The organism is Sulfitobacter sp. W074 (assembly GCF_025142275.1).
GTDB classification, from domain to species: domain Bacteria; phylum Pseudomonadota; class Alphaproteobacteria; order Rhodobacterales; family Rhodobacteraceae; genus Sulfitobacter; species Sulfitobacter profundi.
This window is the reverse complement of sequence record NZ_CP081130.1, coordinates 1119069-1344223: the sequence shown is the minus strand read 5'-3', so window position 1 is coordinate 1344223 and position 225155 is coordinate 1119069. Positions and strand designations below refer to the sequence as shown.

215 protein-coding genes, 4 tRNA genes, 3 rRNA genes, 2 pseudogenes and 1 riboswitch (2 of these 225 cut by a window edge) are annotated in these 225155 nt (G+C 60.4%); of the genes and pseudogenes, 107 read left to right on the top strand and 117 right to left on the bottom strand.

Annotation, left to right across the window (positions count from 1 at the left end):
• From putA to K3762_RS06625, 4 genes are all read left to right on the top strand, one after another.
• Window positions 1-518, top strand: the final stretch of a protein-coding gene (gene putA / locus K3762_RS06640) for a bifunctional proline dehydrogenase/L-glutamate gamma-semialdehyde dehydrogenase PutA (protein ID WP_132446156.1). Its footprint begins 2899 nt before the window's first position; 518 of the gene's 3417 nt are visible here — the last part of the coding sequence; its start codon lies off the left edge, out of view; the stop codon is at window positions 516-518.
• Window positions 519-540: 22 nt separating this feature from the next.
• Window positions 541-1692: an amidohydrolase gene (locus K3762_RS06635; protein ID WP_132446158.1), complete on the top strand. Its 1152-nt coding sequence runs from the start codon at window positions 541-543 to the stop codon at window positions 1690-1692.
• 85 nt (window positions 1693-1777) lie between these two features.
• Complete coding sequence (locus K3762_RS06630; protein WP_260012506.1) at window positions 1778-2521, top strand: rhomboid family intramembrane serine protease; 744 nt, start codon at window positions 1778-1780, stop codon at window positions 2519-2521.
• Complete coding sequence (locus K3762_RS06625; RefSeq protein ID WP_132446160.1) at window positions 2518-2904, top strand: GFA family protein; 387 nt, start codon at window positions 2518-2520, stop codon at window positions 2902-2904. The genes K3762_RS06630 and K3762_RS06625 overlap by 4 nt, the downstream gene beginning before the upstream one ends.
• Here the strand turns inward: K3762_RS06625 and K3762_RS06620 are convergent.
• The 3 genes from K3762_RS06620 to K3762_RS06610 form a co-directional block, all read right to left on the bottom strand.
• Window positions 2901-3992 carry a DUF2235 domain-containing protein gene (locus K3762_RS06620; protein ID WP_120350645.1) on the bottom strand — a complete coding sequence of 364 codons (1092 nt, stop codon included), beginning with the start codon at window positions 3990-3992 and terminating at the stop codon, window positions 2901-2903. The two genes, K3762_RS06625 and K3762_RS06620, sit on opposite strands and share 4 nt — an antisense overlap.
• On the bottom strand, window positions 3970-6267 hold the full coding sequence (locus K3762_RS06615; RefSeq protein WP_132446162.1) for a xanthine dehydrogenase family protein molybdopterin-binding subunit: 2298 nt from the start codon (window positions 6265-6267) through the stop codon (window positions 3970-3972). The genes K3762_RS06620 and K3762_RS06615 overlap by 23 nt, the downstream gene beginning before the upstream one ends.
• 70 nt (window positions 6268-6337) lie before the next feature.
• Window positions 6338-7498 (bottom strand): type III PLP-dependent enzyme, encoded by a 1161-nt coding sequence (locus K3762_RS06610; RefSeq protein WP_132446164.1) that lies wholly within the window; start codon window positions 7496-7498, stop codon window positions 6338-6340.
• 106 nt (window positions 7499-7604) lie between these two features.
• Between K3762_RS06610 and K3762_RS06605 the strand changes: the two genes are divergently transcribed.
• Together K3762_RS06605 and K3762_RS06600 are read left to right on the top strand one after the other, a co-directional pair.
• Window positions 7605-8039, top strand: coding sequence for an Lrp/AsnC family transcriptional regulator (locus tag K3762_RS06605; protein ID WP_132446194.1), 435 nt, complete (start codon window positions 7605-7607; stop codon window positions 8037-8039).
• 90 nt (window positions 8040-8129) lie between these two features.
• A complete protein-coding gene (locus K3762_RS06600; protein ID WP_260012482.1) occupies window positions 8130-11063 on the top strand; it encodes a valine--tRNA ligase in 2934 nt (977 codons plus the stop codon).
• A 235-nt stretch (window positions 11064-11298) separates the two neighbouring features.
• Here the strand turns inward: K3762_RS06600 and K3762_RS06595 are convergent, their stop codons facing one another.
• Window positions 11299-12090 carry a crotonase/enoyl-CoA hydratase family protein gene (locus K3762_RS06595; RefSeq protein ID WP_132446168.1) on the bottom strand — a complete coding sequence of 264 codons (792 nt, stop codon included), beginning with the start codon at window positions 12088-12090 and terminating at the stop codon, window positions 11299-11301.
• Window positions 12091-12209: 119 nt separating this feature from the next.
• Here K3762_RS06595 and K3762_RS06590 point away from each other — a divergent pair, with 119 nt between their 5' ends.
• Window positions 12210-13328, top strand: a complete 1119-nt coding sequence (locus tag K3762_RS06590) for a pyridoxal phosphate-dependent aminotransferase (protein ID WP_132446170.1) — start codon at window positions 12210-12212, stop codon at window positions 13326-13328.
• Here K3762_RS06590 and K3762_RS06585 read toward each other — a convergent pair.
• Window positions 13325-14533, bottom strand: a complete 1209-nt coding sequence (locus K3762_RS06585; RefSeq protein WP_132446172.1) for an alanine--glyoxylate aminotransferase family protein — start codon at window positions 14531-14533, stop codon at window positions 13325-13327. The genes K3762_RS06590 and K3762_RS06585 overlap by 4 nt on opposite strands.
• 233 nt (window positions 14534-14766) lie before the next feature.
• On the opposite strand from K3762_RS06585, the gene K3762_RS06580 reads away from it, so the two are divergent.
• Window positions 14767-16623: an ABC transporter ATP-binding protein gene (locus tag K3762_RS06580; RefSeq protein ID WP_067938537.1), complete on the top strand. Its 1857-nt coding sequence runs from the start codon at window positions 14767-14769 to the stop codon at window positions 16621-16623.
• Between the two features lie 33 nt (window positions 16624-16656).
• Here K3762_RS06580 and K3762_RS06575 read toward each other — a convergent pair whose 3' ends face one another.
• A complete protein-coding gene (locus K3762_RS06575; RefSeq protein WP_260012462.1) occupies window positions 16657-17340 on the bottom strand; it encodes a TIGR04283 family arsenosugar biosynthesis glycosyltransferase in 684 nt (227 codons plus the stop codon).
• Window positions 17341-17404: 64 nt separating this feature from the next.
• Between K3762_RS06575 and K3762_RS06570 the strand changes: the two genes are divergently transcribed.
• Complete coding sequence (locus K3762_RS06570) at window positions 17405-18151, top strand: folate-binding protein YgfZ (protein ID WP_132446976.1); 747 nt, start codon at window positions 17405-17407, stop codon at window positions 18149-18151.
• A 68-nt stretch (window positions 18152-18219) separates the two neighbouring features.
• On the opposite strand, the gene efp is transcribed toward K3762_RS06570, so the two are convergent.
• Window positions 18220-18783 (bottom strand): elongation factor P, encoded by a 564-nt coding sequence (gene efp / locus K3762_RS06565; protein WP_067629376.1) that lies wholly within the window; start codon window positions 18781-18783, stop codon window positions 18220-18222.
• Window positions 18784-19005: 222 nt separating this feature from the next.
• Between efp and K3762_RS06560 the strand changes: the two genes are divergently transcribed.
• A complete protein-coding gene (locus tag K3762_RS06560) occupies window positions 19006-19326 on the top strand; it encodes a DUF6280 family protein (RefSeq protein WP_007120494.1) in 321 nt (106 codons plus the stop codon).
• A gap of 73 nt (window positions 19327-19399) precedes the next feature.
• On the opposite strand, the gene K3762_RS06555 is transcribed toward K3762_RS06560, so the two are convergent.
• Window positions 19400-19978 (bottom strand): cobalamin biosynthesis protein CobQ, encoded by a 579-nt coding sequence (locus tag K3762_RS06555; protein ID WP_132446978.1) that lies wholly within the window; start codon window positions 19976-19978, stop codon window positions 19400-19402.
• Between the two features lie 60 nt (window positions 19979-20038).
• Between K3762_RS06555 and K3762_RS06550 the strand changes: the two genes are divergently transcribed.
• A complete protein-coding gene (locus tag K3762_RS06550; RefSeq protein ID WP_260012458.1) occupies window positions 20039-21496 on the top strand; it encodes a cobyric acid synthase in 1458 nt (485 codons plus the stop codon).
• Window positions 21497-21528: 32 nt separating this feature from the next.
• Here the strand turns inward: K3762_RS06550 and K3762_RS06545 are convergent, their stop codons facing one another.
• Both K3762_RS06545 and K3762_RS06540 read right to left on the bottom strand, forming a co-directional pair.
• On the bottom strand, window positions 21529-22641 hold the full coding sequence (locus K3762_RS06545) for an S-(hydroxymethyl)glutathione dehydrogenase/class III alcohol dehydrogenase (protein WP_260012798.1): 1113 nt from the start codon (window positions 22639-22641) through the stop codon (window positions 21529-21531).
• 124 nt (window positions 22642-22765) lie between these two features.
• Window positions 22766-23227 (bottom strand): Lrp/AsnC family transcriptional regulator, encoded by a 462-nt coding sequence (locus tag K3762_RS06540; RefSeq protein WP_067629340.1) that lies wholly within the window; start codon window positions 23225-23227, stop codon window positions 22766-22768.
• Between the two features lie 124 nt (window positions 23228-23351).
• Here K3762_RS06540 and K3762_RS06535 point away from each other — a divergent pair, with 124 nt between their 5' ends.
• Together K3762_RS06535 and K3762_RS06530 are read left to right on the top strand one after the other, a co-directional pair.
• Window positions 23352-26753, top strand: coding sequence for an indolepyruvate ferredoxin oxidoreductase family protein (locus tag K3762_RS06535; protein ID WP_260012456.1), 3402 nt, complete (start codon window positions 23352-23354; stop codon window positions 26751-26753).
• 608 nt (window positions 26754-27361) lie between these two features.
• Window positions 27362-28339 carry a PleD family two-component system response regulator gene (locus tag K3762_RS06530; protein ID WP_120350632.1) on the top strand — a complete coding sequence of 326 codons (978 nt, stop codon included), beginning with the start codon at window positions 27362-27364 and terminating at the stop codon, window positions 28337-28339.
• Between the two features lie 49 nt (window positions 28340-28388).
• Here the strand turns inward: K3762_RS06530 and K3762_RS06525 are convergent, their stop codons facing one another.
• Window positions 28389-28754, bottom strand: a complete 366-nt coding sequence (locus K3762_RS06525) for a hypothetical protein (protein WP_120350631.1) — start codon at window positions 28752-28754, stop codon at window positions 28389-28391.
• 1 nt (window position 28755) lies between these two features.
• Entirely contained in the window at window positions 28756-28995 is a 240-nt protein-coding gene (locus K3762_RS06520) for an Lrp/AsnC family transcriptional regulator (RefSeq protein WP_007120503.1), read from the bottom strand.
• A 159-nt stretch (window positions 28996-29154) separates the two neighbouring features.
• On the opposite strand from K3762_RS06520, the gene hisB reads away from it, so the two are divergent.
• Together hisB and hisH are read left to right on the top strand one after the other, a co-directional pair.
• Window positions 29155-29742, top strand: a complete 588-nt coding sequence (gene hisB / locus K3762_RS06515) for an imidazoleglycerol-phosphate dehydratase HisB (RefSeq protein WP_132446984.1) — start codon at window positions 29155-29157, stop codon at window positions 29740-29742.
• 4 nt (window positions 29743-29746) lie between these two features.
• On the top strand, window positions 29747-30385 hold the full coding sequence (gene hisH / locus K3762_RS06510; RefSeq protein WP_120350630.1) for an imidazole glycerol phosphate synthase subunit HisH: 639 nt from the start codon (window positions 29747-29749) through the stop codon (window positions 30383-30385).
• Window positions 30386-30565: 180 nt separating this feature from the next.
• On the opposite strand, the gene K3762_RS06505 is transcribed toward hisH, so the two are convergent.
• Complete coding sequence (locus K3762_RS06505; protein ID WP_132446986.1) at window positions 30566-30955, bottom strand: DUF2147 domain-containing protein; 390 nt, start codon at window positions 30953-30955, stop codon at window positions 30566-30568.
• Window positions 30956-31084: 129 nt separating this feature from the next.
• On the opposite strand from K3762_RS06505, the gene hisA reads away from it, so the two are divergent.
• Genes hisA through K3762_RS06490 form a run of 3 tightly spaced genes read left to right on the top strand, consistent with a single transcriptional unit; the run spans window position 31085 to window position 32874 of the window.
• The gene (gene hisA / locus K3762_RS06500) at window positions 31085-31804 is read left to right on the top strand and encodes a 1-(5-phosphoribosyl)-5-[(5-phosphoribosylamino)methylideneamino]imidazole-4-carboxamide isomerase (protein ID WP_120350628.1); all 720 of its coding nucleotides are present in this window, start codon (window positions 31085-31087) and stop codon (window positions 31802-31804) included.
• Window positions 31805-31807: 3 nt separating this feature from the next.
• Window positions 31808-32569 carry an imidazole glycerol phosphate synthase subunit HisF gene (gene hisF / locus K3762_RS06495; RefSeq protein WP_132446988.1) on the top strand — a complete coding sequence of 254 codons (762 nt, stop codon included), beginning with the start codon at window positions 31808-31810 and terminating at the stop codon, window positions 32567-32569.
• Complete coding sequence (locus K3762_RS06490) at window positions 32566-32874, top strand: phosphoribosyl-ATP diphosphatase (RefSeq protein WP_120350626.1); 309 nt, start codon at window positions 32566-32568, stop codon at window positions 32872-32874. Before hisF ends, K3762_RS06490 begins: the two co-directional genes overlap by 4 nt.
• Before the next feature lie 2 nt (window positions 32875-32876).
• On the opposite strand, the gene K3762_RS06485 is transcribed toward K3762_RS06490, so the two are convergent.
• On the bottom strand, window positions 32877-33290 hold the full coding sequence (locus tag K3762_RS06485) for a CoA-binding protein (protein WP_132446990.1): 414 nt from the start codon (window positions 33288-33290) through the stop codon (window positions 32877-32879).
• 174 nt (window positions 33291-33464) lie between these two features.
• Between K3762_RS06485 and K3762_RS06480 the strand changes: the two genes are divergently transcribed.
• Both K3762_RS06480 and K3762_RS06475 read left to right on the top strand, forming a co-directional pair.
• A complete protein-coding gene (locus tag K3762_RS06480) occupies window positions 33465-34739 on the top strand; it encodes an acyl-CoA dehydrogenase family protein (RefSeq protein WP_409202467.1) in 1275 nt (424 codons plus the stop codon).
• 1 nt (window position 34740) lies between these two features.
• The gene (locus K3762_RS06475) at window positions 34741-35517 is read left to right on the top strand and encodes an SDR family oxidoreductase (protein ID WP_132446992.1); all 777 of its coding nucleotides are present in this window, start codon (window positions 34741-34743) and stop codon (window positions 35515-35517) included.
• A 52-nt stretch (window positions 35518-35569) separates the two neighbouring features.
• Here the strand turns inward: K3762_RS06475 and K3762_RS06470 are convergent, their stop codons facing one another.
• The 10 genes from K3762_RS06470 to K3762_RS06425 all read right to left on the bottom strand — a co-directional run bounded on the left by K3762_RS06470 (window position 35570) and on the right by K3762_RS06425 (window position 46538).
• Entirely contained in the window at window positions 35570-36445 is an 876-nt protein-coding gene (locus K3762_RS06470) for an acyl-CoA thioesterase II (protein ID WP_067941603.1), read from the bottom strand.
• Window positions 36446-36530: 85 nt separating this feature from the next.
• Window positions 36531-37565, bottom strand: a complete 1035-nt coding sequence (locus tag K3762_RS06465) for a phosphotransferase family protein (RefSeq protein WP_132446994.1) — start codon at window positions 37563-37565, stop codon at window positions 36531-36533.
• On the bottom strand, window positions 37562-38554 hold the full coding sequence (locus tag K3762_RS06460) for a nitronate monooxygenase family protein (protein WP_132446996.1): 993 nt from the start codon (window positions 38552-38554) through the stop codon (window positions 37562-37564). Before K3762_RS06460 ends, K3762_RS06465 begins: the two co-directional genes overlap by 4 nt.
• Before the next feature lie 30 nt (window positions 38555-38584).
• Window positions 38585-39406, bottom strand: coding sequence for an SDR family oxidoreductase (locus K3762_RS06455; RefSeq protein ID WP_120350620.1), 822 nt, complete (start codon window positions 39404-39406; stop codon window positions 38585-38587).
• Window positions 39407-39620: 214 nt separating this feature from the next.
• Window positions 39621-39735 (bottom strand): 5S ribosomal RNA (gene rrf, locus K3762_RS06450).
• Between the two features lie 119 nt (window positions 39736-39854).
• Window positions 39855-42686: ribosomal RNA gene (locus tag K3762_RS06445) — 23S ribosomal RNA — on the bottom strand.
• 409 nt (window positions 42687-43095) lie between these two features.
• Window positions 43096-43172, bottom strand: a tRNA-Ile gene (locus tag K3762_RS06440).
• Window positions 43173-43340: 168 nt separating this feature from the next.
• Window positions 43341-43416, bottom strand: a tRNA-Ala gene (locus tag K3762_RS06435).
• A gap of 145 nt (window positions 43417-43561) precedes the next feature.
• Window positions 43562-45025: ribosomal RNA gene (locus K3762_RS06430) — 16S ribosomal RNA — on the bottom strand.
• Together the 16S, 23S and 5S rRNA genes with 2 tRNA genes alongside form the textbook arrangement of a ribosomal RNA operon.
• 652 nt (window positions 45026-45677) lie before the next feature.
• A complete protein-coding gene (locus K3762_RS06425) occupies window positions 45678-46538 on the bottom strand; it encodes a mechanosensitive ion channel family protein (protein WP_260012447.1) in 861 nt (286 codons plus the stop codon).
• A gap of 185 nt (window positions 46539-46723) precedes the next feature.
• On the opposite strand from K3762_RS06425, the gene K3762_RS06420 reads away from it, so the two are divergent.
• Window positions 46724-46882 (top strand): YqaE/Pmp3 family membrane protein, encoded by a 159-nt coding sequence (locus tag K3762_RS06420; RefSeq protein ID WP_120350618.1) that lies wholly within the window; start codon window positions 46724-46726, stop codon window positions 46880-46882.
• Window positions 46883-46945: 63 nt separating this feature from the next.
• Here K3762_RS06420 and K3762_RS06415 read toward each other — a convergent pair whose 3' ends face one another.
• The 6 genes from K3762_RS06415 to K3762_RS06390 all read right to left on the bottom strand — a co-directional run bounded on the left by K3762_RS06415 (window position 46946) and on the right by K3762_RS06390 (window position 51656).
• The gene (locus tag K3762_RS06415) at window positions 46946-47119 is read right to left on the bottom strand and encodes a CsbD family protein (RefSeq protein WP_082849461.1); all 174 of its coding nucleotides are present in this window, start codon (window positions 47117-47119) and stop codon (window positions 46946-46948) included.
• Window positions 47120-47380: 261 nt separating this feature from the next.
• Window positions 47381-47815, bottom strand: a complete 435-nt coding sequence (locus K3762_RS06410) for a BRO family protein (protein WP_260012428.1) — start codon at window positions 47813-47815, stop codon at window positions 47381-47383.
• Between the two features lie 263 nt (window positions 47816-48078).
• Window positions 48079-49839 carry a hypothetical protein gene (locus K3762_RS06405; RefSeq protein ID WP_260012444.1) on the bottom strand — a complete coding sequence of 587 codons (1761 nt, stop codon included), beginning with the start codon at window positions 49837-49839 and terminating at the stop codon, window positions 48079-48081.
• Between the two features lie 271 nt (window positions 49840-50110).
• Window positions 50111-50557 (bottom strand): hypothetical protein, encoded by a 447-nt coding sequence (locus K3762_RS06400; protein ID WP_260012441.1) that lies wholly within the window; start codon window positions 50555-50557, stop codon window positions 50111-50113.
• A 131-nt stretch (window positions 50558-50688) separates the two neighbouring features.
• On the bottom strand, window positions 50689-50985 hold the full coding sequence (locus tag K3762_RS06395; protein ID WP_260012438.1) for a hypothetical protein: 297 nt from the start codon (window positions 50983-50985) through the stop codon (window positions 50689-50691).
• A gap of 17 nt (window positions 50986-51002) precedes the next feature.
• Window positions 51003-51656: a hypothetical protein gene (locus K3762_RS06390; RefSeq protein ID WP_260012435.1), complete on the bottom strand. Its 654-nt coding sequence runs from the start codon at window positions 51654-51656 to the stop codon at window positions 51003-51005.
• A gap of 93 nt (window positions 51657-51749) precedes the next feature.
• Here K3762_RS06390 and K3762_RS06385 point away from each other — a divergent pair, with 93 nt between their 5' ends.
• The 3 genes from K3762_RS06385 to K3762_RS06375 all read left to right on the top strand — a co-directional run bounded on the left by K3762_RS06385 (window position 51750) and on the right by K3762_RS06375 (window position 55970).
• Window positions 51750-54653: an NACHT domain-containing NTPase gene (locus K3762_RS06385; RefSeq protein WP_260012432.1), complete on the top strand. Its 2904-nt coding sequence runs from the start codon at window positions 51750-51752 to the stop codon at window positions 54651-54653.
• Between the two features lie 40 nt (window positions 54654-54693).
• Window positions 54694-55272 (top strand): hypothetical protein, encoded by a 579-nt coding sequence (locus K3762_RS06380; RefSeq protein WP_260012430.1) that lies wholly within the window; start codon window positions 54694-54696, stop codon window positions 55270-55272.
• Window positions 55273-55535: 263 nt separating this feature from the next.
• Entirely contained in the window at window positions 55536-55970 is a 435-nt protein-coding gene (locus tag K3762_RS06375; RefSeq protein ID WP_260012428.1) for a BRO family protein, read from the top strand.
• 208 nt (window positions 55971-56178) lie between these two features.
• Here K3762_RS06375 and K3762_RS06370 read toward each other — a convergent pair whose 3' ends face one another.
• A complete protein-coding gene (locus K3762_RS06370) occupies window positions 56179-57357 on the bottom strand; it encodes a DUF6538 domain-containing protein (RefSeq protein WP_260012423.1) in 1179 nt (392 codons plus the stop codon).
• Window positions 57358-57602: 245 nt separating this feature from the next.
• On the opposite strand from K3762_RS06370, the gene K3762_RS06365 reads away from it, so the two are divergent.
• On the top strand, window positions 57603-58949 hold the full coding sequence (locus K3762_RS06365; protein WP_260012422.1) for a DUF6538 domain-containing protein: 1347 nt from the start codon (window positions 57603-57605) through the stop codon (window positions 58947-58949).
• 333 nt (window positions 58950-59282) lie between these two features.
• On the opposite strand, the pseudogene K3762_RS06360 reads toward K3762_RS06365, so the two are convergent.
• Window positions 59283-59639 (bottom strand): annotated as a pseudogene (locus K3762_RS06360) (integrase core domain-containing protein); the annotation flags it as partial.
• 133 nt (window positions 59640-59772) lie between these two features.
• Between K3762_RS06360 and K3762_RS06355 the strand changes: the two are divergent.
• Window positions 59773-59925: pseudogene (locus K3762_RS06355) on the top strand (IS110 family transposase); the annotation flags it as partial.
• A 177-nt stretch (window positions 59926-60102) separates the two neighbouring features.
• Window positions 60103-60681: a YceI family protein gene (locus K3762_RS06350; RefSeq protein WP_260012420.1), complete on the top strand. Its 579-nt coding sequence runs from the start codon at window positions 60103-60105 to the stop codon at window positions 60679-60681.
• Window positions 60682-60756: 75 nt separating this feature from the next.
• Here K3762_RS06350 and K3762_RS06345 read toward each other — a convergent pair whose 3' ends face one another.
• Together K3762_RS06345 and K3762_RS06340 are read right to left on the bottom strand one after the other, a co-directional pair.
• Window positions 60757-61938: a cytochrome b/b6 domain-containing protein gene (locus K3762_RS06345; protein WP_260012417.1), complete on the bottom strand. Its 1182-nt coding sequence runs from the start codon at window positions 61936-61938 to the stop codon at window positions 60757-60759.
• 486 nt (window positions 61939-62424) lie between these two features.
• On the bottom strand, window positions 62425-63810 hold the full coding sequence (locus K3762_RS06340) for an IS1182 family transposase (RefSeq protein ID WP_260011505.1): 1386 nt from the start codon (window positions 63808-63810) through the stop codon (window positions 62425-62427).
• A gap of 329 nt (window positions 63811-64139) precedes the next feature.
• Between K3762_RS06340 and K3762_RS06335 the strand changes: the two genes are divergently transcribed.
• The 4 genes from K3762_RS06335 (at window position 64140) to K3762_RS06320 (ending at window position 68101) form a co-directional block, all read left to right on the top strand.
• On the top strand, window positions 64140-65531 hold the full coding sequence (locus K3762_RS06335) for an MATE family efflux transporter (protein ID WP_260012415.1): 1392 nt from the start codon (window positions 64140-64142) through the stop codon (window positions 65529-65531).
• Entirely contained in the window at window positions 65528-65959 is a 432-nt protein-coding gene (locus K3762_RS06330) for a glyoxalase superfamily protein (protein WP_260012412.1), read from the top strand. The genes K3762_RS06335 and K3762_RS06330 overlap by 4 nt, the downstream gene beginning before the upstream one ends.
• 320 nt (window positions 65960-66279) lie before the next feature.
• Window positions 66280-67710, top strand: a complete 1431-nt coding sequence (locus tag K3762_RS06325; protein ID WP_260012410.1) for a sensor histidine kinase — start codon at window positions 66280-66282, stop codon at window positions 67708-67710.
• Window positions 67676-68101 carry a response regulator gene (locus tag K3762_RS06320; protein ID WP_260012408.1) on the top strand — a complete coding sequence of 142 codons (426 nt, stop codon included), beginning with the start codon at window positions 67676-67678 and terminating at the stop codon, window positions 68099-68101. The genes K3762_RS06325 and K3762_RS06320 overlap by 35 nt, the downstream gene beginning before the upstream one ends.
• A gap of 820 nt (window positions 68102-68921) precedes the next feature.
• Here the strand turns inward: K3762_RS06320 and K3762_RS06315 are convergent.
• The 8 genes from K3762_RS06315 to K3762_RS06280 all read right to left on the bottom strand — a co-directional run bounded on the left by K3762_RS06315 (window position 68922) and on the right by K3762_RS06280 (window position 75500).
• On the bottom strand, window positions 68922-69110 hold the full coding sequence (locus K3762_RS06315; RefSeq protein WP_260012405.1) for a hypothetical protein: 189 nt from the start codon (window positions 69108-69110) through the stop codon (window positions 68922-68924).
• 56 nt (window positions 69111-69166) lie between these two features.
• Complete coding sequence (locus tag K3762_RS06310) at window positions 69167-70108, bottom strand: toll/interleukin-1 receptor domain-containing protein (RefSeq protein WP_260012404.1); 942 nt, start codon at window positions 70106-70108, stop codon at window positions 69167-69169.
• Between the two features lie 575 nt (window positions 70109-70683).
• A complete protein-coding gene (locus K3762_RS06305) occupies window positions 70684-72363 on the bottom strand; it encodes a bifunctional protein tyrosine phosphatase family protein/NAD(P)/FAD-dependent oxidoreductase (RefSeq protein ID WP_260012402.1) in 1680 nt (559 codons plus the stop codon).
• Between the two features lie 72 nt (window positions 72364-72435).
• Complete coding sequence (locus K3762_RS06300) at window positions 72436-72927, bottom strand: bacterioferritin (RefSeq protein ID WP_260012401.1); 492 nt, start codon at window positions 72925-72927, stop codon at window positions 72436-72438.
• 37 nt (window positions 72928-72964) lie between these two features.
• Window positions 72965-73828: an MBL fold metallo-hydrolase gene (locus K3762_RS06295; protein ID WP_260012796.1), complete on the bottom strand. Its 864-nt coding sequence runs from the start codon at window positions 73826-73828 to the stop codon at window positions 72965-72967.
• Window positions 73829-74053: 225 nt separating this feature from the next.
• Window positions 74054-74269: a DUF2892 domain-containing protein gene (locus K3762_RS06290; RefSeq protein ID WP_260012400.1), complete on the bottom strand. Its 216-nt coding sequence runs from the start codon at window positions 74267-74269 to the stop codon at window positions 74054-74056.
• Window positions 74270-74367: 98 nt separating this feature from the next.
• Window positions 74368-75033 (bottom strand): Crp/Fnr family transcriptional regulator, encoded by a 666-nt coding sequence (locus K3762_RS06285; protein ID WP_260012398.1) that lies wholly within the window; start codon window positions 75031-75033, stop codon window positions 74368-74370.
• Entirely contained in the window at window positions 75030-75500 is a 471-nt protein-coding gene (locus K3762_RS06280) for an Rrf2 family transcriptional regulator (protein WP_260012396.1), read from the bottom strand. The genes K3762_RS06285 and K3762_RS06280 overlap by 4 nt, the downstream gene beginning before the upstream one ends.
• Window positions 75501-75620: 120 nt before the next feature.
• Between K3762_RS06280 and K3762_RS06275 the strand changes: the two genes are divergently transcribed.
• The 5 genes from K3762_RS06275 to K3762_RS06255 all read left to right on the top strand — a co-directional run bounded on the left by K3762_RS06275 (window position 75621) and on the right by K3762_RS06255 (window position 80436).
• Window positions 75621-76253, top strand: a complete 633-nt coding sequence (locus K3762_RS06275) for a peroxiredoxin (protein ID WP_260012394.1) — start codon at window positions 75621-75623, stop codon at window positions 76251-76253.
• A 33-nt stretch (window positions 76254-76286) separates the two neighbouring features.
• Window positions 76287-76718 (top strand): hypothetical protein, encoded by a 432-nt coding sequence (locus K3762_RS06270; protein WP_260012393.1) that lies wholly within the window; start codon window positions 76287-76289, stop codon window positions 76716-76718.
• A gap of 59 nt (window positions 76719-76777) precedes the next feature.
• The gene (locus K3762_RS06265; RefSeq protein WP_260012391.1) at window positions 76778-78226 is read left to right on the top strand and encodes a cytochrome ubiquinol oxidase subunit I; all 1449 of its coding nucleotides are present in this window, start codon (window positions 76778-76780) and stop codon (window positions 78224-78226) included.
• Between the two features lie 5 nt (window positions 78227-78231).
• Complete coding sequence (gene cydB / locus K3762_RS06260; protein ID WP_260012388.1) at window positions 78232-79263, top strand: cytochrome d ubiquinol oxidase subunit II; 1032 nt, start codon at window positions 78232-78234, stop codon at window positions 79261-79263.
• Window positions 79264-80109: 846 nt separating this feature from the next.
• Window positions 80110-80436 carry a transposase gene (locus K3762_RS06255; RefSeq protein WP_260012385.1) on the top strand — a complete coding sequence of 109 codons (327 nt, stop codon included), beginning with the start codon at window positions 80110-80112 and terminating at the stop codon, window positions 80434-80436.
• A gap of 160 nt (window positions 80437-80596) precedes the next feature.
• On the opposite strand, the gene K3762_RS06250 is transcribed toward K3762_RS06255, so the two are convergent.
• The 4 genes from K3762_RS06250 to K3762_RS06235 form a co-directional block, all read right to left on the bottom strand.
• The gene (locus K3762_RS06250; protein ID WP_260012382.1) at window positions 80597-81151 is read right to left on the bottom strand and encodes a hypothetical protein; all 555 of its coding nucleotides are present in this window, start codon (window positions 81149-81151) and stop codon (window positions 80597-80599) included.
• 191 nt (window positions 81152-81342) lie between these two features.
• Window positions 81343-82383, bottom strand: coding sequence for a ParB N-terminal domain-containing protein (locus K3762_RS06245; RefSeq protein ID WP_260012795.1), 1041 nt, complete (start codon window positions 82381-82383; stop codon window positions 81343-81345).
• 184 nt (window positions 82384-82567) lie between these two features.
• Entirely contained in the window at window positions 82568-83023 is a 456-nt protein-coding gene (locus tag K3762_RS06240) for a hypothetical protein (RefSeq protein ID WP_260012380.1), read from the bottom strand.
• A 63-nt stretch (window positions 83024-83086) separates the two neighbouring features.
• A complete protein-coding gene (locus K3762_RS06235) occupies window positions 83087-85258 on the bottom strand; it encodes a hypothetical protein (protein WP_260012377.1) in 2172 nt (723 codons plus the stop codon).
• Window positions 85259-85518: 260 nt separating this feature from the next.
• On the opposite strand from K3762_RS06235, the gene K3762_RS06230 reads away from it, so the two are divergent.
• Genes K3762_RS06230 through K3762_RS06220 form a run of 3 tightly spaced genes read left to right on the top strand, consistent with a single transcriptional unit; the run spans window position 85519 to window position 89195 of the window.
• Window positions 85519-85776: a helix-turn-helix domain-containing protein gene (locus tag K3762_RS06230; protein WP_260012369.1), complete on the top strand. Its 258-nt coding sequence runs from the start codon at window positions 85519-85521 to the stop codon at window positions 85774-85776.
• A complete protein-coding gene (locus K3762_RS06225; protein ID WP_260012367.1) occupies window positions 85773-87857 on the top strand; it encodes a site-specific integrase in 2085 nt (694 codons plus the stop codon). Before K3762_RS06230 ends, K3762_RS06225 begins: the two co-directional genes overlap by 4 nt.
• 33 nt (window positions 87858-87890) lie before the next feature.
• The gene (locus K3762_RS06220) at window positions 87891-89195 is read left to right on the top strand and encodes a hypothetical protein (protein ID WP_260012364.1); all 1305 of its coding nucleotides are present in this window, start codon (window positions 87891-87893) and stop codon (window positions 89193-89195) included.
• Between the two features lie 296 nt (window positions 89196-89491).
• On the opposite strand, the gene K3762_RS06215 is transcribed toward K3762_RS06220, so the two are convergent.
• From K3762_RS06215 to K3762_RS06205, 3 genes are read right to left on the bottom strand one after another with little or no spacing between them, the layout of a single operon-like run.
• Window positions 89492-92728 (bottom strand): type I restriction endonuclease subunit R, encoded by a 3237-nt coding sequence (locus K3762_RS06215; protein WP_260012362.1) that lies wholly within the window; start codon window positions 92726-92728, stop codon window positions 89492-89494.
• A gap of 9 nt (window positions 92729-92737) precedes the next feature.
• The gene (locus K3762_RS06210) at window positions 92738-93961 is read right to left on the bottom strand and encodes a restriction endonuclease subunit S (protein WP_260012353.1); all 1224 of its coding nucleotides are present in this window, start codon (window positions 93959-93961) and stop codon (window positions 92738-92740) included.
• Window positions 93958-96054 carry a type I restriction-modification system subunit M gene (locus K3762_RS06205; protein WP_260012350.1) on the bottom strand — a complete coding sequence of 699 codons (2097 nt, stop codon included), beginning with the start codon at window positions 96052-96054 and terminating at the stop codon, window positions 93958-93960. Before K3762_RS06205 ends, K3762_RS06210 begins: the two co-directional genes overlap by 4 nt.
• A gap of 176 nt (window positions 96055-96230) precedes the next feature.
• On the opposite strand from K3762_RS06205, the gene K3762_RS06200 reads away from it, so the two are divergent.
• Complete coding sequence (locus tag K3762_RS06200; RefSeq protein ID WP_260012347.1) at window positions 96231-96443, top strand: hypothetical protein; 213 nt, start codon at window positions 96231-96233, stop codon at window positions 96441-96443.
• On the opposite strand, the gene K3762_RS06195 is transcribed toward K3762_RS06200, so the two are convergent.
• From K3762_RS06195 to K3762_RS06185, 3 genes are all read right to left on the bottom strand, one after another.
• A complete protein-coding gene (locus tag K3762_RS06195; protein WP_260012345.1) occupies window positions 96412-97311 on the bottom strand; it encodes an MBL fold metallo-hydrolase in 900 nt (299 codons plus the stop codon). The genes K3762_RS06200 and K3762_RS06195 overlap by 32 nt on opposite strands.
• Window positions 97298-97801, bottom strand: a complete 504-nt coding sequence (locus tag K3762_RS06190; protein ID WP_260012343.1) for a hypothetical protein — start codon at window positions 97799-97801, stop codon at window positions 97298-97300. Before K3762_RS06190 ends, K3762_RS06195 begins: the two co-directional genes overlap by 14 nt.
• A 289-nt stretch (window positions 97802-98090) precedes the next feature.
• Complete coding sequence (locus K3762_RS06185; RefSeq protein ID WP_260012340.1) at window positions 98091-100049, bottom strand: DUF262 domain-containing protein; 1959 nt, start codon at window positions 100047-100049, stop codon at window positions 98091-98093.
• Between the two features lie 367 nt (window positions 100050-100416).
• Between K3762_RS06185 and K3762_RS06180 the strand changes: the two genes are divergently transcribed.
• Window positions 100417-100776, top strand: coding sequence for a hypothetical protein (locus K3762_RS06180; protein WP_260012339.1), 360 nt, complete (start codon window positions 100417-100419; stop codon window positions 100774-100776).
• An 11-nt stretch (window positions 100777-100787) separates the two neighbouring features.
• Window positions 100788-101225, top strand: coding sequence for a hypothetical protein (locus K3762_RS06175; protein WP_260012337.1), 438 nt, complete (start codon window positions 100788-100790; stop codon window positions 101223-101225).
• Window positions 101226-101761: 536 nt separating this feature from the next.
• Here K3762_RS06175 and K3762_RS06170 read toward each other — a convergent pair.
• The 6 genes from K3762_RS06170 to K3762_RS06145 form a co-directional block, all read right to left on the bottom strand.
• A tRNA-Phe gene (locus K3762_RS06170) sits at window positions 101762-101836 on the bottom strand.
• Window positions 101837-101951: 115 nt separating this feature from the next.
• Window positions 101952-102143, bottom strand: coding sequence for a DNA gyrase inhibitor YacG (locus tag K3762_RS06165; RefSeq protein ID WP_067625290.1), 192 nt, complete (start codon window positions 102141-102143; stop codon window positions 101952-101954).
• On the bottom strand, window positions 102140-103174 hold the full coding sequence (locus K3762_RS06160; protein ID WP_260012334.1) for a ribonuclease E/G: 1035 nt from the start codon (window positions 103172-103174) through the stop codon (window positions 102140-102142). Before K3762_RS06160 ends, K3762_RS06165 begins: the two co-directional genes overlap by 4 nt.
• Window positions 103171-103749 carry a nucleoside triphosphate pyrophosphatase gene (locus K3762_RS06155; protein WP_260012333.1) on the bottom strand — a complete coding sequence of 193 codons (579 nt, stop codon included), beginning with the start codon at window positions 103747-103749 and terminating at the stop codon, window positions 103171-103173. Before K3762_RS06155 ends, K3762_RS06160 begins: the two co-directional genes overlap by 4 nt.
• Before the next feature lie 89 nt (window positions 103750-103838).
• The gene (gene infA, locus K3762_RS06150; protein ID WP_005978431.1) at window positions 103839-104057 is read right to left on the bottom strand and encodes a translation initiation factor IF-1; all 219 of its coding nucleotides are present in this window, start codon (window positions 104055-104057) and stop codon (window positions 103839-103841) included.
• 81 nt (window positions 104058-104138) lie between these two features.
• Window positions 104139-105014, bottom strand: a complete 876-nt coding sequence (locus K3762_RS06145) for a carbon-nitrogen hydrolase family protein (RefSeq protein ID WP_260012332.1) — start codon at window positions 105012-105014, stop codon at window positions 104139-104141.
• A gap of 191 nt (window positions 105015-105205) precedes the next feature.
• On the opposite strand from K3762_RS06145, the gene K3762_RS06140 reads away from it, so the two are divergent.
• Window positions 105206-106201: a LysR family transcriptional regulator gene (locus tag K3762_RS06140; RefSeq protein WP_260012330.1), complete on the top strand. Its 996-nt coding sequence runs from the start codon at window positions 105206-105208 to the stop codon at window positions 106199-106201.
• Window positions 106202-106207: 6 nt separating this feature from the next.
• Window positions 106208-106906: an NAD-dependent deacylase gene (locus tag K3762_RS06135; protein ID WP_132445836.1), complete on the top strand. Its 699-nt coding sequence runs from the start codon at window positions 106208-106210 to the stop codon at window positions 106904-106906.
• A 21-nt stretch (window positions 106907-106927) separates the two neighbouring features.
• Here K3762_RS06135 and K3762_RS06130 read toward each other — a convergent pair whose 3' ends face one another.
• Together K3762_RS06130 and rpmB are read right to left on the bottom strand one after the other, a co-directional pair.
• Window positions 106928-108580: a BCCT family transporter gene (locus K3762_RS06130; protein ID WP_067625202.1), complete on the bottom strand. Its 1653-nt coding sequence runs from the start codon at window positions 108578-108580 to the stop codon at window positions 106928-106930.
• A 256-nt stretch (window positions 108581-108836) separates the two neighbouring features.
• Window positions 108837-109136: a 50S ribosomal protein L28 gene (gene rpmB, locus K3762_RS06125; protein WP_067625199.1), complete on the bottom strand. Its 300-nt coding sequence runs from the start codon at window positions 109134-109136 to the stop codon at window positions 108837-108839.
• Window positions 109137-109404: 268 nt separating this feature from the next.
• Between rpmB and K3762_RS06120 the strand changes: the two genes are divergently transcribed.
• Window positions 109405-110100 carry a phosphatidylcholine/phosphatidylserine synthase gene (locus K3762_RS06120; protein WP_120350612.1) on the top strand — a complete coding sequence of 232 codons (696 nt, stop codon included), beginning with the start codon at window positions 109405-109407 and terminating at the stop codon, window positions 110098-110100.
• Between the two features lie 15 nt (window positions 110101-110115).
• Here K3762_RS06120 and K3762_RS06115 read toward each other — a convergent pair whose 3' ends face one another.
• Window positions 110116-110571, bottom strand: a complete 456-nt coding sequence (locus K3762_RS06115) for a methylated-DNA--[protein]-cysteine S-methyltransferase (protein ID WP_120350611.1) — start codon at window positions 110569-110571, stop codon at window positions 110116-110118.
• A 246-nt stretch (window positions 110572-110817) separates the two neighbouring features.
• Window positions 110818-113739 carry an isoleucine--tRNA ligase gene (gene ileS, locus K3762_RS06110; protein ID WP_132445833.1) on the bottom strand — a complete coding sequence of 974 codons (2922 nt, stop codon included), beginning with the start codon at window positions 113737-113739 and terminating at the stop codon, window positions 110818-110820.
• A 372-nt stretch (window positions 113740-114111) separates the two neighbouring features.
• On the opposite strand from ileS, the gene K3762_RS06105 reads away from it, so the two are divergent.
• Window positions 114112-114861 carry a Crp/Fnr family transcriptional regulator gene (locus tag K3762_RS06105; protein ID WP_132445830.1) on the top strand — a complete coding sequence of 250 codons (750 nt, stop codon included), beginning with the start codon at window positions 114112-114114 and terminating at the stop codon, window positions 114859-114861.
• Here the strand turns inward: K3762_RS06105 and K3762_RS06100 are convergent.
• The 4 genes from K3762_RS06100 to K3762_RS06085 are packed head-to-tail and all read right to left on the bottom strand — an operon-like array spanning window position 114858 to window position 120130.
• Window positions 114858-116015 carry a glycosyltransferase gene (locus K3762_RS06100; protein WP_132445827.1) on the bottom strand — a complete coding sequence of 386 codons (1158 nt, stop codon included), beginning with the start codon at window positions 116013-116015 and terminating at the stop codon, window positions 114858-114860. The two genes, K3762_RS06105 and K3762_RS06100, sit on opposite strands and share 4 nt — an antisense overlap.
• Window positions 116012-116956, bottom strand: coding sequence for a glycosyltransferase family 2 protein (locus tag K3762_RS06095; RefSeq protein WP_132445824.1), 945 nt, complete (start codon window positions 116954-116956; stop codon window positions 116012-116014). Before K3762_RS06095 ends, K3762_RS06100 begins: the two co-directional genes overlap by 4 nt.
• Entirely contained in the window at window positions 116928-118085 is a 1158-nt protein-coding gene (locus tag K3762_RS06090) for a glycosyltransferase (RefSeq protein WP_260012326.1), read from the bottom strand. The genes K3762_RS06095 and K3762_RS06090 overlap by 29 nt, the downstream gene beginning before the upstream one ends.
• Complete coding sequence (locus tag K3762_RS06085) at window positions 118082-120130, bottom strand: HAD-IIB family hydrolase (RefSeq protein ID WP_132445818.1); 2049 nt, start codon at window positions 120128-120130, stop codon at window positions 118082-118084. The genes K3762_RS06090 and K3762_RS06085 overlap by 4 nt, the downstream gene beginning before the upstream one ends.
• Window positions 120131-120276: 146 nt before the next feature.
• Between K3762_RS06085 and K3762_RS06080 the strand changes: the two genes are divergently transcribed.
• Window positions 120277-121056, top strand: coding sequence for a sulfotransferase (locus tag K3762_RS06080; RefSeq protein WP_132445815.1), 780 nt, complete (start codon window positions 120277-120279; stop codon window positions 121054-121056).
• Window positions 121057-121060: 4 nt separating this feature from the next.
• Here K3762_RS06080 and K3762_RS06075 read toward each other — a convergent pair whose 3' ends face one another.
• Genes K3762_RS06075 through K3762_RS06065 form a run of 3 tightly spaced genes read right to left on the bottom strand, consistent with a single transcriptional unit; the run spans window position 121061 to window position 123953 of the window.
• A complete protein-coding gene (locus K3762_RS06075; protein ID WP_132445812.1) occupies window positions 121061-122065 on the bottom strand; it encodes a YcjF family protein in 1005 nt (334 codons plus the stop codon).
• On the bottom strand, window positions 122065-122529 hold the full coding sequence (locus K3762_RS06070; protein ID WP_132445809.1) for a GNAT family N-acetyltransferase: 465 nt from the start codon (window positions 122527-122529) through the stop codon (window positions 122065-122067). The genes K3762_RS06075 and K3762_RS06070 overlap by 1 nt, the downstream gene beginning before the upstream one ends.
• A complete protein-coding gene (locus K3762_RS06065) occupies window positions 122526-123953 on the bottom strand; it encodes a YcjX family protein (protein WP_260012314.1) in 1428 nt (475 codons plus the stop codon). Before K3762_RS06065 ends, K3762_RS06070 begins: the two co-directional genes overlap by 4 nt.
• Window positions 123954-124042: 89 nt before the next feature.
• Between K3762_RS06065 and truA the strand changes: the two genes are divergently transcribed.
• Complete coding sequence (gene truA, locus K3762_RS06060) at window positions 124043-124816, top strand: tRNA pseudouridine(38-40) synthase TruA (RefSeq protein WP_260012312.1); 774 nt, start codon at window positions 124043-124045, stop codon at window positions 124814-124816.
• Between the two features lie 175 nt (window positions 124817-124991).
• On the opposite strand, the gene gndA is transcribed toward truA, so the two are convergent.
• The gene (gene gndA / locus K3762_RS06055) at window positions 124992-126440 is read right to left on the bottom strand and encodes an NADP-dependent phosphogluconate dehydrogenase (protein ID WP_132445862.1); all 1449 of its coding nucleotides are present in this window, start codon (window positions 126438-126440) and stop codon (window positions 124992-124994) included.
• A 136-nt stretch (window positions 126441-126576) separates the two neighbouring features.
• Here gndA and K3762_RS06050 point away from each other — a divergent pair, with 136 nt between their 5' ends.
• A complete protein-coding gene (locus tag K3762_RS06050; RefSeq protein ID WP_120350599.1) occupies window positions 126577-127038 on the top strand; it encodes an NUDIX hydrolase in 462 nt (153 codons plus the stop codon).
• A gap of 164 nt (window positions 127039-127202) precedes the next feature.
• Window positions 127203-128684: an inorganic phosphate transporter gene (locus tag K3762_RS06045; RefSeq protein ID WP_120350598.1), complete on the top strand. Its 1482-nt coding sequence runs from the start codon at window positions 127203-127205 to the stop codon at window positions 128682-128684.
• 19 nt (window positions 128685-128703) lie between these two features.
• Here K3762_RS06045 and K3762_RS06040 read toward each other — a convergent pair whose 3' ends face one another.
• The 3 genes from K3762_RS06040 to K3762_RS06030 form a co-directional block, all read right to left on the bottom strand.
• Window positions 128704-129738 carry a 2-dehydropantoate 2-reductase gene (locus K3762_RS06040; RefSeq protein ID WP_132445800.1) on the bottom strand — a complete coding sequence of 345 codons (1035 nt, stop codon included), beginning with the start codon at window positions 129736-129738 and terminating at the stop codon, window positions 128704-128706.
• Window positions 129735-130640 carry an ornithine carbamoyltransferase gene (gene argF / locus K3762_RS06035; protein WP_132445797.1) on the bottom strand — a complete coding sequence of 302 codons (906 nt, stop codon included), beginning with the start codon at window positions 130638-130640 and terminating at the stop codon, window positions 129735-129737. Before argF ends, K3762_RS06040 begins: the two co-directional genes overlap by 4 nt.
• A 71-nt stretch (window positions 130641-130711) precedes the next feature.
• Window positions 130712-131887, bottom strand: coding sequence for an aspartate aminotransferase family protein (locus tag K3762_RS06030; RefSeq protein WP_120350596.1), 1176 nt, complete (start codon window positions 131885-131887; stop codon window positions 130712-130714).
• Between the two features lie 363 nt (window positions 131888-132250).
• On the opposite strand from K3762_RS06030, the gene K3762_RS06025 reads away from it, so the two are divergent.
• The gene (locus tag K3762_RS06025) at window positions 132251-132865 is read left to right on the top strand and encodes a GcrA family cell cycle regulator (RefSeq protein WP_132445794.1); all 615 of its coding nucleotides are present in this window, start codon (window positions 132251-132253) and stop codon (window positions 132863-132865) included.
• 74 nt (window positions 132866-132939) lie between these two features.
• On the opposite strand, the gene K3762_RS06020 is transcribed toward K3762_RS06025, so the two are convergent.
• Window positions 132940-133722, bottom strand: coding sequence for an SseB family protein (locus K3762_RS06020; RefSeq protein WP_132445859.1), 783 nt, complete (start codon window positions 133720-133722; stop codon window positions 132940-132942).
• A 28-nt stretch (window positions 133723-133750) separates the two neighbouring features.
• Complete coding sequence (locus K3762_RS06015) at window positions 133751-134350, bottom strand: uracil-DNA glycosylase family protein (RefSeq protein ID WP_132445791.1); 600 nt, start codon at window positions 134348-134350, stop codon at window positions 133751-133753.
• Window positions 134351-134459: 109 nt separating this feature from the next.
• On the opposite strand from K3762_RS06015, the gene K3762_RS06010 reads away from it, so the two are divergent.
• Genes K3762_RS06010 through K3762_RS06000 form a run of 3 tightly spaced genes read left to right on the top strand, consistent with a single transcriptional unit; the run spans window position 134460 to window position 135965 of the window.
• Window positions 134460-134801, top strand: a complete 342-nt coding sequence (locus K3762_RS06010; RefSeq protein ID WP_120350593.1) for a helix-turn-helix transcriptional regulator — start codon at window positions 134460-134462, stop codon at window positions 134799-134801.
• Window positions 134794-135825, top strand: a complete 1032-nt coding sequence (locus K3762_RS06005) for a permease (RefSeq protein ID WP_165935590.1) — start codon at window positions 134794-134796, stop codon at window positions 135823-135825. Before K3762_RS06010 ends, K3762_RS06005 begins: the two co-directional genes overlap by 8 nt.
• Window positions 135825-135965, top strand: coding sequence for a hypothetical protein (locus K3762_RS06000; RefSeq protein ID WP_260012306.1), 141 nt, complete (start codon window positions 135825-135827; stop codon window positions 135963-135965). Before K3762_RS06005 ends, K3762_RS06000 begins: the two co-directional genes overlap by 1 nt.
• 23 nt (window positions 135966-135988) lie before the next feature.
• Here the strand turns inward: K3762_RS06000 and K3762_RS05995 are convergent, their stop codons facing one another.
• Entirely contained in the window at window positions 135989-137464 is a 1476-nt protein-coding gene (locus K3762_RS05995; RefSeq protein ID WP_120350591.1) for a cell wall metabolism sensor histidine kinase WalK, read from the bottom strand.
• 393 nt (window positions 137465-137857) lie between these two features.
• On the opposite strand from K3762_RS05995, the gene K3762_RS05990 reads away from it, so the two are divergent.
• The 5 genes from K3762_RS05990 to K3762_RS05970 all read left to right on the top strand — a co-directional run bounded on the left by K3762_RS05990 (window position 137858) and on the right by K3762_RS05970 (window position 143453).
• Entirely contained in the window at window positions 137858-138481 is a 624-nt protein-coding gene (locus K3762_RS05990) for an acyl-homoserine-lactone synthase (protein ID WP_260012793.1), read from the top strand.
• A 244-nt stretch (window positions 138482-138725) separates the two neighbouring features.
• Window positions 138726-139385, top strand: coding sequence for an ABC transporter ATP-binding protein (locus tag K3762_RS05985; protein WP_067628983.1), 660 nt, complete (start codon window positions 138726-138728; stop codon window positions 139383-139385).
• Window positions 139363-141099 (top strand): capsule biosynthesis protein, encoded by a 1737-nt coding sequence (locus K3762_RS05980; protein WP_260012303.1) that lies wholly within the window; start codon window positions 139363-139365, stop codon window positions 141097-141099. The genes K3762_RS05985 and K3762_RS05980 overlap by 23 nt, the downstream gene beginning before the upstream one ends.
• On the top strand, window positions 141096-141929 hold the full coding sequence (gene kdsA, locus K3762_RS05975; protein WP_067942157.1) for a 3-deoxy-8-phosphooctulonate synthase: 834 nt from the start codon (window positions 141096-141098) through the stop codon (window positions 141927-141929). Before K3762_RS05980 ends, kdsA begins: the two co-directional genes overlap by 4 nt.
• A gap of 27 nt (window positions 141930-141956) precedes the next feature.
• Window positions 141957-143453: a phosphomannomutase/phosphoglucomutase gene (locus K3762_RS05970; protein WP_132445779.1), complete on the top strand. Its 1497-nt coding sequence runs from the start codon at window positions 141957-141959 to the stop codon at window positions 143451-143453.
• Window positions 143454-143530: 77 nt separating this feature from the next.
• Here K3762_RS05970 and K3762_RS05965 read toward each other — a convergent pair whose 3' ends face one another.
• The 5 genes from K3762_RS05965 to K3762_RS05945 all read right to left on the bottom strand — a co-directional run bounded on the left by K3762_RS05965 (window position 143531) and on the right by K3762_RS05945 (window position 147992).
• Entirely contained in the window at window positions 143531-144178 is a 648-nt protein-coding gene (locus K3762_RS05965) for a phosphoribosylanthranilate isomerase (RefSeq protein WP_120350586.1), read from the bottom strand.
• 9 nt (window positions 144179-144187) lie between these two features.
• Entirely contained in the window at window positions 144188-144538 is a 351-nt protein-coding gene (locus K3762_RS05960) for a lipopolysaccharide assembly protein LapA domain-containing protein (RefSeq protein WP_067626059.1), read from the bottom strand.
• Entirely contained in the window at window positions 144538-144822 is a 285-nt protein-coding gene (gene ihfB, locus K3762_RS05955; RefSeq protein ID WP_067626061.1) for an integration host factor subunit beta, read from the bottom strand. The genes K3762_RS05960 and ihfB overlap by 1 nt, the downstream gene beginning before the upstream one ends.
• A gap of 284 nt (window positions 144823-145106) precedes the next feature.
• Window positions 145107-147050 (bottom strand): 30S ribosomal protein S1, encoded by a 1944-nt coding sequence (gene rpsA / locus K3762_RS05950; protein WP_260012292.1) that lies wholly within the window; start codon window positions 147048-147050, stop codon window positions 145107-145109.
• 180 nt (window positions 147051-147230) lie between these two features.
• Window positions 147231-147992 carry a response regulator gene (locus tag K3762_RS05945; RefSeq protein ID WP_132445776.1) on the bottom strand — a complete coding sequence of 254 codons (762 nt, stop codon included), beginning with the start codon at window positions 147990-147992 and terminating at the stop codon, window positions 147231-147233.
• A 130-nt stretch (window positions 147993-148122) separates the two neighbouring features.
• Here K3762_RS05945 and K3762_RS05940 point away from each other — a divergent pair, with 130 nt between their 5' ends.
• The 4 genes from K3762_RS05940 (at window position 148123) to K3762_RS05925 (ending at window position 151415) form a co-directional block, all read left to right on the top strand.
• On the top strand, window positions 148123-148824 hold the full coding sequence (locus K3762_RS05940) for a tRNA (guanosine(46)-N(7))-methyltransferase TrmB (protein ID WP_132445773.1): 702 nt from the start codon (window positions 148123-148125) through the stop codon (window positions 148822-148824).
• A gap of 106 nt (window positions 148825-148930) precedes the next feature.
• Window positions 148931-150283, top strand: a complete 1353-nt coding sequence (gene aroA / locus K3762_RS05935; RefSeq protein WP_132445770.1) for a 3-phosphoshikimate 1-carboxyvinyltransferase — start codon at window positions 148931-148933, stop codon at window positions 150281-150283.
• The gene (locus K3762_RS05930; RefSeq protein ID WP_260012290.1) at window positions 150280-150783 is read left to right on the top strand and encodes a hypothetical protein; all 504 of its coding nucleotides are present in this window, start codon (window positions 150280-150282) and stop codon (window positions 150781-150783) included. Before aroA ends, K3762_RS05930 begins: the two co-directional genes overlap by 4 nt.
• Window positions 150780-151415: a d(CMP) kinase gene (locus K3762_RS05925; protein ID WP_260012287.1), complete on the top strand. Its 636-nt coding sequence runs from the start codon at window positions 150780-150782 to the stop codon at window positions 151413-151415. Before K3762_RS05930 ends, K3762_RS05925 begins: the two co-directional genes overlap by 4 nt.
• A 47-nt stretch (window positions 151416-151462) precedes the next feature.
• Here the strand turns inward: K3762_RS05925 and metK are convergent, their stop codons facing one another.
• From metK to K3762_RS05890, 7 genes are all read right to left on the bottom strand, one after another.
• The gene (gene metK / locus K3762_RS05920) at window positions 151463-152644 is read right to left on the bottom strand and encodes a methionine adenosyltransferase (protein WP_132445761.1); all 1182 of its coding nucleotides are present in this window, start codon (window positions 152642-152644) and stop codon (window positions 151463-151465) included.
• 4 nt (window positions 152645-152648) lie between these two features.
• Window positions 152649-152697: riboswitch (SAM-SAH riboswitch) on the bottom strand.
• 31 nt (window positions 152698-152728) lie between these two features.
• Window positions 152729-154228 (bottom strand): apolipoprotein N-acyltransferase, encoded by a 1500-nt coding sequence (lnt, locus tag K3762_RS05915; protein WP_260012283.1) that lies wholly within the window; start codon window positions 154226-154228, stop codon window positions 152729-152731.
• Window positions 154225-155127 carry a hemolysin family protein gene (locus K3762_RS05910; protein WP_007120802.1) on the bottom strand — a complete coding sequence of 301 codons (903 nt, stop codon included), beginning with the start codon at window positions 155125-155127 and terminating at the stop codon, window positions 154225-154227. Before K3762_RS05910 ends, lnt begins: the two co-directional genes overlap by 4 nt.
• Window positions 155128-155154: 27 nt before the next feature.
• Window positions 155155-155700: an rRNA maturation RNase YbeY gene (gene ybeY / locus K3762_RS05905; protein WP_120350579.1), complete on the bottom strand. Its 546-nt coding sequence runs from the start codon at window positions 155698-155700 to the stop codon at window positions 155155-155157.
• The gene (locus K3762_RS05900) at window positions 155675-156664 is read right to left on the bottom strand and encodes a PhoH family protein (RefSeq protein WP_067627305.1); all 990 of its coding nucleotides are present in this window, start codon (window positions 156662-156664) and stop codon (window positions 155675-155677) included. The genes ybeY and K3762_RS05900 overlap by 26 nt, the downstream gene beginning before the upstream one ends.
• A gap of 147 nt (window positions 156665-156811) precedes the next feature.
• A complete protein-coding gene (locus tag K3762_RS05895; RefSeq protein WP_386283760.1) occupies window positions 156812-157114 on the bottom strand; it encodes a hypothetical protein in 303 nt (100 codons plus the stop codon).
• A gap of 34 nt (window positions 157115-157148) precedes the next feature.
• The gene (locus tag K3762_RS05890; RefSeq protein WP_386283763.1) at window positions 157149-157691 is read right to left on the bottom strand and encodes an OmpA family protein; all 543 of its coding nucleotides are present in this window, start codon (window positions 157689-157691) and stop codon (window positions 157149-157151) included.
• A 457-nt stretch (window positions 157692-158148) separates the two neighbouring features.
• Here K3762_RS05890 and K3762_RS05885 point away from each other — a divergent pair, with 457 nt between their 5' ends.
• Entirely contained in the window at window positions 158149-158493 is a 345-nt protein-coding gene (locus tag K3762_RS05885) for a hypothetical protein (protein WP_067627307.1), read from the top strand.
• Window positions 158494-158546: 53 nt separating this feature from the next.
• On the opposite strand, the gene miaB is transcribed toward K3762_RS05885, so the two are convergent.
• A complete protein-coding gene (gene miaB / locus K3762_RS05880) occupies window positions 158547-159851 on the bottom strand; it encodes a tRNA (N6-isopentenyl adenosine(37)-C2)-methylthiotransferase MiaB (RefSeq protein ID WP_120352163.1) in 1305 nt (434 codons plus the stop codon).
• Window positions 159852-159973: 122 nt separating this feature from the next.
• Between miaB and K3762_RS05875 the strand changes: the two genes are divergently transcribed.
• The 4 genes from K3762_RS05875 to K3762_RS05860 all read left to right on the top strand — a co-directional run bounded on the left by K3762_RS05875 (window position 159974) and on the right by K3762_RS05860 (window position 163217).
• Window positions 159974-160843 carry a hypothetical protein gene (locus K3762_RS05875; protein ID WP_132445750.1) on the top strand — a complete coding sequence of 290 codons (870 nt, stop codon included), beginning with the start codon at window positions 159974-159976 and terminating at the stop codon, window positions 160841-160843.
• Window positions 160844-161116: 273 nt separating this feature from the next.
• The gene (locus tag K3762_RS05870) at window positions 161117-161809 is read left to right on the top strand and encodes a phosphatidylserine decarboxylase (protein ID WP_260012270.1); all 693 of its coding nucleotides are present in this window, start codon (window positions 161117-161119) and stop codon (window positions 161807-161809) included.
• Between the two features lie 9 nt (window positions 161810-161818).
• A complete protein-coding gene (gene pssA, locus K3762_RS05865; protein ID WP_260012269.1) occupies window positions 161819-162598 on the top strand; it encodes a CDP-diacylglycerol--serine O-phosphatidyltransferase in 780 nt (259 codons plus the stop codon).
• Window position 162599: 1 nt separating this feature from the next.
• Window positions 162600-163217: a class I SAM-dependent methyltransferase gene (locus K3762_RS05860; RefSeq protein WP_120350575.1), complete on the top strand. Its 618-nt coding sequence runs from the start codon at window positions 162600-162602 to the stop codon at window positions 163215-163217.
• Window positions 163218-163248: 31 nt separating this feature from the next.
• Here the strand turns inward: K3762_RS05860 and irrA are convergent, their stop codons facing one another.
• Window positions 163249-163668 (bottom strand): iron response transcriptional regulator IrrA, encoded by a 420-nt coding sequence (irrA, locus tag K3762_RS05855; RefSeq protein ID WP_120350574.1) that lies wholly within the window; start codon window positions 163666-163668, stop codon window positions 163249-163251.
• 163 nt (window positions 163669-163831) lie between these two features.
• On the opposite strand from irrA, the gene fabA reads away from it, so the two are divergent.
• Entirely contained in the window at window positions 163832-164341 is a 510-nt protein-coding gene (gene fabA / locus K3762_RS05850; protein WP_007120814.1) for a bifunctional 3-hydroxydecanoyl-ACP dehydratase/trans-2-decenoyl-ACP isomerase, read from the top strand.
• A gap of 66 nt (window positions 164342-164407) precedes the next feature.
• Here the strand turns inward: fabA and K3762_RS05845 are convergent, their stop codons facing one another.
• On the bottom strand, window positions 164408-165010 hold the full coding sequence (locus K3762_RS05845; RefSeq protein ID WP_386280195.1) for an SDR family oxidoreductase: 603 nt from the start codon (window positions 165008-165010) through the stop codon (window positions 164408-164410).
• 67 nt (window positions 165011-165077) lie between these two features.
• The gene (locus tag K3762_RS05840) at window positions 165078-166457 is read right to left on the bottom strand and encodes an NAD-dependent succinate-semialdehyde dehydrogenase (protein ID WP_260012266.1); all 1380 of its coding nucleotides are present in this window, start codon (window positions 166455-166457) and stop codon (window positions 165078-165080) included.
• Window positions 166458-166620: 163 nt separating this feature from the next.
• Between K3762_RS05840 and fabB the strand changes: the two genes are divergently transcribed.
• Together fabB and K3762_RS05830 are read left to right on the top strand one after the other, a co-directional pair.
• Complete coding sequence (gene fabB / locus K3762_RS05835; protein WP_132445741.1) at window positions 166621-167850, top strand: beta-ketoacyl-ACP synthase I; 1230 nt, start codon at window positions 166621-166623, stop codon at window positions 167848-167850.
• A 9-nt stretch (window positions 167851-167859) separates the two neighbouring features.
• A complete protein-coding gene (locus tag K3762_RS05830) occupies window positions 167860-168651 on the top strand; it encodes an enoyl-ACP reductase (protein ID WP_132445738.1) in 792 nt (263 codons plus the stop codon).
• 186 nt (window positions 168652-168837) lie between these two features.
• Here the strand turns inward: K3762_RS05830 and K3762_RS05825 are convergent, their stop codons facing one another.
• The gene (locus tag K3762_RS05825; RefSeq protein ID WP_132445735.1) at window positions 168838-169953 is read right to left on the bottom strand and encodes a class I SAM-dependent RNA methyltransferase; all 1116 of its coding nucleotides are present in this window, start codon (window positions 169951-169953) and stop codon (window positions 168838-168840) included.
• Between the two features lie 108 nt (window positions 169954-170061).
• Window positions 170062-170490, bottom strand: a complete 429-nt coding sequence (locus K3762_RS05820) for a peptidylprolyl isomerase (RefSeq protein ID WP_132445732.1) — start codon at window positions 170488-170490, stop codon at window positions 170062-170064.
• Between the two features lie 193 nt (window positions 170491-170683).
• Between K3762_RS05820 and K3762_RS05815 the strand changes: the two genes are divergently transcribed.
• The 7 genes from K3762_RS05815 (at window position 170684) to K3762_RS05785 (ending at window position 176614) form a co-directional block, all read left to right on the top strand.
• Window positions 170684-171370 (top strand): haloacid dehalogenase type II, encoded by a 687-nt coding sequence (locus K3762_RS05815; protein ID WP_132445729.1) that lies wholly within the window; start codon window positions 170684-170686, stop codon window positions 171368-171370.
• Window positions 171370-172191 (top strand): alpha/beta fold hydrolase, encoded by an 822-nt coding sequence (locus tag K3762_RS05810; protein ID WP_120350566.1) that lies wholly within the window; start codon window positions 171370-171372, stop codon window positions 172189-172191. Before K3762_RS05815 ends, K3762_RS05810 begins: the two co-directional genes overlap by 1 nt.
• Complete coding sequence (locus K3762_RS05805) at window positions 172188-173159, top strand: threonine/serine dehydratase (RefSeq protein ID WP_132445726.1); 972 nt, start codon at window positions 172188-172190, stop codon at window positions 173157-173159. Before K3762_RS05810 ends, K3762_RS05805 begins: the two co-directional genes overlap by 4 nt.
• 110 nt (window positions 173160-173269) lie before the next feature.
• Window positions 173270-174073: a 3-oxoadipate enol-lactonase gene (gene pcaD, locus K3762_RS05800; protein WP_132445723.1), complete on the top strand. Its 804-nt coding sequence runs from the start codon at window positions 173270-173272 to the stop codon at window positions 174071-174073.
• A 2-nt stretch (window positions 174074-174075) separates the two neighbouring features.
• Entirely contained in the window at window positions 174076-174228 is a 153-nt protein-coding gene (locus tag K3762_RS05795) for a hypothetical protein (protein ID WP_260012257.1), read from the top strand.
• Between the two features lie 4 nt (window positions 174229-174232).
• On the top strand, window positions 174233-175453 hold the full coding sequence (locus tag K3762_RS05790; RefSeq protein WP_132445856.1) for a TCR/Tet family MFS transporter: 1221 nt from the start codon (window positions 174233-174235) through the stop codon (window positions 175451-175453).
• Window positions 175454-175525: 72 nt separating this feature from the next.
• A complete protein-coding gene (locus tag K3762_RS05785) occupies window positions 175526-176614 on the top strand; it encodes a Zn-dependent alcohol dehydrogenase (protein WP_132445720.1) in 1089 nt (362 codons plus the stop codon).
• 17 nt (window positions 176615-176631) lie between these two features.
• On the opposite strand, the gene K3762_RS05780 is transcribed toward K3762_RS05785, so the two are convergent.
• The 4 genes from K3762_RS05780 to K3762_RS05765 all read right to left on the bottom strand — a co-directional run bounded on the left by K3762_RS05780 (window position 176632) and on the right by K3762_RS05765 (window position 180761).
• Complete coding sequence (locus K3762_RS05780; protein WP_120350561.1) at window positions 176632-177909, bottom strand: glycerate kinase; 1278 nt, start codon at window positions 177907-177909, stop codon at window positions 176632-176634.
• A gap of 47 nt (window positions 177910-177956) precedes the next feature.
• Window positions 177957-178946 (bottom strand): ROK family protein, encoded by a 990-nt coding sequence (locus K3762_RS05775; RefSeq protein ID WP_132445717.1) that lies wholly within the window; start codon window positions 178944-178946, stop codon window positions 177957-177959.
• Between the two features lie 122 nt (window positions 178947-179068).
• Window positions 179069-179287, bottom strand: coding sequence for a hypothetical protein (locus tag K3762_RS05770; protein ID WP_067935872.1), 219 nt, complete (start codon window positions 179285-179287; stop codon window positions 179069-179071).
• A gap of 115 nt (window positions 179288-179402) precedes the next feature.
• Window positions 179403-180761, bottom strand: a complete 1359-nt coding sequence (locus K3762_RS05765; protein WP_132445714.1) for a formimidoylglutamate deiminase — start codon at window positions 180759-180761, stop codon at window positions 179403-179405.
• Window positions 180762-180847: 86 nt separating this feature from the next.
• On the opposite strand from K3762_RS05765, the gene hutI reads away from it, so the two are divergent.
• Genes hutI through hutU form a run of 4 tightly spaced genes read left to right on the top strand, consistent with a single transcriptional unit; the run spans window position 180848 to window position 186052 of the window.
• Window positions 180848-182056: an imidazolonepropionase gene (gene hutI, locus K3762_RS05760; RefSeq protein ID WP_132445711.1), complete on the top strand. Its 1209-nt coding sequence runs from the start codon at window positions 180848-180850 to the stop codon at window positions 182054-182056.
• Complete coding sequence (gene hutH / locus K3762_RS05755) at window positions 182053-183591, top strand: histidine ammonia-lyase (protein ID WP_260012251.1); 1539 nt, start codon at window positions 182053-182055, stop codon at window positions 183589-183591. Before hutI ends, hutH begins: the two co-directional genes overlap by 4 nt.
• Window positions 183588-184388: an N-formylglutamate deformylase gene (gene hutG / locus K3762_RS05750; protein ID WP_120350555.1), complete on the top strand. Its 801-nt coding sequence runs from the start codon at window positions 183588-183590 to the stop codon at window positions 184386-184388. The genes hutH and hutG overlap by 4 nt, the downstream gene beginning before the upstream one ends.
• On the top strand, window positions 184385-186052 hold the full coding sequence (gene hutU / locus K3762_RS05745; protein ID WP_132445705.1) for a urocanate hydratase: 1668 nt from the start codon (window positions 184385-184387) through the stop codon (window positions 186050-186052). The genes hutG and hutU overlap by 4 nt, the downstream gene beginning before the upstream one ends.
• A 34-nt stretch (window positions 186053-186086) precedes the next feature.
• On the opposite strand, the gene K3762_RS05740 is transcribed toward hutU, so the two are convergent.
• Complete coding sequence (locus tag K3762_RS05740; RefSeq protein WP_132445702.1) at window positions 186087-186776, bottom strand: UTRA domain-containing protein; 690 nt, start codon at window positions 186774-186776, stop codon at window positions 186087-186089.
• A gap of 184 nt (window positions 186777-186960) precedes the next feature.
• Here K3762_RS05740 and K3762_RS05735 point away from each other — a divergent pair, with 184 nt between their 5' ends.
• On the top strand, window positions 186961-187482 hold the full coding sequence (locus K3762_RS05735; protein ID WP_240791631.1) for a cell wall hydrolase: 522 nt from the start codon (window positions 186961-186963) through the stop codon (window positions 187480-187482).
• A 3-nt stretch (window positions 187483-187485) separates the two neighbouring features.
• On the opposite strand, the gene K3762_RS05730 is transcribed toward K3762_RS05735, so the two are convergent.
• From K3762_RS05730 to K3762_RS05705, 6 genes are all read right to left on the bottom strand, one after another.
• On the bottom strand, window positions 187486-187914 hold the full coding sequence (locus tag K3762_RS05730) for a YqaA family protein (protein ID WP_120352159.1): 429 nt from the start codon (window positions 187912-187914) through the stop codon (window positions 187486-187488).
• 126 nt (window positions 187915-188040) lie between these two features.
• A complete protein-coding gene (locus K3762_RS05725) occupies window positions 188041-188205 on the bottom strand; it encodes a hemin uptake protein HemP (RefSeq protein ID WP_082849466.1) in 165 nt (54 codons plus the stop codon).
• A 5-nt stretch (window positions 188206-188210) separates the two neighbouring features.
• Window positions 188211-188387: a hypothetical protein gene (locus K3762_RS05720; protein WP_161487453.1), complete on the bottom strand. Its 177-nt coding sequence runs from the start codon at window positions 188385-188387 to the stop codon at window positions 188211-188213.
• A gap of 162 nt (window positions 188388-188549) precedes the next feature.
• On the bottom strand, window positions 188550-188867 hold the full coding sequence (locus tag K3762_RS05715) for an antibiotic biosynthesis monooxygenase (protein WP_120350552.1): 318 nt from the start codon (window positions 188865-188867) through the stop codon (window positions 188550-188552).
• Window positions 188868-188878: 11 nt separating this feature from the next.
• A complete protein-coding gene (locus K3762_RS05710) occupies window positions 188879-189640 on the bottom strand; it encodes a ChaN family lipoprotein (RefSeq protein ID WP_260012242.1) in 762 nt (253 codons plus the stop codon).
• The gene (locus K3762_RS05705) at window positions 189637-189891 is read right to left on the bottom strand and encodes a hypothetical protein (RefSeq protein WP_067935896.1); all 255 of its coding nucleotides are present in this window, start codon (window positions 189889-189891) and stop codon (window positions 189637-189639) included. Before K3762_RS05705 ends, K3762_RS05710 begins: the two co-directional genes overlap by 4 nt.
• 434 nt (window positions 189892-190325) lie before the next feature.
• Here K3762_RS05705 and phnC point away from each other — a divergent pair, with 434 nt between their 5' ends.
• The 4 genes from phnC to phnE (K3762_RS05685) all read left to right on the top strand — a co-directional run bounded on the left by phnC (window position 190326) and on the right by phnE (K3762_RS05685) (window position 194327).
• A complete protein-coding gene (gene phnC / locus K3762_RS05700; RefSeq protein ID WP_132445696.1) occupies window positions 190326-191120 on the top strand; it encodes a phosphonate ABC transporter ATP-binding protein in 795 nt (264 codons plus the stop codon).
• Between the two features lie 45 nt (window positions 191121-191165).
• Window positions 191166-192074, top strand: a complete 909-nt coding sequence (gene phnD / locus K3762_RS05695; RefSeq protein ID WP_260012239.1) for a phosphonate ABC transporter substrate-binding protein — start codon at window positions 191166-191168, stop codon at window positions 192072-192074.
• A gap of 73 nt (window positions 192075-192147) precedes the next feature.
• Window positions 192148-193026 carry a phosphonate ABC transporter, permease protein PhnE gene (phnE, locus tag K3762_RS05690; protein WP_260012238.1) on the top strand — a complete coding sequence of 293 codons (879 nt, stop codon included), beginning with the start codon at window positions 192148-192150 and terminating at the stop codon, window positions 193024-193026.
• Window positions 193027-193091: 65 nt separating this feature from the next.
• Window positions 193092-194327 (top strand): phosphonate ABC transporter, permease protein PhnE, encoded by a 1236-nt coding sequence (gene phnE / locus K3762_RS05685; protein WP_240791633.1) that lies wholly within the window; start codon window positions 193092-193094, stop codon window positions 194325-194327.
• A 9-nt stretch (window positions 194328-194336) separates the two neighbouring features.
• Here phnE (K3762_RS05685) and phnF read toward each other — a convergent pair whose 3' ends face one another.
• Entirely contained in the window at window positions 194337-195050 is a 714-nt protein-coding gene (gene phnF / locus K3762_RS05680) for a phosphonate metabolism transcriptional regulator PhnF (RefSeq protein WP_132445684.1), read from the bottom strand.
• Between the two features lie 101 nt (window positions 195051-195151).
• Between phnF and phnG the strand changes: the two genes are divergently transcribed.
• The 7 genes from phnG to phnN are packed head-to-tail and all read left to right on the top strand — an operon-like array spanning window position 195152 to window position 200235.
• Window positions 195152-195610, top strand: coding sequence for a phosphonate C-P lyase system protein PhnG (gene phnG, locus K3762_RS05675; protein ID WP_132445681.1), 459 nt, complete (start codon window positions 195152-195154; stop codon window positions 195608-195610).
• A complete protein-coding gene (gene phnH / locus K3762_RS05670) occupies window positions 195610-196170 on the top strand; it encodes a phosphonate C-P lyase system protein PhnH (RefSeq protein ID WP_132445678.1) in 561 nt (186 codons plus the stop codon). Before phnG ends, phnH begins: the two co-directional genes overlap by 1 nt.
• Window positions 196170-197270 carry a carbon-phosphorus lyase complex subunit PhnI gene (locus tag K3762_RS05665; protein WP_132445675.1) on the top strand — a complete coding sequence of 367 codons (1101 nt, stop codon included), beginning with the start codon at window positions 196170-196172 and terminating at the stop codon, window positions 197268-197270. Before phnH ends, K3762_RS05665 begins: the two co-directional genes overlap by 1 nt.
• Before the next feature lie 47 nt (window positions 197271-197317).
• Window positions 197318-198187 (top strand): alpha-D-ribose 1-methylphosphonate 5-phosphate C-P-lyase PhnJ, encoded by an 870-nt coding sequence (locus K3762_RS05660; protein WP_260012791.1) that lies wholly within the window; start codon window positions 197318-197320, stop codon window positions 198185-198187.
• Window positions 198184-198954, top strand: coding sequence for a phosphonate C-P lyase system protein PhnK (phnK, locus tag K3762_RS05655; RefSeq protein ID WP_007117460.1), 771 nt, complete (start codon window positions 198184-198186; stop codon window positions 198952-198954). Before K3762_RS05660 ends, phnK begins: the two co-directional genes overlap by 4 nt.
• Before the next feature lie 52 nt (window positions 198955-199006).
• Complete coding sequence (gene phnL / locus K3762_RS05650) at window positions 199007-199690, top strand: phosphonate C-P lyase system protein PhnL (RefSeq protein ID WP_260012234.1); 684 nt, start codon at window positions 199007-199009, stop codon at window positions 199688-199690.
• Window positions 199687-200235 (top strand): phosphonate metabolism protein/1,5-bisphosphokinase (PRPP-forming) PhnN, encoded by a 549-nt coding sequence (gene phnN, locus K3762_RS05645; RefSeq protein WP_260012232.1) that lies wholly within the window; start codon window positions 199687-199689, stop codon window positions 200233-200235. Before phnL ends, phnN begins: the two co-directional genes overlap by 4 nt.
• Here the strand turns inward: phnN and K3762_RS05640 are convergent.
• Window positions 200211-200888: a DUF1045 domain-containing protein gene (locus tag K3762_RS05640; RefSeq protein WP_260012229.1), complete on the bottom strand. Its 678-nt coding sequence runs from the start codon at window positions 200886-200888 to the stop codon at window positions 200211-200213. The two genes, phnN and K3762_RS05640, sit on opposite strands and share 25 nt — an antisense overlap.
• 47 nt (window positions 200889-200935) lie before the next feature.
• Between K3762_RS05640 and K3762_RS05635 the strand changes: the two genes are divergently transcribed.
• From K3762_RS05635 to K3762_RS05615, 5 genes are all read left to right on the top strand, one after another.
• Entirely contained in the window at window positions 200936-202084 is a 1149-nt protein-coding gene (locus tag K3762_RS05635) for an alpha-D-ribose 1-methylphosphonate 5-triphosphate diphosphatase (protein ID WP_260012226.1), read from the top strand.
• A 209-nt stretch (window positions 202085-202293) separates the two neighbouring features.
• A complete protein-coding gene (locus tag K3762_RS05630; protein WP_240791630.1) occupies window positions 202294-204693 on the top strand; it encodes a PAS domain S-box protein in 2400 nt (799 codons plus the stop codon).
• A 61-nt stretch (window positions 204694-204754) separates the two neighbouring features.
• Window positions 204755-205042: an SH3 domain-containing protein gene (locus tag K3762_RS05625; protein ID WP_260012224.1), complete on the top strand. Its 288-nt coding sequence runs from the start codon at window positions 204755-204757 to the stop codon at window positions 205040-205042.
• A 242-nt stretch (window positions 205043-205284) separates the two neighbouring features.
• Entirely contained in the window at window positions 205285-206220 is a 936-nt protein-coding gene (locus K3762_RS05620) for a class II glutamine amidotransferase (RefSeq protein WP_260012222.1), read from the top strand.
• A gap of 42 nt (window positions 206221-206262) precedes the next feature.
• Window positions 206263-206829, top strand: coding sequence for a poly-gamma-glutamate hydrolase family protein (locus K3762_RS05615; RefSeq protein WP_132445654.1), 567 nt, complete (start codon window positions 206263-206265; stop codon window positions 206827-206829).
• A gap of 37 nt (window positions 206830-206866) precedes the next feature.
• Here K3762_RS05615 and K3762_RS05610 read toward each other — a convergent pair whose 3' ends face one another.
• The 7 genes from K3762_RS05610 to K3762_RS05580 all read right to left on the bottom strand — a co-directional run bounded on the left by K3762_RS05610 (window position 206867) and on the right by K3762_RS05580 (window position 214073).
• Window positions 206867-207718 (bottom strand): ABC transporter permease, encoded by an 852-nt coding sequence (locus tag K3762_RS05610; RefSeq protein WP_132445651.1) that lies wholly within the window; start codon window positions 207716-207718, stop codon window positions 206867-206869.
• 4 nt (window positions 207719-207722) lie between these two features.
• Complete coding sequence (locus tag K3762_RS05605) at window positions 207723-208580, bottom strand: ABC transporter permease (protein WP_132445648.1); 858 nt, start codon at window positions 208578-208580, stop codon at window positions 207723-207725.
• On the bottom strand, window positions 208580-209665 hold the full coding sequence (locus tag K3762_RS05600) for an ABC transporter ATP-binding protein (RefSeq protein ID WP_260012217.1): 1086 nt from the start codon (window positions 209663-209665) through the stop codon (window positions 208580-208582). The genes K3762_RS05605 and K3762_RS05600 overlap by 1 nt, the downstream gene beginning before the upstream one ends.
• 60 nt (window positions 209666-209725) lie before the next feature.
• Window positions 209726-210787, bottom strand: a complete 1062-nt coding sequence (locus K3762_RS05595) for an extracellular solute-binding protein (RefSeq protein ID WP_260012214.1) — start codon at window positions 210785-210787, stop codon at window positions 209726-209728.
• A gap of 405 nt (window positions 210788-211192) precedes the next feature.
• Window positions 211193-212473 (bottom strand): TRAP transporter large permease, encoded by a 1281-nt coding sequence (locus tag K3762_RS05590; protein WP_132445639.1) that lies wholly within the window; start codon window positions 212471-212473, stop codon window positions 211193-211195.
• On the bottom strand, window positions 212470-213033 hold the full coding sequence (locus K3762_RS05585; RefSeq protein ID WP_260012213.1) for a TRAP transporter small permease: 564 nt from the start codon (window positions 213031-213033) through the stop codon (window positions 212470-212472). The genes K3762_RS05590 and K3762_RS05585 overlap by 4 nt, the downstream gene beginning before the upstream one ends.
• A 59-nt stretch (window positions 213034-213092) precedes the next feature.
• Entirely contained in the window at window positions 213093-214073 is a 981-nt protein-coding gene (locus K3762_RS05580) for a TRAP transporter substrate-binding protein (RefSeq protein ID WP_120350528.1), read from the bottom strand.
• A gap of 244 nt (window positions 214074-214317) precedes the next feature.
• Between K3762_RS05580 and K3762_RS05575 the strand changes: the two genes are divergently transcribed.
• From K3762_RS05575 to K3762_RS05555, 5 genes are read left to right on the top strand one after another with little or no spacing between them, the layout of a single operon-like run.
• Window positions 214318-215493 (top strand): L-rhamnonate dehydratase, encoded by a 1176-nt coding sequence (locus K3762_RS05575; protein ID WP_120350527.1) that lies wholly within the window; start codon window positions 214318-214320, stop codon window positions 215491-215493.
• Window positions 215490-216401 carry a dihydrodipicolinate synthase family protein gene (locus K3762_RS05570; RefSeq protein WP_260012206.1) on the top strand — a complete coding sequence of 304 codons (912 nt, stop codon included), beginning with the start codon at window positions 215490-215492 and terminating at the stop codon, window positions 216399-216401. The genes K3762_RS05575 and K3762_RS05570 overlap by 4 nt, the downstream gene beginning before the upstream one ends.
• Before the next feature lies 1 nt (window position 216402).
• Window positions 216403-217134, top strand: coding sequence for a GntR family transcriptional regulator (locus tag K3762_RS05565; protein ID WP_120350525.1), 732 nt, complete (start codon window positions 216403-216405; stop codon window positions 217132-217134).
• Between the two features lie 2 nt (window positions 217135-217136).
• Complete coding sequence (locus K3762_RS05560) at window positions 217137-218144, top strand: 4-hydroxythreonine-4-phosphate dehydrogenase PdxA (protein ID WP_260012198.1); 1008 nt, start codon at window positions 217137-217139, stop codon at window positions 218142-218144.
• A complete protein-coding gene (locus tag K3762_RS05555; protein ID WP_260012196.1) occupies window positions 218141-219652 on the top strand; it encodes an aldehyde dehydrogenase (NADP(+)) in 1512 nt (503 codons plus the stop codon). The genes K3762_RS05560 and K3762_RS05555 overlap by 4 nt, the downstream gene beginning before the upstream one ends.
• 366 nt (window positions 219653-220018) lie before the next feature.
• Here the strand turns inward: K3762_RS05555 and K3762_RS05550 are convergent.
• A tRNA-Asn gene (locus K3762_RS05550) sits at window positions 220019-220093 on the bottom strand.
• Window positions 220094-220368: 275 nt separating this feature from the next.
• Here K3762_RS05550 and K3762_RS05545 point away from each other — a divergent pair.
• Complete coding sequence (locus K3762_RS05545) at window positions 220369-220671, top strand: DoxX family protein (RefSeq protein WP_206054348.1); 303 nt, start codon at window positions 220369-220371, stop codon at window positions 220669-220671.
• A gap of 70 nt (window positions 220672-220741) precedes the next feature.
• Here the strand turns inward: K3762_RS05545 and K3762_RS05540 are convergent, their stop codons facing one another.
• Complete coding sequence (locus K3762_RS05540; protein WP_260012191.1) at window positions 220742-222328, bottom strand: gamma-glutamyltransferase family protein; 1587 nt, start codon at window positions 222326-222328, stop codon at window positions 220742-220744.
• Window positions 222329-223389: 1061 nt separating this feature from the next.
• On the opposite strand from K3762_RS05540, the gene K3762_RS05535 reads away from it, so the two are divergent.
• Both K3762_RS05535 and K3762_RS05530 read left to right on the top strand, forming a co-directional pair.
• Window positions 223390-224637: an AAA family ATPase gene (locus tag K3762_RS05535; RefSeq protein ID WP_260012188.1), complete on the top strand. Its 1248-nt coding sequence runs from the start codon at window positions 223390-223392 to the stop codon at window positions 224635-224637.
• Entirely contained in the window at window positions 224628-225077 is a 450-nt protein-coding gene (locus tag K3762_RS05530) for a hypothetical protein (protein ID WP_260012176.1), read from the top strand. Before K3762_RS05535 ends, K3762_RS05530 begins: the two co-directional genes overlap by 10 nt.
• Window positions 225078-225141: 64 nt before the next feature.
• Here K3762_RS05530 and K3762_RS05525 read toward each other — a convergent pair whose 3' ends face one another.
• Window positions 225142-225155, bottom strand: the end of a protein-coding gene (locus K3762_RS05525) for a hypothetical protein (protein ID WP_260012174.1). Its footprint extends 136 nt past the window's final position; the window shows 14 of its 150 coding nt (coding positions 137-150); the start codon falls outside the window, past its right edge; the stop codon is at window positions 225142-225144.

The following is a 225155-nucleotide window of genomic DNA, read 5'->3' as shown; positions in this document are numbered from 1 at the left end:
CGGGGCCAAAGGCGGGCGGGCCGAACTATCTGCCACGTTTCTCGGCACCTGACCATCAGGAGGCCGCTGGCACTTGGGACAGCGCAGAGGCCAAGCTTCCCACCCTGCCCGCCCAGCATCCGACCGTTCTGGAAACCCAGTCGATGCCCGGCCCGACCGGTGAGAGCAACCGCCTGTCGACTCTGCCGCGCCCCGCACTGTTGTGCATGGGACCGGGCGCCGAAACGGCAGAGGCGCAGGCCAAGGCCGTGCGGGCGCTCGGCGGTGTTGCGGTCACGGCCTCTGGCCGGATCGACCCTGAGGCGCTGACCACCGGCCCGGCCTATGGCGGCGTGCTTTGGTGGGGCGAGGATGCGACGGCGCGGCAGATCGAGAAGGCACTGGCGGCCCGCGAGGGCGCGATCATCCCGCTTTTGCGCGGCAAACCCGACACCGCCCGCGTCCGCGCCGAACGGCATGTCTGTGTTGACACCACGGCCTCGGGCGGCAATGCACAGCTCTTGGGCATGATGGCCTAAAGCAGACAATCGGAGGAGCGCCATGCTGACGAACAGCGACATCGAAGACCTGACGCGGTTTCGCAGGGCGCTCCACCAATATCCCGAAATCTCGGGCGAAGAGATTGAGACCGCCCGGACCATCGCGGCGGAACTGGCAAAACTCGGCCCCACCCGCATTCTCTCCGGCCTCGGCGGGCACGGTGTCGCGGCGGTCTTTGACAGCGGCAGCCCCGGCCCAACGGTGCTGTTCCGCGCCGAGTTGGACGCTCTGCCGATCCCCGAAGAGCACGACATTCCGTGGGTCTCGAAAGTGCCGGGGAAAAGCCATGTCTGCGGGCACGATGGACATATGACCATGCTGCTGGCGCTTGGGCGATTGGTCGCACGACAGCCGGTTGCAAAGGGCCGCGTCGTGCTGATGTTTCAACCCGCCGAAGAAGACGGCAGCGGCGCACGCGCCGTGGTGGACGACCCGGCCTACGCCGAGATCGCCGCCGATTATGCCTTTGCCATCCACGTCGAGCCGGGCCGCCCCTTCGGCCATGTGGATACAGCCCCCGCCCTGATCAATTGCGCCTCCAAGGGCATCGCCCTGACCCTCAGCGGCAAGACCGCCCATGCCGCCAGCCCCGAAGACGGCAGATCGCCCGCGTCTGCGCTGGCCGAGTTGATCCCGGCACTGCAAGCCCTCGGCCCCGGCGGGCCGCTCGACGATGACTTCCGCCTTGTCACCTTGACCCACCTGCGCATGGGCGAGCCGACCTTTGGCATTGCCCCCGGCGCAGCGGTGCTCTACGCCACGCTGCGCAGCACCCGCGACGATGCACTGGCCGAGATCGAAGCCGCCCTGCGCGCCGAGGTCACCCGCAGCGCAAAGGCCCATGGGCTGAGGGCGGAATTCGCAGAGTCCGACCATTTCGCCGCCTCAATCAATCATCCCGAAGCCTACGACATCGCCGCCGCGGCGATGAACGCGCTTGGCGTGTCGCACGGGCAGAGAAATCTGCCGATGCGCGCCTCTGAGGATTTCGGCCTGTTTGGACGCGACGCCAAGGCGGCGATGCTCTGCCTCGGGCCGGGAGAAGATTACGCCGCGCTGCACAATCCCGATTACGATTTCCCCGATGATCTGATCCCCATCGGCGCGGGTATTTTTGAGCGGATCGCACGGGATTTGCTCGGTTCTGCTTGACAGACGCCCCGGCGGGCGCAGCTAAACATGCAAGTTCCCCCCGTGCCGCTTGACGCTGCGCGCGACTTGGCAAAGGCTGGCCCGCATGTTCCCGATCCGCGATCATAACCCCTCGGGCCGCACGCCCTATGTCACCTATGCGCTGATGGCGGTGAACATCGGGGTGTTCCTGTCTTCCCTGTCGCTGATGGCGGATGAGCGTGCCTTGGCAGAGTTTTACTACACCTACGCTCTGCTGCCCGCGCGGCTGAGCCATGGAGAGGGGTATTTCGGCCTCATCACCTCGCAATTTCTGCATGGCGGCTGGATGCATTTGGCCGGTAACATGCTGTTTCTGTGGATCTTCGGCGATAATGTCGAGGATGAGATGGGTCACGGGCGCTACCTGCTGTTCTACCTTGCCTGCGGTATCGCGGCGGGGCTGGGCCAAGTCGTAACAGAGCCGCTCTCATGGGTGCCCATGGTCGGCGCCTCGGGCGCGATTGCGGGGGTCATGGGGGGCTATTTGCTGCTGTTCCCCCGCGCCAAAGTGGATATTCTGGTGATCCTTATCGTGTTTTTCCGCATCTTCGCGATCCCGGCTTGGATCATGCTGGGCCTGTGGTTCGGCATGCAGTTCATCGGGGGGATCGGCGCCACACCGGGCACCGGCGGCGTGGCCTATTGGGCCCATGCGGGCGGGTTTATCGCGGGGCTGGTTCTGACCCTGCCGCTGTGGCTGCGCCGGGGCGGTTTTGCCTTTTGGCGACAGACCGACGGCCATCCGCCCCATGCCGCTGCCGACTATAACCTCAGCGAAAGTCGCATTCCGAAAGTGAGACGCAAATGACCGAAACCTCAGAAACCCGCCGCGCCTCCTGCCATTGTGGGGCGGTACTGATCGAAGCCCTGTTCCCGCGCGGTCTGGCCTCGGCCTCGCGCTGCACCTGTACGTTCTGTCGCCGTCGCGCGGCGGCCACGGTGACCGCACTGGCCGAGACTGTGACCGTGTTGAAAGGCGCCGAGAACCTCACGCTTTATACATGGGGCACCCATACGGCGCAGCATTACTTCTGCAAGACCTGTGGCATCTATACCCACCACCGCCGCCGCTCGAACCCCGATGAATGCGGCGTGAACCTTGGCGCGATCGAAGGGGTCCTGCCTTGGGAGATGGAGCCGCTGCCCTATAGCGACGGGGTCAATCACCCCTCGGACCGCAAGGGCAGCTAAAGGCTGGAGATCACCCCCTGCATCCGCGCCAGAAGCCCCGGCTGCGGCTCGGCGTGCGCACGGCGTTGATCCACGCTTTCGTGCAGCCGCTCTGACGGGTCCGCGCCCACCAGACGGCGGCGGCGGGTCACAAGCATTTTGCCATAGCCGCGCCAGCGCCCGATGGAGGGTGCAGCGGGGTCTTGATCAAAGCGTGTGGTCCAGCCGTCGGGGAGCGGCAGACCGCTTTCTTCCATCCGCGACAACAGCCAGACAAGCGGGATATTTGCCAAGGGGCGCGCGGCCTCATCACCGCCCAACTGCCCGCCGACATCGCCGTGGGTGCCCGGAAACCAGACCTGCTCAAGCCGCCCGGCATAGCCCTCGGGCGTGGTCCACATCACCGGGGCATAGGCGACACGGGTTTCGTTCAGCGCCAGCGCCTGAAAGCCGTTCTTCACATTGCGGCTTAGATCGTGGTTGTGGAACATGTGCAGCGGCTGCGAGAACCGCCAGAACAGTGGCGCGTTCAGACCCAGCGACTTGACCGTATCCCAAACGCCGATCGCCTCGATCTCCACCTCGGGGTGGCAGTTGGCCCGCGCAAACAATTCGCCCGCCTTGCTCAGATGATGCGCCTCGTAATGGCGGTAGACATCGCGGATGTTACGCTCTGTCGCGACCTCGGCGCGCAGAAGGCCCACACGGTCGATCACCCCGGCGAGCGAACGCACGGCATAGCCGCCACGCGAATAACCCATCAGGAAAATCCGGTCCCCGGGTCGGTAGCGCGATGCGAGATAGCCATAGGCGCGGCGGATCTGTCGGTTGATCCCGCGCCCCATGATCACATCGCGCGCGCTGCGCCAATCACGCCATTGCAGACCCGGTTCATAATAGATCGACAGAGCACTGCCCATCTCGCGGCACAGGCTATAGGCGATGCCGGCGTTGGTCTCTCGCCCCAGTTCGAGCGAAGACATGGTCCCATCAAGGATAATGACGTGGGTCACCGCCCCCCGGCGCGGGCCGAAGTCACTTTCAGGCCGTCGCCATAACCGCCCAAAGAGCCGTTGGAACAGGCTTTTACTCGGCTGCGATTGCGGCACCTTGCAGCATCTCCCAGACCCTATGCGGGGTGAAAGGCATATCCGCCTGCCGCACACCGCGTTCCCAAAGCGCATCCTGCACCGCGTTCGACACCGCCGCCAGCGCGCCCACAGTCCCAGCCTCACCACAGCCCTTCATGCCCATGGCATTGGCGGTCGAGGGCACAGGCTCAGACGTGAAAGAGATCATCGGCAGGTCGGCGGCGCGGGGCATGGCGTAGTCCATGAAGGTGGCGGTCAGCAGTTGCCCGTCTTCGTCATAGACGACCCGTTCTTGCACCGCTTGGCCGATGCCTTGGGCTACCCCGCCATGCACCTGCCCCTCGGCCAGCATCGGGTTGATCAGGTTGCCGAAATCATCGACCACCGTATAGCGGTCGAGGGTCACCACCCCGGTTTCAGGGTCGATCACCACCTCGGCCACATGCGCCCCGTTGGGATAGCTGCGCCCCGGCAGGCTGGCGCGTTCGTGGTGGGACAGCAGATCGTCGCGGCCCTTGGCGCGCACCATTTCGGCCACCTCTAGCATGGTGGGCGTGGCGTTTGACCCTTCGGCGCGGAAGCGTTCGTCGTCAAAGGTGATATCGCTCGCCGCAACGCCCAGTTCATCAGCCAGAAACGCGGTGAAGACTTCGGTTATCTTCGCCACGGTCGCCAAGGTCGCCGTGTTCTGCGTGGTGACCGAACGCGAGCCGCCGGTGCCGCCGCCCTTTTCAATCAGGTCGCTATCCCCCTGCACAACGCTGATCCGCTCCGCCGGGATGCCGGTCTGATCCGACAGGAACTGCGCATAGACCGTCTCATGCCCCTGACCGTTGCTTTGGGTGCCGACATAGATCGTCACGTGGCCATTCTCCTCAAAGACCACTTTGGCCCCTTCGGAAGGATCGCCGAGAATGCTTTCGATATAGTAACACAAGCCCTGCCCCCGCAGCAGGCCGCGCTTGGCGTCGGCGGTACGGCGGGCCGCGAACCCCTCACGGTCGGCCTCCTCTGCCGCCCGGGTCAGGAGGCGCGCGAAATCGCCCACGTCGTAAAGCTCTCCCGTGGCGGTGGTATAGGGAAACTGATCCGGCTTGATAAAGTTGATCCGCCGCAATTCCCACGGATCGACGCCCAACTCACGCGCGGCGCGGTCCATCAACCGCTCCAGCACATAGATTGCCTCGGGCCGCCCGGCGCCGCGATAGGCATCGACCTGCACGGTGTTGGTGTAATAGCCCTCGACATGCAGATAGGTGTCTTGCACGTCATAGACGCCCATCAAAACCTTAGAGAACAGCGTCGACTGAATCGGCTGGCCGAACTGGCTGTTATAGGCCCCGAGGTTGCAGCGCGTGTCGACACGGTAGGCGGTGATCTTGTGGTTATCGTCAAAGGCGAATTCGGCCCAAGACACCAGATCGCGCCCGCCATTGTCGGTGAGCATGGCTTCGGTCCGCTCTGACATCCAGCGCACCGGGCGGCCCAGCGCCCGCGCGGCTTGAGCGATGCAAAAATACTCTGGGTAGGTCATCGCCTTCATACCGAAACCACCGCCGACATCGGGGTTTGTCACGCGCACGGCATCTTCGCTGAGACCAAAAGCTTTGACAAAGAAGCCCTTATGCGCCCAGACGCCCTGCCCGCCCAGCGCCACATGCAACCGGCCATCGGCCCATTCGGCATAGCAGCCGCGCGGCTCCATGGAGTTGACGATGATGCGGTTGTCGCCGACCTCCAGCCTGACGCGGCGCGCAGCCTTGGCAAATGCCGCTTCAACCTTGGCCTCATCCCCCATGCCCCAATCAAAGGCGCGGTTGTCGGGGGCCTCAGGATGCAGGGTCTCGCCTCCGGGGGTGAGGTCCATCTTGGCGGGCAGGTCATCAGCGTCGAAAAGGATCAGTTCAGCCGCATCGCGCGCCTTTTGCAAGGTTTCGGCCACAATCAGAGCGACCGGCTCTCCCACATAGCGCACCCGGTCTTTCGCCAACATCGGGCGCAGCGGTGCCGCCCCCTTGCTGCCGTCACGGTTGTCGACCACCGTATGCGGCAGGGCGATATTCATACCCGCCGCTTCCAGATCGGCACAGGTCAGCACCAGATGCACGCCCTCCGCGTCGCGGGCATCGCTCACGTCCAATTCAGTGATCACTCCATGGGCCACCGGCGCGCGGAAGAACACGCCGTGCAGTGCCCCCTGGGGGGCGATGTCATCGACATAGCGGCCATCGCCGGTCAAGAAACGGTGGTCTTCCACCCGTTTGACCGGCTGGCTTTTCCCGAACTTTTCCATCTGACGCTGCCCCTGCTGCCCTGCCTATTCCAGCGCAACAGTAGCGGGCGAACCGCCAGTGTCCAGAGGCTCAGGCCGCCTTGCGTTTGGGCACGGCTCCAAGGTCCGAAACAAGCGTGATCCCTGCCAGCCCATAGCCATTAAAGGCGGTGGACATGGCGATGGAATAAGCCCCCATCCCGCCAAACAACAGATAATCCCCCGTCTGTGCATCTTCGGGCAGCGGCAGGCCGTCGGGCAAACGGTCGAGCGAATCGCAAGTAGGGCCAAAGACCACGCGCGGTGTCAGCGCCCCTTGGCGCAGCGCCCCCTCCGGGCCGACCACATCTACCAGACCCGACAGGCCCATATCCCGCAGATCGGGCAGACCCCCATAGATACCGTCGTTCAGGAAGACCGTCCGCCCGGCGTTGCGCATCCCCTTGATACGGGTCGCCAGCACGGCGGCATCGGCAACCATCGCGCGCCCCGGCTCGCAAAGAAGCGAGGGCGCATCCGTGCCAAAACTCTCGGCAAGCGCCGCCTTCACCGCGGCAAAGACCGCCCGGTGATCCGGCGCGTCAAATCCACGATCCACGGCAAAACCCCCGCCGATATTCATCCGTTTTATAGAGACACCCGCCGCACGCAGGATATCCGCCGCCGCGTGGACATATTGCACCCAAGCCTGCGGATCATTGCACTGCGTGCCGGGGTGGAAACACATTGACGGAGTGAATCCCATCTCAGCCACCGCGCGCAACAGCTCCGCCGCCTGCTCAGGGGCCGCGCCGAATTTCGACCCGAAATCATAGGCCGCACCCTTCACTGGCAAGGCAAAGCGCACCGCAACTTCATTGTCGCGCGGCACGTCGCGCAGCTTGGCCAGTTCCGACATATCGTCGATCGACCAGCTATAGACGCCCGCCGCGATCCCGGCCCGCACCTCTGCCGCCGAGCGGACAGGGTTGTTGTAATGCAGCACCGCCTGCGGGCAGACCGCCCGGACCGCCGCCATTTCTGCCGGAGAGGCCACGTCGAAGGTGGTGATCCCCGCCGCGACAAGGTTCGAGAGCACCTCGGGCCGGTCATTGGCCTTGACCGCATAGGTCACCAACCCGTCGAAATCCGCCTGAAACCGCCGCGCTGTGGCCTGCAGCACCGAGGGGGCCAGGAACAACACCGGCGCATCTGGGCTATGTTTGGCCAGATAGGCGGCGGGCCTGTCGGAAAGGGGGGCGATATGCTGCATGGGGGCCTCTTGTTTGCTTTTCTCCAGTAAACCCGCGATTTCAGTCGATTCATCGTGTCAAACCGCCTAAAGTGACGCGAACTTTCGGCGGATTGACGATATGACAATACATCTTGACGATACCGACCGCGCGTTGATTGCGGCGCTGCAATCCAACGCGCGTTTGCCCGTCGCAGATTTGGCACGCAGTTTGGGTCTTGCCCGCACCACCGTTCAGGCGCGGCTGGAACGATTGGAGCGCAGCGGTGCCATCGTCGGCTACACCCTGCGCTTGGGCGAAGCCACCCGTGCCCCGCTGCACGCCACGGCCCTGGTCAACATCGAACTGCGCGCTGGCCCCGCCGTGCTGGCCCGGTTGCGCAGCCTGCCCGGCGTGCAGGTCGTTCACACCACCTCGGGTCGCTTTGACCTGCTAGTGCAAATCGCCGCGCAGACCACGCAAGAGTTGGACGAAACCCTCGACCGTATTGGCGAGACGCGCGGCGTGAAGGGCAGTGAGAGCCTCATTCACCTCAGCACCAAGATCGACCGGCGCGGCTAGGCCGCTTCCCGCCCCAAATCCGCTTTGCCATAGGTCTTTCCCTCGCCGCGCCAGACCGCTAAACGGGGCGCAACAAAAGGGATCATGACCATGGCACTCGAAAAGACCTTCAACGCCGCTGAGGCCGAAAGCCGCATCTACGCCGATTGGGAAACCAAAGGCGCGTTCAAAGCGGGCGCGAATGCGCAGCGTGATGAGCATTTCTCGGTGATGATCCCGCCGCCCAATGTCACTGGCTCGCTGCACATGGGCCATGCCTTTAACAACACACTGCAGGATATCCTCGTGCGCTGGCACCGCATGCAGGGCTTCGACACCCTCTGGCAGCCGGGCCAAGACCACGCGGGCATCGCCACGCAGATGGTGGTGGAACGCGAATTGGCCGCCACCGGACAGCCCGGCCGCCGCGAGTTGGGCCGCGAGGCGTTTACTGCCAAGGTCTGGGAGCAGAAGCAGAAATCCGGCGGCACGATCATCGACCAGCTGCGCCGTTTGGGCGCCTCTTGCGACTGGTCGCGCAACGCTTTCACCATGTCCGGCGCGCCGGGTGCCCCCGAGGGCGAGGAAGGCAACTTCCACGACGCCGTGATCAAGGTCTTTGTGGATATGTACAACAAAGGGCTGATCTACCGCGGCAAGCGGCTGGTCAACTGGGACCCGCATTTCGAGACGGCGATCTCGGATTTGGAGGTCGAGAGCACCGAAGTCGACGGCCACATGTGGCACTTCAAGTATCCGCTGGCCGGGGGCGAGACCTATACCTACGTCGAGAAAGACGAAGACGGGAACACGCTCTTCGAAGAGACCCGCGACTATATCTCCATCGCCACCACACGGCCCGAAACCATGCTGGGCGACGGCGCGGTGGCGGTTCATCCATCAGATGAGCGTTACGCCTCAATCGTGGGGAAACTCTGCGAAATTCCCGTGGGCCCGAAAGAGCAGCGCCGCCTGATCCCGATCATCACCGACGAATACCCAGACAAGAACTTCGGCTCTGGTGCTGTGAAGATCACCGGCGCGCATGACTTCAACGACTACGGCGTCGCCAAGCGCAACGGCATCCCGCTCTATGCGCTGATGGACACCCAAGGCCAGATGCGCGCCGACGGGTTGCCCTATGTCGAAGCCGCCGCCCGCGCCCAAGCCATTGCCGACGGCTCCGAGCCCGCCCCCGAGGACGCGACTGAGATCAACCTCGTGCCCGACGCCTACCGCGGCCTCGACCGTTTCGAGGCCCGCAAGCGCGTGGTCGAGGACGTGACCGCCGAGGGCCTTGCCGTGATGACCGAGGCGACCGACCCGCGCCTCGGCCGCGCCGCCAAGAAGGCCCCGGTCGAGCCCGGTGAAGGCGGCGAGATGCGCACCGAGGAAGAGAACCTCGTGCCGCTGGTCGAGGCCAAGAAGATCATGCAGCCCTTCGGCGACCGCTCCAAAGTGGTGATTGAGCCGATGCTGACCGACCAGTGGTTCGTCGCCACCGATAAGATCGTGCAGCCCGCCATCGACGCCGTGCGCTCGGGCGAGGTGACGATCCTGCCCGAACAGGACCGCAAGGTGTATTTCCACTGGTTGGAGAACATCGAGCCATGGTGCATCTCGCGCCAGCTGTGGTGGGGGCATCAGATTCCGGTGTGGTTCGACGATGAGGGCAATGAGTATTGCGCGCCGACCGAGGCCGAAGCACAGGCCATGGCCCCCGGCAAAACCCTGCGCCGCGACCCCGACGTACTCGACACATGGTTCTCCTCCGGCCTCTGGCCCATCGGCACGCTGGGCTGGCCCGAGCAGACCGCGGAGCTTGAGAAATACTTCCCCACCTCCGTGCTGGTCACCGGTTTCGACATCATCTTTTTCTGGGTCGCCCGGATGATGATGATGCAATACGCCGTGGTCGATCAAAAGCCCTTCGACACCGTCTATGTCCACGCGCTGGTGCGCGATGAGAAGGGCAAAAAGATGTCGAAATCCTTGGGCAACGTGCTCGACCCGCTGGAGTTGATCGACGATTTTGGCGCGGATGCGGTGCGCTTTACGTTGACCTCGATGGCCGCCATGGGGCGTGACCTGAAACTCAGCACGCAACGCATCGCGGGCTATCGCAATTTCGGCACCAAGCTCTGGAACGCGCACCGCTTTGCGGAGATGAACAACGTCTTCGACAGCATGCCCGCCGCGATGCCGCAGCCGCAGGCCACGCTGAACAAATGGATCGTGGGCGAGACCGCCCGCATCCGCGAAGAGGTCGACGCGGCGCTTGGCAACTTCCGCTTCAACGACGCGGCCAATGCGCTTTATGCCTTTGTCTGGGGCAAGGTCTGCGACTGGTATGTGGAACTCTCCAAACCGCTGTTGCAAGACGACGCGCCCGAGGCCGAAGAGACCCGCGCGACGATGGCTTGGGTGCTAGAGCAATGTCTGGTGCTGCTGCACCCGATCATGCCTTTCATCACCGAAGAACTGTGGCAGACCACCACCAAGCGCGACCAACTGCTCGCCCTGACCGATTGGCCGACCTACACCACCGCCGATCTGCTGGATGCAGAGGCTGACCGGGAACTGAACTGGGTGATCGGCCTGATCGAAAGCATCCGCTCTGCGCGTCAGCAGATGCATGTGCCCGCCGGGCTGAAGGTGCCGATGCTGGTGACAGAGATGGACGAGGCTGCACAGGGCGCATGGGATCGCAACGAGGTGATGATCAAACGCCTCGCGCGGGTCGAGAGCCTTGAGCGTGCCGAGAGCTTCCCCAAAGGCACCGTGTCGATTGCGGCACCGGGGGCCAGCTTCGGCCTGCCCTTGGCCGGGTTGATCGACATCGACGCCGAGAAGGCACGGTTGCAAAAGTCGCTCGACAAGCTGGGCAAGGAGATCGGTGGGCTGAAGGGGCGTTTGAACAACCCCAAATTCGCGGCCTCCGCGCCCGAGGAAGTCGTGGCCGAAGCGCAGGCCAATCTGGCCGCGCGTCAGGAAGAGGCGGACCAGTTGCAGGCCGCACTGGACCGTCTGGCCGAACTGGGCTGAGATTGAGGGCGTGGCGGTTTAGCTGCCACGCCAAAAACGCCACGCGAGCCGGGCAGCGCCAGACCGCGGGGTGGCGCTGCATACGGGGCAGTTGGGCAGTTTATCCCTGCCGCGCATACACATTTATTTCAGGACGGCACTCCAATAGCTAAAGCGCCAGCCCGTCCGGGCGGTCTGGCGCTGCCCGGCGGCCTTACGGCCTTGATTCCGGGCTGTTCCGGAGAACGCCACCAGCCTACTTAAACACCGCAGGCCGCTTGCCGAACTCCGCCGCGATCACCTCCATCTGCTCTGGCTTGCCCAAGAGCGCTGCCTGTTCACGTGACTCGGCCTCCAGTACATCCACATCAGACGCCCCCGTTTCCGCATAGCCAATCAACCGCTTGGCCGCCCGCACGGCATTCGGCCCCTTCCCCGCAATCACCTGCGCCAGTTCCAAAGCCGCCGCCTGCGGATCATCGGCGACCTCGGTCACCAGCCCCCAGCGCTCGGCCTGCGCGGCCCCCACGGGTGCCGCCGTATAGGTCAACCGCCGCAGCACATCCGAGCGCACCAAACGCGGCAGCAACACCATGCCGCCCATATCCGGCACAATGCCCCATTTCATCTCCATCACCGCGAGCTTGGTCTCTGGTGCCGCAATCCGAATATCCCCCCCAAGCGCCAATTGCATCCCGGCGCCATAGACCACCCCGTGCAGCGCCGCGATCACCGGGATTTCCAAACGGTGCCAGACCATCGACACCTCCTGCCATTTGTTCGTTGTGCCCTCGCCATGGGTGCGCGGCATGATCAGCGCCTCAACATCCTGCCCCAGCATCCCCGAAAGCCCGCCGATATCGATGCCCGCGCAAAAACCTTTGCCCTCGCCCGACAACACCACAACGCGGGCATCCGAGGCCGCAACCTCCTGCCCTGCCGCGATGATCGCTTCGATCATCTCATCATCCACGGCGTTCATCTTGTCGGCGCGGGTGAGGGTCACATGGGCAATATGGTCTTCGATCCGGGTGGTGACGCGGGGCATGGCTGTTCTCCTAAATGTTTGGCGCAGTTCAGCGCAGATCAACGCGCGGCACCAGCAAAACGTGGCGGCAGGTGCTGCGACCCTTGCCCTCTCAACGGCGCAACCCTACACCTTGGCGCATGACATATGCACGCCTTACCCCCCTCGCCCAAAGCCTGCCCGCCAACGTCCCCTTTGTGGGCCCCGAAGCGCAGGAGCGCACGCTTGGCCGCCCCTTCAAAGCGCGGCTTGGCGCCAATGAAAACGTCTTTGGCCCCTCGCCCCGTGCCATCGCGGCAATGGCTGAGACGGAGATGTGGAAATATGGCGATTCAGAAAGCGTGGAGCTGCGCGCGGCATTGGCCGAATTGCATGGCGTGACGCCCGACAATATCATCGTCGGCGAAGGCATCGACGGGCTGCTGGGCTATCTCGTCCGTCTGCTGGTGGACGAAGGCGATGCGGTGGTAACCTCGGAAGGCGCGTACCCAACCTTCAACTACCATGTCGCGGGCTTTGGCGGCGTGCTGCACAAAGTGTCCTACCGCGACGATCACGAAGACCCGGCAGCGCTTTTCGCCAAAGCGGCAGAGGTTGACGCCAAGCTCGTCTACCTCGCCAATCCCGACAATCCGATGGGCACTTGGCATGAGGGCACGGCACTGGCGCGCGCGCTTGACGATCTGCCCCAAGGCAGCCTGCTTTTGCTGGATGAGGCCTATATCGAATGCGCCCCCGAGGGCACAGCACCCCAGCTTTCCGCCGATGACCCGCGGGTGATCCGGATGCGGACCTTTTCCAAAGCCTATGGCCTCGCCGGAGCGCGGATCGGCTATGCGATTGCAGCGCCCGACTTGATCACGGCCTTTCACAAGGTTCGCAATCACTTTGGTCTCAACCGCGCAGCACAGGCAGGTGCCTTGGCGGCGGTACAGGATCAAGACTACCTCAAGAAAGTTCAGACCCAGATCGCCGAGGCCCGCGACAGGATCGCTCAAATCGCTGAAAAGAACGGGCTGAGCACCCTGCCCTCCGCAGCCAATTTCGTCGCGATCGACTGTGGCGGCGATGGCGCCTTCGCCAAGGCGGTGCTGGATGCCCTAGTGGCGCGGGGCATCTTTGTGCGGATGCCCTTTGCCGCGCCGCAAAACCGCTGCATCCGCATCAGTTGCAGTACGGCTGAGGAACTGGATCACTTCGCCACCGCATTGCCCGAGGCCTTGGCCGAAGCCCGCAAGCCCGAAGCGCGCGGGGCCTAGGCCCCGCCGATCACCTCCGCCGCCGCTTGCAGTGCGCCGGGCCCGTGGTCGATTTTTAGCGCGCAAAGCCCAGCTTCGATCCCGCCGAGCAGCCCCATGACCATATGGCCGTTCACATGGCCCATGTGGCCAAGGCGGAAAAAACCATGCCACGCAGGCTCTCCGGGCAGGGCCATGCCCAGCCCCACGCCCAGTGTCAGGCCCAGATTGCTCTGTACCCAATCGCGCAACTCTGTCGCATGGGGCGCTTGCAGCCGCAGAGCGGTGACGGCATGGCTGCGCAGGGCGCGGTCTTCGATGTTGAACCGCAGGCTGCCCTCTGCCGACCATGCCTCGCACGCTGCCCAAACCGCGCGGGCCAAGGTGGCATGGCGCTGCCAGACCTGCTCGATCCCCTCTTCATGGATCATATCAAGGGCGGCCCGAAGGCCATAAAGGTGATGCGTCGGCGCGGTGCCGCCGTGGTATTGATAGAATTCCTGCGCATGGGCGCGCGGCGACCAATCCCAATAGCGGCTCACCCGCGGCAGACGCGCGCGGGCTTCCTCGGCCCGGTCGTTGAAGAACACGAAGGCCATGCCCGGCGGCACCATCAGCCCCTTTTGCGAAGCGGTGACCATGACATCGACGCCCCAAGCGTCCATCTCGAACCGCTCGCACCCAAGCGAGGCGATGCAATCGGCCATCAAAAGCGCGGGGTGGCCTGCCTCATCCAACAGGCGGCGCAGGCCGGGGACATCGTTGCGCACCGAGCTTGAGGTGTCGACATGCACCGCCATCAGCGCCTTGATCTGGTGGCCCGTGTCGGCCTTCAAACGCTCGGCCACCTGCGCCAGATCAACCGGCGCATTGCGGCCAAAGTCGAGGATATCCACCTCCGCCCCCAGCCCCGTTGCCATCTCGGCCCAACCATGGCCGAAACGCCCCGTCGCCAAGACCAGCACGCGGTCGCCCGGTGCTATGACATTGCTCAGCGCGGCCTCCCAGGCGCCGTGGCCGTTGCTGATATACATCGCCACATGACGATCTGTACGCGCCACACGCTTCAAATCGGCCGCCAGTGCCGGCATCATCTCAACCAACTCACCCTCATAGATATTGGGCGCGGCGCGGTGCATCGCGCTCAGCACCGCGTCGGGCATGACCGAGGGGCCGGGAATGGCAAGGTACGAACGACCTTGGACGAGTTTATTCTGCTTTGTCATGATATTGGCTGCCGTTTTGAAAATGCGTGACCGGGCTGCGGTCGGGCGCAGCTTACTGCCCGCCGGGCCGGGGTCAACACGCGATCGGACGTAAGGTAAGCCGCGCCCCGGACGTCCCTACCCCGGCCCGCTCCGGCCCGGATGCGCGTCCCACGCGCACCCTGCGACGGCTTGCCCTGCCTGCGCGGCTTTCGTACACGGGATCCGACTGCCCAAAAGGATCAGGCACCGGCATGAATGATGACAGTTACACCTCCGCGCAGTTGATGCGTTGGCTTTGGCATGACTATCTAAAGAAACACACCGGCCTGATGGCCATCGCGGTGATCTTCATGATCATCGAAGGCTCGACCTTGGGCGTGCTAGCCAAGCTGATGGAGCCGATGTTCGACCGCGTCTTTGTCGGCGGCGACCAAGGTGCGCTGGTTTGGGTGGGGCTGGTGCTGGTGGCGATCTTTGCGCTGCGCGCGCTGGCCACGGTGGTGCAAAAGGTGCTGCTGACCCGCGTGGCGCAACGCACGGCGGCGGACCTGCGCATCGACCTGTTGGACCGGATGATGCAGCAGGATGGTGCCTTTCACCAAAACCACCCGCCCGGTTTTCTTGTGCAGCGCGTGCAATCGGATGTGAACGCGGTCAGCGATGTCTGGCGCGCGGTGATCACCGGCGCGGGGCGCGATCTGGTGGGGCTTGTGATCCTGATGGGCGTCGCCATCGCGATTGATCCGATCTGGGCGCTTTTGGCGATGGTCGGCGTGCCGCTGATGGTGCTGCCTGCCGCCATCGCCCAGCGTTTCGTCCGCGCCCGCTCGCGTGAGGCGCGCGACATCGGCGCCAGCCTCTCGACACGTCTGGACGAGGTCTTTCACGGCATCGTGCAGATCAAACTGAACGCGCTGGAAGACTATCAGGCCCGACAATACCGCGAGTTGACGCGCACCTTTATTCGCACCGAAGTTCGCGCCGCCTTTGGCAATTCCGCGATCCCGGCGATGATCGACATCATGTCAGGCATCGGTTTCATGGCCGTGATCGTATACGGCGGGTCCGAGATCATCGCGGGCAACAAGACCATTGGCGAGTTCATGACCTTCTTTACCTCGCTCGGGTTCATGTTCTCCCCCCTGCGTCGCCTCGGCGCGATCAGCGGCCTGTGGCAGATGGCCGCCGCCGCGCTGGAGCGGATCAAGGAGCTGCTCGACGCGCCCCTGCACCTGCGCAGCCCGGCCAAGCCCGTGGCCGCGCCCGATGGCCCGCCTGACGTTACCTTGGCGGATGTTTCGCTCTCCTACGGCGATACGAAGGTGCTGAATGCATTGAACCTGACCGCGCAAGCGGGCCAGACGACCGCCCTTGTCGGCGCCTCGGGCGCGGGGAAATCGACCATTTTCAACCTGCTCACGCGGCTGGTGGATCCACAAAGCGGCACGGTTCAAATCGGCGGGGTCGACACCACGTCGATGACCATCCCAGACCTGCGGGGCCTGTTTTCTGTCGTGACGCAAGAGGCGCTGCTGTTTGATGAGACCCTGCGCGAGAATATCGTGCTGGGCCGCGAGAACGTCAGCGACGAAGAACTCGACCGGGTGTTGAAAGCCGCCCATGTGGCCGATTTCCTGCCGCAGTTGGAACAGGGGCTAGAGACCCGCGTCGGCCCGCGCGGCTCGGCCCTGTCGGGCGGGCAGCGTCAGCGTGTGGTGATCGCCCGCGCCCTGCTGCGCGACACGCCAATTCTGCTGCTTGATGAGGCCACCAGCGCCTTGGATGCGCAATCTGAACAGGTTGTGCAGGATGCCCTTGATCGGCTCGCCAAGGGGCGCACCACCATCGTGATCGCGCATCGGCTCTCGACCATCCGCAGCGCGGATAAGATCGTGGTGATGGACCGCGGCCAAGTCACCGATGAAGGCACCCACGACGAATTGATGGAGCGCGGCGGCATCTATGCCGACCTTTACCGCCTGCAATTCCGCGACGGAAAGACGGTGTCGGATGCACGCGGCCTCAGCGCCCTCTCTGCAAAAAAGCGCCGCGAAAGGGCGCGCCAGCCCAATCTGTTCCAACGGATCGGGGCGGTCTTCTTTAACTGAGTGCAGGGGCGTGAGGGCGACCCGCGCCCGTTTTCACGACCGCCGATAGCTTACCGCAAGGGCGTCGGGGCTGGTGCCCATTGCATAGCGCATCAGCGTCCACAGGTTGCGCCCACCGCGGCGCAGCCAGCCCTGACGGCGGTATTTCTCGGCACTGGTCACCGCGATGCCCTCAAGCCGCGCCAAACGGCCCCGCAGGGCGCGGGCCAGTGCGACATCCTCCATCAGCGGCTGATCGGGGTAACCGCCGACCGCGTCATAAAGCGCGCGGGGCAGCAGCAGCCCCTGATCACCATAGGGCAAGCCACAAGCGCTGCGCAGGTTCGCCCAACCTGCGACCAATCGTGGTGCCGGCCCGCGCTGATCGAACCTGAGGCGAAACCACCCCGCAGCCCCTGCCCCGCGCGCCATGTGATCCTGCACCGCATCGGTCCACCCCGGCGCCAGCACCGTGTCGGCATGGATCACCAAGAGCCACTCCCCCCGTGCCGCTTCGCATCCGCGGCGCAACTGCCCCCCCCGCGAGGGCGCGCCCGAGATCACCTCGCCCCCCCAGCTTTCGGCCAGCTGAGGCGTGCCATCTGCCGATCCCCCATCGCTCAGGATCACCTCGCGGATCAGCCCGGCCTGCAACCCTTCGACAAGCGCGGCAAGGCAGGCAGGCAGCGCGGCGGCTGCATTGAGACTGGGAATGACGACAGAGATCGGCGCGCGCATGGTTGCCCCTTTTGGATGGGTTTGACAGGTTATATGTCATGGCCAGCAATCAAAGGACAACCGCATGACCAAGCGCCGCATTCTGCGCCTCTCCGGCCCCGACACCCGCGATTTCCTGCAAGGCATCGTGACCAATGACGTTGGCAAACTGGACCAAGGCCCGGTCTATGCCGCCCTGCTGACGCCGCAGGGCAAATATATGGCCGATTTCTTTCTGATCGCTGACGGCGATAGCGTTCTGCTTGATGTGGACGAAAGCCTTGGCGACATGCTGAGCCAACGGCTGTCGATGTATAAGCTGCGCGCCAAGGTGACGATTGAGCCGACCGAGCTGCACCTGCACCGTGGCACCGGCCCCGCACCCGAAGATGCCGTGGCCGACCCGCGTCATCCAGAAATGGGCTGGCGCGCCTATCGCGACACGCCGCAGACCGATGACACAACCGATTGGAACGCCCTGCGCGTGGCGCATCTGATCCCCGAAACCGGTGTGGAACTGACGCCTGATACTTTCATCCTCGAAGCCGGGCTTGATCGGATCAACGGGCTCGACTTCCGCAAGGGCTGCTATGTCGGCCAGGAGGTCACGGCGCGGATGAAACACAAGACCGAATTGCGCAAGGGGCTGACGCGGGTCGAGGTTAGCGGCACCGCCGCGCCGGGCACGGCAATCACGGCAGATGGCAAACCGGCGGGCACGCTGTTCACTCAAGCGGGGGACCAAGCGCTGGCGCATCTGCGCTTTGACCGCGCCAAAGGGCCGATGCAGGCGGATAAGGCGCAGGTCACTTGGCCCGGCCCTGCCGCCTGAGCGCCCCAAAACAAGAAAAAGCCCCGGCAAAACCGGGGCTGATCTAGCTTACGTTGGATGACGTTGCGTCAAGCGCGTTCGACATATTCCATGGTTTCGGTGTTCACCACGATCGCTTCGTCCTGCCCCACGAAGGGCGGAACAGAGATCTTCACACCGTTTTCCAGAATGGCTGGTTTGAAGGAATTCGCCGCTGTCTGGCCTTTGACGACCGGCTCGGTCTCGGCAATGTTGCAGACCACTTTTTGCGGCAGACGGGCGTTCAGCGCCTCGGCGTCATGGTACTCGACCACGATCATCATGCCGTCTTGCAGGAAGGGGCGTGTGTCACCCAAAAGCTCGGCATCAAGCTGCACCTGCTCATAGGTTTCGGTGTCCATTACCACCAGCATACCGTCGTCTTCATACAGAAATTGCTGGTCTTTTTGCTCCAGTCGCACGCGCTCGACCTTATCGGCAGAGCGGAAGCGTTCGTTCAATTTGGAGCCGTTGCGCAGGTTGCGCATCTCGACTTGGGCAAAGGCACCGCCCTTGCCGGGCTTCACGTGATCGACCTTCACGGCCGCCCAAAGGCCACCGTTATGTTCAAGGACGTTTCCGGGGCGGATCTCGTTTCCGTTAATCTTGGGCATGTGACAAAACCACGACATAAGGTTGATGATAAGATGACCGGGTCTATATCGGGAGGGATGGTCCCCTGCAAGCGGGCGATATCCGGGCGTCGCTGCGGCAACTAGATATGCGCAAGTTGCATGGGAGGTATGCTAAATAGAGGTATCCGAATCAAATGATATCCGTCATAAGGGCCTCCACGCCCGAATGACAAGAGCAAGAATAATCGAAAGGACGACGAGATGAAAGATTTCGTTGATGGCACCGCTTTCAACAACGAGCAAGGCAACCGCGCACGCAAGCTCTTTGCTGCTGTGGTGCTTGCTGCTTTGGATGACGCAATTGCCGACGACAAGAAATATGGCAACGGCCCAGAACAGATTGCCCGCTGGGCCCGTTCGCGCGATGGCCGCGAAGTGCTGAGCTGTGCCGGGATCGACCCCAATGAGCGGGTCGTCGAAGGCCTGATGGAATTTGTCGGCAAAGGCGTGCGGACCTCCGTCGCCCTGTCGCGCGAAGAGTCCGAGCGCCGCAATGCCGCGCTTCAGGCCGAAGCCGCCTGAGAATATCCGCCAAGCGGAGCAATTGACGCAGCCTTCGGGCTGCGTTTTTTTGTGTCTGCTGTTTCTAGCGCGGTCAATCTGCCCCGAAAAAGAAGATCCAGTTGCGCAAGGCTAAACCTTCGGCCAGCAGCAGCGCCAATGTCACGCAGGATAGCACCCAGCCCGGCCTACGCCACCAAAGCGTAATAGCGGCGAGCGCGCCCACCAGTGCTTCAACGGGTGCGACCCACCCCGCGCCGTGACGCACATCCCAATAGCTGATGGGGCTTTCAAAAATCCAACCCGTTAGTGGCCAGAAATGCGCACGCCCGTCATCGTGATGCAGCGGCAGGTCGAACATCAGATGCAGCAGCGCCGCGCCGGTAAGCGCCACGGCCCAGCCCGTTTGCCGCCAGACCGCAAGTCCCAAAAGCGCGCCCCAGACGATGAAAGAGTTATCGATGGAAAAAACCGTCTGCCAGAGGTCGGAATAGTAAAGCTCCCCAAAGACCACACTCCCCGGCAGCCCTTGGACATAGAGCGCAAAACCCGCCATCAGATAGAGCGACAAGTCCGGCAGCAGCGCCCCGGCAAGTGCTGCCCAGATTAACGGCTTGGCCCCTTCCCGCCCCATCACGGCAGCGCCCAAAAGCAAATGTGCAGGCGTGTTCATCGCGGCTCTTTCCCCTTGGATCATTTTGCGCCAGTTTGCGCGAAACAGGGGCAGAATGACATGACCAAAGCCATCATGATACAGGGCACCGGCAGTAATGTCGGCAAGTCGATGATCGTTGCCGGATTAATCCGCGCCTGCACCCGGCGCGGGCTGCGCGTGCGCCCGTTCAAACCGCAGAACATGTCCAACAACGCCGCCGTCACCGAGGACGGGGGCGAGATTGGCCGCGCGCAGGCCTTGCAGGCCCGTGCCGCAGGCGTGGCACCGCATACGGACATGAACCCGGTGCTGCTGAAGCCTCAAAGCGCCACCGGCGCGCAGGTCGTGGTGCAGGGCAAGATCGCGGGCCAGCAAGAGGCGTGGGAGTTTGGGCGCAACAAAGCGAGCCTGATGCCCGCCGTGCTACAGTCCTTTCACCGCTTGGCCGAAAACTGCGACCTAATCGTGATCGAAGGCGCGGGCTCCCCGGCAGAGACCAACCTGCGGGCAGGCGATATCGCCAATATGGGTTTCGCCCGCGCCGCCGGGGTGTCTGTGGTGCTGATGGGCGACATCGACCGTGGCGGGGTGATCGCGCAGATCGTCGGGACGCAGGCGGTGCTAGATGCCGAAGACAACGCGCTGATCCGCGGCTTTGCCGTCAATAAATTCCGTGGCGACCGCAGCCTCTTTGATGCAGGTCGCGACGACATCGCCGCGCGCACTGGTTGGCCGAGCCTTGGGGTGATCCCGTGGTTCGACGCCGCGCACCGCCTGCCCGCCGAAGATGTGATGGATCTGCCCGCCCGCGCCCGTTCCGGTGGCTCAGGCTGTGTGATCGCCGTCCCGCGCCTGCCGCGTATCGCCAATTTCGATGACCTCGACCCATTGGCCGCCGAGCCGGGCGTCGACCTGAGGATGATTATGCCCGGCAGCCCCCTGCCCGCCGACGCCGATCTGGTGCTGATGGTCGGCAGCAAATCGACGATCTCCGACCTCGAAGCCTTCCGGGCCGAGGGATGGGATATCGACCTTGCCGCCCATATCCGGCGGGGCGGCCATGTGCTGGGGCTGTGCGGTGGCTATCAGATGTTGGGCAAGACCATCACAGACCCGCAGGGCATCGAAGGCCCGGCGGCGCGGGTGGCGGGGCTGGGGCATCTGGACGTGGAAACCACGATGGCCCCGCTGAAACATCTGGCGGAAAAATCCGGCCAGCATCCTGCCAGCGGCACCGATTTAACGGGATATGAAATTCACATCGGGGAAACCACCGGCTCCGATTGTGCCCGCGCATGGCTCACCTTTGACGGCACACCCGAGGGCGCGGCCTCCCCCTCGGGCCGGGTGCTGGGCTGCTATATGCATGGAATTTTCAGCTCAGACGCCTTCCGCCGCGCCTACCTTGGCGGTTTCGGCGTGACCTCATCGCTGGATTTCGAAAGCGGCGTGGATGGTGCGCTCGACGCGCTGGCCGATCATGTCGAGACCTATATCGATGTCGACCTGTTCCTCTCCCTCGCGGCAGAGGTCTAGGCTGGAGAGCGCGCAGCCCTCCAGCCTAATATTTAGAATTCGACGACCGCGCGGATCGATTCACCTTTGTGCATCAATTCAAAACCTTCGTTGATCTGATCCAGCGTCAGCTTATGGGTGATCATCGGGTCGATCTCGATTTTGCCGTTCATGTACCAATCAACGATCTTGGGCACGTCCGTCCGCCCCTTGGCCCCGCCAAAAGCGGTCCCGCGCCAAACCCGGCCGGTGACCAATTGGAATGGCCGCGTCGAAATCTCGGCTCCCGCAGGTGCCACGCCGATGATGATGCTTTCGCCCCAGCCCTTGTGGGCGCATTCCAGCGCGTCGCGCATGACCTTGGTGTTGCCAGTCGCGTCAAAGGAATAATCCGCGCCGCCTTTGGTCACCTCGACCAGATGCGCCACCAGATCGCCCTCGACGTTCTTAGGGTTCACGAAATCGGTCATCCCGAAATAACGCCCGACCTCTGCTTTGTCGTCGTTAAGATCGACACCGACGATCTGATCCGCGCCTGCCATCCGCAGCCCTTGGATCACGTTCAACCCGATGCCGCCCAGCCCAAAGACCACGCAGCGCGCGCCCAGTTCGACCTTGGCCGTGTTGATCACCGCACCGATGCCCGTGGTCACGCCGCAACCGATGTAGCAAATTTTATCAAAGGGCGCGTCTTTGCGGACCTTGGCCAGCGCGATTTCCGGCACCACGGTGTGGTTGGCAAAGGTTGAGCAGCCCATATAGTGGTGAATCGGCGTGCCATCGAGCATCGAAAACCGCGTTGTGCCATCGGGCAGCAAGCCTTGGCCTTGGGTCACGCGGATTTTTTGGCAGAGGTTGGTTTTGCCCGACAGGCAGTATTCGCATTCGCGGCATTCTGGCGTGTAGAGGGGGATCACATGGTCGCCCGGCTCCAGCGTGGTCACGCCTTCGCCCACTTCCAGCACCACGCCCGCGCCTTCGTGGCCGAGGATCGAGGGGAAGATGCCTTCGGGATCATCTCCCGAGCGGGTGAATTCATCGGTGTGGCACAGGCCGGTTGCCTTGATCTCAACCAAGACCTCACCGCGTTTCGGCCCTTCAAGGTTCACCTCCATGATTTCAAGCGGTTTGCCAGCTTCCACGGCAACGGCGGCACGGGTTCTCATCATGGGTCTCTCCTTCGAGGTTAATCACTTGGTGCTATATGGCGCACGCGGGCGTCAAATGTCCATTTCAGAACGACACCGCAACTTCGCGCGCGTTTCGCCAGTGGTGCACGCGGCGTTCACCTTAGCCGGTGATCGGCGCGTCGGATTTGATCTGCCGCAAGATCACATTGGTGGTGGCCGAATTGACCGCCGGATGTAGGAACAAAAAGCTTTCTAGAAAGGCGTTATAGGCGTCGATATCGCGGCAAAGAACGCGCAGGTGATAATCCGCTTGGCCGGTGGTGGCGAAACACTCCGTCACCTCCGTCCGGCTTTGGATCGCACGGATGAAACTGGCAAGGGCCGAGGCATCATGCCGGGTCAGATGCACATGCACCATCGCCTCAAACCCCAGCCCCATCGCCTTGGGATCGACCACCGCGGCATAGCGTTTGATCACCCCCGCCTGCTCCAACGCCTTGACCCGCCGCCAGCAGGCAGAGGCCGAGATATTCAGCTTTTCGGCAAGTTGCGCATTGGGCAGACGCGAATCCTGCTGGAGCAAAAACACAAGCTGTCGGTCTGTCGCATCCATCTCACTCATCGGGTAAATCTTTCACTTCACGGAACTACAATGGATAAATTACCCGGATTTCACCCATATCGCCAGCAAAACCGGAGCCAAAATTCGGAGCCCCTGCGGTATACTCTCACGTGAGGAGACCCCCATGACAGAACAACCGCGCGAATTTACCACTTATAAACTCGACGACCGCTATGATCAGACCGAAGGCCGCGTTTTCCTGACCGGGACGCAGGCACTGGTGCGCATCATGCTGGATCAGGCCCGCCGCGATCGCGAGGCGGGGCTGAACACCGCCGGTTTCGTTTCGGGCTACCGCGGCTCCCCCTTGGGCGGGCTCGATCTGGAATACTGGCGCATCAAAGACCGCGTGGCCAAGGCGGGGGTGAAATTCCTGCCCGCCGTGAACGAAGACCTCGGTGCCACCGCGGTCTTGGGCGCGCAACAGGCCCACCTCGACCCGCAGGCGGAGGTCGAGGGCGTCTTTTCTATGTGGTACGGCAAGGGGCCGGGGGTGGACCGTTCGGGCGACGCGCTGAAACATGGCAACGCTTACGGCTCCGCGCCCAAGGGCGGCGTTTTGGTGGTGGCGGGCGACGATCACGGCTGCGTCTCGTCCTCAATGCCGCATCAATCCGATGTGGGCTTCATGTCGTGGTTCATGCCAACGCTGAACCCGGCGAGCGTGGCCGAATATCAGGCGTTTGGCGAATACGGCATCGCGCTTTCACGCTTCTCGGGCACTTGGGTGGGTTTCAAGGCGATCTCGGAAACCGTGGAAAGCGGCGCATCGGTGACACTGACACCCGACCGCGTGTTCAACCAGCCCGACTACACCGCGCCTCCGGGCGGGCTGTACGTGCGGCTTGGCGATCTCCCCTCGCCCGAGATTGAGACGCGGCTGCATCACAAGCTCGACGCGGTGCAGGCTTTCATGCGCGCCAATCCCATTGACCGGCATATCTACGACACGCAGGACGCCTCTTTCGGCATCGTGACCACCGGCAAAGGCCACCTCGACACGATGGAAGCGCTGCGGCTTCTGGGCCTTGATGAGACCGCCTGCCGCCGCCTCGGCATCGACATCTACAAGATCGGCATGGTCTGGCCGCTGGCGCTGGACGACGCGCTCGACTTCGTCAAGGGCAAGCGCGAAGTGCTTGTGATCGAAGAGAAACGCGGCATCATCGAAAGCCAGTTTAAAGAGGCATTCTATGACTGGCCCGGCTCCAAACCTGCGCGGATGGTGGGCAAACATGACGAAAACCTTGAGGAGTTGGTGCCTTGGACCGGCGAGCTGTCGCCGCTCAAGCTGCTCCCGATCATTGCCGCGCGGCTCAGTGCCTTCTTTCCCGAAGAGAACCTGCTGGAAAAGGCCCGCGCCCTGACTGACCAGCCGCCCGTGCTGCTGAACGTCCCCGGCGCCACCCGCACGCCTTACTTCTGTTCGGGTTGCCCACATAACTCCTCGACCAAACTGCCCGAAGGATCAAAGGCCAACTCCGGCATTGGCTGCCATGTCATGGCCTCGTGGATGGACCGTGAAACCGCCGGTTTTGCCCAGATGGGCGGCGAAGGCGTGCCGTGGATCGCCACCTCGATGTTCAACGGGGGCAAACATGTGTTCCAGAACCTTGGCGAGGGCACATGGTACCACTCCGGCTCGCTCGCCATCCGCCAAGCGGTCGCGGCAAAGACGAACATCACCTACAAGATCCTCTACAACGACGCGGTTGCCATGACTGGCGGGCAGCCTGTCGATGGCCCTGTCTCAGTAGCCGCCATCGCGCAGGCCTGCCGCGCGGAAGGCGTGGCGCGGATCGCGCTGGTCTCGGACCGGCCCGAACTGCTGGAGAAGGGTGATTTCCCCGACGGCACCACATTTGATCACCGCAGCGCGCTTGACCGCGTGCAGCGCGAGCTGCGCGATATTCCGGGCGCCACGGTGCTGATCTATGAGCAGACCTGCGCCACCGAGAAACGCCGCAAGCGCAAGCGCGGGCTGATGGACGACCCTAAGAAATTCGTCATGATCAACGAACTGGTCTGCGAGGGTTGCGGCGATTGTTCGTTGGAATCCAATTGCCTAAGCGTCGAGCCGAAGAAGACTGAGTTCGGCACCAAACGGCAGATCAACCAATCGACCTGTAACAAGGATTACTCCTGTCTCAACGGGTTCTGCCCCTCTTTCGTCACCGTCGAGGGGGGCAGCCGCCGCAAACGCTCAGGGGCCGGGCTGGACGTGGCGGGCCTTTCGGCGCAGCTGCCGATGCCCGAACTGCCCAGGCTCGACCAGCCCTTCAACCTGCTGGTGACTGGCGTAGGCGGCACCGGCGTTGTCACCGTGGGCGCGCTTATCACTATGGCGGCGCATCTCGAAGGGCTGGGCTCCAGCGTGCTGGACTTCACCGGCTTTGCACAGAAGTTCGGCACCGTGCTGGGCTATGTGCGGCTCGCCCAAACCCCCGAGGAAGTGCATCAGGTACGCATCGATCAGGGCGGCGCGGACGCAGTGATCGGCTGCGACATGGTGGTCAGCTCCGCGCCCAAAGCCTCGGCCCACTACCGGCGTGGCACGCGGATCGTGCTTAACCGCGCCGAGATGCCGACCGGCGATCTGGTGCTGAACCGCGACGCCGAGTTGCGCATCAACGACCGCGAGGCGGTAATCGCGCAGGCTGTGGGTGCAGAGAACCTCAGTGCCTTTGACGCCAACGCCATGGCCGAAAAACTGATGGGCGACGCGGTCTTCGCCAATGTGATGATGCTGGGTTATGCTTGGCAGAAGGGCCTTGTGCCGGTCTCGCTCACCGCGCTGGAGCAGGCGATCGAGTTGAATGGCGTGGTGCCCGATAAGAACCGCGCCGCCTTTGGTTTTGGCCGGGTCATGGCCGCAAACCCCGAGGCGATTGCGGCGCATTTTGCCCCGGCGCCCGCCCCCGATGACAGTGTCGACAGCCTAATCGCGCGGAGGATGGAGTTCCTTACCGGCTACCAGAACCGAGCCTACGCCGAGCGCTATAAATCCCGCCTTGATGCTTTGACAAACGCGCTGCCAGACGGCTCCGAAGACCTGCTGCGCGCCGCGGCGAAATCGCTGTTCAAACTCATGGCCTACAAGGACGAATACGAGGTCGCCCGCCTGCACCGCCAAAGCGGTTTTGAGGATCGCATCGCCGATAGTTTCGAGGGCGACTACAAGGTGCACTACCACCTCGCCCCGCCCGCATGGCCCACCGGCCGCGATGGCCGCGGACGCCCCAACAAGCGCAAGTTTGGCCCATGGATGGGGCGTGCCTTTGACCTATTGGCCGCGATGAAACCCCTGCGCGGCACATGGGCCGACCCGTTCAGCTATGGCGCTGATCGCAAGCTGGAGGTCGGGCTGATCGACTGGTACGAGGCGGTCATGGCCAAGGCCCCGGCCCTGCCCCATGACGAGGCGCTCGCGGTGCTTTCCGCACCGATGGAGATCCGCGGCTACGGCCCCGTGAAAGAGGCCGCGGCCGAAAAGGTGCAGGCCGAAGTCGCTGCGCGCTTAGTCTAAGAGCGTCGTCGAGAAATCACCGCGCAGCCCGGCCTCATACAATTCGAGGTCGGGCGAACAATGGGCAAAGTGCGCCACCATCCCCGGGGGGATGACGAAAGCGTCGCCCGCCTCCCGCCTGCGCAGTGCTTGCACAGGTTCCGCCAAGATCGTCCAGCAAGCGCTTCTACATGGTCCCCCTCACGGCTCTTACAGTAGTTGAGCGCACAGGCGCGGCAGGCTTTTACTGCGCGCAACGTACGACATCCGATAAAGTTTCCCTCAATCACCTAAGCGTGAAGACGAGTCGCAACGCGAAACCCCTCAGGTTCACAAGAACCGCATATTCTCGCCCTGTTTTGGCTCTTTATTCCGCTTCTCTGCGCCCAGAATTCCGCACGATATCCGCCAAATCACCTCCCGCGACGCGGGAAAACAAGGGCGCGAGGCTGCCACAGGCTGCGAATTCAATGGTTTCCCGGAACTTCAAAATATGGTTAATAATTAACGGAACGGCACAAACTATTGGTGCAGCAACGTCACAATTTCGCCGGGTTTATACGACTAAATGTGAACAGATTATAAAGACACCCGGACTGCCCGTCTGCCCCACGAAAGAGGTGCCAAAAATGAAAATTCTTGCCGTCGACGATGACCCTTTTATCCGCGAATTGCTGCCCGTCGTTTTCCGCGAAGCTGATTATCCCTATCTGACACTGGCCGATTCCGGCGCTGCCGCTTTGGAACTGCTCGAAACCACCAAAGACCATTTTGATTGCCTGCTCTTGGATATTGAAATGCCCGAAATGGACGGCATCACCCTATGCCGCCGCATCCGCACGCTGGAGGCTTATCAAGACACGCCGATCTTGATGGTGACCTCGCGCGCCGACGCGACCGCGATCGAAAGCGCTTTTGCCGCTGGGGCCAACGACTATGTGACCAAACCTTTCGATGTGAAAGACATCGCAACCCGCGTGCATATCGCCGAGCGGATGTTGGAAAACACCCAGCGTGCCCCGCGCCTTGACCCGCATCATCTGAAAGAAGCAGGAGAGCCCGGCGCCCATGATTTCGCGCTGGCCGATCCTGTGCATATCAACGGGGTCGAGCAGTTGGTGCTGCCCTTCTCTTTGGGCAATTACCTGTCGCAATTGTCGCGCCAGCACCTTGATATCTGTCAGGTTTTCGCCGTGAAGATCGAACATATTGATGAGCTTTACGCGACCTGCAACACCCGCGAATTCGCCCGCGCCGTTACCTCTGCCGCCCAAGCGATCGCGCGGGTGGTCGATTGCCCGCAACTGCTGATGACCCACAATGGGTCTGGCACGCTGCTGTGCATCGTGACCGGCGACAGCCTGCCCGCATGGCCCGAGATCGAAGTGCTCATTCAAGGCGAGCTTGACGGGATGGACCTGCGCTACGACGACAACAGCCCACTGTCGGTAATGCTTTCCGTGGGCGGCCCGATCCAGCCCAATGCCAGCCGCACCCAGCGGGTCAGAAAGACATTTGATCGCGCCATTCGCCGTGTGGCGATGCGCCAGAAGGTGAAACTCGACACCGCCCCGACCGAGAAACCCTCCGTCTCTGCCGCGCATTGAGCCAAAAGAGACCTCATGAAAAACCCGCCTCACTGGCGGGTTTTTGCATTCAGTTGATGGGGAATTGCACCAGACAACGCTCGGCGATGCGGCGGTAATCCTCCAATGTGTCCGGCACGCTGCGTCGGTCGCGCATCACCTCCATCGCCGCACGTTTCTGGGCCCAACTGCCCTCAACATGTCGGTCAAGGATGCGCACGGTGACGCCCAGCATCACGTTTTTCTCCCCCTCGCCGATCAGCTCCGCCGAAGAAAGCGCCACAGCCGTCAGGGCCAGCGTGTTGGCGCAGCGCAAAGCGGCGGCCTCGCGCCCCTCATAGATACGTGTGCCCGCTGTCGCCATGCCGGGATGGGCCAGCGCGCCAAAGGACAAAGCAAAAACCGCAACCGCCGTTAGAGAGAACCTGCGCGGCACCTCAAAAGACCTTGAAGGTCATCGTGGTCAAGGACCGCTCAATGCCTTCGATGTCCAATAGGTTGTCGTTGATGTAGACGCCCACATCCTCCCCCTTGGGGATATAAAGCTTCATTAACAGGTCATATTCACCAGAGGTGGAATAAAGCTCAGAATGGATTTCGCGCAGGGCGATTTCCTCGGCCACACGATAGGTCGTGCCCGGTCGGCAGCGGATCTGGATGAATACGCAGGTGGTCATGTCGCGCCTCTTTCTGGGATTTGGTTCAAGCTGACATATGGGCCCTGCCCCCGCAATCCCCGATCGCGTCAGCCCGGGCTAAAGGTGCTTCACCGCTTGGGCTTGGCGTGGCGGCATGCCCTGCTATAAGGGCGCAGCAATTGCCTTCGGAGATGCCCCATGCGTCGCAGCACCCTGACCCGCACCACTGCCGAAACCGACATCACGGTCGAGATCAATCTCGACGGCAGTGGCCGCTATGACAATGAGACCGGCGTGGGTTTCTTTGACCATATGCTCGACCAATTGTCGCGCCACTCGCTGATCGATATCACGGTGCGCGCCAAAGGCGATCTGCACATCGATGATCACCACACGGTCGAAGACGTAGGCATCACGCTGGGCCAAGCACTGACCCAAGCGCTCGGCGACAAACGCGGCATCCGCCGCTATGGGTCCTGCCTATTGGCGATGGACGACGCGCAAATCCGTTGCGCGCTCGACCTCTCTGCCCGGCCCTTTCTGATCTGGAACGTGGATTTCCCCACCAGCAGCATCGGCACATTCGACACCGAACTGGTGCGTGAGTTCTTCCAAGCACTCAGCACCCACGGCGGCATCACCCTGCATGTCGACGCGCTGCACGGGTTCAACAGCCACCATATCGCCGAAGCGGTCTTTAAATCGGTCGCCCGCGCCCTGCGCGAGGCGGTCGAAACCGACCCGCGCAAAGCGGATGCCATCCCCTCGACCAAGGGCGCCTTGTAAGCCAATGCTGACAGCAATCATCGACTACGAATCCGGAAATCTACACTCGGCCCACAAAGCCTTCGAGCGTATGGCCCGCGAAAACGACGCAGGCGAAGTCACGGTGACCTCAGACGCCGAGGTCGTCGCCCGCGCCGACCGTCTGGTGCTGCCCGGCGATGGCGCCTTCCCGGCTTGTATGGCAGCGCTGAAAGGCGCCGGTGGCCTCTATGACGCCATGGTCGAAGCGGTTGAGGAAAAGGGGCGCCCTTTCCTTGGCATCTGTGTCGGCATGCAACTGATGGCCAGCATGGGCCGCGAATACAAAGACACCCCGGGATTGGGCTGGATCGGCGGAGAGGTGACCCAGATCACCCCCGCGGACCCGAAACTTAAAGTCCCCCACATGGGCTGGAACGACTTGGTGATTGATCATGACCATGCGGTCTTCGACGGGTTGCACACCGGTGATCATACCTATTTCGTGCACAGCTACCACATGGCCGTAGCAGACCCTGCCGAACGTCTGGCCCATGTTGACTACGGCGGCGAAGTCACGGCGATCATCGGCCGCGATACGATGCTGGGCATGCAGTTTCACCCGGAGAAAAGCCAAACCACCGGCCTGCGGCTGATTTCGAACTTTTTGAACTGGACGCCTTAACCCGCGCCGCGTCTGTCGAAGCGTCGGACGGTATTTAAGAAAGGATGAAGTTGAAGAAAGACCCTCTTCAACTTCATCCTTTTACAAATACCTCTGCGCTGCGCTTGCCTTACGCAAAACGTCAAGAAGGCGCGGAGATCGTTCCTCGCGCCTTCTGACTTTCGTATCGAGGCAACGGCGTTACTTAAGGCGCGCCCAGGTCTGTTTCGAACAAATCAGCCCGCCCGCGACGCAGCCCGAAAGTTTGAGCGATTTGCCCGAGACGTCCATCTTGCCGATATAGATTTTGCCGTTCGACGGGCGCCATACTTTACCGGCGTATTTGCCGCCGCCCTGAGGCTTCATATCGATGACGAGCGTTTTGCCGATATTGGGTGATTTATACTCACCGCTGTCGTTGAACGTGCGCGCGATAGTGCCGCAGATCGCCCCGCCGCAGGGGGCCATTTTCACATGGGCGTATGCGCCGTCATCCACCTGAGTTTGCCATGTACCGACTGCCGGATCCGCCGCATGGGCGGCACCGGTCAGGCCAAGGCCCAGAAGGGCCGCTGCAAAAAACTGTTTCATGATCTCTCCTCCCGATCTCGGTTTAGTGTTAGACACAACTTTCTTTCGGGCAAGACTGACCTAGGGTCGCGTTGCAAAATCCTTGGCGACGTGCAAAAGGAAACCAACGTTCAGAACAAGGGCCCGGCCATGATCCTCTACCCCGCTATTGATCTCAAAGACGGTCAGGCCGTGCGCCTCGTGCATGGCGATATGGACCGCGCCACCGTTTTCAACGACGACCCTGCCGCGCAGGCGTTGAGTTTCGTCGAGGCGGGCTGCGAATGGCTGCATCTGGTTGATCTTAATGGCGCCTTTGCCGGAACACCGGTGAACGCCGCCCCGGTCGAGGCAATTTTGAAAGCCTGCAAGGTGCCCGCGCAATTGGGCGGTGGCATTCGCGATATGGCGACGATCGAAAGCTGGCTGGATAAGGGCTTGGCGCGGGTCATTCTGGGCACCGTTGCTGTAGAGAACCCTGAACTGGTCCGCGAGGCAGCCGCCGCCTTCCCCGGTCATGTTGCCGTGGGAATCGATGCGCGGGGCGGCCGGGTTGCGACCAAGGGCTGGGCAACGGAGACCGATGTCATGGCCACCGATCTCGCGAAATCCTTTGAGGACGCGGGCGTGGCCGCGATTATCTATACCGATATCATGCGCGATGGCGCGATGGGCGGGCCGAATGTCGAGGCGACGGCCGATCTGGCGCGGGCGGTTTCGATCCCTGTGATCGCCTCGGGTGGGGTTTCGTCGCTCGAAGATCTGGCGGCGCTGCGCGACACCGGGGTGATCGAGGGCGCGATCTCGGGCCGGGCGCTTTATGACGGCGCGATTGATTTGACCGAAGCCATGAAGATGTTGAAGGGCTGAGCCATGCTGAAGACCCGCATCATCCCCTGTCTCGACGTGGCCGATGGGCGCGTTGTCAAGGGCGTGAACTTTGTCGGCCTGCGCGATGCGGGCGATCCGGTGGATGCCGCCATTGCCTATGACGCGGCGGGGGCGGATGAACTTTGCTTTCTCGACATCCATGCCACGCATGAAAACCGCGGCACGATGTTTGATCTGGTCACCCGCACGGCCGAGCATTGCTACATCCCGCTGACCGTGGGCGGGGGTGTGCGGACCGTGGCAGATGTGCGGGCGCTGCTCTTGGCGGGGGCCGACAAGGTCAGTTTCAACTCCGCCGCCGTGGCGAACCCGGAAGTGATTGCCGAAGCGGCGGATCATTTCGGCAGCCAGTGCATCGTTTGCGCGATTGATGCCAAGACAGTCAGCCCCGGTAAATGGGAGATCTTCACCCATGGCGGGCGCAAGCCCACGGGCATCGACGCGGTCGAATTCGCGCGCACCGTGGCGGCCAAGGGCGCGGGGGAAATTCTGCTGACATCCATGGACCGCGATGGCACCAAACAGGGCTTTAACCTGCCGCTGACCCGTGCAATTTCGGACGCGGTTTCAGTGCCGGTGATTGCTTCGGGCGGGGTCGGCAATCTGGATCACCTCGTTGACGGGGTGATCGAAGGCGGTGCGTCGGCAGTGCTGGCGGCGTCGATCTTTCACTTCGGTGAATATACCGTGCATGAGGCCAAGCAGCATATGGCAGCAGCAGGCATTCCAATGAGGCTTTCATGACGCTTGATGACCTTTACGCCACCATCCTGAGCCGCAAAAGCGCTGATCCCTCAAGCAGTTGGACGGCGCAATTGCTGGCCAAAGGACCCGAAAAATGCGCTGAGAAGTTTGGCGAAGAAGCGGTTGAGGCGATCATTGAGGCGGTGAAGAACGATCCGAAGGGGCTTACCTCGGAAGCGGCGGATGTGCTCTATCACCTGCTCGTCATGCTGGCGTCGCGGGATGTGCCGCTTAGCGATGTGTTGGACGAACTGGCGCGGCGCCAGTCGACATCGGGCATCGCAGAAAAGGCCGCACGAAACTAGGCTCAGCCCAGCAGGCGCGGGATTTCAACCTTGGGGCAGCGGTCTTGGATCACATCCACGCCGCGTGCTTCGGCCTTGGCCGCGGCTTCGGCATTGGTGATCCCCACTTGCATCCAGATCGTTTCCAGATCGGGAAACGCCGCGAGCGCCTCATCCACGACGGGGGGCACATCCTCGGACCGGCGGAAAATATCGACCATCTGGACCGGCGGATCAATCTCGGCCAATGTCGCGACGATGGTCTTGCCGAAGACTTCTTTGCCCGCGTGCACGGGGTTCACCGGCACGACGTCATACCCCTTTTGTGCAAGGTATTCAGAGACATAGTGGCTGGGTCGCGCCGGGTTGGGAGAGACGCCAACCACCGCGATGCGGCGGGTGCGGGTGAGAACGTCTTTGATCAATGCATCTGTCATATGCTGAACTTAAGCGCCTGCGCGCGGGTTTCAACGCCATAATGACGCGGCGTAAAGCGTGGTGCCCCCTGCCCGTGATTGGCAAGCCTGCAGCGATTGCATAGGCTTGCCCCAAAGGAACGCCCAGCGGAGGAGCCGGGCGGCACCGCGAACCATCATCACCGGGAGCATAGGATGATCGATCAGACCTTGGACATGAACAATCTCGATATTTCGGAAAAGGCCAAACCGCTTTTGGCAGCTGTTACCAAGCACATCCGCGAGAATGTCGATCCGATCACCGAGGAGTTTTTTCGCCTTGGCGAAGGCCGCGCCGACCGTTGGTCCTATGCGCCGGGTCAATTGGAATTGCTTGATGGGGCCAAGCAGAAGGCGCGAGAGGCGGGGTTGTGGAACTTCTTCCTGCCCAATGCAGAAACCGGCGAAGGGCTGGCAAACCTTGATTATGCCTATATCGCCGCCGAACTGGGCAAAAGCCCCCTAGCCCCGGAAACGCTGAACTGCTCGGCGCCCGATACCGGCAATATGGAGGTGCTGGAGCGTGTCGGCACGCCTGAGCAAAAGGAGCAATGGCTGAAGCCCCTGCTCGCGGGCGAAATCCGCTCGGCCTTTGCGATGACGGAGCCTGATGTCGCCTCTTCGGACGCGCGCAATATCTCTACCAGCGCGGTTCTCGATGGCGACGATTGGGTAATCAACGGCGAAAAATTCTATATCTCCGGGGCAGGCGATCCACGCTGTAAGATCATGATCGTCATGGTGAAAACCTCGCCCGAGGCTGAAACCTTCCGCCAGCAGAGCCAGATCCTCGTGCCGATGGACACGCCGGGGGTGGAGATCCTTGGCCCGATGCATGTCTTTGGCCATGACGACGCGCCGCATGGGCATATGCATATCCGGTTCACCGATGTGCGCGTGCCCCGTGAAAACGTGCTTTGGGGCGAAGGGCGCGGGTTCGAGATCAGTCAGGTGCGGCTTGGGCCGGGGCGGATTCATCACTGCATGCGCTCCATCGGGTCGGCGGAAAAAGCGCTGGACCTGATGATTGAGCGCGGGTTGGGGCGTGAGGCATTCGGGAAAAAGATCATTGATCTGGGCAAGAACATGGAAACCATCAGCCGCGCGCGGATCGACATCGAAGCGATGCGGCTGATGGTGCTGAAAGCGGCCAAAGCGATGGATGTCTTGGGCAACAAAGAGGCCCGCATCTGGGTCAGCATGATCAAGGCGCTGGTGCCGGAAAAAGCCTGTGAGATCATCGACGCCTCGATGCAGGTGCATGGCGCCACGGGGATGAGCCAGTGGAGCCCGCTGTCGGGCATGTACACTTGGCAGCGCGCCCTGCGCTTTGCCGATGGGCCGGATGAGGTGCATCATCAGGTTATCGCGCGGGCCGAGGTGAAGGCGTTTCAGGCGTCGAACACGCGCGGCTCTGACGGCGACAGCTGATATGGAACTCGCGGGGCGCGTCATCGTCATCACCGGGGCGGCCAGCGGCATCGGGCGGGCCATGGCCCTGCGCTTTGCCAAGGAAGCGCCAGCGCATCTGGTCTGTGTGGATATCGACGGCCCGGGGGCCGAGGCGACGGCGGCCGAGGTTGGCGGCACGGGCTTTCGCGTCGATGTTGCACACGAGGCCGAGATCGCCCAACTGATCGAAACCGTCGAGCGTGACATTGGGCCGATTGATCTATTCTGCTCCAACGCTGGCATCTCGGTCGAGGGCGGGGTCGAGGTGCCGGATGCCGATTGGCAGCGCATTTGGGAGATCAACGTGATGAGCCATGTGCGCGCCGCGCGGCATCTGGTGCCGCTGATGCGCGCGCGGGGCGGAGGTTACTTGCTCAACACCGCTTCGGCGGCGGGCCTGCTTAATCAGGTCGGGGCCGCGCCTTACGGGGTGACGAAACACGCCGCCGTTGGCCTCGCTGAATGGTTGGCGATGACCTATGGCGATGATGGGATCAAGGTTTCCGTGCTTTGCCCGCAGGCGGTGCGGACCGAAATGATACGCGGGCTGGAGGATCATGTCGCCGCGATTGACGGCATGCTTGAGCCGGAACCCGTGGCCGACGCCTGCGTGCAGGCGATCCGCGATGAGGTGTTTCTGGTGCTCCCGCATCCACAGGTGCGCGATTATATCCGAAGCAAGGCGCAGGATTATGACCGCTGGATTGGTGGAATGCGCAAGCTGAACCGGCGGTTCGGGGCGCCAAACGACAGCTAGAAAACGCCTGTCCGGTGGCACAGCGCCCCAACCTCAGGGGAGGGGGCTGCCCTTAACTTTCGCCTTTCGGACGTATCGGCCGCAGCAGCCCCTCTTGCGCCACGCTCGCCACCAACTGACCGTTCTGATTGTAGATCATCCCGCGATTGAACCCCCGCGCACCACCAGTAAACGGCGCATCCAGCGCGTAGAGGTGCCATTCGTCAAAGCGGATCGGCGCGTGGAACCACATGGCGTGATCCAGACTTGCCGTCATCACCTTGCCCTGAAACCACGTGAGCCCATGGGGCCGCAGCGACGAGCCCAGCAGATTCATATCAGAGGCATAGGCCAAAAGCGCGTGCTGCATGACCGGGTTCTGGCCTTCGGCGGCGGCCATGCGGAACCACAGATAGTTGCGGTCGTCGACCTTTTCGGGCGTCATGAAATCGCGCGGCTCGACCTCCCGGATCTCGATGGGTCGCTCGCGCAGGAAGTCCCCGCGATATTTTTCGGGCAATTTCTCGGCAAAAGCCTCGCGCAACTCAGGTCGGTCCGGCCAGTTTTCGGGGGCAGAGACCTGCGGCATCTCATGCTGCCAGTCAAACCCCTCTTCCTCCACCTGAAAAGACGCCGACAAGTTCAGGATCTGCTTGCCATGCTGGATCGCCACCACGCGCCGGGTCGTGAAACTGCCCCCATCCCGAGCGCGGTCGACCTGATAGATCACCGGAATCTTCGGATCCCCGGGCCGGATGAAATAGGCATGAAGCGAATGGCATGCGCGCTCGGGCACGGTGCGATATGCGGCCATCAATGCCTGCGCGATGACATGGCCGCCAAAGATCCGCATCGATGTCTCGCCCCCCGCACCGGTGCCCCGAAACAGATCGACCTCAAGCTGTTCGATATCCAACAGATCAAGCAATTGCCGCGCAGCATTGGTCATGGGTCATCCTTTCAGGCCGGGGTGTTCCGGCCCTAGCAACAGGTTTTCGCCCCAAAGCTCAAGCACCAAAATGCCCGCCGCCCGGTCAGCGGTCGCGATCCAGCGCCTCTAGCCCGTGGCGCGCAAAAACCGGGACATATTGCCCTAATTTCAGCCCATATTCGGGGTTTGAGGCATTGCCCTCCAACGCGCGTTTCAGCACGCCTTGGATGATGGCGGCCATGCGGAAAAAGCAAAAGGCGAGGTAATAGCCGAAGTTGTCGATCCCCTTTAGCCCGCGCCTGCGGCAATAGGCGGCGATAAACTCCGCATCGGTCGGCAGGCCAAGCGCCTTGCGGTCCACCCCGGCCAAGCCGCGCCCCTCGGCCCCCACGGGCATCTGCCATTGCATGATGACGGCGGCGAGATCGGCAAAGGGGTGACCGATTGTGGAAAGCTCCCAATCCAAAACCGCGCGGCAGGCCGTGCCATTGGTATCAAAGATCATGTTGTCGATGCGGTAGTCCCCGTGCACCAACGTGCGCTGCCCGTCATCTTCGGGCAACTCGGCACTCAAGCGCTGCATCAGCGCATCCATATCGGGCTGTTGCTCTGTCTCAGACGCGCGGTACTGCTTTGACCAGCGCCCCACCTGCCGCTCAAAATAGTTCCCCGGCGGGCCATAGTCCGACAGGCCAACCGCGTCGATATCGACCTCATGCAAGGCGGCCAACACGCCGTTCATCTCATCCACGACCGCGCCGCGCTCGGCCGGGGTGAGTTCCGGCAGGGTCGGATCGTTGAAATTGCGGCCCGGAACATGGTCCATGACATAGAACATCGAGCCGATGACGCTCTCATCCTCACAGAGCAGATGCATCCGCGCGACCGGCACCTGACTGTCGGCCAGCGCCCTTTGCACCCGAAACTCCCGGTCCACCGCATGGGCGGATTTCAACAGCGTTCCCGGGGGCTTGCGGCGCAGAACATAGTCATGCGCAGGGGACGAAAGGAGGAAGGTGGGGTTTGATTGGCCCGCCTGGAACTTGGTCACTTCAAGCGGCCCGGCAAAGCCCGGCAGGTTTGCTTCCAACCAGTGGCAGACAGCCGCCTCGTCCAAGGTTTGCGTATCCGTGCTCATTGCGCAAACTCCGCGGCCAACCGGGCCCCAGCGGTGCGGTATTCGGTCTCGATCCGGTCCACCAGTTCAGCCACCCCGCCGATTTGCTTGACCGCGCCAATGCCCTGCCCCGCGCCCCAAATTTCCTTCCACGCTTTGGGCTTGGAGGAGCCGGAGCCGAAGTTCATTGAAGAGGCATCCGCCGATGGCAGATTGTCCGGGTCCATCCCCGCCGCCTCAATCGAAGGCCGCAAATAGTTGCCCGAGACCCCGGTGAAGAGCGAGGAGGTCACGATGTCATCCGCGCCGCCAGCGACAATCATGTCTTTGTAACCCGGCACGGCGTTGGCCTCTCGCGTGGCGATAAAGGCCGACCCCATATAGCCCAAATCCGCCCCCATGGCACGCGCGGCCAGGAGCCCCTCGCCCGTGGCCAAAGCCCCAGAGAGCAGTACCGGGCCATCGAACCATTCGCGAATTTCGCGGATCAACGCAAAGGGAGACTGTGGCCCCGCGTGCCCCCCGGCCCCGGCGGCCACGGCGATCAGCCCATCGGCGCCCTTCTCAATCGCCTTCCGGGCAAAGCGGTTGTTAATGATGTCATGCAGCACCACGCCGCCACAGGAATGCGCGGCCTCGTTCACCTCCACCCGCGCGCCGAGTGAGGTGATCCAGATCGGCACCCGATGCTTTACGCAAATCTCAAGGTCGCGCTCCAACCGGCTGTTGGAGCGGTGCACGATCTGGTTCACCGCAAAAGGCGCCGCAGGCCGGTCCGGGTTTTCTTGATTGTGCTTGTCCAAAGCCTCGGTGATCTGGGTCAACCACGCATCAAGCAGCGGCGGCTCGCCCTCGGCCTCGCGGGCATTCAATGCCGGGAAAGAGCCGACGATCCCGGCCTTACACTGTGCGATGACCAACTCAGGCCCCGAAAGGATGAACATCGGCGAGGCGACCAGCGGCAGGCGCAGCCCGCGCAGGGCTTGGGGTAGATGGCTGTCGTCACGCATGGGTGGTCTCCGTCTGAGTTTTCGTATGTGTCATGACAATGCTCTTTCAAAAATATTGGGGCCTGACATCACGTTGATGCCGCCGCTGACCGGGATCACCGCACCGGTGACATAAGCCCCGCCGCGCCCGCAAAGGAACAGCATGCAGCCTGCGATATCTTCATCGCGGCCGACACGGCCAAGCGGGACATCTTTGCCCACGGCTTCGCGCGTGGTCTCATCTTGGGTGGCGAAGGCCGTCATACGCGACACAAATGGCCCCGGCGCCAGCGCGTTCACTGTGATCCCCTCCCCGGCCAGTTCTTTGGCGAGGATTTTGCTCAGGTGGATCACCGCCGCTTTGGAGGCGGCGTAGCTATAGGCCCCGTCGCCCATCTCGCGCTCGCCCATGACCGAGCCCAAATTTACGATCCGTGTCGGATCATCCGCCGTGGCCCCGGCCCGTAGTAGGGGCAGCAGCTTTTGCGTCAAATCGAAAAGGCCGGCAACATTGACGCCCATGACCTTATCCCATGCCCGGAAGGGAAATTGCCCCAGCGGCGCGCCCCATGTCACGCCCGCGTTGTTCATGAGAATATGCAGCCGGTCGCCGCGCGCCTGAACCTCGGCCACAAGCGCGTCAACGCCCTCTTCGCTGCCGACATCCCCGGCGAAACCTTCGGCACTGCCCCGGGCGCCTAGCGCATTCAACTCCTCTGCGACAGCTTGGCAGGCCTCTCCGGTCCGGCTGGCCAGCAAAACCCGCGCGCCCGCCCGTACCAAAGCCTCAGCCGCCATGCGCCCGATGCCCGTGGCGCCGCCAGTGATCAGCGCGGTTTTCCCCTCCAGCCCAAAGAGCGTCTCAATATCCATGTCCTGCCTCCCAGCCGCCGACTTTGACGCCACTGTGACAGGGCCTTGGGCGGGGTCAAGCGGATGGGAAGCCGCGACTGCAGTAACCGGGCGTCATAACAACTCGACAAAAGTGTAGTTTTACAACCCAAAACCGCCGCAGCTTTTATAGCTGCGGCGGTTTTGTTATTCTGTTCATCGTCGAGAGATACTTTTTTTATCAGGAACTTATTAGGTTTGGCGATGACCTACTCTCCCACGTCTTAAGACGCAGTACCATCGGCGCTACGGCACTTAACGGCTGGGTTCGGGATGGGACCAGGTGTTTTGCTCGCGCTATGATCACCAAACCAAATAAATTCCTGATAAAGCGCTCTGCGCGTTGCGACGCAGAGCGTGTTCCAAGTCATGTACAACTGATTGTATGTGTATGCTTTTGCCCAGTTAAGCAGTCTTGCTTCTACTGGATCAAATCAAGCCTATCGAGCAATTAGTACCAGTCAACTGAACGTGTTACCACGCTTACATCTCTGGCCTATCGACGAGGTGGTCTACCTCGGCTCTCAGGGATACCTTGTTTTGAGGGGGGCTTCCCGCTTAGATGCCTTCAGCGGTTATCCTGTCCGATCATAGCTACCCAGCACTGCTATTGGCATAACAACTGGTCCACCAGTGGATCGTTCACCCCGGTCCTCTCGTACTAGGGGCAACTCCTCTCAAGTATCCTACACCCACGGAAGATAGGGACCGAACTGTCTCACGACGTTCTAAACCCAGCTCACGTACCTCTTTAAACGGCGAACAGCCGTACCCTTGGGACCTGCTCCAGCCCCAGGATGAGATGAGCCGACATCGAGGTGCCAAACACTGCCGTCGATATGGACTCTTGGGCAGTATCAGCCTGTTATCCCCGGCGTACCTTTTATCCGTTGAGCGATGGCCCTCCCACTTGGGACCACCGGATCACTATGGCCGTCTTTCGACTCTGCTCGACTTGTCAGTCTCGCAGTCAGGCTGGCTTCTGCCATTGCACTCAACGAGCGATTTCCGACCGCTCTGAGCCAACCTTCGCGCGCCTCCGTTACGATTTAGGAGGCGACCGCCCCAGTCAAACTACCCGCCACACAGGGTCCCGGAACCGGATAACGGTCCGCGGTTAGACATCAAGCAGAACAAGGGTGGTATCTCAAGGGAGGCTCCACCGAGACTGGCGTCTCGGTTTCAAAGCCCACCACCTATCCTGCACATGTTCGGCCTAATGCCAGTGTGAAGCTGTAGTAAAGGTGCACGGGGTCTTTCCGTCTAACCGCGGGTAACCGGCATCTTGACCGGTAATTCAATTTCGCTGAGTCTATGTTGGAGACAGCGGGGAAGTCGTTACGCCATTCGTGCAGGTCGGAACTTACCCGACAAGGAATTTCGCTACCTTAGGACCGTTATAGTTACGGCCGCCGTTTACCTGGGCTTCAATTCAGAGCTCTCACCCCTCCTTTTAACCTTCAGGCACCGGGCAGGCGTCAGACCCTATACGTCGTCTTACGACTTCGCAGAGCCCTGTGTTTTTAATAAACAGTCGCCACCCCCTGGTTTGTGCCCCCAGCCTCTAGTTGCCTAGAAACCGGGCCTCCTTCTCGCGAACTTACGGAGGTATTTTGCCGAGTTCCTTCAACATAGTTCTCTCAAGCGCCTTGGTATTCTCTACCTGTCCACCTGTGTCGGTTTAGGGTACGATCTAGCGATGGAGCTATTTCCAGGGACCTCTAAGCAGCCCATTCAATCCGATAAGGATGAACTACCCTCGAGATCCGTCACTTCCATCTGGCCCAGGAATATTAACCTGGTTCCCATCGACTACGCCTTTCGGCCTCGCCTTAGGGGTCGGCTTACCCTGCTCAGATTAGCTTTAAGCAGGAACCCTTGGACTTTCGGCGAGAGTGTCTCTCACACTCTTTGTCGCTACTCATGTCATCATTCTCACTAGTGATCTCTCCACCGGATCGCTCACGCGCCAGCTTCACAGAAAGCTCCTTGTGTCCAATCCTACCTAAGTAGGTAAGGACACATGGAACTATGTCACACTACGCTCTGCTACCATGCAATAAATGCATCCTCAGCTTCGGCTCATGGCTTGAGCCCCGTTACATCTTCGCCGCAAGACAACTTATTTAGACCAGTGAGCTGTTACGCTATCTTTAAAGGATGGCTGCTTCTAAGCCAACCTCCTGGTTGTTTTGGTCGTCTCACCTGCTTTCCCACTTAGCCATGAATTAGGGGCCTTAGCTGGAGGTTAGGGTTGTTTCCCTCTTCACGACGGACGTTAGCATTCGCCGTGTGTCTGCCGACTAGTACTCCTCGGTATTCGGAGTTTGGTTAGGATCAGTAAGCCTGTGGGGCCCCATTACCCATCCAGTGCTCTACCCCCGAGGGTATTCGGTCGACGCTCTACCTAAATAGATTTCGCAGAGAACCAGCTATCTCCGAGTTTGATTGGCCTTTCACCCCTAGGCACAGCTCATCCCGATCTTTTTCAACAGATGTGGGTTCGGTCCTCCAATAAGTGTTACCTTATCTTCAACCTGGCCATGCCTAGATCACTCGGTTTCGGGTCTGATCCCACGAACTCAACGCCCTATTAAGACTCGCTTTCGCTACGCCTACACCTAACGGCTTAAGCTTGCTCGTGAGACCAAGTCGATGACCCATTATACAAAAGGTACGCTGTCAGGACGCAAGGTCCCTCCAACTGTTTGTAGGCGTTCGGTTTCAGGTACTGTTTCACTCCCCTCGTCGGGGTGCTTTTCACCTTTCCCTCACGGTACTGGTTCACTATCGGTCAGTAAGGAGTACTTAGCCTTCGAAGGTGGTCCTCCGATCTTCAGACAGAATTTCACGTGTTCCGCCCTACTTAATACGTCCAATCATGCTTCTTATACGGGACTATCACCCACTTTGGTTGCGCATTCCAACGCATTCTAACCACACTCATGGCTCGGCTGGTCCCCGTTCGCTCGCCGCTACTAGGGGAGTATCATATTGATTTCCTTTCCTCCGGGTACTTAGATGTTTCAGTTCCCCGGGTTTGCCTTTTTAAGCCTATATATTCAGCCTAAAAATACCTGGTTTACCAAGTTATTAGCTGCACCGAAGTGCAGTAATAACAAAGTATCAGGTGGGTTGCCCCATTCAGAAATCCATGGATCAAAGCTTATTCTCAGCTCCCCATGGCTTATCGCAGAGTATCACGTCTTTCATCGCCTCTTACTGCCAAGGCATTCACCAAACGCCCTTTTCGCGCTTGATTTGATCCAGAAAAAGCAAGACTTAGCGTCTCGCGCGAAGATCAGAAGCTGGTAAGAAACTGATCCTCTTTATCCTGTATCAAAAGCATACTTTTACCCGCCCAGACTGTCGTCTGGACAATGAGCGATGCAGATAGCGAACCGTCCGTGCAGGAGGCCCGCGTCATCGCTCTGGTTAGTGTACTTGACTTGGACAACATATTCGTTTCGATCGCGATATGTCCGAAAGGCCGAGGAAACAGCCCGTCAAACACCGGCCCCGAAGGGCAGCAACCGAGATCATCCCCTAACGCGGGGCGATCAAACATGTTGTTAGTATCTCTCTTTACGATGTCAATTCGTCTGCGAAACAGACGTTCAAACACACTGTATGTGCTTGAAGGTATGTTCCGTTTACCACCTCAAGGAGGATGGTGGGTCGAGGAGGACTTGAACCTCCGACCTCACGCTTATCAGGCGTGCGCTCTAACCACCTGAGCTACCGACCCAGAGATTTTGCCGAAGGCAAAACTCGTCGTTCCGGCAGGGCATTCCGAAGGAATGGCCCGAGAGGAACCAGCCCTTAGTGGTTGAAGGTTTAAGGACCGTTACGCTGCCCCTCTCGCACGTCCATTGGACGGGCAACCAGGGCGACGCCTTTTGCTTTGCAAAAGGCTTGGTGGAGCCTAGGAGGATCGAACTCCTGACCTCCTGAATGCAAATCAGGCGCTCTCCCAGCTGAGCTAAGGCCCCAAACTTTTGAGACCTACGCCGTCAGCGCAGGACCTATTTCTGAAGAGATATGAGGACGGCTCGGTTCTAATATAGTCGGCTTTGTTTGCCGACTTGCTAAGTGTTCCACGAGTGAGACAAGTCTCGCTGCTAGGAACATCCTTAGAAAGGAGGTGATCCAGCCGCAGGTTCCCCTACGGCTACCTTGTTACGACTTCACCCCAGTCGCTGATCCTACCGTGGTCCGCTGCCTCCTCGAAAGGTTGGCGCACGGCCGTCGGGTAGAACCAACTCCCATGGTGTGACGGGCGGTGTGTACAAGGCCCGGGAACGTATTCACCGTGGCATGCTGTTCCACGATTACTAGCGATTCCGACTTCATGGGGTCGAGTTGCAGACCCCAATCCGAACTGAGACAGCTTTTGGGGATTAACCCATTGTCACTGCCATTGTAGCACGTGTGTAGCCCAACCCGTAAGGGCCATGAGGACTTGACGTCATCCACACCTTCCTCCCGCTTATCACGGGCAGTTTCCTTAGAGTGCCCAGCCGAACTGCTGGCAACTAAGGATGTGGGTTGCGCTCGTTGCCGGACTTAACCGAACATCTCACGACACGAGCTGACGACAGCCATGCAGCACCTGTCACTGCGTCACCGAAGTGAACGCCCGATCTCTCGGGTTAGCACAGGATGTCAAGGGTTGGTAAGGTTCTGCGCGTTGCTTCGAATTAAACCACATGCTCCACCGCTTGTGCGGGCCCCCGTCAATTCCTTTGAGTTTTAATCTTGCGACCGTACTCCCCAGGCGGAATGCTTAATCCGTTAGGTGTGTCACCGAACAGTATACTGCCCGACGACTGGCATTCATCGTTTACGGTGTGGACTACCAGGGTATCTAATCCTGTTTGCTCCCCACACTTTCGTACCTCAGCGTCAGTATCGAGCCAGTGAGCCGCCTTCGCCACTGGTGTTCCTCCAAATATCTACGAATTTCACCTCTACACTTGGAATTCCACTCACCTCTCTCGAACTCAAGACCAGGAGTTTAAGAGGCAGTTCCAGGGTTGAGCCCTGGGATTTCACCCCTTACTTTCTGATCCGCCTACGTACGCTTTACGCCCAGTAATTCCGAACAACGCTAACCCCCTCCGTATTACCGCGGCTGCTGGCACGGAGTTAGCCGGGGTTTCTTTACCAGGTACTGTCATTATCATCCCTGGCGAAAGTGCTTTACGATCCTAAGACCTTCATCACACACGCGGCATGGCTAGATCAGGCTTGCGCCCATTGTCTAAGATTCCCCACTGCTGCCTCCCGTAGGAGTCTGGGCCGTGTCTCAGTCCCAGTGTTGCTGATCATCCTCTAAAACCAGCTATAGATCGTAGACTTGGTAGGCCATTACCCCACCAACTATCTAATCTAACGCGGGCCGATCCTTCTCCGATAAATCTTTCCCCCGAAGGGCGTATGCGGTATTACTCACCGTTTCCAGTGGCTATTCCGCAGAGAAGGGCACGTTCCCACGCGTTACTAACCCGTCCGCCGCTAGACCCGAAGGTCTCGCTCGACTTGCATGTGTTAGGCCTGCCGCCAGCGTTCGTTCTGAGCCAGGATCAAACTCTCAAGTTGAAAAGCTATTGCTAGCTTATCCTTGACGTCGAACCTCTGCACATCGACCTGTATCCCTTACTGAAAGATACAAGCCATTCTCTGTTTGTTGTGCTTGAGACTACAAAGTAGTCGAAAGCCGTCCAAACAGTGAAGCTGACACTCTATCATCGGCCGAAGCCTAAGAGCGCGATATACAGACGTTGATCCATCGAATGAACCAAACCGCCCACATATCTCTTCAGATATCAAATTTTCAAACAGCGTTGAGACAAAAGAAACTGAGATGCGCCCTATAACCTTGGCGCGCCCCGCCCTAATACCTCGAATTTTTATCCGCTTTCCGAACCGAACTCAGCGTCTCCGCTCCCGTCCGCCCCGTCTGGCGCCCCGCCGCTGCATCTCTGCGCCGCCGGTAGAGGGGGTTCTAAGGCGAGTGACAGAAACCCGCAAGCAGAAAGTTGAGAAAAGTGAGGGTTTCGGGGAACCTTTGGGCAAGTTGCTGAAATTATGCGCTATTTTCAAGCTTTCGAAGGGCAGGTTCCAGCCGCCCTGCCCCGGCTCCGACGGTAGATCGGCAAGATTCCAGTGAATCACCCACGATTCACGGCCGCGAAGCACCTATTGGGTGAATCAAATCGAAAGCCAGCACCCCTTCATAATGCCGCAATCCTCACCCCTCTGCTTCATCATCCTCTGAACGGCTGAGCGGCAGCGGCTCTTTGAAGGTGAGCGTACGGTAAGGGAATGGTATCTCAAGCCCGGCGTCATCCAGCGCCCGCTTCACCGCCGTCACGACCTCGTCTCGGGAGCGGCGCTGTTCCAGCGGAGCCGAGCCTGTCCACCAAGTCACTTCGAAATTGATAGAGGAATCCCCAAACTCTTGGGCGAAGATATGAATGGGGTGATCCCCCTGCTCTACTGTCTCACAGCTCTCGACCGCTTTGGAGATGACAGTGCGCGCCTCATTCAAATCCACATCATAGGCCACGCCGCAGATCACTGTTTGACGGCGGTGTTTTTGATCCGTGCGAACATAAACTGGGTTTTTGAACAGCATCGCGTTCGGGACGATCACAAGTTGCCCGTCCGTCTGGCGAATGTGGCTCTCTCTGATGGCGATATGGGCAACTTTGCCCTCGATCCCCTCGCATTCGATATGATCCCCCATACGCATCTCGCGGCGAAAGAGGATGATGATCCCAGCAAGGAAGTTCTCAAAGACATCCTTAAAGGCAAAGCCGATGGCGACCGACCCGATGCCGAGGCCAGCCAGAATGCTGGCGGGAGTAAGGCCGGGGAAGACGATCACGGCCGCGACCATGATGCCAAAGACCCAAATGAGGATAGACGTCAGGAGCGTAAAGAGGTCTTGCAGGCTTGGGCGGAGTTTGGTTCGCGACAGGGTTCTAGTGATCAGCGAACGGCCAAGCGCGGCGATCGCCCAAGTCAATATCAAGACAAGGGTGGCTACGGCAATCTGCGGCAAAAGCGCAATAGTATCCCGCGCCATCTCCATGATCTGGCGCCCCATAATCCTAACTGGCTCCACCCTGCCCCTCCTCCTGCTTTTCGATAGAGTGCCGCAAAACCCTTGCTGCGGCGAGTGTAAATTGCCCGCGCCTGTCACGGCATCCCTGGCCGCTTGGCTGATGAAGGCTAGCTTAGACCAGCCACTAACCCACCTAGAAAGGAGCCCGGCGGCCCCGGCGTGACACTATGGACATCATTCGCATTATCATCGCTATTCTATTGCCCCCTCTGGGGGTGTTCTTGCAGGAAGGTCTAGGAAAGCACTTCTGGATTAATATCATCCTAACGCTACTGGGCTACATCCCCGGGATCGTCCATGCGATCTATATCATTATCAAGAAGTGAGCGCGCCTAGCCTTGCGGCTCAGACAGAAAAGCGCGCCTCCGGTCAGAGGCGCGCTTTTGCGATTAGTCTGATAGCTTATCTTTGGCGTCGCCGACGCCCTTTTGCACCTTGCCTTCAGCCTGATCGGCCTGACCTTCGTGCTTGAGGTCGTCGTTGCCTGTGGCATCGCCAGCTTCTTCTTTCAGCTTGCCACCGATGTCTTTCGCCTTGCCTTTAGCTTGGTCGTCATTCGCCATGGTTGCTCTCCTCTATATGGGTAGAGGGACAACGTCAGAAAGCTGGCGGAGGTTCCGGGCCGGGTGCGGAAGTCGCGCGCGCGGCAGGGGCGGAGGGTGCGATTTGTTTGGTTTGGTACAAATGGTGCCCGGGGGCGGAGGTTGTGTTCCTCCTACAGGCACTCTTCAGCCGGCAACTCCAGCAAAACAAGGGCTATCGTGCCAGACCACCCGGCGTCAATAGGCACCAGATGGTCTACGGCGTGGTCTACGGTACCTGTCTCAGTTGAATGGGTGCTGTCGGCTGCTTGGTAGATATTCACTGACGATAGCCTCGACGGCTCCTAGTATTGACCTTGGGGCGTACTTGAGGCGCTCCGCGTTGTAGATGTCCTCTGGGTCTCCAGTGGTTTCATACCAGCGCCAAAGGAGCTTGCTCTCGACCCAGTTCCTGAACTTAATCGCCTTGGGTGCCGGGCTGGCGAGAACAAGTTGGTAGAAAAGGCGCTCAGATATAAGGTCTGCCTCTTGGGCATCGATCTTCATCTTTTTCATCTCATGTGCAGGTAATAGGCTGCGCAGGCCGGAAGGGTGTCGCAGCGCACACGAGAGTTCCTGATCGAAGACGATCCATGTGCTACCGTCGATGTCTGCAGTTTTGATCCCATACCCAAGAGGGCAGAAGGTGTTGATGGGCATTGCTTTGGTTGAAGTCATGGTAGTTCCTTTCCAGTTGTCGGAGAGCGCCGCAGACGGCGTATGGGTCTGCCCGCCCATCTCTTTTGTCGCCCCGAGGGGCGGTGTGTCATGATGTGATACGGACAGGTTGTGGTGATGATGCGGTAAGGTCAGACCAGCGGGATGACCGCCCCTTTGCGCAATGGTGGCACTTATTCTCCCGGCATCATCCCACCGGCCCTCGCTAGGAGGGGGAAAGCGCGAACGCCCCGTCTATTGATAGGGCGCTCAGATTTTCCAGTTCAAACATCCACGAAGTAAGTGGCGTCTTCGATAGGCCCAAAGGGCGACGGCCGCCTTGCAAGAGCGTTGCGGTGGCAGTGATTACCAGTGGCGATCTCCTCTAGGCCCAGTCTGTCCAACTCGAGTTTATAGCTCTCATGGCGACGAACCCGTCTATTGAAGTTGGAAGCGTCAGTGACCCCGATATCCTTCCTTAGGTCCTTGTAGAGGTAGACCCCGTCTGGATTGCTCGCGAAGAAGTCGTCCACCTGAGCGACGGCATCTGCCACCCAACCCGTCAGTTTGACCTCGGCGGGTTTCCATGTGCTGACAGTGCAGCCGGGAAAGACCTCTGGGAGAAAGGCACGTAAGCCAGACCGTATGGGAGCGATAATGTAGGCGTTGCAGTGGCCGCAGTCGGAGCCGTTCCCCTGCCTGACCGCAGATCGGCACAAGGCTTGAAGAATGTGGTGTTTCTGTTCCCCGGCCTCAACGTCCTGAACAAGGGTCTTGGGGACCGGCTGATCGTTAGTGATACCGTTGCAGTACCGTGCCTTCATCTCGTAGTCCGTCTCAGGGTGGTTGTTCAGACCAGCCAAGATGACGTTCTGGGTGTTCCGAAACTCATTTGTCCCCTGATGCTTGCCCCAGTTAAGGAAGCTGACGCGATCTGGGTCTGTGTTGAGAAGCCCCATGATCTGATCAGGGATCGTCCCACCGTTGACCCCCTTGTGGTAGACGACAAGCCAATCCTCGTTGGGCTTGCTATCGATCAAACGGGCCACCTCGTAGGCCAGCGCGGCACCATTCCGGGTCCATGCGTTCTTCCCAGACCCGCTATCCATGACGTTGATGGAAAGGTTGCGATAGCTTCTGGCCACAGTGGGCAGTCGCTTTAACTTCTCGGTCGCCTTTTCCCATTGCTCATAGGTCGCACGTACACGACCAGAGGCATCAAGGATCACGGCGGGGGCCAGATCGTCCGGTATTGCGTCTCGGGTGTCGAGCGCGGTGATGACCTGACGGGCGTTGTGAGGCTTGCGCAAGAGGACACGTCGTTCTGACAGAGCGTACAGGCTGTCGAGGGCATTCACGTGGCGTCTCTCCAGACCCCGCTGTGCGGTCAGCTGGGTTGTCCCTGTGACCTCCTCGACATCAGGCCACGTGAAGTTCCCTTTGCCCCCTGAAGCCTCCAGTTCACGCTCTAGACCAACGACTAGTTCAGCCAGTGAAGGGTGGACCTGTCGGAGTGGTTCTCGCAGGGAAGCAAGCTGATCAGTACTGAGCGAGACCACATTGCCGGGGAGCATCGCCTCGTCCCATATACGGACATCACGGACATCGCCCAAGTAGTGGAAGGCCTCAGCGTCTCTGAAGTGGCGACCACGGCACTGGCTCATGACCATGGCGTGGGTGGTGAGCAAGACACGGGCTTCGCTGCGTGGCGTGGAGCTCAGCTTATTGATCCCATGGTCCCGTGTCAGGACCGCGAAGTCTGCTTCATCCAGTTGCATATCCAAGACTAGACGAGAAATCTCATCCAGACGTGAGAAGCAAAGTAGGACCGCCGCGTCTTCGTGCTGTTCAGACTTCAGGAGTTCTTGGACAAAGCAGGTCAAGGTCGTGGTCTTCCCGACACCGGGATCAAGGCTCGATAGGAAGAAGTATGGTTTCGCTGATCCTTCAGCCATAGTGGCCATGGTCTTGACCAGTTCTCGGAGAGCTAAGGTGGTGTCTAGGTCAACGTGTTCACCACCACGTCGAGCCAGTTCAGTGAACAATGACGAAGTCGTCGTCGACGTCAAATCGCCAGAACCAACGCTAGTACAATTTCTATAGAGAGGTCTTAATGGTGTTTGTACCACCGGATCAGACACATGCTGCAAAGCACAAGCCGATCCAGTGGCCGAAGCAGATGCTTGGTCCATGAGTATTTCCTAGATTATAAACTTGATGTGGAGGGGGGCGAAGCAGCGATAGCTTCAGGGGGAACTGAGGGTCAGCCCAATGAGGGCAAAGGCCGACCAACAGGTCTTTCAACCGTGAAACCGTTCAGGCGCGGTTGGGGGCTGAAGGGCGACCAGTAGAGCGAGACGAATAGTAGTTTGAAAGGCAATCTGTGACCTGAGCCAAGTGTTCACGTCCCTTGTCGGTCAAAGCATAACGCAGACGATCTGATCGTAGTGCGCGACCCGACGTTGTTGGGGTATTTGAACCTGTCTTTTCTTTGTAGCTATAGATAAGGCCGTCGCCGTCCCAAGATTGACGTTTACCGCGTTTGGATTTGCCGCCCGCCAGAACGCGGGTATCCCTACTTATCGTAGATTGATCGACGCCCAGCTTTTCTTGCAGGAAGCGCCGTGTGCACCCTTCTTCTCGGGCGATTTCCAGAAACAGGAGTGCTTCGAGACCTGTGCCTCTTGCTCTGTAGCCGATGATCCGGTGAAAAACCTGGGTGATTACGTCGAGTTCGCGGAGTTGTTCGGTGTAGTAAGTCATGTCGCTAATTTTCCTAGTTGGATTTATGATGAGCACAAAAAAGTTCTTTTGTGGAATGGTGGTACCAAATTGAAAAAACCTTAATTTCACACAATAAATCAATAACTTAACGATGACCTTTAGAGGCCGCGCTACATGTTGAGAAACGCCTTACGAACGCCATTGAAACCATCCAACGCAGCCTTACCTTCGCTGACACTGCCGTACCGGGCGATCATGAAGTTGCCCAGCTTTCCGGCGGACAGTCCGACTTCACCACCTTCTTCGTAGGCGCTAAGGGAACTGAGCGGCAGGAGGTGCAAGTCGTCCGCAACTTCCTTCATTGACTCACTGCGGACAGCTTCGGCCCGATCATGGCGGGTCTGCGGATCGTAGGTGCAGAGGAAGTAGGAAAGCACGCCAAATATGTCGCTGTCGGGGGCGATCACCAGTATCCGGATGTCGTTCAGCTTTTCGCGGTAATAGCCACGGTCGGCGATCTGAGAAAGGAAGCGTTCTCGGCTCGGTCGCTCCACGTTTTCCGCAGTTGGTCTTCGTCAGAGACAAGGCCGGAGAGGTCACCGAATAGACGATCAACGAACTCGGCAGACGACAAGACTTGCCGTTGTTCCAGTAGGTACTGGACGCGATATACGCTGATCTTCAGCGCCTTCCCAAACGTCAGCTTGATCACCAGATTTGGCTTCTGGTCCTCTCGTTCCTCTCTATCTTCTGGCAAATCGGTTGGCTCAGGTGAGTCTGTGGGCGTCTGAGAGGTGCGGTGAGCCGGTTCGACCAGGTCCTCATGTTCGCCATCCCATTCGGGGTCTTTGAAGTTCTCGTACGCCTTCACAAAATCCCGGATTGGGAAGGAATCCCCACCCTCGTAGACCCGCGTCCCCCGGCCAATGATCTGCTTGAACTCGATCGTCGACTTGCTCAGGCGCATCAGTACGATGTTAAGGACATTACGGGCATCGACCCCGGTGGATAGCTTGTGGGAGGTCGTCAGGATCGTCGGAATGATCTTGTAGTTGTCCTGAAAGCCGCGCAGGTGCTGGTCTCCGATGGCTCGGTCATTCGCGGCGATGACCTGACGGGCGTTGTAAAACTTAAGCACCCTATAGCATAAAGAAATCCAGAAAGTTGCCCTTGTCACCGGGAACCTACTCCGATTTAGTATTCACATTTAGCACATCTAAGGAAAGTTATTTTGGAAGCCATTTCATCGTTCTTGCTCGCGATAGGAGCCAATATCGTTACCCCCATTTTCGCCAATTATTGCGAAAAAATATCAGACCCTATCAAAGCGAAAATTGTAAAGTCTAAACTGGACACTTTGTCGGCGACCGCTTTCATTTCTATGGAAGATTACCTGAGAACTGAGATATCAGGTAAGGATCAAGAGAGTAAGATTAATCGGTTGTTATGCGCTGTAGATACTCGTGTGAAGCAGTTGTCCGAGAACAGTGCGGCAGTATTCGACATATCTTCAGACCCTCAGCGATTTGTAGAAAATGAAATTGCGACGGTGGGATACCCCCAAGAGATAACGGAAGATGGGACAACAACACCGTACGTCCACTTGCTTTCAATGTGCGTCCAACTTCTGTTAGAGATTCCCGATGTGATGCACGGTTGGGAGCGAGAAGCTTGGAATGCTACATTCAGTAAGCTAGACTACATTTCACAAAACGTTGACGAACAGACTCAAACAGTTCTTCAAGTAGCGCGAGAAGTCAGCTCTTTGGTAGCCAGAAAGGTTCCCGCTGATCAAGCTATGGCATCATTGAAAAGTGCGTTGCGGCAGGCGGAAGCGCGTTCAACTGTCGAGATGCGAGGGCTTTCTCGTGCACAGGCTGCGCCGCTTAAGCTACAGTCCATTTTTGTCGCTCCACAGGTAAGTAGAGAGAAGATCGATAGCCCCAGTCGATCACAGCCGGAGTTCATTATTGAAACTGAAGATGAGCTGATAAAGCATCTGACTCTATCTGGCAGATTGACGCGCTTGATTGGTCCAGCTGGTTCCGGAAAGACCACTCTAGTTAGGTGGCTCGAGCAGTGGCACTGGGGAAGCACTCAGAAAATCGCCGTTCGATGTAGCCTTCGGGTCATTGCAAAAAGGAAATCCTTACCAAGTGCATTAGAACTGTTTGAGCTTTGCATACCTGCAGAAGTCCGCGGAACACTCACCCGAGAAGATTTTGCGAACTGGATCAACAATGCAAGTGTGGCGATAATCTTTGATGGCTTTGACGAAGTCTCGCCCCCACGACGCACGGAAGTCGCGGATTGGATAAAAAGCTGTATTGCTAGTGTGAATAAACGTAATACATTCGTCGTGACCTCCCGAAAGTTGACAACCTCACATATGGACGACTGCGAATGGAATGACGATGGGGCACTGAATGTAGACGGGTTTGACAAAGAAAGAGTCGAAAAATATATCGACAATTGGCAGGAACACATGCTGTCCCCCGAGGAGAAGGAGCAGCTTGAAGAGGATGAGCGTCCCGGACCGTTATCAGAAACATTTACAAATGCGGAGACAATACGTGAACTAACTTCTAACCCACTTCTCCTATCGACATTGATGGTGGTTCACAGGTTTGAAGGTAAGAAGCTTCCGAATAGCAGATCAGATCTATACAGAATCTACGTAGATGGTATGTTGGGGCAGTGGTACGAGCAAGCGACCAGCAAAGAAGGCGTGCGCCTCACAGCAGAACAAATGAGACGTTTTCTTACCATTTTGGCCGTCAGAATGCAATCTACCGGGGTTACGTCGGTTGCGGAAAGAAAAGCGGTAAATTGGATAAACGCGAACAACAATACCAGTTACTACGGGAAGAACATCCTGGAGCATATGCTGGAACGGACGGGTCTATTGATCGGACCTGGAGAATATCAGTTCGCCCACAAGAGCATCGGCGAATTTCTAGTAGCTGAGGCAATAATCTCAGAGCGGTTTCGCTCACATGACAATAAACTTATCGATAGACTGCATCTTCTGAAACAATCTCGCAATGACACTTGGCGAGTTGTGCTATTCCTGTGGGCGGGCCTTGTGCCTTCCCTCTCCGACCTGCTGGACTTCACAAGCAATCTTGTCGACAGAGGCGATGTTCAGATCGCTCTAGGTTTGTTGGGGGATCGGATGGACAACCTTATTGATGATTGCCCTAACGAACTGGAAGAGCTTTTACTAAGGATAATCCACCTACCGAGAAAAGACTGTAAAGTTTTAGACAGCGACGGTCCTTTTGCATTCTATATTAGCTGCAATTCATTGCTGAATGAGTACCCTCATCATCATAGAGTAGATGCTTTAATGCAGCTTTCGATTTCCGGCGTCGACCATTTTCTTAGCTTTACCGCCCTTGAGAAGGCTTATGACAAAGGTCTCCTTGGCCCAGAGAAAATTGTTTCTGATGTCAGGGATTCTGGGATTTATATGCATCTCTGGTATATCTGGGTCAGATGTGGAGTTTCAATAGAACTGTTAGCAGACAAAAGGCCCGCCGGCCTATCAGATGATGCGCTTGTCATGTTGCTCATTAGATACCGATCCAAACAACTCTCTGAGGAATTCTTAGGCGCCGAAGATAATCAGTTATTCTTTGAGCCGTTTATCATCGATTGGTTGATCGATTGTTTGAAGCACTACAGGCATCTTAGCCTATTTGGGGATGCAACTGTGATCCAAAAGTATTTAGAATCAAAGCCATTTGATACTTGGGATGACCACTGGTTGTTGGCCCCATTCTCATCCCCATCTGACCAGAATGACGATCAAGGAGAATTTGACGCCGAAATAGGCCTTCCCAGGGTTTCCTCGATTGCCTCGAAAGCCCAGTCTAGGTCCAAGGAAAATATTGATCGAGAAGTAGGTGTCCTTAGAGGTTTTTCGGCAGCTAGAAGAGCTAGAATTAAGGAGCGAAAATCGGAAGGAGTTCTTACACAAAACGAACTCGGGGCAACTACCACGCTGTATGGGAAGCCCGTGTGGGATTTCAGTTTCTCTGAGATTTACGGCGGCAAGATCATAGAAAAAACGCTTGTGCATATTAAGAATGACATAGAATCTAACGGAATCCTTCGAACCCGTTTGTTTTAGGCGCTATGTCGCGACAGGGTCTTAAGTTTATTGGAATGGATTGGCTGGTCTGAACAACCACCCTGAGACGGACTACGAGATGAAGGCACGGTACTGCAACGGTATCACTAACGATCAGCCGGTCCCCAAGACCCTTGTTCAGGACGTTGAGGCCGGGGAACAGAAACACCACATTCTTCAAGCCTTGTGCCGATCTGCGGTCAGGCAGGGGAACGGCTCCGACTGCGGCCACTGCAACGCCTACATTATCGCTCCCATACGGTCTGGCTTACGTGCCTTTCTCCCAGAGGTCTTTCCCGGCTGCACTGTCAGCACATGGAAACCCGCCGAGGTCAAACTGACGGGTTGGGTGGCAGATGCCGTCGCTCAGGTGGACGACTTCTTCGCGAGCAATCCAGACGGGGTCTACCTCTACAAGGACCTAAGGAAGGATATCGGGGTCACTGACGCTTCCAACTTCAATAGACGGGTTCGTCGCCATGAGAGCTATAAACTCGAGTTGGACAGACTGGGCCTAGAGGAGATCGCCACTGGTAATCACTGCCACCGCAACGCTCTTGCAAGGCGGCCGTCGCCCTTTGGGCCTATCGAAGACGCCACTTACTTCGTGGATGTTTGAACTGGAAAATCTGAGCGCCCTATCAATAGACGGGGCGTTCGCGCTTTCCCCCTCCTAGCGAGGGCCGGTGGGATGATGCCGGGAGAATAAGTGCCACCATTGCGCAAAGGGGCGGTCATCCCGCTGGTCTGACCTTACCGCATCATCACCACAACCTGTCCGTATCACATCATGACACACCGCCCCTCGGGGCGACAAAAGAGATGGGCGGGCAGACCCATACGCCGTCTGCGGCGCTCTCCGACAACTGGAAAGGAACTACCATGACTTCAACCAAAGCAATGCCCATCAACACCTTCTGCCCTCTTGGGTATGGGATCAAAACTGCAGACATCGACGGTAGCACATGGATCGTCTTCGATCAGGAACTCTCGTGTGCGCTGCGACACCCTTCCGGCCTGCGCAGCCTATTACCTGCACATGAGATGAAAAAGATGAAGATCGATGCCCAAGAGGCAGACCTTATATCTGAGCGCCTTTTCTACCAACTTGTTCTCGCCAGCCCGGCACCCAAGGCGATTAAGTTCAGGAACTGGGTCGAGAGCAAGCTCCTTTGGCGCTGGTATGAAACCACTGGAGACCCAGAGGACATCTACAACGCGGAGCGCCTCAAGTACGCCCCAAGGTCAATACTAGGAGCCGTCGAGGCTATCGTCAGTGAATATCTACCAAGCAGCCGACAGCACCCATTCAACTGAGACAGGTACCGTAGACCACGCCGTAGACCATCTGGTGCCTATTGACGCCGGGTGGTCTGGCACGATAGCCCTTGTTTTGCTGGAGTTGCCGGCTGAAGAGTGCCTGTAGGAGGAACACAACCTCCGCCCCCGGGCACCACTTCTTCGGTTAACACCTTGGTTTTACTCCAGCTTTTAGCAGCTGCTTGGAGCCGTAGACCATGTCGGCTCACGTTGCCTCCTTCATCCACTTACGAAGAACGCTTAAGGGGTATCCAGACCCATAGCCATGGCCTACGCCTTCAGTCTGCCAGCCGCCGATCTGATCGACAACATCAGCAGGACATTCGACAGCTCTGAGACGATCCCGCATCGAGTGGCGGAAGCCGTGCATCGTGCATCCTCGTGGCACGTATTCCTTCATCCATTTATTCAGTGCTGCGCTGGCCGCGTTGGCGTTTGTATTGGCAGTCTTGTTGTATCTTGGGAAAGCAAAATGAGAGGGGCCTTGCTGCCCAACGATGCGCTCTGCTGCCCACCGAGCCTCGCCCTCAAGAGGAACTTCTCGCTCACTGCCTTTCGTCTTAAGACGCCGCCACGGATGTTCCCGGACCCTGACGGTAAGCGACCCGTCATCGTGGCGTACAATATCATCCTTGGTCAAACCTGCAGCTTCAGCAAGTCGCAAGCCGGTGTCCGAAACCAAGGAAACGAGCCAGCGCAGGTCATCGTCAATCTCGCGGCATTTCGACTGCACAACTCGTAGTGTCTCTGAAGGAACTGCATTCCGATCGGAGACTCCTGCTGTCCGATCATAGTAAACCCCGGCAAACGGGTTATTCAGCGTTAAACCCTGCTCGCTGGCGGCAAAGTTCGTGACTGCTCGCACAGTGCCAAAGACCCTCGTCAGGCTACTCCCTGCTAGCCCTCGCGCAATGAGAGCGTCCCTGAACGCGTTTGCATCGGCTTTGGTGTAGACGTCGAGCTGCTTGTCGCCGCAGGCCTCGATGACGTAACCACGAGCTCTCTCAGCTGCTCTGTGGAAGGTAGCAGGACGCCCTTTGCCCTTCTGCCCCAGATAAATCTCAACAGCCTCTGACAACAACACAAATGAAGACATGATCGCGTCTGGCGATGCAGGAGACCCAGCGACGGTTGCAGTTCCCATTCGCAACATGTGCTTTCCCGGTAGTTCCGCGTCTCGGGACCTCAGGTGAAACCAATAGTCGTCGAGTTGATCTGCAGCTTTTCTGGCTCGCGCATCAGCTATCTTCGCCGAGCGGGTCCGCAACGAATAAGCGATCCGAGGTGACGAATAATGGCGAAGCAGCTCTTTCGGGATGCGACGGCTGAAGTAATAAACACCATCTTTTACGAAGGTGAACGTGGGTGAAATGGTCTCCGACATGGTCTACGGCTCCAAGCAGCTGCTAAAAGCTGGAGTAAAACCAAGGTGTTAACCGAAGAAGTGGTGCCCGGGGGCGGAATCGAACCAATTGACAGATATCATAGGAAAGCCTTATTTCGTTGGTTTTGTGAGATAATACCTTCACTGTCTATGTAGCAATTTCCGTAGCAATTTATGGTGCAGCAGCTTGAATCCTGCGATGTGAAATGTAGCTTTTGAGCAAGTTGGGTTCGATAGAGGTTGTTATGGTGGACGGAGTTTTTAAGCGCGGAAAGAAAGGGTTGTATACCGCCCGCCTGCAGGTGCCGACGCAGTTCCAGAATATCGTCAAGACCAAGGAGGTCTGGCAGGCCACTGGGACTTCGAACTACGAAGAGGCAGTCGAGTTTAGAATCACCTGGAAGCGGCGGAAGATGGCGGAGTGGAATGCTTTGCTTGCTGGCAGGCAGCCCAATCAAGCGAAGTCCAGGTTCAAGCTCGCAGCAGAGCTGGCCGTTTCCAGAGGAGAGGACTACCGGACTGCGGAAAATCTCTCGAACATGAATTTGGAAGAGATCCTCGGTCGCGTTGAACGCCTTCAAGCCATGGGGGATGGCCCCGAAAGCGTTGCCGCTCAAGCAATTCTCGGCGGCATTGAAATGCCCAAGATGTCTTTAAAGGAAGTTGCGATGAGTATGCCTGAGCGGTTTCCAGAAGATTGGAAAAATAAGACTGCTCGTGGCAAAAAAGTATGGGAGAGTCGTTGGCTCAGACCTGCCGACAAGTTCATCAACCTCGTCGGAAAGGATCCCGAGTTCATCTCGATCGACAGGCAATCTGCAATCTCATTCCGCGATGCTCTGAAGGATCGGGTTCTGGATGATGACGATTACAAGGCTGAATCCGCAATGACAGAACTACAGAACCTCAATGGGCTGTGGAAGCGACATCATGAGGCCCTCGGCATCGATCCGGAAGAAGTTCCGCCGTCACCTTGGAGGAACTTGGCATCGCCACTCTACAAGCTCGCTGAGGGGGACGGGCAGAAGCTCGAAATCCCAATCGCTAACCTCGAGATGCTCATCGCACCAAATGCTCTTGATGGCATGAACGAAGAAGAACGCGATATCATTTACGTGCTTGTCGAGACAGGAGGACGTCAGTCCGAAATTACCGACATTCCGCCAGGATCTATCCATCTTTGCCACGCTATCCCGCACATTGAGATCAAGAACGAGACTGGTGAGTTTGCCCGCACTATCAAGAACAAACCCTCCAAACGGAAAATTCCGCTCGTGGGTGTAGCCCTGCAAGCAATGCGTCGACATCCTGATGGCTTTGCGCGTTATCGTGGGAAAGGGACATTCTCCGCTGCTGCCAATGCATTCTTACATGAGAATGGCCTTTTACCAGAGGAGATCACGATTGGCGGGACTCGTCACTCTTACGAGGCGCGCATGAAGAGGGCCGGGTATGACAATGATGACCGGGGGGCCATGATGGGACACTCCATAAAGCGAATTCGAGGACGGGAAGTCTATGGCGACCCCTTATCCCTCGAGGAAAAGCTGGCAATCGCCGAAGCCATCAGACTTCGTCCGGGCAAACGCTAAACTTTTCCGAAGCATTTTGCTCTTGCAAGACTCTTAGCCCGTTGGATAGCTGTTTCCTGAGCCTCCATGGCAGCAAGTTCTTTCTCCAAGCGAACAAAGATCGGCAAATACGCGACGCCGTCGTCTCGTTCGGCAACCATCTTAGCTACGAATTCCAGAGCATTCTCAAGCCGTGTCCGCCGAGCAACTTTCGCGATATTTGATCCATTGTAGGACATTTTTTGTGACCTCTTGCGATTGAGGTCGGGAAATGGACGCGTGCAAATCCGCGCGGAAACGAGTTTGACTTGGTTTTGACATAGCCAATGACCTGCCCCCCTACTGGTCCCTCGTTCATAACGAGAGTCTGTGGGTTTGATTTTGGGAGTCGTCGGTTTTGGGCTTGGCAAGCACGCCGGGCGCGGAGCCCTCAAATTGCTCAAGCGTCCGGCGCGCTTCGGCCGGTGTTTTGTTCCCGAGCGATGAATGTGGCCTGACGGTGTTGTAATCGTAACGCCAGAGCGCCAGCTTCCGGCGGGCTTCGTCCAGGGTGTCAAAAATCTCCTCGTTCAGCAGTTCGTCACGCAGGCTGCCGTTGAATGACTCGATGAAGGCGTTCTGCTGCGGCTTCCCTGGGTCGATATAGTGCCATGGAATCGCGTTCTGATCGCCCCAACTTAGAATGGCCCGGCTCGTGAACTCTGTCCCGTAGCACGTCGGGAAGAAGCGGCGCAGAGAGGTTATGGCCGCCTGCGCACCCCTTAAATTGCGCAGCGGGTGGTCATGACCGGGTCTCAGGTCTCAACAGTGGTTTTGCACAACCACACCGCTGAGGAGACCGGCTATGACCGCTACCCTTTCGACCGTTTTGGTCGCCATCGACATATCCAAGCATCGGCATGAGGTGCTGATCAGTATTCCCGGCAAGAAGCGCCGCCGCCGCATAGCGATTATGAACAAGCTGGAAGATCCCCGTCGCTTAACCATAAATCTCGCAAGCGATATGAACCTCAGGCCTTCTTAGGTCTGGCATCTTTACGTTTCCTGGCAAACAAGCCACCTGCTGTTCGATATCGCACAGAGTGTGTTTGAAGGTAGAGAGTTGCGTATTTTCGCGTCTGAATTAGGTGCATCTGACCTGACGTATGCATCTCAAACGGAGAAATAGATTCAGATGAAAAACTTCCTTCTTACGACGGCAATGGGCGCAACACTCGCGACTGCGGCGCAGGCTGAAACGATGACCTATGTGCTCGATCCATCCCATAGCCAGATCGTGTTCAGCTATAATCACCTGGGTTTCTCGACCACCACAGGCATGTTCTCTGGGTTCGAGGGCAGTATCGAGCTGGACCAAGAAGACCCGGCAGCATCGAGCGTCTCTGTTTCATTTCCCGCCAAGAGCCTCATCACCGGCTGGCCCGCCCGCGAAGAGCATTTTCTGAGCGAAGATTTCTTCGGCGCCGAAGCGAACCCCTTGGTGACATTCACCTCAACGTCGATCGAAATAACCGGCGAAGAGACCGGCAAGATCACCGGCGATCTGACCATGAACGGCATTACGAAGTCTGTCGTTTTGGACGCCACACTGAATCAGTTGGGCGATCACCCGATGGAAAATCGCCCCTGGGCCGGATTTGACGCGACAACCACCTTGCTGCGCTCGGATTTCGACATGGGCCAGTTCGCCCCGTTTGTCGGGGATGAGGTTGCGATCGATATCTCGATCGAAGCAATGGTGCCCGCTGAATAATCGAAGCCTCATACTTTACCACAAGGGCCGCGCGATTCCTCGCGCGGCCCTTTTTTCGTCTCGATGGTGCAGGGTCTATTCTGCCTTAGCCGCCACCAGTTCTATCCGGACATCCACGGCAAACCCGACAGAGCTTTCGTCCGGATAGGCCACTCCCATGCCGAAGTCACGGCGGTCCAGAACCGTGCCGCCCGAGGCTTTGGCCGTGCGTCCTGTCACCTCGAGATCGAAGTCGAGCGTGACGGGAACACTCTGCCCGACCAGTGTCAGGGAGCCGGAGGCTTGGTGCTTCGGTCCGCCGATTTGCACGATGTCGCCCTGAAACACGGCGGTATCATGGGCGGCGACATTGAAGAACTCGGGGCCTTTCGCCTGGTCCGTCACAGACCCAAGTGTAAGGGAGGTCGTATCGATCACCGTCTTAACGGTGCCTGTTCGGGTTACTTCATCATACTCGATCTCAGCCTGCCAATTGGCAAATCCGCCGGTGACCTCGGCCCCCATTTGCTTGATTGTGATCGACAGGCTGCCGTCCTGCACGACCCATCCTTCGGTCTGTTTAGCAGGGAATTGTGACGCGGCTTCCACGTTGTGAGCGGGGGCAAACACGGTCAGGGCGCCGCCGATTGCAAAGGTCCAGATCCCTATTGCGGCGAGAACGGAGGCCGTCTTGCCGGGGTGAGTGGCCGCCTTGCCGGCAGCCCGTCCGTTCCACATGCGGGCCAAGGTGCCATCGCGGTCAATCAGCGCGTGTTTAATTGCGCCCCCAATATGCGCCGCGACCATCGTTGCCAAAACGATCCCCGCAATCCAGTGAACATTGGCTGCCGCACCGGCAAGGCGCTCCGATTTTGGAATAAACGGCAAGCTTTGGGGGAAGGGCCACCAGATTGGCGCAAATCCCACTTCGGCCGAATGGATCACCCAGCCGGAAAGCGGGAGCACGAAGATGGCGGCGTAGAGCACCCAATGCGCCGTGTCCGCGGCGAAGGTTTCGAGGCGCCGTTCGGGATGGAGAGGCACGGGACGCGGTTGCGAGATTGCCCAGCCGACCCGCAATACTGCCAAAGCCAAGATCGTCACGCCGATCGTCTTATGGGTCGAATACAACAGCTGAAGGAAGGCAACGGTATAGCCACTGCGCGGCGTGAACTTCCCGATCAATCCAAGCGCTATGTCTGACATCACCAGGAGCGCGATGCTCCAATGGAAAAAACGGGCGACGCGCCCGTAGCTGGCGGTTGTGTTTGATATCATCGGACCCTCGCATGTCTTGACTGGGTTTCCGATATCAAGACTTCGCCGCCAGCACATTCCGTTGTTTTCACACAACCTCTGTGCGCAGATGGGCAAGGCACGGTTTAGCGAGGCGCAACTCGGAGGGCAGGTGTCCGCATGCGCACGCGTTTCGGGTTAATTATCCATGCAATGTATGGGTGTTTGCGGGAGTGCAGCGGTGCGGAATTGACGGATGGCCGATCTGTTGAAGCTGCGCCGCAGCGTCGAAAGAGGATGTGAGTGTCTGGCTTGGGCCGTTCGTGTTCCTCCTGCATCATCGGCGGAAACCTGAATTTCGCCGCAGTTGCGAAGTATAGTTTCACCCTATGAGGAGAAAGCAGACGTTCAGCAGCGAGTGGCACTTTCATCCGCAGCGAATGTCTCCTACGAGCCGATTCTGTGGAAAAACAACGTGTTGCGGTCGCAGAAAGTAGTGCGCTGAACTGACCGCGAGCGCCTTTCTGATCAGGCTTTGCGCGTTTGCTGCGGTGCAGGAAGGATCTTGGCCAGTTTGCGGAGGTTTTGGGCGGTAGCGGCGAGTAGGAATTCGTCATTTGCGCCGCACGGCCCACGTAATCGCAGTCGTCCCAACCCGAGAATGCGTTTGAGGTGGGCAAAGAGCATCTCAACCTTCTTTCTGAGCTTCATCGCAATCTGGTACTCTTCGGTTTTGGCCAGATCCCTGGCGACCTGACGCGCATCTTCGTGCTCCTCGCGGGTGATCTTGCGCGCATCAGCGTTGGGGCAGCATTTTTGCTTGGACGGGCAGACCTGACAGACGTCTTTCAAGGCGCGATAGCGGGCTGTGCCTTTGCCCGTCGGGCCCCGGTTCGGATCAGAATAATTCCTGCGAAACTGTTTGAGCGCGTGACCCTCGGGGCAGATGTATTGATCATTCTCAGCGTCCCATTCGAAATCTGTGCGTGTCCAAGTGCCGTCGGGGCGTGCGGCCTTATCGATTACCGGGATGTAGGGGTCGATGTCGCGATCTACGAGCCAGCCGAGCATCGGGCCTGAACCATAGGCGGTATCGGCGATCATCCAGTCAGGGACCAGGCCGAACTTGTCTTTCACCCGTGTCAGCATGGTCTGCGTCGACCCAACCTCGGCTTGCCGGATTGAACGGGTGCCTTCGACGTCCAAAATAACACCGTGATCCGTGTCGATCAGATAATTGTCGGAATAGCTGAAGAAAGCAGGCCCTTTTCGCGCGGCAGTCCATTGGCTGGCCGGATCGGAATGCGAGGTGAACTTGGGCTGAACCTCGCTGGCCGCACCGAATGCCGCCTCATCCAGCGTGTCGAGATACTCGCGCACGGCGCGGGGCGCATCTGCGGGATCAATGCTCGACGCGTCCCATTCTTCCTTCGGCGTCGAGTTCTGTTTGTTGGCATCCGCTTCGATCAGGCTGGCATCCACTGCCATACGTTGCCCGCTGGCGAGGCCTTCTTCGATACAACGGGCTACGGTCGTCTCGAACAGATGGCGTAGCAACTCACTCTCTCGAAAACGGCCATGACGGTTCTTGGAGAAGGTCGAATGGTCAGGAATACGGTCGTTCAGATCGAGCCTACAGAACCAGCGATAGGCGAGGTTCAAATGGACCTCTTCACAGAGCCGCCGCTCGGATCGGATGCCAAAGCAATAGCCCACCAAAAGCATGCGGATCAGCAGCTCCGGGTCGACCGATGGACGCCCGGTGTGGCTGTAGTAATCCGCCAGATGCGCGCGGATGCTGCTCAGATCGACGAAGCGATCAATCGACCGCAGCAGGTGATCTTGGGGAACGTGATCTTCCAACGAGAACTCATAAAACAACGCCGCCTGCGCTTCCTGTCTCGGTCCCAACATCCGTCAATCCTCCCGCTCGCAAGAAGAATTGAATCAGCAGTTCACTCGCCGATCAAGCACGAGTTTTTCAACAAAATAAGCCCAACTTTACCGATTTCTTGCTGCGCGGCGAAGGTCGGCTTTTGCAGAATGGGATGTTCCTAAACCGCTTGACCGCGGAAAATTTTCGGATTAGCCAGCATTCAGGCTGTAGACGCCTGCCTCCCGCTGACGTTTGTCTTGGTTAAGTTCTGCGACGTAATTCTCTATCTACCTCTTTCCGCATATCGCGCGGATGGTAATGCGGGTCCCATCTCAAACTGCGCGATCAGGCAAGAGAGATATGGGATATGGGTGATACCCCCACCAATACATTCACCGATGGGCCGCTTGGCACAATCTACCTTAAGACAGCGCTGCCGATCATTTTCGTGATGGGGATGAACGGGCTGCTGTCCGTTGCAGATGCGTTGTTTCTGGGCATTTACGTCGGGCCTGATGCGCTGGCGGCGGTTACGTTGATGTTCCCGATTTACATGATGATTGTGGCGCTCTCCACGCTTGTTGCCAACGGCATGTCGAGCCTTCTGGCCCGGTCCCTCGGCGCGGGCGACATAGACGGTGCGCGTGCGACGTTTGCAGGCGCACATGGGCTGGCCGTGGGATTGGGCGCGGTCCTGATCGTGTTGTTCCTCCTATTGGGCCAGCCTGTTGCATTGCTCGCTGCTGGCGGGTCAGAGAGTTTGGCGCAGATGGGATTGGTCTACCTTCGGATCACGGTGTTCTTCTCCCCACTGTTGTTCGTGTTGTCGGTCAATTCTGACGCACTGCGCAATGAAGGGCGCGTGGGCTTTATGGCCGCGATGAGCTTGCTGGTGTCGCTCGCAAACATAGGGTTTAATTATGTGCTGATCGCCATTCTGGACATGGGCGTTGCTGGGTCAGCCTATGGGACAGCGACGGCTCAAGCATTCGCGTTTGCGGTCATTTTTGCGTTCCGTTTGTTCGGCGAAACGTCGCTGCGTCCTGCGACCCTGCTGTCCCATTCCATGTGCGGAAAATGGGGGCGAATCCTCGCCCTGGGCGCGCCGCAAAGCCTGAATTTCATCGGGCTTGCGCTTGGGTCGGCGGCGATTATCACCGCGCTGCAATGGGTCGGCCGATCGGGCTATGCCGACACGATCACGGCATATGGCATTATCACGCGGGTCATCACATTCACCTTCTTGCCGCTCTTGGGTCTGTCCTTCGCGATGCAAACCGTCACGGGCAACAACTATGGCGCCGCCCTCTGGCATAGGTCGGATGCGAGCCTGCGCATGGCCCTTTGGGTCGCGTTTATCTATTGCGCAGTGGTGCAGATCGTCGTGATGAGCATGCCGAGCCGGATCGCCAGCGCATTCGTGGAGGATGTCGCAGTCATTGACGAGGTGTCACGTATCCTCCCCGTCATGGCCAGCGTTTTCCTTCTGGTGGGGCCGTTGATGATGATCGCGACCTATTTCCAAGCGATTGGCTCCGCGAGCAAGGCCGCTCTGCTGGGGCTCACAAAAACCTATGCATTTGCGATCCCATTGACGTTCTTGTTGCCCGTCTGGTTCGGTGAAATAGGCATCTGGATTGCGGGCCCATTGGCCGAAGTCATGCTATTGGGTTTGACGGCTGTAGTGCTCAGGCTCGCCGCACAGGACCAAAGCTTGAAATGGGGTATTTTCCATACCAAAGAAGGAGCAGCGCCATGAACCCGAAACTTCCGTCCGCCGCAAAAGCCAAGGATCAAGCAAAGCGTTTGCGCACAAAAATGGCCGAGGACGGGACATCAATTGGCCATGCCAAGTCCCTCGAATTGGTCGCCCACCAGCACGGCTTCAGCGATTGGAACACGATGTTTGCCGCCATCGGCAAAGCGCCCCTCAAGGGCTGGGCCATCGGTGACAAAGTCGGCGGAACGTATCTGTCGCAACCGTTCACGGGGCATGTGGTCTCTATTTCGACCCTGAAACCAGAGTGGTTCCGGTTGGAGTTGCACTTAGATGAAGCCGTAGACGTTGTCACATTTGATGGCTTCTCAAATTTCCGCTCGCGCATTCGTGGTGTCATTGGCCCCAAAGGGCATTCGATCGAACGGACAAGCGACGGGCAGGCGCATCTTCAGATTGATCTATGGTGAAAGTGAATTCCAGTTCTTAAACCCGTAAGCGGCCGATGGCGCGATTGAAGCCAACGGCAGCTCTGTCCGCCAGGTAGACCTCAGCTGACGCCCCTTGAACCGGCCATTGGAACTTGTCGCAGCAAGACCAGTGCTCATCTTCCAGGGCTACTGACAATCGAAAAGCTATATAGGAGCCCTACAAACGCGCCTTGCTCACGCAAGTGTTTGTTTGGTATCCGTTTTTCCAACATCACGCAGGGAATCGACGACGGTCATTCCTTAAGCTTGCATATTTGGGCTGAGCTCCCGCTAAATCGTGCTACAAGAAGGACGCCATAATGGAAGAAGTGAGCCGTATCGATCTGGGTTTTTTTTTTGATGCGGCACCGTCGGCACAGATGGTGTTTACGCCAGACCTCCGGATTGTCGCGGCGAACCAACGTTATTGCGCCATGCTGGGCCGCCAGCCAGAAGATCTGGTCGGGAACCGGGTTTTCGAAGCCTTCCCAGCCAATCCAGACGACCCGAACTCGGACGCCGAGGCGGAATTGCAGGCCTCGACAGACGCAGTTGTCGCGACAGGCAAGGCACAGGAAATGCCATTGCGACAGCACGATGTCCAGGAAGCCGACGGCCGCTACGGCACAAGATACTGGCGCATCCTGAACTCACCCGTCTTCGCCGATACATCCGAGCCCGAACGCGTCACCCATGTGATCCATACAGCCGAAGACGTTACGCGGAGCGTTCTGGGGGAGCGCGCTGACGCTGCGAAGCGAAGGGCTGCAATGCGCGGCGCGGAACTCAGCTATTTCGAGCTCGACCCGGCCTCCGGGAGGCTGACCCGCTCGCCGCAATTGGATGCGCTGTTCGGCTTTGAAGCAGGAGAGACTGTCACAGCGGCAAAAGCGTTTTTCGACCGCATCCATCCCGATGACCTTGAGACGACTTTAGCCGAGATCGGGCGGGCCAGCCGAACCATAGGATCCGACCTGAATCTTGATTACCGGATCGTGCGCCCCGATGGGGCCGTGCGATGGGCGATTGGCCATGGCGAGTCTGTCCGAAATCCGGACACGCATGAGGTCAGGATCGTCGGCATCATCCTTGACGTGACATCGATCCGCGAACGCGAAGAGAGCCTGCGCGAGGCGGTCCAAGCGCGTGACGTGCTGATCGCAGAGGTTAACCACAGGGTGAAGAACTCTCTCCAGATGGTTGCGAGCATTCTTAGCCTGGAGGCATCTGCGACCACGGACGCGGCCGCGCGCGCATCGCTCAAGGCCGCTACGGCGCGCGTGAACGCCGTCGCGGCGATCCATGCCTCGCTCTACGAGGACGAAGACGTGCGTTCGGTCCAGATCGACAGATACCTGGAACGGTTGAAAGAGCACCTTCACGCTTCGCTTTCAGGTGAAGGCGGGGGTGTCCGGATCACACTCGACGTGGATCCAATCCGGCTTGCAACCGACAAGGCCGTCACGCTGTCTCTGGCGGTGAACGAGCTGGTCACCAACTCGTTCAAGCACGCCTTTGAACCAGATGAAGAAGGCACCGTGACCATCAGTCTGCGGCGTAACGGCGACGACTCAATCACTCTCGAGGTTGCAGACGACGGAACAAACCGGGCTACCGATCGTTCGGACATTAGGCCACCATCGTCAGGTCTCGGTCAGCGTTTGATTGAGGGAATGGCATCGCAACTGGGTGGAACAATCGAGATAGAGAGTAAGAATGGCTGGCGGACAAAAATCCTTTTTCCCGAATGAGGGAGCCGCCACTCTGAAAGTTCTCGTGGTTGAAGACAACATCTTCATCGCGCTTGATTTGGAAGGGCAGCTTGGTGAACTGGGACATGACGTCGTCGGCATCGCCGCGACTGCGTCAAAGGCGATCCAGATGGCCCGAGATTGCGTTCCTGATCTTGCAATCGTCGATCTTCAGCTTGCCGATGGGAGCCGCGGGCAGGATGTAGCGTTGGTGCTTCGTCGTGAGATGGATATTCCGTCCATCATCGTGAGCGGGAGCCTGCACCAAGTGACCGACGAAGAGAAAGCAGCGATTCGTCCGGACGCAATGCTTTCGAAGCCGCTGCTTTCGGGTGAACTTGGTCGCGCAATCGGAACCGCGAATATCTCAGGTAGCCCCAAGGACGAATGACGGCTATCGCAAACCGCATAAAGCGGACCTTAACAGCCAAAACTCGAACGGCAGCAAAGTCCGCATTACGGTCATGGAACCTCGTAAATACTGCACATCTTCGGCAATGTCCGCTTTGGGGAAGCTGCACTGCGGCGTGACGTCCAGTCGTCAATGTCTGGTAAGGGCCGTTCATGTCAAACAGAAACAGAGGGCGGGTAGCAGATATTTAATGCAAGCACGAGATCAGCGTGCAACCCTTGCAAAGCGAGTTTGCGGAAATGGTTGTCCGACTGCACCAAACGCGACGGTCGGATACTGCCAGACCACTAACCCGGTCATTCCGCTCTCAGAGCCCGTTTTACTTACTAAGCTCCACAGTCGTTCATAGTTGACCATAGAACGCGCTTCTCTTGCCTGTCTCCGATAACGATCTGCCAGTTCCTAAACTCTGCTTGAAAAGCACCTGCCGACACAAGGCCGTCATGCAGCGTGACAAGAGTGGAGCGGCCGAATGATCTCTCGTTCCGCGCCGCGACAACGAGCCTCGTCTCTATTCTAATCACAGAAATGGGAGGCGTGTCAGTGCGGGTCGCGTCCACTGAGCTCGTCTCATCAACCTCTATTCGTACATCCGGGATGATTATACCACCCCAGCTTTCGTTTCCTTTGCTTTCAAAGTAGTGTGATCTAAACTGCCCCGAAAGAAATACAGCCGTAGGTTCGTTATCTATTCGCCCAACAATAATTGTTTCTTCGTACTTGTTAGTTGGAATTATGAGGCTTAGAGGCTTAACAGTTCCTGCTTTTCCAACTGTAAACTCACTGGCTGACAGCAATTTCAATTCTCCGGATTAAACATAATGGCTAATGCGCGACAGCACAATTCACGCAAAAAGATAGAAAGCTTGGCTTGATCTGAAACGTCTTCAATCCCACCCTCGGCGAATGTCAGTGCGCTGGCACTGGGGACAATGAACTGCATTTGTCGGTCGGTTTTCTCGACGGGCGTCGAGGCGCTCGTTTTCATCGAGCACCTCGATTTCGAAACGGTGCCCGCAGTTTTTGCACCGAAAACGGACGCGCTCAGTCATAACTGATGCCCGCGTTTCCAATGAACTCATTCCAGAGCATTTCCGCAGCCTGCTCTGGCGCCAGCTTTTCATCAGCGTTGCCGAAAATATTCATTGTTCTCACCAGGAACAACTCGTAGTCATCCGCTGAGAGGTTAAAGCCACCATTTGCGGTATTTTCACCACCATTCTCGTCAAACGAATAGTAGATATCACCCAAAGCTATGCGCGCATTGCGGCAATGCACAGTAATGTGGGCCGCCCCATCGCGTTGTCCGCCGTTCACAACCGTTGCAGCAAAGGAGGTTGTGCCCCTATCCGTAAAGCGACCACGCAATCCGTCTATTGAATCAATCTCCCCGGTCGCGCGCCGAAAGTAGTCTTTGATTGTGTCAAATGCCGCCTCACGGAAGTCGCTTCTATCGATCTCGTCAAAGTCTTTTCTTGCACGATAACGCGCCGTTGCGGGAGGGACGGCTTCGGGCTCTGGTGCGACCTTCGCCACAGAGGCTGGGGCGCGCTCGATTTCGATGATCCGACGCAATTCTTGGACCACGTTCAGGTAGGCTGTATTTGGGTTGGCCCATTCACTGATAGCTTTGCCGTCTGTCGGCACGGCCTTAAGTTGCCGCAAATCACCCATCGCCTTCCAGTCGCATTCTTCCACGATGATTGGTACTACGCGAGCATTCCCGGCTGCATGACGTTCAAGTGCTCGCTTCATTTCCCGCTCAACGCAGTAGTCAGACGCGATGAAGTCTGGGCTAACTATAAGCAGAAAGAGGTCGGCTGCTTCTAATTCTCGTTCGATCTCGGCATCCAGTCCACTGCCTGCCAGAATATCGCGGTCATACCACGTCTCAATATGCCCATCACGGATCAGATTTTTTAGGTGGACGTGGAGCCGTTCAAGCGCACCCTTGTCTCGGTGGGAATAGGAAATAAATGCCCGCATTTTCTCTACTTTGTATGTTCAAATTTTGCTCTCATAGTACACATGTCCGTTTGATCCGCAACAACCACAAGTAATTCTTCGAGGTGACATAGCGTCGTGTAGATTGCAAATCCTGGTATGAAAGCAAATGGCTGCTTTGAAGCAGAGGCGTCGCACGGATGTCCGGTCGGTCAACGGCAGGGCAGGTTTGGGCCGTTCGCGCTCCTCGGCAAGAAGGGCGGAAAGTGTGAATTCGCCGCGCTTGCAAAAGAATCGCACCATAAACTCGTAAGCGGCCACTCAATCCCGCCATGAGCCAAGCTGTCATACTGCATCGGGCGCGAATGCCGGCAATACTCAGAAAACGGTCTTTGTAAACTGTAGCGATGAGGGGCGGCCTTAACGGCAAACCCGGTCCCGCGTTTCGTTAGTCGGTTCAGCGCCCCATCGCAGTGCCGGCCACAAGTGAGCATCGGCAAATAGCGGGCAAATCGTGGCTCCATTGAGACCTATTATAATTTGGGGAAGCGGGCGCAGCTTGTGCGCCCCCCTCGCGGAGGCGCCGTCGGCGGAGAGGGTGCCGGCGCGCCGTTCGGTCATTTGGCCGCGGTCTCGAACTTTTCCGGCTTTGCCATCCATTCGCGCCCCTGAAGCATCGCTTGCCAGTAGATCGGCGGCAGTATCTTTTCCTTGAGGAACCACGCGGCACGGCTTGGCTTCGTTCCGTCAATCAAGAAGGCCGGGAAGCTTGGCTTCACCGCCCCTCCGTACCCGAATTCTGCAAGCACAATCTTGCCGCGCTCGACCGTCAGCGGACACGAGCCGTAGCCGTCGTATTGCGCCACGGACGAGCGCCCGGCGATATCGGCGACGAGGTTCTCGGCAACGGTGGGCGCCTGTTTCCGCGCCGCAGCCGCGGTCTTAGCATTTGGCGCGTTCATCACGTCGCCAAGCGCCCAAATGTTGTCGAAGCTCTTGTGGCGCAACGTCGCCTGGTCAACGTCGACCCAGCCTGCCGGATCGGCCAGGGGCGAGACTCGAATGAAGTCCGGGGCTGTTTGGGGTGGGCAGACATGCATCATTTCGAAGGCCATCTTAACATTCCGCGGCTCCTGATCCGGCTCGCTGACCTCGAAGGTGGCCGTCTTCGCCGGCCCGTCGACCGCCACAAGATCGTGGAAAAAGTCGAGGGTCGCGTCGTACTTCTTCACGTATTCCATCAGTGCCGGCACGTAGTCCTTCACGCCGAAGAGCACACCGCCTGCGTTGCAGAAATGGATATCGACGTCCTTGAGACGACCGGACCGATGCCAGTGGTCGGCCGAGAGATACATTGCTTTCTGCGGGGCGCCGGCGCATTTGATCGGCATCGCCGGCTGGGTGAAGAGCGCGGTGCCGCCGCGCATCTCCTGCACCAGTTGCCAAGTATAGGGCGCAAGGTCGTAGCGATAGTTCGAGGTCACCCCGTTTCGGCCGAGCGTGTCGACAAGTCCTTCGACCTTGCCCCAGTCAAGCTTGAGTCCGGGACAGACAACGAGACGATCGTATTTCACAACGCGGCAACCATCGAGGATGACCGCGTTGCTTTTTGGTTCGAAGGCCGCGACGGCGGCCTTGATCCACTTGACCCCTTCCGGGATCAGGCTGCCCATTGTCCTGGCGGTCTCCTGTGCCTTGAATATTCCGCCGCCGACCATCGTCCAGCCGGGCTGGTAATAGTGAATTTCGGCAGGATCGATGATCGCGATCTCGAGGTCTGGCTTGCGCGCCTTGAGGCTTGCCGCGACTGCGAGCCCACCGGCACCCGCGCCGACGATGACCACCTTGTAGTGCGCATCCCCGGTGCCGGTCGGGGTCTTGCCGCCGTTGGCGACGCGGCGCGCGACACCGTTCATGTCATAGCCTGCCGCCTTCGTCAGGGCGAGGATCTCGGAGACGGGCCGCTTTTTCGCCTCGTGCAGCGACCAGAGTGTTGCTGAGCGTGTGCCGGTCCGACAGTAGGCCAAGACCGGGCGTTGCACCTCTGCCAGCGCTTGGCCAAAGGCAGCAACGTCCTGATCGGTCACCATCCCCGACTCAACCGGGACGTAGCACGTCTCGATTCCCTCGGCCTTGGCAGCGGCCTCGATCTCTTCGAAGCCTGGCTGGTCAGCGCCTTCCCCATCGGGGCGATTGCAAATGATCGCACGATAGCCTGCAGCCTTGATCGCGGCCATGTCCTTAGCTGCGATCTGCGGGGACACCGTAACTTTCGGCGAGATCTTTTTCAGTTCCATCGTCGCATTCCTCCCTGTTGGTTTCGAGCAAAGACCGTTACCGACGCGCCGCCATCACACCTGCGGACTTCGTCAAGTAGATGGGTCTTCGTCTTGTATGACCGAAACCATCTTCGCGCTGTACGCCCGGTCGCCGATGCGTTCGATCAACTCAAGTTGCAGCTCCAACCAGGCCTTATGGCCTTCTTCATCCATCGCGATCTTTTCGAAGAGCATGCGCGATCCGACATCGTTGACCTCATCGGCCTGCCGGGCCGCGGTGAGGTAGAATTCAATGGCCTCCTCTTCATCGGCAAGGTCGGCCTTGAACATATCCGGCAGGGTTTCCGCGCGCTCGGGCGATTTGGCGAAAGCGATCTGGGGCGTTCCTTTCAGGAACATGATGCGTTCGATGAACAAGTCGGAGTGTCCGATTTCCTCTGCCTGTTCCTCGCGCATCTTGTCTGCCAGCAAATTGAGGCCCCAATCGTCGAGGACATGCGCGTGCAATTGATATTGATGCGCGGCGCTCATTTCCATTTGAAGCGCCTTGTTCAGGTTTTCCACCGTTGAGTTGTTTGACATTGTCTTCTCCTTTTGACCTGTATCCGCGAGGCTATCATCAAAGACCGTTGAGGGGCACCTTGAGCATAGGGTTGCCATCCTTGTCGGTAGGAACCTCGCCTGCGCGCATGTTCACCTGCAAAGACGGGATAATGAGCTTGGGCATGGCGAGGGTCGCGTCGCGTTCGGTGCGAAACTTGACGAAATCCTCCTTTGACTTGCCATCGCCGACATGGATGTTGTGCGCCTTTTCGTCACCCACTGTGGTCTCCCACTGGATGTCGCGCCCGTTCGGCCCGTAGTCGTGGCACATGAACAGCCGCATTTCGTCCGGCAGGGCCAGGACTTTCTGGATCGAGTCGTAGAGTGTCGCCGCATCTCCGCCAGGGAAATCGGCGCGCGCCGAGCCGCCGTCGGGCATGAACAGCGTGTCACCCACGAAGGCCGCGTCGCCCATTACATGCACCATACAGGCGGGCGTGTGACCCGGCGTGTAAATGGCAAAAGCGGGCATATTGCCGATCGTGTAGGTGTCGCCGTCGTCGAACAGACGGTCGAACTGGCTGCCGTCACGCTGGAATTCGGTGCCTTCATTGAAAACCTTTCCAAAGGTCTCCTGCACCACCATTATTTTCGATCCGATGCCGATCTTTCCACCCAGCTTCTGCTGTATGTAGGGGGCGGCCGACAGGTGGTCGGCGTGGACGTGGGTCTCGATGATCCACTCCAACTTCAGCTCCTGCGATAGCACCTGCCGGATCAGTTCGTCCGCATGGTCATAAGTGATCCGCCCGGCAGCGTAGTCAATGTCCATGACGCTATCGACGATGGCGCAGGCATCGGATGTCGGGTCTTTCACAATATAGCTTATCGTGTTCGTAGCCTCGTCAAAGAAGGCCTGAACCTTGGGTTTGATGGTCATGTCAATGGGGTAAGTCACGCTTTTTCCTCCTCAAATGTTACGGTTGATCAGGATGCTACGCGCGGCTGTCGGCCGCGACTGCCCGCAGCCCCCGTGTCTCGATGTGAACCCCGGACCGATGTTGGCACGGAAGCTCCGGCCGAGCCCGAGCATCAGAAGCACCGCGCTAAGACCAATCCGCAGACCGCCGACGAACGATGTGACGGGTGTTAACGCAGCTCCATTTCAGCACTCCCGGCATGTCTTGATACCGAAAATTGCGTAGAGCGGGCACATCTTTATTGTCGACGTTGCGAGCATGACGATGCCGACGACGGCCGTACCATACTTGATCAGCGGTTCGGCGAAGAGGTGCAAACCGCTGAAGAAAGCGAAATAGAGCAGGACCAGCCCAAGCGCGGCGCGCAGGATACGGTCGAGGGTTCCGACATTAGTCGTCATGGCGTCCTCCAAACTTGAAAGTTGACCATGATATATAACTTTCACAACATCGCTTCAGTGATATTGTCACCGAGCGGCGATTTTTCATCGGCGGCCAGCTAAGCGCTGTTGGTAAGCGCCCGCAGGGCCGGCTTGCAGGTGACCTCAATCCGTCCGCGCGATTGCACGATGTAGCCCCGCTTCTGGAAATCGTGCAGCACGCGCGAAATGACCTCACGCGCTGTTCCCAGTTCGCTCGCAATCTGCGCGTGGGTCGCAGAGATTTCCCGGTCGTCACCCGCCAGAGTGAGAAGGCGCTCGGCGAGTCGAACGTCGATCCGCCCGAATGCAACATCGTCCACCACGCGCAGAAGATCGATCAGCCGCCGCGAGTACGCGGCAAACACGAAGTTGCGAAAGGCCGCCTCGTCGGCGACGAGGGTGTCGAAGGCGAGCCTTGGAAGGGCGACCACACGGATGTCGGTCTCCGCCAGACCTTCAGCACTGTAGGCCTCCTCCGCCAGCATACAAGCCGTTGTCAGCACGCAGCTTTCGCCCGCATCCACGCGGTATAGCACGATGTCACGTCCGTTCTCGGAAGTCTGCGACACGCGAATTGTGCCCTCCAGCAAGAATAACAGGCTGTCCGGTATATTGCGCGGACCAAATACTTCCTGGCCTTTGTGATAAGCGCGGACCTGCGCCACCTTGATCAGCCGATCCCTCACGCCGCGCGGCAGGGCTCTGGTCCCCTGAAATCGTTCGGTCCAGTCTTCGATGCTCATTGCCCCCTCCGCGATGGCCGGACGATGCCCTCTTCTAATGGCGTGATGCGGGATAAGAGCTCACTCCTGTTCGACGCGATATCCGCCAACGTAAGGTCATCGAGCACCGCCATAAATGCTTTCGTCGCTTCGCTCAGTGCCCGAGATAGCTTGCAGATGCCGATCAACGGGCAGGTATTTTTTTCGGCATTGAAGCATTCGACAATGTCGAGCGGCCCTTCCGTTAGCCGGATCACATTTCCGACAACGATTTCTTCGGCAGGACGTGCGAGCCTAAACCCGCCTCCTCTCCCCCGCCTTGTCTTCACAAGACCAGCCTGTCCCAGTTCATGCACGATCTTCACGATATGCGGCCGAGCCAACCCATGCACCCTGACCACATCATCCACGCGCACAAGTTCCGGTGACCTGAGCGCGGCAAGTTGTAGCGATCTGAGCGCGTAGTTCGAATATGCCGTGAGCTTCATCGATGTATCCCCCTCAAAGTTCTACATTGAATGTAACTTTTTGCAGGCTGAGTGACAATGTCACCGAGATCGCGCCCGCTCTACGGTATTTGGTAGCAAAACCAATTGAAAGGAAACATCATGCCTTTGCTTCTTGGAGACGTCGTCCCGGATTTCACCGCTGACACCACGACCGGCCCCATCTCTTTCCATGACTGGATCGGCGACGACTGGGCTTTCTTTTTCAGCCATCCGGGCGACTTCACCCCAGTCTGCACTACCGAGATGGGTCGGACCTCGCAACTTAGCGCCGAATTCGAAAAGCGCGGCGTCAAACCGATTGGGCTTAGCACCGACTCTGTCGAAGAGCACATGCGGTGGATCGACGATGTCAACGAAACCCAAAACACTACGCTGCGGTTTCCGATCGTGGCCGATCCCGATCTGAAAATCGCGCGTCTCTATGACATGATCCATCCCACTCAGTCCGAGACGGCTGCCGTACGCTCGGTTTTTATCATTGACAATATGAAGAAGCTGCGCCTGACGATGACTTACCCAATGAGCGTGGGGCGCAACTTCGATGAAATTCTGCGGACGGTCGATGCACTTCAGGCGGGAGACAGGCACCAGATTGCCACGCCTGCTGACTGGCGTCCCGGTGACGAGGTCATCATTCCGCCCTCGATCGACGACGTTGCGGCCAAGGGTCTATTCCCGCAAGGTTGGACGACACACCGCCCTTACTTGCGGACCACGCATGTGCAAGACTAACAATTGTTCGCCCATGAAAAGGAGAGAGACAACATGAGACGTCTTGCATTCGCGGCGCTGGCCGGATTGGGTCTCGCCGGGGCCGTACAGGCGCAGGAAGCGCCGGATTTGCTTACGGTCCTCGCCTCAGGGGACGCACAGACCCAACTGATGGGTATGGTGCTGACCATGCAGGCGGTACAGCAAGGTGCCGAAGCGCAGATCATGCTCTGCGGGCCAGCCGGCGACCTGGCCCTGAAGGACGCCCCCGCCTCGGCGACCGACCCGCAGAAGCCGCGTGGCATGAGCCCCCAAGGACTGATGCAGCAGATCATGGAGACCGGCACCCAGGTCGAGGTCTGTGCAATCTACTTGCCGAACAAGGGCGCAGGTCCCGAGGTCCTACTCGACGGTATCAACCCCGCTGACCCGACTGCAATTGCCGCGCGCCTGCTGACGCCGAACGTGCGCATCTTGTCCTTCTAAGCCGCGCTCAGCGGGCGACAATGTTGCCCGTACTACCGCCACCACGGAGACACCACCTAATGCTCGCCTCTTTCGACGCAGTCCTCTTGGCCCGTATTCAGTTTGCCTTCACGGTGAGCTTCCACTTTCTCTTCCCGGCCTTCACCATCGGCCTCGCGAGCTACCTCGCGGTGCTCAACGGGCTGTGGCTCTGGACGAAAGACCACAAGTATCTCGATCTCTTCCGTTACTGGGTTAAGATCTTCGCGCTGGCCTTTGCTATGGGCGTCGTATCGGGCATCGTGATGTCCTACCAGTTCGGCACAAACTGGTCGGTGTTCTCCGACAAGGCCGGGCCGGTGATCGGCGCACCGATGGCCTATGAAGTGCTCTCGGCCTTCTTCTTGGAGGCGGGCTTCCTTGGGATCATGCTCTTCGGGCGTGAGCGCGTGGGATCGGGCTTGCATATGGCTGCCACGGCAGCCGTGGCCTTCGGTACGTTCTTCTCGGCCTTCTGGATTCTCAGTGTTAACAGCTGGATGCAGACGCCTGCAGGCTTCTCCATCGACCCGGACACGGGTCAGTTTCTGCCTGAGAACTACTGGGAGATCATTTTCAACCCCTCGTTTCCCTATAGACTCATGCATACAGTGACGGCCGCCTACTTGACGACAGCGTTCATCGTGGGTGGCGTGGCGGCCTTCCACCTGTTGCGTCGCAGGAGGCGGGGCGAGGCGGCGTCCGAAGCCACGAGAACAATGTTCTCCATGGCGATGTGGATGGCAGCCATCGTGGCCCCGATCCAGATCTTCCTCGGGGACCTCCACGGAATCAACACGCTGGAACACCAGCCCGCCAAGGTCATGGCCATGGAGGGCCACTACGCGAGTCACCCGGAGGGCGCGCCGCTTTATCTGTTCGGGATCCCCAACGACGAAACGCAATCCCTCGACTACGCGGTCGGCATCCCAAGATTGTCGTCGTTGATCCTCAAGCACGATCTTAACGCCCCACTCGCTGGACTCGACACGATCCCCGACGACGAGCAGCCCCCCGTGGGCATTGTCTTCTGGTCCTTCCGTGTCATGGTCGCTTTGGGCTTTGCCATGCTGGGCATCGGGGCATGGTCGCTCTGGGCACGCTGGCGAGGTCGTCTTTTCGATGCGCCATGGCTGCACCGTGCAGCACTGGCCATGGCGCCCTCAGGGTTGATCGCGGTCTTGGCCGGATGGATCACCACAGAGGTCGGACGTCAGCCTTATACGGTATACGGTATGCTACGAACCGCTCAGAGCGCGGCGCCGCTCGACGCAGCGGCCGTCGGCACCTCGCTCGTCGCCTTTATTGTGGTCTACTTCGCCGTATTCGGCGCAGGCACGTTCTACATCCTACGTCTGATGAGCCGTCCGCCCGTCTTCGACGAACCGCGTCTGAAGGATGCCACCAAGGGACCCATTCGTACGGCCGGGATCACACCGGCCATCGAGGAAGCTATGCGGCGTCCAGAAGCCGCTCATCAGGGGGAGTAAGACTAATGCCGATCGTAGAAGGGGTCGCATTCGACCTCACCTTTGTCTGGGGCTTTCTGATTGCCCTCGCCGTGCTCATCTACGTGATCCTTGACGGGTTTGACCTCGGGCTCGGGATGCTCTTCGCCGTAGAGCCCGAGCGACAGCATCGCGACGTAATGATGAACTCGGTTGCCCCTGTGTGGGACGGGAACGAAACTTGGCTTGTCCTTGGTGGCGGAGGACTCTTTGCAGCCTTCCCGCTGGCCTACGCGTTAATCCTACCGGCGCTCTATGTACCGATTATCGCTATGCTGTTGGCGCTCATATTTCGAGGGGTCGCCTTCGAGTTTCGCTGGCGCACTGAGCGTTGGCGCGGTGTCTGGGACGTTGCCTTCATAGGAGGCTCCGCGGTGGCCGCGCTCAGCCAAGGAATCGCACTCGGCGGGCTGCTGCAAGGCATAACTATTGACAAAGCCGCTCGTGCCTATTCGGGCGGTTGGTGGGACTGGCTAACCCCATTCTCAGTGACCGTCGGTTTCGCCGTCATGGTCGGCTACATGCTTCTCGGAGCGACTTGGCTCATTATGAAAACTGATGGCGAGCTTCAGGATCGCATGCGTAGCCGGGCTTGGATCTTGGGCGTGGGGACGGTGGGGTTCATCGGCGTTGTAAGTCTTTGGACTCCGTTCTTGCAGGAAGGATACTTTGTGCGCTGGTTCGCTGGCACCCGCATCTTGCTGGCCGTGATGGTAGGCGCTGCAGTCCTCTTCCTCGCATTTTTGATGTTCCGGGCTCTTCACATTCACCGCCACGACTATTGGCCCTTCATACTGGCATTGGCGATGTTCGGCCTGTGCTTCGCGGGGCTCGGAATCTGCATGTTCCCTTATATCGTTCCGACGGAAGTCACACTTTGGGAAGCGGCCGCCCCTTACAGAGCTCAACTCTTTATGATCATCGGCGCGGGTATCTTGATCCCAATCATCCTTGCCTACACGGCCTACGCTTACTGGGTGTTCCGGGGTAAGGTTGATCCTGAGGCAGGTTACCATTGATGGTTAAGGGATCCAGATACACGCGCTGGCTCTGGTTCATCGGCTTGTGGGTTGCCAGCGTTACCCTGCTGGCAATGGTCGCTTTAGCAATCCGCCTCGTAATTTGATGATTTGGTGCTCAAACGGCGTATCGAAAGAAGAATGGATACATTCGGTTGGGATACTCCCTTCCGTGACCCTGATGATGTTGGTGCTGCCATGGGGTAAATTTTAACGCCAAGAGCGGAGCAGGAGCTCACTGGATTACGAAACGTCCGAAGGCTGGAGGCCGCCTTTGCAATCTAATTTTAGCGTACTGGTCTACTACAATTGAGCCACTAACGACTGTAGATAGAAGCGCAAAGTTGTTGGTCAGAAGCGTCTTGACCTCGATCCGGCCTTTGCCCGCTGCTTGGGGTAGGTCGGATCACACAACATGAATTTTATGAAATAGTCCGAAGCTGCGTTGCGACAGTGCGGAGAAATTCGATGTCTATTAGTGCCTGAATATCCGCTATACCTGATCTACTCCAAAGTCTTCACGGGTGCAGCGATTGATCAAAATCCGATGTAGCTGCTGGGAGGGGGGAAACCAAACCGGTCAAGGTACTGTCCGCTTTGAAGCCATTCGGCACCACGAAATTCTGCTGGATTCACGAATGTCTGGTCTGGGGACTGCGCCGCAGCGTCCGACCCTATTGTGAATGGCGGGTCTGGGCCGGTCTCTCACGGCTGATTTTGCTGCGGCTGCGAGATGGAGCTGCCTGTTCGTCAGAATGGGCTCTAACCGGAACTTCGCCGCGCATGGCGCGAACGGGAGCATTCAGTTCAAGCGAAGCGGGTCCGTCACACGCGCGGCGGAGCCAAATGTTATCAACATTTACAGCATGGGCTGGCGGAAAATATGTCTCCATCGCACCGGCCTGGCCCAGAGCTTGGCAGGAAGTGATCCCGTTCTTTGCTTTTGATCCCGCCATCCCGAAGATCATCTACACCGCCAACGCAATTGAAAGCTTGAACCGTGTTTTCCGCAAATCGAACAAGACGGGAGGATCGTTCCCGACCGAAGACGCAGCCACGAAGCTGATCTACTTGGCGATCCGCAACTTTGAGAAAGGCGGGCGGGATATTCGAGAATGGTTTGCGGCTCGCAATCGTTTCGCCATAATGTTCGAGGATCGCTTCAATGCGTGATTGTATCTAAAACCCGCATGGGCCAGACCAAATACACAAAGTTTATGACACTCCCGGTGAGCGTTTCCCCTTCAGACAGATTAAGTTATAAAATGCCACTTCGGCGGACGGGCGAGACGTCCTTCACCCACGCGGCCAAACTTCCAAACGAGGACAGTGCCTAACTACCATTAGCCAAAGGTTCGGAAATTTCGGACTGAAAGCTGGCCAGAATGGCATTCGCATCCTTCGCCAACTTATCGCAAGGTCGCGCGCCACTCAAGCTGAGATTAGGCAGGGTAAGCCAATGTATAAGCGCTGTCTGACCGCCCCAGTGGTCTGGGCGCATCTTCATAAGCTCGATAACTGCCGGATAAACCCGGCGTCCAACCACGTCGAACTGGAAGCGAGGATAGACCGCCTGCCCCTCAATGTTAAAGCTTAGTATCTGTTCTTCGATCTCGTGACGCGTCAGAATGATGGAAGGATCCGCTTCCGACAGGCCCAGCAAGATGCCTGCCGCATCCTGATCTATCATCGAGACAGAGCAATTTATTTCAGCCCGCAGCACATCTTCCGCAAAAATGAGGTTGCCTCTCTCATCGAGACCAACCCCAAGCCCACGGCGTCGCCGCCTTTCCCAGAGCGCCTCTTCCTCATAGTTGGCGTCATCCATTTTTTTGTAGAACCATTCCATCCACTCTGGGTTTGATTCATCCGGTTTTGGGTGTGTCATCGCAGCATTCTCCCTCCGCTTGGCGGCCACTCTAACACAGCCTTGATTTTGATTTTAGTGGGTGAAAAAATGTCCGTCTTCAGAGTTTTTAGCCCCTTAGGCGCTGACCTCAGACAACCTGCTTTTCCCTTTGTGCAAAGTCTCTTCTATTTTCGCGACGAAAATCCATGCAGGTGAGCGCGCCCTACCCGCTATTTTGCAGCCCCCTTGCTGAGAGCTTTAGCGATTTCTTCGAGTACGACGGTGGCGACCTCTTCAGGTAGGTCCGTGCCATCTTCAAATGTCAGTCGAAATGCCCCATCGCTGCTTGCAATAAGGCAGCACGGTGTATGCAACCTGCCGCCTACAAATTGAACCGCGCGCTTGCTGGGCATATGGCGCGCTACAAAACGTTTGACCTTCGGTCGACCTCGTCCCTTCCGATCATGTGCAGTTTGGCGATCATATAATGGCTTAGCGTCTGAAAGGTATTTTCTAAGTAGTGCCAGCTCTTCGCTCTTAGTTCTATTTTCCGAAGCTTCTTCGAGCATTTTACGCGCCTTGAGATCGCCTGCGCCTGCATCGAAATATTTTACTAACCGGAGGCCAATTTGTTCAGTTATGCAGTCAGGATGGATGATGATAGCACCGATGAAGTCGGCGAGCCTCACCAGTGTTCGGATCTTTGATTGTTTTGCTGCGCTGGCCTGTCCGTACATGCTGAGAATGGCCTGATCGACACTTGCGAACGCGCCCGCTTCGACCGTGCGACGGATAAAAAGCGCCCTTTCGAACGGTGAGATGCCCTTGCGTACTTCGTTCTCAATCGCCAGCGCGACCAGCGCTGAGCTAACATCATGCTGCAAAACGCGCGCATTGATCGTCGCAAATCCCGGGTCTCTTGTTTCGCAGAATATCTCTCGGATCGCACGCAAACGGCGCCAACCAGACACCAGCCCGTAGCGAAGCGGCTCGTCAGGATCGCTGATTACGGTTACTTCAATTGGCGTCTTTTGCCCGCTTGCATAGATCGAAGAACGCAGTTCGAGAAACGCATCTTCATCATGCGCTATCCGGTCTCGCACAAAATGCTCTTCGTCGATCTGATCTATGTCTATCTCTTCGAGTAGAAGGCCGGCTTGCCGGAGCCTGTCTTCACCTTCAGCACGACCCTGATTGATAAGACTCTCAACATCCCTGGAAGTCGTAGTGCCGGACATCTTGGGAGACTTCAGTTTTTTAGCGGTGATCATCACGAAAACTTCTCACTAATTTTAACACATTCGGCGAACTCATCTCTAACAGCAGTGTTCTTCTGCTTACCGTACCCGCCCTTAATGCAAACGCATTTGACACTCATCAGCTATCCTTTTTTTTGCCGCGAAAATCGCCGTAGTACTGATCTTGGCTTTTTCGGATGAAACCGAAATATTTAGTTTATTCCAGTTTGAGGAACTCTTGCCAGATGACCGTGGCAGCGGACGATATGAGCAGTGAGTTGTCAGATGCTGTGCCGCATCCGATGACCAGTCGGCATTTCCCAAAGCAGACCATCGAGAGTTGATAAAACATCATCCCGTCTCGATATCCCTCCAAGCATGCCCACAAACGATGCCCCAATTGCCTGCTGCATTTGGTCGGCGCCAACGTACGACATATAGGATCACATGCGAAATTAGCGCCCTTGGTGATCAGCACCATACCTTCTTCATTGGTGATGTAACTCATCGCGTTCGCCAGACATGCAGCTTCGTGCTCAATGGCAGAAGCCTCTCTGATCGTCTCCATCTGCTCATCGTTCAGATGCCAAACGTCAAGCGACCGATGGCGCTCCCCCTCCTCTTCAGCCCAGGCAATCAAAACTGCTTCGATTTCTTCCTCGGGCCAGGACATTGGGTCGAAGTAGGTTTCGAAAAATCTTTCGTTTGATAGGCCGGTATCTTGCCAGCGCGGATGTTACCCGCGCTGCTCTGGAGCCGCATTCTCAGGCAGCAGTAGTTCGACCGACCAGGGGGTTGCCGCATCAAGCGGAGGCCGCCTACAATCCCTTAGACGAAGTTTTCCGCCTAAAGGCTTAGCAAACCGTTTGAAACGTCGGATCAGGGCCGCCGATGACTTCTTTTCTCCAAGTTCTCCCTTGAGCGCATCGATCGTTCCGAACACTCCAGGGGCGTTTTCGACGATCTCTCTCTGTTTGAACTGAGCAAATCCATTTTCGACCAAAGAAATAGCAATTGCGGCGTCGATCCGGTCCCCTTTAAGGTCATTCCACGAGACCAACTCACTTACGGGAAGGCCTGGAATAGGAATATTGCAAACCAGAATGACGCGCTTACGGTAGGCTGCACGCGCCAGTCGGATGCGTTCGACCAATTGGCGCGTTGCGAGTTCACGTAATTGCAATTGCACCCGGCGTATCCTGGGGTCGGGATGACATGGCACTTTCACCGCCATGCCGCTCCCGTCTGCCATTTCATATGGCAGTTCAACCAAGGGTAGCCATTGCCCTCCCTTCATATCCGGCGCCACAAAGTTCAGCGGTTCCCCATGTGTATCTCCCCACAGTGCGCGCCCCTGATCCTCCAGCGTCGAGACAGGCAACTCCTGACGACCAAGAACGATCACTGCGGAGCAGTCCTTGTAGCGGTTCGATCCCAACGACCTACCTCCGAACCAGAGCCATCGTGCCCCATGTAGCTTTGTGCCAAGCATAATCTGGTTGATCTCGGCCTCACTTTTTGAACTGAAATCATGTTTGGCGTCCTCGAAAAATTTCTGCACAACCGCTCGAGTCGCGCCGACAAGCACGCCTGAGTTCTTCGTTTGTCGATCACGCAGCACCTCTCTCGCGATTACCCCTCTGCACCCGTCGCGATGGCTTTTACTGCCCAGTAATGCGGTGATGGACATCTTGTGATCATGGACCTGAACGACATGAGCCTGAGGCCGCAGGGTCAGTTCATGCTCTGCCTGAATATTACAGCCGACAGCAGCCAAGATCTCGGCATCCGCGTCGGCATCGAGCACGAGCGTCGGTTCTTTGTGCGGCAGCGGCTGCTTGCGCATCACGCGCAGAACCTCCTTGTCACCATTTGTAAATAGGCGGAGCCGCTCGCACTCGCTCAGCCCCAAACGCTTTGCCTCGGCCAAAACTTCCCAGACAGCCGCGAAGCTTGAAACCTTCCGATGCGCCCGAGCGGCCTTCTCCAGTTTTCTTTTCTGGGTCAGGAGACACTGGTCCGGGCGAATGTCAGATGCTCGTGCCTGGTCCTTGCGCTCAAGCTCAGCGAGGGCCTCCAAATCGCTTGCAGAATAAGGCAATGCCAACGGGCTTTCCCCAGCACAAAGCTTCCCGACGACTTGCGCTGCCGCCTTCAAGAGATGAGCATGATCTGCGGCGACTGATGTCGGAAAATAGGTCCGGGGTGCCTTGAAGGTGACGGGATCGATGTCTCGGATCCAGAGAAAGTTCTTCCAGAAGGTTTCGTCCACGACCCTTAGTGCCGGGTCTACGCCTGGTTGCTTCGGCAAGGCAAAGTATGCAGTCGCGAGGAAGTGGCAGGTCGCGTCCACTCTGAATTGCCCGAGATATGCGCATCCCTCGAAGTGTTGGCATCGTTCAATTGTGCCATCTTCCGCCTTCCTTTCGCAGAAATGCTCCATTGCGGAGAGCCCAATCCGACTTGCCTGCTCGACCAGCTCGGCCTTGGCGCACATCGGACCATCTCCGTCAGGCCTTAGTGCAGACCTGCCGCGAATGGCTTGGGCAGACAGGCCAAGGCCCTCCGCTTCGCGTGTCGCTTCCGCAGCCAAAGCAAGTGTCGGCACATGGAAGGCAACGTTAACAAGTTGCCCGTCAGCCGCGCGTTCGGCCATAAGCTCTCGCTCAAGTGTGCTCTTTCCGGCCCCGGGGCTGGCCCGAATGACGACGCTGGGCACACCGTCGCCTTCGGTCGCCTCACGCAAAGTTCTGTTCGCTTGGGTCAAAGCCGACCTTAGCACTGGGCGCGCATCAGATGCCGGGGTGAAGGTGGTTGGGCGGCATGCATAAGGCACGTGATAGGCGCCGGAATTGCAGAACCGACCTGAGTTGTCACGGGCCGGCAGGTTTCGGTTTTCCAAAGTCATCGCTCTCTTCCTGTTTTGTTCAGGAGGGAGATGAGTCCGGTTCGGAAGACCGAGAAGAAATTGGTTGGTTTCGGAAAAAAAGGTGTCATTCCGGTAGTAGATACCTCTTACCGGTTTGACACTTTTCCTTTCCAGGGGTCGACGAAGCGCCCTGATCTGCGGTCCATTTTGTGCGATCAGAGGTCCAATTTTATTGTTCCGGAAATTTCCGAGAAAGCCGTCCGGAACCTATTTCCTCCGTAACCCAATGGAGGAACATCATGAAAAAGCCTGTCTATTACACCGCCAACGAAGTTGCGGAAATCTTTAACCGAGATCCTCATACGATCCGGGACTGGATCAACCACGGCTGCCCGACACCAGAAGGTCTTGTGAGGCTTCAAGCCGCGAAGCTCGGCAAATCTTGGACGATCAAGGACGAGTGGCTGGCGATCTTCGAACTTCGAGTCCGGCCTACCCCTGTGAGGCCGGACCTCGAACTCGAAATCCCCCTCCGATCTGAAAAGGAAACTCCATGACACTTGACCAAACCCTACGCGATTACCTGGAAACCAGTGGCGAAAGCATGCGCGCGTTGTCTCTCCGTGCCGGGCTGAACCCGAAAGCCGTCAGCGACATCCTGAACATTCCCGGTCTTCGGCCGCGCCACTCGACACTTTCGGCGCTAACTGCAGCTACCGGGTTGGATCTGTTTGGAGCGCAAGCGATTGCCTGTGTGACCTATGCCGATTTGATCGAAAAAGCCCTGCGCCAAGGAAAAAATGGTCTCGTTTCAAAGCTACGTTGGTTGTGCCGAAATGCCGGGTGGGCCCCCGAACTGAAACAAGTTTGCAAACAGGATGTAATTGACTTTTTCGACAATAATGAGCCTGCACGGTTCAGCCTGAGCAAGGGAAGCTATGCAACCTACCGCTCGGCACTGGTAAACACCGCTGGGCGCGACCAGCCTCGGGAGCGCAAGCGCTCTATCAATGATATAGCCGGGCACTATCAAAGAGCTTATAAAGCCATTCAAGATAGTGAACTCCCATGCTCGGCAAAATACGCCTGCGGGCCGTTTTTCGTCTTTCTCCACGACGAGGGAATTGCTCCGGACGAGATCACCACCGCGACCCTCGCGGCTTTTTACAACTACCGTGTCGAGACATCCTCAAAGAGCGCTGCACGGTGCGAAAAGCAGGTTCGCGAGATTTCAACGCTGCTGAGCCACCTCGCATCTGAACCAAAGTTCACGCACCTCGACTTTGCGACCGCTTGCCACCCCTTTGACGACGCACGGGACAAATTCGGTGTCGATGACGCGATACTTGCGCCGCTAATGGAAGAATTCGACACCAAAGTGGCTCCCTGGGCACAGGGGAAGGCCTCACGTGATGGACTGTCCCGGGCCGAGTTCATTGCGCTGATGGATCAACAAGAGGCTACCGGCGAAATCAGCGACAAGAAGGCTAAGTTGCGCGCCAAACGGCAGGAGAAAGCCGGAAGGCCCGGTCAGTCGACTAAACAGGACGCCCCAAGCCGGTCGGAGTTGTTGCGCCAAGCAGGTTTCCTGGTCGGCAAGCATACTTGGAAAGCCGAAACCTTAAAGACACGGCGCGGATACATTAAGTCGCTGGCTAAAGCTGTTGCTTCGTCGGCGGACGTCGTGCCCGAGACCATCGAAGAACTCACCGATCCGGAATTCCTCGACGTCGCGGCGGAGACCCTTAGCGAAGTCAACCAAGGCGATTTTCCGAGTGCTTACGTTACAAGCGTTCTCAAGACGGCGCGCAAGATCGCCCGGGACTATTTGAACCGGCCGCCGGAGGACCTCCGTGAACTCGATGATACGATCGCGCTGCATAAGGTGAACTATCAGGGCATCGCACCGCGGAACATGTCCAAGCTCAGGCTGTTTAGTGACGTCCGCATTCAGCAGACCATCGACCTGAGCGCGATGCTGCTTGCGGACATAGACGCATCGATCAAGGCGAAGCGTAAAGCCTGCGAGAAAAAGAACGGAATGCTCCCACCGCCTGACGAGGTGCTCGACCCTGACCTCGGTCGAGATATCATGGCCACCTTGGCCCACGATATCTTGCTGGCAAGAGCCCCTCGCAGTGCCAATGTTCTGCGTGCGCGTCTCGATTGGATCGCGTGGTCCGATGGCCGCGCTCGTATCGTAGTGCCCGCTTCGGAAGTGAAGATGCGGAGTGCAGGTGATGCTGATTTGACAGTTCAGCTGGGCACGACGGCGAGCAGACTCCTGAAAACGTATTTAGAGATCGTGCGCCCAACGATGCTGGCACCATTCCAGAAGGAAAACCCATATCTCTTTCCCGGACAGGGAAAGACGAACGCTAATGGCTACTACTCAGGCCTTCTGCATCGGGTGACAAAGAGGTTGCACCAAAAAGTCGGCGTTCGCATCAATCCGCATCTCTATCGCCACCTGATCGGCTGGATCTGGCTGAAAGACAGCCTCGATAACTTGCCAAAGGTGCAACGCCTGCTTGGGCATAAGAAATTGCAGACGACAATCAATCACTATGCCGAGCTCGACGAGAGCCTCGTTTTTGACGAGTGGCTCGCGCGACTGGACAGACGCCCCGCCGCCTGAGGGCGCGAGGCAACCAAAGGAAAGCTTCAAGACATGAATCAACACCTCGCTCTATTGGCCCGTATTCGCTGCGCCGGCCCCGGTTCCTCCCCTCCGGGGCAGGATGACCTCAAGTGCCATCTCAGCGGCAGGCTGCAACAGATCGGAGCGCCTGCATTGATGGAGTTTGCCTACGTCCAACAGGTGGCGGCTGAGGTCTGGGGCGCTGAACGCTGCGCCCATTTTGCCAATGTTCTGCGCGAAGCGCGGGTGACCCCAAAGTCGCCTCGTCGGACCTCATGGCAAACGGCAAGAATGCGCCTTTCCGACCTTCCCGATCAATGGCAACTAATCCTCGCTGAACGGATCGAGGTTTCCGAAGCTGGCGTCCGCAAGAAGGGACAGGTTCTCTGGAGTGCCGCGCATACACAGAACGTCATTCGCGCGTTGAGCGGATGGGTTACGTATTGCAGAGCGCAGGATCTTCCGATGTCGCCAACCGGTGGAACGCTCGAGGGCTACGCAAGGGTAGTGACTCAGAAGTCTTCGGTAAGAACGGCGTCAGATTACATCAGCCGCACACTTACAGGGATCAAGCTCGTCATGCCGGGGTTCTCCTCGCAAGCCTGCGAGTTTGTGGCCTGCGATTGGCGTGAACGCGCGGCAGAAGCCGGCTCCACGACGAAAACAGGCGCCCAACTTGTTGGTGCTTCGCGGATCTATGATCTTGGCTTCGACCTTATGCAGCAAGCCCGGTCTCGGCGTCTTCGCGGCCTGCATGCCGCGAAGGATTTTCGGAACGGCATTCTTCTGAGTGTCGCGGTAGCACTGCCACAACGCGCCCGGGCACTGTCTGCGCTTGCGTTCGGCCGGACCATCGACATTCCATATGAGGGAATGGTGCACATTCACCTCCCGGCCCGCATGCTGAAATTGCCTGAGGGTCAGAAAGCGGGAGCTCCGTTTGACCGGACCCTATCCAGTCAAAAGCTCGCTTCTGCACTGGAGGAATACAGGCATTCCTATCGCCCACTGTTTGACGATGGAGCCTCTCTATTTCCGTCCATGCACGCGCGTGGCGCAGCAATCAGCGAGGCTCAGATCGGTCGGCTTACAGGCGATTTGACAGAGCGCGCTTTCGGTGTGCGTGTCTCAGTCCACCGATTGCGCGACAATGTCGCCACTGAAGCCAGCGAGCACCTCGTATCGGGTGGGCGTGCCGCCACGGCCTTGCTCGGCCAGCGCGACGAGCAAACGGCCCAGCGGCACTACGATCACTCCACAGGTCTCGCGTCCGCTCAGGAATTCGTTGACATGGTCGAGCGACAACGTAGCTTTGAAGTCGAGCTTGATCTGTGACGACAAGGCGGCAGCGACGGCGCATACCGCTGTCTTTCGCCGGAAATTCCGTTATTTCCGAAGGGTGTTGAAAACGCCGAACCATCATCCGCACGGGATGGACGCCGGGCGTTTTCAACAAGATCCAGTGCTCGCCGAAACTTCCGAACTCTGCCAGGCATCTCTCAGAATGCCCTCAACACTCGCAAACAAAAAACTCAAAATGGGTGTATCTCTCTTCCGCCTCACCATCGGAAGCGTCGACGAGCTTTACTCGCGAGAGGTATGAGAACTTGGACAACCATGCCGGCACAGTTTCAAGCCCACCGACTGTATAATATGTCTTGGTGATATCTCTTTTCAAAGAAACCAAAAATGCCATCCGTTCGCGTGCCCAGCTCATCTTCGTCATACTTCGAAGCAGGCAAGCCTGTATTTTCATCATAAAGCAAATCGTAGATATCCTGCCGAAGCGCCGCCCGCGTCGATTGCTTATCAAAGATGTCGTGAACTTGCTCCATGCGCTTCTCGAGCACAGTTAGAACAGCGAGCGAAGTCGACTTGATCTGACTGATTTCCTCCTTTGACAGATCTTCCCGGAAAAGAAGGTCAAAGATCGGCTTTTGCTCGGCAGATAGACCCAAGGCAACATGTGCTCGTGTTTCGGCTTCCATCTCCGCAGCAAGGCGCATGAGCGCTTCGAAGGTTGCCTCGATCGTGTTCTTGTCCTTCTCTTTGTTGTAATCCTTGATGACCTTGTCAAAGCGATCCTCAAAGTTGGTCAATGTCGGATTTGCCGCCAGCATCTTAGCCAACCGACTCTGGACGACTTCGCGCAGGTCCTGGGTATCAGTGGCCTTCTTGTCGCTCTTAGCGAACTCCCTGCGCAAGATATCGAAATTTACCTTGGATATATCAAAGACGCGGTCGCCTTCTGCGTCGGGGGTTATCTGAATTGCGTCGGCTACAATAGCATTGAGCTTTTGAATGATGGCGGCCGTGCCCGCGTCTGCTTTGTCATCTTGCAACGAGCTGTAGATGTAATTGATTGCTTGATAGGAGCCCTTGAAATCCTCCACCCAACCGAACGTTAGGCAAGCCTTGTATTTTCTGAATACGGCCCGCGCGGCGATCTCGAATCCTTTCCGAGACTCGTCGTTCTGGTTAATTGTCTCCTTGGCGTCCTTTAATGCTTTCAGTTTGCTGAAGCCTTCGGCCTCCTGCAGACGATCCAACTCGAATCCGCCGTTCTTCAATCGCTCCCCGACCAACGCGATGACATCAGTCAGCTCACCGCGCAGCTTTTCTTCTGGATTGACCGGATCAACCTCTGGCCCCGGTTCGCCTGGGCCTCCCAGCGTTCCGCCGCCGCTGTGGCCAGCGAAGGTAGCGAGAGCCTTCCGCAGGTTCTTCAGGATACCGCAGTAGTCGACGATAAGACCGTTGTTCTTGCCTTCCTTCACGCGGTTGGCGCGGGCAATCGCCTGCATGAGCGTGTGAGCCTGCAACGGCTTGTCGAGATACAGGGTGGATAGAGACGGAACGTCGAAGCCCGTCAGCCACATCGCGCAGACAATGACGATACGGAAAGGATGATCTTCGCTTTTGAATGCCGTTTCGACATCCAGCCGCTTTTCGACTTCGCGACCGCCGACCTTTTCCTTGATGGTGAAGCCATCCTTCATCCGCTTCCGATGTGGGATTATATCAAGGCCCCAGTCCTTGAACTTTTTGACCTCGTTCTGCTCGTCGCTGACCACGACGGCCATCTCGGTTTCGCGCATCCACGCTATCCGGCCTTCGCGATGAATCCGTTCCTGGTCATCGGCGATGGTGCTAAGTTCGGCTTCCAAAGCCGCAATGCGATCGTCCCATTCTGCTCGGATATAGTTGAACATTCGAACGGCAGTGACCTTGTCGATGGCAACATACATCGCCTTGCCGCTCTCCCAGTTGGTCGAGAAGTGCCAAGCGAAATCCTTGGCAATATGCTTGAGGCGCGGTTCGGCGGTAATAACATGGTATTCGCGCTTCAGGTCATCCGACAGCTTGGCGGCAACATCAGGGTCATCGACGTCCGCCTCTGCCAATGCCTCTGCCAGCCGCTCATTCAGGGCCGTCCCTGCGATCTTCAGCTTGTCGCCTCGGGCATCGTAGAACAGCGGCAGGGTCGCTCCGTCCTCAATGGCATCCTGGAAGTCATAAGTGGACAGATAGCCCCCGAACACCTGCTTCGTGATCTGATCGTTGGAGAATAGGGGCGTTCCGGTGAAGCCTATGAAACTCGCGTTCGGCAGCCCCTTCCGCATATTCAGCGCCAGCATCCCGTATTGGGTTCGGTGCGCTTCGTCTGTTACCACGATTAGCTTGTCACTGGTCGAATAGATTCCGTTTCCGGCCTCATTATCGGTGAATTTCTGGATCATCGTGAAGACGACCTTCTTCTGCTGCCCCAGCAACTCGCGCAGGTTTTTTGCTGAGGACGCGCGACAGGCATCCTTGTCATTATTGGCCAGCCCAACCGAGGCGAAGGTCTTGTAGATCTGGTTATCCAGATCGGTGCGGTCGGTCAGGATCAGAAAGGTGAAATCGCCACCCAGCCTGCGGTGAACCTTCTGCGTGAACAGCGCCATGGAAAATGACTTACCCGAGCCTTGAGTGTGCCAGAAAACGCCCAGCTTGCGCTCCAGATCCTCGCGGCGCTCCACCGCCTCCACGGCCCGATTCACGCCCAAATACTGGTGGTTTTTGGCGATGATCTTGGCCAGCCCGTTGGCGGTGTCTGCGAACAGGATGAAGTTCTCAAAGAGGTCCATGAACCGCCGCTTGTCGCAGACGATCTTCAGAAGCGCTTCCATGGGCAGGCGCGCATCGCGCCGGTCGCCTTCATCCAGCTTCAGCCATTCCGCGAAATGCTCGTAATCCGCGCTGATCGACCCCATCCGCCCCTCTTCGCCATTCCCCAGGAGGACGAAGGCGTTGAAGTGGAATAGATGCGGGACCGTGTCCTTGTAGTCGCTCAAGTTCTCGGCATAGGCGCGGCGCAGATCCTTGTCGGGGCGCTTGAGCTCGCAGAACATTAGGGGCAGCCCGTTTACAAAGCCCACAATGTCGGCACGCCGACGGTGGGCGTAGCCGCGCACCCACATCTCGCGCACGCAGAGGAAGTCATTGTTCTCGGGCATGTCGAAATCAAAGATGCGCAGGTGTTCGACGCGGGGCTCATTGTCCTGCCGGAATTTGACCTGCACGCCATCGCGGAGCAGCTCGTATTTCTCCTGATTGGTTTTCAGCAGGGATTGAGAGGCGAAGGTCTCGGTGATCTGTCGCAGGGCCTGAGCGTAAGCCTCATCCGGCAGGCCGGGGTTCAGGGTGACCAGCGCGTCGGACAGGTAACGGGTCAGGATCACGTCCTTGTCGGACTTGCGGCCCAGCGTGCCCTCGGGGCCGAAGGTCTCGCTGTTCCACGCCATGACGGATCGCCAGCCATGTTCTTCGGCCAGATAATCGGCCATGGTTTTTTGGACTAAAAGATCTTCGGTAAAATCGTTCATGGTCAAATACTACTCTGGGATGGGAAGGCGTCCATCCATTAAACGCGGAAGGAGAAGGTCCCGGGCTTTAGCGAGCTTGTCATTTTGAAGAAGCAATTGCTCGACCTGCGCTCGTGAAGCGGCGACCTTTTCACCAAACTGGATTTGCAGGCTTATGTGTGGAACAGTAATTTCCATTCGCCCCAAATCTTCCTTGCTCAGTTCTGTCTGGCTGGTCGATCCCCTACCGAGGGTTTCGATCAGGGCTTCCTTGTCAATCATCGTTGTGCCGAACCAGAGCGGGTTGACTGCCTCTGATGCGCGAACAATCGAAACATGGCTATCGACGGTCAGGTTAGAACACTCGGCGTGAAACTGTGCAACGCGGCCCAACGTTCCTTTACCTGTCGAATTTACCAAAACATCTAAGCGCCTGACGTGTTTTACAGCTGGTACGAGCTTGGACTGCTTTCTGGCGAGATGCAGTGTTACTCGATTATCCCGAATGCACTTCTGGTTGATGACTATGCATTTTGCTTCAGGATCGTACTTTGGAGTGATGCCACGTGATAAGTATTCGGAGACTTCCATGACCTTCCGGCGCTCCCACCCCTCCGGCAGGCCATCGACGAACTTGGTGGTCTCGGAGCCGGGGAAGCGGAAATGGACGAACCATTCGCGATACAAGAGCCGCGCCGCCTTTTCCAAAAACGCAATCCGCCGCCGGTTGTTCTCGATCAGGTCGTCATAGGCCGAAAGAACCCCCGCAATCCGCTCTTGGGTGGGGAGGTCAGGGAACTCAACTTCAATATTCTTGAGGTCTGACCCCTTAATCCCCTTGACGTTGACGCCGCTGACAATTGCATAAACTCGGCCTCGACCAAGTGGAGAGCGGAACCAGTAGTATAGGAAACGAGGAAGAATTTCGCCTTTGTCCAAACGAACGCGGATGATCGAGGATTCGAAGGCCGTCGGCTCTTGGATGTTAGTGACGAGGCTGCATTTGCCTGCGCCCGCTTCGACAAGCGAGCGGCGACCGAACAGCAAGTCCCCTTCTTGCAGGCCTGACTTTTTGAGTTCTGCATCCGTCAACTGAACGCGTTTCATTTCTTGGTCGGAAATGAACTCGTACCCGAACAACTCCCCCATATTAACCATTTTGGTGCCAGAGCCGTGAAATTCCTTGGATTTGTAAACGCCATTTCGAGATGGTTCGGCGTACAACTCTTCGAACCTGATTGACTGCCAACTCATACTATCAACTCAGCAATATTCTTCGCGATGGTCTCGGCCAATTCCGCCGCCTCGGCATTCAGGGTCTCCAGTTCGTCGTGGATTTCCTTGATCGTCTCTTCGAAATCGAAATCCTCATCATCCTCTTCGGGTGCCACGCCCACATAACGGCCCGGTGTCAGGCTGTAGTCGTTCTCGGCCAGCTCGGCCTGATCCACCAGCTTCACCAACCCCTCCACATCACGCAGTTCCCCCTCGGGGAAGCGCGACAGCAGCCAGTCTGCCTGCCCCTCGAAATACCGGAAGCGTTTTAGCGCCCCGCTGGGCGTCAGGTAAATTTCCGGGTCCCCCGTGAGCGCCACACGCGCCTCGGCAATTGCCGTCAGATGTTTCTTGCCATCCGAGATAACCTTGCGCATGGCAGCCAAGGCTTTCTTGGCTGCGTCCTCATCTCTGATCGCCTCGACCTTGGCTTTCAGGATCTCAGACGTCTTCTCCTGCGCCTTCTGGGCAAGCTTTGACAGGTGGTCGATTTCCTTGATCAAGGTCTTTGCCTGATCCGCCAGCGGCTGCATCGCCGTCCACGCCGCCGTCAGCGCGTCGATGGAGGCATCAGGCTGTGCCAGCGCGGTGGCAGCCTCCCCATAGGTCTCTGCATCGGCGGTCAGCTTCTCGATCCCGGTCTTCAGCTCAGCCACATCAGTGTGCGCCGCGAAGTGCGTGCAGGCCTTGCCCAACACATCGAGCAGGTCGTTAAAGTCGGTTGCCTGTGCCTCGTCCCGCGCGGTGGACAGGTAGTCCTGCACCAGCCCAGCAAAGCGGTCTTCCTGCCCACGGTAGAGCCATACGATGGACGTCAGGTTCTTTTCCTGCTCGGGAGAGAAGTCGCAGATCTTGCGCGTCACTTTTCGGAAGACCTGCCGCGCATCAAGCATCAGCACCTTGTCGCGGAGGTGTTCCGGCTTGCCCTTGTCCATGAACCAGATCTCGCAGGGCACGGTGCGCGTGTAGAAGAAGTTGCCCCGGATCGCGAGCATGACATCCATGTCGCCGGTCTTGACCATCGCCTCGCGGACCTTTGCCTCTTGCCCGCCCGCAGACGACGCCTGGGATGACATGACGATGCCCGCACGGCCGGTATCGGACAGGTAGGAATGGAAGAAGGACATCCAGACGTAGTTGCCGTTCGACACTTTGCCGCCCTTGTTTACGCCGGGCAGGCCGAAGGAGAGGCGTTTGTCATCCTTCATCTTCTCGGCATCGATCTCGTCCACATTGAAGGGCGGATTGGCCATGACGTAGTCGAAGGGTGCATGGGCGTCGTGCGGGTCTTCGTAGTAACTGATGGCCTTCTGGATGTCGCCCTCAAGCCCGTGGACCGCCAAGTTCATCTTAGCGAGGCGTAACGTCGTCGGGTTCTTTTCCATCCCGTAGAAGGTCAAGCGCTCGTTCGGGTTGGCCTTCATCGCTTCGACGAAATGTGCGGATTGCACGAACATTCCCCCCGATCCGCAGGCGGGGTCGATGACCTTGCCGCGTGTGGGCTCGATGATGTTAACGATGGTCTCGACGATGCTGATCGGCGTGAAGAATTCACCGTTGTCGTGCGCCTTCTGATCGGCGAACTGGGTCAGGAAGTATTCGTAGATACGGCCGAAGACATCGCCATCGGCCTTCTGCAAGGCCGGATCGTTGAAGATCCGCAGGACCTGGCGCAGGGCGTCTTCGTCAAGCTCGGCGTATTCCTGTTTCGGCAAGAGGCTTTCGAGGGTGGAATAGTCTTCCTCGATGGATTTCATAGCTGTGATGACGGCGGTGGATGCCGCCTCGCCTTCAGGAAGGCTGACGAGGTAGTCGAACTGTGCGTTGTCTCGCAGGAAGATGGACGACCTGGCCGAGAAGTCCTCCTTGGTCAGCGGGCGTGTTCTGCCTCCACGCGATGGCAGAGTGGGGATGATCTCGTCACGGACTTTCAAGAACCGCGAGTAGGCGTGGCGCAGGAAGATCAAGCCCATGACGGGCATAAAATACTCGTTGCTGGCGAAGTTCGAGTTAGCCCGAAGGGAGTCCGCCGCACCCCAGAGGCGCTGTTCCAGTTTACCGATATGTTCCAAGCTCTGCCTCGCAATTGTTCTTTAGAATTTGCCCGCATCCTACTTCACGGATTTCGACTGAACCAGTGGCCTTGCGAACCAGCAGGTTAGAGCGCCGCGCCTAACGGCCCAGCCGGGTGTATCTCGAAGTAGTGTGCGGGGCGAGCCGCCCACCATCAATCAATCAGGTCGATGGCATGATCGAAGACGTTCGCGTGATCGCCGAGGACTGGTTCGGGTTCGCTGCCGACGCAGAGCCGGCGCTTGGTTCTTTCAAAGGAATGACTACGCGCGACATCTACACCAATTCTGCACATTTCGTCTTGATCAAAGATTTGCTGCCGGAAGGTCGCATCGTGCTAACTACTGAACAGGAATTCAGCCTAAGGTGTATTCCGTCTCAACTGTAAGACTTCCAATATAGTTTGGAAAGCTGGCCTTTCCTCTATTAGGAAGGTTGCGATGCCTATATCCCGGTTTAGAGGAGTAAAAATGAATTTCGTTGTCTATCAACTCCATCGTTATATCGCCAGCTTTGTTCTGAGTAATTTTATCATATCCGGTGTAATAGTCGAGATGTCGTGAAGGGGCTTCTCCGATTACGATTATCTGGGGATCAAGTTTTCTCAACCAAGAATCAGGTATTTTACCAGATTTTCGACCATGGTGGGCCGCAAAAACCACTGTGGTCTTCTCCAGTGTTATGCTGTCCTCAATGCTTTCCATAAAGCTCGTCTCGAGGTCTCCGAGCCACATGACGGTAGCCCCGCCTTGCAGGGAGTAACGCAATACGGCAGAAGTATTGTTGTAGCTGATACCGCGATTACACTCGCTTAGCGCATTCCGAAAATATGGATTTTCAGTGTCCGGCCAAAGGATCGATATTCCCGCCGGGCCACGGGTATCGTCTCCTTGGTTCATCCATTTCCTTTTGCAGTTCTTGAAAAGATAGAAGGCTTTGCCGCCATCTCGAAGATCGCAATAGTGGTTGAATGAGACAGTGCGTTCTTCTTTATGAGCGTTATTCGCGACGACATAGAAGTTGTTTATCAGTCCATGTGCGTCGAGCTTTTCGATCCCTGAAATGTGATCTTGATCGGGGTGTGTCGAAATGAACCGTTTGACGCTTTTGTTCGCAGACTTTTCTTTTAGCTCGCGAATAATTTCGTCATCTCGCTCGCCAGTGAGGTTGCAGTCTATTATAGTGAAACTATTGCTGTTGTGATATACATAACAGAGATCTCCGTCCCCCACAGACATGCTCTTAATGATGGTCATCTAAATTCCTCTTGCAAAAATCAACTCTTTGGGAAATGTATTTAGCCTGTTTTCGGAATGAAACCATGAATATGGCCATTAGAATAGAAAGCGAAATTACCGTCTGCCAATCGCGTTCTGATCCGCTGAGATCGAATACAAATGGAAAAGCGGAACCCGCAAGAAGGATAAGAAACGCTGTCGCTATCGTTCTATAAGTATTGGACGATTCGACCATTACTTCAATTTTAGGATCTGCCTCGCAGGCTAAGAGGTAGTCCTGATACTGGCTGTATGTAACAAATGATATGCGACGCAACAACGGCTCGACGGCAATCGATCCAAGCCTACTAAGCACCATGCCGACAAAGTAAAACCATATCAGCTTCTCAATGATCTCGTGCGGTGCGTCAAGCAAGCCTAAGCGTTCAGCAAGGATAGAAAAAATTGCACCGGGAAACAAATAGTTAAAAATATTATAGGATGAAATCTTGTTTAGGATTTCGCTCATGGTTCGACTCACTTCATCAATGGCTCCAAGTGATACAGCAGAGCATGGGTTGGCCTTGGAAATCGACTAAGCCTTTTTTACTCCTCTAATATTCTCGATCGACAGATGTCGGACAATAAGCGTCTAACATTCTGTTACTTCTGACAATTACGAATTCCTATTCGATTTTCAAGTTCAGTAGCCTTCACGGGAAAAAACCTGCCGGAGCTCTTGGCCACCCAGCAGTATTGAATACCCCGCCATTATGAGTCCTCTTGTGAGATCACTTTGCCTCTCCGGAAATACAAAATCATTCTGCCGCTGTCGCATGATCAGCATTCTCAAGCCTCGACACATATGCCTTGGCAGAGTCCAGGGAAGTGAAGCATCGGAATCCCGCCTCATTCGCCATGGCCAGGAGTTCAGGTCCTTCACCAAGCAAAACGGCGACCGGTTCAGAGAGCTCGGTCTGGATGCCATCGGGCCAGACCAGATCAAGAACGGCCTTCTGCTCTCCAGTTCTTTCGTCCACCAAGTCCCAGGCGATCTCACCTTTCGCATACCCCTGACTTTCCACCCAAGTGTTCAGTTCTTCCAGCGCGCGTGCTTCATCTTCGTTTGCGATTCCACCGAGTAGCACACGGTCGCTGACCCTTGCCGAAGCGGCTGCTTCCAGAACATCAACATCGTCATGGAGCAAGGACCTCAGGCAGGTGTTTGCGGCCTCGGCAAGCAGCTCTTTTCGGGCTTCCAAGAACTCCCTGAAGTGGCTCAATTTCCACAGCTGACGATCTTCCGGCACCCACTGTGAGCGCAAAGCGCCAGGATGCGCTGCCTCGATTTCTTCGAAATATGCTTCCGGCCGTCTGTCGCTGATGACGAGGTTAGTGTCTTTGGTGAGGAAGCAAAAGTTCCCCAGTGCATTTACCTCAGAGCGGCTGTAGTCGGCTTTATAGAGCTGGGCCCGTGGGAAGATGTGATGGACTTCAAGAGAGCTCATCTTGCCAAGGAGTTCTCGTTTGAGTGGGAGACCGGTCCCCCAATCGCGCGCTTCGGTCATGCGGGTCAGCATGTAAAGCACAGGATAGAAGCGGGATCCGACGCTCCAGCTATGAAAATGGCCAGGCTCGACGCGCAATCCGCCTTGCGATAGCCGGAGCTCGTCGATCAGCTTTTCCAGATTCCCGCCGCTTTGTTCCAGGATTCCAAGATCCTTGTCGATTACGCTTTCGGTGGACGCTGAAAAGCGGCCCCACATCCCGCTTTGAACATACCAGAAAAGCAACTTGTCTCTGGTCCGTTCGTTAAGCCTCCCGCCGCGCATCTCAAGAAAGCGGACCATTACCGGAACGGCAAACCGCGCAAAAAGCACTCGATTGTGGTCGAGACCAAGTCGGCCAGCAATCATGTTCAGAGCCGTATCGGTATGCCGCACAGCGCGCGCCAGGGCGTCTGAGATCTCGTCTGCCGATCGATCATGAAGGTAAAGAAACTTGGCTTCACCGGTCAGAACCGTGTTCACGGACCTAAGCAACCAGTCGAGCGTGAAGTCGTAGCCAGCCTCTCGCCATCGCACAAGACTCGCCTTCATGGTGTCGCGCGCTTCTGGCCAATCGGCGCAGATTTTTGCGAGCGCTAAGTCCCCTTTGGAGAGCTTCGTGCCGCCGCTGTTCACACGGTTGAATATATCCACGACAACATCAAGCGTCTTGTCTGATCCGGTGACTTCCTCGATGTGGAAGTGCTTGTCTCGAATGCCCAGCAACTGATTGAGGCGGCCGACATATTCACCCAGCCGGGCCGTATGCTCCGGGACGCTGTTCAGGTTGTTGATAAAGGTTCCGACGCCAGCGTTTCCGCTCTTCATGAGCTGAGTGACGTCGATCCATAATGGATCGTCACGCATTTTTATTGGCTGATAGAACTCGAATTCCTCTGTCGCGAGGTTGAAGCGAAGCTCGGTAAAAGATTTTGGATTGCCATCGAAGAACTTCGGAGGCTCGCCCCTGATCACGCCATATAGGGAGGTGATACGTTGCTGACCGTCAAGCAACAGCTTGACCACCCCCGGGGCAAGTTTCCCATCCCCTCTATGGGCGGCAGTGGAAGCACTGGTCGCCCAGACCAGCAGACTTCCGACAGGATGACCGCGGTATAGCGATTGAAACAGGCCCCGTACCTGTTCGCGCCCCCAAACATAGCCTCTTTGAAATTCAGGAAGGGCCATGTGGCCGTTATCGATGTAATCCAGGATCGACGTAATATTCATTTGTGACACCGCAGAAATTTCGGTTGAAATCACCCTGCCGCAGCCATCCGGTCCCGCGCAACCCCTGATAGTTTGTAGTCTTCAGGAACCAAAACTGGTTCACACCTATACTTGCTAACTTATGATCAAAAAATCATAATCTTTCAGGCAATTGCAGAAAAAATTTTAGAAATTTGCAATGTAGCCCTTCGGTTCTAAAGCTTTTGGCCAATGTCTTCTTTGCCAACACCGAAGATTAGGGAGCTCGTATCAGATCCTCAAGTTCCCCCAACTTCCGGGAGGCAGTCGAACAGCTTCTTCCGCATGCAGAAGCTCCGGCTCTTGTCGTCCGAGGCGCTCCGCTGAGGACATTATCCGAGGAGACAAGATGTTCGATATCCCCACCAGACCTACGTGCGTTCACCACTTCATCCAAGAAAATGCCGAGGCTCTTCAGAACGCGGCCCTCCTACTGGGCGGGCGGCCCTGGCTTAAACGGATTCAGTGTCTGTTCGAGACGCTCTGGACCGAAAACTCGTTGCACGGTCGCGCCGGTCGCGAAGTGTCCGCTCTCCAAGATCTTCTCTCTCTGGCACATGTGCATGATCCGCTCCGCCCCGAAGCTGCCTATTACGCAGCACTCGACCCCGCATCACCGCAGGTCGAAGAAATCTCCTTACTGGCGAATGAACTCCGACAGGCCTTCGAAGAGGCCTGTGCGGATCAGTCTTTCTCCGGCGAACACTAAGAGGAACTGAAATGAACGAGACCCCTATGCTGCAGGACAACCTTACCTCGCAAATCGAAGCTGCCCTCGACACCACGGCTAAGACGCTGGACGCGATAACCCGGGCTGACGAAACCGCGGCGCTCGATGGAGTGCTGCTCGCCGATGTGCTGGCGTTGAGAAACAGGATTGAAGGCCTCACCATCTTCAAGAAGGGCGAACATCTTGCTGTGAAAGAGCTGGCTGAGCGCCTCGAACCGGTCATCCTGGCTGCGACGACGGTTCATTACATCCCAGCTGAGGAATGGGACATCAATCCACCGAGCGAAGAGAGAGTCGTGGCTCCCTACGGTCTCGCGGCTATCGACCTGCGTAGCCGTCTGAGGGATCTCGCCGCGCGGTTAGCGGCGGTCCAGAACATGCTGGAAGGGGAACGGATCGCTGCGGACCTCCGCGGTGAATATACCTGATTGGCGCACCTGTGTCGCCAGATTAGGCAATGCAGCATTACTTGGCCGTTCCGAAAGACGGCCGAGAACATACAACTCAAGCCTGCCACAAAAGACTTACTGAAGATGTCACAGGCGTGACACAACTACAGTCACATGCGGGGTCAGACCGCGGTCAAAGGGGTTTTGTCGTTCGTACACTGAAGGTTGAGGCCCTTTTTTCTTGGGCCCCTACCAGCCGAGCCAAATCTGCCCCGGACCGCAGAGGTCAGTGCAGATACCACGGGATCTACGCGGACTTTCAGACGGATCCGCAATGGTTCTTGCCCGGCCGCCTGGCCGAACGCCCCTCCCCCTTGGAAGGTCCTTGCAAATGACTACTTAGCAGATCCACTTCGAGAGGCGACCACAAAGCCTCCCATTCCTCGCTATAGAAGACTTGGTAACCGTAGCGCTTACTGTAGCAATTCCTGTAGCAAACCAGGCCTCTGCAACGGCAGAAATCGGCCACAAGCCCTTATTTCATTGGGCCAATCAGTTATATCTGGAGAATTAAATGGTGCCCGGGGGCGGAATCGAACCACCGACACGAGGATTTTCAATCCACTGCTCTACCCCTGAGCTACCCGGGCACGGGTCACCTCTTTCGAGATCGGGTGAGCGGGTTCTAGGACCTGTAGCGCGGGGTGTCCAGCCCCATTTTGCCCCGAAACCCACTTCTTTTCACGAAACGCAAATTATCCTGTCTTAATGGGGCTTTGCGGGGCGGTCTTGTGCTGCTTCGGCGGCTTCGATGGCTGCTTCAACGTCTTCAGGATCGCGCGAGGGGACGGCGTAGCTTCCGCTGAACCAGCGGCCCAGATCGATGTCGGCGCAGCGGCGCGAGCAGAAGGGGCGGTGTGCCTTGATGGTTTCGGCTTTGCAGATCGGGCAGCTCATAGTCCTGCCCCTGCAAGTACCTCCGCCAGCACCGGACGGGCGCGTTTACGCTGCAATTCGTAGTGACCCAAAGGCGTCCAACCGACCAGCGTCGTGTCCACGTCATCGGCGCGGAAGGCCGCACGCAGCGCGCTTTCGAAGGTGCGGCGGTCTTTCTTGGGCATGGGGGCCAGATCGAGCGTGATCTGCCCGCCCAGCCCGCGCAGACGCAACGCGCGGGGCAGCGCCTTGGCGCAGGCCATATTGGCTTTCACCCCAGCCGCGAGCGAGGCGTCACTGCCCGTGTTCACATCCACGGCCACCAACGCGCGGGTCGGCTCGACAAAGATCGACGCCCCGCCACCAAGCGACACTTGGGAGGAGGACACGCGGTCAAGCTCTTCCAATACCCCATGATCGGCAAAGCCCCCGGCTTCGGTCACCACCTCGGCGGGCGCGGTCCAATCGCGCCATGCGAGCAGATGCGGCCCATCGCCTTCGCTCAGCACCTCCATCTCCTGCGCGTCGTCATTGGCCACGGTATCCGCAAGCGCCAACATATTCGCGATATCCTCGGCAATATCCTCGCCATCGGCCCCGGCGCAGGAGGACCGCAGGATCAGACCCAGATCAGCACCGCCTGCGGCCTCATGAGCGATTTCCAGCAGTCGGTCACGTTCTTCTTCGTCCTTGATAGAGCGCGAGATGTTCAGCCCCGGCGCATCTGGCGTCACGATGGCATAACGCGATTTGAACAGAAGCTTATTGGTCACCGGAATCGCCTTGCCCGGCTCAGCATGGCCCGAGACCTGCACAAGGATCGTCTGGCCGGGGGCCATCCCTTTGATCTGACGCAGAAAAGCCGCCCCATCGGGGGTCTTTAGGAACATCCCCCCCTGCCCCTTTACCGGGCGGTCGGCAATCGCGCGATACACGGTGCCAACGCGCGGCGCATCGCTGTCGACCAGAAAATCGTCCAGCTTGCCATCCACCATGAGTGCTGCAGCTTCAACATCGCCAAGATGGTCAAGAATGATCGTACGGCCCTTCATGCGGCACCTCCGTCAAATGGGTAGCCTGCCGCTTGCAGCAGGTTCGCAGCCTCGGCCAATGGCAGGCCGACGATTGCGGTGAATGAGCCGCTGATCCATGGGATCAGCGCGCTGGCGGGGCCTTGGATGCCATATCCACCCGCCTTGCCGCGCCAATCGCCGGTGGCAAGGTAGCGGCGAATCTCAGGCTCGGATAAAGATTTCATCTTCACGTTGCTTTGCACATCGCGCTGCCAAAGCTTGTCGCCCCGCTTCACGGCAACGGCAGTGACCACCCTATGCCGACGGCCCGACATCAACCGCAGGAAAGCTTCGGCTTCAGCCTCATCCTCGGGCTTGCCGAGGATGCGCCGCCCGAGCGCCACAGTGGTGTCCGCGCAGAGCACGATGTCATCCGCCCCAGCGGGCACAGCCGCCACCTTTTCAAGCGCCATGCGGGCACAATAGGGGCGCGGTAGTTCGACCTTATGGGGTGTCTCGTCAATGTCGGGGGCGCGGATGGCATCGGGGACCACGCCGATCTGGGCCAAAAGCTCCAACCGGCGCGGTGATCCTGATCCGAGAATGAACTGCATCTTATGGGCCTCTTTGCCTGAGGCCGGCAGCCCGGTCGGGGCCGCGCACGGCCCCGCCTGCGCCGCGCAACGCGCGAACGCGGTGCCGCTTACTTGAAGCGATAGTTGATCCGACCTTTGGTCAAATCATAGGGTGTCATTTCCACCTGAACTTTGTCGCCAGCCAGAACACGGATGCGGTTTTTCCGCATCTTGCCTGCCGTATGCGCGATGATCTCATGGCCGTTTTCCAGCTCGACCCGAAACGTCGCGTTAGGCAGGAGTTCCTTCACGACACCGGGAAATTCGAGCGTATCTTCCTTGGCCATGGTCTCTCCTTGAGCACAAAACCCTCCAATTTGAGGGCGCAGGCTTAAATGGGCGCATTTTTGCGCTTTTTCAAGGGGGATTCAGCGCAAAGCGACGTTTATCGCCTTTCCGTCGCGGCCAATCTGGTCTCGCCAGTCCTTTCGGTTCAAAACGATGCCATCTGCGCGCACCTCGGCGACCTGCGCCAAATCGGCTTCTGCAATGGTCCAGCCGGGGGCGTTCACCTCGCGCAGGCCCAAAATGCCCGTCGGCGGGAAGCCGCGATCCGGCGGGCAGAAAATCCCCCCCGCGCCAAAAGACTGCCCCAAAGCCTCGGACCAATCCGCCGCGCCCACCACCGAAGACATCGCCGTGATGCACTGATTCTCCAACGCGCGGGCCATGGATCCGATGCGCACCCGCCAATAGCCCGCCAGCGTTTCGGTGACACTGGGCACGCAGATCACATCGCAATCGCTCAGCGCCCGGCCCAGCAGGGGAAACTCACTGTCATAACAGATCAAAATCCCGATCTTGCCAATCGCGGTCTCGAAAACCTGAAGCGCATTGCCTCCGATCACGCCCCACTCTTCACGCTCGAAACGGGTCATGATCTGCTTGTCCTGCACCCCCACCTGCCCCGTAGGCGTGATCAGCCGCGCGCGGTTGACCGGACGGCTCTCGGTCGCCGCGGGGCCAGAGCCTGCTACGATATGCACATTGTGCTCGGCGGCGAGCTTCACGTGCAGCCGGTCGGCTTCCTCAAGCTTGTCCGAGACCGAGAAAAGCGAGCGCTCCAAATCGGCGGCCACTTCGGCCCCATCCAGCGTGGCCAATTCCATCGCGGCATATTCGGGAAAAACCAGCAGTTCCGCCCCCTGCACCGCGGCCTCGGCGACCCAATGGGCCAGTTTGTCTTCGTACTGCGCCCATGAGGTCAGAACATCGAGCGGATAGGCAGCTGTGGCGATTTTCATTCGGAGAGGCTCCTGAGGGCTGTTTGCCCGCAGTCTGCGCAGCTTTGGCGGCGGCTTCAAGGGGGCGGCCCGTGGGCCCGAAGCGCCTCCCGTCGCTTTCCCGAAATCAACAGATATGCTGCCACTTCGATGGGCAAATGCTTGACCTGAGCCGCCCATGGTTTCACAAGATCCGAAAGAGTTGGGACCACATGCTGAACAAAGGCATCACCCTTCGGGGCATCGAAGTGTTTGAGGCGCTCGCGCGCAGCGGATCGGTGGCGCAGGCAGCAGAGGCCACGGGGCTCAGCCAGCCCGCCGTCAGCCAGCAGATGCGCAACCTCGAAGCCGCCATCGGGGCGGAACTGGTCGATCACACCCGCCGCCCCATGCGATTGACCCAAGCCGGGCAGATGTTTCTGCGCCGGGCCGAACAGGCGCTCAGCGAATTGCGCCAAGCGCAGAGCGAAGTCACGGTGATGGATCTGGCCCATCTGGAGGCGCTGAACCTCGGTGTGATTGATGATTTCGACGATGACCTGACCCCGCGCCTTGCCACAATCCTTGGCGACAGCCTGACCGGGTGCCGCTTTCGCATGATCACCGCAGGCAGCAACGAACTGGCCCAGGCGCTCCGCGATCAAAGCCTGCATATGGCGCTTTCGGCGCAGATCGACGGACCGATTGACGGGGTTTTGGAATACCCGCTGGCCCGCGACCCCTTCATCCTCGTTACCCCTGCGGGCGCGCCCTATGACCCCGAGGCCCTGCTGTGCGGCAGCACCGACCTACCCTTTTTGCGCTACGCCGCCGACCAATTGATCGCGCGACAGATCGAGGCACATCTTACCGCGCAGGGCCACAACCTGCGCGCACGGTTCGAGATCGGCAGCCATCTGGCACTAATGGCCATGGTGGCACGGGGCATTGGCTGGGCGATAACGACGCCCTTGGGCTACATGCGCGCCGCCCGTTTCCACGACCGGCTGGCCGCGCATCCCCTGCCCGCCCCCCTGAACACCCCGCTGCCCGCCCGGACGATTTCGCTCTTCGCCGGGGCCGAATGGTCTGGCCCGGTGCCGCGCGACATTGCCCAGACCATGCGGCAGTTGATGCAGACGCATATGATCGCCCCTGCCATCGCGCAGCTGCCGTGGCTGGCGGATGGGTTTCACGTGCTTGAAGCCGAAGACCCGATCGGAGAATAATACCCCATGACCAAGATCGTGATCCTTACTGGCGCGGGCATCTCTGCCGAAAGCGGGCTTGAAACCTTCCGCGCCTCCGATGGCCTTTGGGCGCAGCACCGCGTCGAAGACGTGGCCACCCCCGAAGGCTTCGCCCGTAATCCAAAACTGGTGGTCGATTTCTACAACGCCCGCCGCGCACAGGCGGCCGAGGTGTCGCCCAACGCCGCACATCGTGCCCTCGCCCGGCTAGAGGCCGAGCTTGACGGCGAGGTGGTCGTCATCACCCAGAATGTCGATGATCTGCACGAACAGGGCGGCTCGCGACAGGTGATGCACATGCATGGCGCCCTCAAAGGCGCGCTCTGCGCCGCCTGCGATTACCGCTGGCCTGCGCCCATGGTCATGGCACCGGGGGATCCCTGCCCCGCCTGCAACGCCCCCGCCGCGCGGCCCGATATCGTCTGGTTTGGCGAGATGCCCTATGAGATGGACGCACTTTTTGATCATCTGGCCGAGGCGGATGTCTTTGCCGCGATTGGCACCTCCGGCAACGTCTACCCCGCCGCCGGCTTCGTCGCCGAGGCCCGCCGCGCCGGGGCGCATACGATTGAATTCAATCTCGAACGCTCTGCCGTGGGCAATCAGTTCGCGGAGCATCGCATCGGGCCAGCCAGCCAGACGGTCCCCGAATGGGTGGCAGAGGTTTTGGCGGCGCGCCGCTAAGTTACGGCGCGCCAGATAGTCTCAGCGCGGTTCGCTGCGCAGACCCTTGTAGACCGTATAGCACATCACCAGCATCAAGATTGCAAAGGGCACACCCGTCGCCGTGACCCCGGCCTGCAGGGCCGAGAGCCCGCCGCCGATCAACAGCACGATGGCGATCAACCCTTCGACGATGCACCAAAAGATACGCTGCGGGACCGGCGCGTCGATTTTGCCCCCCGCGGTGATCGTATCGACAACCAGCGACCCCGAATCCGACGAGGTAACAAAGAACACCAGCGCCAAGAGAATCGCGATGGTCGAGGCAACCTTGGTGAAAGGCAGTTCATTCAACATCCCGAAAAGCGACAGTTCCGGCGAATAGCTGTCGATCACATTGGCCTTCACCAACGATGTTTCGGGGCTGGTCAGGATTTGATCAATCGCAATACCGCCAAAGACGCCCATCCAGATAAAGATGATGAGGGAGGGGATCAGCAGCACGCAGATGATAAACTCCCGCACCGTGCGCCCGCGTGAGACCCGGGCGATGAACATGCCCACGAAAGGGGCCCAAGATACCCACCACGCCCAATAGAACGCCGTCCACCCTTCGCGGTAGCCGTCGTCATCGCGGCCAAAGGGGTTGGAAAGCGGAATGATCTCTTGCGTATAGGCCACCAAGCCGGTCCAAAAGCCATCAAGCCCCACCAACGTTGGGCCCACGAACAGCACAAAGAGGAAGAACAGGACCGCCACGATCATGTTCACCTCCGACAGGATCTTTACCCCGCCGTCCAACCCGCGCCAGACCGACACCAGTGCCACGGCAGTGACCAAAAGGATGATGACCACCTGCACGTTGGTCGAAATTTCAAGCCCGAAGGCAAAGTTGAACCCCGCGTTGGCCTGCTGCGCGCCCAAGCCAAGCGATGTGGCAAGACCAAAAAGCGTCGCGAAAACCGCCAAGATATCAATGATATGCCCCGGCCAGCCCCAGACACGATCACCCAGAAGCGGATAGAAACAGGACCGGATCGAGAATGGCAGCCCCTTGTTATAGGTAAACAGGGCCAAGGCCAGCGCCATGATCGCATAGACCGCCCAGCCATGCAGCCCCCAGTGGTAAAAGGTCGCCGCGAGCCCCATGGCGCGGGCGGCCTCGACATTCTCAGGTATGATCGACCCATCTTCGGCAATCGGCAGGGGCACCCCCAAGGGGCCAGAGACGTTCATATGATACACCGGCTCAAGCACGCCAAAGAACAAAAGCCCGATGCCCATGCCCGCGGCGAAAAGCATGGCGAACCAAGCAAGGTAGGAATACTCTGGCACGGCCTCTTTCCCGCCAAGCCTGACTTTGGAGATGGGCAAGAAAATCAGCACGATACAAAAGATAACGAAGATGTTCACGATGATCATGAACAGCCAGTCCAGCTTGGTGGTGGCGAAATCCCGAACAGCAAGGAAGACCACCCCGGCTTGATCCGGGAAAAGCATCGTCAGCAGCACAAAGGCCACTGCCGTCAGGCCGGACACCATGAAGACCGGGTTGTGGATGTCAAAGCCCAGCGGGCCCAATGTCCCGTCGATGTTGTCTTGGCCAACCTCGAAATCAGTCTCGATCTCATTCGTGTCGGCGGGCGTGCCCGAGGGCGGGCTAGAGTTTGGCGTGCCGGGGGTGGGGTCAGTCATGAAATCTCCGATCTTGATGCACGGTCTGAGCCCCGCTTGGCAGGTAGCATGGCCAGAACAACAAATGTCAGAGGATCAATTAGGGCGCATTTCCAAGGTTTCCCGAATAAAAACATACCCCTGCGCAACAAAACCGCCAATGGCAGCGCGGGGTGCCATCCTGATAGCCGGGAAACCCTTAAGAAAGACCTAAGCCCAAAACGAAAAAGGCCCCGATCCTTTCGGATCGAGGCCCCAATCTGGTCTGTGGTAAGCCTTAGCTCAGCACATCGGCGGTCGCGCTGGTTTTCGCGATGGCCTTTTTGATTTTCAACGCATTGTCGGACAGTTCAACGTCCTTGGCTTTCGCCAGGAACTTGTCCAGACCACCGCGGTGGTCGACGCTGCGCAGGGCTGCGGCAGAGATGCGCAGCTTGAACGCGCGGCCCAGTGCTTCGGACTGCAACGACACGTCGTTGAGGTTCGGCAAGAACCGACGGCGTGTACGGTTGTTAGCGTGGCTTACGTTGTTGCCCGTCATCGGGCCTTTTCCGGTCAATTCGCAACGGCGCGACATGGGTTCATCCTTTTGCTGTTGTGTCCTTCCAGCGATCCGGAAAAACACATAACGTGGGGGCCGCGCAGAGCCGACCCTGAATTGGTTCGCTGGCTTTAAGGGGAATCGCGGTAGCCGTCAACCCGAAGCGCGGGACTTGGGCATATTTCCTGCGCAACGCCCGGCCCCGTCAACTGCGCCCCCGCTGACCCGCCTTTGCTACGCTGGTTTTTGCCGCCCACGCCAGAGTTTCCTTTGCATCCCCCCGGCGGATTTGCGATGCAGACACATGACCATACAGATGCGCGCTCTTTTCGTTCACCTTTTCACTGCCACCGGTGCGGTGCTGGCAATGCTTGCCATGCTCGCCGCCGTGGAAGAGAAATGGGACCTGATGTTCCTTTGGCTGGTGATCGCCTTCTTCGTCGATGGTATCGACGGCCCGCTGGCGCGCAAATACGATGTGAAGACCAACGCCCCCGAATTCGATGGTGTCTTGATGGACCTCATCATCGACTATCTCACTTATGTCTTCATCCCGGCCTTCGCGCTGTTCACCTCGGGCCTGATGGATGGCTGGAGCGGTTGGGCGATGATCATTATAATCACCTTTGCCAGTGTCATGTATTTTTCCGACACCCGAATGAAAACAAAGGACAATTCCTTTAAAGGTTTTCCCGGCTGCTGGAACATGTTGGTGCTGGTGCTCTTTGCGTTGCAGCCCGAATGGTGGATCAGCCTGATTGTTGTAACGATCCTTGCCGCAGCGATGTTTCTGCCGATCAAATTCGTGCACCCCGTCCGGACCGAGCGTTGGCGCCCCGTGACGCTGCCCATGGCGCTGGCATGGACCTTCTTCGCGGGCTGGTCGGCTTGGGTGAACTTTCACCCCGAAAGCTGGGCCCATTGGGGTCTGGTGATCACCTCGATCTACCTGATCTGTGCTGGTGCTGCGCAGCAGTTGATCCCCCTCGCCGAAGACTGAGCCTGCCTCGCGGGGTTAAATCAGCAGCCCCGCCGCGCCCTCATGGCGCAGCAATGCGACCTTGGTTTCAACCCCGCCCGCCCCGCTAAAGCCGGTCAGACCCTTCGCCCCCATCACTCGGTGGCATGGGATAATGACCGGGATCGGATTGCCGCCACAGGCCCCGCCGACCGCTTGCGCAGGCACGCCGAGGTCGCGGGCAATCTCTCCGTAGGTGCGGGTGTGGCCAAAGGGAATCGCAAGAATCGCGGTGCAGACCGCACGCTGGAAATCGCTCCCCATAACGCGCAACGGTAGGTCAAAGCTTTGACGCTCGCCTGTCGCGTATTCCTTGAGTTGGCGCAGCGCGGCATCAAGCAGATCCGAGCGATCCTGCCGCGCTGCCTGCCCCCACCCAAGCGCCGTGATCGCTCCGTCCTCTTCGGTCAGGGTCAGATCGCCGAAGGGCGTGGAGAGGGAGGCTTGTTTCATCGCGCCACTCTGCGCCAGAAATCACATGTGCGAAAGAGCGCTAAGGGCATCGCCCTCCCTAGGGGACGTTGCTACCTTTCCGGCGGGCATGGGCGTCCAAGAGGCGCTGAAGGTGCGATCTGTGGAAACGCTGCAAAATTGCCCTCCAGCGGGTGTGCCACCGGGCAGGACATATGATCAGGGTCGCGCAAAGAAAAACGGGCGACAGATAAACCGCCGCCCGCCATTTTCAGTTCTAATGCTGGCTCAGGCGTCCGCCAAAGCCTCACGCACCGCCTCATCACAGCGCCCGCAAACGCCGGGATACTCATGGGTGCCGACATCCGGCAGCACCTTCCAGCAACGCTCGCATTTCTCGCCTTCGGCCTTTTCGAACACCACGGCGACGCCCTGCGCCTCGGGCATGCGGAAAGCCTCAGCCGGGGCCTCGTCGCCGGTTACGGTGATGTCCGAGGTAATCGCCACATCTTCGAAAGACACGCTCTCCAATGCGTCGCGCTGCGCCTCATCGGCCACATGCACCACGGGGGCTGCTTCGAGCGAGGCACCGATCACCTTCTCGGTCCGCTGCACCTCCAGCGCCGCCGTCACCACACGGCGCGCGGCACGGACCTTGGCCCATTTCGCGGCCAGTTCCGGGTTCAGCCATGCCTCGGGCGTTTCGGGCATATCCACCAGATGCACCGAAGATGCGTCACCGGGGAAGCGCTCGAGCCAGACTTCTTCCATGGTGAAGACCAATACCGGCGCCAGCCATGTCGTCAAACGGTGGAACAGGATATCCAGCACCGAGCGCGCGGCGCGGCGGCGCAGGGTATCGCCATCGCAATAAAGCGCGTCCTTGCGGATATCGAAATAGAAGGCCGAGAGATCGACCGTGGCAAAGGTAAACACCGCCTGGAACACACCTTGGAAGTCAAAGCGCGCAAAGCCGTCGCGCACCACCTTGTCGAGTTCCGCCACCCGGTGCAGCACCCACCGCTCTAGCTCCGGCATATCTGCCGGATCAACCCGGTCCGCCTCGCTGAAATCATTCAACGCGCCGAGCATATAGCGCATGGTGTTGCGCAAGCGGCGATAGCTGTCGGCCACGCCTTTGAGGATCTCATCCCCGATCCGCTGGTCGGCGGTGTAATCGGTCTGCGCCACCCAAAGCCGCAGAATATCGGCGCCATATTGCTGGACGATCTTCTCGGGCACGATGGTGTTGCCGATGGATTTGGACATCTTCATGCCCTTCGCGTCCAGCGTGAAACCGTGCGTCACCACGTTGCGGTAAGGCGCGCGGCCCGTGGTGCCCACAGACTGCAACAGCGAGGAGTGGAACCACCCGCGGTGCTGGTCGGTGCCTTCCATATAAACGTCAGCGATGCCGTCCTCGGTCCCGTCTTCACGGTCGCGCAGGGTGAAGGCATGGGTCGAGCCGCTGTCAAACCAAACGTCGAGGATGTCGGTCACCTGATCGAACTCTGCCGGATCGACGATGTTCTCAAGGAAGCGTTCTTTCGCGCCTTCCGCATACCACGCATCCGCGCCTTCGGCCTCGAAGGCCTCAACGATACGCTGATTGACCTCAGGATTGCGCAGCAGGAAATTTTCATCCGTTGGGGCGACACCCTTGCGCACGAAACAGGTTAGCGGCACGCCCCAAGCACGTTGGCGGCTCAGCACCCAGTCAGGCCGCGCCTCCATCATCGAATGCAGGCGGTTACGGCCCGATTTCGGCGTCCAGTTGACGTTGTCGATCTCGGTCAGCGCGCGCTCACGGATGGTTTTGCCATGCGTATCCAGCCCGTCGCCGACAACCTTGTCGATCGCGGCAAACCACTGCGGCGTGTTGCGGTAGATCACCGGCGCCTTGGAGCGCCAGCTGTGCGGGTAGCTGTGCTTGATCTTGCCACGCGCCAGCAGCCCGCCGACCTCAACCAGCTTGTCGATGATCGCGCTGTTGGCGTTGCCCTCTTTGCCGTTCGGCTTGAGGATTGCCTTGCCGCCAAAGAACGGCAGATCATCGCGGAAACGCCCGTCTTCCATGACGTTATAAGTGATGACCTGCGGCAGCATGCCCAGATCGCGGTAAAGCTCGTATTCCTCAAGACCGTGCGACGGCGCGCAGTGCACGAAGCCAGTCCCCTCGTCCGAAGTCACAAAATCGGCGGCACGGAAATCTCGCGGATCATCCCACTCGCCCTCCGCCCCTTCGGCGCCGGCCAGCGGGTGCAAAAGCGAAATCTTGGCCAATTCGTCATTCTCGACACCGCGCACACGGTTCCACATACCGTCTTCCAGACGGGCGCGGGCAAATACATCCGCCGCCAGATCATCGGCCAGCAGGAAACGCTCGCCCACATTGGCCCAGCATTCGTCCGGTGTGCTGGTCACTTCGTAAAGGCCATAGGAAATGCCCTCGCCGTACACCACGGCCTTGTTCGAGGGCATGGTCCAAGGCGTCGTGGTCCAGATCACCACCTGCGCGCCGTCCAGATCGCCTTCTGTGCCGACGACCTTGAACTTCACCCAAACAGTGTGGCTTTCCTTGTCGTGATACTCGACCTCAGCTTCGGCCAGCGCGGTCTTTTCGACCGGCGACCACATCACGGGCTTCGAGCCTTGATAAAGCGTGCCGTTCATCAGGAACTTCATGAATTCCTCGGCGATGACACGCTCGGCATGGAAATCCATGGTCAGATAGGGGTTTTCCCAATTGCCGGTGATGCCCAGACGCTTGAATTCCTCGCGCTGCACGTCGACCCAACCGCGGGCGAACTCGCGACATTCGGCGCGGAATTCATTAATCGGCACCTGATCCTTGTCGCGGCCCTTCTTGCGGTACTGCTCTTCGATCTTCCATTCGATCGGCAGGCCGTGGCAGTCCCAGCCAGGGATGTAGCGCGCGTCATAGCCCATCATCTGATGGCTGCGCACAATCATGTCCTTGATCGTCTTGTTCAACGCGTGACCGATGTGCAAATGCCCGTTGGCATAGGGAGGGCCGTCATGCAGCGTGAAGGGCTGACGCCCCTCTTTCTCGCGCAGGCGGTCATAGACGCCGATCTTTTCCCACCGCTCCAACCAGCCGGGCTCGCGCTTGGGCAATCCGGCGCGCATGGGGAAATCGGTCTTGGGCAGGTTCAGCGTGGCTTTGTAGTCGGGGGTCTCGGCGCACATGGGGAGCGTCCTTTAGGCATATGGGGGTTATTCAATCTCGGTCGGTGCGAATGGCTCAAGCACCTCGGCCCGGCGTCTCAATTGCTCAGAGCGCCGGGGATATAATTCGAATAATGATCGCGGTGAGGCGTGTCATAGGGGCGCTTATAAACAGCCCCCCCTGCCCCGACAAGCCCCGGAAGAAGCGCAACAATCCGTGCTGAAAATCCTGCCACATGCGCCGCCCGCCAAACTTAACATTTTTTATGATCCCCGGGCCTTCCCTTGAATTTTTCGGCAAAAACAGCATCATAAGCCTTTCGATAAAAGATATAGCCCGCGGACCCTGCATTTAAGGACCCGCGTCATTTTCATTGGGCGAAAGACTTACGTGTGACGATCAAAGACTCCTTTTACAACGATATGTCGGTCAAGCCCTGTGGCATGGTGGACCATCTAGACGGTGCGCAATGGGCTAGGCTTGCGCCGCTGTTGACCCAGCACAAGCAATTTACGCCGGGCGCCGTGATCAGCCGCAGGGGTGATTTCTTAGATTATAGCCTGCTGCTGCTGGATGGGCTCATCGCCCGCAGCGTGCCCCGCGGGCAGCGCGCGCGGAGCACGTTCGTCGCCCTGCAGTTCCCCGGAGAGTTTGTCGATCTGCATGCCTTCCCGCTCAAACGGCTAGACCATGACGTCATTTCGCTGACCGATACGCGGGTCGCCATGATCGCGCATGAGCCGCTGCGCGAATTGCTGAATGGCGATGTCGAAATGGCCCGGAACCTCTGGCTCATGACTTTGGTCGATGCCTCCATCCACCGCCATTGGGTGATGCGCAACAGCGCCATGCGCGCGCTCGCCCGGGTCGCGAATTTCCTGAGCGAGTTTGATGCCCGCATGTCCGCCGCCTACGGTATGGAGCGTCAAAGCCTGCCCTTCGACCTGCGCCAGACCGACATCGCCGATGCTACCGGCCTCACCTCGGTGCATGTCAGCCGGACATTGCGCGAATTGCGCGAACACGGCTGCTGTGCCGTAACGGGCGGCAAACTGCTGATCCATGACCGCGCGGGGCTGCATAAGGTCGGCCAGTTCGAGCCTGCCTACCTCTATATGCCGCAGTCCGAAGCGGCCCTTTAACCTGCCTCTGCCAGAGGCCGATCCGCACCCTCCACATGCAGGGCGATCGCCGGATATGTTCTGTGCGGCACGGCCACGTCGCCCTGCGCTAGGGCCGCGTGATAAAGCCGCTCGAACTTTGTCACCATCGCCTGCGCATCAAACAGCCGCGCCACACGGGCGCGCGGCACCTCGGCGGGGATCGCGAGCGCCTGTCGCAGTGCCTCAGCCAAGGCCACGGGGCTGTCATCCACAGCAATAACGCCCGCCTCGCCCAACACTTCTTCAACCGCCCCATGCGGCGTCGCGGCCACTGGCAGGCCCGTCGCCATCGCCTCTACCGCCGCGAGGCCAAAGGGTTCCTCCCACTGCGGGGTAAACAGCGCCACCGACGCCCTGCCATAGGCCTGCCCAAGGGCTTGTGTATTCAAATGCCCAACATAGGCCACATCGTCATAAAGATGCGGTCTTACCATATCGTTAAAGTAGTCCTGATGCTCCACCACGCCGTAGATGCGCAGCGGCACCCCGGCGATCTGCGCCGCCTCTGCCGCCAGATGGGTGCCCTTGGTCGGGGTAATGCGCCCGGCCCAGACAGCGCTTCCGTCGCCCGGCCCGCCTTGGGGCCATTCGGATAGGTCGATCCCGTTGTGCACCACATGCGCCGTTTTCGGCGCGCCCTCGGGCCACCAGATGCCGCGCTGCCGAGCCGACACGACAGAGGACAGATGCCATGGCGCCGCCCCATCCATCAGCGCGCCGCGCAGCACTTTGAAGGGCGGAATATGCAATGAAGTGACCATCGGCAGACGTTCTGCCCGCGAGAGCCGCGGCAGGTAGCGGTGCAGTGCGTTGTTGTGCACCACGTCAAAGCGCCCCTCCAGCAGCAGTCGCGCGGCGCGGGCGTAGCAGGCATCGAGGTGGTCGTTCAGCGCATCGGTGCCGTGAAACTCATGCCACGGATAGCGCGCGTCGTAATGCGCCTCGCAAATCGGCAGCAGTTTGACACCCGGCGGCAAACCCGTTGCACTATCGCCACTGGCCAACAGGGTCACGTCATGGCCCCGCTCGGCAAGCATACGGGCGAGGCTATGGGTAAAAGCCTCCATCCCGCCCTTGAACGGCGGGGCGATGGGGTGCCGAATATGGCCGACGATGGCGATGCGCAGGGTCATTCCGCCGCGATCCGCTCTTCGCCCCGCAGATAGCGGAGCACACGCGCGGTATTGGCATAGGGCTGGTCTGACTGCTGCTCACAAAGCGCAAAGTCATCTGCATCCGGTTCGCGCAGCTGCACCAGCGCATCGCCATCAGCCCCCACCAAACCCATCAGGCGAAAAGCGGTGAGCCAGTGGTTCATGGTACGGTGGCCCCATTTGTCGGCAAAGATCTCGGTATTGCGCAGGATCGATGGGATGTGGTGGATCGGCGGCATGCAATGCGGGTGATGCTGGTGAAAGACCTTCGCCCCCTTTGCCCAGTGAATCGGCACGCCGCGTTCGTCCAATTCGCGGCCAAAATCGGTATCCTCGCCCCCGTAGCCGGTGAAACGTTCGTCAAACCCGCCGGAGCGGTCCCAATCCGCGCGGTGAATGGCAAAGTTCAGCGACCAGAAGCAGCGGTAATCGTTGCAGCGCTTCAGCCCTTCTGCGGGCGGTCCTTGGCGGTCGGAATGGCGCACGGCCACGGCTTTGAGCGTGTCATAGCTCCATCCCTCGGTCGCCGTGCCCGCGGGGAGGTAATTGACCTCGCCCATGATCAGCCCGTTGCCCGGCACCGCATAGCCCATATAGTCGGCGATCAACTCTGGGGCCGGAATGCAATCCACGTCGAGAAAGACAAGGCAATCGCCCATGGCCTCTGCCGCGACGGTATTGCGCGCGCGTGACAGCGGCAGTTCGCGGCCCGTGACCTGCACCTGCCGGATCGGGAAATCGGTCTGTGGCAGATCGTCATAAAGCCTGTCTTGCATGACCCCGATCACCAGTTCATCCGGCTGCCGGGTCTGACGGGTCAGGCCAAGGATCACATTGCGCAGATGCGCCGCCCGCCCCCGCGCAAGCGTCAGCGCGCTGACTGTGGTGTTTTCAGGCACGGATGGGGTGAACGATGTCATGTAAATCTCCGGTTTCATTGGATGTTTCGGATAGCAACTGATCGGTCAGGCCGGTCAGCCAACGGGTGGTCTTAGCCGCGGCATCTTCGTCGACCAAAGCGCGTTGCAGGGCAGGGTCATGGGTATCGAACGTGCGTTGGATCGCCGCGCGCCATGCCCCGGCAGAGGACGGGAAATGCGGCAGATGATGCGCCGCCCCCGCGCGGTGCAGCGCCGCAGCCTTTTCGATCTGTTCATCGAAATAGCGCCACTCCGGCACGGCCAGCCACGGCGTCTCGGCGGCGAGGATCTGATGACAGGTGGTATTGCCTGTCGAGGCCACGACCATATCCGCCGCCGCCAGATAATCCGCCGCGTTATCGACCCAACCGTGATGGTGCAGGTTCGCAGGTTCGGTCGCATGCCAATCCCGCGCCATCCGACCGATGGTGACGAATGCCGTCTCAGGCAGCGCCCGCGCCGCGATGCCAAAGGGCGCCGAGGCAAATCCGGTGCCGCCCCCGCCTGACATGACAACCACCATGCGCTGATCCGGCGCGATGCCAAGCTGGTCGCGCAACATCGCGCGCCGCGCCGGATCGGGTCGTTTTACGTCGACCCCCAAACCCCCGGCAAAATGCGTCTTTCCCACATGCCGCGCGGGCCAATCAGGCTGCGCCAGCGCCTTTGCAGCGGGGCAAAGTAAGCCAACCGCCCCGTCATAGGCCGCCTGATGCCCCGGATCGCTGCGCTGGCCGTGTTGCAACACTTTTACATGCGGCACCGAACAGATCCGTGCCAGTTGGGCCACCTCCGCCGAGACATCGCTGATCATTAGCACCGGGTTGGCGCTGGCAAACCAAGAGGCCAGTTGCGCCATGGCCTGCCGAATGCCCGGCCAGCCGAGCGGCGCGCAATGCACCGTGTCCGGCGCGCTGGTGGTATCGTTGATGTCTTCGTATCCTGTGGGCTCAAAGAGCGACGGCAGGGCAATAAGCTCAACCTGCCGGGTGAAGGCGGGAAAGATATCGGGCTTGGCGCAAAAGACGGCCACCGGCTGGCTTTCCGGCAGCGCGTTGACCACCGCGGCGCAGCGTTCCGCATGGCCCCGGCCCTGATGGTGGACGAAGTAACCGATGGGCCGCGTCATTGCGCCACCATCTTGACTGGCGGCTCCATCGCGTTGAGGGCGAAACCAAAGGTCTCAAGCCCTTCCAAGACCCCCGCCGCATGGGCCGCGCGGGCATGGTAGAGCCGCCTGCCGCTCAGACGTTCGCGCAGCCCGTCCATCGCATTGCCGACCAAAATGCCCCGGCCCGGCCCATCCTCCACGGCCTGCAACATATCGAAATCATTGCCACTGTCCCCGGCCACCACGACCCGGTCCATCGGCATGCCCAACCGCCGCGCCGCGGCACAGACCGCAGGGCCCTTGCCCGCGGCCAAGGGCAGAACATCAATCAATCGCCCATGGGAGGCTACGATCTGCGCCGCCGCCCCGCGCCGCGCCAGATGCCGCTCCAACCGGCGTGCGATGCGCATGTCGCCAAACCCGCTGAGCTTCCAGCGCCGCTGCTCAACCCGCGCTTGCCAGTTGAAGCCAAATTCCTTCAGCGCCCGTTCCACCCAGGCACGGTCCCAGCCCGCATCAAGCTTCTGAGCAAAACGCTCGTCCAGACAGAGCCGCCCTTCTGCATCGGGCAGATAAACTTCGGTCCCCACGGAGGTGATGAACACACCCGGGCTGGGCAGGTTCCACTCGCGCAGCACCCGGCGGGCTTCTGGCAGGCTGCGGCCCGTGGCCACCGCAAATACAGGGCGGTCGCGGGCGATCCATGCTTTGAACAAAGCGGCGGAAGGCGCGCAGCCGGTTAGCGTGTTGTCGATATCGCTGGCCAACATGACCGGCGCCTCTGTGAGCGGTGTAGGGTGGCAGATATCCTCACAGATAAACTGCACCTCCTCGGCCCATTTCGACCAGTCGTAGCGCCCGACATTGGCGCGCCCAGCTTCCGATGCTTCCGCCCAAAACGCAGGCTCGTCCAAAAGCTTCAACAGCGCCGCCTCTATCGCCTCCACATCGCGGGGGGGCACACAGATGCCATGGCCAAGGTCCGCCACGATATCGGCAGGCCCGCCCTCTTGCGTCGCCACCACCGGCAACCCATGAGAGGCCGCCTCCAACATGGTCAGGCCAAAGGGTTCATGCAGCGCGAGGTTCACGAAAACCCCGCCCGTTTGCGCCGCGCGGTCATAAAGTGCGGCCACATCGCCCTGCGTATGACTGGGCGGCAATGCCACCTTGCCCCGCAACGCTGGCACCTCCAGCGTCTCGCGCAGGCGGGTCAGTTCCGCGCGGGCCTCTGCATTCGCCTGCAGCGCATCGCCGTGCTGCCCTGCGAGGATCACAAGGTTCGCCCGCGCCTGTAGCGCAGGGCTGTCCGCATAGACCCGCGCCAAGGTTGCAAGGTTCTTGCGGGCCACGGGGCGCGCCACGGCCAGCAGCGTAGGGCGGTCGGGATCGCTCAGCCTATCCGCCAGCAAGGCGCGGCCCGCCCCGGCCTCTGCCGGGCGGCGCAGCGACACACCCGGAGAGACACGGTGCACCCGCGCCTGCGCATCCGCCCCATAGGCGGCGACCTGCACCTCTGCCTCATCGCGCGAAGACAGCACCACCGCATCCGCCTCTAGCAGCGCGCGCCGTTCCGCCGCGACCCGGTCGGTATCTACTGCAGGCCCCGATTTGCTCAGCGCCAGCGAATGCGGGGTATAGATCACCGGGATGCCGAACCGCGCGCGCGCCTCCAGTGCCAATTGCGCCGCATCGGCAAAATGCGCGTGGATCACATCCGGCAACCGCTGCGTCTGCGCCAAATCCTCTAGAAAAGCATCCACCAGTGCGGGAATTTCCGCGGCAAGGTTTTCTTTGCTCAGATACCCCCGCTGCGCGGTCCAAAGCCGCCGGATCGACAGGCTGCGGCTGACCTGTTGTTCGGTCTGCGCGTGAACCGCCCCGAGCGTCGGCTCATCGAAAGCACGGGTCACGATCTGCACCAAATCCACATCACCCCGTGCCGCCTGCGCGCGGGCGGCCCCCAAGATATAGGCGATGTGACCGCCGGTATCTTCGGTCACGCCATAGTTGACAGACGGCGCCGTGAGGCACCCCCCGAGGGCAATGTGGCAAATGAACATGAATGGGTCTCCTTATGGAGAGGTGACCCCCCTCGCGCCCTCTCCGTTCCGATAACAAATGTTAATGCATACATTTCTCGACGGCGGGCATGGCGGTCCTAGCTTCTAGCCACTGTACCCTGCCCAGCCCCAATCAGAGCCCGCCAATGCCTTCCCAGATCCCTCCGCGCTATCTGTTCATCGGCGGGCTGCACCGCTCTGGCACGTCGTTGGTCAATCGGCTGGCCAATGCCCTGCCCGGCGCGGGCGGCATCACCGGATCGGCAGCGCCCGAGAATGAAGGCGTCTATCTGCAAGGGGCCATCCCCCATACGGCGCAATCCGGGCGGCCCATGCATTTCGCCACCAATCCACAGGAACATCTGACCGAGGCCCACCCGCTCAACACTTTGGGGACAAAGACCCGGCTGACGCAGGACTGGGCGCCGTGGTTCGCCCCCGACCTGCGCTGGCGGGTTGAGAAATCGCCGGTGAACCTGACCCGCATGCGGTTGATGCAGCACCTCTTTCCGATGTCGCAATTCATCGTGGTCCTGCGCCACCCCGAAGCGGTCGCGGCCTCCGTCGCCGCATGGGTCGATGCCCCGCCACAGGCGTTGATCGATCACTGGATCGCGGCTCAAGCGCAGATGTTGGGCGACCTGCCCTATCTTCATGCGGTGATGGTGCTGCGCTACGAGGACATCGTCGCCGACGCCCCCCGCGCCCTGCGCCGGATCGCGCGTTTCATCGACCTTTCCGAAGCGGCGCTGCCCGAAGGCATCGCGGATGGCAACCAAAGCTATACCGGGGTCCCGCAGATGACGGCGGAACAGGCGGAGGAAGCCGCGCGGTGGGGCTATGCCCCCGGGTTGCAGGTCTCACCTTGGCCCGGCCTGATCCAACACCCGCTGCGCGCCGTGCGGGAGGCGGTCGCAGCGGCCTGATCCGTTAGCCGTTGCCAAACACCCCGGTCAGCGCGCGTTTGACGATGCCCCGCACGCCGGGGCGTTTTTCGCGGGCAAAGGGCAGTGGGCGGCAGACCTCGATCGCGGCCACGCCCACGCGCGCGGTCAGCGCGCCGTTCACCAGCCCTTCGCCAAAACGTCGGCTCAGCTTGGCCACGATGGAGCCCCCCAAAAGCGGCTCAATCAGGTCGTCGCCCACCGCCACGGCCCCGGTGGCGACCAGATGCGACAGCACTGCGCGGGTCAGCCGCCACGAGCCGAAAAAGCCCGAACGCCCGCCATAGATCTCGGCAATGCGGCGGATCATCCGCAGGTTGCTGCTGAGCGCCGCGGCCACATCAGCCAGCGCCAAGGGGACCAGCGCGGTGACGGCGGCGACCTGCCGGGCGGCGGCCTCGACCTCGCGGGTGGCGGCGCGGTCCAGTGGGGCTAGAACCTCGCTCTCGGCCAGCCCTAGCAGCGCCTCGGCATCGAATTGATCGCCGCGCAGTTCGGTCAGCCGGTCGCGGCCCCAGCGGGTGTCTTCACGGTGTTTGTAAAGCGTTTCCAGCCGATCCGTCACGCTGCGTGCGGCGGCCAAATCCCCCTGTGCCAGCGCCTCGCCCGCGTCATGGCGCAGCCCGTCCAGCCGCGCCAGCCGTCCAAAGGCCGCCATTTCACGCAGGGACAGCAGCAGTAGCACCAGCAAGAACGCCCCAATCAGCAGCGTCATCGCCCAGCCCAGCAGCGGGTAGCGCGCCATCAGGTCGATCACGAAGGTCCAAGCCGCGATCGACACCAGCGCCGTCACCAGCGCCCCGGCCAGCGCCCAGAACATCCGCACCAGCCGCGAGGGTTTGCGCGCGGCGAGCCGTGCGGCGATCTGCATCGCTTGGCCCTTGGGCGGCGGCGCTTCCACGTCCAACTCTGGCACAGCAGGCGCGTCGGCGACCGAGGGCTGGGGCTTGGCGTCTTCTTCTAGGTCGAACAGGATCGGTCCCCGGGCCATCAAGCGGCCTCCCTTTGCCAGTGCAATGTTAGATCGGGCAGCCCTTCGTCATTGGCGCTGCCATCGCCGCGTGCGGTTTCGGCAAACCCGTGGTGGCGGTAAAAAGCGATGGCCTCTGCATTGGCCTGAAATGTCCAGCAAGTCAGTGCCTTATGGCGCGTCTTTAACCTTTTCAACAAGGCCGAGCCAATGCCCCGTCCCCGCGCCGCCTGCGACACATAAAGCGCATCCAACTCGCCGCCCTCACAGGCCGCGAAACCGGCGATCCGGCCTGACTGCTCGGCCACCGTGACCCAGCCGCGGGCGATCATTGCGTCAGCGTGGGCAATATCCTCAGCCGCCGTATGAATGCGCGGCAACCATTTGGTATCACGGGCAAAATCGCTCATGATGCCGCCCACCGCGCCAGCGTCGAGGGGTTGCGCGAGGCGCAGGGTGGCGGGGCGGGTCAGCACCGCGGTCATAGCCGGTCCCCGATCAGAAATTCAGCCGCGCGGTCGAGCCGAATATGGGGCGGGCCGTCGCCGGGGCGCAGGTCCAACACCGCCGGCGCAAAACGCATGATCTGGTAATCCGCGCCCAGCCATTCCTGCGCGCCCTGCCGGGCGGGGGTCAGCAAATGCGCCGGGTCTTCGGGCAACTCTCCGGGGTAGAATGCCGCCTGCCGCCCGCGTGTTTCATCGTCGTTCAAAAGCGTGCCGCGCACCACGTCGAGCGGCTCTCCACCATGGGTCATCACGTCTTCGGTCGTGGCGCGCAGGCTGGCGATGGCCATCGCCCGCGTGCCCGCGCCTGCGTATTGCGCCCGGTCCCGCGCGTCACGGATCAGCGCCTGCATGATGCCGCTCAACCGTGGGTGCTGGCTGTGGTGCAGGTGGTCGGCCTTGGTGGCCGCAAACAGGATTTTCTCAACCCGCTTGCCGCGCAGCAGGCTGGTCAGGAAGTTGTTTGTCCCCGGACGGAAGGCGCCCAGAATATCAGCCATCGCGCCGCGCAGGTCTTCGACCGCGCGCGGCCCTTGGTGGATCGCGCCAAGCGCGTCGACCAGCACCACCTGCCTGTCGATACTAGAAAAATGATCCCGGAAGAAGGGCTGCACCACCTGTTTCTTATAGGCCTCGAACCGCCGCGCCATTTCGCGGATCAGCGACTTACGCGGTGACCCGTCTGAGCCCGGCAGCGGCGCGAAGGTCAACACCGGTGAGCCTGCAAGGTCACCGGGCAGCAGAAACCGCCCCGGCGTACAGTCGGAATAGCCATTGGCGCGGGCGGTTTGCAGATAATCGGCAAAGCTGTCGGCAAGCCTGCGGGCGGTGGTTTCTTCCAACTCGGCATGGGGGTCGGTCTGCTCGGCCAAGGCGCGGTAGCTCGCCGCCTCCTCACGCGAAGCGATGCGCTCAATCACCTGCGCCGACCATTCGGCGTAGGAGACATCCATCAGCGCCAGATCAAGCAGCCATTCGCCGGGGTAATCCACAATATCCAGATGCAGCGTGCGCGGCCCTTGCAGCCCCGCCAGCAGCCCATTGGGCCGCACCTTGAGCGACAGCCGCAGTTCCGAAATCGCCCGCGTGCTTTCCGGCCAATGCGGCGTCTTGCCGGTCAGCGCGGCGAGGTGGTTCTCATAGTCAAAACGCGGCACGGTATCGTCGGGCTGTGGCTGCAAAAACGCCGCCTCTATCCGCCCTTCGGAGGCCGCCAACAGCCCCGGCATCCGCCCCCGGTCCAGCAGGTTCGCCACCAGCGAGGTGATGAAAACCGTCTTGCCCGAGCGCGCAAGACCCGTGACCCCAAGCCGGATTACCGGCTCGAAAAACGTCTCTCCCACCGTGTCGGTGACATTCTCAAACTGCCGCCAAATGCCGTCGGCAATGCCTGTGATACCCAAAGCTGCGCCCGTCCCCTTGTCTTTGCCGTTAACATAGGGTCGGCAGCCGGGGATTGCCAGAAGCGCCCGCCCGCGCTAAGGCCCCGTCCATGCCCAGATATGCCTTGAAAATCGAATACCACGGTGCGCCCTTCAATGGGTGGCAACGTCAGGTTGACCAACCCACGGTACAAGGCGCGATCGAGGCCGCCTTGGCCAAGTTGGAGCCGGGCGCGCATACCATCGCCGCCGCCGGGCGCACCGATACCGGCGTGCATGGGCTGGGGCAGGTTGCCCATTGCGACATGGCCCGCGACTGGCGGCCCTTTCGTCTGGGCGAAGCGCTGAATTATCATCTGAAACCGCAGCCCATTGCGATCACCGATTGCGTGCTGGCCCCCGAAAATTTTCACGCCCGTTTCTCGGCGCTTGAGCGACGCTATCATTTCCGCATCCTCAGCCGGCGTGCCCCGGCGGTGCATCAGGCGGGGCTGGTTTGGCAGATCAAACATGGCTTGGATGTAGAGGCGATGCAGGCGGCGGCGGATCTCTTGGTGGGTAAACATGATTTCACCACCTTCCGCTCAACCGTCTGTCAGGCGGAAAGCCCGGTGAAAACACTAGACCGCTTGCAGGTCTCTCAGGTCGAGACCATGGCCGGGACGGAATATCATTTCGACGTGCGCGCGCGGTCTTTCCTGCACAATCAGGTGCGCAGCTTCGTCGGCTCGCTGGAGCGTGTCGGCGCGGGCTCTTGGAGCGTGGCGGATATGGGGACGGCGCTTGCGGCAAAGGACCGTGCGGCCTGTGGGCCGGTCTGCCCGCCGCAGGGGCTTTATCTGGCGCATGTGAGCTATCCGGTGGACCCGTTTGCCAAAGCCTAACGAGGTCCATCGCCTCCCCGCGGGGTGGCGATGCTACGCTAATTTCATGCCACTTTATGGCGCAACCATGGGTGGGCTTTTCGTCGTGTTCCGCCCGTTGCTAAATCGCCTCCCCGACCGGGCGGGCAGGCGATGGTCCGGCGCCTTCGGCTTGTTTCCGGACCCGTAAGCACCCTTACGGCAAAGGCGTCCACGTCCCGTGGAACTTGCCCTCTTCGCTTATCCGCTCGAACCCATGCGCGCCGAAGAAATCGCGCTGAGCTTGGATCATATTGGCCGTGCCGCGCGCCCGGCGCATGCTATCATACCACGCGAGCGCCGCCGACAGCGCAGGCAGCGCCACGCCGAGCAGCGCGCCCGCCGCCACCACACGCCGCAACGCGGGAACGCTCTCTTCCAGCCGTTTGCGCATGGCGGGGGCAAGGATCAGATGCCCGCCCGGCAACTCACCCCGGAAGGCGTCGGCAAACTCGTCCAACAGCGCCGAGCGGATGATGCAGCCCGCCCGCCAAATCTCGGAAATCCGCGCCATATCGAGGGACCAGTCGAACTCCTCCGAGGCCGCAGAAAGAATGCGAAAGCCCTGCGCGTGGCCGATGATCCGCCCCGCCAAAAGCGCCATCTCCAGATCGTCCACCTCAGGCAGTGGCGCGTCTTGCACGCCTTCGGCCAGCAACGGTTCGGCCATCTCGCGCACGGCCTTTTCGCTCGACCAGCCACGCGCGCCGACGGCGGCTTCGATGGTATTGGCCGATTGCCCCATCTTGAGCGCTTCGATCAAGGTCCAGCGCCCGGTGCCCTTCTGCCCCGCCTGATCGCGGATCACGTCGACCATCGGCGTGCCGCTTTGGGCATCGACCGACAAAAGCGCGGCTGCCGACACTTCGATCAGATAGGAATTCAGCGGCCCCTTGCGCCAGTCGGCGAAAAGGTTGCCGATCTCCACCGCGCCCTGCCCGCCTGCATCCCGCAGCAGGCCGTAGACTTCGGCGATCATCTGCATGTCGGCATATTCGATACCGTTATGCACCGTCTTGACGAAATGCCCCGCCCCGTCGGGGCCCAGATGCGCCACGCAGGGGGAGCCTTCGAAATGGGCGGCAATCGTCTCGGCCATCGGTTTGAACTGGGTCCACGAATGTTCGCTGCCGCCCACCATCATCGACGGGCCATTGCGCGCCCCGGCCTCTCCGCCCGACACGCCCATGCCGACGAAATGCAGACCGGTGCCGTCCAATGCGGCACTGCGGCGGCGGGTGTCGTGGAAATCGGCGTTGCCGCCGTCGATCAAGGTGTCGCCCTCATCCAGCAACGGTTTGATCGTCTCGATCATCGCATCGACCGGTGCGCCAGAGGGGATCATGAACAAGATGCTGCGCGGGCGGGCGATGGCGGCGACGAAATCTTCCAGTCGCTGGGTCCCGATCAGGCGCTCGGCCAGCGGGCCGGCTTCGTCAAGGAAAGGCGCGATCCACTCTGCCTCACGATTGCTCACCGCCACGGTAAAGCCGTTGTCGGCCAAGTTCAGCGCCAGAGCAGAGCCCATGGTGCCCAGCCCGTATACCCCGATATCGGCGCCTGCCCCCCGTGCCGCGCCCCCGTCCGCCTGCGTGCCAGTTGCCATAACGATCATGCCTCATTTCTAGCCGGTCATACTGCCAAGCCCGCCGATCCGGCGCGCCGCAGTTTGATTTGCGTTCGGGAACACTATATAATGCGGGGATAACAAGAAAAACACCCGACCGAGGCATAGTTCTGTAATGACACAAGTATTTAGACGCGCTTGGGAGGATATGGTCCTTCCTATTTTCAAACGTCCCCGCCGCGTGCAGGTGGCGGCCCTTTGCTACCGCGAGTCCGAGGCAGGCAAAAAGGTGCTGCTGATCACCAGCCGTGACACGGGCCGCTGGATTTTGCCCAAGGGCTGGCCGATCGACGGGTTGGACGGTGCCGGAGCCGCCTTGCAAGAAGCATGGGAAGAGGCCGGGGTGACAAAAGCCGACATCGAATCCGATCCGATGGGCATTTTCGACTATGACAAGGGTCTCGGCGAAGGCTTGACCGTGCCCGTGACCACACAGGTCTATCTCACTCGCGTGCGCGATCTGAGCGAGGAATACCCCGAAGCGGGCATGCGCAAGCGCGCGTGGTTCACGCCCCAAGAGGCGGCGGAACTGGTGGATGAGCCTGATCTTAAAGCAATCTTATCTGCCTTTCACTAAAGCCTAATGGCATCGGGTCTCGGCCCGGTGCCCCATTGCCCTTCCCCAACAGCCAATGCCGCCCTCCGCCGAATGTTACAATTTTGTGACAGGGTGACTTGCGCCCTCGATAGCCTTATGTCACCCCCCGCTTAACGTTAGGATCGTTGGGAGATCATACAGGAATGGCAACGGAACCGCAGGGCAGCCAGTGGAAGACGCTGGACAAGGACCTCAACCGCATTTCGCAAGTCGAACTGGCCGCGACCTATGTCGCCCGCCCCCTCGTGGCGCCGGGCATTGCGCTGGCCTTTATCGTGGTGGCAGGTGCCGTTGCGGCGGTCTTCTTCGGGCATCAGCCCTCTAGCTTTGTCGTGATCGCGGCCGCGATCTTCGGCGCCTATATGGCGGTGAATATCGGCGCGAACGACGTGGCCAACAACATGGGCCCCGCCGTGGGCGCCAATGCGCTGACCATGGGCGGGGCGATCGTGATTGCGGCCTTGTGCGAATCCGCCGGTGCCTTGCTGGCGGGGGGCGATGTCGTCTCGACCATTTCCAAGGGCATCATCGACCCGGCCAGCGTGGCCGACACGCGCATCTTTGTCTGGGCGATGATGGCAGCGCTGGTGTCTTCCGCGCTTTGGGTAAACCTTGCCACATGGGTCGGCGCGCCGGTGTCGACGACCCATTCGGTCGTGGGCGGTGTCATGGGCGCGGGCATCGCAGCTGCGGGCCTTGGCGCGGTCAACTGGAGCTCGATGAGCATGATCGCCGCAAGCTGGGTGATCTCTCCCGTGTTGGGCGGTGCCGTGGCGGCGATGTTCCTTGCGTTCATCAAGGCACGGATCCTGTACCAAGACGACAAAATCGCCGCCGCGCGCACATGGGTGCCGGTGCTTGTGGGTCTGATGGCCGGGGTCTTTGCGGCCTATTTGGCGCTGAAGGGCCTCAAGAAAATCATCAGTATCGACATGCCCATGGCCTTGATCATCGGGCTGGTGACGGGGCTGGTGGTCTATGCCATCTCCGCCCCGTTGATCCGCCGCGCGTCCGAGGGGATGGAGAACCGCAACCGCTCGGTCAAAACGCTTTTTGGCCTGCCGCTGGTGCTGTCTGCCGCCCTTCTCAGCTTTGCGCATGGGGCCAATGACGTGGCCAATGCGGTGGGGCCGCTGGCGGCGATCGTACATGCGACAGAGTTCGGCGGCTTTGAGGATAAGGTCAGCATTCCCACATGGGTCATGATCATCGGCGCCTTCGGCATCTCCTTTGGTCTGTTCCTTTTTGGGCCGAAACTGATCCGCATGGTCGGCAGCCAGATCACCAAGCTGAACCCGATGCGCGCCTATTGCGTGGCCCTGTCGGCGGCGATCACCGTGATCGTGGCAAGCTGGCTGGGCCTGCCCGTGTCCTCCACCCATATCGCTGTGGGCGGGGTATTTGGCGTGGGCTTTTACCGCGAATGGCATATGGAGCGGCGCCTGCGCCGGATCGGCGGCCAAACCAGCGAAGTGAAACGCATCGCCAAGGAAGAACGCCGCCGCCGCAAGCTGGTGCGCCGGTCGCATTTCATGACCATCGTCGCGGCTTGGGTAATTACCGTGCCCGCCGCGGCCCTGCTCTCTGCCATGGTCTTTTGGGTGCTCAACACCCTCGTGAACTGAGGTCAGGCGCGTCCGCGCCTTACCCCTCTTGCTGGTCCTGCCCTGCTGCCATCTCGGCCCGCAGGGCGGTGACCGGCAAATGCGGCAGCCCCTCGCCTGCAAGCTCTGCCCAGCCCATCACCCGCAAGACCATATCCGTTACCGGTGTCGCCCGGCCAAGCGCCTGCCCGCGGCGCTGCACCTCGCCTTGCAACGCGTCGATCTCGGTCGGGCGGAGGGCGGCAAGGTCTTGCGCCATGGAGGTCCGCGCCTGCGGATCAATCTGCAACATGGCAGAGGCGATGCGTGTGAACAGCGGTGTCGGCAGGCGCAACAGAGCCGGGACCAGCCGCGCCGGGATTGGCGTGGTCATAGCAGGGCGGATCTTCTCTGCCCGCAGAATGGCAAGCGCCTCGGCCCATTGATCGGCCATCAGCCGCCGCCACGCCCGATCCTGCAACTGCGCTTGCAACGGCAGACCGCTTAGCGCGTTCAGCGCGTTGTTGAGGTTCATCAGGAACTTACCCCATTGCAGGGCCGTGATATCCGCGTGTTCCACCACCTTCAGATCCGGCAACGACAGCCGCGCCGCCAGATCCGCCGGTCCGCCCTCGATCACCAGATCGCCCGAGCTTGCCCGGTGGTAGCACCCCTGTCCCATGGCCACGACGTTGAAGGGCACCAGCCCGGCGCGCAGATCATGCTGCGGCAAGTGCTGGGCCAAGGCCGCGCGGTTGCCCATGCCGTTTTGCAGGCTGATAACCTGCACGCCCTGCGCGCTGTGGCGGGCGATCTGCCGGGCGATGTTTTCGGTGTCGCGCGATTTGACCGTGACCAACACGATATCGGCATCGCGCAGACAGGTCTCATCACCCGCAAGGGTCAGATCATCCGCCGAGAGGTAGCGGGCCATGCCGCCAAAATCGGTCAACGTCAGCCCGTGGGTGCGGATCTCGGCCTGAATACGAGGCCGGGCCAGCAGGGTTACGGAATGCCCCGCCCCGGCCAGCAATCCGCCGATGAAACAACCGATCGCCCCCGCGCCCGCGACAACGATGCGGGGGCCGTCGCTCATGCCCCCAGACACCAGCGCATGACGGCTTTTTGGGCGTGCAGACGGTTTTCGGCCTCATCAAAGATCACCGAATGCGGGCCATCCATGACCGAGCTTGTCGCCTCATCATCGCGGTGCGCGGGCAGGCAATGCATGAAGAGCGCGTCAGGTTTCGCCAGCGCCATCAGCGCGTCGTTCACCTGATAGCCACGCAGCTGGTTGTGCCGCCGTTCGCGGGCCGATTGCGGATCATGCATGCTGACCCATGTGTCGGTCACCACCAGATCGGCGCCTTCGACAGCCTTTTGCGGATTGCGTTCGACGGTATAAAGCCCGTCGAGCGCCGCTTCAGGGTCCAGCGGCTCGGGGCCGGTAAAGACGAGATCAAAGTCGAACTGTTTCGCCGCATGGGCAAAGCTGGCAAAGACATTGTTGCCGTCGCCCGACCAGACCACCTTGCGCCCCTTGATCGGGCCGCGGTGTTCCTCAAACGTCTGGATGTCGGCCATGATCTGGCAGGGGTGCGTGCGGTTGGTCAGCCCGTTGATCACTGGCACGGTGGCATGTTCGGCCATATCAAGCAGGGTCTGCTCTTCGAAGGTGCGGATCATGATCATGTCGACATAGCGTGACAGCACGCGGGCGGTGTCGGCGATGGTCTCTCCATGGCCAAGCTGCATGTCCGCCCCCGAGAGGACCATCGTCTGCCCGCCCATCTGACGCACGCCCACATCGAAAGACACGCGCGTCCGGGTCGAAGGTTTTTCAAAGATCAGCGCGACCATGTGGTCTTTCAGCGGCTGATCTTCATCCGCCGCGCCGCGCGGGCGGCCTTGGCGCGCGGCCTTCATGGCGGCGGCGTTGTCGATGATCTGCCGCAAATCGGCGGGGTCGGTTTGGTGGATATCAAGAAAATGGTTCATCTGTCGTCTCTGTCTTGCGGGTCTAAGGCCACGGCCTCCGGTGCCCGAGGAATATTTTAGGTGAATGGCGTTCAGGCCGGGGTCAGCGCGCGCGCGATGGCGTCAAGGCGGGTCACGGCCTCGGCGATCTCATCGTCGGAAATGGTCAGCGGCGGCAGAAGGCGGATCACATTGTCCGCGGCGGGTACGGTGATCAGGTCATGGTCATAGCCCGAGGCGACCACATCCGCATTCGCCACTTTGCATTTCAGCCCCAGCATCAGCCCCGCGCCACGGACCTCTTCAAAGACACCCGGATGCTCTGCCACCAGCCCCTCAAGGCGCTGACGCATCAGCCCCGCTTTGCGGTTCACCTCTGCCAGAAAGCCCGCGTCGGCGACCACATCCAGCACGGCGCAGCCCACGGCACAGCCCAGCGGGTTGCCGCCATAGGTCGACCCATGGGTGCCAGCAGTCATGCCCGACGCGGCCTTTTCATTGGCCAGCACCGCGCCCAACGGAAAACCCCCGCCGATGCCCTTGGCGACCATCATGATATCGGGTGTCACCCCGGCCCATTCATGGGCAAAGAGCCGTCCGGTCCGGCCAACGCCGCATTGCACCTCGTCCATAATCAGCAACAGCCCATGTTGGTCACAAAGCGCGCGCATCTGCTGCAACTCGGCATCCGGCACGGCGCGGATGCCGCCTTCGCCCTGAACCGGCTCCACCATGATGGCGGCGGTTTTATCGGTGATGGCGGCCTCCAGCGCGTCACTGTCGCCAAGATCGAGATGTACGAAACCCGGCAGCAGCGGGCCGAAACCTTTGGTCATTTTCTCAGACCCCGCCGCGGCAATCCCGGCAGATGAACGGCCGTGGAACGACCCGCTGAAAGTGATGATCTCAACCCGCTCGGGCTGGCCTGCTTCATAGAAATACTTGCGCGCCATCTTCACGGCCAACTCGCAAGCCTCGGTCCCTGAATTGCAGAAAAATGCCGTGTCGGCAAAAGTCTCGGCCACCAGCCGGTCAGCCAGCGCCTCTTGCTGCGGGATGTGGTAAAGGTTTGACGTGTGCCACAGCGCTTGAGCCTGATCCGTCAGCGCCTTCACCAGCGCTGGATGCGCATGACCAAGCGCGTTCACTGCGATCCCCGCGCCAAGGTCGAGAAAACGTCGCCCATCCGCCTCGATCAGCCATGTGCCTTCGCCTTTGACAAAGGTCAAAGGGGCGCGATTGTAGGTTGGCAGAACGGAAGGGATCATCTGTTTGTCCTTGAAAGAGGGCCGCGTCACGCCGGTAAAAGGGCATGGGGCTGGCGCAGGGTCAATGGGATTTGGTTGTTTTTGAAAGGGTGCAGCATGTCTGCTGCGAGATCAGGCCATCACGCCGCCCCCTAAAGGGCGCTATGTTTATCGAACGAAGCGTCGTCGGATGGAATATGTGGCACATTTGATCATGGGCCTTGCATAGCCGCCCTTCATCCCCCACGTAAAGCCCCAATCGCAGCGCGCCGCCCTCAAGGGGCATCGGCGCTTGCACCTGCGGCCCCAGAAGATAAAATGGAGGCCGATACACTGACAAAGCGGTCCGGGCTATGGGGCCGCTTTTTAACTGGGGAACCCCGTATGTCCTGGACTGATGAGCGCGTAGAGACACTTAAAAAGATGTGGGGCGAAGGCCAGTCCGCCAGCCAGATCGCAAAAGAACTGGGCGGGGTGACGCGCAATGCCGTGATTGGCAAGGTGCACCGTCTGGGCCTGTCGAACCGCACCGCCGGGGCACCCGCCGCCGCAGCGGCTGCCAAGCCAGAGCCCAAGGCCAAGCCCGCAGCGTCCAAGGCCGAGGCCAAGCCAAAGCCCGCCGCCAAGCCAGCAGCGGAACCCGAGGCCGAAGCCGCCCCTGCGCCCGAATCCGAAGAGCCCGCCGCAGCCCCGGCGCCCAAGCCCAACCTGCCCGCGCGCAAACAGATCATCCCCGCAGGCCAACCGCTGCCGCCGCAGCCTTCGGCCAATGAGATCAGCCCAGAGGCGCTCGCCAAGGTCAGCGAAATCGAGAAGAAGGCCAAGAAGATCGGCCTGATGGAACTGACCGAGCGGACCTGCAAATGGCCCGTCGGCGACCCCGCGACCGATGACTTCTGGTTCTGCGGCCTGCCCGTACAACAGGGCAAACCCTATTGCGAGGCCCACGTCGGCGTCGCTTTCCAACCCATGAGCGCCCGGCGCGACCGCCGCCGCTAAGACTGGCAAGATGCAATGAAAAAGGCGGGTGGGCGTGATTGCCCTGCCCGCTTTTTCTTTGCCTCAAGGCACAATCAGCGCAGTTTCGGCGGTTTCGCCGGATCACTGCCCGGGGCCATCCGGGGCGTGTTCTGCAAAGGCTCCATCTGCGGCAGGTCAAAGCGCAGGCCAACGCGGGCCAGTTTTTCGACCACCGCATCGTTGGGACCAAAGAAGCCCACATCCATCGCCCCTGCCTCGATCCCCGAAAAGGTCAGCGCCTCTGAGGCTGCCCGCACCAGCGCGTCCTGCGCGCGGGGGATCGCGCCGACGAAGGCCAAAAGATGCCCGCGCCCGCCGCCGGTATATTCGACCCCCACAAGGAACGCGCCAGCCGCCATGCCGGTCGCTGTCGCCAGCTTGGCGTCGATCGCGGCGATTAGCGTCTCTGGCAGCCCCTGCGGCGGGAACACCTGATCGATACCCGCCTCCACTTCGCCCGGGGCATGGGCCAAGGTGCTGCGCAGCCAATCCATCGCCTCGGCAGGCAACAGGATTTCCGACGGGGCCACGCCGATGTTCACCGCCATGCCAAGCGGCTGGCCCTCCAACATCGCGGAAATCGCCCGGCCCGAGAGCGCCACATAGGGAGACGCCTCCCCCACATGGGCCGACAGCCGTGCGGCGCGGTCGAAAACCATGACATAGCTGTCCTCAAGCAGCACCGGGCTGATCTGATCGCCCTGCGGCTCATCCTCTAACAACATGAATAGCTCAACATCCGCGATACGCTCGTAAAAGCGCAGGCGGGCGGCGTCATCCTCGGGGGCGGTCATCATCGCGGCATGGGCTTGGTCCAGCGGGGTCGGCTCAATCAGCCGGGCTGTCTTAAGGTCAGCTTGGGGGTCAGCTTGGCGGTCGGTCATTCATCACCTCGGACACGGCGGCGCGCAGACGGGGCAAGACCTCTTCCGCGAACCAGGGATTCTTGTTCAACCATCCGGTATTGCGCCAAGACGGATGAGGCAAGGCAAAGACCCCCGGCGGATGATCCCGCCACCCCGCGACGGCCTCGGTCACATTGCGGAATCCGGGCAGGTGATACTTAATCGCATAGGCCCCGATCAGCACCGTCAGACGCAGGTCGGGCAGCATCTCAAGTACGGGCTTGCGCCAAGTTTGGGCACAGATACGCGGCGGCGGCAGGTCACTGCCCTTGGCGTCATAGCCCGGAAAGCAAAAGCCCATCGGCACGATGGCAACACGGTTGCGGTCATAGAATGTCGCCTCGTCCAAGCCCAACCAGTCGCGCAGACGGGTGCCGGACATGTCCCAAAACGGCTTGCCCGCCTCATGCACCCGTTTGCCGGGCGCTTGGCTGGCAATCAGCAGCCGCGCGCCGGGTTTGAACCAGACGATGGGCCGTGGGCGATGCTGGGTCGCCGTCACGGCAAAACGCTCGGCACAAAGGCGGCAGGCCGCCAGATCATCTCGGATATCCTTCATGAGGAGGAGATAAGCGGTAGGGCCGAAAGATAAAGGGCCGCAACTGATCACTTCGACAAATATCGAAATAAAGCTTGCGTAGGGCTGACATTTCGATATTTCTAGAATCATGAAACAAGAATCCGCAACCCCCGCCCTCACCCTCGCCGCCAGCAGCTTTGCAGCACTTGGATCGGAACAGCGCCTCTTGGTGCTGCGCACCTTGGTGCGCGCCGGATCGGCGGGGCTGAGCATCGGCACGCTGGGCGAACGCACCGGGGTGACCGGCTCGACCCTGACGCATCACCTGAAACTCTTGGCCTCCGCCGGATTGGTGAAACAGGAAAAGCAAGGCCGCAGCACAATCTGCGCCGCCGTCGCCTATGAAGAAGTGCAGGCGCTGGCGAATTTCCTGCTCACCGAATGCTGCGCAGACGCAATCAACGAATGTACGGAGCATGATCATGGCTGAAACCACGCAATCCCCTCCCGTGCTCCATCGACTGGCGTTCTTGAAAGGCGCTTGGGGCATCACCTTGGCTCTTCTTGCCCTCATCGCCCTGCTGGATCCCCCGCAAATCGTGCCGACCGTTACCTTCACCGCCGAGGCGCTTTTGGGCACCGCCCCGTTCATCGCCTTCGCCGTGCTGGCCGTGGCCTATCTCAAAGCCAGCGGCGCTGAGAGCCTGCTCGCCCGCGCTTTTGAGGGCAATCCGGCCCGGATGGTGGTCATGGCCGCCGCCCTTGGCGGGCTGTCGCCCTTTTGCAGCTGCGAGGTGATCCCCTTTATCGCTGCCCTGCTCGCCGTTGGCGCCCCGCTGGGTGCGGTTATGGCCTTCTGGCTTGCCTCCCCCTTGATGGATCCGGCCATGTTCGCGATCACCTCCGGCACGCTGGGGTTCGATTTCGCCGTGGCGAAAACCATCGCAGCACTCGGCGTTGGCATGGTCGGCGGCTTCACCGTCTTGGCCCTATCGCGGACCCCGCTCTTTAATGATCCGCTGCGCGCCCAGCCCGCGAAAAGCAGCTGCTGTTCTTCGGCCAAACCCTTCTCCGGCGCGCCGGTTTGGAAGTTCTGGCAAGAGGCCGAGCGCCGCGCGAGCTTTAGCGACACGGCGCTGACCAACGCGGTTTTCCTCGTGAAATGGCTTACGCTCGCCTATGTGGTCGAAGCCTTGATGCTGACCTACGTGCCCGCAGAATGGATCGCCAATATCTTGGGCGGCACCGGGATCATGCCCATCATACTCGGCGCTTTGGTGGGGGCACCGGCCTATCTCAACGGCTATGCCGCGGTCCCCTTGATCGACGCGCTGTTGGCCCAAGGCATGACCCAAGGCGCGGCCATGTCCTTTGTCATCGCAGGCGGGGTCAGCTGCATCCCGGCGGCCATTGCTGTCTGGGCGCTGGTCAAACCGCATGTCTTTGCCGCCTATCTTGCCTTTGCCTTTGTCGGAGCCATCTTCGCGGGCATGGCTTGGCAATTGGTGGCCTAATGGGGCACGGGCATCCCCCTGCGCATATCCTCGATCAGGTCAAAGCGGTGTTGGCAGACCGCTTTGACCCGCACCACGGCACGCAGGCCACGAAAGACGCACAACAAAGCTGCGCCGAGACGAAAGTGATTGGCCACTGACGACGGGCCGGGCCGCCGCGAACCTAGGCCGCGGCCCGATCCCCGGAGGGTTTCTGGGGCTCTTCATCGCCGATCGGCCCGTCCCCGTTGACCATATCTTTGACATGTATCCCATGCGCCAACTCGCGCCCGGACCCATTGCCCAACGGCATATCGATATAGAACGTCGTGCCGGGGCCCGCGTTTTTGAAGTAGTCGATCTGACCGCCCAAGGCTTCGATGATCCGCTTGGAGATGTTCATGCCCAGACCGGTGCCACCCACGGCGCGCTGGTCAGACGAGTCGATCTGCGAGAATTCGTCAAAGACCTTCTCCCGCTCGGATTCCGCAAGGCCGATCCCCTCATCAATCACGCTGATCCGCACCTTATCCTCGTGCTTGACGGAGGTGACCTTCACCGTCGACCCCGCGGGCGAGAATTTGGCCGCATTGGACAGAAGGTTGGACATCACCTGCTGCAGGCGTTTTTCATCGGTGGCAATTCCCGCCGCATCCGAAGGCTTGGCATAGCGCAGCGTCACGCCCAAGTTGCCTGCAAAGGCCTGATTAAGCTCAATCGCGTCTTCGATAATCGTTTGCACTTCAAGCGGTTCGATATCAAAGCTCACCTTGCCCGCCTCGAACTTTTGCAGGTCGAGAATCTCGTTAATGATCGACGTGAGCCGCGCCGAATTGCGCTGCGCGATCTTCAAGACCTTCTCCATCTGCGGGGTCATTTCACCCAGAACCCCGGCGCAGGCCATATCGAGCGACCCTTTGATCGACGTCATCGGCGTGCGCAGCTCGTGGCTGATGGTGGAGACGAATTCGGTTTTTACCTTAAACGCGATCTTGGTTTTCTCATGCTCTGCTTTCAACTCTTCCAACTGGCGCAGGTTGGTGCGGTACATTTTCATGAAGATACGCGAGCAATCGACGATGAAATAAAGCACGAAGACCACGGTGAACAACTGGGTCCAGAGCTCGGACTCTATGCTCGCCCCGGTGCGGACGATGTCCCAGATTGGAATGAACAGGAATGTCGCCCCATAGATCGCAAGCCGCAGCATCAACACTGGCAGGATATGATGGTTGTTCATCGACGCAAAAAGCGCTGCCGCGAATAGGAAGAACAGCGGCAGAAAATGGGTCGTCGCCCCCTGCTGAAGCGCAATCCCAAGCGCGAAATAGCTGATCACCCCGGCGCTTAGCACCGTCCCGAGGTAGATGCGGTTCATGAACAACCGCGCCAAACGGGGGCTGCGCCCGCGCCACCGGGTGATGCGCAAGAAGAGAAGGTAGTCAAAGGTCTCGGAAATCGCGATAAAGATCAACGTCGTGATCGACAGCCAAAGTTCGTAGTAGAAAGCGGACAGGCAAATGGCCGCCGCAAAAATCATTTGCCGCTGCCAGAACAGGTTAACGCCGACTTGGGAATAATCCCGCATCTGCTGCACCTTAGTCGCGTCAGCGAGATGCGGCGTATGAATCGGCCCGTATGTTACTTTTTCCTGCGACATCGCTCTCGTTTTCTTCGGTCGGCTGCTCGAATGTCAGCATTCTGCCGACAAACGCCCTTAACATGTTGCATTTCGGCATCGTCGCACATGTTAGACGCGATCTTCCCCACTTCTACACCCGGAAATGGGACATAAGTATGGCCATTTCATGCAACTAGAGGTTAGCCTCTTGATAAGAGTTATTTTTACAGCGAATTTTCGAGGTCAAACATGAGTCTGCAAGGACGGAGCTTCAGTGGGAAATCTTGGCAGGATGTTCTTCCCGAACTGACGCCACAAGACGCTAAAGCGTTGGAAGTCAAAAATAATCGTTTTCCCCGTAAACTCCTTGGCCCCAAAGCGGCTGAACCTGATCCCTACAGCCCAGAGGCCCTCGCCCGGGCCAATCCGTACATGCGCGCCACAACTTTGTCGTTTTTAAACATGCATCAGCACGGTGAATTATTCGTCAATTTCCTCCGGGCCCGACGCCGAATCTTTATCGATGACAAGCAATGGGATCTCCCTCAGGTTGATGGGATGGAGTTTGACCAGTACGACACGCCCCGCGCGCGCTGGATCGTTCTGCACGAGTATGGAGAGGTCATGGGCGGCGTGCGTCTGATGCCCACCACCTCGACCTGCGCGCAGTACAGCTACATGCTGCGCGATGCGCAGCTCGGGATGCTGCCGGACATTCCGCAGGACGTGCTGTTTTTCAAAGCGCCCGTCCGCGATGACATTTGGGAAGCGACCCGCCTTTTCCTGACCAGCGCGGTCCCCGCGCAGCGCCGCATTGCCGTGCAACGTATGCTCATGAACCAAATGGCCGGTGCCGCCTATGTCATGGGCGCAAGCCACGTTTTGGGCATTGTGCCTGCCACCTTTAGCCGGTGGATGACCCGGCTTGGCCTGATGAGCGCCGTGCCTGTGGGCCCTGTGCAAAACATCGACGGCGACCGCACGCAGGCAGCCTTGATGAACGTCAGCTACATCGGCGAGATGACCCCGACCGAAAGCACCCACACGCTGCACTGACCACCGCACCGACCGCTGCGCAGATAGGCAAGCCGACATCGCCCCGGCGGCTTGCCCAGCGACCGCGCTACAGGCGGCGGTTTGAGCCGCCGCAGCGCTGCTCGTGCCCTGCCCGCACGGCGACTTGCGGCGGCCATCGCCTGCATTTCGACATATTGTGGTCAAATTCGGCGCATAAACGGTTAAGGTACCTCTGATACAAGAGGCGCCGAGAGGCCGCGCTCAGCACCAACTGGAGCAGGGAATGCTGGAATTTGAAAATGTGTCCAAGTCCTTTTGGACGGGATCGCAGCACAAGGTCATCCTTGACCGGGTGTCTTTTCGCGTGGAACTTGGCAAGTCCTTGGGCATTCTGGCCCCCAACGGCACCGGCAAAACCACCCTGATCAACATGATGGCCGGGCTTGAGAAACCGGATGACGGTGAGATCAGGCGAAGCTGTAACATCTCGTTTCCATTGGGTTTTATGGGCGGCGTCGTCAACAAAGTCTCAGCCATGGAGAACGCCCGCTATATCGCGCGGCTCTATGGGCTCGACCCGGATTACGTCGAGAGTTTTTGCCGCTGGCTGTGCGGCTTGGGCGAATATTTCGACCAACCGCTTGGCACCTATTCCGCAGGGATGCGGGCGCGGTTCTCTTTCGCGCTGATGTTGGCGCTGGATTTTGATATCTATCTGATTGACGAAGGCATGCCCGGCACGACAGACGTAGAGTTCAACCGCAAGGCGGGCGACATTCTGAAAGAACGGTTGCAAACCACGACGATCATCATCGTTTCGCATCAGGCCCATACGCTTGAAAAGTTCGCCCGCTCCGCCGCTGTCCTTTTGGATGGTAAATTACATATGTTCGACACCTTGGAAGAAGCGAAACAGCTCTATGACTACGAAACCCAAGGCTAGGAAATTCCGCATCCGCAAGGCACCGCCGCCCGCCGCCTCCGGCGCATCGCCGAGCAGTGCAGCGAAAGCGCAGGCACCGCAGACCGATGCCGAAAAGGCCGAGAGAACGGCCAAGCTGCGCGCCGTGGCCGATGCAACGCAGGTAGAACCGTCGTACAGCAAGGAAGCCTTGGAACATGCCGCGCGCAGCGGCAAAACCTCGGATCCTGAAAGCCCCCGCAGCGGAGAGGTGTCGTCGGCCAAGGAAGTGTCGGCCGAGCAGGATATCGACGCGATCCGCCGCGAAGGGTTGACGGGCCGCCAATTGCGCATGGCGCGCCGCGTGGCGCAGAAACACGGGCTGGCACCGACCTCGGATTTCGACGCCGTGCGCCTTTTGCGCGCCAAGGGGATCGACCCGTTTCAGCGGTCCAACATGCTGGAACTCGTAGTGCCGCAATCGGGAGATCAGGGCGGCAGCGATCTGCCCGCCACCCGTGGGCAGCCCGGCGACGCAAAGGTGCAGCTGCCGCAGACCACTCCGCGCGGCCCCCGCGGCCTGCCCTCGACCGATGTGAGCCCCGCAGAGCGCCGCCAGCGCGAGATTTCCGACATTCAGCGCGACATCACCCGCCGCCGTCGCCGTAAAGCGGCCATGCTGATGGTGCGGCTTGCCTTCTTTGTCATGCTGCCGACCTTCGCGGCGGGCTATTATTTCTACAAAATCGCCACGCCGATGTATGCCACTGAAAGCCAGTTTCTGATCATCCAGAACGAAGGCGGCGGCGGCACCAGCCCCTTTGGCGGGTTACTGCCCACGCAATTCGCCAATAGCGCAGACAGCATCGCCACGCAGGCCTATCTGCAATCGAAAGACGCAATGCTGCGCCTTGATGAGGACGCAGGCTTTCGCACGCATTTCGCAGACCCGCAGATCGACGCGATCCAGCGGCTTTCGGAAAGCCCCACCAATGAGGAATCCTACAAGACCTACAAAAAGAACGTCAAAATCGGCTATGACCCGACCGAAGGCGTGATCCGGATGGAGGTCATCGCCGCCGATCCAGAGGTGTCGGAAGAATTCTCGAAACGCCTGCTCACCTATGCCGAAGAGCGGGTCAACGACCTGAGCAAGCAAAAGCGCGAAGACGGCATGCGTGACGCGCTCGAAGGCTATGAGACCGCGCAGACAAACCGCCGCGCGGCGCAGGAAGCGCTGATCAAACTGCAGGTCGACAACAACGTCGATCCCGAAGCGATGATCGCCTCGATCCGGACCCAGATCACCAATTACGAAACCCTGTTGATTGAGAAAGAACTCGAACTCGCCGCTCTGCTCGACAACCAGCGCCCGAACCAAGCCAAGGTCGACGGCGCGCGCGGCGATGTGCGGCGGCTTCGCGAACAGCTGACCAAACTGCGCGAACGCATGACCGCCGCCAACGAAGGCGAAAACTCGCTGGCGCAACAGGCGGTCGCGGCGCAGCTTGCGCAGGCCGATCTGGCCGCCGCCGACATGGTGCTGCAAAGCGCGCAAACCGCAATGGAGCAAGCCCGAACCGAGGCCGGGCGGCAGGTACGCTACCTCACCGTGGCCGTAAACCCCGTGGCCCCGGACGAGGCGACCTACCCCCGCAAGTTCGAAAACACGATATTGGCTTTTCTTATCTTTGCAGGCATCTACCTGATGTTGTCCCTGACAGCGTCCATTCTAAGAGAACAGGTAACTTCATGACCCAGCTGCGCATTGGCAACCTGACCGTCGGCAACGACCGTCCCCTCACCGTGATCGCTGGCCCCTGCCAGTTGGAGAGCGAAGACCACGCGCAGATGATCGCAGGCATCCTGAAAGAAGCCTGTGACGCGGCTGGCGCGCAGTTCATCTTCAAGGCCAGCTATGACAAGGCCAACCGCACCTCCCTCTCGGGCAAACGTGGTTTGGGCATTGAAAAGGGTCTGCAAGTCCTGCAATCCGTGGCCCGCGCCAATGATGTGCCTGTGCTGACGGATGTGCATAACGAAGCGCAATGCGCCCAGGCTGGTGAAGTGGTCGACGTGCTGCAGATCCCTGCGTTTCTCTGCCGCCAGACCGATATCCTGCTGGCCGCTGGCGAAACGGGCAAGGCCGTGAACGTCAAGAAGGGCCAGTTCCTCGCCCCTTGGGAGATGCAGAACATCGTCGACAAGATCGAAAGCACCGGCAATAAGAACATCCTCTTGACCGAGCGCGGCACGACCTTTGGATACAACACGTTGGTTGCCGACATGCGCAGCCTGCCGCAGATGGCCCAAACCGGCTATCCGGTGGTGATGGACGCGACACATTCCGTCGCGCAGCCGGGTGGCAAGGGCGGCTCTTCGGGCGGTCAGCGCGAATTTGCGCCCGTCATGGCGCGCGCGGCCGCATCCATCGGCGTCGCCGCTATTTTTATGGAGACGCACGAAGACCCCGATCGCGCGCCGAGCGATGGGCCCAACATGATTTACCTCGACCAGATGCCGGGGCTGATCAATCTGCTGATGCAATTCGATGCGCTGGCAAAAAGCCATCCGCTGACTTTCTAAATTTATCCCAAAAAGCGAGTATTTGACGTGAGTAAACCGGCCTCCACCGTGACCCCGAACACTTGGGAATTTCTCCGCGATGCGATGATCACCCCGACAGGCTTTCGTGAATATGACGCGCGTTGGAAATATCCCGACGACATCAACCTGCCCGGCATCACCGCGCTTGGCCTTGGCCTTGGCACGCAAATGCACGCGCGCGGGATCGAGCCTGTCATCGCCGTGGGCAATGACTATCGCGACTATTCGCTGTCGATCAAAAATGCTCTGATGCTTGGGCTGATGCAGGCCGGGATCACGGTCAAGGATATCGGCCCCGCCCTTTCCCCCATGGCCTATTTCGCGCAGTTCCACCTTGATGCTCCGGCGGTCGCCATGGTCACCGCCAGCCACAACCCGAACGGCTGGACCGGCGTTAAAATGGGCTTCCAACGCCCCCTGACCCACGGCCCCGATGAGATGGGCGAGCTGCGCGACATCGTCCTGAATGGCCGGGGCGAGCGGCGTCCGGGCGGTGCCTATGAATTTGTCGACGGTGTGCGCGAAGCCTACCTCGACGACCTTGTGGGAGACTTCAAAATGACCCGCAAGCTCAAGGTCGTCTGCGCCACTGGCAACGGCACCGCCTCGGCCTTCGCGCCTGAGCTGTTCCGCCGGCTGGGGGTCGAGGTTGTCGATAGCCACAACACGCTGGACTACACTTTCCCCCATTACAACCCGAACCCCGAAGCCATGGAAATGCTGCACGACATGGCCGACAGCGTGCGCGCCTCCGGCGCCGATCTGGCGCTTGGTTTTGATGGTGACGGCGACCGCTGCGGCGTGGTGGACAACGAGGGCGAAGAAATCTTCGCCGACAAGATGGGCGTCATCATGGCCCGCGATCTGGTGAAACTTTACCCCAACAGCACCTTTGTCGCGGATGTGAAATCCACCGGGCTCTTTGCCTCTGACCCTGAGTTGCAAAAACACGGGGCCAAGGCCGACTACTGGAAAACCGGCCACAGCCACATGAAGCGCCGCGTCAAAGAACTGGGCGCGCTGGCGGGCTTTGAGAAATCCGGCCACTATTTCTTGGCCGAGCCGATTGGCCGTGGCTATGACTGCGGCATGCGCGTCGCGGTGGAAATCTGCAAGCTGATGGACCGCAACCCGGACATGTCCATGTCTGACCTACGCCGCGCCCTGCCCCAGACTTGGGCCACGCCGACCATGTCGCCCTACGCCGCGGACACCGAGAAATACGACATCCTCGACCGTCTGGTTGAAAAGCTGGTCGCCAAAGCAGAGGCCGGAGACAAGATTGGCGGGCGCGCTATTGCCGAGGTGATCACCGTGAACGGCGCGCGCGTCATGCTCGACAACGGCGGCTGGGGCCTCGTGCGGGCGTCGTCCAACACGCCGAACCTTGTCGTGGTTTGCGAAAGCCCCGAATCCGAAGCCGAAATGCGCGCCATCTTTGCCGATATCGACGCAGTGATCCGGACCGAGCCGGGCGTCGGCGACTACGATCAATCGATCTGATCCGGCCCTTCGGCGACTTGAATAAGAAAGGCCCGGGGCATTGCCACCGGGCCTTTTTTCTTTTGATCTGAAAGGGCTTACTTCAGTGCCGCTTCGCAAAAGGCGCGAATACGCTCCGCATCCTTCACACCCGGCGCACTTTCAACGCCAGAGGACACATCGACCTGCCGCGACCCGGTAAGGGCAATCGCCTCTCCGACGTTGTCTGCATTCAAACCACCGGCGAGCATCCAAGGCTTCGGCCAGCGCCGCCCTGCAATCAGCCGCCAGTCAAATGCCAAACCGTTCCCACCGGGCAGGACCGCGTCCTTCGGCGGTTTGGCATCAACCAAAAGCTGATCCGCGACCGTCACATAGTCGTTCAGCACCGCCAGATCAGCGCGGTCCGCCACGCCGATGGCCTTCATCACCGGCAGCCCATAGCGGGCCTTGACCTCGGCCACCCGCGCGGGGCTTTCGCTGCCGTGAAGCTGTAGCATGTCGAGAAACGGCACCGCCGCGAGCAGCGCATCAAGCGCTGCATCATCCGCGTTGACGGTCAGTGCGACTTTGCAAATGCCATCTGGCACCGCTTCCGTCATATGGGCTGCGGCCTCAAGCGACAGATGGCGCGGGGATTTTTCGAAAAAGACAAAGCCCAGCGTCCGAGCGCCCGCCAAAAGGGCGGCGGGCACATCCGCGGGGTCGGTCAAACCGCAAATTTTTACGTTAACATTCTCGGGCATGGGAGGGGTCTAGCCTGCTTCGTCCAGCAGCGCCAGCACCTCATCCTTGCCCTGATGCTTCTCTTCCTTAAGGCGGATCACTTCGCGCTCTAGGCGACGCCGCTCGCGGGCCTGTCGCGCCAGTTCTGCCCGGTGGCCGTGCTCTCGGATCCATTCCCAGACAAAACCAACCAAGAGACCCACGATAATCCCGCCAAGGATTACAATAAAGAGCGGCAGTTCCACGGATGGGTTCACCGCAAACCAACCTGAAATCTCGGTTGGAAGCACCTGAAGTGTCACGATATTTCGGTTCGCCAAGGCAACGGAAACCAGCGCCACCGCGAACAGCGCGATGCAGGCATAACGAATGTAACGCATCAGCTTTTCCCGTTCAGCCGGTCGCGCAGTAACTTGCCGGTCTTGAAGAAGGGCACGTGCTTTTCTTCGACATTCACTGTCTCACCGGTGCGCGGGTTGCGCCCCACGCGGGCATCGCGCTTTTTGACCGAAAAAGCGCCAAAGCCGCGCAGTTCAACCCGGTCTCCACGCGACATGGCACCCGTGATCTCGTCAAAGACCGTGTTTACGATCCGCTCAACATCACGTTGATAAAGATGCGGATTGTCGTCAGCGATCTTCTGGATCAGTTCCGACCGGATCATGGCACGTCCCCCGAGAATTTATTGATGTCTTAACCGACTATAGGAAATAACGCCCCACACGGGAAGGTGTTCCACCAGCGCTGCGATAGATTTTTCGCAGCGAAACCTCTGTTATTTCGGCTTTTTTCCGCCGCATACTGCCCGCAAAGGCTCTGATGCACAGGGATTGGGCGCACATCCCTAATCCCGCTTTGCGATTCGACTGCGGGGCGCGAAGGCAAAAAGGCCCCGCATGTTGCCATGCGGGGCCTTCGCTAACTACACACATTCAACGTGGAATGTGTTTACTCGTCGTCGCCTTTCAGCGCCGCACCAAGGATGTCGCCCAAGCTCGCGCCGGAGTCGGAGGAACCGTACTGCTGTACCGCCTCTTTCTCTTCTGCGATCTCGCGCGCCTTGATGGAGACGCCCAGACGGTGTGCCTTGGCATCAACGTTGGTGATACGCACGTCAACCTTGTCACCGACCGAGAAACGCTCAGGGCGCTGTTCGGCACGGTCACGGCTGAGGTCGGAACGACGGATGAAGCTCTTCATGCCTTCGTATTCGACTTCGATGCCACCTTCTTCGATGGAAGTCACGGTAACGGTCACGATCGAGCCGCGCTTCACGCCGCCAACGGCTTCGGCGAACTTGTCACCGCCAACGTTCTTGATTGAGAGCGAGATGCGCTCTTTCTCAACGTCGACTTCGGAGACGACGGCCTGAACCACGTCACCTTTACGGTAGTCTTGGATCGCTTCTTCGCCGCGCTGGTCCCAGCTGAGGTCGGAGAGGTGAACCATGCCGTCGATGTCGCCGGGCAGGCCAACGAACAGACCGAATTCGGTGATGTTCTTGACTTCGCCTTCGACTTCGGTGCCCTCGGGGTGTGTTTCAGCGAACACTTCCCATGGGTTGCGCATGGTCTGCTTGAGACCAAGGGAAACACGACGCTTGGCGCTGTCGATTTCCAGAACCATGACTTCGACTTCTTGCGAAGTGGACACGATCTTGCCGGGGTGCACGTTCTTCTTGGTCCAAGACATCTCGGACACGTGAACCAGACCTTCAACGCCCGGCTCCAGCTCAACAAATGCGCCGTAATCGGTGATGTTGGTCACACGACCGCTGTGCACGGAGGACAGCGGGTATTTCGCGCCAACCAGATCCCACGGGTCTTCTTGCAGCTGCTTCATGCCAAGGCTGATGCGGTGCGTCTCTTTGTTGATCTTGATGACCTGGACCTTGATGGTCTCGCCGATCGACAGGATCTCAGAGGGGTGGTTCACGCGGCGCCATGCCATGTCGGTGACGTGCAGCAGACCATCAACGCCGCCAAGGTCAACAAACGCGCCGTATTCGGTGATGTTCTTGACCACACCATCGACGGTCTGACCTTCGGTCAGGTTGCCAATGACTTCGGCACGCTGTTCGGCGCGGGACTCTTCGAGGATCGCACGGCGCGATACAACGATGTTGCCACGACGGCGGTCCATCTTGAGGATTTGGAACGGCTGCTTGAGACCCATGAGCGGGCCCGCGTCGCGCACGGGGCGGACATCGACCTGCGAACCGGGCAGGAACGCAACTGCGCCGCCGAGGTCGACGGTGAAGCCACCTTTGACACGGCCAAAGATCGCGCCTTCGACACGCTCTTCTGCAGCATAGGCTTTTTCCAGACGATCCCAGGCTTCCTCACGGCGGGCCATTTCGCGGCTGATGACAGCTTCGCCACGCGCGTTTTCGACTTGGCGAAGGAAAACTTCGACTTCGTCGCCAACTTCGATTTTGGGGGATTCGCCGGGATCAGCAAATTCTTTGAGCTCAACGCGGCCTTCCATTTTGTAGCCGACGTCGATGATGGCTTGCCCCGCTTCGACAGCGATCACCTTGCCTTTGACGACTGTGCCCTCTTGGGGCGTGTCCATTTCGAAGCTTTCGTTCAGAAGCGCTTCGAATTCGTCCATTGCTTTAGTCATGTAGCTTTTCGTATCCTTATCAAATGTTTCTGGCCGCGCGGTTGTCTCCGCCGGTCTGGAGTTGCAATTGGTCGTTGTGGTGGCACCGTGCAGATCACGCCGGAGAAGCTCCGAAGCAAAGGCACAGCGGTAAACCCGCAGCCGAACGCAAACAAAAGAGGGCCGGTTGGTACCGACCCTGCCCGTTATATCGCGCCCGAAGCTGTAACCGCCCCTTAGACAGGGCGCGTATAGGCCAATTTTGCCGCTCCTGCAAGGGCTATGCATACGTTTGGCGGGTGATATGCGGGGGTCTGCCGGGTGGAGGCGCTGTGGGCTCTGGCAAAAATCAGGGATGCTCGACACGATCCACGCGAGTTGAAAAGGCAGGCGGGGCCCGCGACGCCAACGCGCCACCAAGCGCGCCCTACGACGCCTGCGCGAACAGCCTCACCGTGGACAGCCCCGTCACCCGACTGCCCCGCCCCATCCGGCACCCAGACCCGGTGTCGGTTTTGGCGGATCGGCAAGATCGCCTTCGGCAAGCTCGCTGCCTTGAAAGCTGGCCAGATCCTCTACAAACTCCCACAGGCGTAGGAAGGTATAATCGACCTTTGCCAGCTCTTCCTCCACCAGCGCCGGGTTCGACCGGTCGAGCGCGCGCAGGTCGCGCATCACGTCGCCGACCATCGGCTTTATCTCCTGCGCACATTCCCCGGCAAAGCGCCGCAGAACACTCTGAACCTCAGAGCGCTTCTGCTCCTGCGTGGTGATGCCCAGTTGCAGTGCTGTCTTTTGCAGGGCGTTGAAAGCCGAGCGCCGCAAAGTGCTTTGCGAAAGCTCATCCTTGGCGATGTAATCGCTACACCCGCCGCGCAGCGCCTCAATCGCCACCTCGGTTTGATCCGTCCCGGTGACCATCACGGTTGCCGCGGCACCGTTCTGCGGATGGGCCCGGATCATCTGCAGCCCGCGCAACCCGTCCCCATCGGGCAGGTTGTAATCCAGTAAGATCAGGTCAAACTCCCCCTCATCCAACTGCTGGGCTAGGGCGGCGATACTCTCCGCCTCGGACATTCGGATGGGAAAGTCGAGCCCACCGCAAAGCCGTTTGATCCGCATGCGATCAAACCGCTGATCATCCACGATCAGGATACGCGCCACAGTGCCCGGCGTAGTCGTACCGCCTGCCGTATCGCCCGCGCCGGCCTCATGCCTTGCCACGCTCATCAGCTGTCCCCCTGCATTGCCCCGACATCTAGGCGCAGGGAGCCTAACAAATGATTAACCCCCACCTATTCGCCACCGCCCCTGCAGAGGAATGTTGCGGTGACGCGGCGGGGCGGCTACATGAGCCGCCATGAGTGAAACAGAACGCCCCCGCCGCAACTTCTATGGCCGCCTCAAAGGCAAATCCCTGAAGAAGTCGCAAAAGACCTATATCGACGAGGATCTCGACGCATTGTCGCCGGGGGCCGTCGATTGGGAGAGCAATCCCGACCGCACACCGCTGGACCTCGACACGCTCTTTGACGGGCGCAAGGTCTGGCTGGAAATCGGCTTTGGTGGCGGAGAGCATCTGGTGCATCAGGCGGGGCAAAACCCGGACGTCGGCATCATCGGCTGCGAGCCTTACATCAACGGTGTTGCGATGCTGCTGGGCAAAATCCGGCGGGCGGGCGTCGATAACCTTGCCATTCATCCCGGTGACGTGCGCGATATGTTCGACGTGCTGCCCGAAGCCTCCATCGACCGGGCGTTTTTGCTCTATCCCGACCCTTGGCCAAAAACCCGCCACCACCGCCGCCGCTTCGTCACGCCCGAGCATCTGCAGCCTCTGGCCCGCGTGTTGAAACCCGGTGCGATTTTCCGCGTGGCGACGGATATCGAAGACTACGTGCGCCAGACCCTTGAACAGGTGCCGCAGCACGGGTTTGACTGGCTGGCCGAAGGGCCGGAGGACTGGCGTGCGCCTTGGGATGATTGGATCTCGACCCGCTACGAGCAAAAAGCGCTGCGCGAAGGGCGCACCCCGCATTACCTGACCTTCCGCAAACGCTAAGCCCGAGCGCCTGATACCACCCTGATTACAATCCATTGCACGCGCGGCGATGGACGCTGCCGCCCGCCTGCGATAATAGGGGCCTCAAGCAGATTAGAGGTACCTCATGTCCAGTCACGGCAGCCCCATTCCCATGTCATCGCGCGCCTGCGGGCCGCTTAGCGGCACCGCCGAGGTGCCCGGCGACAAGTCGATCTCGCACCGCAGCCTGATCCTTGGTGCCATGGCCGTGGGCGAGACCACGATCACCGGGCTTTTGGAGGGGCAAGACGTGCTCGACACCGCCAAAGCCATGCGCGCTTTCGGGGCCGAGGTGGTTGACCACGGCGGCGGCTCCTACTCCGTCCATGGCGTTGGCGTTGGCGGCTTTGCCGAACCTGACAATGTAATCGACTGCGGCAACTCCGGCACCGGCGTGCGGCTTTTGATGGGGGCGATGGCGACCTCTGCGATCAGCGTGACATTCACCGGCGATGCCAGCCTCAACAGCCGCCCGATGGCCCGGGTGACCGATCCGCTGGCCCTGTTCGGCACGCAATCCGTGGGCCGCGCCGGGGGCCGCTTGCCCATGACATTGGTGGGCGCGGCTGAACCTATGCCGGTGCGCTATACTGTCCCGGTCCCTTCGGCGCAGGTCAAATCCGCCGTGCTGCTGGCCGGGTTGAATGCCCCCGGCAAAACCGTCGTGATTGAGGCGGAAGCCACGCGCGACCATACCGAGCGGATGCTGGCAGGCTTCGGCGCCGAGATCACGGTTGAGGACACGGACGAGGGCCGCATCATCACCCTGACTGGCCAGCCCGAGTTGAAGCCGCAACATATCGACGTGCCGCGCGACCCCTCCTCCGCCGCCTTCCCCGTTTGCGCCGCACTGATCGTACCCGGATCGGATGTGCTGGTGCCGGGCATTGGGCTGAACCCCACGCGAGCGGGCCTGTTCACCACCCTGCGCGAGATGGGCGCGGATCTGACCTATGAAAACGAACGGACCGAGGGCGGCGAGCCTGTCGCTGACCTGCGCGCGAAATTCTCCCCCAATCTCCATGGCATCGAAGTCCCCCCCGCGCGGGCGGCGAGCATGATCGACGAATACCCCGTGCTCTCGGTCGTGGCGGCCTGTGCAACCGGCGAAACGGTGATGCGCGGCGTCAAGGAACTGCGCGTCAAAGAAAGCGACCGGATTGAGGCCATGGCCAGCGGGCTGCGCGCGAATGGGGTTGAGGTCGAAGACGGGCCGGATTGGTGGATCGTCAAAGGGCTGGGCCACGGCAATATTCCCGGAGGCGCGACCTGCCAAAGCCATCTCGACCACCGCATCGCCATGTCGTTCCTGATCCTCGGCATGGTCGCGCAAAACCCGGTGCAGGTGGATGACGGCGGCCCCATCGCCACGTCCTTCCCGATTTTCGAGCCGCTGATGGCGTCCTTGGGGGCACAGGTCGAACGGCTGCCTGCGTGATAGGCGACCGGCTCATCTGGCTCAGCCTCTGCGCCGCATTGGCCTTTGCAGCCCTTGCGGGCTTTGCCGAAACCTACCTGCGCGCGGGGGGCATGGGGGTCTTGGATGGGCGACTTTGGGGCTATGATCTGGCCGAGGCACGCGCCTATCTCGCCGCCCTCAGTCCGAGGCAGACCGCACTTTACCTCGGCCAGTTCCGGCTGGCTGACACCGCCTTCCCCGCGCTTTTGGCGCTGGCGCTGTTACTGTGGTTTCGGCGTTGGTCGGCGGGCGGGCTTCGGCTGGCCCTGACGCTGGCCGTCGCGCTCTACCTCGGGGCGGATTACACCGAGAACATGCTGATCGCGCGGCTCATTGAACTGGGGCCAGAACGGCTGACGGCACAAGCGGTCGCGACCGCCAGCCTGTTTACGCAGGCGAAATGGATGATACTGGCGGCCTGTTTCGGAGCAGCCCTGCTGCTTGGTCTACGGGCGCGCAACGAAAGGAACCTGCAATGACGAAGAACACCAGCGGCGGCATGACCGTCGCCATCGACGGCCCCGCAGCGGCGGGCAAAGGCACGGTCGCCAAGGCTGTCGCGGCGCATTTCGGCTTTGCGCATCTCGACACCGGGCTTTTGTACCGCGCGGTGGCCGCGAAAACCCTTACCGGGATGGACGCCGAAGAGGCCGCGCAAACCCTCGCCCCTGTCGATCTCGAAGACCCCAGCCTGCGCAACCCGGATGTCGCGCAGGAGGCCAGCAAAGTGGCGGTGATCCCCGCGGTACGGGCTGCCCTCGTGCGGTTCCAACGCAGCTTTGCCACCCGCGCGGGCGGTGCCGTACTGGACGGGCGCGACATCGGCACAGTAATCTGCCCCGACGCACCGGTGAAACTCTTCATCACCGCCAGCCCCGAAGTGCGCGCGCAGCGCCGCTTTGCAGAGCTTGCGGGCAAAGGCATCGCGATCACCTATGAAACCGTGTTGGAAGACGTCAAACAGCGCGACCTTCGCGACATGAGCCGCGACCAAGCGCCGCTGAAACCGGCCGACGATGCCAAGCAGATCGACACGACTGAGATGGCGATTGAAGATGCGGTCGCCGCTGCGGTCGCTCTCATTGAGGCCAAACAGGCCGAGCGGGGCTAAACGCCGCGAAGCCTAGGGGGTGGGCGCGACCGCCCACCCCGATATCGTTATACGGCCGCCTTAAGCTGCTCGACCAGATCGCGGCGCTCCCAGCTGAAACCGCCATCCGCATCAGGCGCGCGGCCAAAGTGGCCATAGGCCGCCGTGCGCTGGTAGATCGGCTTGTTCAACTGCAGATGCTCGCGAATGCCGCGCGGGGTCAGGTCGATGATCTGACGGATCGCCTTTTCAATCGCCGCGTCATGCACGTCGCCAGTGCCATGGGTGTCGCAATAGATCGACAGCGGCTCGCTCACGCCAATCGCATAGCTAAGCTGAATGGTGCATTTCTTGGCCATCCCCGCTGCCACGACGTTTTTGGCCAAATAGCGCGCCACATAGGCGGCGGAGCGGTCAACCTTGGTCGGGTCCTTGCCTGAGAACGCACCGCCGCCATGGGGCGCGGCTCCGCCATAGGTGTCGACGATGATCTTACGACCCGTGAGGCCCGCGTCGCCATCCGGCCCGCCGATGACGAAAACGCCCGTGGGGTTCACGTGCCAGACGGTGTCATCGTCGATCCAGCCCTCGGGCAGCACTTCGCGGATGTAAGGCTCAACGATATCGCGGATATCGGCGCTGGTCTGGCGTTCGCTCTCATGCTGGGTCGAGAGCACGATGGAGCTGACCCCCACTGGTTTGCCGTTTTCATAGCGCACCGAAAGCTGGCTTTTGGCGTCGGGCCGCAGGGTGGGCTCGGTGCCGTCCTTGCGCACTTCGGCCAGACGCCGCAGCACCGCATGGGCGTAGTGGATCGGAGCGGGCATCAGCTCGGGCGTCTCGTCGGTGGCGAAACCGAACATGATGCCTTGATCGCCTGCGCCCTCTTCCTTTTCACCCGACGCATCAACGCCTTGGGCGATATGGGCGGATTGGGGGTGCAGCAGGTTGGTGATCTCACATGTCGCGTGGTGGAACTCATCCTGCTCATAGCCGATGTCTTTGATGCAGGCGCGGGCGATGTCTTCGACACCGGCCAGATATTCGTCAAGCTTGGCCTTGTTGGCCAGACCGACCTCACCGCCAATCACGACGCGGTTGGTGGTGGCAAAGGTCTCGGCGGCGACCCGCGCTTCGGGTTCCTCGCTGATGAAAGCGTCGAGGATCGCATCGGAAATCCGGTCGCAGACCTTATCCGGGTGCCCCTCGGAAACGGATTCCGAAGTGAAAGTGTAGTTCTGACGGGACATGTAGTGCTCCAATAAAAATTACGCACCACGTCAGGAAGCCGTTGTGGTGCTCTGCCAATGGCTTAGACAACCGCTGGTGGATGGTCAATCGGCATTCCCGGGGCTGCGGCGGCGGGCCACAGCAAGCCCTGCAAGGCACAGCGCCAAGAGCAACGAAAGCGGCAAATCTCCGCTCCGGCTATAGAGTGTGGGCGGCAAGGGCGCGGGCAGTGGCGCGTCGATGAACCCTTCGGTGTTCAGCGCCAGCGATGCGGTCACACGCCCCTGCGGGTCGATCATCGCCGAGATCCCAGTGTTGGCCGCACGGGCCATCGGCAGCCCCTGCTCAATCGCCCGCATCCGCGCTTGGGCAAGGTGTTGGCGCGGCCCTGCGGCCTTGCCGAACCATGCATCATTGGTGACCTGCATCAAAAACGCGGGCCGCGCCGGTGCGGCGTTCACGTCATGGGCAAAGACGGCCTCATAGCAGATCAGCGGCAATGCCGCGCCGAGCGGTCCGATATCCAAAAGCTGCGCACCCGGCCCGCTGGAAAAGCCGTTGCCCTCCTGCGCGGCGAGCCCGTGTATCCCGAAACGCGCCATCAGATCGCCCAGCGGCATATATTCGCCAAAGGGCACGAGATGGTGTTTGTCATAGACCTGTCCGACCGCTCCATCGGCATCCAGCACCACCAGCGAATTGTAATAGCGCATGTTCGACCGGCGCTGCACGCCCAGAGCCACCGGCACGTCAGAGGCGGCTCCAATCTCGGCCAGCGCACTGCCCGCCATATCCAGCGCCCATGGGATCGCGGTTTCGGGCCAGATTACCAGATCAGGCGCTTGGCCCCCGTCTTGCGGCGCGGCGGCGGTATAGTCGAGTTGCCGTGTGAAGAAGAATTCGAAATTGTCGGCGTTCCACTTCTCTCGCTGGGTCGCATTGGGCTGCACCAACCGCACCACATGATCAGTCAGAACCGCTGGCGGCGCTTGCGGTGGCAGCAGCAAGAGCAGAACGGTCGACAGCGCCAGTGTCCCCTGCCCCAATCGCAGCGCCAAAGGGCCGCGCAGCAGCAAGATCGCGGCGATGGCAAAGAGCCAGAGGTTCAGCGCATAGGGTCCAACCCAAGCCAACCCCTGCCCGGCCATCACGCCGACCAGCGCCTGCGCGGGCATGGCCCATGGGAAACCGGTGAAAATATAGGCGCGCAGCAGTTCCACCGCCGCCCAAGCCAGCGCCAAGGCCAGCCCGCGCCGTGGCGCAACCCAGCGGGCCAGACCAAAGGCCAGCCCCCAAAACAGCGCCATGCCCGCCGCCAGCAGGATCAGCGCAAAGGGCGCCATCCAGCCGTGGCGGGCCACATCGACCAAGAAGGGCGACACGATCCATTGCAGCGCGTGCAGGAAATAGCCAAAGCCAAAGCCCCAACCCAACAGCGCCGCGCGAAACGGGCCGCCAGATCGCGCACGGTACAGCCAAAACGCCGCCACCAGCCCGGCAAAGAGCATAAGCGGCAGTTCATAGGGTGCTTGCCCGAAGGCTGCGACGGCGCCGGCGATCGGAGCCAGCAACATCCGGCCCCGCATCGCCAGCCGTTGCCTCATCCCCCGGCCCCTTGGGTGCGGACCCGCAACCTTTTGATGCGGCGTGGATCGGCGTCGATCACTTCGAACTCAGGGCCATCGGGGTGCAAAACCACTTCGCCGCGCGCCGGAACCCGGCCCGACAGCATAAAGACCAAACCACCAAGGGTGTCGATCTCCTCCTCGTCGACGGTCTCATGGTCGGTCAGGGAATGGCCGATCTCAGCCTCGAAATCACCCAATGGTGTCTTGGCCAGTGCCAGATAGGTGCCGGGTTTTTCGACCGTCCAATAGGTGCCCTCGTCGACATCATGTTCGTCTTCGATTTCGCCTATGACCTGTTCGATCAGGTCTTCGATGGTGACAAGCCCGTCAACGCCGCCATATTCATCAATCACCAAGGCCATATGGCGCCGCTCCGCCTGCATCTTGGTCAGCAGCACGCCGATGGTCATCGACGGCGGCACATAGACCAAGGGGCGCAGCATGGCGCGCAGATCAAATTTGGTGTTTTTGCCGTTAAAACCGTGGTTCAGCGCAAGGTCTTTCAGGTGGACCATGCCGACGGGCGTGTCCAGCGTGCCGTCGTAAACTGGCAGGCGGGTCATGCCGCTTTCCTTAAACACCGCCACCAGCTCATCCAGCGTGGCGCTGACCGGCACGGCGGTGATATCCGCCTTGGGCACCGCCACATCATCGACCCGCATCCGGCGCAGATTGATCATGCCGTGACCCGTGGGCCGCTCGGCCTCTGCCGATGCCTCTGGGGTGTCATCTTCGCTGTCCGATGGGCTTAGCGCCTCGAACACCCGAGAAAAGAAATTACCGGTGCGCATTGCGCTATCGTCCGGCAGCTCATGTCTATCTTCATCCGCAAGCGCGCTCTGCGCCGCCTCAGATGATCCGTCTGTATCGCCCATTGGGTCCCGTCTGTGTTGCAAAGCCCCTTAAGGCCCATTTTCCTTATATGGGTCATCATAACCCATTTTGCCAAGTATTTCGCGCTCTAACCCCTCCATCAACATGGCGTCGGGGTCATTTTCGTGGTCATAGCCCAGAAGATGCAACAGCCCATGTACGATGAGATGGGTCACATGCGCATTCAAAGGCTTGGCCGCCGCATTGGCCTCGGCGGCACATGTCTCATAAGCCATGGCGATGTCGCCCAGTTCAAGCATTCCGTCAATGCCGGGGGCGACGGGCAGCGGATCGCCGCCCGGTATGGCCGCGCCGCGTTCCTCCGCAGGCCAGCTGAGCACATTTGTGGCACGCGCCTTGCCACGAAAATCTTCGTTCAGCACAGCAATGCGCGCATCATCGCAGGCCAGTAGGGTCATCTCTGTCGCCTCGGCGTCGAGGCCGAGATGCCCCAGAGTGGCGCGTGCTGCGGCATGGGCGAGCGGTTCAAGGTCGACCGCGTTCCAGCGGTCGTCCTCAATCACGATGTCGAAATCCTCTAGTATCACATCAAGCGGCACCGCTATCCGCCTCATAAGCCTCAATAATCGCCGCCACTAGCGGGTGGCGCACCACGTCCTTCGAGGTGAAGTAGTTGAAGCTAATACTTGGGATCGTTTTCAGCAAACGTTCGGCATCCTGAAGCCCCGACTGCACCCCGCGCGGCAGGTCGATCTGTGTGCGGTCGCCAGTAATTACCATGCGGGAGTTTTGCCCCAGACGTGTCAGGAACATCTTCATTTGCATCGACGTGGCGTTCTGCGCCTCATCCAACACGACAAAAGCATTCGACAGCGTCCGCCCCCGCATAAAGGCCAGCGGAGCGATCTCGATGCGCTTTTCCTCTAGCAGTTTCGCCAGTTGCTTGCCCGGCAGGAAGTCGTTCAGCGCGTCATAGAGCGGCTGCATGTAAGGATCGACCTTGTCCTTCATGTCACCCGGCAGATAGCCCAGCTTCTCGCCCGCTTCGACCGCAGGACGGGACAGGATGATCCGGTCCACATGGCCGCCGATGAACATCGACACGCCCACCGCCACCGCCAGATAGGTTTTGCCGGTGCCCGCAGGGCCGATGCCAAAGGCCAGTTCATTGTCGAACAGCGACTGCACATAGGCTTTTTGCGCATCGGTGCGCGGCTCGACCCGTTTCTTGCGGGTCTGGATCTCAATCGCGTCGCCCATCGGCATTTCCAACTGATCGCCCTGACGCACGCCAGTGCCCGCGCTGGAATTGCCCATGCGCAACATGCCGTCCACATCTGCAGGCTCAACCGAGCGCCCGCTTTCCAGCCGCACATAAAGCGCGTTGAGCAGGCTTTCTGCTTTCTCGACGGCCTCGCCCTCCCCCAAGATCTGCAGGTGATTGCCGCGCCGGATGATCTGCACCTCGAGCGATTTCTCGATGGCAGCCAGATGCGCGTCATAGGCGCCGCAGAGGTCGATCAAAAGGCGGTTATCGGGAAACTCCACCACCCGTTCGGCCGCGGTTTCCGGTGTCATCAGATCAGTTGAAGGCAATGCGCGTATCCTTTGTGAAGCACTAAATGGTGAGATAGTCAGGCGGGCAGGATTTACCAACCCGTAGCGACAAAAAGGGCCGAAGCGCAACGCGCTCCGGCCCGGTGTGTTTGATATGGCCCGCCAAGGTCAGTTCGGGTCTTTGATCTTGGAGCCACCTTTGAAGTGGCCCGCGGTATGTGTCGGCGGCGCCACGCCCGAGCAGACCGGCTTGCCGAATTTATCAAGCCGCGCCGAGAGATAGCCCTCGACCCCGTCATCGATGATCCAGTGGTCGCAGCCGTTTGGATCGACCCAGATGCCCGCTTGAAGGGTGCTGAGGTGCTTTGTGTCGATGCCGCGGTCAACGGTCTTGTCCGAAGGATACCCCCGTCCCAGACCGCCTTCGTAATCGGTACAGGCCGACAGGCCGACGGCACAGGCGGTGACCATGAGAAGTTTCGTCTTAATCACTTTTATGGTCCCTTCAGCGAATGCAGATAATTTCGACACGGCGGTTTTTGGCCATGTTCGCAGCGGAATTGTTCGGCACGGCAGGCATCCGTTCACCATAGCCACGCACATCAGCGATCTTGGCCCCGACTTGGTTGGCGACACGCGCCACCGAGTTTGCGCGGTTGTAGGACAGACGCATGTTATAGGCATCCGAGGCACGGCTGTCGGTATGGCCGGTGATGATGTAGGACACCGCGCCGGTCGACTGGAAGAAATTCGCCAGACGCGCGCGACCCTGGGCCGAGATGTTGTATTTGTCGGTGGCAAAGAACTGGTCCGCTTCCATCACACCGCAGACATCGCCACGGCGGCATACCGGGATGCCCTGACGGGTCGTATGCGGGGTCATATAACCCTCGGCCCCGTCATCCATGACCCAATGTTCACAGCCATCGGGATCGACCCAGATGGTCGGCGTGTAGACGCCCTTGTCACGGCCCTGTTGCGAGGGTGTCTGCGCATCGGCCGACGTGCTGGCCACAGTCAGCGCCGCCGCCATCGTCAGGCTGGCCATGGCGCGCAGTGCTTTGGAAATAGTGGGTCCCACAGCTTTTGTCCTATTCTAAATATTGATTCTTATTTTTGGCAAATGCGACCCCTCCCCGGACCCGCGCCTTGTTAGTATAGGGTTAGGTTAGGTAAAAACTGCCCTGCTGTGAAGCTGTGAAATCAACATTTTGTGGCCGAGCCTTGACCGATTACAACGAATCCTTCGCGCAATAACGGTGAAACCGATGACTGCGGCGGCCGTTTTCTGTTCACCGGAAAGACTGAAATTACCCTATTGCCTATGCCTTGGCGACAATCCCCGGCAAGGCCTTGAGATTGTTCTCAACCCCCTGACAGTGCCTTCGAATCTTCTTGAAACACGCACCTTTAGACCTAAACCTCTATCCATCGGATCGCGAGGGTGGGACTTCGCGCGGCTTTGCCGATCTTGATTGCTGCAATGATAACTGGGGGACCAACTCATGATGAAAATGCTACTCGCCACCGCCGTCACCGGCCTGCTTGCCATGCCTGCTTTTGCCGGGGGTGTGAAATACGCCTACCACAACCAGGGCAAGGCGCATCCAACGGGCAATGTGATCCACGTCAGCTGCTACCGCGGCCCGTGGAATGATGTGATCTGGGACCGGCCAAACTCGGTCTTCGTGGATAGCCTCGTGGCCGTCGGCTATGACTTCTCCACCGCCCATGCCGTGGCCGAGCGTGTCTGCCGGGATCACACGCTGGTGGGCAACCCTGAGGGGCTGAAAGCGACGATGAAACGGATCTTTGCGGATGCCGCTTCGCATCGCAAGCACAACTACTGACAAGCTTAGGGTGCGCGGCAACGCGCACCCGCAACGGCCCTAGTGGCGGCCCGTTAGACCAAGACAGCCGCCAAAGAGTTTGTCTTGGCTTCGGTCACCCTTACGCGCTGAATGTCACCGATCTGCGCCGTGCAGTTCTCGATATGAACCGCGTGCAGATACTCTGACTTGCCAAGCATCTGACCGGGCAAACGGCCCTTCTTCTCAACCAGAACCGACACCTCGCGGCCCACCATCGACTGCTGGATCTCTTGTTGGTGCTGGGTGATTAACCCTTGCAGGCGCTGCAAGCGATCGTCGGCCACGGCTGCATCGACCAGCGGGCGTTCGGCCGCCGGGGTGCCGGGGCGGGTGGAATATTTGAACGAATAGGCATAGCCGTAGCGCACCTGCCGGACGAGCTCCATCGTGGCCTCAAAGTCGGCATCGCTTTCCTCGGGGAAGCCGACGATGAAATCGCCTGACAGCACAATATCAGGCCGCGCCTCGCGGATGCGTTCGAGCAGCTTCAGATAGCTCTCGGCGGTGTGGCTGCGGTTCATCCGTTTCAAGATGTGATCACTGCCCGACTGCACCGGCAGGTGCAGGTAAGGCATCAACTCGGGCACCTCACCATGGGCCGCAATCAGATCGTCGCCCATGTCGTTGGGGTGGCTGGTGGTGTAGCGGATACGCTCCAACCCGTCGACCTTGGCCAGCGCGCGGATCAGACCGGCCAGCGTCATGCCGCCGTGGTAAGCGTTTACGTTCTGGCCCAGCAGAGTGACTTCGCGCACGCCGCGCTCGACCAGATCGCGGGCTTCTTCCAGCACCTTCTCGGCGGGGCGAGAGACTTCGGCCCCCCGCGTATAGGGCACCACGCAGAAGGCGCAGAACTTGTCGCAGCCCTCTTGCACGGTGAGGAAGGCCGCAGGCGCGCGTTTCATCTTAGGGCGGCCCTTGAGGTGGTCGAATTTGTCTTCTGCCGGGAAATCGGTGTCGAGCGCGCTCTGCCCGCTCTGCACCTTCGCCTCCATCTCTGGCAAACGGTGGTAGCTTTGCGGGCCGACCACCAGATCGACAGCCGGCTGGCGGCGCATGATCTCTTCGCCCTCGGCCTGTGCCACGCAGCCCGCCACGCCGATCTTCAGATCGGGGCGCGCGTCTTTCAACGGCTTCAGGCGGCCCAGTTCGGAATAGACCTTCTCTGCGGCCTTTTCGCGGATGTGGCAGGTGTTGAGCAGGATCATATCCGCATCATCGGCCCGGTCGGTCGTGACATAGCCCTGACCGCCAAGGCTTTCGGCCATGCGTTCGCTGTCATAGACGTTCATCTGGCAACCATAGGTCTTGATGAACAGCTTTTTCGGTTGTGTCATGGCGGGCATCCAAGGGTTTTGACGGATTTCGGGCAGATGGCGTCGTCTAACAGCGGTGGCCGCGTCTTGCAATGGACCCGGAATTGACCGACCTTGCGGCACGGAAATACCAGCGGGGGCCTATGCGGTATCGCGATCTAGATCATCTTATCAAAGAGGCCCGCCCGGCGCTGGAGGCAGGCCCCATCGCCATGATCTTGGTCGAGGATGAGGTCGAGGTCGACACCACCCTGCGCCACCACCAGCAAGCGGGCTTTGACAGTGTGGTGGCGCTGATGCCCCCCGCTTTTGACCTGCCCCGCGACTTGCAGCAAAGCGTGCTGCGGGTGGACTATGACACCACCGCCGAAGCCGCGCTGGAAGGGGCCGTGAACCGCATGATCGCCGCGGTGCCGGGGCAATGGCTTTATTATTGCTACAACGCCGAATATCTGTTCCACCCCTTCAGCGAGACGCGCAACGTCAAGGAATTGCTGGCCTTTCACGGAGAAGAGCGGCGCGATGCCATGCTGGCCTATGTGGTCGACCTCTATGCGCTGGACCTCCAAATGCATCCCGATGCCGTCTCACTCGATCAGGCGCACCTGGACCGGTCGGGCTATTACGCGCTGGCGCGCAAGGATCCATCGCGGCAGGGGCATCCCAAGGAACGGCAGCTTGATTTCTTTGGCGGGCTGCGTTGGCGGTTTGAGGAACATGTGCCACCGCAGAGCCGCAAGATCGACCGCATCCCGCTGTTTCGCGCCAAACCGGGGCTGCTGCTGCGCGGCGATCACACGTTCAACGACGAGGAATACAATACCTACGCCTGCGCGTGGCACCATAATGTCACCGCGGCGGTCTGCTCTTTCCGCACGGCCAAGGCGCTGAAAAGCAATCCCGGCAGCCGCTATGATATCCCGACATTCCAGTGGCATAATTCCGAGCCGTTCGAGTGGCACTCCCGGCAGTTGATGGATTTGGGTCTGATGGAGCCGGGGCAGTGGTTTTGAAAAGCTTCCTTCGCCACCACACCGCCCGATGGCACACCGGGCATCGCCGTCCCTCCCCCCGGGGGGCGATTTCGCAACGCTTCACCAACCGGACACGCTAGGTCCAAGAACACCCGCCCCGCGCCACGTGACCATCGATCGCCCACCAGGGAGGGCGATGCCCTCAGCATTCCCCCTTGCACCGACCCGCCGATGCCGTCCCCAAGGTCAAAACCTCCTTGCACTCACCCGCCATGCACCTATGACGGAAGACAGCCTGAACGGGAGGGTCCGATGTCCGTCAACATGCTCGACACATTCATCAAGCCGATGCACCGCGAGGGCATCAAATTCGTGGCGATCTTCGCCGCCGTCACACTGGTGCTCTTCGCCATCGAAGAGGTGCTGGGCTGGATCGGCGTCGGCCTCACCATCTGGTGCTACTACTTTTTCCGCGACCCAGAGCGCGTCACGCCGGATAGGCCCGATCTGATCGTCAGCCCCGCCGACGGCATCGTCTCGCTCATTGAACCTGCCGTGCCGCCCGCCGAACTGGGCATGCCGGATGTGCCGCTGACCCGCGTCAGCGTCTTCATGAGCGTGTTCAACTGCCACATCAACCGCGCCCCCGTTGCGGGCAAGGTGCAGGCCGTGGCCTACCGCCCGGGCAAATTCTTCAACGCCTCGCTCGACAAGGCCAGCGCCGACAATGAGCGTAACAGCCTGTGTATCCGTATGGACGACGGGCGCGATCTGGCCGTGGTGCAGATCGCGGGTCTTGTGGCGCGGCGCATCGTTTGTTTCGTCAAATCCGGCGACGGGCTGGAAACCGGCGAACGCTTTGGCTTGATCCGCTTTGGTTCGCGGCTAGATGTTTACCTGCCCGAAGGGGTCGACCCGATGGTGCGCATCGGGCAAACCATGGTCGCCGGGGAAACCGTGCTGGCCGAGTTGAAACCGCCGGTGGCCCAGTCCACCCCCGTCTAGGATTGCTGCATGCGCCCCTCTTCTGAAAAGTCCGGCGCAGACCTTGCGCTGATCCAATTGCTGCCAAACGCCCTGACCATCACCGCGATCTGCGCGGGCCTTTCGGCGATCCGCTTTGGCGTGAATGGCAACTATGTGCTGGCGGTGCAACTGATCCTGCTGGCCTGCGTGCTGGATGGGTTGGACGGGCGTCTGGCGCGGCTCTTGCGGTCGTCCAGCCCGATGGGCGCGGAACTGGATTCGCTGGCCGATTTCCTGAACTTTGGCGTGGTGCCGCCGCTGATCCTCTACTTTTGGGCCTTGCAAGACATGGGCGGCGCGGCCTGGATTGCGGTGCTGATCTATGCGGTCTGCTGCGTGGTGCGGCTGGCGCGGTTCAACGTGAACGACAAAGCCGAAGCCGAAAAGGCCAAGAACGGCGACGCGGTGGGTGAAAGCGGCTCGTTCTTTACCGGCATCCCCTCGCCTGCCGGTGCGTTGCTGGTGCTGCTGCCGATGACCGCCTCCTTTGCCTTTCACAACCGGCCCATCGTGCCGGATTGGTTGATCTGCCTGCATATGGTGCTGATCGGATTTTTGATGATCAGCCGCATCCCCACGTGGTCGTTCAAGACCACCAAAGTCTCGCGCCGCCATGTAAAGTACCTGCTGGTGGGTGTGGCAATTTTTGCCGCCGCACTGGCGACCTATGCTTGGACCACGCTTGTCGTGCTCTGTGTGGCCTATATCGGCATGGTGATCTGGGGCCTATTGCGGGCGAAGAAAACGAATAAAACCAAAAGGATTTAAGATGGATATCAAGGCGGTCGAGACTTCTTATGCCCGCTGGGCGCCGATCTACGACAAGACCTTTGGCGCGCTGACCAGCGGTGGCCGTCGCCATGTGGTTACCCATATCAACAAGGGCGGCGGCACAGTGCTCGAAGTCGGCGTCGGCACCGGATTGTCGCTGCCGCATTACGCGTCACATCTTTCAGTCACAGGTATGGATTTCAGCGATGAGATGCTTGCCAAAGCCCGCGAGCGCGTCGCGCGCGAAGGGCTGACGCATGTAGCCGACCTGCGCCAGATGGATGCGCGCGACCTTGATTTCCCCGACGCCAGCTTCGACACCATCGCCGCCATGCATGTGCTGTCGGTCGTGCCCGAACCTGAGCGCGTCATGGAAGAGATCGCCCGCGTGCTCAAACCCGGCGGTCAGGTGGTCATCGCCAACCACTTCATGCGGACCACCGGCGTGCTGGGCTTTCTTGAAAAGGTCTCAGCCCCTTTCGCCAATACGCTTGGCTGGCATTCAGATTTCGAGATGGAGACCGTGTTGCAACAAGACGCGCTGCAGGTCGAAGACGAACGCGCCTTGCCGCCAATGGGCATGATGACGTTTCTGGTGCTGCGCAAACGCGGCTGATCGCTCACGCGGCGGGGCGCGCCCCGCCCGTTCAGGATTTCCGGCGCAGGCGGATCACCACATCGACCGAGGCAATCTCGGCCCCATCGGGCGCATCGGGAAGCTGCGCGATCACCAATTGCTCAGAAGGCGCGTCGGTCAGCTTGCTGTCGTCTTCCCAAAAGAAATGCGGGTGGTCGTGGGTGTTGGTGTCGAAATAGCTTTTCGAGCCATCCACGGTCACTTCCTGCAACAGCCCCGCATCACAAAAAGCGCGCAGCGTGTTGTAGACCGTGGCCAGCGACACGGCCTCGCCCTGCCCCTTTGCGGCCTCAAACAGGCTTTCAGCGGTGACGTGGCGATCTTGGCCATCGCCCACCAGAAGGCTCGCCAGCGTGACACGTTGGCGCGTAGGGCGCAGCCCGGCCTGAGCCAGCCAGCGCGTTCCGACCTCTTGTTCCTGTTCGGACATCAGTTCCCTGCCTTTCAGGGTCATATAAAGGAGGAAATCCCCGGTTTTCAATTGAAAACCTCAAGCCAATCGTCGCAGCCCCCCGCGCGCGGGCCTTGCAGCATGCCGGAACGCGATGTTAAACGGGGCCGATGTTATAACAGAGCAGCAGGAGAGCCGCAGGATGGCCGACTACCCCACGAGTTTCGACAAGGAAGATCTGCTGAAATGCGCCCGCGGCGAGCTTTTCGGCCCCGGGAACGCACAGCTTCCCGCCCCGCCGATGCTCATGATGGACCGGATCACCGATGTCTCGGCCGATGGCGGCGCCCATGGCAAAGGCCATATCACCGCCGAGTTCGACATCACCCCGGACCTGTGGTTCTTCGAATGCCACTTCCCCGGCAACCCGATCATGCCCGGCTGTCTGGGCCTTGACGGTCTGTGGCAATTGACCGGTTTCAACCTCGGCTGGCGCGGCTGGCAGGGGCGCGGCTATGCGCTTGGCGTGGGCGAAGTAAAGCTGACCGGCATGGTGCGCCCTGAGCGCAAGATGCTGACCTATAAGATTGATTTCACCAAGGCGATCCAGACCCGCCGCCTGACCATGGGCGTGGCCGATGGCATCGTCGAAGCCGATGGCGAGGTGATCTATCAGGTGAAAGACATGAAGGTCGCGCTGAGCGAAAGCTGAGCCGAGGCGACATTCCGATATGAAAAAGGGGGCCTGCGTGGCCCCCTTTTAGTTTGCATAAGCCGTTCAGAGCGTCTGCATCTCTTGCACCTTGCCATCGTGGCGCCCGGTCACTGCAGCCTCGGCCAAAACGGCGGCGACATCAGCGCGATGTGCCTTGCCTTTCTGATCGACACCTTCGCCGAGATTGATCGCATTGGTCTTGGGGTCATCGGTCAGCGCCACAGGCCGCAGGATCGAATGGGTCAGCCCAGAGGCTTGCAGGTGCGCGTCTGCTGCCTGCTTCGCCTTCAGGTAATGGGTCATCTCATTGTCCTCCGGCGGATTGTCGGCACCGACAGAGCTCAGCATGACGAAACGCTCAACATCGGCCTCGCGCGCCAGATCGACCAGATGTTGCGCGCCCTCGCGGTCGACCTTCTCGGTCATCTCTGGCCCTGTGCTACCGCCAGACCCGGCAGCAAAAACCACCGCATCGACGCCGTCACAGACACCCGCCTGCAGATTGGTCAAATCACCCTTCCGCTGCTCGGTGCCCTCCGGCAAAACCGATGTGTCTGAACCGTCGCGCACCAGCGCGATGGGCTCGGCTCCTCGGTCTTTCAATTCACTGACGAGCAAACGCCCGGTTTTGCCGGTCGCACCGGCGACAAGTACTTTCATAGTCATCTAGAACCTCTTGCAATCTATCGTTCAAATCGGCGAGCGGCATGCAGCACCGCCCGCCCTTTGCCATTTAGGACGGCAGAAAAATCGCCTTGGCGTTGACGAATTCGCTCATGCCAAAACCGCCATGTTCACGTCCATAACCGGAGTTCTTGACCCCGCCGAAGGGCATATTCGGATCCGCCAACCCAAAACCGTTGATCCGGATCATCCCGGTGTCAAACTCGGCCCGAGCCAACTCAAGTGCGCGGTCTTCATCTTTCGAGAAGATACCGCCGCCAAGACCATAGCGGCTGTCATTGGCAATGCGCATCGCATCTTCATCGTCCTTCGCGCGGATCACCGAGGCGACAGGGCCGAAGATTTCATCGTCATAGGCGGGCGAGCCGGGCTTTACATTGCCCAACACGGTCGAGGGATAGTAGGCACCGGTACGATCGGGCACTTCGCCACCGCAGAGCAGTTCGCAGCCCTTTTCGACGCTTTCCTTAACCTGATCGCGCACTGTTTCGAACTGCTCTTGGCTCGACAACGGGCCAAGGCCGGTGCTTTTGTCCATCGGGTCGCCCATCTCGATCGATTTCATCTGCTCGACAAAAGCTTTCACGAAGGCATCGTAGTTTTTGTCGGTCACGATAAAGCGTTTCGCCGAAATGCAGGTCTGGCCATTGTTGTAAATCCGGCCAGCAGCAGAGAATTTCACCGCCGTGTCGATATCCGCGTCATCCAACACGATGAAGGCATCGTTCGAGCCCAGCTCCAGCACCGATTTCTTGAGATACTTTGCCGCCAGCGACCCAATGTGGCTGCCCGCCTTGTCAGAGCCTGTCATGGTCACGCCGCGCACCAGATCATGGGCGATCAGCTTGTCGCTGGTGTCATGGTCGATGATGACGACGTTAAACAGGTCTTTCGGCAGGCCCGCCTCTTCGCAAATTTCCTTAAGACGCAGCGCGCTGCCGGTACAAATCTGGGCATGTTTCAGGACGTTACCATTGCCTGCCATCAGGTTTGCCGCCAAAACGCGGACCGGCTGGTAAAAGGGGAAGTTCCAAGGCTGGACCGAATAGATCACGCCTATCGGCTGATAGGTCACCACGCCGTTTTTCTTTCCATCCATCAACTCGCGGGTCTCGTCCTTGAGCTTTTCCGGGCCCGCATCGGCGGTCCAGTCGAAGATCGCGGCGCAGAGGTCAACTTCGTCAAGGCTGTCTTGATAGAGCTTACCCACCTCGCGGGTCATCAACTCAGCCAGTTCCTCTTTGTTCTCGCGCAGCTTTTCGGCAATCTTTTTCAAATAGGGCGCGCGCTCAGTATGGGAGAGCTTGCGCCAATCCTTAAAGGCCTCATGCGTGGCTTCGACCGCGCGGAGCGCCTCGGCTTCGGACATGACGTTGTAGGTGTTCAGTACCTCTTCGGTGGCGGGGTTTACCGTCTTGATCTCGGGCATTCTGTTCTCCTTTATGTCTCGCTGGGCAAACACAGCCCGTCCAGCGCGCGTTCCATCACAGAACCTTGACCGCGAACTTCGCGCCCGCAGGACCGGCAAACCGCTTGCGCCGTATGGGCGTGCTGGCATACACCGGGGCTGCCAAAACAAAGGAGTGCTGCGCATGCGCCGCGTCGTCGTCACAGGGTTGGGGATTGTCTCATCCATCGGAAATAACGCCGAAGAAGTGCTCGAAGCACTCAAGAACGGCACATCCGGGATCGAAGCCAGCCCGGAGATGGCCGAACACGGGTTCCGCAGCCGCGTCGCCGGCACGCTCAAGATCAATCTGGCCGATCATATCGACAAGCGCACCCTGCGCTTCATGGGGCCGGGCGCGGGTTATGCCTATGTGGCGATGGATCAGGCGATCAAGGATGCCGGGCTGAGTGAAGATCAGATCAGCAACCCGCGCACCGGTCTGGTGGCAGGCTCCGGCGGGCCGTCGACCAGCGCCATGTTCGCAGCGCATAACATCGTCAAAGACACCGGGGCGACCAAGCGCATCGGGCCTTTTGCCGTGCCGAAATGCATGTCTTCGACTGTCAGCGCGAACCTTTCGACCGCGTTCAAGATTAAGGGAATTAACTATTCCATCACCTCCGCCTGTTCCACCTCGCTGCATTGCATCGGCAACGCGGCCGAGCAGATCATGCTGGGCAAGCAAGACGTGATGTTTGCCGGTGGCGGCGAAGAGTTGGACTGGACGCTGTCGTGCCTCTTCGACGCGATGGGCGCGATGTCGTCCAAGTACAATGACGCGCCCGAAACGGCGAGCCGCGCCTTTGACGCGGACCGCGATGGTTTCGTGATCTCCGGCGGCGGCGGCATGCTGGTACTCGAAGACCTCGACCACGCGCTGGCGCGCGGTGCGAAAATCTATGCCGAAGTGACCGGCTATGCCGCCACCAGCGACGGCCACGACATGGTTGCGCCCAGCGGTGAAGGCGGCGAGCGCGCGATGCGTCTGGCGCTCGACACCCTGCCCGAAGGCCGCAAGGTCGGCTATATCAACGCGCACGGCACCTCGACGCCCGTCGGCGACGTGGGCGAAATCGAAGCCGTCCGCCGGGTCTTTGGCCAAGGCAGCACGCCGCCAGTAAGCTCGACCAAGTCGATGACCGGCCACGCGCAGGGCGCTGCGGGCGCACTGGAGGCGATCTTCAGCCTGCTGATGCTCGACAACGATTTCATCGCCCGGTCGATCAATGTGCAAAACCTCGACCCCGCGCTCGATCCTTCGGAGATTGCGCTGGAGCGCGTCGACAACGCGGGCCTCGATTCCGTGATGACCAACTCCTTCGGGTTTGGTGGCACCAATGGGTCGATGATCCTGTCAAAGTATAAGGGCTGAGGGCGCGATATGTCAGGAATGCTTGAAGGAAAACGCGGCCTTATCATGGGCGTGGCCAACGAACGGTCTATCGCTTGGGGCATCGCGAAAGCGATGTCCGAGGCCGGGGCCGAACTGGCCTTTACCTATCAGGGCGAAGCCTTTGGCAAACGCCTTGAGCCGCTGGCGCAGAGCGTCGGATCGGACTTCATGGTCGATGTCGATGTGACCGATGACGCCTCGCTCGACCGTGCTTTTGATGAGCTGGGCGCGCGCTGGCCGACGATTGACTTCGTCGTGCATGCCATTGCTTTCTCAGATAAATCCGAGCTGACGGGCCGGTTTCTGAACACCAGTCGGGCGAACTTCAAGAACTCGATGGATATCTCGGCCTATTCCTTCATTGACGTTGCACGCCGCGCGCATCCGCTCATGGTTGAGAACGGCGGCACGCTGCTGACGCTGACCTACATGGGGTCGAACCGCGTGACGCCGAATTACAACGTGATGGGTGTGGCCAAGGCGGCGTTGGAAAGTGCCACGCGCTATCTGGCGAATGATCTGGGGCCGGAAGGCATCCGCGTAAACGCGATTTCACCGGGGCCGATGAAGACACTGGCGGGGGCTGCCATCGGTGGCGCGCGCAAGACCTATAAGCACACGGATCAAAACGCGCCGCTGCGGTCGAATGCGACGTTGGAGGCTGTTGGTGGCACGGCGGTTTATCTGGCATCGGATGCGGGGGCCTGCACCACGGGCGAGATTGTCCGGGTCGATGGGGGCTTTCATGTGCTGGGGATGCCGCAGGCGGAGCATCTGTAAAGGGTTTTGACATCCTAGGCCCGGAAACAAGCCGCAGGCGCCGGGCCATCGCCTGCCCGTCCCCACGGGGAGGCGATTTGGCAAGACTGGGCGCGCCTTCGCGAGGGCGCGTTACCGCTGCACCATAAAGTGGCACGGATCACCGCTGCAATCGCCACCCCACGGGCAGGCGCTGGCCCTTAGTCTCTACCGCAACACATCCGTCTGCCAGAGCCAGATTTTCATCCCGCCATGCGCAATCGCTGGCCCCTGCGGTTTCCATGGCAACCCAGTCGCCCGCGCCAAGGGCGGCTCTGACGTTACCAGCCCCACACGCCAACCGCGGAACCGCGTCTTCAGCGTCTCGCCCAGCGTCCCATACAAAGGATAAAGCAGCTTCTTATTCCCGATCCGCCCTCCGTAAGGCGGGTTCACGATCACCAGTCCCGGCGGTCCCTCGGGCGGCTGCACCTCCCCTGCCCCGTGGCAGGCGAAATGACACCACGCGCCCACGCCCGCACGCTCGGCATTGGCCGTGCTCATGCGGATTGCACCTGCGTCCCGATCCGAGCCGTAGAACCGCGCGGCAGGCGCGGCCACCGCCCCACCGCTGCGCATCTCTTCCCAAACTCCAGCATCAAAACTCGCCAAATCCTCAAAGGCAAAGCTTCGGCTGCGCCCCGGTTTCACCCCCGCCGCAATCTCCGCTGCTTCGATCAGAAACGTCCCCGAGCCGCACATCGGGTCCACCACTGGCTCGCCCGGCGTGTACCCACAGGACCGCAGCATTAGCGCCGCCATATTCTCGCGCATCGGCGCCTTGCCCACGGCCTCTTTATGCCCGCGTTTGTGCAGCGCCTCGCCAGAGGTATCGAGGCTGAATTGCACCGCATTGTCGTGGATGCGCACCTTGAGCACCAATGCTGCCTCGGCATCCACCGTGATGCCATGGCTTTCATGCAGCGCCGTCTCAACCCGCTGCTGCGCGGCCCCGGCATGGTAAATCTTCGACGCTTTGCACGTCACCTGCACCTTCACCGGCACATCGGCACGCAGCACGTCACCAAAGGGAAACTTGCGGCAGCGCTTGTCCAACTGCGCCAGATGGAAGGCCATAAACCCGCCGATCCGCGCCAGCACCCGGCCCGCGCCGCGCAGCTCTAGGTTCGCGCGCCAAACCTCGGGCCAGCCGCCCTGCACAGTCACCCCGCCGGGCTGCGCCTGCGCTTCGGCAAAACCTTTTTCCTGCACCTCGGCGCAAAGCAAATCCTCAAGCCCGGGCGGGCAGACAAGGAAAATCTCGAATGTATCTGGGGTATCCATGGCCCCTGCATAAGCGCCTGCGCGGCGCGGTGCGAGGGGAAAAAGACGCGCATCGCGCCTTGTAGGCCCACCGGAGAGACATCCCCCCGGCAGGCAGTGTCAGATCGCTTAGGCGATTTTGACCAGTTCGATGTCGAACTGCAGGTCTTTGCCCGCCAGCGGGTGGTTGGCGTCGAGGGTCACGGTGGTCTCGTCCACGTCCACCACGGTCACGGGCAGCGCCTGACCTTCGGGGGTCTGCATCTGCAACTGCGTGCCGGGATCAAGCGGGATATCAGCCGGGATACCTTCGCGCGGCACCGACTGGCGCATCTCGGGGTTCACCGGGCCATAAGCTTCTTCGCTGGGCACCTGAACGACCTTCTTGTCGCCTTCGGTCATGCCGGGCAGCGCGCTGTCGAGGCCGGGAATGATCTGACCCGAACCCACAACGAACTCCAACGGGTCACGACCCTCAGAGCTATCAAATGTGGTGCCGTCCTGCAGCGTGCCGGTATAGTGAATCTGTACTGTGTCGCCGGATTTGACCTCAGCCATTGTTGTCTCCAATTTGTCAGGGGAAAAAGGGAAGGAGGCCGCGTATCTGCACGGGTGCTCCAAATTCCGCGACAGCATGAAGATTGTGGCCCCGAGAGTAAACCCCCAGTCCCGGCCGATGGAGGAATTCGCCCCTTTTCGCCGCTTCGCCCGCATGCCACTCTGCCGCGAAATATGAGAGAGAGCCAGCCAGATGCCCATTACCACCTGTGTTTTCGACGCCTATGGAACCCTGTTCGACGTGGCCGCCGCCGCCCGCGAGGCCGCGCGGGAGCCCGCCTTTGCCGCCATCGCCGAGACTTGGCCGCAGCTGGCAGAACACTGGCGCCTCAAGCAGTTGCAGTATTCATGGCTGCGCGCCGTGACCGGGGCGCATGACGATTTCTGGCAGGTCACCCAAGAGGGTCTGGACTGGTCGTTGGAGAAGATGGGCGTCGCTGACGAACCTGCCCTACGCGAGCGCCTCTTAGCGCTTTATTGGGAGCTTCAGGCTTTTGCGGAGGTTCCCGCCATGCTGCGCGCGCTGAAAGACGGCGGCCTGAACACCGCGATCTTATCCAACGGCTCGCCCGCGATGCTGGACGGAGCGGTGCAATCTGCGGGAATCAGTGACCTATTGGATGTGTCGCTCTCGGTCGAAAGTGTTGGGGTCTTCAAACCCCATGCATCGGTCTATGATCTTGTGGGGGCGCACTACAGCTGCGCCAAAGGCGAGGTGCTGTTCGTCTCCTCCAACGGCTGGGACGCGGCGGCGGCGACGGGCTATGGTTTCACGACCGCATGGGTGAACCGGGGCGGCGATCCGGTGGACCGGCTGCCATGGAAACCGGCGCATCAGTTGCGAGACCTCAGCGGCATCCCTGCATTGGCGGGCCTTTGATGGCCCGGTTCACCACCTCCGACGGGCTGTCACTGCACTATACGGACGACGGCTCCGGCCTGCCGATCCTCTGCCTTGCTGGCCTCACCCGCACCGGGGCGGATTTCGACTATCTGGCCCCGCATCTGGCGGATCATCGCCTGATCCGCATGGATTACCGGGGCCGAGGGCGTTCGGATTTTGACCAGAATTGGCAGAACTACACGCTGCCGGTGGAATGCCGTGATGTGCTGGAACTGCTGGCGCATCTGGGGTTGGACAAGGTCGCCATCATCGGCACCTCGCGCGGCGGGCTCAATGCGATGGGACTAGCGATGATCGCCCATGATCACCTGCTGGGCGTGGCGCTGAATGATGTCGGGCCAGAGCTGGACGCCAAGGGGATCGAGTTCATCATGGGATATCTGGGCCGCAACCCCGCCGCCAAGACCTATGAAGAGGCCGCCGCCGCCATGGCCCGGGCCTTTCCCGAATTTCGCGGCGTGCCGGAAGGCCGTTGGCTGGAAGAGGTGCAGCGCCATTACACAGCCACCGACGACGGGCTGAAAATCACCTATGACCCGCATCTGCGCGATGCCATCGCCACAGCGGGGCAGCCGACGCCCGACCTCTGGCCGTTTTTCGACGCGCTTCAGGGCATGCCGCTCGCGGCGATCCGGGGGGCCAATTCGACCCTGCTCAGCCGCGAAACGCTGATGCAGATGCAGGCGCGGCGGCCGGATATGATCGTGGCCGAGGTGCCGGATCGCGGCCATGTGCCGTTTCTCGACGAACCCGAGGCGCTGGCCGCGTTGCACGAATGGATAGGACAATTGCAATGAACATCGACATGATCCGCGCCGCCGCCGCCCGGGCAGAGGGCCATGTGCGGCGCACGCCCCTGTTGAACTCGCCCTTTCTGGACGAGATCGCGGGCCGTCGCATTTGGGTCAAGCCAGAGTGCTTGCAACACACCGGCAGTTTCAAGTTTCGCGGTGCGTGGTCGGCGCTGTCATCGCTGGATCCTGACGCGCGGGCGAAGGGTGTCATCGCCTATTCCAGCGGCAACCACGCGCAGGGCGTGGCGCTGGCGTCGAAAATGCACGGCGCACCCGCCGTGATCATCATGCCAAAAGACAGCCCACGCCTGAAAATCGCCAACACCCGCGCCTTTGGGGCCGAGGTCGTGCTCTATCACCGCGCGAATGAGAGCCGCGAGGAGATCGGCGCGCGACTGGCCGAAGAACGCGGCCTCACGCTGATCAAACCCTATGACAATCCGCAGGTCATCGCGGGCCAAGGCACCACGGGGCTGGAGATCGCGCAGCAGGCAGCCGAGGCGGGGATCAACTCTGCCGAAGTCATCGTCTGCTGCGGCGGCGGTGGCCTAACCTCTGGCATCGCCTTGGCGTTGGAGGCCGAGGCCCCCGCCCTCCGCGTGCGCCCGGCAGAGCCGGAAGGCTTTGACGATGCGGCCCGGTCACTGGCCTCTGGCAAGATCGAGCAGAACCCGAGCGCTTTGGGATCAATCTGCGACGCCATCGTCACACCCGCGCCGGGCGAGCTGACTTTTCCGATCATGCAACGGCTTGTCGGGCCGGGGCTGGTGGTGAGCGACGACGAGGCGCTGAAGGCGATGGGCCATGCCTTTAACCGGCTGAAGGTTGTGGCCGAGCCGGGCGGTGCCGTGGCGCTGGCGGCGGCACTGTTCCGTGGGGCAGAGATTGAGGGCGACGATGTGATCGTCACCATCTCTGGCGGGAATGTGGATGCGGATATGTTCGCGCGCGCATTGCAGACGTTGGGGTAAAGACAAGGGCAGCCCCGCCCTAGGGCGGGGCATTTCTGATCTGTCCCGCCTTTGACCTGCGCCGCGCGCGCTATATGCTGGCCACCACCGCCGCTCACAGGAGACCCCCCATGCAGATATTCGATACCGGTGACGTCCAACTTCACTACCGCGTCGAGGGCCCCGAAGACGGCGCGCCTGTGGTCTTTGCCAATTCGCTCGGCACCGATATGCGCCTGTGGGATCCGATCCTACCGCTCCTCGCCCCCGGTCTGCGCATCATCCGTTTTGATAAACGCGGCCATGGCCTCTCATCCTGCCCGCCCGCGCCCTATTCGATGGGGTCGCTCATTACCGATACCGAACGGCTGCTCGATCACCTGCAGGTGCGCAACTGCGTCTTCGTCGGGCTCTCGATCGGCGGCATGATCGCGCAGGGGCTGGCCGTCAAACGCCTCGATATGATCCGCGCGGTGGTGCTCAGCAACACCGCCACCAAGATCGGCAACCGCGACATTTGGGCCGAGCGCATTGCTGCCGTGGAACAGGGCGGCATCGAGAGCCTCGCTGATGCCGTGATGGAACGCTGGTTCTCTGCCCAGTTCCGCGCCACGCCAGAACTGGCGCTTTGGCGCAACATGCTCACCCGCCAGCCAGACGCGGGCTATGCGGGCTGTTCGGCGGCGATCTCGCACAGTGATTTCATGACTCCCACCTCCGGCCTGCGCCTGCCTGCGCTTGGTATCGCAGGGTCCGAGGACGGCTCCACCCCGCCCGATCTGGTGCGCGAGTTGATGGACCTGATCCCCGCCTCGAAATTCAAACTGATCCGCCGCGCGGGGCACCTGCCTTGTGTCGAGCAGCCGCAAGAATACGCCGAAGTGCTGAACGAATTCCTCGCCAACGTCGGGCATATTCCCAAGGCGCAGAGCTGAGCATGGCACCTTGCGATCACGACGCCCCGGCTTTCCGCGACGGGCAGGCCAATCGCGCGCAGCCGAGTAGCCCCGACCGCACCCGGACCGATGCGCAGCCGCGTCACCTTGCACCGGGCGCCCTTGCCTTTGCCCCTCACGCGGACCACATCTGACCGGATGCCGCTGCCGCTGATCTTTATTCTTGTGACGGTGATGATTGATGCCATGGGCGTCGGTCTGATCCTGCCCGTGATGCCGGACCTAATCCGCGAAGTGCGCGGCGGGGGGCTGAGTGATGCGGCCCTTTGGGGCGGCGTGCTGGCCACGGGGTTTGCCGCGATGCAATTCCTCTTCGGCCCGGTTCTGGGCGGGCTGTCCGACCGTTTTGGCCGCCGTCCGGTCTTGCTGCTGGCGCTCGTCGTGATGACGGTGGATTACGGCGTCATGGCACTGGCGGGCAGTGTCTGGCTGCTGCTGATCGGGCGGCTGGTGGGCGGTGTGACGGCGGCAACCCATGCCACGGCCTCGGCCTATATGGCCGACATCTCTCCGGCGCAGGACCGCGCGGCGCGTTTCGGGCTGATCGGCGCAGCCTTTGGCGCGGGCTTTGTTCTGGGGCCGCTGATGGGCGGCATCTTGGGTGAATATGGCACCCGCGCGCCGTTTTGGGCGGCGGCGGTGCTGGCGGCGGGCAATGCGGCCCTCGGCTGGGCTGTGCTGCGCGAAACCCTGCCCCAGACGAAACGCCGCGCCTTTGATTGGCGGCGGGCCAATCCGCTGGGTGCGTTGCGTGCCCTTGGCCGCCTGCCCGAGATCGGCAGGCTTCTGGCGGTCTATTTCATCTACCACGTGGGCTTTGCCGCCTATCCGGCGGTCTGGGCCTATTTCGGGGTTGAGCGGTTTGGCTGGTCCCCTACGATGATCGGCCTGTCACTGGGTCTTTTTGGCGTGCAGATGGCCCTTGTCCAAGGCGCGCTGATCGGCCCCGTGATCCGCCGCTTGGGCGCCCGTGCCACGGTGATCTTGGGCCATGTCTTTGCCCTTGCCGCCTTTGCCGCGCTGACCGTGCTGACCTCAGGCACTTGGGCGCTGATCATGACCCCGCTTGCCGCCCTTGCCGGGGTCATCCCCCCGGCGCTTCAAGGCATCATGTCGGCCCGCGTCAGCGCTGATGCCCAAGGCGAGCTGCACGGCGCGCTCAGTTCCTCCACCGCGCTAGCGATGATCATCTCTCCCTTGGCGATGACCGCGGTCTTTGCGTATTTCACAGCCCCCGATACCGCGCTCTACCTGCCCGGCGCGCCCTTCCTGCTGGCGCTGTTTCTGACCCTCGGCGGGCTGGTGATCTTTGCCAGCCGCCCTCCCCTCACGTCACAAACCGGCACTTCGCCGCATTAGGCCCATTCCCCGCCTTGCGCCACCGGCCCTTCCGCGTCAGGCTGGCGAAAACCAAGTGAAAGGGACAGGCCATTGCAAACCATCAAAGCCGCCGTCTGCCATGCCTTTGACAGCCCGCTGAGCGTCGAAGACATCCGCCTGCAGGCACCACAATCCGGCGAGGTCGAAGTGACCTTGGATGCCGTGGCGATCTGCCACTCCGACATCCTGTTTGCCGAAGGCGGCTGGGGCGGCACCCTGCCTGCCGTCTATGGCCATGAGGCCGCAGGCCGGGTCAGCGCCGTAGGGCCGAATGTACAGGGGCTGGCCGAGGGCGACAGCGTGGTGGTCACCCTGATCCGCGCCTGCGGCAGCTGCCCCAACTGTGCCTCGGGTCAGCCGACGATCTGCGAAACACCGCAAGCGCCCGAAGGGCCGCTTCAGACCGCAGAGGGGGCGCCGCTTTTTCAAGCCATGAACACCGGCGGTTTCGCCGAAAAAGTGGTGGTCGACCGCTCGCAGGCCGTGAAAATCTCACACGACATCCCCAAAGACGCCGCCTGTCTGATCGCCTGCGGCGTGATCACCGGCGTGGGTGCCGTGGTCAATGCAGCGGGCCTGCGCGCAGGCCAAGATGTGGTGGTGATCGGCGCGGGCGGGGTCGGCCTTAATGCCATCCAAGGGGCGCGCATCGCGGGCGCACGGCGGATCGTGGCGGTGGACATGACCGAAGAAAAACTCGCCATCGCCCGCGAATTCGGCGCGACCGACACCGTGCTCGCGACCGAGGCGAAACCGTGGCGCGCGGCCTTCAAGGCCATGGGGCGCGGGGCGGATGCCGTGATCGTCACCGTCGGCGCGATCCCCGCCTATGAAACCGCGCCGCGCTACCTTGCGGCCGGGGGCCGGGTGATCATGGTTGGCATGCCCCACAGCGGGGCCGAGGCCAGCTATGAGCCGGTGGTCCTTGCCGCCTTGGGGCAAGGTATGGTCGGCTCCAAAATGGGCGACGTGGTGATCCAGCGCGATATCCCGTGGATGGTCGACCTTTACCTTCAGGGCCGCTTGCAACTCGACAACCTGATCTCCGGGCGCTGGCGGCTGGATCAGATCAACGAGGCGATTGCCGACACCAAGACCGGCGCTGCGAAGCGCAACGTGATTATCTTCGACCGCACCTAGGCGGACCCAGAACCGGCTCAGCTTTCGGGTAGATCGCCGATCAGCAGGGCGCGGAAATCATTCACATTGGTCCCGGTGGGGCCGGTGTGAAACAGGGCGTCTACCGCCGCAAACGCGCCGTAGGCATCGTTGTGTTGCAAGGCGCGGCGCGGGTCCACCCCTGCCGCGCGCATCGCGCCCGCCGTGCCCGGCGTGACGAATGCGCCCGCGTTGTCCTCGGACCCGTCGATGCCGTCGGTGTCCGCCGCCAAGGCGGTGATGCCTTCCTGCCCGTCGAGTGCCAGCGCCAAGGACAGCGCGAATTCACTGTTGCGCCCGCCGCGCCCCTTGTGGCGCAGGGTGACCGTCGTCTCTCCGCCTGAGAGCAGCACCAGCGGCGCGGGATGCGGGAAACCGCTTTGTTGCGCCTGCCGGGCAAGTGCGGCATGCACCAGCGCCACCTCGCGCGCCTCGCCTTCGATCGCGTCCGACAGTATCCATGCGGTCACCCCCCGCGCCTGTGCCGCCTTGGCCGCCGCGGTGAGGGACAGACCCGCAGAGGCAATAACATGCGTGACCGTCTTGCTGGGCGCGTCTTGCGCAGGCTGCTGCGCGGCCTCTTGCAGAAAAGCCATGCAACGAGGCGGCAGTTCCAGCCCCCGCGCGGCCACCTCCTCCAACACCTTCGCCGCGGCCCGTCGCCCCGGCACCGTAGGGCCAGAGGCCACGGCCCCCGGATCATCCCCCGGCACATCCGAGACGACAAGGCTCACCACCTGCGCGGGATAGGCCAGTTCCGCCAGACGCCCGCCGTTCACCGTGCTGAACTGTTTGCGGATGTCATTCATCACCGAGATTGGCGCGCCTGAGGCCAGAAGCGCCGAGTTCAACGCCTGCAAATCCTCTAGCGTCAGCCCCTCGGGTGGGGCGGGCAAAAGCGACGACCCGCCGCCGCAGATCAGCGCGATCACCTGATCCTCCGGCCCCAGCCCGCGCAGCGCATCCTGCAAGGCGCGGGCGGCCTCGATCCCGGCCTGATCGGGCACCGGATGGGCGGCCTCCAACACCTTGATGCGCTGGCAGGGCGCGCCATAGCCATAGCGGGTGACCACGACACCGTCATAGGGATGCGGCCAGAGCGCCTCGAACGCCTGCGCCAATTGCGCCGCCCCTTTGCCCGCGCCGATCACCACCGTGCGGCCCTTGGGGGGCGGCGGCAGCCTGTCCTTCAAGATCAGCCGCGGATCGGCGGCGGCGACGGCGGTGTCGAACAGGTTGGCCAAGAACTGGCGTTTTGGATCATTGAGGTTGGACATAGGGCACTCCGGCTGCTGTGGCGATCATGGCGGCCCGCTGCCTGCTGTCAATCCGGCAGGGGGCGTTCGTGCTGCACAAACAGACAGTTGCGCGCACCCATGAGGCCAAAGTCGGGGTCATTGCACAGACCCAAGGGCAGCGCCGCGCGCCATTTGCTGTGCCGCCCGCCCGCGTTGAAGGCAGCGAGGAAGGCCTCATCCAACATCCAAGGGTTCTGCTGCGCCACGCCCCCCGTGATGAAAACCCCACCGCGCGCACCCAAGACCAGCCCCAAGTCCCCCGCAACCCCGCCAAGATATCGCGCCATCAAGGCCACCGCCCGGCAGGCACTCGTGTCCTCCCCAACCTTGGCCGCGGCAAAGATCGCCGCCGCCCCCTCCAGATGCGCCGCCTCGCCGCGGGCGGTTGCGATGGCGCGGTACCAATAGGGGATGCCGGTGCCCGACAGGATCGCCTCGGCCTCGACCGCCAGCGCGTCGCCCATCTGGACCTCGGGCCAAAGCGCGATCAGGGCTTCGAAATAGGCCACTTCCTCGGCGCTATGAGGGGTCAGCCGCAGATGCCCGCCTTCGCCCGGCACCGCCGTGGGCCGCGCCCCTTGCCAGACCAAAGACCCCACGCCCAAGCCCGTTCCCGGCCCGACAATCACCCGCGCGCCCGGTTGCGGCGCAGGGCCGCCCTGAAGAAAGCTCACCTTTGCCGCGTCCAGCGTGGCCAAGGACCAGGCCGCCGCCTCGAAATCATTGAGCAGCAGTACCTTGCCGGGCGCCACATCGCAGGCCCGCGCCAGATCATCGCGCGAGATGCTGCGCGCGGCGTTGGTCATGCGCACCTGCCCGTCGACAACCACCCCGGCCACCGCCATCGCGACCCCCTCGGGCGCGCCGCCCATCTCGCTACAAAGCGCCGCACAGGCGTCTGGCAATGTGGTCAGCCCATCGGTGCGATGCGTGCAGCGCCGCACCACCGCGCCTGCCGGGTCCACCGCCGCAAGCCGCAGGTTGGTGCCGCCAATGTCCCCTACAAGATACCACATATGTCTGCCCCAATTCCCTTGTTACCGGTGCAAGATGGCCCGCCCGCGCGACCAAGGCAAACAACAAAAAACCCGGAAGCAAAGGCTTCCGGGTCTTGGCGGTCAACGCCGTTGGCTGGGGGTCAATCGGGTGCGACAGGCACGGTTGCCGTATCATCGCCCTCAATCGCGGTGCCATCGTCAACGATCACCTCGTCTTCGGTGCCGGGGGCGGTGGCGACTTCCTCGCCCGTCCAGAAGACAATGATGCCGATGCCAAAGATCACGACAATCGCCATGCCGATCAGCGGCCACTTGTGACGGCTTTCCTGCTTTTTCAGATTTGTGTCTGGTGGACTCATGATCCGCTCCCTTTCGCTGGCTTCGGGCTATGCCGCGCAACACCACGCCGCGCGCGGCCCTTGTTAGGGGGCAAACCCGGCAGGCCGCGGCAAAGTTCCCGGAAGCTGGAAGGTTTCACAAAAGCGCCGTCAACTCTGCCATGGCGCGCCGGTAGCCCGCCACGATCCGGTCACGCTGCCGGTGCCGCCCGCCCGTCACCGCATGGCGCCCCGCCGACCACAGGTCCGTCACCACCCGATCCTTCGCCGCAAAGACCAGACCGTCGAGCAGTTGCGCGGGCCGCAGCGCACAAAGCGCCGGGTCTTGGCTGTCGATCGCCATCAGGTCGGCCCATGTGCCCACCGCAATCTCGCCCCGGCCCCGGCCAAGCGCCTGCGCACCGCCGCGCGCGGCCCCGGTATAAAGCGCCTCCCCGACCGAGCCTTCGCCCGGCACCATCACGTTGCGCGCCAGATCGCGCAGGCGTTGGGAATACTCCAAGGTGCGCAACTCTTCGGTCAATGAGATCAGCACGTTGGAATCCGACCCAATGCCAAACCGCCCCCCGGCAGCGAGGTAGCCCGGCCCGTTGAACGGCCCATCGCCCAAATTCGCCTCTGTCACCGGGCAGAGCCCCGCCACCGCGCCGGTCCGGGCCAAGGCTGCCGTCTCTGCTTCGGTCATGTGGGTCGCATGGATCAGGCACCAGTTCTCCGTCACCTCAGCGTTCGCCAGCAACCAGTCTACCGGCCGTGCGCCGAGCCAATCCGAGATGTCTGCGACCTCCTTGGGCTGTTCGGCGATGTGGATATGGGTCGACACCTCGGGATGCGCGGCCAGCACCTCGGCCAGTTCCGCCGGTGCTGTGGCGCGCAGCGAATGCGGCGCGATGCCGACGCGGCAGTCTGGGGGGAGATCAACTACCGCCCGTTTCGCCCGCTCCACCAGCGCATTGAACTGCGCCACCCCATTGCCAAAACGCGCCTGACCCGGCTGCAAGGGCACCTGCCCCGCGCCACCGTAGGTATAGAGCACCGGCAGATGGGTTAGCCCGATCCCCGTCTCCGCCGCCGCCGCCGCGATCCGGGCCGAAAGCTCACCCAGATCATCATAGGGCGTGCCGTCGGGCTGGTGATGCAGGTAATGAAACTCGCCCACGCTGGCAAAACCCGCCTCTTGCATCTCAAGGAAAACAAAGGCGGCGATGGCCTCAATATGCGCGGGCGTGAGATGGGCGGTAAAGCGGTACATCAGGTCACGCCACGTCCAAAAGCTGTCTTTCCCCGCCATCCGCACCTCGGTCATCCCGGCCATGGCGCGTTGAAAGCTGTGGCTGTGTAGGTTGGCCAGCGCAGGCAGCAGGGTATCGACGCGGCTGTCGTCAAGATGGGGCGTTTGTCCGGTCTGCACCGCCGTGATGCGGCCCTCGGCAACCGTAATCCGAACGTCCCGCGCCCAGCCCTGCGGCAGTCTTGCGTGTTTTGCGAAAATCATTTGACGGCCTTTCGGTTTTTTATGTATAGACATATAACAATTAAAACCGCGTTAGAAAAGTAAAACCTCAGGAGGGGGCGATAGAGATGGCAGAGCACGACCGAGTTTTGATCGACCTCACCGCCGCGACCTTAGACGGCGCAGAACCCTATGGAATGATTGAGAATGCAGCGATTGCGATTGCCGGGAGCCAGATCGCATGGGTCGGCCCGCGCCTTGACCTGCCACGGGCCTACCGCCACCAGCCGACAGAATCACTGGGCCACCGCCTCGTCACCCCCGGTCTGATCGACTGCCACACCCATATCGTCCACGGAGGCGACCGCGCGCGCGAGTTCGAAATGCGCCTTGAAGGAGCCAGCTACGAAGACGTCGCCCGCGCCGGGGGCGGCATTGTCTCAACCGTCACCGCCACCCGCGCCGCCAGTGAGGCCGATCTGCTGGCAGAAGCCCTGCGCCGCGTCGATGTGCTGATCGCCGAAGGCGTCACGGGGATCGAGATCAAATCCGGTTACGGTCTGGATATCGAGACCGAGCTGCGCATGCTCCGCACCGCACGCGCCGTGGGCCAGCAGCGCCCGATCCGAGTGCGCACCACCTTCCTCGGCGCCCATGCCACGCCTACCGAATACGCAGGCCGCGCTGACGCCTATATCGACGAAGTCTGCCTCCCCGCCCTGCGCGCCGCCCATGCCGAGGGGCTGGTCGATGCGGTCGACGGGTTCTGCGAGGGCATCGCCTTTCAGCCCGCCCAAATCGCGCGGGTCTTTGACGTAGCGCGGGAATTGGGGCTGCCGGTGAAACTCCATGCCGAGCAACTGTCGAACCTTGGCGGCGCGAAACTCGCGGCCTCCTATGGCGCGCTGTCGGCGGATCATATTGAGTACCTTGACGCGGACGGCGTGAAAGCGATGGCCAAGGCGGGCACCGTCGCCGTAATCCTCCCCGGCGCGTTTTATACCCTGCGCGAAACCCAAGCGCCCCCGATTGATCTGCTGCGCAAACACGGCGTGCCGATGGCGCTGGCGACGGATATCAACCCCGGGTCGTCGCCGCTGAGCTCCCTGCTGCTGACGCTCAACATGGGCTGCACCCTGTTCCGCATGACGCCCGAAGAGGCGCTGCGCGGTGCCACGCAACATGCCGCCCGCGCGCTTGGGCTGGACGGCTGCGGCATGATCCGCCCCGGCCTGCGCGCCGACCTCGCCGTTTGGGATATCAAACACCCTGCCGAGCTTGCCTATCGCATCGGCTTCAACCCGCTTCACTCTCGCATTTTCGGAGGCCAATCGTGACCACCCTGACCCTCACCCCCGGCGCGGCCACCTTGGACGATCTGGCCCGCATCTACCGCGAAGAGGCATCGGTGAGGCTCGACCCCGCCTGCCGCCCAGCGATTGAACTGGCCCACGCGCGCATTGCCAAAGCGGTGGCGGGCGAGGATGCCGTCTACGGCGTGAACACCGGTTTCGGCAAGCTCGCCTCGGTCAAGATCGCCTCAGATGACACGGCCACCCTGCAACGCAACCTGATCCTGTCGCATTGCTGCGGCGTCGGCCCGGCGATCCCGCGCGGCCATGCGCGGCTCTTGATGGCGCTCAAACTGCTGAGCCTTGGGCGCGGCGCCTCAGGCGTGCGGCTTGAGGTCGTCGATCTGATCGAAGCCATGCTGGAGCGTGGCGTGACCCCGGTGATCCCGGCGCAAGGATCGGTCGGTGCCTCAGGCGATCTGGCCCCCTTGGCCCATATGGCCGCTGCGATGATGGGCCACGGCGAGGCGGAAATTGAGGGCCGCGTCATGCCCGGCGGAGAGGCGCTGACCGCCGCGGGTCTCACCCCGCTGGAGTTCGGCCCGAAAGAAGGGCTGGCGCTGATCAACGGCACGCAGTTTTCGACCGCCTTCGCGCTGGCGGGGCTGTTTGACGCATGGCGGGCGGCAAACTCGGCGTTGGTGATCTCGGCCCTGTCGACGGACGCGATCATGGGCTCCACCGCGCCGCTGCAACCCGAAATCCACGCCCTGCGCGGCCATCGAGGCCAGATCGAAGCGGGCGAGACGATGCGTGCCCTGCTCAACGCCTCGGAAATCCGCGAGAGCCACGTGGCGAATGACGCCCGCGTGCAAGACCCCTACTGCATCCGCTGCCAGCCTCAGGTGACCGGGGCCGCGATGGACGTGCTGCGCATGGCCGCCCGCACGCTTGAGGTCGAAGCCAACGCCGCCACCGACAACCCGCTGGTGCTGGTCGGCGCGGACCTGATCGTTTCAGGCGGGAATTTCCATGCCGAACCGGTGGGTTTTGCCGCCGATATGATCGCACTGGCCGTGGCCGAAATCGGAGCCATCGCGCAGCGCCGCGTGGCGTTGATCGTGGACCCGGCGCTCAGCTTCAACCTGCCGCCCTTCCTCACGCCAAACCCCGGCCTCAACAGCGGCTATATGATCGCCGAAGTCACCACCGCCGCCCTGATGAGCGAGAACAAGCACCTCGCCAATCCGTGCGTCACCGACAGCACGCCGACCTCGGCCAACCAAGAGGATCACGTCAGCATGGCCGCCCATGGCGCGCGGCGGCTGGGGCAGATGATCGACAACCTAAACCGCATCTTGGGGGTCGAGTTGCTCTGCGCGGCACAAGGCATCGACTTTCGCGCGCCGTTGGCGACCAGCGAGACATTGCAGCATGTGGTGAAACGGGTCCGCAAGGATGTCGCGACGCTGGATGAGGACCGTTACCTCGCCCCCGATCTGGAACGCGCGGCACAGATGGTGGCCGAAGGCGAGATTAGCCGCGCCGCCGCCATCGAGATGCCGGAGCTTTCCACATGACCCCGGTAGAGATCACCCGCGGCGACAGCCCCATCGTGCTTGGCCTGCCGCATACCGGCACCGATCTGCCCGACACAGTGCGCCGCGATCTGAACCCGCGCGGGCTCGAACTGGCGGACACCGACTGGCATATTCACCGACTTTACCAAGGGTTACTGCCCGGCGCGACCACCGTGCGCGCGACCTTCCACCGCTATGTGATCGACGCCAACCGCGACCCTTCGGGCGCATCGCTCTACCCCGGCCAAAACACCACCGGGCTGGTGCCGCTGACCGATTTCGACGGGCAGGACATTTGGACAACCCCGCCCGAAGAAGCCGAGATCGAGGCCCGCCGCCTGGCATTCCACGCCCCCTATCACGCGGCGCTTGAGGCGGAATTGGCCCGCGTCCGCGCGTTGCATGGCGTGGCGATCCTCTATGACTGCCACTCAATTCGCTCGCTGATCCCCTTCCTCTTTGACGGCCCCTTGCCCGATTTCAACATCGGCACGAACCTCGGCACCACCTGCGCGCCTGAGATCGAAGCCGCCGTCGCGGATATCTGCGCCGCCGCCCCCGGCTATACCTCTGTCATCAATGGCCGTTTCAAAGGCGGCTGGACCACGCGCCACTATGGCCGCCCCGCCGAGGGGTTTCACGCAATCCAGATGGAACTGGCGCAGAGCAGCTACCTCAGCGCCGAAGCCCCGCCCTGGCCCTGTGATCCCGAAAAGTCTGCGCGCCTGCGCAGGCACCTGACCGACATTCTGACAACTCTGGCCGCGATGGCCCCGACCCTGAAAGGCACAGCATGAGCGATCCGCGCAAGAACACCCGTGACGTCTATCCCGCCACCGGCACCGAGCTTTCGGCGAAAAGCTGGCTCACCGAAGCGCCACTGCGGATGCTGATGAACAACCTGCACCCAGACGTGGCCGAGAACCCGCATGAGCTGGTCGTCTATGGTGGCATCGGCCGTGCGGCGCGGACGTGGAAAGATTACGACCAGATCGTCGCCTCGCTCCGCGCGCTCGAAGACGACCAAACGCTGCTGGTGCAATCGGGCAAGCCTGTCGGTGTATTCAAGACCCACAAAGACGCCCCGCGCGTGCTGATCGCGAACTCCAACCTCGTGCCGCATTGGGCGAATTGGGACCACTTCAACGAGCTCGATAAAAAGGGTCTGGCGATGTATGGCCAGATGACCGCAGGCTCGTGGATCTACATCGGCTCCCAAGGCATCGTGCAGGGCACCTATGAGACATTTGTCGAGGCAGGCCGCCAGCATTATGGCGGCGATCTGACCGGCAAATGGATCCTCACCGGCGGGCTTGGCGGCATGGGCGGCGCGCAGCCCTTGGCGGCGGTGATGGCCGGGGCTTGTTGCCTCGCGGTCGAGTGCAATCCCGACAGCATCGATTTCCGTCTGCGCACAAAATACGTCGATGAAAAAGCCGAAACGCTCGACGAAGCGCTGGAGATGATCGAGCGTTGGACCGCTGCCGGAGAAGCGAAATCCGTGGCCCTCTTGGGCAATGCCGCCGATGTCTTTCCCGAACTGGTGAAACGCGGTATGCGCCCCGATATCGTCACCGATCAGACCAGCGCCCATGACCCGGTGAACGGCTATCTGCCGCAGGGTTGGAGCATGGCCGACTGGCGCAAGAAACGCGAGAGTGCCCCCAAGGCGGTCGAACGCGCCGCCCGCGCCTCAATGAAGGTACAAGTCAAAGCGATGGTCGATTTTCACGCGGCGGGCATCCCCACGGTCGACTATGGCAACAACATCCGCCAGATGGCGCTGGAGGAAGGGTTAGACAACGCCTTTGATTTCCCCGGCTTTGTCCCCGCCTACATTCGTCCGCTGTTCTGCCGGGGCGTGGGGCCGTTCCGCTGGGCGGCGCTGTCAGGCGATCCGGAGGATATTTACAAGACCGATGCCAAGGTAAAAGAAATCCTCTCCGAAGATACGCACCTGCACAACTGGCTCGATATGGCCCGCGAGCGTATTTCCTTCCAAGGTCTGCCCGCACGGATCTGCTGGGTGGGTCTGGGTGTGCGCCACCGCCTCGGACTCGCCTTCAACGAAATGGTCCGCACTGGCGAGCTAAGCGCGCCCATTGTGATCGGGCGCGACCACCTCGACAGCGGTTCCGTCGCCTCGCCCAACCGCGAGACAGAGGCGATGAAAGACGGCTCGGATGCCGTGTCGGATTGGCCGCTGCTAAACGCGCTTTTGAACACCGCCTCGGGCGCCACTTGGGTGTCGCTGCACCACGGTGGCGGGGTTGGCATGGGCTTTTCGCAGCACTCCGGCATGGTGATCTGCTGTGACGGGTCCGAAGACGCTGACCGTCGCATCGAACGGGTTCTGTGGAACGATCCGGCGACGGGCGTGATGCGCCATGCGGATGCGGGCTATGACGAAGCGCTTGATTGCGCCCGCGCGCATGGGCTGGACCTGCCGGGTATCCTTTGAGCACCACGCGCCGCCGCCCTCACGTGGCGGCGCATCAATAGCGGGTCGTCAGACGGTGACCGGGGCGATGCGACAGGCGCACATAGGTCACCGCCTGCCCCTCCCACCATGTCGAACGCTCGACCGTGAAAACCGGATCACCCAAGGCGCAGGCGAGATACTCACTCAGCCGCTGATCGGCCAGTCCGGCGGAGAGGCTGATCTCAACATCCGAAAAAGGTATTGCCGAGATCAGCCATTCGTTCGGCCCCACCTCTGCAAAATCCTCCTCCCGCGCCTGCGGCAGGGTCGCAAGGTTGATCCAGCGGTCTTCATATTGATAGGGATCGCCATCGGCGTAATGCATACAGACCAGATGCAGCGCCTCGCTGCCTGCGGTCAGTTTCAGCCGCGCGCGCAACCAGTCCGGCGCAGGCTCAACCGCGTGGCTCACCAGCGAATAGCGATAATCAGCGCCCTTCTCTTCGATCTCGGCCCGGACCAGCGGAATGTCGAAGCGCGCCTGCCGCACCGGGGCCATGCGCACCCGCGTCCCGGCTTTGCGGCGGCGCTCGATAAACCCTTCGTCGGCCAATTCGCGCATGGCACGGTTGACCGTCGCGCGGGCGCAGCCATAGGTCTCGGCCAGATCGACTTCATTGGGCACAAGACTGCCCAGAGGCCACTCAGCCTTGGTGATCTTTGACAGGATGTCGGTTTTCACATCCCGGTAGGTGACTTTCATAAGAACGGCCCTGCTGGGTTCATGACTGTTTTATCAAGTATTACACTAGATCAATCGTCAGCCCAAGCGCCCCCGCGCGCCCCACCCGGAGAGAAACCGCCTGAGCCGGGGCGCGGGTCTTGCCTCGCCCCGCGTTTGCTGGAAAATTACGCGCCACCTGCCCCCTCACCCAGAAAGGCCGCCCATGCGCGTTCAGCCCCCGAAAATCCGCACCGCCGCTTTGATGCTGGGCCTTGGCCTGCTCGCCGCTTGTGGCGGTAAGCAGACCGAAGTGGTCGCGGTCCCGGTGGGTGAGGTGGAGTGTATGGCGCGGGCGATGTATTTCGAATCCAACCGCTCCAGCCGCGACGGGATGGTCGCCGTGGGCACGGTGGTGTTGAACCGCGTCCATTCCGAAGCCTTCCCCGATACGGTCTGCGGGGTGGTCGGCCAGCGCAATCAGTTCGCACCGGGCGTGATGACGAAACCGATGAGCGATCGCGGGGCCCCATTGGCCCGCGCCACGGCGCTGGCGGTGCTTCAGGGTGAGCGTCACCCCAAGGTCACCCGCGCGAAATTCTTCCACGCCGCGTGGTACAATGCCAATTACAACAACATGCATTACGTGGTGACCGCAGGCGGCAATGCCTTTTACGAAAAGCGCCGTCCGGCCCTCGTGACCACGCCCAACCCGCTGCCGCCGCTCGAAGGGATCACCCCGCTCTGAGCGTCACAGAACCCCGCGCGCGAGCAGGATCAGCACCAGATAGCGCCCGCCTTTGGCAAGGGTGACAATCAGCAAGAAGCGCCAAAGCGGTTCGCGCATCATGCCCGCGGCCAAGGTCAGCGGATCGCCGATGATCGGCACCCAACTGGCCAGCAGGCTCCAATACCCCCAGCGTTGATACCAGCCAGAGGCCCGCCCCATCTGCCGCGCCGAGAAAGGAAACCAGCGGTGATCGGCAAAATGGCTGAGGTAGCGCCCGAGCAGCCAATTCAGCAGCGAGCCCAGCACATTCCCCAGCGTCGCCACCAGCCACAACAACGCCGTGGCATGGGCACCCGACCACATCAGCCCCAAAAGCACCGCTTCGGATTGCGCGGGGATCAGCGTCGCCGCCAGCAGGGCCGCGAAGAACAGGCTCAGCAGGGCCAGCATGTCAGCGGCGAAGGACGGAAAAGGCGAAAAGGCCGGGCATGGCGCGTCAGTAAAGACGCCGTGGCGTGAGGGCAAGCCGCAGCCGCGCCTTAGGCGTTCCGCGCCACACTTGGGCAGCCGCGCGGCCTATTTCGTCAGGATCAATTTCCCTGCCCGCGTGATGCGCAGCGTATAGGTTTGGCCGTCCAGCACGATATTGGCCGTCGAGCCATTGGGCACCAAGGCACGCGCATCATGCACGGCGTCTTCGACCGGTTGGCCTGCGGGCGAGGGATCGGGCAGCTTTTGCATCAGGCTCATCCTGCGTCCCCCATCTGGCGGGCGCGTTGCAGATCGATGAGGTGCTCAAGGCCAAAGCCATCGCAGGGCGCGGTATCGTTGCTGCCAAGCGCGATATCGCGCCAGCTGTTGTTGGATTGCGTCTGTAGCCGGGCATGGGCCATTGGCTCGGGCGTGGTCACGGGTGTCCTCACGGGGGCGGGCTCCTTTCCATTGACATCCGGGCTTCCGACGCGCGGTGGCTTGGACGGTTTCGGCGTAAAGTCGTTCATACCCCGGCCAAAATACCGGGCTCTTATAACGGCTACTTAATCCGATTATTTTAGTCAAGTATAGAAAGTCCCGCCTGCCCCGCGTCAGACTGCTTCGATTTGCTGAATAGTCTGAAAGCCCTCGAACCGCGGCGCGCCTTCGTGCAGCTTGCGGGTTTGCCCCGCCCGCGCATGCGCCGCGCGAAAGGCGTCGCTGGTGGTCCATGCCCGAAAATGCGCTTCGCTTTCCCAAATGGTGTGCGAGGCATAGAGGATCGTCCCCTCCTCCTCTGGCCCTTTGAGCATGTGGAAGGACACGAACCCCTCCGTCTCTTTCAGATGGCTTTCGCGGTTCAGCCAAAGCTCTTCGAATGCGGCGGCATTCTCGGGCAGTACGGTGAAACGGTTCATGGCAAGGTACATGGGCGGGTCCTTTAATTCTTGGTCAGGGCGTTACAGGGGTCTTCGCGCTTGGTGGGCGGGATCAGGCGGGTCTCGTCAAATGGCATCTCTGTCTGTTTTTCGACAAAGCCGATGGCATGGGTCGTGACCTCGGGGGCCGCTTGCGCGATCAGCGCGGGAATGCCCCAATCGGTGCGGGCATGGCCGTTGCCGGTGATCACGGCCACGGGCGGGCCATAGGTCTCAAGCGCTTCGAGCGCCGCGCGCGCGAATGTGGCGTCGCGGTAGCGTTGCACGGCGACCATGCCCCCCATCATGTCGCGCGGCATGGCCCGGCAATGGGCGGCGAACTGCACCTCGATCCGGGCCGCCAGCTGATCGTCGGCCAGCGGTTGATCAAGGCCAAAGCGCGCCGCTTCCGGCCCGAAAAGAGCGGCTGCGCCCTCAAGATACACACTGCGCACCGCCTCGCGGGGGGCGGCGGCACCGATGATCCGGGCTTCGCCCAAAGCATCGAAGATCGGCGCGTAGATGTCGAAATCCTGCCAACCACTTGCCGCCCAAGCCTGCGCGATCTGGCTGCGATCGGCATCGGCTTTTGCCCCCTGCGCGGCGGTGAGCATCTCGAACACCACAGCAGTGGGGCGCAGCGTCTCCAGCGCGGCGGCCTGTTCGAGATGGGCATGGGGGTTGTCATGTACCTCCCCCAAAATCACGATCTCGGCGAGGGGGTCGGCGCCCGCGGGCAGCGCGAGCCAGAGCAGCAAGGCGGCGCAGCGGATCTTACCGCTCACGATTTGCGCTCATCCGTGTCGGTTTTCACTTCGGGATCGTTATAGTCGTTGGGGTCAAAATCGTCGGGGTCGAAGGGGTCTTCGTCTTCGGCGATGCCGCTGACATGGGTGGTGCCGCTTTCCTCATCGAAAACCAGCCCATAGTTCGCCTTGCCCTCGCTTTTGTAGCGCCGGAATTCGTGGATGCCTGCGTAGACAAAAACCAATGTGATCGGCAACAGAATCAAAAATGCGATAATCTGGGCGTCCATAAACGCGCTCCTTTAGATGCTTGTCGGGGGCCTGTATCACCGAAGGGGGCGCGGCGGGGTGGCACTGCGCGACCGGTGATCCGGCCAAAGATATTACGGTCCGCCGCGCGGGGCTGCGCGGTCTGACCCGATGCGGCCCTATCCGAACCGCCCTGTAAGAGAAAGCATTAATCCGGGGGCTTTGTTCCGCAAGCTCTATTTAACTGGCCCTTGTTTTATTGAGGTTGGCTGGCTCTTGCGCCGCACATTCCCCAGCCTGCGTACTGCCCCGCGCGGGGGCAGCCGCGCCGCCCAACCGCCTATAAAACAAGCACAAACGCCTGCCCCCAGACAGCCGTTCCCGAAAAAACCGCACGTTACAAAAGCTTCGTCAAACTTAAACATTCGTGACATTCACCGCTGCGATAGCTCGCCCCGCAAACCCCGGGGGACTTATGCTCGTCATTTCTGAACTGACCAAAACATTCGGCGCGAACACAGCGGTGGCCCGCGCCAATCTGCAGGTCGACAAGCCGCAGATGATCGGGATCATCGGCCGCTCTGGCGCGGGGAAGTCCACGCTGCTGCGGATGTTAAATCGACTGACCGATGCCTCCTCTGGGCAGATCCTGTTTCAAGGGCGCGATGTGACCGCCCTGCGCGGCGCGGCCCGGCGCGGCTGGCAGGCGGAATGTGCGATGATCTTTCAGCAGTTCAACCTCGTCCCGCGGATGGATGTGGTGTCGAACGTGCTGCACGGCACACTCAACTGCCGCTCGACGCTCAGCAGCATCTTCAACCTCTACCCCGATGCTGACATCACCCGCGCGATTGAAATCCTCGACCGTCTGGGCATCGCGCAACATGCGCCCAAACGGGCCGAGGCGCTGTCGGGTGGCCAGCAGCAGCGCGTCGCCATCGCCCGCGCCCTGATGCAAGACCCGCAGATCATTCTGGCGGATGAGCCGATCGCCAGCCTCGACCCGATGAACGCGCAGGTGGTGATGCAATCGCTCCGCCGCATTCACGAGGAAGACGGCCGTATGGTCATCGCCAACCTTCACACGCTGGATACCGCGCGCCGCTATTGCGACCGCGTGGTGGGGATGCGCGACGGGAAAATCGTCTTTGACGGCACGCCCGCGCAACTGACCACCAGCATGGCCCGCGAAATCTACGGTGCAGACAGCAGCTTCTCCGAAGCCGCCACCTCAACCGAGATCGAAACGCTGGACAAGGTGCCAGCCTGACACGACCCGCCCCAATGGGCATATTTTCAAACTGGAGACGACAAAATGAAGAAGCTCATCGCCGCCGCACTGGCAACCACGGCCCTGACCGGCGCTGCACTGGCTCAATCCGCAGATGTCACCGAATTTCGCATCGGCATCCTTGGCGGGGAAAACGCGCAGGACCGGATGAACTCCTACGAATGTCTGCGCGGCTACACCGAAGAGCGCCTTGGCGTTCCGGCCAAACTCTTCGCCCCTGCCGACTATAACGGCGTGATCCAAGGTCTGCTGGGCGGCACGCTCGACATGGCGTGGCTCGGTGCCTCGGCCTATGCCGCCGTTCACCTGCAAGACCCCGAAGCGGTTGAGCCGGTGCTGGTCAAGATCAACCTCGATGGCTCCTACGGCTACCACTCCATCGGCTTCGCGCGCAAAGATGCGGGCATCAACACGCTTGAAGACATGCAGGGAAAAGTCTTTGGCTTTGGCGATCCGAACTCCACCTCTGGCTACCTGATCCCCTCCATCGAAATCCCCCAGACAACCGGTGCCACCATGGAATCCGGCGACTACTTCGGCGAAGTGAAATTCACCGGCGGGCATGAGCAGACCATCGTCGCGGTCAACAACGGTGATGTCGCGGGCGGCGTGACATGGGCCGACGGTCAGGGCAATTGGGAAGACGGCTACAACTCCGGCGCGCTGCGCAAAGCCGTGGATGCGGGCCTGATCGACATGAACGATCTGGTGGAAATCTGGCGCTCCAAGCCGATCCCCGAAGGCCCGGTCGTGCTGCGCAAAGACCTGCCTGAAGAGGTTAAAACAACCATGACCACACTGGTGGATGAGCTCCACGAGATGGACGCCGACTGCGCCTATGGCGTGGCCGCGGGCGAAAGCCTCGGCTTCGATCCGATTGCCCATGACGCCTATGTCTCGATCGTCGAAGCGCGCAAGGCGAAATCTAACTGATCCTAAGGGACAAAAGACATCTGGCAGGTCCCGGCAACGATTGTCGGGGCCTGTCGTCATAGGGGGACGACAGATGCAACAGACCACCACCGCGCCTGATATCACGGCGGATTACCTTGCCCATACCCGACAAAAGCGGGTGATGAATATGATCTTGCTGGTCGTTTTCGTGGCCCTGCTGATCGGCGGTTTCGGCACCGCCAATGCCCGCAACGCAGGCGGGCTCTGGAACGGGCTGCCCAACGTCTTTGACTTCCCCGCCGATGTGCTGAGCGAGGCTTGGGAGCGCGTCCATCTGCTGCCCGGCTATTTCGTGAAATACCTCCCCTCTCTCATCGAGACGGTGAACATCGCCGGGGCCGCGACGCTGATCGGTGCGCTTTTCGCGTTTTTCGCCGCCCTTCTGGCCACCCGCGGCCTTGCCCCCGCGCCATGGCTCGTCGGCCCGCAGCGCCGCCTGCTGGATGTGCTGCGCGCCGTGCCTGAAATTGTCGTCGCCCTCGTGCTGATCTTTTTGCTCGGTGGTGGCCCGGTGCCTGCGATGATCGCCATCGCGCTGCATACCGTGGGCGCGCTTGGCAAGCTCTTCTCTGAGGTGAACGAGAACGCGTCGCTCAAGCCCGTCGACGGGCTTGCCTCTGTCGGGGCGGGCTGGCTGCAACGGATGGTCTTGGGCGTCGTGCCACAGGTCGCGCCCAACTATCTCTCCTACGCGCTGCTGCGGTTTGAGATCAACATTCGCGCCTCGGCCATTCTTGGTTTCGTCGGCGCAGGCGGCATCGGCTATGACCTGCGCAACACGATGTCTTGGGGCCAAGGCAAATTCGACGAAGCAGCGGCGATCTTTCTGCTGCTCTTCGGCACTATCATCATCGTTGACCAAGTCTCGAGCCATTTCCGCGACCGGCTGACCCATGGCCGCGCCTATAAGGACAAGGGAGCCATCCTGTGACCGACCTTACCGCTTCCACCCTCCCTGCCCAGCAGGTCGCCAGCCGCAGCTTCCGCCGCAAGCGCATGGCGAGCCTTGCCGCGCCGGTGCTGATCCTTGCCTACCTCGCTTACGTCTTCTTCGCCTTTGACGTGGCCGGGCTGGGCGATCGTATCAACGTGTCGAACATGAAGACGCTGGTCGCCGACAGCTATAGCTACAAAACCCATGTCGCCCGCGACAACCGCAACGGCGAGATGGAGATCGCCATCGAAGGTGAGCGCAAGGGCCGCTATGCGCCGGGCACCGCCCCCGATTGGGTCACCTTGGGCGAGACGACGCTTGTCGAGCTTGGCAACGGCCATACCGTCGAACTGGGGCCGGAGGTGCGCTATGACGTGCCGGGCTACGGCCTGATCACCGCCACGCCGGGGCGCAGCGGCGTCAATGCCACCCTGCCCGACGGCCCCCTGCCCGAGTGGATCAACGCCTCCAAAAACCGCCTTGCGATCACCACGGACGCGGGCCGCCTGACGATCACCCGCAACCGTGCCGAGGTCTTTCGCTATTTCAACGGCTGGGAGCTGTTCTTCTTCACGCTCGACAGCCCCTACCATGGCATGTCCCCGCTAGAGCTGCTGCGCAGCGGTGAATACGGCGCGATCTGGCAGGATTTCTGGACCAACAAAATGTGGCGTCACGGCGATGTCGCTTGGGCGCTGGTTGAGACCATTCTCATGGCCTTTCTCGGCACCTTTGGCGCGGCGATGATTGCCCTGCCGCTGGGGTTCCTCGCGGCCAAGAACTTCTCCCCCTTAGGCGGTCTGCGCTTTGCCGCGCGGCGGTTGTTCGACTTCCTGCGCGGGGTCGACGGGCTGATCTGGACCATCGTTCTCTCCCGCGCCTTTGGCCCCGGCCCGCTGACCGGATCACTGGCGATCCTGCTGACGGATACCGGCACCTTCGGCAAAATCTTCTCCGAAGCGCTGGAGAATGTGGACGATAAACAGATCGAGGGCATCGCCTCCACCGGGGCAGCACCTGTGCAACGCTACCGCTTTGGCGTCATCCCGCAGATCACCCCGGTGCTGCTGAGCCAAGTCCTCTACTATCTGGAATCGAACACCCGTTCGGCCACCATCATCGGCGCGATCACCGGCGGCGGCATTGGCCTGCTGCTAACCCAAGCGATCATCACCCAGAAAGATTGGGAGGAAGTCAGCTATTACATCGTGCTGATCATCCTGATGGTCGTGGCGATGGACAGCTTCTCAGGCTGGCTGCGCCGCAAGCTGATAGCGGGCACCGAGGCGGGTCACTAAGGCCGCGCATCAATCGCCGGGGTTCAGCGTCAGCGTCACGCGGTCCCCGGCGAACCATGTCACCCCATATTCCACCGGCACACCCTCCGGGTCCACGTTGATCCCGGCAGACCGCAAGATCGGCGCGCCTTCGGTCAGCCGCAAATGCAGCGCCTGCGTGGCATTGGCCAGTTTCGCCGTCAGCCGGGTCGAGGCGCGGGTGTAATCTGCCACCCCGCCCTGCGCCAAGGCCGAGGTGACCGAGCGGCTGGTCTCAAGCGCTTTTAACAGATCAGGGAACCGCGCGGCAGGAAACAGGCTGCGGAAAATCGCGATGGGCTGGTCATCGGCCAACGACAGCCCCTCATAGACATGCACGAGCGCCTCTCCCTCTAGCCCAAGCTGCTCGGCCTCATGGGCCGAAGCCGCGCGGGTCTCCAGCATCAAAATCTGCTTGGCCGGCACCCGCCCCGCCGCCGCGAGGTTCTGGTGAAACCGCACCCTCTTGCCGATGGGGTAATCCGTGGGCCGCTGCGCCACGAAGACCCCCGCTCCGCGACGGCTGTAGGTCAGCCCGCTCTCGTTCATGTCGCTGATCGCCCGGCGCACCGTGTGACGGTTGACCCCAAACCGCGCCGCCAATTGCGCCTCGGTCGGGAGCCGATCGCCGGGGGCGTATTTCCCCGTGGCGATGTCATGGGTCAGCGTGGCGGTGATGGTTTTCCAGATCGCAGTTCGGGCCATGTCGCAGAAGTTTCACATATCCATGCTTGCGCCAGCGGGAGGCCAGCGGCTAATACTTGTCTAGTTGTATAGTAAATTAGACAAATGCACAAGGTGTCTAGATGACGGTTGAAATAAAAGAAAAGACCCGCGATCGGCAGGCTTGGATGGGGCTGCTCGCGCGGGCCGAGGCCGCTGATCTGGCCCGGCTCTGGGCCCGCTACGGCGCGGTTCCAGCCCATGACCTGCTCCGCGCGCCCGAGATCGGCGGCGTCATGCTGCGGGGCCGGATGGGCGCCGTGGGCGATGCCTTTAACATGGGCGAAATGTCGGTCACGCGCTGTTCGGTGCGGCTTGCGGATGGGCCTGACGGCCACGCCTATGTCCAAGGCCGCAGCCGCGACAAGGCGCTGCAAGCGGCCCTCGTTGATGCCTTGATGCAGAGCGATGCCGCCAATGAGGTCCGCAGCAAACTGCTCGCCCCACTGGCCGAGATCGAGGGCCAACGCCGCGCCCGCCGCGCCGCCAAAGCCGCCGCCACAAAGGTCGATTTTTTCACCATGGTCAGAGGAGAAGACTGATGCAGACCCTATCGCTGACAGGCGGGTTTCGCGACGCGCCGAAAGACGCCGCTTTCGCCTTTCGCGCGGTGATGAACGCCATGGCCAAACCGGGTGAGATCAACAGCGTGACCGGGGCCGAACCGCCTGCGGGCCTGTCCACCGCCGCCGGGGTCGTCTTGCTGACACTCTGCGACCCCGAAACGCCGCTCTACCTCGCGCCCGGCTTTGACCGGCCCGAAGTGCGCGACTGGATTACCTTCCACACCGGCGCGCCCTTCGCCCCGGCCAATGCGGCGCACTTCGCCTTAGGCGCTTGGGACGACCTGCCGCGCGGCGACTTCCCCCTCGGGACCGCCGCCTACCCCGACCGTTCCGCAACGCTGATCGTCGAGGTGGATGATCTACAGGCCAACGGCGCAACCCTCACCGGCCCCGGCATCAGAGACCGCACCGCGCTGTCGCTGCCCGACCGCGCGGCCTTCCAACAAAACGCGACGCTCTTCCCGCGCGGTTTGGATTTCATTTTCACCTGCGGCGACCGTCTGGCGGCGCTGCCCCGAAGCACAAAGGTGTCCTGATGTATGTAGCGGTAAAAGGCGGCGAGCGGGCGATCGACAACGCCCACGCATGGCTTGCCGAGGAGCGGCGCGGTGACGCAAGCGTGCCGGAACTCAGCGTTGCGCAAATTCGCGAACAGATGACGCTGGCGGTGAACCGGGTGATGGCCGAAGGCTCGCTCTATGACCCTGACCTCGCCGCGCTGGCGATCAAACAGGCGCGGGGCGATCTGATCGAAGCGGTATTTTTGATCCGCGCCTATCGCACCACCCTGCCGCGTTTCGGGGCCTCGCGCCCGATGGACACCGGCACCATGGCCTGCGACCGCCGCGTCTCGGCCACCTTCAAGGATGCGCCGGGCGGGCAGGTCTTGGGGCCGACCTTCGACTACACGCACCGGCTGCTTGATTTCAAACTGGCCGCCGATGGTGAGGTGCCGTCCGCGCCCGAAGTGGCCGATGCCGAGCCTTCTAAAGACACGCCGCACATCATGGAATTCCTCGACCGCGAAGGGCTGATGCAGCGCGACACGGATACCAGCACCCCGCCGCGCGATCTGACCCGCGAGCCGCTGGAACTGCCCGCCACCCGCGACCTGCGCCTGCAAGCGCTGACCCGCGGCGACGAAGGTTTCGTGCTTGGCATGGCCTACTCCACCCAGCGCGGCTATGCGCGCAACCACGCTTTCGTCGCGGAACTGCGCATCGGCAAAGTGGCGGTGGAAATGGACATTCCCGAGCTGGGTTTCGCCATCGAGATCGGCGAGGTTGAGCTGACCGAATGCGAAACGGTGAACCAATTCACGGGCTCCAAGTCCGAGCCGCCGCAGTTCACCCGTGGCTATGGGCTGGTCTTCGGCATGTCCGAGCGCAAGGCGATCTCCATGGCGCTGGTGGACCGGGCATTGCGTTGGGAGGAACTGGGCGAAGACAACCTCGGCGCGCCTGCGCAGGATGCGGAATTCGTGCTTTATCATGCCGACAACATCCAAGCGACGGGATTCTTGGAGCATATCAAACTGCCCCATTATGTCGATTTCCAATCCGAGCTTGAACTGATCCGCAAGCTGCGCCGGGAGGCAACGGCGGCCCAAGACGCGCCGCGGGAGGCCGCAGAATGAGCCCCGCCATGACACCGAGCGAACAATACACGAATGAGGACCGGGGCATGAACGACTACAACTTTGCCTATCTGGATGAGCAGACCAAGCGGATGATCCGCCGCGCGATCCTGAAAGGGCTGGCGATCCCGGGCTATCAGGTGCCCTTTGCCAGCCGCGAAATGCCGATGCCCTACGGCTGGGGCACGGGCGGGGTGCAGGTGTCTGCCGCCGTGCTGACGCCCGAGGATACCTTCAAGGTGATCGACCAAGGCGCGGATGACACGACCAACGCCGTCTCGATCCGCCGCTTTTTTCAAAAGACCGCCGGTGTCGCGGTGACCGAAGCCACGACCGAGGCCAGCGTCATCCAGACCCGCCACCGCATTCCCGAAGCCGCGCTGCGCGAAGATCAGGTGCTGGTCTATCAGGTGCCGATCCCCGAACCGCTGCGCTTTCTTGAACCTTCGGAAGTCGAGACCCGCAAAATGCACGAGCTGGAGGAATACGGGCTGATGCATGTAAAACTTTACGAAGACATCGCCCAACACGGCGCGATTGCCACGGCCTATGCCTATCCGGTCAAGGTCGAAGGGCGCTATGTGATGGATCCTTCGCCGATCCCGAAATTCGACAATCCGAAACTGGAAATGGCCGCGATCCAGCTCTTCGGCGCGGGGCGCGAACAGCGTATCTATGCGCTGCCGCCCTATACGCAGGTCGTGTCGCTAGATTTTGAGGACTACCCCTTTGAGGCCAGCAAGGCAGACCACCCCTGCGGGCTTTGCGGGGCCGAGGACAGCTATCTGGATGAGTTGATCGTCGATGACGAAGGTGGGCGTCTGTTCATGTGTTCCGACACCGATTATTGCGCGGCCCGTCAGGCCGCCGGGCATCGCGGCGCGGATGCGGCCCCTGTGTTGGAGGGCATGGCATGACTCCTTTATTGCAAGTTGAAAACATCGCGAAATTCTATGGCGCGCGGATCGGCTGCACTGATGTCAGCTTTGATCTCTACCCCGGTGAGGTCATGGGCATCGTCGGCGAGAGCGGCTCGGGCAAGTCGACGCTGCTGAACACGCTGGCGGGGCATCTGACGCCTGATCGCGGGGCGGTGCGTTTCGACACCCGCGCCGATGGGCTGCGCGACACGGTGACGATGAGCGAGCCGGAGCGCCGGATGCTGTCGCGCACAGATTGGGCCTTTGTCCACCAACACGCCCGCGACGGGCTGCGCATGAACGTCAGCGCAGGCGGCAATGTGGGCGAGCGGCTGATGGCCGTGGGCGCGCGACACTACGGCGACATCCGCGCCAGCGCCACCGACTGGCTGGGCCGGGTGGAGATCAACGAAGACCGGATCGACGACCGACCTTCGGCCTTCTCAGGCGGGATGCAGCAACGCTTGCAGATCGCCCGCAACCTCGTGACCGGGCCAAGGTTGGTCTTCATGGACGAACCCACCGGCGGGCTGGACGTAAGCGTTCAGGCACGACTGCTCGACCTGCTGCGCGGTCTGGTGCGCGAGATGGGGCTGAGCGCCATTATCGTGACCCATGATCTGGCGGTGGTGCGGCTGCTGGCGGATCGGCTGATGGTGATGAAAGACGGCCATGTGGTGGAAACCGGACTGACCGATCAAGTCTTGGACGACCCGCAGCATGGCTATACCCAGCTTTTGGTCTCTAGCGTGCTACAGGTGTAATCATGCAAGAAAAACCATTCAATTTCAAAGTTATACTAAACAAGGCTAAACCATGATACGCGTTGAACATGTGAGCAAATCCTTTACCCTGCACAACCAAGGTGCTGCGGTGATCCCGGTGATGCGCGGCGGTGAATTGACCGTGGCGCGCGGCGAATGCGTGGCGTTAACCGGGGCGTCGGGTGCCGGAAAATCGACGTTGATGCGGATGATCTATGGCAATTACCTGACCGCTTCGGGCCGGATCATGGTGGGCGACCTGGATGTCGCCCGCGCCGCCCCGCGTGAGATATTGGACCTGCGCCGCAACGTGCTGGGCTATGTCAGTCAGTTCCTGCGGGTGGTGCCACGGGTGGCGACGCTTGACGTGGTGGCCGAACCGCTGCGCGCGGTGGGCAGCAGCGAGGCCGACGCACGGGCGCGGGCCGGAGAACTGCTGGCGCAGCTCAACATCCCGCAGCGGCTTTGGCAGCTTAGCCCCACGACCTTTTCGGGCGGGGAGCAGCAGCGGGTGAACATCGCGCGCGGCTTTGCACACCCCTACCCGGTCTTGCTGCTGGATGAGCCGACGGCGAGCCTTGATGCCATCAACCGCGCCACGGTGCTGGCGCTGATCGAAGAAGCCAAGGCCCGCGGCACGGCGATCTTGGGCATCTTCCATGATGAGGCCGCCCGCGACCAAATCTGCGACCGCGAAGTGGACGTGACCCGTTTCACCCCCGGACTGGCCGCATGAGCGGGCGTTTTATCGCGGTGGTCGGCCCGTCGGGTGTGGGCAAGGACAGCGTGATGGCGGCGCTGGCGGAAGCGCAGCCCGATTTGTTCCTCGCCCGCCGTGCCATCACCCGCCCAAGTGCTGCGGGGGGCGAAGACTTTGACGGGATCGATGAGGCCGCGTTCCTGCGGTTGGAGGCAGATGGCGCCTTTGCCTTGAGTTGGGCCGCGCATGGGTTGCGCTATGGCATCCCCATCGCGGTGGAGACGGCCCTAGCCGAGGGGCGCGACGTGCTGGCGAACCTCTCTCGCAGCATGCTGACCGAGGCAAAGCTGCGGTTTGCGCGGTTCGAGGTGCTGTCGCTGACCGCTTCGCCCGACGTATTGGCAGACCGGCTGCGGGGCCGTGGGCGCGAGACCGAGGCGGAAATCTCCGCCCGGTTGGCCCGGGCCGACCGCGCCCTGCCCGACCATATCGCAGCGATAGAGATCGACAACTCCGGCCCGCTCAAGCAGACCGTGGCTAAGGCGTTGGCGGCGCTCTATCCCGAGAGGGCGGCGCGGTGAACCTCGTGGAACATACCGTCTTCGGCCTGCCCCACCAGCGTCAGACTGCCCAGCGTGAAGGGCTGCGGCAGGTGCGGCGCGATATAGGGGGCCAGCGCCGCGGTGACCTGTGGCAGATCACTTTTCGGGAGCTTGCCGGTCAGTGTGATGTGAAAGCGAAACGCCTCCATCACGTAAGGATAGCCCCATTTCGTCAGGTTCGCCTCTTGCGCCGGGGTCAGGTTGGCTTGGCGGCGGCGGGCCAAATCCGCCTCTGCCGGGGGTGCGCGAAAGGCATCGAGCCCGCGCACCACCTCGGCGGCCATGGCATTGAGCGTGGCGGCGTCCCCCTCAGGCGTCAGCGCCAGAAAGCGGCCCAGCGGGGTCAGGGCCAGACCGTCCAGCGTGACGGGGGCAAGCTGCGCACAAACTGTCTCGAACGCGGATTGCAGGCCGTCGGCCGATGTGCCCTCAGCCAAAACGAAAGGCGGTTTGATCGTCGCATGCAGCCCGTATTTGCGCGGTGTTTCGGTCACGGCGGCCACGTCCAGCGCGGCCACTTCAGGATGCGCCACGGCCTGCCCGCGCGCCACATCCCAGCCCAGCCAAGCGGCTCCGGCTTCGGCCAAACTGCCCTGCGGCGTGTAATAGATCGCGTAGCGGTGGAACTTCATTCATCTTCTCCCTGCATCCATGGATGCGCAACAAGCGTGACGTTCACATGACAAAAGAAACCATTCTCGCCAATGCCAAAATCATTCTGCCCGATGCGGTAATCCCCGGCAGCGTGGTGCTGCGCGACGGGGTGATCGCCGATATCGCCGAAGGCACCGCCGTGCCACAGGGGGCGGTCGATTGCGCAGGCCGCTACCTTGCCCCCGGTCTGGTGGAACTGCACACCGACAACCTTGAGCGCCATATGAAACCGCGCCCCAAGGTCGACTGGCCGCACCGCGCGGCGATCATCGCCCATGATCGGGAGCTGGCGGGCACCGGGATCACCACGGTCTTTGACGCGATCCGCGTGGGGTCGATCGTCTCGGACGACGGGCGCAAACGCTATGATAAATACGCCCGCAACATGGCCGATGAAATTCTGATGATGCGCGACAGCGGCGCGCTGTCGATCAGCCACCACATCCACCTGCGCGCCGAGGTATGCTCGGAAACGCTGGAAGAGGAATTGGCCGAATTCGGCCCCGACGATAAGGTCGGCATCGTCAGCCTGATGGACCACACGCCGGGCCAGCGGCAATTCCGCGACGTGCAAAAGTTCGAGGATTACGTCTGCGGCAAGAACGGTCTGCCGCGTGAGGATTTCGGCGACTACGTCACCTTCCTGCACGGGTTGCAAGAACGGCTGGGCGCGAAACATGAGGCGGCAGCGGTGGCAGCCGCCGCGCATTATGGCGCAGCACTGGCGAGCCACGATGACACCACAGCCGAACAGGTCGCGACCAGCCACGCCCACGGCGTGCGCTTGGCCGAATTCCCCACCACCCGCGCGGCGGCAGAGGCCTGTCACACCCAAAACATCGCCACGATCATGGGCGCGCCCAACCTCGTGCGCGGCGGGTCGCATTCGGGCAATGTGGCGGCAAAGGAATTGGCGGAACTGGATCTGCTCGATATTCTGTCGTCTGACTATGTCCCCGCGGCCCTGCTGTTGGGGGCGGTGCAACTGGGCAATCTTTGGGGCGATATGGCGCGGGGGCTGGCGACCGTCACCCGCACGCCCGCGCATCACGTAGGCCTGACCGACCGGGGCGAGATCGCTTTGGGTGCGCGGGCCGACCTGATCCAGTTCGAGGTGATGAAAGATGCGCCGATCCTGCGGTCGGTCTATGCCATGGGCCACCGCGTCGCGTAGCCTCTCATCCTCTCCGGCATCCGCCAATCTTGGCGGGTGCTGGCCCGCGTTTTTCTGCGCAAAAACCCGCCCCTTGAAAGAATGTGCTTCTTGCGCTCGTCTTGCCGCTTCATAAGACTAGGTTACATATACCCTGCAACTTGCAGGTTGAATTTAGCCGGGTCCAACGACCGACAAGCTTGAGGAAAATGGTGCAAGAAGCATTGAGATTGGCGAGCGATCGCCTTGGGCAGATCGTCGAAGACGCGGCAAGCGAAGTTTACCTGTTTTCAGTCGAAGACTTTACCTTCACCCTCGCCAATCGCGGCGCGCGGGAGAACCTTGGCTATTCGATGGAAGAGCTGCGCGGCATGGCGGCGTGGGACATCAAGCCCGAACTGACGCGCGAGGCGTTTCTGGACCTCGTCGAGCCGCTGATCAACGGCAAGACGACAACGATTGAATATGAGACGGTCCACCAGCGCAAGGACGGCTCGCGGTATTGCGTTCTGACCCATTTGCAGCTGATCTCAACCGAAGGCGAAAAGGTCCTTTATGCGGCCATTCAGGACATCACCAAACAGAAAGAGACCAACGCGGCGCTGACCAAAGTCTCGGCCCGGCTGGACGCGATCCTGAGCAACACCACGATGGCCATCTTCATGATGGACGACAAACAGCAATGCGTCTTTATGAACCGCGCAGCCGAAGAGTTGACCGGCTATAAATTCGAGGAAACCATCAACAGACCGCTGCATGACGTGATCCACCACACCCACCCCAACGGGCGGCATTTCCCGATCGAAGACTGCGCCATCGACCGCGCTTTTCCGGAAAACCACCAGACGCAGGGTGAGGAAACCTTTGTCCATAAGGACGGCAGTTTCTATCCCGTGGGCTTCACCGCCTCGCCGATGAAGGATGAGACCGGCAAAACCGTGGGCACCGTGATCGAGGTCCGCGACCTGCGCGAGGAACTGCGCGCGCGCAATGCGGAGCTTGAGTTCAGCAATGCGCTGAAAACCAAGGTCGAAGAGGCCATGGCCGAACGGGACCGGCTTGAGGCGCAGTTGGTACAGGCGCAAAAGATGGAAGCCGTGGGCCAACTCACTGGCGGCATCGCGCATGATTTCAACAACCTGCTTCAGGTGGTGGGCAGCAACCTTCAGCTTTTGTCAAAGGAACTGGCCGAGGTCGACGCCAAGCGGCGGTTTGTCGACAACGCCATGGCGGGGGTGTCGCGCGGCGCAAAGCTGACCGCGCAACTGCTCGCCTTTGGGCGGCAGCAACCCTTGGAGCCGAAGCCGCAAAACCTTGGCCGATTGGTGCGGGGCATGGACGACATGTTGCGCCGCACCCTTGGCGAAGGGATCGAGGTCGAAACGGTGATCTCGGGCGGGCTGTGGAACTGTCTTGTCGATCCGGCGCAGTTGGAAAACGTGATCCTGAACCTTGCGATCAACGCGCGCGACGCGATGGCCCACCATGGCAAGCTGACAATCGAAGTGGGCAACGCCGCCCTTGACGACGCCTATGCCCAAAGTCACCCGAATGTGGCCCCCGGCCAATATGTCATGCTGGCGATCACCGATACCGGCGCAGGCATCGCACCGGAGATCATGGAAAAGGTCTTTGATCCCTTCTTCACCACCAAAGACACGGGCGAAGGCACGGGGCTTGGCCTCAGCATGGTTTACGGCTTCATCAAACAGTCCGGCGGGCATATCAAACTCTACAGCGAAGAGAACCAAGGCACGACCGTGCGGGTCTATCTGCCGCGCACGCAGCGCCAGGAAGAAAGCGCCCCGTTGCCTGCCACCACCGAAACGCCCACGGGCAGCGGTGAGGTGATCCTCGTGGTCGAAGACGACGCCGCCGTGCGCGAGACCGCCGTCGATCAGCTGCGCGATCTTGGCTATGGCGTGCTCACCGCCGAGAATGCCGATAGCGCGTTGGCAATCGTCAAAAGCGGGGTGAAGATCAATCTGCTCTTTACCGATGTGGTCATGCCTGGCAAAATCCGCAGCCCCGAGCTTGCCCGCGAGACCAAGGCGCATCTGCCGAATGTCGGCGTGCTCTTTACCTCGGGCTATACCCAGAATGCGATTGTCCACGCCGGGCGGCTGGACGAAGGGGTCGATCTGCTGAGCAAACCCTACACCCGCGAGCGGCTGGCCCTGAAAATTCATGAGATTCTCTCTCGCCAATCCGGCAGCGATGCCGCCCACGGGGCGCAGGAAGACGCGCACAGCGCCCCCGATGACGCACCTAGAATTTTGCTGGTCGAAGACGATGCGCTGATCAGCATGGCGACCGCGGATATGCTTGCCGATCTGGGCTATGCCGTGACCGAAGCCGACAGCGTCGCCGCCGCCGAACGCAGCCTTGAGGCCGAGCGGTTCGACATCATGTTCACAGATCTCGGCCTGCCCGACGGCTCTGGCATGGATCTGGTGCAGCACGTCACGCAACTACGCCCCGAGATCGCGGTTATCATCGCCTCTGGGGCCGATCCGCGAGAATATGCCGAAGGCGAGACCGAGCCCTCGCGCTATGTCAGCTTGATGAAACCCTATGACGAGCATTCTTTGAAACGCGCCTTGGAGCAGTGCAAAGAGCCCACGGGATAAGGTGGCTAGGATCAGCCCCGTTTTCGATCTATGACGTGAGAAAACCAGAGAGAGGCAGATCATGCGCAGGATCACATTCGCAGCCGTTTCCACCCTTATTTTCGCCGCAGGTTGTGCGGGCATCGCCGCCGCTCAGGTGATGGTCCACCGCACCGGACCGGATGAGCTTTTGAAGCTGCGGTCTGGGCCCGGGCTTGATTTCGGGGTCATCATGGGGCTGCCCGATGGCACCATCTTGAACCGCCGCGATTGCGTGACCGAGATTGGCCAGCTTTGGTGTCGGGTGTCCTTGGCCGATGCGCCAGAGGTGCAGGGCTATGTCTCGGCGGACTATATCTCTGACGTTTGATCATAGGTCAGACTGCGGGTGGCGCGCATCTGATGCCGCCCGCGGCGCTCTTTGGTCAAGCCACCGCGCCCCAGCCCAGTTGGCGGCGCCTGTCGTCGACAGGGTGGGGCATTCGCCCCCTGCAAGCCCCCTGTCGCCCCCCCCCTGTTCGGCCCACCTGTCGATTTCTGCGTGCACCGCTCTATCTCAGCCCTTCACACCCTTCGTGAAACCGCTGAAATATCTCAAGAGTAAGGAAAACCATGTGCCGCTTCCTCGCCTATATCGGACCTGAACTGCCAATCGAGTCGCTGCTCCTTGCGCCTGAGAACAGCCTGCTGAATCAGAGCCTTGATCCGGAACTTCACCCCAGCCTGCAACTGGCCGGTTGGGGCTTTGCCGCTTGGAGCGCGCATCTGCTGAAACCCGACGCGCCGCTGCTTTATCACCGGCCCAAAGCGGCCTTTCACGACGACAATGCCAAGACCCTGATCCCCAGCCTGCAGGCCCATACGATGCTGTCGCATATCCGCGCGGCCTCTTATGACGCCAGCGTCGTGCAGGCCGATGAAAACTGCCACCCGTTTTCCTTTGACCATACCCCGTGGATCATCGCCCAGAACGGTGCCCTGCCCCATTGGCGGCAGTTGCAACGTGAGCTCCTGCCCCATTGCAAAGATCAATACCTCACCCAGATGCGCGGCACGACGGATACGGAATTTCTCTATGTGCTGCTGCTGTCCTTGCTGGAAGGCGACAGCGATGACGATGTGCAGCGCGGGTTTGAAAAACTACTGAAGGTGATCTGCAAAGCCGCGCGCGACCTCGATCTTGCGGCGCTGACCAAACTCAAGATTGCGCTTGTCAGTTCGGATCGGATCATCGGCGTGAACTTTGGCTGCGGCCATGAGGGCGAAACCGATGTGACGGGCGATTGGGAAAAGCTGCGAGAGGAGGACCTGCCCCTTTCGATGCTGCTTGAGCCGATCTACCTCCTTACCGGCGCGAATTTTGAGGACCATGCGAATTCTTACGACATCGACCCCTGCCCCGAGGGGGAGGCCACCTCGGCCATACTCGCGTCAGAGCCGCTGACCGAAGACGGGGACGAGTGGCTGAAAATCGAATTCGGTGAGATTGTCCTTCTGGAGCGGAAAGACGGGCGGATCAGCAAGACGGTCCGCAAGCTCGACGTTTAACCGCCGCCCCCGCCCCTGCCCCCAACTGATAGGAGCCAGTCCATGACAGATCGTTTCGACAATTTCGCCGACCTCTCTGCCGAGATGGCAGCGGACCTCGACTACCGCATCCGCGCCGAGGATCGGGGCAGCGCGGTGATCATTCTGGCGCCCCACGGCGGCACGATTGAGCCTGAGACCAGCCTGATCGCCGAGGCCATCGCGGGAAGCGACTATTCCTACTATCTGTTCGAGGCGCTGAAGGCCGGGGCGCATGGGGATTTCCACATCACCTCGCACCGCTTTGACGAGCCGCAGGCGTTGGAGCTTGTGGCGAGGGCGACGGTGGCCGTGGCGATCCATGGGCGCAAGGATGATGGCACAGAAACAGTCTGGCTTGGTGGGCGTGCCGAGGCGCTGCGCGATGCCATCGGCGCGGCCCTGCGCGACGCGGGGTTTGACGCGGCGCCCAACACTACCCTGCCCGGCGTGCATGAGACGAACATCTGCAACCGCACCCGCTCTGGCGAGGGGGTGCAGCTTGAACTGCCCCGGTCGCTGCGGCGCACCCTCGCCGAGGATGCAGATATGTTAGAAAGGTTTTGTCTGGCGGTGCACGGGGCGCTTTAGCCAAAGGCGGCAGGCCCAGCACGGGCCTGCCGAGGTCTTAGCTTCGTTTTTGAAACAAGATCACCATCAGCGCCAGAAGCGACGAGCCCAGCATCAACAGCAGCGACACGGCGTTCAACAGTGGGGTCGAGCCCTCTTTTAACCGATCGAACATGGCGATGGTCAGCGGCGCATCAGAACCCACCAGCATCAGCGTCGTGTTGAAGTTCTCAAAGCTCATGAGAAACGCCACCACGACCGCTCCGACCATTGCAGGCGCAAGGAACGGCAGGGTGATCGTGCGCACGGCGGTCAAACGATCCGCGCCAAGGTTCAGCGCCGCCTCTTCCAACGTGCGGTCAAACTTTTGCAACCGGGCCGAGATGACGAGCGTGGCGATGGTAGTGATAAAGCTGAACTGCCCCAAGATCACCAACAATAGACCGGGGCGCAGCGCTTGAATGTCGATCTGCGCCATGTCCCAGACGCCGTTGGCCAGCGTGGAGGAAAACACCAGCACCGAGATGCCCAGCACGATGCCGGGGATCACCAGCGGCAGCAGCATCAGCACATAGAGAAACCCCTTGCCGCGAAACTCATAGCGGTTGAACAAAAAGGCGTTCGTCGTGCCCACGCAGACCGACATGATCGCCACGCAAAGCGCCACGAATGCCGATGTGCCCACCGACCGCAGAATGCCGCGTTCATGAAAGACGCCGATCTGCGGGCGCTCCTCGCCAAAGAACCAGTTCCACGTAAACCCCTCCCACGGGAGGGAGGGGAACTGACTGTCGTTAAAGGCAAAGACCGCGACCACGGTCAGCGGCAGGGCCAGATAGAGAAAGAACAGCGCCACATAGCCGCCATAGAGGATGCGAAAGCTGCGCGATTGCGGGATTGTCGGGATCATTGGATCACCCCATCGTTTCCTTGAGGGTTCGGCCCGTAAGCCAGAGCATCCCCCAGACGATCACCGAAGACAGCACCAAAAGCATAAAGCCAAAGGCGGCGCCCAGCTCCCAATTGGAGCGCACGATGAACTGGTTATAGATCATTTCGGTGAACCACAGGCTGTCCTTGCCGCCCAGCATTGTCGGCGTCAGGTAGTTGCCCAAGCTCAGCATAAAGACCACGATACAGCCCGACACGATACCGGGCATGGCATGGGGGATGATGATCTCACGCAGGACGGAAAGCCCGCTGCCGCCCAGATCATAACCCGCTTCGATCACACTGTCGTCGAGGCTTTCCAGCGTAGTGACAAGCGGCACCACCATAAATAGCATCGAGGTATAGACCAGCCCCACCATCATCGTGGCATCGGTATAAAGCATCTCAACCGGGCGATCCGCCAGACCCACCCATTGCAGCAGGTTCGAGACGAGACCGGTCTCGCGCAGCAGGATCATCCAGCCGAAAGTACGCACCAATTCAGAGACATAGAACGGGATCAGACAGAGCAGGAACAACACCTGTTGCAAGCGCCCCTTCGCCATCTTGGCGATGTAATAAGACACCGGAAAAGCGATCAGCAGCGTCAGCGCGGTTGCCAGCACCGACATCACCGCCGTGCGCCAGAAGGTCCGCAGATACAGCGGTTCGGTCAGCGCTTTTTCGTATTGCGCTAAGCTGGCTTCATAGACGCCAAAGCTGATCCGCTCGCGCAGCGAAATCAGCAGCATGTCGATATGCGGGATGATGATCAGCAGACCCAGCCAGAGCACCAAAGGCGTCAGCAGCAGGTAGAATGTAATGCGGGATTGGCTGCGCATCAGGCGGCCCCAAAGCAGGTCGCCTGCCCCGCACCCCAGCCGATATGCACCGCATCGCCGCGTTTCAGGTTTGAGAATTCCCCCGATTGCGGCAGGGTCACGTCGAGCGTTTCGCCAACATCGTCCTGCACCAACACGCGCGAAGCCGCGCCGTTGAACAGTAGGCCGGTCACCGTGCCCGTCAGTTGATTGTCAAAGCCTGCAAGCGCATCGGCGCTGGCGGCAAGACGAATGGATTCAGGCCGCACGAAAATCTCGGCGCGTGCGCCTTGGGCAAGGCCCGCGCCCGTCGCCCGCATCGCCAGTCCGCTGTCGGTGCGCAGTTGCAGCGCGTCGCCCTCAACCCGCTCAATCTTGCCCTTCCAGCGGTTGGATTCCCCGATGAAGCCTGCCACGAAGGGTGTTTCGGGGCGATAGTAGAGGTCTTGCCCCTTGCCGACCTGCTCAAACTGGCCGTTGCTCATCACGGCGATCTGATCCGACATCACCAGCGCTTCGGATTGGTCATGGGTAATATAGACGAATGTCGTGTCAAAGGCGGCTTGCAGCGATTTCAGTTCAACCTTCATATGTTCGCGCAGTTTCAGATCCAGTGCGCCCAGCGGCTCATCCAGCAGCAGCACGTCAGGCTCCAACACCATGCAGCGCGCGATGGCGACCCGTTGTTTCTGACCGCCCGAAAGCTCATCCACCTTGCGCGCGCCGATCCCCGGCAGGCCGATCCGGTCGAGCGCCTCATCGACTTTGCGCGCGATCTCTCCCTTGGCCATGCCGCGGCGGCGCAGGCCATAGCCGATATTCTCGGCAATCGTCATCATCGGGAAAAGCGCCAGATGTTGGAACACCATGTTCACAGGGCGCTTGTTCGGCGGCGTGTCGAGCACCGATCCGCCCTTGATCCGAATGTCGCCCGAGGTCGGGTCAAGAAACCCCGCGATCATCCGCATGATCGTCGTCTTGCCGCAGCCCGAAGGCCCGAGGATGGAGAAGAAACTGCCCGGCGGCACCGTGAAGGAGACGTTGTTAACAGCGGTGGTATCGCCGAACCGCTTCACGAGGTCGACGCATTCCAGATCTGGGGTCATGTGAATTCCGTGTAATGGAGCGACACCCCCGAGATGAGGGTGCCGCCCGATGGTCAATTATCAGTTGGCAGCTTGGACGCGATCCAGCACTTCGCCTTCGATCGTTTCCAGACCGGCAGGCACCGGCGGATACCATTTGATGTTGTCGATTGCTTCTTGTGGGAAGCTGGCCTGATACTTGGCTTTCAGGCTGTCTTCGGCAAACTCATCCGCGCCAGCAGAGGCAGTGAAGTTGCCCGCCGCTGCGGTGATCATCGCCGCGACTTCGGGCTGCATGACAAAGTTGATCCACTCATAGGCCACATCATCGGCCTGCCCTTTGGCGGGCAGAACGAAGGTGTCGATCCAGCCCAAAGCGCCCGATGTCGGTGCCACGAAGGTCAGGTCAGCGTTGTCGTCGTTCAGCTTCCAACCGCCGGTGTCCCATGCCATCGACGCGGTCACCTCGCCCGAGCGCAGCAGGTTCATCAACTCATCGCCGCCGCCCCAGTAGGTTTTGACGTTCGCTTTGCATTCGATCAGCTTGGCTTCGACTTTGCCCATGATCTCGGCGTATTTGGCTTCGTCGCCATAGGCGGCAAAGGGGTCTTCGCCCATGGCGAAGGCGAAACCGATCAGCGTCGGACGTTTCAGACGGTAGGAGACCTTACCCGCCACTTCCGGCGCGCAGAGGTCGGTGTAATCCTTGACCGTCTCGCCCGCTTCGGCGGTGTTCATCACCAGACCGGAGGTGCCCCAGACGTGCGGCACGCCGTAGACGTCGCCATTCACGGTGGTGTTCGCCATGGTCGAGTCGAGCATGGAGGTGATGAAAAGCTCTTTGTTCAGCTTCGAGACATCAATCGGCTTGTAGATGCCGAATTCCATCTGCGGGCCCATGATGCGGTCTTGCGATGGCTGAGCGAGGTCAAAACCACCGCCGCCCGTGGCGCGCAGCTTGGCGATCATCTCTTCATTGTTGGATTTCGTGACTTCGACGGTATGGCCGGTCTCTTCTTCGAATTTCGCGACCACGTCCTCAGGTGCGTAGCCGCCCCATGTCAAAAGACGCAGCGTGTCGGCTTGGGCCACGGAGGCGAGACCCGCCAGCATGGTGCCGGCCAGCAGAATGGTTCGTGTCATGGGAAATCCTCTCTCTAGTGTACTAATTGTCGGCAGAATGCGCGCGTTAGACCATTTGGTCAATTTATACTTCGACGCATTGCGGCCCCTTGTGGCCCGACAATGCAAAACATTTGTGACAGAGGGGGAAAATGCCGTTTGTTTTAGCAGGGTTGCTGCGGGCCTAGGCGCGCCGTGAGGCCGCAGCTACGGCGGCCTTGTTCATCCGGACGCCACAGCGGCGGTACTGCAAACCAGCCTTGCTGGGGGGCGAAGTCGGGGGCTGCCCTTCGGCCAAACCCTTTCCCATACGTGGGCAATCACCGCAGGGATAATGGCCGCGCCGGGAGGCGAAACCGTCGTAGACTCAGCAAAACGCATGCGTTCTCGGGCAGGATCACCCACCCGAGAATGCATTGATCTTGCTCAATCAAGGTAGTGCGTCAGCGCGAGGGAGACTTCGGGCACATAGGTCACCAAGAGCAGGACAAACGCCAGCACGGCGATGAACGGCAAGTTGGTGCGCGAGGTTTCCCAGATGCCCGCGCGGGCGATGGAGCAGGAGGTGATAAGCACCGATGCCACAGGCGGGGTCTGCTGACCGATCGCAAGGTTCAGCGTCACCATGATACCGAAGTGGATCGGATCAATCCCCACCGCATTGACCAGCGGCATCACCACCGGCACGACCAAGATGATCGCGGCGGCCCCATGCAGGAACATACCCAAGACCAGCAAGAGCAGGTTCAACAGCGCCAGAACGATCAGCGGGTTCGTGGTGACTTCGGTGATTTGGGCCGCCAAGGTTTGCGGCACCTGCGCTTGGGTCAGGAACAACCCCAAAGCGGCGGAGGTGGACACCAACAGCATCACCACGCCGGTCTGGCTGACGCCTTCGAGCATGGTCTTGCGGAGCCGGGACACATCCAGATCACGGTAGATGAACAGCCCTATCACCAAGGCCGCCATAACCGCAAGCCCCGCGCCTTCGGTGGCGGTGACCAAACCAGAAAAGATACCGCCAAGGATGATGACCGGCATGGTCAAGGCCCAGAACGCCTCTTTGAAGGTCCGGCCCACATGGCCCAGATCAAAGCTCTCGGCACGCGGCAGGTCATAGCGGACGGCCAGCACATAGGTCACCGTCATCAACAGAAAGGCCCCCAAAAGGCCGGGCACGACCCCCGCGACAAAAAGCTTGATCACCGAGGTTTCGGCAATGGCCCCGTAGAGGATCATCGGGATCGAGGGCGGGATGATGATGGCAAGCGATGCCGAAGAGGATGTGATCGCCGCCGCCAATGTCCGTGAATAGCCGCGCCGCTTCATCTCGGGGATCAGGACGGTGCCGGTTGCGGCCACATCGGCCACAGCCGAGCCAGAGATCTCGGCAAAGACCATCGAGACGCCGATGTTTACCATACCAAGCCCGCCGCGGATAAAACCGATCAGCGCGGTGACAAAGTTGATCAGCCGCAGAGAGATACCGGAGGTGTTCATCAGATTGCCCGCCAGAATGAACAACGGAATGGCAATCAGCGGAAAGGAGGTCGAGCCGGAATAGAGCTTGATCACCATGTCATAGAAGGCGTCTGGCCCGGAAGTCAGCAGAAAGCCCGCCATAGAGGTCACCCCGATCGCGACGGCGATGGGCACGTTGATCAAGATCAGGGTGATCAGGGCAATGGTGGTATAAAGGAGGATCATTTGGCGGTGTCCTTTAGGTCGAGCGTGGCGGTTTCGGCCTCGGCCTCGGCGATGGCTTTGTCGATTTCTGCATGTTCGGGATCAATCCCTTGCGCGGCCAAGCGCAGGGCGCGCGGCAGGGTCAACAGGGTGCCGATGATCATCAAGACCGAAGCGATCGGGATCACCGATTGCACGATGTCCAAAGTCATCCAGCGCAAGGACAGCAGTGAATCCCATTTCGCCACCGCCAGGACGGCATTGCCGTAATAAGCTGTGACGGAGAAATAAATGATGACGAGCAGCTCGGAAAATAAAGTCAGCACGATGGCCGCAGGTTTCGGCAAGGCGATGACGATGCCCGAAAAGCCCATGTGTTGGCGCATGAACACCGCATAGGCGGCGCCGAAATAGGTGAGCCAAGCCAGCAGGACGCTGGCAATCTCATCGTACCATGCGGGCGATGCACCGAGGTAACGCATGGTGGTCGAATAAACGACCGCTCCCGCCAGTGTCACCAACAGCGCGAGGCAAACCGTTTCGATTGCCCAAAGAAGTAAACGCTCGATCTTAGCGACCATGCCTGTCTCCTGTTCTGAGTGGCCCCGGCCAGCCCATGCCAACCGGGGCGAAGCTGCGTTTACTTGGCCAGTTCTTGCGCGCGCGAGACGAGCGCGTCGCCCCCCGGCACTTGGCTGGAGAAGGCAGCGTAGATCGGCGCGGAGGCTTCGATAAAGGCGGCCTTGTCGGCCTCATTGACCTCTACCCCCGCTGCACGGACCTTCTCGACCAATTCACCGTCGGCGGTTTCGCCTTGGTCCAGCGACCAGTCCTGAACGGATGCGGCAACTTCGGTCGCGGCGGTTTTGACCTCATCGGGAAGTTTCGACCAGGTTTCGGCCCCGGTGGTCAGATAGGTAGGTGAATAGACGTGGCCAGTCAGGCTCAGGTAGCCCTGCACCTCTTGGAAATTCGCGCCGACGATATTGGTCAGCGGGTTTTCCTGCCCGTCCATTGTGCCGGTCTGAAGGGCGACGAACACCTCAGAGAAAGACATCGGCGTCGGGTTTGCGCCCCATTCTTTGAACATCGAAACCCGCCATTCAGAAGACGGCGTGCGGATTTTGAGCCCATCCAAATCGCTGGGGGTGTTGATCGGGCGGGCATTGTTGGTGATCTGGCGGAAACCGTTTTCCCAAGTGGAGAGCACTTCAAGCCCCACTTTGCGCGCCAGTGGGGCCAAATCGGGCTGCACGATCTCGGCGTCGATTGCTTTTAGGTGCGCGCGATCCTGTACCAAAAACGGCATGTCAAATAGCGCAAATTCGGGCGCAACGTTGGTCATGATGGAAGAGATCAGCGTGAAATCCACGGTGCCCAGACGCAGCTTCTGCATCAGTTCCTTTTCGTTGCCGAGCTGTGCATCGGCATAGAATTCCACCGTGTGGGCGTCGCCCAGTTGCTCTTGCAGTTGTTCGGCAAAGCGTGCGGCGCTTTTGCCCTGCAGGCTGTTCGACGCCGCACCCACGGCCACCACATAGGTGTCCGCGGCCACGGGTGTCACAAGTGCAAAGGTCGCAGCGGCCAGACTGGCGCTCAGGCTCTTTGTAAGGGTTTTCATCGTATCTCCTCCGTTGGTTAAGAAAGTTCTGCCGCATCCATTGCACCTTTGCCTATCGGGAAATGAGCCACGAACGCACGGCAGCTTGTGCAGTCGTTCATTTTTCATTTCTTCCCCTCCGTAATTTGGCGCTTTAGCATTTTGGCATTCCAAAACTCCAATATGATGCTAAGAGTGATGTCAACATGATTCGTCTTCGGAAGTGTCCGGCAGAACGAGAAACAGTGAAAAAAGAGAGGCCCTGATGACTAAGATTAAATCCGTCCGCACCCGTGTCTGGAACTGGAAAGGGCCGACCGTGCCCCCCTCGGGGAATTTCTGCACCAATGCGTCGGATGCCCTTTGGATTAAGGGCGATGCCATGGCGAGCTTTCGTTTTCACCAGTGGCTGACCTGCGAGATTGAGACCGAAGACGGCACGATCGGCATCGGCAATGCGGCCTTGGCTCCGACGCTGGTGAAACAGGCGATCGACGAATGGTTCGCCCCGCTGGTCGTTGGCGAAGACCCCTTCGACTACGCCTATCTGTGGGAGAAAATGTACCGCCGCAGCCACGCTTGGGGCCGCAAGGGAGTCGGGATGACCGCGATCTCGGCCGTCGACATCGCGATCTGGGATCTGATGGGCAAACTGGTCGACAAACCCGTGTTCAAACTCTTGGGCGGGCGCACCAAAGAGAAAATCCCGGTCTACTATTCCAAGCTTTACGCGGGGTCTGTCGAAAGCATGCAAGCCGAAGCGGAAGAGGCGATGCAGCACGGCTACACCGGCTTTAAAACGCGGTTTGGCTTTGGCCCGAAGGACGGCATGGCAGGCATGCGCGAGAACCTCAAACGGGTCGAAGCGCTGCGCGAAGTGATCGGCTACGACAAAGACCTGATGCTCGAATGCTACATGGGTTGGAACCTCGACTATGCCAAGCGGATGCTGCCCAAACTGGCAAAATACGAGCCGCGCTGGCTCGAAGAGCCGGTGATCGCCGACGATGTGGCAGGCTATGCCGAGTTGAACGCCATGGGGATCGTCCCAATCTCAGGCGGCGAACATGAATACAGCGTGATCGGTTGCGCCGAACTGATCAACCGCCGCGCAGTCAGCGTGCTGCAATATGATACCAACCGCGTTGGCGGCATCACGGCGGCGCAAAAGATCAACGCCATCGCCGAGGCGGCGCAGATCCCGGTCATCCCACATGCCGGGCAGATGCATAACTATCACCTGACCATGGCCAATATTAACTGTCCGATGTCCGAATACTTCCCGGTCTTCGATGTCGAGGTCGGCAATGAGCTGTTCTACTACATCTTCGAAGGCGACCCCGAGGCGCAGGACGGGTTCTTGCAGCTCGACGACGACAAACCCGGCCTCGGCATCACCATTTCCGACAAACATCTTTCCAATTTCGAGATCACAGAATGACTAAATACTCCGGCATCTGGCCCGTCGCCCCTACCCCGTTCAACGATGACGGCACGGTCGACTATGAGGGCATGAAACGTGTGATCGACTGTATGGTCGATCAGGGCAGCGATGGCATCTGCATCCTCGCCAACTTCTCTGAACAGTTCCTGATCACCGATGAGGAACGCCGCCTTTTGACCGAGGTCTCGCTCAAGCATATGGCGGGGCGGCTGCCCGTCATCGTCACCATCAGCCACTATGCCACTCAAATCGCCGTGGCCCGCGCGCAGCACGCCAAAGACCATGGTGCCGCGATGGTCATGATGATGCCCCCGTACCATGGCGCATTGCTGAAGGGCACTGCGGAACAAAGCTTTGAGCAGTTTGCCCAAGTGGGCGACGTCGGCATCCCGATCATGGTGCAAGACGCGCCGCTTTCGGGGGTGGACATGCCGGTGCCCCTGCTTGTGCGCATGGCGCGCGAGATCGAAGAGGTGCGTCTGTTCAAGATTGAATGCCCGCAGGCCGCGACCAAGCTGCGTGACTTGATCGCGGCAGGTGGCGACGCCATCGAAGGCCCCTTCGACGGCGAAGAGGCGATCACGCTGCTCGCCGATCTCGAAGCCGGGGCCACCGGCGCCATGACCAGCGCCATGCTCCCCGACCAGATCAAGCCGGTGATTGACCATTTCGCGGCTGGCGATCTTCGGGCCGCGACCGATGCCTATGCCCGCGTCTTGCCTGCGGTGAACCATGAAAACCGGCAATGCGGCTTTCGGTCTGCCAAAGCGGCGATGGTCGAAGGCGGCGTGATCCGCTCGGAATTCTGTCGTCACCCGATTGCCCCATTGCATCCTCAGACACGAGAGTCCCTACTCCGCTTGATCCGGCCGCTTGAGCCGGTGGTGCTGAGCTGGGGAAAATGACATGAGCAAGAAGACCGACATCACGGACCTCGACACGGGCGAGCTTGCCCTCGCGCGGCCCCGCGCCACATTGGTAGAGGTCGCCGCCGACAAGCTGCGCGAGTTGATTTTGCTAGAGAAACTGCCCGCCGGGGCGCATATCTCGGAGCGTGATCTGGCCGCTGCCTTGGGCATCAGCCGCACCCCCCTGACCCGTGCTTTGACCATTCTCGAACAGGACGGGTTGATCGAATATTCGGTCACCCGTCGCCCGCAAGTGGCCAACCCCCGGCTTGATGAGATCGAACAAAACCTGATCGTTATGGGTGCGCTCGAAGCCTTGGCCGGGGAGTTGGCCTGCGCCTGCATCACCGATGCCGAGATCGCTCAAGTGGCCGAGTATCAGCGTCAGATTGAAGCGGGAGACAGCACGCTTTCCCCGTTGGAATCCTTTCGCCTCGATATGCAGATGCACGAAGCCATTGTGCAGGCAAGCCGCAACGCCCCGCTGATCGATACGCATCTCAAGTTCAATGCGCGGCTGTGGCGGGCGCGGTTTCAATCCTCGCAACGTCGCTCGGGCCGCGGCCAAACCTTGGCCGAACACCGCGCCATCGTCGACGCCCTGTCGCGGCGCGACGCCAAAGCCACATCCGAGGCGCTGCGCCATCACCTCGCCTCGGCCGTCACCAATACCAAAAACGCTTTGCAAGAAGACGGCAAAGCCAAGGACCACAATACAGAAACGGAGTGAACATGACCCCAAGAATTGGTGTTATCCCCGGTGACCCCAGCGGCATCGGGCCGGAACTTGTCGCCCGGCTGCTGGCCGATGACTGCTGCGATCAGGCGCAGATCCTGCTGATCGGCGACCGTCATGTCTTTGAGATGGGGCAGCGCCAAGCCGGGTGCGACCACGCGATGACGGCGGTGGATGCGGCGGCACAGGATTGGACGGCGCATGCGCCAATCGCCCTGCATGAGATGGAGACCATCGCGGCCGAGGATGTCGTCATTGGCCAAAGCACCGAAGCCTCGGGCCGGTCCACGCTACGGGTCCTCGACCAAGCGCTCGCCTTTGTTCAGGAGGGGGTGATCGACGCGATTGTCTTCGCCCCGTTCAACAAGGCCTCGATGCATATGGCCGGGATCGGGCATTCCGATGAGTTGCATTACATCGCCGAAAAACTCGGCGTGACCAACTATATTTCCGAACTCAACACGCTCGACGATATGTGGACCAGCCGGGTCACCAGCCATATCGCCCTGCGGGACGTGGCCGACGCGATCACCCCCGACCGCATCCAAGAAGCCACCCGCCTGATCGACCGCACCCTGCGACAAGCCGGTCACGCGCGGCCCCGCATCGCCGTTGCAGCGCTCAACCCCCATGCCGGGGACGGCGGCAACTTTGGCCGTGAGGAAATCGACGTGATCGAACCGGCAGTGCGTCACATGGCAGACGGTCAAATGGCTGTCACGGGTCCGCTGCCGTCTGACACCGTCTTTCTCAAGGTCACGAAAGGCGAGATCGACGCCGTGGTCACGATGTATCACGACCAAGGCCAGATCGCCCTTAAATTGCTGGGGTTTGACCGCGGCGTGACCGTTCAAGGCGGGCTGCCGGTGCCCGTCACCACCCCGGCGCATGGCACGGCATTTGACATCGCAGGCCAAGGCACAGCCGACCTCGGCGCCACCCGCGCCGCTTTCGAGATTGCCTGCAAGATGGTCAGAAATTCGCAAAAGGAGACAGCAGCATGAGCTTCACCCCGCATGGTAAACATTTGATCGCCGGCACATGGGTCGGCGCAGAGCAGACCTTTGCTTCCGAACCCGCCAGCGGTCCGGCGCATGATTTCAGCGTCGGGACAACGGCGCTCGTCGATCAGGCCTGCGAAGCGGCCGAGGCTGCGTTCTGGTCCTACGGCTATAGCACCCGCGAGGCGCGGGCCGCATTCCTCAACACCATCGCCGACGAAATCGAAGCCCGCGCCGAGGCGATCACCGATATCGGCACGCGCGAAACCGGCCTGCCCGAAGCGCGGCTGAACGGTGAACGCGGGCGCACCACGGGGCAGCTGAGGCTTTTTGCCGATCATATTCTAAAGGGCGACTACCTTGATACGCGGGTCGATCCAGCCCTGCCCGACCGGCAGCCCCTGCCCCGCCCGGAGCTGCGCATGGTCCAGCGCCCGATTGGCCCTGTCGCCGTCTTCGGCGCGTCGAACTTCCCGTTGGCCTTTTCCACCGCCGGGGGCGACACCGCCGCAGCGCTGGCCGCAGGATGTCCGGTCGTCGTAAAAGGGCACTCCGCCCACCCCGGCACGGGCGAGATCGTGGCCGAGGCCGTGCATGCCGCGATTGAAAAATGGGACATGCCAAAAGGTGTCTTTTCCTTGATCCAAGGCGGCAACCGCACGGTCGGCCAAGCACTGGTGCAGCATCCGCTTATCAAAGCCGTGGGCTTCACCGGCTCGCTTGGCGGGGGCCGCGCATTGTTCGACCTTTGCGCCGCCCGGCCCGAGCCGATCCCGTTTTTCGGCGAACTCGGCTCGGTCAATCCCATGTTCGTGTTGCCCGAGGCGTGTAAAGCGCGCGGCCAAGCCCTTGGCGAAGGCTGGGCCGGGTCGCTGACAATGGGCGCGGGCCAATTTTGCACCAACCCCGGCATCGCAGTTGTGCCGAAAGGCGCGGAAGGCGACAGTTTTGTCGAAGCCGCGACCGCAGCCCTGCAAGACGCACCTGCGCAGGTGATGCTGACTGACGGGATCGCGCAGGCGTACCGCGACGGCAAGGCCCGGTTTGATCGGCGCAATGCCGTGCAGCCGCGCCTGTCCACCGAAAGCGAAGGCCGCAACGCCCTGCCCAACCTCTATGAAACGGATAGCGCGGCCTATTTGCAGGATCACGAGCTTGGGGAAGAGGTCTTTGGGCCGCTTGGCCTCGTCGTTCGGACCAGCTCAATCGAAGAGATGGAAAGCCTTGCGAAAGGGCTGGAAGGCCAGCTTACGATCACGCTGCAAATGGACGATGCGGATACTGAGACTGCACGGCGTCTGGTGCCAATCATCGAACGCAAAGCCGGGCGCCTGCTGGTCAACGGCTTCCCCACCGGCGTCGAAGTGGCCGACAGCATGGTTCACGGCGGGCCCTACCCGGCCTCGACCAACTTCGGAGCAACCTCGGTCGGCACCCTGTCGATCCGGCGTTTCCTGCGCCCAGTGTGCTATCAGAACATGCCAGCAGGCCTTTTGCCCGAAGGTTTCTGATCAAGAGGCTCGCCCAGTTCGGGCGGGCCACACCGCTTATGAACTCTTGAGGCGTGCGGCATTGGCTGCTGGTTCGGTGGCATTGGCGCGATGGGCGGTTCCTGAGCCAAGCGGGTTCACACCGCTTGGCCGATCTGATCGCTGGGTTGACCGACACCCGTTTATGATACCTTGCAGGAATCCGGGAGGACAGCTTGCGGTCGGGCAACCCGACGCAACGCGTTGCTGGATTGACCACCGGGCGGGAGCACTCCAAAGGGTCGATCGCAAGTAAATTCGGGCCGCCCCAAATGTTGCCCCAAGCCCAAAACGACGAAAGCCCCCGAAAGGGGGCTTAGCTCGTAAATCTTTAATGAGTAGAAAAATTGGCTCCGGCGGTAGGGATCGAACCTACGACCAATTGATTAACAGTCAACTGCTCTACCGCTGAGCTACGCCGGAATGCCTATGTTTGTCTTTCGGGCAACGCCCTCGGACAGCGGCTCTTTAACGCGGGCAGTCCGGGGTGCGCAAGTGCAATTGGGCCTTTGTGACGATTTTTTTTCGATTATTTGCCTCCGCTTGAAATTTGCCTCCGTCGCCCGCGAATTCGGGCGCGCCCAAATCACAGATACGTGGCATATCCCCCTCCCCCGCGCTTGAGGCTAAGCGGGTCGCGTGGACTGGGATTGATACTGGCCCGGTGAGCACAACAAGAAACCCTGAAAGGGAAAATCTTGACCTTCCTCTCCCCATACCGGCCGCAGATACTATCGCTTTTCCGCATCATGTCGGGCCTGTTGATCCTGCAACATAGCACAAGCGAAATTCTCGGCTTCCCGACCAGCCAGATGAGCGGCGTGTCGATCGCCTCATTGGGTGGCATCGCGGGCGTGACTGAACTGATCTTTAGCGTCTCGCGGCTGCCGGCCTTCATCCTCAGCGGTCTGATGGCCGCGCTTTACAGCCTTGGCTTCCTCTACCTTGCAGCTGCCGGTCCGGGGCCATGGTCGGTTGATGCGAAACGCGCTCAGGGCTGAGCGCTTAAAGTAGGATGGCATGGCCCGATACCGAGCCATGCCATTCCTACGTGGGCAGATGCCCTATGGCTCAGAAACCCGCCGCCTGCCCGTCTTTGCGGGGATCTGACCCGGCGGAATAGCCGCCTTCGGGCAAGCGCTGCACCAATTGCGCCCCGCCGAAACCGAAAGCATTGTCAGGCACTTCGACATGGACGACATGGCCCAGATCGCGCAGCCCTTGCAAAAGATCGGGCGCCATTGCCGGTTCGCAGGCCACCTCCAACCCCGATAGGATCCGCCAGCGCGGCGCATCGGCGGCGACCTGAACGTCCTGCCCCCAAAGCTGCGTGCGCAGCAGCAGTTGCATATGGCCCTGCGCCTGAATCGGGCCGCCCATCATGCCATAGGCCATCAAGGGCTGGCCGTCCTTCATCGCGAAACCGGGGATGATCGTATGGAAAGGCCGCTTGCCCCCCGCCACGATATTCTGGTGCCCCGCCTCGGTCGTGAAACCAAAGCCACGGTTCTGCATTGAGACCCCCGTCCCCGGCACCACCACGCCCGAGCCGAAGCCCGCGTAGTTCGACTGGATGAAGCTGACCATCATGCCCGAGGCATCCGCCGTGCTCATCAAAACCGTGCCGCCCTGTTTCGGCGCACCCGCGCCGAAATCTTGCGCCTTGTCGGCTGAGATCAGCGCCGCGCGAGATTTGAGGTACGCCGGATCAAGCAGCGCCTTTTCGTCGACCTGCGTCATGGCGGTCCGATCCGCCACATAGGCATGCAGATCGCTATACGCCAGTTTGCAGGCTTCGATCTGCAAATGCACCGCCATCAGGTCGTCGGCCCCGTGGGTGCGAATGTCGCTATGCTCCAGTATGCCAAGCGCCATGAGCGCGGCGATCCCCTGCCCGTTTGGCGGAATCTCATGCAGATCCACACCGTCGAAGCTTTGGCTGATCGTGCCGCACCATTCGGGCTTGTTGGCCGCCAGATCGTCCATGGTCATCGCGCCGCCATTGGCCTTGGCATGGGCCACAATCTCTTGCGCGATCTCACCTTCATAAAAGGCGCGGCCATTGGTTTCGGCGATCAGACGCAGGGTGCGTGCGGCGCCGGGGTTGCGGAACCGCTCGCCCGCGCGCGGGGCGCGGCCCTCGGGCAGAAATGTCTCGGCAAAGCCCGGCTGCTTGCCCAAAACCTCGGCCCCGCGCGCCCAAAGCGTCGCGATGGTGGACGAAACGAGGAAGCCCTCTTCGGCATAGCGGATCGCCGGGGCCAGCACGGTCGCCAGATCAAGCTTGCCGAACTTCTCCATCAATTCAACCCAAGCACTGACCGCGCCCGGCACGGTCACGCTGTCCCAACCATGTTCGACCATGCCATCCGGAAACCGCTCGGGCGACCATGCCGCAGGCGCCCGACCCGAGGCGTTGAGCCCGTGCAGTTTCTCGCCATCCCACAGGATACAGAAGGCGTCAGACCCTAGCCCATTGCCCGTCGGCTCCACCACTGTCAGCGCCGCGGCGGTGGCGATCGCCGCATCCACCGCATTGCCCCCCTGCTGCATCATCAAAAGCCCGGCCTGCGTGGCCAGTGGCTGAGAGGTCGCGACGACATTGTCGGCAACCACGGGGGATCGGTGGGACGGGTAGATGGGATCGTGACGAAGCATAGCTGTCCTTTGCTTGGGTAAGGCCAGCGGCGCGGTCAAACCGGCCGCCTGTGGCGTTGCCGGCAAAGTGAACGTGAATGCATCTGCATGCAACTGCCCAGCAGAATAATTCCGAGGTCAGAGAGTGGGCCGATTGCTGTCGCGCCAACCGCGGTTGCCTTGCGACCTGCGCGCCTTGAGCCGCAGTATTTTGCGATGGTGACGGAAACTTCGTTCGCAATGAGAGGGGGTGAAAACCACGACCCAGAGGGCCCAAAGACGGCTCGCCTCTCGATATTGCCATGCCCTTGCACAAAGCGACTGGTCGGCATCGGAAAAGATGCAATTGTGCAGAATGCGAGACCAGTCTCTAACGTTAACCAACATCTGGAACCTCCCTTTCGCATGGCGACAGGGCATCGCGCCACTGTAACCGCCTAGGATTTGGTCCCCCCGGATGGTGAAAATGCTCGCCTAAAAATCTGCCGAGAATAAGGCGGAGGGCTGCCAAAACCGTGCCGCGCAAATGTAACGAATTCGCAAAGCGAAGGTACGTTGGGTGAAATCGGGGGGGGATGAAGGCCCACGCGGGGCGCAGTGCCACAGGTTTGGTCGGGGTGGCGGAGACGAAGGGATTCGAACCCTCGAGACCCTTCCGGGCCTACTCCCTTAGCAGGGGAGCCGACAGTGATAAATTGTCTGATTTTGTTTGACAATGCTTTCATTTGCGCATGTGTATGCCATGCAGGGGTATGAGACGCTGGTCGACATCGATCTGACCCTCATCATTGTGTGTTGCGTGAACTTGCACCGGGCCATTACTGGCCTGGGGCCTTTTTTTTGCGTTCAAATGTACTCGCGACCACTCCCCATGAAATTCGTATGATAATCGTAGTAAATAAATTGACACGAGACATCACCGTGGTATCTGATGAAAGCATAGAGGGGAGAACTTCCATGGCTCATTATCAAGTGCAGCAACTTCAGACGACATCCGCGATCGTGACCGCCAACCTCTTAGTGCTCTGTGGAGACCTGATCGAGATCGCGTTGAACTTGGTCTCCGCCCTAGGTGCTCAATGATGTCTGACAAGCTCACCGTCTATACCCTTCCCGGCGATCGATCCGATCTTTGGAAGGATGCGCTCGAAGAAGAGTGCCAACGCGCACATCTTGCCCGCCTGAAATCTCTGCACGCGATCTTTGATGCGCATGATCTGGATCTCGATGATCTTGTTCTGATCGATGCCGATGAAATCACGGAGCCCCGCGTCATGGGGCGCAACTACTTCATCTACGATGAGCAGCAAGTGGCCGCCGTGACACTCGATATCCGCCGCCATCCAGGCAAGGTTGGGATGCCGCTCATGACTGACGGCTCGATTGATGCGCTCTGCACAACGATCCAGAACTTCCTGAGGATCTCAAAGACTGTCCATGATGTGCTCTCGAAGCGCGCTGAAGGTAAAGTGCGCAAGGGCCACCCCGGCCCCCTGCCCATCGACAAAGACAAAGAACTCAAGAATTTCCTGAGCGGCAGCTCCGGCTCCCTACCCTTGGCTGGCCCGCGGTCCGTTCATCAGATCGATGAGATGTTCGCCCGTGTCCATGCACGAGCACCCTGGCTGCGTCATGCAACTCAGCGGATCTGGAAGCACGCGCGCGGACGGGCTGCGGCAGGCGTTACTGGATACTCAGCGCCACCGATCATGCTCTGGGGTCCTGGTGGAACAGGCAAGACTGAACTCTCGGCGATCATCGCTGAAGAGGCTGGATGCCCTGCGCTGGAAATGGATGCAGGCGCGGGCTCTGCGTCTTTCCGCGTGACAGGTGTAGAATCCGGATTTTCCACGCGCCAGATTGGCGAGCCTCTTCGGCTCATCGCGGAGCATGGTATCGCGAACCCGGTCATCACGATCAACGAAGTCGAGAAAGCGATGGGCGGGGTCAATACTGCAGGCGGGCTCAATACATCGATGATCGCAGCACTCCTGCCGATGCTGGAGCCGTCGACCGCGGCGAGCTTTCGATGCCCTGCGTCCGGCTTAGTGTGCGATATGTCGCGGATCAGCTGGATGATGACAGGCAACAGCATCTCTCATCTGCCTGCGCCTTTCTTGACGCGGATCGAGGTAATCGAGGTTCCAGGCTTGTCACTCAAAAACTACTTCGAGGCTCTCGATGTTTTGTGCCCCGATGACCCTGAGATGGTCTTGGCTTTGAGCCACTTTGTCCTTGATAACCACAGTAAGCCGGAATTTTCCTTGCGCCAGATCATTCGCGTGATCGATCGACTGACACCCTCAGAGGAGGCTTATCTATGCCACTGACGCGACCACCCTTTGAATCTGGCCGGCTTGAGTTTGGTTATGATGTCCGTATCGACACGCTAATCTATGCGATGACTGCCGCGGGCGTGAAGGGTGCTGAACAGCTGAGAGACAAGCCTGCTGGATGGATTAGCATTTTTGAAACTGTGGGCGCGCATATTGCAAAGAACGCCAGTAATATCTCGATTATCGATGCCAAGGAAGAGTTCGGCATGCTCCACATGCGGGTGATCGATGAGAGACTGGGGCGAGAAATTACAGATATCAGGATGTGGTGCGCGAATGAAAGTGCCGTTCGCTGCATGGCCTTCGGCACGCCCGGCCAGATCCGGTCAGATCACAACTGGATCATGACCTTGTCAGATGCAGCTTTCGATCTTCGAAACGAGATGCCTGAAGAGCAGTTCCTATCTCTCGTCTACCCTAGCCCTCATCGTTGATCTTCGCCGCATCCGAGCAGCGCGTCCATCCGTCCACGGCATAGGCATGCGCCCGGCCGAGATCTTAGACATTGGAGC

What these genes read in the sequence shown, in the direction of transcription:
- phnF (WP_132445684.1), bottom strand. Translation starts at nt 195,050, where the DNA reads ATGGCCCGAACTGCGATCTGGAAAACCATCACCGCCACGCTGACCCAT.
- K3762_RS05665 (WP_132445675.1), top strand. Translation starts at nt 196,170, where the DNA reads ATGTATGTAGCGGTAAAAGGCGGCGAGCGGGCGATCGACAACGCCCAC.
- K3762_RS05980 (WP_260012303.1), top strand. Translation starts at nt 139,363, where the DNA reads ATGACTACGAAACCCAAGGCTAGGAAATTCCGCATCCGCAAGGCACCG.
- rpmB (WP_067625199.1), bottom strand. Translation starts at nt 109,136, where the DNA reads ATGTCGCGCCGTTGCGAATTGACCGGAAAAGGCCCGATGACGGGCAAC.
- K3762_RS06465 (WP_132446994.1), bottom strand. Translation starts at nt 37,565, where the DNA reads ATGAGCACGGATACGCAAACCTTGGACGAGGCGGCTGTCTGCCACTGG.
- K3762_RS06290 (WP_260012400.1), bottom strand. Translation starts at nt 74,269, where the DNA reads ATGACGACTAATGTCGGAACCCTCGACCGTATCCTGCGCGCCGCGCTT.
- K3762_RS05535 (WP_260012188.1), top strand. Translation starts at nt 223,390, where the DNA reads ATGTCTGACAAGCTCACCGTCTATACCCTTCCCGGCGATCGATCCGAT.
- K3762_RS06595 (WP_132446168.1), bottom strand. Translation starts at nt 12,090, where the DNA reads ATGCCCCGCGTCACCACCCGGATCGAAGACCATATTGCCCATGTGACC.
- K3762_RS06225 (WP_260012367.1), top strand. Translation starts at nt 85,773, where the DNA reads ATGACACTTGACCAAACCCTACGCGATTACCTGGAAACCAGTGGCGAA.
- K3762_RS06040 (WP_132445800.1), bottom strand. Translation starts at nt 129,738, where the DNA reads ATGAGCGACGGCCCCCGCATCGTTGTCGCGGGCGCGGGGGCGATCGGT.
- pcaD (WP_132445723.1), top strand. Translation starts at nt 173,270, where the DNA reads ATGCAGATATTCGATACCGGTGACGTCCAACTTCACTACCGCGTCGAG.
- K3762_RS06240 (WP_260012380.1), bottom strand. Translation starts at nt 83,023, where the DNA reads ATGTCCTGGCCCGAGGAAGAAATCGAAGCAGTTTTGATTGCCTGGGCT.
- K3762_RS05530 (WP_260012176.1), top strand. Translation starts at nt 224,628, where the DNA reads ATGCCACTGACGCGACCACCCTTTGAATCTGGCCGGCTTGAGTTTGGT.
- K3762_RS05605 (WP_132445648.1), bottom strand. Translation starts at nt 208,580, where the DNA reads ATGCGCAGCCAATCCCGCATTACATTCTACCTGCTGCTGACGCCTTTG.
- infA (WP_005978431.1), bottom strand. Translation starts at nt 104,057, where the DNA reads ATGGCCAAGGAAGATACGCTCGAATTTCCCGGTGTCGTGAAGGAACTC.
- K3762_RS06280 (WP_260012396.1), bottom strand. Translation starts at nt 75,500, where the DNA reads ATGAAGCTCACGGCATATTCGAACTACGCGCTCAGATCGCTACAACTT.
- phnE (WP_240791633.1), top strand. Translation starts at nt 193,092, where the DNA reads ATGGCGAGCCTTGCCGCGCCGGTGCTGATCCTTGCCTACCTCGCTTAC.
- K3762_RS06530 (WP_120350632.1), top strand. Translation starts at nt 27,362, where the DNA reads ATGAAAATTCTTGCCGTCGACGATGACCCTTTTATCCGCGAATTGCTG.
- K3762_RS05765 (WP_132445714.1), bottom strand. Translation starts at nt 180,761, where the DNA reads ATGATTTTCGCAAAACACGCAAGACTGCCGCAGGGCTGGGCGCGGGAC.
- K3762_RS05715 (WP_120350552.1), bottom strand. Translation starts at nt 188,867, where the DNA reads ATGTACCTTGCCATGAACCGTTTCACCGTACTGCCCGAGAATGCCGCC.
- K3762_RS05705 (WP_067935896.1), bottom strand. Translation starts at nt 189,891, where the DNA reads ATGGACGCCCAGATTATCGCATTTTTGATTCTGTTGCCGATCACATTG.
- K3762_RS05560 (WP_260012198.1), top strand. Translation starts at nt 217,137, where the DNA reads ATGACCCCAAGAATTGGTGTTATCCCCGGTGACCCCAGCGGCATCGGG.
- K3762_RS06015 (WP_132445791.1), bottom strand. Translation starts at nt 134,350, where the DNA reads ATGAAGGATATCCGAGATGATCTGGCGGCCTGCCGCCTTTGTGCCGAG.
- K3762_RS05770 (WP_067935872.1), bottom strand. Translation starts at nt 179,287, where the DNA reads ATGAGTCCACCAGACACAAATCTGAAAAAGCAGGAAAGCCGTCACAAG.
- truA (WP_260012312.1), top strand. Translation starts at nt 124,043, where the DNA reads ATGCCCAGATATGCCTTGAAAATCGAATACCACGGTGCGCCCTTCAAT.
- K3762_RS06190 (WP_260012343.1), bottom strand. Translation starts at nt 97,801, where the DNA reads ATGAGCGAAATCCTAAACAAGATTTCATCCTATAATATTTTTAACTAT.
- hisA (WP_120350628.1), top strand. Translation starts at nt 31,085, where the DNA reads ATGATCCTCTACCCCGCTATTGATCTCAAAGACGGTCAGGCCGTGCGC.
- K3762_RS06425 (WP_260012447.1), bottom strand. Translation starts at nt 46,538, where the DNA reads ATGGGGCGCCAGATCATGGAGATGGCGCGGGATACTATTGCGCTTTTG.
- K3762_RS06540 (WP_067629340.1), bottom strand. Translation starts at nt 23,227, where the DNA reads ATGAGTGAGATGGATGCGACAGACCGACAGCTTGTGTTTTTGCTCCAG.
- hisH (WP_120350630.1), top strand. Translation starts at nt 29,747, where the DNA reads ATGCTGACAGCAATCATCGACTACGAATCCGGAAATCTACACTCGGCC.
- phnD (WP_260012239.1), top strand. Translation starts at nt 191,166, where the DNA reads ATGAAGAAGCTCATCGCCGCCGCACTGGCAACCACGGCCCTGACCGGC.
- phnL (WP_260012234.1), top strand. Translation starts at nt 199,007, where the DNA reads ATGATACGCGTTGAACATGTGAGCAAATCCTTTACCCTGCACAACCAA.
- K3762_RS06560 (WP_007120494.1), top strand. Translation starts at nt 19,006, where the DNA reads ATGAAAGATTTCGTTGATGGCACCGCTTTCAACAACGAGCAAGGCAAC.
- K3762_RS06490 (WP_120350626.1), top strand. Translation starts at nt 32,566, where the DNA reads ATGACGCTTGATGACCTTTACGCCACCATCCTGAGCCGCAAAAGCGCT.
- hutU (WP_132445705.1), top strand. Translation starts at nt 184,385, where the DNA reads ATGAGCGATCCGCGCAAGAACACCCGTGACGTCTATCCCGCCACCGGC.
- K3762_RS06100 (WP_132445827.1), bottom strand. Translation starts at nt 116,015, where the DNA reads ATGACCCTGCGCATCGCCATCGTCGGCCATATTCGGCACCCCATCGCC.
- K3762_RS06295 (WP_260012796.1), bottom strand. Translation starts at nt 73,828, where the DNA reads ATGACCATCAAACCCAAGGTTCAGGCCTTCTTTGACGAGGCTACGAAC.
- K3762_RS06285 (WP_260012398.1), bottom strand. Translation starts at nt 75,033, where the DNA reads ATGAGCATCGAAGACTGGACCGAACGATTTCAGGGGACCAGAGCCCTG.
- K3762_RS06210 (WP_260012353.1), bottom strand. Translation starts at nt 93,961, where the DNA reads ATGAGTTGGCAGTCAATCAGGTTCGAAGAGTTGTACGCCGAACCATCT.
- K3762_RS05570 (WP_260012206.1), top strand. Translation starts at nt 215,490, where the DNA reads ATGACTAAATACTCCGGCATCTGGCCCGTCGCCCCTACCCCGTTCAAC.
- K3762_RS06215 (WP_260012362.1), bottom strand. Translation starts at nt 92,728, where the DNA reads ATGAACGATTTTACCGAAGATCTTTTAGTCCAAAAAACCATGGCCGAT.
- K3762_RS05990 (WP_260012793.1), top strand. Translation starts at nt 137,858, where the DNA reads ATGCGCGCCACAACTTTGTCGTTTTTAAACATGCATCAGCACGGTGAA.
- K3762_RS06155 (WP_260012333.1), bottom strand. Translation starts at nt 103,749, where the DNA reads ATGCAGTTCATTCTCGGATCAGGATCACCGCGCCGGTTGGAGCTTTTG.
- K3762_RS06310 (WP_260012404.1), bottom strand. Translation starts at nt 70,108, where the DNA reads ATGCGGGCATTTATTTCCTATTCCCACCGAGACAAGGGTGCGCTTGAA.
- ileS (WP_132445833.1), bottom strand. Translation starts at nt 113,739, where the DNA reads ATGTGCGCCGAGACCCCCGACTACAAAGCCACGCTGAACCTGCCCAAG.
- K3762_RS06005 (WP_165935590.1), top strand. Translation starts at nt 134,794, where the DNA reads ATGGCTGAAACCACGCAATCCCCTCCCGTGCTCCATCGACTGGCGTTC.
- K3762_RS06045 (WP_120350598.1), top strand. Translation starts at nt 127,203, where the DNA reads ATGGCAACGGAACCGCAGGGCAGCCAGTGGAAGACGCTGGACAAGGAC.
- K3762_RS06320 (WP_260012408.1), top strand. Translation starts at nt 67,676, where the DNA reads ATGGCTGGCGGACAAAAATCCTTTTTCCCGAATGAGGGAGCCGCCACT.
- K3762_RS06180 (WP_260012339.1), top strand. Translation starts at nt 100,417, where the DNA reads ATGTTCGATATCCCCACCAGACCTACGTGCGTTCACCACTTCATCCAA.
- K3762_RS05860 (WP_120350575.1), top strand. Translation starts at nt 162,600, where the DNA reads ATGGATATCAAGGCGGTCGAGACTTCTTATGCCCGCTGGGCGCCGATC.
- K3762_RS06315 (WP_260012405.1), bottom strand. Translation starts at nt 69,110, where the DNA reads ATGAAAACGAGCGCCTCGACGCCCGTCGAGAAAACCGACCGACAAATG.
- K3762_RS06350 (WP_260012420.1), top strand. Translation starts at nt 60,103, where the DNA reads ATGAAAAACTTCCTTCTTACGACGGCAATGGGCGCAACACTCGCGACT.
- K3762_RS06470 (WP_067941603.1), bottom strand. Translation starts at nt 36,445, where the DNA reads ATGACCAATGCTGCGCGGCAATTGCTTGATCTGTTGGATATCGAACAG.
- K3762_RS05805 (WP_132445726.1), top strand. Translation starts at nt 172,188, where the DNA reads ATGAACATCGACATGATCCGCGCCGCCGCCGCCCGGGCAGAGGGCCAT.
- K3762_RS05845 (WP_386280195.1), bottom strand. Translation starts at nt 165,010, where the DNA reads ATGACTATGAAAGTACTTGTCGCCGGTGCGACCGGCAAAACCGGGCGT.
- K3762_RS05615 (WP_132445654.1), top strand. Translation starts at nt 206,263, where the DNA reads ATGACAGATCGTTTCGACAATTTCGCCGACCTCTCTGCCGAGATGGCA.
- hisB (WP_132446984.1), top strand. Translation starts at nt 29,155, where the DNA reads ATGCGTCGCAGCACCCTGACCCGCACCACTGCCGAAACCGACATCACG.
- K3762_RS06145 (WP_260012332.1), bottom strand. Translation starts at nt 105,014, where the DNA reads ATGAAAATCGCCACAGCTGCCTATCCGCTCGATGTTCTGACCTCATGG.
- K3762_RS06305 (WP_260012402.1), bottom strand. Translation starts at nt 72,363, where the DNA reads ATGGAACTGAAAAAGATCTCGCCGAAAGTTACGGTGTCCCCGCAGATC.
- K3762_RS05810 (WP_120350566.1), top strand. Translation starts at nt 171,370, where the DNA reads ATGGCCCGGTTCACCACCTCCGACGGGCTGTCACTGCACTATACGGAC.
- K3762_RS06250 (WP_260012382.1), bottom strand. Translation starts at nt 81,151, where the DNA reads ATGACACACCCAAAACCGGATGAATCAAACCCAGAGTGGATGGAATGG.
- K3762_RS06255 (WP_260012385.1), top strand. Translation starts at nt 80,110, where the DNA reads ATGTTATCAACATTTACAGCATGGGCTGGCGGAAAATATGTCTCCATC.
- K3762_RS06095 (WP_132445824.1), bottom strand. Translation starts at nt 116,956, where the DNA reads ATGACATCGTTCACCCCATCCGTGCCTGAAAACACCACAGTCAGCGCG.
- K3762_RS06080 (WP_132445815.1), top strand. Translation starts at nt 120,277, where the DNA reads ATGCCTTCCCAGATCCCTCCGCGCTATCTGTTCATCGGCGGGCTGCAC.
- K3762_RS06165 (WP_067625290.1), bottom strand. Translation starts at nt 102,143, where the DNA reads ATGAGCTGCCCGATCTGCAAAGCCGAAACCATCAAGGCACACCGCCCC.
- K3762_RS05925 (WP_260012287.1), top strand. Translation starts at nt 150,780, where the DNA reads ATGACGAAGAACACCAGCGGCGGCATGACCGTCGCCATCGACGGCCCC.
- fabB (WP_132445741.1), top strand. Translation starts at nt 166,621, where the DNA reads ATGCGCCGCGTCGTCGTCACAGGGTTGGGGATTGTCTCATCCATCGGA.
- K3762_RS05540 (WP_260012191.1), bottom strand. Translation starts at nt 222,328, where the DNA reads ATGCTTCGTCACGATCCCATCTACCCGTCCCACCGATCCCCCGTGGTT.
- irrA (WP_120350574.1), bottom strand. Translation starts at nt 163,668, where the DNA reads ATGTCCGAACAGGAACAAGAGGTCGGAACGCGCTGGCTGGCTCAGGCC.
- phnN (WP_260012232.1), top strand. Translation starts at nt 199,687, where the DNA reads ATGAGCGGGCGTTTTATCGCGGTGGTCGGCCCGTCGGGTGTGGGCAAG.
- K3762_RS06085 (WP_132445818.1), bottom strand. Translation starts at nt 120,130, where the DNA reads ATGTTCATTTGCCACATTGCCCTCGGGGGGTGCCTCACGGCGCCGTCT.
- rpsA (WP_260012292.1), bottom strand. Translation starts at nt 147,050, where the DNA reads ATGCATAGCCCTTGCAGGAGCGGCAAAATTGGCCTATACGCGCCCTGT.
- K3762_RS06335 (WP_260012415.1), top strand. Translation starts at nt 64,140, where the DNA reads ATGGGTGATACCCCCACCAATACATTCACCGATGGGCCGCTTGGCACA.
- fabA (WP_007120814.1), top strand. Translation starts at nt 163,832, where the DNA reads ATGGCCGACTACCCCACGAGTTTCGACAAGGAAGATCTGCTGAAATGC.
- K3762_RS05610 (WP_132445651.1), bottom strand. Translation starts at nt 207,718, where the DNA reads ATGATCCCGACAATCCCGCAATCGCGCAGCTTTCGCATCCTCTATGGC.
- K3762_RS06325 (WP_260012410.1), top strand. Translation starts at nt 66,280, where the DNA reads ATGGAAGAAGTGAGCCGTATCGATCTGGGTTTTTTTTTTGATGCGGCA.
- K3762_RS05780 (WP_120350561.1), bottom strand. Translation starts at nt 177,909, where the DNA reads ATGTCCAACCTCAATGATCCAAAACGCCAGTTCTTGGCCAACCTGTTC.
- K3762_RS05595 (WP_260012214.1), bottom strand. Translation starts at nt 210,787, where the DNA reads ATGACACGAACCATTCTGCTGGCCGGCACCATGCTGGCGGGTCTCGCC.
- K3762_RS05735 (WP_240791631.1), top strand. Translation starts at nt 186,961, where the DNA reads ATGCGCGTTCAGCCCCCGAAAATCCGCACCGCCGCTTTGATGCTGGGC.
- K3762_RS05625 (WP_260012224.1), top strand. Translation starts at nt 204,755, where the DNA reads ATGCGCAGGATCACATTCGCAGCCGTTTCCACCCTTATTTTCGCCGCA.
- K3762_RS06505 (WP_132446986.1), bottom strand. Translation starts at nt 30,955, where the DNA reads ATGAAACAGTTTTTTGCAGCGGCCCTTCTGGGCCTTGGCCTGACCGGT.
- K3762_RS06600 (WP_260012482.1), top strand. Translation starts at nt 8,130, where the DNA reads ATGGCACTCGAAAAGACCTTCAACGCCGCTGAGGCCGAAAGCCGCATC.
- K3762_RS05600 (WP_260012217.1), bottom strand. Translation starts at nt 209,665, where the DNA reads ATGACCCCAGATCTGGAATGCGTCGACCTCGTGAAGCGGTTCGGCGAT.
- K3762_RS05985 (WP_067628983.1), top strand. Translation starts at nt 138,726, where the DNA reads ATGCTGGAATTTGAAAATGTGTCCAAGTCCTTTTGGACGGGATCGCAG.
- K3762_RS06275 (WP_260012394.1), top strand. Translation starts at nt 75,621, where the DNA reads ATGCCTTTGCTTCTTGGAGACGTCGTCCCGGATTTCACCGCTGACACC.
- K3762_RS05825 (WP_132445735.1), bottom strand. Translation starts at nt 169,953, where the DNA reads ATGGATACCCCAGATACATTCGAGATTTTCCTTGTCTGCCCGCCCGGG.
- K3762_RS06420 (WP_120350618.1), top strand. Translation starts at nt 46,724, where the DNA reads ATGGACATCATTCGCATTATCATCGCTATTCTATTGCCCCCTCTGGGG.
- K3762_RS06175 (WP_260012337.1), top strand. Translation starts at nt 100,788, where the DNA reads ATGAACGAGACCCCTATGCTGCAGGACAACCTTACCTCGCAAATCGAA.
- K3762_RS05555 (WP_260012196.1), top strand. Translation starts at nt 218,141, where the DNA reads ATGAGCTTCACCCCGCATGGTAAACATTTGATCGCCGGCACATGGGTC.
- K3762_RS05580 (WP_120350528.1), bottom strand. Translation starts at nt 214,073, where the DNA reads ATGAAAACCCTTACAAAGAGCCTGAGCGCCAGTCTGGCCGCTGCGACC.
- K3762_RS05775 (WP_132445717.1), bottom strand. Translation starts at nt 178,946, where the DNA reads ATGTGGTATCTTGTAGGGGACATTGGCGGCACCAACCTGCGGCTTGCG.
- kdsA (WP_067942157.1), top strand. Translation starts at nt 141,096, where the DNA reads ATGACCCAGCTGCGCATTGGCAACCTGACCGTCGGCAACGACCGTCCC.
- K3762_RS06185 (WP_260012340.1), bottom strand. Translation starts at nt 100,049, where the DNA reads ATGAATATTACGTCGATCCTGGATTACATCGATAACGGCCACATGGCC.
- K3762_RS06460 (WP_132446996.1), bottom strand. Translation starts at nt 38,554, where the DNA reads ATGCGTGACGACAGCCATCTACCCCAAGCCCTGCGCGGGCTGCGCCTG.
- K3762_RS06135 (WP_132445836.1), top strand. Translation starts at nt 106,208, where the DNA reads ATGACCAAGATCGTGATCCTTACTGGCGCGGGCATCTCTGCCGAAAGC.
- K3762_RS06485 (WP_132446990.1), bottom strand. Translation starts at nt 33,290, where the DNA reads ATGACAGATGCATTGATCAAAGACGTTCTCACCCGCACCCGCCGCATC.
- K3762_RS05590 (WP_132445639.1), bottom strand. Translation starts at nt 212,473, where the DNA reads ATGATCCTCCTTTATACCACCATTGCCCTGATCACCCTGATCTTGATC.
- K3762_RS06230 (WP_260012369.1), top strand. Translation starts at nt 85,519, where the DNA reads ATGAAAAAGCCTGTCTATTACACCGCCAACGAAGTTGCGGAAATCTTT.
- K3762_RS05575 (WP_120350527.1), top strand. Translation starts at nt 214,318, where the DNA reads ATGACTAAGATTAAATCCGTCCGCACCCGTGTCTGGAACTGGAAAGGG.
- K3762_RS05790 (WP_132445856.1), top strand. Translation starts at nt 174,233, where the DNA reads ATGCCGCTGCCGCTGATCTTTATTCTTGTGACGGTGATGATTGATGCC.
- K3762_RS06575 (WP_260012462.1), bottom strand. Translation starts at nt 17,340, where the DNA reads ATGCGCGCGCCGATCTCTGTCGTCATTCCCAGTCTCAATGCAGCCGCC.
- K3762_RS05945 (WP_132445776.1), bottom strand. Translation starts at nt 147,992, where the DNA reads ATGAGCGTGGCAAGGCATGAGGCCGGCGCGGGCGATACGGCAGGCGGT.
- K3762_RS06300 (WP_260012401.1), bottom strand. Translation starts at nt 72,927, where the DNA reads ATGTCAAACAACTCAACGGTGGAAAACCTGAACAAGGCGCTTCAAATG.
- K3762_RS06200 (WP_260012347.1), top strand. Translation starts at nt 96,231, where the DNA reads ATGATCGAAGACGTTCGCGTGATCGCCGAGGACTGGTTCGGGTTCGCT.
- K3762_RS05730 (WP_120352159.1), bottom strand. Translation starts at nt 187,914, where the DNA reads ATGCTGGCCCTGCTGAGCCTGTTCTTCGCGGCCCTGCTGGCGGCGACG.
- K3762_RS05830 (WP_132445738.1), top strand. Translation starts at nt 167,860, where the DNA reads ATGTCAGGAATGCTTGAAGGAAAACGCGGCCTTATCATGGGCGTGGCC.
- K3762_RS06050 (WP_120350599.1), top strand. Translation starts at nt 126,577, where the DNA reads ATGACACAAGTATTTAGACGCGCTTGGGAGGATATGGTCCTTCCTATT.
- K3762_RS06270 (WP_260012393.1), top strand. Translation starts at nt 76,287, where the DNA reads ATGAGACGTCTTGCATTCGCGGCGCTGGCCGGATTGGGTCTCGCCGGG.
- K3762_RS06245 (WP_260012795.1), bottom strand. Translation starts at nt 82,383, where the DNA reads ATGATCACCGCTAAAAAACTGAAGTCTCCCAAGATGTCCGGCACTACG.
- phnC (WP_132445696.1), top strand. Translation starts at nt 190,326, where the DNA reads ATGCTCGTCATTTCTGAACTGACCAAAACATTCGGCGCGAACACAGCG.
- K3762_RS06585 (WP_132446172.1), bottom strand. Translation starts at nt 14,533, where the DNA reads ATGACAAAGCAGAATAAACTCGTCCAAGGTCGTTCGTACCTTGCCATT.
- K3762_RS06115 (WP_120350611.1), bottom strand. Translation starts at nt 110,571, where the DNA reads ATGAAACAAGCCTCCCTCTCCACGCCCTTCGGCGATCTGACCCTGACC.
- aroA (WP_132445770.1), top strand. Translation starts at nt 148,931, where the DNA reads ATGTCCAGTCACGGCAGCCCCATTCCCATGTCATCGCGCGCCTGCGGG.
- K3762_RS06365 (WP_260012422.1), top strand. Translation starts at nt 57,603, where the DNA reads ATGGTGGACGGAGTTTTTAAGCGCGGAAAGAAAGGGTTGTATACCGCC.
- K3762_RS05640 (WP_260012229.1), bottom strand. Translation starts at nt 200,888, where the DNA reads ATGAAGTTCCACCGCTACGCGATCTATTACACGCCGCAGGGCAGTTTG.
- K3762_RS06630 (WP_260012506.1), top strand. Translation starts at nt 1,778, where the DNA reads ATGTTCCCGATCCGCGATCATAACCCCTCGGGCCGCACGCCCTATGTC.
- K3762_RS05890 (WP_386283763.1), bottom strand. Translation starts at nt 157,691, where the DNA reads ATGGCCAGCCTGACGATGGCGGCGGCGCTGACTGTGGCCAGCACGTCG.
- K3762_RS05885 (WP_067627307.1), top strand. Translation starts at nt 158,149, where the DNA reads ATGATGAAAATGCTACTCGCCACCGCCGTCACCGGCCTGCTTGCCATG.
- ihfB (WP_067626061.1), bottom strand. Translation starts at nt 144,822, where the DNA reads ATGATCCGGTCGGAACTGATCCAGAAGATCGCTGACGACAATCCGCAT.
- K3762_RS05740 (WP_132445702.1), bottom strand. Translation starts at nt 186,776, where the DNA reads ATGAAAGTCACCTACCGGGATGTGAAAACCGACATCCTGTCAAAGATC.
- K3762_RS05795 (WP_260012257.1), top strand. Translation starts at nt 174,076, where the DNA reads ATGGCACCTTGCGATCACGACGCCCCGGCTTTCCGCGACGGGCAGGCC.
- K3762_RS06475 (WP_132446992.1), top strand. Translation starts at nt 34,741, where the DNA reads ATGGAACTCGCGGGGCGCGTCATCGTCATCACCGGGGCGGCCAGCGGC.
- K3762_RS06570 (WP_132446976.1), top strand. Translation starts at nt 17,405, where the DNA reads ATGACCAAGCGCCGCATTCTGCGCCTCTCCGGCCCCGACACCCGCGAT.
- K3762_RS06140 (WP_260012330.1), top strand. Translation starts at nt 105,206, where the DNA reads ATGCTGAACAAAGGCATCACCCTTCGGGGCATCGAAGTGTTTGAGGCG.
- hisF (WP_132446988.1), top strand. Translation starts at nt 31,808, where the DNA reads ATGCTGAAGACCCGCATCATCCCCTGTCTCGACGTGGCCGATGGGCGC.
- pssA (WP_260012269.1), top strand. Translation starts at nt 161,819, where the DNA reads ATGCGCCCCTCTTCTGAAAAGTCCGGCGCAGACCTTGCGCTGATCCAA.
- K3762_RS05660 (WP_260012791.1), top strand. Translation starts at nt 197,318, where the DNA reads ATGAACGACTACAACTTTGCCTATCTGGATGAGCAGACCAAGCGGATG.
- K3762_RS06345 (WP_260012417.1), bottom strand. Translation starts at nt 61,938, where the DNA reads ATGATATCAAACACAACCGCCAGCTACGGGCGCGTCGCCCGTTTTTTC.
- K3762_RS06615 (WP_132446162.1), bottom strand. Translation starts at nt 6,267, where the DNA reads ATGGAAAAGTTCGGGAAAAGCCAGCCGGTCAAACGGGTGGAAGACCAC.
- K3762_RS06550 (WP_260012458.1), top strand. Translation starts at nt 20,039, where the DNA reads ATGACCAAAGCCATCATGATACAGGGCACCGGCAGTAATGTCGGCAAG.
- K3762_RS06120 (WP_120350612.1), top strand. Translation starts at nt 109,405, where the DNA reads ATGACCATACAGATGCGCGCTCTTTTCGTTCACCTTTTCACTGCCACC.
- K3762_RS06415 (WP_082849461.1), bottom strand. Translation starts at nt 47,119, where the DNA reads ATGGCGAATGACGACCAAGCTAAAGGCAAGGCGAAAGACATCGGTGGC.
- argF (WP_132445797.1), bottom strand. Translation starts at nt 130,640, where the DNA reads ATGAACCATTTTCTTGATATCCACCAAACCGACCCCGCCGATTTGCGG.
- phnE (WP_260012238.1), top strand. Translation starts at nt 192,148, where the DNA reads ATGCAACAGACCACCACCGCGCCTGATATCACGGCGGATTACCTTGCC.
- K3762_RS05940 (WP_132445773.1), top strand. Translation starts at nt 148,123, where the DNA reads ATGAGTGAAACAGAACGCCCCCGCCGCAACTTCTATGGCCGCCTCAAA.
- K3762_RS06025 (WP_132445794.1), top strand. Translation starts at nt 132,251, where the DNA reads ATGTCCTGGACTGATGAGCGCGTAGAGACACTTAAAAAGATGTGGGGC.
- metK (WP_132445761.1), bottom strand. Translation starts at nt 152,644, where the DNA reads ATGTCCCGTCAGAACTACACTTTCACTTCGGAATCCGTTTCCGAGGGG.
- K3762_RS05870 (WP_260012270.1), top strand. Translation starts at nt 161,117, where the DNA reads ATGTCCGTCAACATGCTCGACACATTCATCAAGCCGATGCACCGCGAG.
- K3762_RS05815 (WP_132445729.1), top strand. Translation starts at nt 170,684, where the DNA reads ATGCCCATTACCACCTGTGTTTTCGACGCCTATGGAACCCTGTTCGAC.
- K3762_RS05565 (WP_120350525.1), top strand. Translation starts at nt 216,403, where the DNA reads ATGAGCAAGAAGACCGACATCACGGACCTCGACACGGGCGAGCTTGCC.
- K3762_RS06265 (WP_260012391.1), top strand. Translation starts at nt 76,778, where the DNA reads ATGCTCGCCTCTTTCGACGCAGTCCTCTTGGCCCGTATTCAGTTTGCC.
- K3762_RS05820 (WP_132445732.1), bottom strand. Translation starts at nt 170,490, where the DNA reads ATGGCTGAGGTCAAATCCGGCGACACAGTACAGATTCACTATACCGGC.
- K3762_RS06555 (WP_132446978.1), bottom strand. Translation starts at nt 19,978, where the DNA reads ATGAACACGCCTGCACATTTGCTTTTGGGCGCTGCCGTGATGGGGCGG.
- K3762_RS06610 (WP_132446164.1), bottom strand. Translation starts at nt 7,498, where the DNA reads ATGCAGCATATCGCCCCCCTTTCCGACAGGCCCGCCGCCTATCTGGCC.
- K3762_RS05875 (WP_132445750.1), top strand. Translation starts at nt 159,974, where the DNA reads ATGCGGTATCGCGATCTAGATCATCTTATCAAAGAGGCCCGCCCGGCG.
- phnH (WP_132445678.1), top strand. Translation starts at nt 195,610, where the DNA reads ATGCAGACCCTATCGCTGACAGGCGGGTTTCGCGACGCGCCGAAAGAC.
- K3762_RS06220 (WP_260012364.1), top strand. Translation starts at nt 87,891, where the DNA reads ATGAATCAACACCTCGCTCTATTGGCCCGTATTCGCTGCGCCGGCCCC.
- K3762_RS06160 (WP_260012334.1), bottom strand. Translation starts at nt 103,174, where the DNA reads ATGAAGGGCCGTACGATCATTCTTGACCATCTTGGCGATGTTGAAGCT.
- K3762_RS05960 (WP_067626059.1), bottom strand. Translation starts at nt 144,538, where the DNA reads ATGCGTTACATTCGTTATGCCTGCATCGCGCTGTTCGCGGTGGCGCTG.
- K3762_RS05840 (WP_260012266.1), bottom strand. Translation starts at nt 166,457, where the DNA reads ATGCCCGAGATCAAGACGGTAAACCCCGCCACCGAAGAGGTACTGAAC.
- K3762_RS06480 (WP_409202467.1), top strand. Translation starts at nt 33,465, where the DNA reads ATGATCGATCAGACCTTGGACATGAACAATCTCGATATTTCGGAAAAG.
- K3762_RS06330 (WP_260012412.1), top strand. Translation starts at nt 65,528, where the DNA reads ATGAACCCGAAACTTCCGTCCGCCGCAAAAGCCAAGGATCAAGCAAAG.
- K3762_RS06455 (WP_120350620.1), bottom strand. Translation starts at nt 39,406, where the DNA reads ATGGATATTGAGACGCTCTTTGGGCTGGAGGGGAAAACCGCGCTGATC.
- K3762_RS05965 (WP_120350586.1), bottom strand. Translation starts at nt 144,178, where the DNA reads ATGCCCGAGAATGTTAACGTAAAAATTTGCGGTTTGACCGACCCCGCG.
- hutG (WP_120350555.1), top strand. Translation starts at nt 183,588, where the DNA reads ATGACCCCGGTAGAGATCACCCGCGGCGACAGCCCCATCGTGCTTGGC.
- K3762_RS05620 (WP_260012222.1), top strand. Translation starts at nt 205,285, where the DNA reads ATGTGCCGCTTCCTCGCCTATATCGGACCTGAACTGCCAATCGAGTCG.
- K3762_RS06375 (WP_260012428.1), top strand. Translation starts at nt 55,536, where the DNA reads ATGACTTCAACCAAAGCAATGCCCATCAACACCTTCTGCCCTCTTGGG.
- cydB (WP_260012388.1), top strand. Translation starts at nt 78,232, where the DNA reads ATGCCGATCGTAGAAGGGGTCGCATTCGACCTCACCTTTGTCTGGGGC.
- K3762_RS06075 (WP_132445812.1), bottom strand. Translation starts at nt 122,065, where the DNA reads ATGGCCCGGGGACCGATCCTGTTCGACCTAGAAGAAGACGCCAAGCCC.
- K3762_RS05635 (WP_260012226.1), top strand. Translation starts at nt 200,936, where the DNA reads ATGACAAAAGAAACCATTCTCGCCAATGCCAAAATCATTCTGCCCGAT.
- K3762_RS06195 (WP_260012345.1), bottom strand. Translation starts at nt 97,311, where the DNA reads ATGACCATCATTAAGAGCATGTCTGTGGGGGACGGAGATCTCTGTTAT.
- K3762_RS05910 (WP_007120802.1), bottom strand. Translation starts at nt 155,127, where the DNA reads ATGGGCGATACAGACGGATCATCTGAGGCGGCGCAGAGCGCGCTTGCG.
- K3762_RS05585 (WP_260012213.1), bottom strand. Translation starts at nt 213,033, where the DNA reads ATGGTCGCTAAGATCGAGCGTTTACTTCTTTGGGCAATCGAAACGGTT.
- K3762_RS06545 (WP_260012798.1), bottom strand. Translation starts at nt 22,641, where the DNA reads ATGAGAACCCGTGCCGCCGTTGCCGTGGAAGCTGGCAAACCGCTTGAA.
- K3762_RS06090 (WP_260012326.1), bottom strand. Translation starts at nt 118,085, where the DNA reads ATGACGCGGCCCATCGGTTACTTCGTCCACCATCAGGGCCGGGGCCAT.
- K3762_RS06070 (WP_132445809.1), bottom strand. Translation starts at nt 122,529, where the DNA reads ATGACCGCGGTGCTGACCCGCCCCGCCACCCTGCGCCTCGCGCAACCC.
- K3762_RS06235 (WP_260012377.1), bottom strand. Translation starts at nt 85,258, where the DNA reads ATGACTTTGGAAAACCGAAACCTGCCGGCCCGTGACAACTCAGGTCGG.
- K3762_RS06520 (WP_007120503.1), bottom strand. Translation starts at nt 28,995, where the DNA reads ATGACCACCTGCGTATTCATCCAGATCCGCTGCCGACCGGGCACGACC.
- gndA (WP_132445862.1), bottom strand. Translation starts at nt 126,440, where the DNA reads ATGGCAACTGGCACGCAGGCGGACGGGGGCGCGGCACGGGGGGCAGGC.
- K3762_RS05895 (WP_386283760.1), bottom strand. Translation starts at nt 157,114, where the DNA reads ATGGTCACCGCCTGTGCCGTCGGCCTGTCGGCCTGTACCGATTACGAA.
- ybeY (WP_120350579.1), bottom strand. Translation starts at nt 155,700, where the DNA reads ATGAGGCGGATAGCGGTGCCGCTTGATGTGATACTAGAGGATTTCGAC.
- phnG (WP_132445681.1), top strand. Translation starts at nt 195,152, where the DNA reads ATGACGGTTGAAATAAAAGAAAAGACCCGCGATCGGCAGGCTTGGATG.
- K3762_RS06580 (WP_067938537.1), top strand. Translation starts at nt 14,767, where the DNA reads ATGAATGATGACAGTTACACCTCCGCGCAGTTGATGCGTTGGCTTTGG.
- K3762_RS05995 (WP_120350591.1), bottom strand. Translation starts at nt 137,464, where the DNA reads ATGTCGCAGGAAAAAGTAACATACGGGCCGATTCATACGCCGCATCTC.
- K3762_RS06340 (WP_260011505.1), bottom strand. Translation starts at nt 63,810, where the DNA reads ATGTTGGGACCGAGACAGGAAGCGCAGGCGGCGTTGTTTTATGAGTTC.
- hutI (WP_132445711.1), top strand. Translation starts at nt 180,848, where the DNA reads ATGGCAGAGCACGACCGAGTTTTGATCGACCTCACCGCCGCGACCTTA.
- miaB (WP_120352163.1), bottom strand. Translation starts at nt 159,851, where the DNA reads ATGACACAACCGAAAAAGCTGTTCATCAAGACCTATGGTTGCCAGATG.
- K3762_RS06010 (WP_120350593.1), top strand. Translation starts at nt 134,460, where the DNA reads ATGAAACAAGAATCCGCAACCCCCGCCCTCACCCTCGCCGCCAGCAGC.
- efp (WP_067629376.1), bottom strand. Translation starts at nt 18,783, where the DNA reads ATGCCCAAGATTAACGGAAACGAGATCCGCCCCGGAAACGTCCTTGAA.
- K3762_RS06635 (WP_132446158.1), top strand. Translation starts at nt 541, where the DNA reads ATGCTGACGAACAGCGACATCGAAGACCTGACGCGGTTTCGCAGGGCG.
- K3762_RS06625 (WP_132446160.1), top strand. Translation starts at nt 2,518, where the DNA reads ATGACCGAAACCTCAGAAACCCGCCGCGCCTCCTGCCATTGTGGGGCG.
- K3762_RS06590 (WP_132446170.1), top strand. Translation starts at nt 12,210, where the DNA reads ATGACATATGCACGCCTTACCCCCCTCGCCCAAAGCCTGCCCGCCAAC.
- K3762_RS06030 (WP_120350596.1), bottom strand. Translation starts at nt 131,887, where the DNA reads ATGATCCCTTCCGTTCTGCCAACCTACAATCGCGCCCCTTTGACCTTT.
- K3762_RS06000 (WP_260012306.1), top strand. Translation starts at nt 135,825, where the DNA reads ATGGGGCACGGGCATCCCCCTGCGCATATCCTCGATCAGGTCAAAGCG.
- K3762_RS06410 (WP_260012428.1), bottom strand. Translation starts at nt 47,815, where the DNA reads ATGACTTCAACCAAAGCAATGCCCATCAACACCTTCTGCCCTCTTGGG.
- K3762_RS06535 (WP_260012456.1), top strand. Translation starts at nt 23,352, where the DNA reads ATGACAGAACAACCGCGCGAATTTACCACTTATAAACTCGACGACCGC.
- phnK (WP_007117460.1), top strand. Translation starts at nt 198,184, where the DNA reads ATGACTCCTTTATTGCAAGTTGAAAACATCGCGAAATTCTATGGCGCG.
- K3762_RS06130 (WP_067625202.1), bottom strand. Translation starts at nt 108,580, where the DNA reads ATGACTGACCCCACCCCCGGCACGCCAAACTCTAGCCCGCCCTCGGGC.
- K3762_RS05725 (WP_082849466.1), bottom strand. Translation starts at nt 188,205, where the DNA reads ATGCAAAAGCTGCCCGATCCCTCGCCCGCAGGCCAACCGGTCGAAGAC.
- lnt (WP_260012283.1), bottom strand. Translation starts at nt 154,228, where the DNA reads ATGAGGCAACGGCTGGCGATGCGGGGCCGGATGTTGCTGGCTCCGATC.
- K3762_RS06400 (WP_260012441.1), bottom strand. Translation starts at nt 50,557, where the DNA reads ATGACTTACTACACCGAACAACTCCGCGAACTCGACGTAATCACCCAG.
- K3762_RS06370 (WP_260012423.1), bottom strand. Translation starts at nt 57,357, where the DNA reads ATGTCGGAGACCATTTCACCCACGTTCACCTTCGTAAAAGATGGTGTT.
- K3762_RS05900 (WP_067627305.1), bottom strand. Translation starts at nt 156,664, where the DNA reads ATGACACCGGAAACCGCGGCCGAACGGGTGGTGGAGTTTCCCGATAAC.